The following is a 180,072-nucleotide window of genomic DNA, read 5'->3' as shown; positions in this document are numbered from 1 at the left end:
AAGAAAGAAGGTTAAAATAGGAAAACAATATTCTAATGATACCTGTAATAAGCCTAAAGATGATTAAAGCCTTTGTTAGATTTGGTTGATATTTAGGCCTTTGGATTTGTTGTTCTTTATTAACTCCACATCTATATAATTTAACTAATAAAAGATAAAAAATTTGATCTTCAAGCCGGAAAACTGACTAATGAAAAAAACCCCCTATAGTAGACTTTTTGAGCCTGTGAAGATTGGCCCTGTTGTTACAAAAAATCGCTTTTATCAAGTTCCACATTGTTGTGGTATGGGGCATCAAAGGCCACAAGCACACGCTTCTATGAGGGCCTTAAAAGCAAAAGGTGGGTGGGGGGTCGTTAGTACAGAGGAGTCAGAAATACACCCTACCTCCGATTTGTCGCCATATGTTGAACAAAGAATATGGGACAAAAGAGATATTCCAGCTCTAAGTCTTATGACAGAAGCTGTTCATGAGCATGGGGCTCTTGCGGCAATCGAATTAGCCCACAATGGAAACCATGCTGCTAACTTATATTCCAGGCTCCCTGTTATTTCGCCTGTAAGCCAATCTATAGATCTTGTTTATCCCAAACAAACTAGGCGCATGAATAAGAAAGACATTGCTGAGTTTAGGCGCTGGCATCGTAACGCCGCTTTAAACGCAAAAGCCGCTGGTTTTGATATTATTTATGTTTATGCGGGCCATGGCATGACACTTACCCAGGAATTTTTGCTTCCAGAAATTAATGATCGTACTGATGAGTATGGTGGCAGTATTGAAAACCGAGTTCGTTTAACACGGGAGTTGCTTGAGGAAACTAAAGACGCTGTTGGTGACACCTGCGCAGTAGCTTTTAGGTTTGCTGTTGACGAGCTTAAGGGTTCAGACGGAATGCAATTCTTTGAGGAAGGAAGAGCTGTAGTTGAAATGCTGGCTGAAATTCCTGACCTTTGGGATGTAAATGTTTCCGACTGGGCTAATGACTCACAAACTTCTCGTTTTGAGCCAAATGAGGGCTATCAAATTCCATATGTTGAATTTGTGAAAAGCATAACAACAAAGCCAGTAGTTGGGGTTGGTCGGCTTACATCTCCAGACCTAATGGTTAGCCTAATTGAGCGTGGAGCTTTAGATCTTATTGGTGCAGCGAGACCTTCAATAGCAGATCCTTATCTTCCTAACAAAATAAAAGCTGGAAAGACTGATCAAATAAAAGAATGCATTGGTTGTAATATTTGCGTATCGAGTGATAATTTTGCAGTTCCAATTCGTTGTACACAAAACCCAACTATGGGAGAAGAGTGGAGAAGGGGCTGGGACCCAGAATCAATTAAACCTAAAAAGACAGATCAAAAAGCACTTGTTATTGGATCTGGACCTTCCGGATTAGAATGCACTATGCAGCTAGCAAGACGTGGTTATCATGTTACGTTGGCAGAGGCAGATAATAAATTAGGAGGCAGAGTGCTTTTTGAGTCTGGGCTTAAAGGGCTTTCTGCTTGGAAACGAGTCTCTGATAATAGAATTTATGAGATACAGCAAAAAAACAATATTGAAATTTACAAAGAAAGCGAATTAACTCTTTCACATATAAATGAACTTGGAATCAATAATATATTTTTAGCTACTGGGTCAAGTTGGCGCAAAGACGGTGTCGGCAGAAGTAGAAGAAAACCAGTTCAGGGCCTAGAGTCGCTTCAGGTGCTTACTCCAGAAGAGGCGATAAAGCAGAGCCCAAATTTGAGGGGCCCTATTGTTGTTTATGATGATGAGCAGGGATATTTGGCAGGGGTAATTGCGGACCATTTGAGTTTTGATGAACACGAAGTAATTTTTATAACGCCAGCAAGCGTTGTATCTCCATGGACAGAGTCAACTCTAGAACAAAAAAGAATTCAGAAAGCGCTTTTGGTTAGCGGCGTTAACGTAATTTGCAATAAGACCATAGATAAGGCTGAAGGTAGTAATCTTAATCTTAAGTGTGTGTTTACCGGAGAGATTTCACTTTTAAAATGTTCATCACTAGTAATGGTTACAGAGCGCATTCCAAACACTACGCTCTATGATCAGCTTGTGGAGCAAGAAAATAATACTGAACAGGGCGAAGCAAAACACATTCAGTTAATTGGAGATGCCGAGTCTCCAGGTTTAATAGCAGATGCAGTCTTTTTAGGCCACCTTGCCGCGCAAAGTTTTGAGGAGCTGGAACAAGAAATACAAAAGGCCATGTTTATGCGTGAAATGCCAAGCCTTAAGTAAAGACAATACTGGAGAGGGGTTAGGGCCTATTTCACAATTGATTTTGTGCGTGTTTTAGAGTAACATTGCCCTCTTTTTGTATGACCTAATAAAGTATGCGCAAGACAATTATTGCTGGAAACTGGAAAATGAACGCCAGTAAGGCCTCTGTTAAGAGCCTAATTGATGGAATATTGTCTGGAATGGAAGGCGTCAATTCAGAGGTTTTGGTTTGTGTTCCTTTTCCATATATGTCCCAAGTTGAGTCTTTGATAGAAGGCAGTAATTTAAAGCTTGGCGCCCAGAACATTAACATAAACCCATCAGGCGCATTTACTGGCGAAGTTAGTGCGGATATGATAAAGGACTTTGGTGCAAAACATGTTATCGCTGGACATTCTGAAAGAAGAAGTTTATACGGCGAAACAAGTTCGGTCGTTGCCGAAAAAACGAAAGCTGCATTAGGTGCTGGTTTGTCCCCTCTCTTATGTGTTGGAGAGTCTCTAGAGCAGAGAGAGGCTGGAAAAACTGAGACAGTTGTTGCGGAGCAAATTAATGCTGTTATAGAGCTAGTTGGCATAGAGTCTTTTGACAGTATTATTATTGCTTATGAACCAGTCTGGGCAATAGGAACAGGCATGACAGCAACGCCAGAACAAGCACAAGCGGTTCATTTTTTTATACGAAACCTTTTAGGTGAGAGTAGTGAAAATATTGCTCAAAAAACACCTATACTATATGGTGGAAGTATGAATGCAGGTAATGCTGTTGAGTTAATTTCTTGCCCAGATATTGATGGCGGGCTTATTGGTGGGGCTGCTCTAAAAGCAGAAGATTTTTTACAAATATGTAAGGCAGGTTAATATGACATTTCAAATAATTTTAGTAATTCATGTGCTATTGGCTCTTGGGCTAGTCGGGCTAATATTAATACAGCACGGCAAGGGAGCAGATGCGGGCGCTGCATTTGGTTCTGGGGCGGCAGGCTCAGTTTTTGGAGCTCGAGGCGCGCATTCATTTTTATATAAATTAACTGCAGTCATGGCTATTGGTTTTTTTGTAACCAGCATAAGTCTTGCTTACTTCGCTTCAAATGAAAGGTCTTCAGCAGAGGCCGACCAAAGTATTATGTCCCAGACAACTATGAGTGATGATGGGCTTGATACAGACGCAAGCGAAATTCCCAGCAATTAATTAAAGCCGTCGTGGTGAAATTGGTAGACACGCAGCCTTGAGGGGGCTGTAGCGCAAGCTGTGACGGTTCGACTCCGTCCGACGGCACCAAACTAAGTTGTTTTAACTCAAGCTTTATTCATACAGTTTATTAAGGTTGTTATGTACAATCAGCATTCTTTCATAATTAAGAGTTAATGAAAATTACGAATGTAAAAATACTTAAAGGAATAGGCTTAATGCTTTTAGGGATGACTATTGTTCCTTTTTTAGATATTTTTGCTAAGCTTTTGAGCCAAGAAGGTTATCACGTAACACAAGTTACATGGACACGGTTTTTTTTCCATGCTGTTTGGTTGTTGCCAATGATTATGTGGCAAAAGGTTAAGTTATTTTCAATCCCTGAAAAGCCCGGCTTACAGTTTTTACGGGGCTTGATGCTTACGCTAGCAACACTATTCTTTTTTGCAGCCATTGTAACCAACGATATCCCTGAAGCGCTTACGCTTTTATTTATCTCTCCTCTTGTTGTTGCAGTTCTCTCACCCTTTATTCTAGGAGAGCGCTTTGATATATTTATTGGGGTTGGCGTTCTAATAGGATTTATAGGGGTTATAGTAGTTCTTCAGCCCGATAGTGAACAGTTTGATCCGACTTTATTATTTGCCTTAGTCGCAGGATTTTGCTATGCCCTTTATATTATCATAACTAAAAAACTATCTTTTCGTGCGCCACCAGTTTTGACTTTATTTTATTCTGCAATCGTTGGAATAGTTATTATGTCGTTAATTGTTGTGCCTTATTGGACAACTCCAGATTTAAAGGGCATTCTAATGGGGGCAGCAATGGGTTTTTTTGCTGCAGCTTCGCACTTTATGATTATCAAGGCTTTTGAGTTTGCTAGCGCCTCAGAGCTAAGCCCCTTCAATTATTTTGAGATCGTAGTTGCCATTATTTTGAGCTATTTAGTTTTTGGTGTTTTGCCAAATGTTCAAGCGATACTTGGGTTAATTATTATTATTCTTAGTGGCCTTTATGTCTCTTGGCGAGCAATGAAAAATAATCAAGACCAAGAAATCAAACCAAAAGCTATCATAGAGCCGCTATAAACAAGCTGATCTAATTCTTGAGCCTCTATCTTTAGAATTCCAGCTTTACCCTTTAATGTCTAACATATAATATGCAGGCTTTAAGTTTCGTATGAAGCCCCCTATATACTCAATATTGCAACTAACTTTAAAATAAAATGAATTGGCGAACAAAAACTGAAGCAAAAATAGAGGTATTTTCTGATTGGCTTTTTGAAAACGCAAAGAAAACAGTACTAGTTATTTTTCTTCTTGTGGCCGCTCTTGGCTCACAACTACCATCCTTAAAGATTGACACTACTACCGAAGGGTTTTTACATAAAACAGACCCAATGCGTGTTGAGTATGACATATTTAGAGATCAGTTTGGTAGAGATGAAAAGTTAATGATTGCAGTAAAAACTGAAAATATTTTTGACTTAAGCTTCTTAAAGAAGCTTGATAGTTTTCATGATGCCCTAGAAAGCGAACTTCCAAATATTAAGGGCGTTGACTCCCTAATAAATGCTAGAAATACTTATGGAATCGAGGGCGAGTTAATTGTTGAGCCCTTAATTGTCAGCCTCCCTGAAACTAAGGGTGAATTATTCAAACTAAAAGAAACAGTCATTAGCAATAGTCTCTATGAAAACTCACTTTACAGTGAAGACTTTACTATGACTACTGTTACGATTGACACAGAAACATATTCGAATGATGGGCTTTCAAATGAGCCAGTTAATATAGAGTTTGATGATGGCTTAGAGTTTGATGATGGCTTAGAGTTTGATGATGGCTTAGAGTTTGATGATGATAGCTTGGGTGGTCAGAGGGTGTATTTAACAGATGCCGAGAACGACGAAATCATTGCAAAAACCCAGAGCATTATGCAGCGTTTTGATGGAGAGAATTTTGAAATATACTTGTCAGGCTCGGCGGCAATTGCGGGGATTTTCAAGCAAGCTTTAATGAACGATTCAGTTATCTTTATTAGCTTAATGATGATAGTTATTATGATTGTTTTATTTGCTCTATTTAGGCGAATTTCAGGCGTGATTTTGCCATTAGCCTGCGTTTCTCTTACCCTTATAACAACCGTCTCATTAATGTCGGTATTTTCAGCTCCTTTCACAATGGCTACCCAGATTATGCCAACCTTTTTGTTGGCAGTGGTGACTAGTGCGTCCATACATTTGCTAGCTGTTTTCTATAAGGATTTTTCAAAAACAAATGATAAGAAGGCATCCTTGAGGTATGCAATGGGCCACTCTGGCTTGGCAATTATAATGACTTCTATTACTACAGCTGTTGGGTTATGGTCCTTCTCTTTTTCTGGAGTTGCGCCCGTAGCTGATCTTGGTGTTTTTGCTAGCAGCGGCGTAATGATTGGCTTAGTTTTTACTCTCATCTTTCTGCCTGCTTTAATATCTATAACTAGAGTTAAAACCCTTAAGACCAATTTAGATAAAGAAGGTCAAACCTTAATGGACAGATCTCTTATTGGAATAAGTGTATTCGCAACTGGACGCCCAAAACTTATAGTGTCGGTAAGTGCTGTATTAATTATTTGCGCAGCTATAGTTGCATCACAGCTTAGGTTTTCTCATTTTCCACTTCAATGGCTTCCAGAAGACAACTTTGCCCGCATTGCAACTGAGGCAGTTGACGAAAATCTTAAGGGCTCTCTAACGCTTGAAGTTATTATTGACACCGGAGAAACGAATGGACTTTATAACCCAGAGCTTTTAAAGGTGATTGATGACGTTTCTAAAAATATAAATTCTATCTCAACAGGAAACATGTTTGTTGGAAAAGTTATTAGTTATATTGATGTTATCAAGGAAACAAATAGAGCGCTGAACGAAAATCGTGAAGAGTATTATGCGATTCCTGATGATCCTGATCTTATTGCACAGGAGTTTTTGCTTTTTGAAAGCAGTGGCAATGATGACCTTTCGAGCCTTGTAGATGCAAATTATTCTAAAGCCCGGCTAACGCTTAAAACTCCTTTTATTGACTCACTTGAGGCGAATATTTTTATAGACAATGCACAGGTTTACTTAGACCAAAAGTTTGGCTCCCTTGCTAAAGTTACTTTCACTGGCATTGGAACTCTGATGACCGTAACTTTTGAAGAGGCGATTTATAGTAGTGCATTTAGTTATGTCCTTGCCTTTTCATTAATAACTATTCTTATGGTGTTATTAATTGGCAATGTAAAAATTGGCCTCATTAGTATGATTCCAAATATTTTGCCCATAATTTTTCTTTCAACAATTATGGTTGTCTTTAAAATGCCTCTTGACATGTTTACCTTATTGATTGGCGCTATAGCACTTGGACTTGCGGTGGACGACACTGTTCATTTTATGCATAACTTTAGAAGATATGAGCTTCAATATAATGATGTTGATAAGGCAGTAAGGCTTACATTGCTTGGCACTGGAAGAGCCATTACACTAACTTCTATAGTCCTCGCTCTTGGCTTCCTTGTGCTGACCTTTTCTCAAATGAACAACATGTTTGACTTTGGTGTTTTAACAGCCAGTGCAATTTTGGTAGCAGTATTGGCAGACTTTTTCTTGATGCCAGCAATAATGAAGCTGATTATTAAAGATAAGGCTAGTATGTAGGAGTTGTAAATTCGAACTATAAAAAAGGCGCCGAAGGCGCCTTTTTTGAAGATCTTAAAGCTTAGTTCTGGGCTTGAGCCATAACCTCTTCGACAAAATTATCTTGTTTTTTCTCAATACCCTCACCGACTTCATAGCGAATAAAAGACTCAACTTCTGAATTTTTAGATTTCACTAAAGCGCCAACGGTAGTGTCTGGATCTTTAACAAAAGATTGGCCGTAAAGAGTAACTTCATTGACAAATTTTTTCATTCTCCCAACAATCATTTTTTCAATAATATTGTCAGGCTTTCCACTTTCTTTAGCTTGCTCTATAAAAATTGCCTTTTCTCTTTCAAGAAGTTCAGTTGAGAGCTGGTCTTCACTTACACATTCAGGCTTTGAGGCTGCAATATGCATAGCGATATCTTTTGCAAGTTCGGCGTCATTTGAAGACAATACTGTGAGTACAGCAATTCGCTCACCATGCTTGTATGCGCCTAAAACTCCGCTTTCAGTGCTGACAATTTGAACTCTTCTAACTGAAATATTTTCACCAATTTTAGCGATAATTTCTTCTCTTGCCTGATCAACAGTAACGCCAGAGTCTAGTTTTTGCTCTGAAAAAATCTCAACAGATTCTGGTTTATTCTTTAGTGCTAGGGCGCCTAAAGTGTCAACAAAATCAATAAAGGCAGAGCCTTTAGTTACAAAGTCTGTTTCAGAGTTAACTTCAAGAATTGCAGCATGCATTTTATCTTTACTAATAGTAACACTTACAAGTCCTTCAGAGGCTACTCGACCAGCTTTTTTTGCAGCTTTTGCTGCCCCAGATGCGCGCATTAAATCAATTGCAGCTTCTAGATCTGCATCGGTTTCGACTAATGCTTTTTTGCAGTCCATCATGCCTGCACCAGTTCTTTCTCTTAGTTCTTTAACTAAAGCGGCTGTAATTGCCATAATTTATCTCCTATATATACTTTGTATAGCTATTTATTCAGTATCTGCCTTCTTAGCAGCAGGCTTCTTAGCAGCAGGCTTCTTAGGAGCAGGCTTCTTAGGAGCAGGCTTCTTAGCAGCAGGCTTCTTAGGAGCAGGCTTCTTTTCTTCAGCAGGCGCTTCAGTCTTAGCAGCAGGCTTCTTTTCTTCAGAAGCAGCCTCAGTCTTAGCAGCAGGCTTCTTTTCTTCAGCAGGTGCTTCAGTCTTAGCAGCAGGCTTCTTTTCTTCAGCAGGTGCTTCAGTCTTAGCAGCAGGCGCAGATTTCTTAACTGCAGCTTTGGTTTCTACAATTGAGGCTTTAGCCTCTAGTATTGCATTAGCAATTTCTCTCGCATAATAACCAATTGCTCTTATTGAGTCATCATTTCCTGCTATGACATAATCAATTCCTTCAGGACTGTGATTTGTGTCAACAACCCCGATAATTGGAAGTTGTAAAGTATGGGCTTCACGAACCGCGTTCTTTTCATGACCAATATCAACCACGAAAATAACATCAGGAATGCTGCCTAAATCTTTAATTCCACCAAGACTTCTTTCAAGTTTTTCTTGCTCTCTAGTCATAATGAGCGCTTCTTTTTTTGTAAACTGAGAAAAATTTTCTTCAGCAAGAAACTCTAAATCCTTAAGGCGCTTAATAGAGGCTTTAATAGTTTTATAATTTGTCATCATGCCGCCTAGCCAGCGATGGTTGACATAAGGCATCCCACATCTAATTGCCTCTTCTTTAATAATGTTGCTTGCTGCTCTCTTTGTGCCAACAAAAAGGATTGATCCTCCAGCAGCAGCAGTCTTGCTTGCAAAGTTGAGGACATCATTAAATTGTGGTAGAGTTTTTTCTAGGTTAATTATGTGAACACCATTTCGTGTTCCGTAGATAAAAGGCTCCATTTTTGGATGCCAAAAACGAGACCTGTGACCAAAATGAACACCTGCCTCTAACATTTTTTTCATTGACGCTTTCGCCATATTTTTCTCCTGGGTTAAGACTTCCACATTGCCTATTAACCAACCTTATTAAAAAGGCACCCTGGCTAATATTGGGGCTCTGTGTGATACATTAAAATACTAACTTTATAAAGATTTAGTTAGCCCTTTTTCCAGCTCATGTTGGCTGAAAGGCGACGATTATCCCATATTTTTTTGAATTAAGCAAAGCATATTTTCTCTAATTACCTATATAGGCAGCGACTTACTCCCCTATTCACTAAAAAAACATACAACTCAAAAAAACACCCTTTATAATTATGCCTTTTTAAAATAATTGTGACCAGATGTTGGTTATGATATGTATCTAGCCTAATAAGGGGGGCTCTATAATACATATTTGATTTTATACTATGAAAATTGCTATTATTGGAAGCGGAATATCTGGCTTAACAGCCGCACACCTTCTTCACAAACAACATGATATTACCATTTTGGAAGCTAATGATTATATAGGCGGCCATACCCACACCCATCAAATCGAGGTAGACAAAAAGAAGTGGCTGATTGATTCTGGCTTTATTGTCTACAATGAAAACACATATCCAAACTTTATAAAGCTTCTTCAAAAACTTAAAGTTGACACGCAAAAAACTTCTATGGGTTTTAGCGTTAAGGCTCCAGGACAAAAACTAGAGTACTCTGGAGGCTCCCTAAATTCTTTATTTGCTCAACGCCTCAACCTATTTCGACCTTCTTTCTTGATGATGCTTAAAGACATTTTAAGATTTAATCGCATATCAGTGGCAAAGCTAAATAATTTAAACGAGTCAACAACAATCTATGAATTTTTGATTAACCATAAATTTAGTAAGAACTTTATTGAGCACTATATAATTCCAATGGGTGCTGCCATATGGTCAACAGCAGCGAAAAAAACAACAGAAATGCCAGCAGTTTTTTATATTAGATTTTTCAAAAACCATGGACTACTTCAAATATTTAATCGCCCCCAATGGTTCGTAATTAAGGGCGGCTCAAAAGCATACATACCAAAAATAATTGCAGGATTTAAAAATAAAATTTTGCTTTCAACCCCTGTTTCCAAGGTTATAAGAAGCAAAAATAGTGTTGAGGTTTTTTATGGAAAGGATTTTGCCTCTCATCAGTTTGATAAAGTTATATTTGCAACACATAGCGATCAAGCATTGGCATTATTAGAGGACCCTAGTGAAGAAGAAGTTAAAATTTTAGGCTCTCTGCCTTATCAAAAAAATGTGGCACTGCTGCACACAGACTCTTCTATATTGCCTAAAAAGAAAATAACATGGTCTAGTTGGAACTACCTTTTGAGCGGTGATCAAAGTAAGCCGGTGACGCTAACCTATAACATGAATATTTTGCAATCATTAAAGTCGAAGACTAATTTTTTAGTAACCCTAAATAGTAATGGGGATGTTGACACAAGCAAAATAATTAAGACTTTAGTCTACCACCATCCTCTTTTCACGGTCAAGGGCGTTAAAGCACAAAAAGAAAAGAATAAAATAAGTGGTGTAAATAACACTTTTTATTGCGGGGCATATTGGGGAAATGGCTTTCATGAGGATGGTGTTAACAGCGCCCTTGATGTTTGTAGTTTTTTTGATAAGGCCTTATGACGCTCTCTAAAAATCACCAACTTTATTGGGGTACGATTAGTCATCAGCGACACATCCCGTTTAAGCGGTTTTTTTCATACCCAATTTTTATGGCCTATATTGATATCTCGTCTTTAGCGTCTACGATGAAGCCATCACTTCTTTGGAACATTAATAAGCCTGCGCTTGTTTCATTTAAAAGGAAGGACTACCATGGAGACCCAGGCCTAGACTTAGATAGTGCGGTTCGAAAAACGCTTCATGAAAAAACTGGCAAAGTTTTTAATGGGCCAATTAGACTCCTGACGCACTTGAGGTACTTTGGGCATTGTTTTAATCCAGTCAGTTTTTATTACTGTTTTGATGATTTAGACCAAAAGGTTGAGGCCATAATGGCTGAAGTAACAAACACACCATGGAAAGAAAGGCATGCCTACATTATTGAAGAGCAGACAGAAAATAATACTAGGACGGGGTTTATCGCCTCTCCAAAAAAACAACTACATGTAAGCCCTTTTTGGGGGATGGACCATGATTATGAGTGGTTTTTCTCACAGCCTGAAGACTCTCTAAATGTAAAAATGAAAAACTTTAAAGATGGTGAAAAGGTTTTTAATGTTTCGCTTGACTTAAAGAGGCGTGCATTTTCAAATGCAGGGCTTGTTAAGGCAATTTCCAGGTTTCCATTTATCACCCTGATGGTTGTATATAGAATCCATTGGCAAGCATTTATACTCTATATAAAAAGAGCGCCATTTTTTACACATCCTGACAAACTATGACTCAAGAAACTCAAACTAAAGACAGGCTTTCAGTTGATGGCCTAGCAAACAATATTCAAGAAATGCAAAGAAGCACTAGAATGACTTCTTTCTTTAAAAGGATTTTATTTAAAAAGCTGAAAGGCTTAAAAACTGGTGAGCTGACAATAATTGATGGTTCTGAAATTCACGTATTTGGCATTCCAAAATCAGAGCTTAAGGCAACCTTAACTGTTTCATCTCAAGAGTTTTATGTTTTTTTAGGGAGTGGCGGCACCAATGGCGCAGCAGAGGCCTTCACTGCTGGTTATTGGTCTGCAGATAATTTGGTTGAATTAATTCAGATCATTATTAGAAATAAAAAAACCATGGAGGGGCTTGAATCTGGACTTGCAAGATTAACAAATCCAATCACTAAAATAATCCATAGGCTTAGACAAAACACCTTAAAAGGAAGCAAGAGTAATATCTTGGCACACTACGATTTGAGTAATGATTTTTATAAGCTATGGCTCGACTCAACCATGACTTACTCAAGCGGCATTTTTCTAAACAAGAAGTCAAGTATGCTTGATGCCTCGGTAGAAAAGCTGGATAGGCTATGTCGAAAACTAAACCTTAATAGTAGTGACCATGTTCTTGAAATAGGAACGGGATGGGGAAGCTTTGCAACACATGCAGCCAAAAATTATGGCTGTAAAGTTACCACTACGACTATATCAGACAATCAGTTTAATTATGTTGCTGAGCTGATTAGTAAGGAGAATTTAGATAATAAAATAACCTTACTAAACAAAGATTATAGAGAGCTTGAGGGTGTTTTTGATAAGGTTGTTTCAATTGAAATGATAGAGGCTGTTGGGTCTGACTTTGTGCCTGGCTTCTTTGAAAAGGCCTCTTCATTGCTAAAGAAAAATGGTTTAATGGCGCTTCAAGGAATAACATATAACGACCCAGACTTTAATGCCTATAAAAATTCGGTAGACTTTATCAGAAAATATATTTTTCCTGGCTCATGTCTTATCTCAATGTCACAAGTTGAGAAAGCCATCAAAGATAAAACGGATTTAATTATGGTTGACTCTGAAGATATAACTCTTCACTATGCAAGGACACTCGAGATATGGCGTAAAGACTTTGAAAATGTATTGCCGCAAGTGAGAGAGCTTGGTTTTTCAGATCCTTTTATAAGGATTTGGGTTTTTTACCTAGTCTACTGTGAAGCGGGATTTCTTGAAAACCTAATTGGTGATTTTCAGTTTATATTTGCTAAACCTGACTCCAAAAACATTAAAATTACACACTAAAAAAATGATTAAATTATTAATAAAACTTGCAGAAAATGGTTTATTACCAGATATGCTTATTAGGCTTGGAATAAGGCGTTTATGCGCTCAAAGGCTTTTAGAGGCAACGAGCATTGGCAAGCTTGAAATGGAAAAAAGACACTCATCTTGGATTGACTTTTTAAATGAAAGCCCAATTGCTCTGGTTCCAGAAAAAGCAAATGAACAGCACTATGAGGTTCCACCAAGGCTTTTTGAATTGGTCCTGGGCTCGAATTTAAAATACAGTTCTGGTTATTGGCCAAAGGGTGCTTCGTCTCTAGACGAATCAGAACTGGAGATGTTAAAGCTTTCTTGTGCAAGGGCATCCCTTTCAGATGGCCAAGAGGTTTTAGAATTAGGATGTGGTTGGGGCTCCTTAACTCTTTATATGGCACAAAATTTCCCTAATAGCAAAATTACTGCTGTTAGTAATTCAAAGGACCAGAGGCAGTTTATTGAGAACAAATGTAAAAAATTAAAGATAGAAAATATCAAGGTTATAACAGCAGACATGAACGACTTTTCAATTGATAAAAGTTTTGATCGTGTTGTTTCAATCGAAATGTTTGAACATATGCGCAACTATGGTGAGCTTCTAAAAAGAGTAAGTGGCTGGTTAAAAAAAGATGGAAAACTTTTTGTTCATATTTTTTCTCATAAAGAAATTGCCTATCCCTTTGAAGACCAAGATGAGGGAGACTGGATGGCTAGAGAGTTTTTTAGTGGCGGTCAGATGCCTTCTCATAGGCTCCTAACCTGTTTTCCAAGTCGGATGAAAATTGAGAAAGATTGGAGGGTAGATGGAACTCACTATGAAAAAACCTCACTCGCATGGCTTAACAAGATGGACAAAAATAAAGCTGAAGTGCTTAAATTATTCGAAAAAACTTACGGCAAAGATGAAGCAGGCATTTGGTTTCAAAGGTGGCGTATTTTTTTCATGTCATGCGAGGTTCTTTTTGGCTTTAAAAGTGGCTCTGAATGGGGTGTTTCCCACTATCTTTTTGAGAGGCCATAATGGATAATATCAAGGATCTTGTTGCTATTATTTTATGTATTTTGACAGCCTATTTTGTTGCAAATGCTGCAACAGTTGAGGGCGCTGTACTTTACGGCGTGCCAGCCATACTTTTATGTGCCGTTGTTAGCTTTATTGTGCACTGGATTGTTGCAATCCCTTCGCTTGTAACAAGCTCAGAAAAATATTTTGACTTTACAGGAATGATCGCAACTCTACTTCTAGTTGCTACTTCTATATTTGCACTTTTAGGCCAAGGAATGCAAGTTTCTATGCGCTCGACTATTGTGGCTATTTTTGTATCTATATGGACGCTAAGACTTGGGACATTTCTCTACATAAGAATAGTTAAAAGTGGAGAAGACAAAAGGTTTAGGGAGATCAAGAAATCGTTGCCAAAATTTTTAATGACATGGACTCTTTCAGCCCTATGGGTTTTCTTAACGACAGCAAATGCTGTTACCATTATTGTTTTAAATCAGCATGCAGCTCTTGACTTATTTTTTATAGCAGGATTTTCCCTCTGGGTTTTAGGGTTTGCTTTCGAGGCTGTCGCAGATAAACAAAAAAAGAGCTTTAGTGAAATCCCTGAAAACAAGGATAAGTTTATAACACTTGGATTGTGGTCTATATCACGCCACCCAAACTATTTTGGGGAGATTGTTCTTTGGACGGGCATTGCAATTATATCGCTCCCACTTCTCTCAGGCTGGCAGTTTTTAACCCTTGTGTCGCCAGTTTTTGTCTATCTTCTCTTAACTAAAATAAGTGGACTGCCTTTTTTAGAAGAAAAAGCTGAAAAAAAATGGGGCAATGACAAGAAGTATCTTGAATACAAGAACAACACACCCATATTGATTCCTTATTTTGGAAAAAAATAACTCAAACTAAAAAAATGGCAATTGAAACCCCTGAATATAAAATAATATCCAAGTTTGAAGGCTTTGAAGTTCGTCGCTATAGTGACATGGTTATTGCTACAACAAAAGTTCAGGCCGACTACAAAGCCTCAACATCTTCTGGATTCAGAAGAATTGCAAGTTATATTTTTGGTGGCAATGATAAAGAAATGAAAATTGCCATGACTGCACCTGTTATTGCTGATTGCCCTTCTGAGGGGCTTAAGTCTTATAACATTTCTTTTGTAATGCCCAAAGAATACTCTATGAACGACCTTCCCAAAGCCAACATAAGTGAAGTTTCAATTCAGAAAGAGAGTCTTGGTGAAGTCGCAGTTCTATCTTTTGGGGGATGGGCTACTGAATCTCGAAGCATAAACTATCAAAAAAAACTTTCAGAGTTGCTTTTAAAAAACAAGATTGAAATAAAAGGAGGCTTTATGGTTGCTCAATTTAATTCACCATGGACGCTGCCAATGTTTCGTAAAAATGAACTTATGGTGAGAATAAGCAGTTAAATAGTTTTTTTATCTACTGGCAAGTCTTGCAGAGGCCACTAAGCTCTACAGCTTGAGAGTTATTAACTGAAAACTTGTTGCTTTTAGGTAAAGAAAGTTGAGCTGAAAGCTGACAAGACTCCTCCACAGATTTACAACTAGTGCAGTTAAGCAAGACATGAAAGTGGTTTGTGTGGCTATCATTGCAAACTAGATAAGTATTGCTTGAGTCCATTTTATGAACAACGCCAACATCAATCCAAAAGCTTAAGACCCTATAAATTGTACTAATATTAAATGAATGACCTTTATCTTTTAAAGAGTCCCTCAGGTCATAGGCAGAAAGATTTTTTCTTGCAGAGTCTAGTTCATTTATAATTGACATTCTTTGAGGCGTAGCACTTTTTCCAGACTCTAAACATTTAGACATTAGTTTTGCGTTATTAATCATCACCTTCCTCTTCGTTTTTTCTATACTCCTCGTCACTAAAATGCAGCGTCTCAACAACTGCATCGGTAATGGCATATCCGCTATCAGCAATATCAAAACTTTGCGATCCTACGGATATTCTCCCATAAACAATTATTGGTACGTATAAATCGCGAAACTTTATTGGATTGCTTGACACGTCGACAATCAGAGTTTGGTTTAGAGGTGGGGGCGGAACATGGATGCACTGACCAGCTTCAGGGACAAGCAAAAACTTGCTAATGTCAGATCCTACATATTCAATTGGAACCATGAATCCAGCAAGTGCAATATCTTTTCCTTCTAGCAATTTATTTAGTTTTGTTCCAGCCTCTTCTAATTTTGCTTGAAACTCTGGGCTATTATAGATTTCATAGGTCAGATCTTCTGGAATAAAATCATATGCATCAGCTGGCTCAAGGCTTAGCCAGTTTTCTTCTATTGTGGATAAATACTCATCAGTAATCACAATGGCAAAAGAGCTTAACGAGAAAAAAATTAAAATGGAGAGGGATATTTTTTTTAACATGCAGACTAGCTTAATGTTTGATGTAAATTTTTTCTAAAAACCATGACTGCTGGAACCAAACTACTTAATACTCCAGCAAATAAGATCAAGCCAAAAACCTTAATTTCCTCCAAGCTGATCCACTTAAACGAAGGTGAAATGCCTAAAGCCAAGTTTAACTGATTGGTTGCAAAGTAAGTCACAATTGTTACCAGAATAATTGCACCAATAATTGCAACCAATCCAATTACAAGAGACTCACATATTACCATTATGGCTAAAAATTTTGGCGAGGCCCCATTGGCTCTGTAAATTGTCATTTCCTGTTTACGGTTATCCAAACTGGCAATAATTAAAGTTACCATTGCTATGAGGCTGATTGTAATAATAATCCAGCTTAGAAGCTGAAATCCTTTATCAACCAACCCAACAATTGACCAAAGCTCTGACAATGCTATGCCCGGTATTACAGCAGATATGGCCTCCTTCGGGTATTCTCTAATACTCTTGGTAAATTTAAATAAAGTTATCTTTGATTTAAGGCCCACAAAAGCAGCTGTAACTGTTTTTGGGTCTAAAGCTTCAGCTGGCAGAGACGACAAGTCAATATCATCAAGGCTGAATACTTTTTTCCCACTCATCCATCCAAGGTGAAGCAGCTCATAGCCCTTTAGGTCCAAAAAAATAGCTTGATCAATTGGGGTTCCTGTTTTCTTAAGAATCCCTGTAACCTTAAATGAAAAGTCATCATGCTTGCTACCTATTGACTCAACTGAGCCATGGGTGATTTGAATTTCTGAACCAACACTGTAATTAAGTCTCTCAGCAACATCAGACCCCAAGACTGCCTCCGATAGTTCAGAAAATGCTACTCCGTTCAAAAAAATCAATGATTGATTGTTGCCGTATTTAATGTGCTCAAAGTAATTTGATTGAGTCGCTACAACCCTAAACCCTCTATGACTATCACCTAGTGCAATTGGAACCAGCCAACTTATATCACTTCTCTGCTTAATATCATTGACAGTCTTCGTTGTGATGTTGTTTGTGGGCCTACCAAGATGAAAAACTGTGTATAAAACCAATTCAAGAGAGCTCGACCTTGGTCCAATAATTGCATCAACACCTGAAATACTTTGATTAAAGCCTTCCTCTGTGCCTTGTTGAATTCTCTCTATGCTTAATAGCAGAACCATTGAAGCCATCAAAGATATCGTCACAAGCGATGTCGGAATAATCCTTGAGCGCATTGATTTAAGCAAAAGACTAAGCATGCTGTTTATTCAAATCTATGACAGTATCAAAGTAATGTGTAATAGAGGTGTCATGACTCACCATAATTATTGCCTGTTTGGTTGAGTCAAAGGCGTCCATCATCTCATTTAAAAATTTTTTAGTCGTTTCAGCATCAAGAGCAGAGGTTGGCTCATCAGCTAAAATTAAATCTGGCTTGCCAAGCAGAGCTCTAGCAACTGCAACTCTTTGTTGCTGACCAACACTTAGGCGGTTTACTGGAGTTGTTAAAACCTCTTTTCCTAGCCCTAGTGATTTGACCAGTCTAGTGATTTCTTGATTTAGATCGTCGACTTTAGATTTTCTAGATTGAGAGAATCTAATACCCAATGCTATATTTTCTGAAACACTTAAAAATGGAATAAGGTTAAGTGTTTGAAAAATATAGCCGATGTGATCTGCTCTAAATTTATCCAAAAGCAGGGAGGACATTGAAGAGTAATTAATGCCATCAAACTTAATATCACCAGCTTGAAGTTTTAAGGCGCCAGCAATCAGGCTGAGTAGAGTAGTTTTACCACAGCCTGAAAAGCCACTAATCAATAATCGCTGTCCCCTTTTAACCTCTATTTCTGGAAACACAATTTTTTTACCGTGCTGATAATGGTATTCCAGTCCTAGTGTTTCTAACATCAGATTCTCATTTAAAATATTACTTTATCGACGTCAGATTTTAGGCTTTTTGTTAGCGCTTTATTGTTTATTACGGCCTCGAAGTATAAATTTTCTAGTTCGCTGAAGTGATTGAATGCATTAATGGTAATGCTCTTTAATTGGCTTGGCTCATTGCAAGAAAACTCATATGATAATTCGACATCTTTGTGATCTCCTTCTGTTGAGACACTGTGAAGTTCAGATTTAAATGAAACTAAGTCACAATTAGCACCTTTAGGAAATGCAAATAATTGTGAATAATTTTGAAATTCAGCTAATGATTCATCTGATACGGTTAACTTATCATGCTCGTCATGCTCGTCATGCTCGTCATGCTCGTCATGCTCGTCATGCTCGTCATGCTCGTCATGCTCGTCATGCTCGTCATGCTCGTCATGCTCGTCATGCTCGTCATGCTCGTCATGCTCGTCATGCTCGTCATGTTCATCATTCTCATCATGCTCGTCATGTTCATCAAGTAGTTGAACTATTGGCATTTCATAAGTAATAGCAACTTGATTTTGACTGATTACCATTGAAAAATTGTTTAGTCCGTGGGCATGTGCATCTGCACGCCTTTCTTCCTCTGCGCTTGCAAAAGAAGAAATTAATAGCAACGAAAGAAAGCTAAGTTTTAACATTTTTGAGTCCTGTTTAATTAAAACAGGATAATATATCCTAAATGCAATATTATTGCAATAGGGTAAATGTAATTAATTCGTACACGCAGATATTGTTGAAAAATTTGATAGATATCTTGGCATGATAAAGTCTAGATAGTGTTTTGCAGTTTCAGTTTTTTCTTTTAAAAATTCAGAAGATGATGTGTTGTTTTTAAAAGCAGATGACGCCCTCTCAACGCTTAAAAGCATTTGCCAAGCTGCTGAAATAGTTCCAATCATCATGAGTGTATCAAAGGCAATTTTTCCAGTAAATTCTTTGTCATCAGAGTTTTTAGTAATAATCGAAACAGTTTCTTCAAGATCATCAAGAGACTTTTTAAACCGATCAATCTGCGACATGGAAATCAGCTTTGATAATGATGGGGCTTCGACACATTCTTGCATTTCTAAAATAAGCTCCCTAACTCCAAGCCCATCATCGCTAATGATTTTTCTACCAATGAGGTCCATTGCTTGAATTCCATTGGTCCCCTCATAGATTGGAAGTATGCGTGCATCCCTTAAAATCTGAGCAATTCCAGTCTCTTCAACATAGCCCATTCCTCCGTGACACTGAAGGCTGACAGAGGCAACTTCTTGTGCGGTTTCAGTGCACCAGCCCTTTACAACCGGCGTTAAGACTCCAAGTTTCCTTTTATGTTTTTCTAATAATTCTGCTGGCAAGTCGCTTCCAGAATAGTCAACTTCTGCACAAGCAGAATAGGCTAAAGCTCTCGATGCTTCGGTAATGGATTTCATGTTTGCTAACATTCTTTGCACATCAGGATGCCTAGCGATTGGACCAGGCTCTTGAAATCCTGGAGCAATTCCTTGAACACGTTCATTACAAAAACTAAGTGCTTGTTGGTACGCACGTTCTGAAACTGATACTCCCTGGAGTCCAACTGTGAGTCTTGCATTATTCATCATTGTGAACATACACTGAATACCTCTATTTTCCTCGCCAACTAAGTAGCCAATTGCCCCATCTTCTTCTCCATAGCTCATGACGCACGTCGGGCAAGCATGAATTCCAATTTTGTGCTCAATTGATAATGCTTTTAAGTCGTTTGACTCTCCAAGGGAGCCATCATCATTGACAAGAATCTTTGGCACTAAAAACAAAGATATGCCTTTAACACCCTGAGGAGAGTTTGGCAGTCGGGCCAACACTAAATGAATGATATTCTCAGACATATCGTGCTCGCCCCAAGTGATATAAATTTTTTGACCACAGATTAAATAATGATCGCCGTTTGGAGTTGCTCGCGTTTTAAGCGAACCAACATCTGTCCCTGCATCACCTTCAGTAAGATTCATCGTGCCGCTCCACTCACCAGATATAAGCTTTGGAAGGTAGCGCTGTTTGAGTTCCTCATTTGCATTTAGAGTTATTGCTTCCACTGCTCCCTGGGTAAGGAGAGGGCACAGACCCCATGACATGTTTGCCGAATGCCACATTTCTTGAACGCTTGCAGCAACGACAAAAGGGACGCCTTGTCCTCCATAATTAGGTGAGAATTGTAACGAGCCCCACCCTCCTTCAACAAAGTGCTGGTACGCCTCTTTAAAACCAGTTGCAGTAGTGATTTTGCCAGAGCTGTCAATTTTTAAACCCTCTGAGTCGCCAGTTTTGTTAATTGGTTCTATCTCTTCTTTTGCAAGCTTTCCTGCAGCATCTAAAACAGTATCAATTATGTCAACTGTTGAAGCATCAAGGCCTATCTCATTACAAAGTTTTTCAATTTCAACAACTTCTTTTAATACAAAACTCATATCTTCTACAGGCGCGGTATAGTATGACATTATTTTTCTCCTAGGTTTTTAACTGACGCTCTAAGCTCGTGTTTTTGTATTTTCCCAGTTGCGGTTTTTGGCAGCGGCCCAAAGACAACTTTTTTTGGCCTTTTAAATTTAGCCATATTGTTTTTGCAAAAGGCTATAAGCTCATCTTCAGAAGCCTCTTGGTTAGACTTGAGTTCTACAAATGCACACGGCACTTCTCCCCAAGTCTCATTTGGCATTGCTACAACTGCTGCTTCTCCGACTGCAGGATGTTGATAAAGTACATTTTCAACCTCCACGGAAGAAATATTCTCACCACCCGATATGATGATGTCTTTTGATCTGTCTTTAATTTGAATATAGCCATCACTATGAATTACTGCTAGGTCGCCACTATGAAACCAGCCACCTGCAAATGCCTCTTCTGATGCCTTGGGGCTGTTCCAATAGCCCATCATACAAGTGTTACAGCGAATTACAATTTCACCAATCGCCTCTCCGTCATGCGGAACTCGCTGCCCAGTCTCTTGATCAATGACGCTAACATCCTCGGTCATTGGGAATCTTACTCCCTGCCTTGAGCTTAATTTAGCAAGCTCGGCTGGACTCTCATTAAGCCAAGATGCTTGAGGTGCGGCTTGAAGGATATGTCCATACGTTTCAGTCAATCCATATACATGCATAACATTAAATCCTAGTTTCATCATGCTCTCTAAAACCTTTGCAGGAGGAGGTGCGCCAGCAGTCATTACTTTAATTTCTCTCTCAAAATATTTTTGCGTTTCTTTAGGCGCGTTGGCAAGCATATTGAGCATTATAGGAGCTCCACCAAAGTGAGTTACATTATGCTGTTCAAGGAGGTTAAATACTTTTTCAGGGGCAAAAGTCCTAAGGCAAACTATAGTTCCAGCGATCGCAGCCATTGTCCAAGCATGGCCCCAGCCATTGCAGTGAAATAATGGAACTGAGTACAGATAAACCGGGTGGTTGGGAAGGCTCCAGCCAATCACAGTACCCATACTCATTAAATAAGAGCCACGATGATGATAGACGACGCCTTTAGGTTTTCCAGTTGTTCCAGAGGTGTAGCTGAGTGAAAGTGGGCTCCACTCATCATCAGGCATTTGCCAGTTATATAGAGGATCTCCATTTACAACTAGAGTTTCATAATCAGTTATATCTGAAGAAATATCAGGCTGTGATTCAGCAAAAGAATCGTTTATTACTACTATTTTTGGACTAACTGAGGTCATAGAGAGGGCCTCAGATGCAACTGCAAAAAGCTCTCTGTCTACAAAGAGCATCTTTGCATTACTGTCGTCAAAAATGTATGCAATTGTTGCGGCATCAAGTCTAATATTTATAGTGTTTAGGATTGCGCCAGCCATTGGAATTGAAAAATGTGATTCAAACATTTCTGGGGTGTTAAATGCCAATACTGAGACAGTATCACCTGGCTTTATGCCATAACTTTTTAGACTTGAGGCAATTCGAACGCATCTTTCTCTTGACTCACTCCAAGTGTAAGTTCTATTTTCATAAATTACAGAAGTGTGCTGACCATAAACATCCGCTGTTCTATGCAAGAACGAAAGCGGTGAAAGAGGTATAAAATTTGCAGGATTTTTTTTCATAGCATTAACGGTTAATTTCTAAGCGTAATTCCATTATCTAACATAGATACAATTCTTGCTTGCGTTTCTTGCGTTTGAGCAAGAGTGAGGAATGAAGAGCGCTCAGCATCTAAAATATCTTGCTCAGTAAAAATAGTACCAGAAGCACAATTTCCACCAGTCATAATTCTTCCAATCTCAGTTCCAACAGTCACATCATGTGGCGTAAGCATGCCATTTTTATGATTTGTTGTAAGCCATTCCAGCATTTCTTCAAAGTGGTCTACGCCAGAAAGTGCAAGGGGATTTCGGGCTTTTGCTTTTAAGGTTGTCTCAATCGATGAAAGCGCACCAGTCAGTATGCGGTCTCTATTCATATGAAAGACATCATTAGCTCTTCTCATTGATAGAGCATCAGCTTCTTGTGGAGAGTTGGCTTTTCTACCAAGTCCAATATTCATAAATGATTTCCAGGCACCTTTCCGACCGTCTCCTAGACTTTCAGACCACCTATATAGTGTTTCTTTACATCCACCACCAGCTGGAACAACTCCCATAAATGACTCAACAAGGCCCATGACAGAGTTAGCATGACCAACAACATGATCAGCATGAAGGACAACTTCAAAGCCACCACCAATTGACATGCCAACAGGGGCAGCAATTACAGGTAGTTTTGAATTTCTCATTTGTAGCATTGTGTTTTGAAAGTAAATAAGAAATGCATCAAGAGCATCAAAGTCATTTTTTTCAAAGCAATTTCTAACACTCCAAAGACTAACCCCACATGAGAAATGCTGGAAGTCATTGTGAATTACCACGCCTCGTAAGCCTTTTTTTTCAGACTCAGATATTGCATCAGAAATCATATCTAAAGACCCACTATCAAGAGCATTAGCTTTTGAGTGAAACTCAACAATTGCTGCACCTTCGTATTCAAACCAGCTAGCAGACTTATTTGAATTGATTGCTTTGAGGGTTTGTCGTACTTCAGAAAATCTAAGCACACCATCTGGCCTGATAATTGGTTTTAGATTGCCGCTAGGCGAAAGGGAGCTTAATCCAGATTTTGAATTGATATAAAATTTATTGTTAATACCCTTAAGAAGAAACTCTGGAACGTCTTTACCATCAGCTTGTAGTCTGTCAACAAAGTACTTAATTCCAATTTCATCTAACAGCTCAAATGGCCCTTGAACCCAGTTATAGCCAAGCTTCATAGCATCATCTATCTGCGTTAAGTCATCAGTGACCTCTGGTACCAGAGAAGCAGCATAGCAGAGCGTTTCTGAAATAACATCCCATATATAAAGACCATACGGGCTTGTGTCTTTAATAATAAAAGAGATCCCAATTTTTTCTGCCTCTTCAAGAAGAGGGGTTTTTAAGCGCTCATGAGGACCATAACTCCCATTCGACAAATCAATTACTTGTCTTTCATCACCAATTTGTTTATAAAAACCTTTTTCATTTTTATTTCCAGTTTGGCCATTTGCAATCATTTTGCTCATAAACTTAATTTGAGACGAGTACTTATGAAAAGCATCATTTTCTGGCAGTATACTTACGAGGCTTTTGACAACATCAGCCATAAGGTCAATGCCTATTAAATCATATAGCCCAAAAACTCCTGTCTTTGGAAGACCTAGAGGTCTGCCAAAAAAAGCATCCGCTTCTGTTGGCGATAGTTTATATTCAAAGGCTTTATGAAGGGCACACTGGATAGCAAAAACACCAACTCTATTAGCAAGAAAGCCAGGCGTATCTTGGCAGGAGACAACACCTTTTCCAAGTATTTTTTCACTAAATAAATCAAGAGTATCAATTACTTCATCTCTAGTAAATTCACCACGCACCAATTCAAGTAATCTCATGAATCTAACTGGGTTGAAAAAATGAGTTATTGCAAAGCGCTCACAAAACTTTTTTGGCATTCCTTTTGTCAGAAGACTAATAGGAATCGTTGATGTATTAGAGGTAATAATGGTTGACTCTTTACAGCTTTCATTTAACTTTTGATAAAGGGCTTGCTTAATATCAAGCCTCTCTACAACAGCTTCAGCAATCCAGTCGCAATCCTCAAGCTGATGGAAGTGATCACGAGTGTTTCCAATTCTTATAAGGCTTTCCGCTTCTTTACTCATAAGGCCAGGCATATCTGGATCTTTAAGCCTTTCAAGGCCTTTAGCCGCTAAGCTATTTACGTTCTCACCCTCACTAGGAAGGTCAAGAAGCCAAACTTCTACCCCAGCATTTGCAACTTGACCAGCAATTCCAGCCCCCATTGTTCCGGCGCCAATAACGCCAACTTTTTTAATTTGATTTGTCATGAAGAGTTTTTTAAGATGAATGATTTAATGGCGTCAAGAGTATCTTTTGGAGACTCTATTGGAAGCATATGGCCTGCATTAGAAATAGTTGTGGTCTCAGCATTCAGCAGCTCAGCTAATTCTAAGCCAAATCGAAGAGGTGTATTTTTGTCTTCTGTTGCGAGAATAACGTTAGAGGGAATGTTGATATTTTTAGCACAATTTATGCCATTTTTATATTCAGTGCAAGCAATAAGATCTTCTGCTAGGGGATTATTAGCCATTATTTGTCGACCAATTCCAATAGGCTGCATTCCTGGAACAGCACTACTACCTGATTGTGATTGAGAGCCAAACCCCCACTTGAGCAACATATCAGCTGCATCAATAGGTGTCTTTTTGGCTGCGTCAACCAGAGCTTCGTTAACAGGTATTGAGGCAGCTGTTGCAACAGCAGTTAGTGTTTTTAGTTTTGCCCCTAAAGAACTGGCTGTCTCTAAAGCAACAAGAAATCCTTGAGAGTGGCCAACAAGATGTATTGATTCACAGCCTGCTAGTTTAAGAGTTTTTCCAAGCCATTTGCCCATCTCTTCAATTGTTTTTAAAGGCTTGCCTTCTGAAAGGCTATGACCTGGAAGGTCAGGTGCGAATACTGAAAAACCATGAAAAGCAAACCATCTAGCCTGAAGGGCCCAAGATCTATGGTCTAGACCACTTCCATGAACAAACACTACAGTAGGCTTTTTAGGATCAAATACACAGCCGCCAGTGGCTACAAAAATATTTTCTCCATCAACAACAATATTCATTACGAAATTGCCTTTTCTACTGCTTTAAGTCCAGATTTGAAGTCACTAATAATATCTGATACAGATTCTATTCCAACAGATACGCGTATTAAGTCAACACTACTCCCAGCTGCTTTCATTGCTTCTTCATCAAGGCGCGAGTGAGTTGTACTAGCTGGATGAAGGACTAAGGTTCTTGAGTCACCAACATTTGCTAAATTAGATGATAATTTTAGTGCGTTGATAAATGCCGCGCCACCTTCTCTGCCACCTTTGACTCCAAAGCATAGCATAGAGCCAGCACCATTTGGAAATAGCTTTTGAGCAATTTCATAAGTTGGGTTTTCAGGTAAATCTGGATGGTTAACCCACATAACAGCGGATTGTTCTAGGAGCCACTTTGCGAGTTTAACTGCATTTTTTACATGTTGATTCATTCTAAGGGTAAGGGTTTCTATTCCTTGAAGAATCAAAAATGCACTATGAGGGCTCATTGCTGGACCAAAATCACGCATTGATTCTGCCCTAATTTTCATTGATAGGGCAGATGGACCAAATTCTTCCCAAAAATTTATACCATGAAATGGCTCATAAGGCGTTGTTAGGGTTGGGTGTTTGTTGCTAGAACCCCAGTCAAAAGAGCCACCATCAACTATTACCCCTCCAACAGCAACTCCATGTCCGCCAATCCATTTTGTGACTGAGTGAACAACAACATCAACGCCGTGCTCAAAAGGTTTGCATAATACAGGCGTAGAAAAAGTAGCATCCACAACAAGCGGCAAGTTATTTTGATGAGCGATTTCAGCAATTTTAGGAAGGTCAGAAACCTCAAGCCCTGGATTTCCTATTGACTCACAAAACACAAGCTTAGTATTTTCTTGTATTGCACCTTTTAGCGCTTTTTCATCATTTATAGAAACAAAGGTACACTCTATGTTAAACCTTTTAAGAGTGTGTTTTAGAAGTGTTCCTGTTGAGCCATAAATTTGTGACGCACTTACAATATGATCTCCTGCAGAACACAGGCTAATAAAAGTAACAAAAAGTGCGCTCATGCCTGAAGCAGTACAAATAGCTCCAACACCACCTTCAAGTGCAGCGATTCGCTGCTCTAAAACCGCAACCGTTGGATTGGTTATTCGGCTATATATGTGACCACCTTTTTCAATATTAAAAAGAGCTGCAGCATCGTCAACTGTTTCGAAAACATAAGAGGTGGTTTGGTATATAGGAACTGCTCTGCTTCCAAAAGACGGTTCTGGCTGATAACCAGAATGTAAAGATATTGTTTCAGGACCAAAAAAGGATGACTTTCCCATAAATGCTCAGTTTAAAAAAACAAAGAGAATATTTTCTCACAACTGGCTATTGAGGTGGTTTAAATTTTGTCTTAAAGGTTATTTAGCTAAAGCCAGCTCTTTGCGCATTTTGTCAATCGTTAACTTGTAATTTTCAGTATTAAAAATTGCTGACCCGGCGACAAATGTATCAGCACCAGCTGCTGCAATTTCTTGAATGTTATCAACTTTAACACCACCATCAACCTCAAGTCTTGTGCTAAGGCCTTTTTCATCAATTAATTTTCTTACAATTTTCAATTTTTCTAAAGACGAGGCTATGAAAGATTGACCTCCAAATCCTGGATTTACTGACATCAGCAGTACCATGTCAAGTTGATCGATTACATGCTCTAAATAGTGAAGTGACGTTGCTGGGTTAAAAACTAAACCTGCTTTACAGCCATTTTCTTTTATAAGTCCTATTGTGCGGTCTATATGTTCAGATGCTTCGGGGTGAAATGTGATGTAAGAAGCCCCCGCTTTTGCAAAGTCAGGAATAATTCTGTCGACTGGCTTTACCATTAGGTGGACATCGATTGGTGCAGTAACACCATGATTTCTCAGTGCTTCGCAAACTAAAGGCCCAATTGTAAGGTTTGGTACATAGTGATTATCCATGACGTCAAAATGAACAATATCGGCACCAGCAACTAAAACATTGTCAACCTCTTCTCCAAGCTTAGCAAAATCTGCTGAAAGTATTGAGGGGGCGATAAAGTTTGGTTGCTTCATTTTAGTCTCCGTTTATTCTATAAAAAGGCTTTGGCCTGTCATTTCTTTTGGCTGTTCAATTTCCATAAGTTCCAAAAGCGAAGGCGCTAGGTCTGCAAGTGTACCAACATGTGGACCTAAAAGTAAGCTTTTCCTTTTCCCAATATATATTAAAGGGACTGGATTAGTTGTATGTGCAGTATGGTTTTTTTGCGTTTCAGGGTCTAACATTTGTTCTGCATTTCCATGGTCTGCAGTAATTAGGACTTCGGTTTCAGACTCTAGACATGCCTGGTGAATTTTTCCTAAACAGCTATCGACTGCTTCAACAGCTTTAATGGCTGCCTCAAGGTTCCCAGTGTGCCCAACCATGTCTGTGTTGGCAAAATTACAAACAACCAGTTTATGTTTTTGGGATCTAAGTGCTGAAATAAGATTTTCAGTTAACTCATATGCACTCATTTCTGGCTTTAAATCATAAGTTTTTACATTAGGCGATTGAATAAGCTTTCTTTCTTCTCCAGCAAGTATTGTCTCAACGCCCCCATTAAAGAAAAAGGTAACGTGTGCATATTTTTCAGTTTCAGCAATTCTAAGCTGACTAAAACCAAGGCTTGAAATATAGTAACCCAGAGTGTTAGAGACAGATATTGGAGGATAAGCGCAAATAAGATTAAAGTCTTTCTTGAACTCTGTGAGGCAAATAAAATTGCATTTTTTGAACGCATGCCTATCAAATCCATCAAATATTTCTGAAGTTAGGGCTTGAGTTATTTCTCTTGCACGATCTGCGCGATAATTCATAAAAATTACTGTATCGCCATTATTAATTTTTACAGGCTCACCAATAATTGTAGGGGCAATGAACTCATCATTTTCGCCTTCTTCATAGGCCATTTGGATTGCATTTTTTGCAGAATCTGCTTTACGATCTCCTTTTCCGGAAGATATTAATTCATAAGCTTTTGAAACCCTCTCCCAGCGATTGTCTCGATCCATTGCATAGAACCTGCCTACTACTGAGACAATTTTACCTACATTTAGCTCAGAGATTTTTAACTCCAGCAGTTCAATAAATTTTGAGGCACTGTTTGGCGGCGTATCACGCCCATCTGTAAAGACATGAAAATAAACCTCTTTGCAGCCTTTTTGTTTTGCCAGCTCAAGAGCCGCATAAATGTGGTCTTGGTGCGAGTGAACTCCTCCATCAGATAAGAGTCCAAGAATATGCACTGCTTTATTATTAGCCTTAGCAGAGTCAAGTGCTTTGCACAAATTTTTATTACTGAAGAAAGCGCCACTTTTAATGTCATTACCTATTCTGGTGAAATCTTGCTCAACAATTCTTCCCGCACCAATTGTTAAGTGGCCTACTTCTGAATTACCCATTTGGCCTTCCGGCAGTCCAACACTTTTTCCAGAGGTTCCAATTAACGTATTAGGGTAGGTATCAATAAGATGATTCCAGTTAGGGGTATTAGCCATTGCTATTGCGTTATTCTCAGAGTTTTGAGAATAGCCCCAGCCATCTAAAATTAAAAGTAGTTTTGTATTTTGCATTGAAAAATTAACAGTTATACATTAAATAAAAAGTGAACTACATCACCATCTTTAACAATATATTCCTTTCCTTCAGAGCGCAACTTGCCAGCATCTTTTGACCCTTTTTCGCCTTTATATTGAATAAAGTCTTCATATGAAATTGTTTCAGCTCTAATAAAACCTTTTTCAAAGTCACCATGTATTTTACCCGCGGCCATTGGAGCAGAATCTCCAATGTTTATTGTCCAGGCTCTAACCTCTTTAACGCCTGCAGTAAAATATGTTTGAAGACCTAGTAACCTATATCCCGCTTTAATTAAGCGATCAAGACCAGATTCAGATTGCCCCATCTCATCTAAAAAACCTTGCTTATCTTCGTCATCAAGCTCAGCAATTTCAGACTCAATATCTGCACATACTGCAACAACTTGACTATTTTCATTATCTGCATAGTTCGTTAATGCAGATAAGTGAGGATTATTTGTAAATCCATTCTCACTTATATTGGCAACATAAAGAACTGGCTTTGAAGTAAGCAATTGCAAGCCCTTAACTAGCTTTTCCTCTTCTTCAGTAAAGACAAGAGATCTAACTGCATGGCCTTCTTCAAGAGTTGGTAGGATTTTTTCAAGCAAGTTTTTTAAAGGCAGGCCTTCTTTTTGCCCTGATTTGGAGTTTTTTAAAGCTTTTTGGTAGGCCTTGTCTGCGCTAAAAAGATCGGATAAGGCAAGCTCCGTATTAATTGTATCTATGTCATCAAGTGGGTCAACTTTATTTGAAACGTGAATGATGTCGTCATTTTCAAAGCATCGAACAACGTGCAAGATTGCATCTGTTTCACGAATATTTGAAAGAAATTGATTTCCTAGTCCTTCACCTTTTGAAGCACCCTCAACTAATCCAGCAATATCTACAAACTCCATTGTGGTTGGTAAAATTTTTTCTGGAGTAACGATATTTGCTAATGCTTGTAATCGAGGATCATTAACAGGCACGATGCCAACGTTTGGCTCAATCGTACAAAAAGGGTAATTTTCTGAATCTATGCCCGCCATTGTTAGCGCATTGAATAGTGTTGATTTACCTACATTTGGAAGCCCTACTATGCCACATTTAAATCCCATCTTCTTGCTCCATTATAAGGAATGAAGGGCCTTCATAGCTGCTTCAAAATCTCCATCAACTAGCATTTCAATAATGCCTGATGCTTCTATCATTCCTTGTTCAATTAGTTTTAATTCAGAGCTAGTTGGAGAGCTTAAAACAAAATCTACAACATCATTTTTTGTTCCTGGATGACCTATTCCCATTCTTAGACGATAAAAATTATTCGTATCAAGTGCTTTAATTGTGTCTCTTAGGCCGTTATGACCACCATGTCCACCACCAAGTTTTAGCTTGATTAAGCCAACAGGCAAATCTAACTCATCATGAATCACAAGAGTCTCTTCAGGTTTGATGTTGTAATAACTCAATAAGCTTTTGATAGAGCCACCAGAATTATTCATAAAGGTCTGAGGCTTGAGAAGGTGAACTTTTTTAGAGCCAAAGTTAATGGTTGAAGTTTCACCTAGAAACTTAGACTGACCATTAAATTTGGAGCTTAATACACTAGCTAATGAATCAACAAACCAAAAGCCGGCGTTGTGACGATGTCCTTGATATTCTTTTCCTGGGTTTCCCAGTCCAACAATTAATTTAATCATTACAACGCTTCGTTTAAGTGATTATTAAGCCAATAAGGCTGGCAACGTTTTATTCTTTTTCGTCACCATCTTTTGAACCTTCAGAGCCCTGATCAGATTCACCCTCTTCGCCTTCTGTTTCAGAATCATCAGACTCTAAAATTTCTTCCTCTTCCTCTACGATAACTTTAGGTTCCGTGACAGAACATACAGTTTGATCATGTGCCTCAACATCTTCATGTTGAAGTGAAGTAATTACAACACCTTTAGGCAAGATAAGATTAGTTAGTGTTAGATGATCACCAATTTCAAGGTTGGTAACATCTACATCAATACCATTTGGAAGGTCTTGCGGTAAGCATGAGATTTCAACCGAAACAACGAATTGATTCAGCATATTTCCTAATCTTAATGCCTCATTTTCATCCATTCCAATAAAGTGTAATGGAGTCATTGTAACAAGAGCATGTTTTGCGTCTACTCGTAAAAAATCCATATGTTGGACAGTATTTTTTGCAGGATGACGCTGAATGTCTTTTAAAACAACAGATTCTTTTGATTTATCAACCATCAAATCTAGTACAGAAGTGAATGTATTTTCATTTTCTAGTAAGTGGGTGATTTCATGAATGTTAAGTGTTACCATCTTTGGGGCTTTAGTTCCGCCATAAACGATACCTGGTACTCTTTCTTCTTTTCTCAAGCGGCGGCTCGCACCTTTCCCTTGATCTTTACGCTCTAATGCGTTTACAGTAATACTCATTTTGAGTTCTCCAATAAATAAAAAAACACCACGTTTTGTGGTGTAACCAATATTGCCCGTCTTGCGACCAGATAGGCTGGAGCATCATTTTACCCGAATTTCTTTTGCTATAGTCATCATTAGAGGCGCACTCAGGCATCAAACGAAATTTGGACTTTAAGGCAAAATCAAATATAATCTTATTATGAATAAAAATATAAATGGACTCCATACTGAAAATTTAGATAATGGCATGAGGCTAGAGACAACTTATAAAGACGGCATTAAATATGGTAGAGAAACTTATTGGTATGAAAGTGGGAAAAAAGCTTCAGAGGGGTTCTATGAAAATAATGAGCTTGAAGGCACGCTAACTTATTGGTATGAGAATGGGAAGAAAGCTTCAGCAGGTTTTTATAAGGATAATAAACTTGAAGGAGTTCTAACTGCTTGGAATGAAGATGGTCTTTTAGAGTCTGAGCAAGAATATGAAAATGGTATTCTTAATGGTAAATCTATTTTCTATGAAGATGGCGTGAGAGTAGCAGAGTACTTTTTGGAAAATGGAGAGATATCAGGCAACACTAAGGGTTGATCAGCTTAATATAGTCACAGTATAAAGAGCTCCTAATCAATGTCTAACTTTTTTGTCTAATGCTTTGATTCACTTATTATGACAAAATTATTCCTAATTGTACTTTTTTTAATGCCCTATTCAATTTCTGCTGATGAAATTAATAAAATGGCTACAATTGATGGAGAGCCCGATGGAATTATAGTTGAGAGCTTTTCTTTTGAGAGAGAAGAACTAACTGATAGCACTTCAATTTTCATCAGTACTAATGAAGTTACAAGTATTAAGTGTACCATTTATGATAAAAATGATAAGCCAATAAAGGTTTCAAACGGCATAGCCACTCCTCCGCTTAGTAAGGTTTTGGTTTTATCTCAAAACGCAATGATTACATCAGTTAAATGTTGGGAACAAGGCGCTGAAAAAAAAGTAAAAATAATAGACAAATCAGTTGATATGTACTACAAGATGCCAACTTTTTTACTAGATGACTAAAACTATAAAACTTCCAATTTTTAGGCCTTGTTGAGTTTCTTTAGCGAGATTTAAACCAGAATATAAGGCTGGCAAATGCACTTACTGCTGCATAAGTCCAGATTGATTGAGTAACAAGGAACCCTGTGAGTGCAAGAAGCGATATTGCAATAATAGTCGCACGCTCCCTTTGAGAATTTTCTCGAAGTTGAGAGAGAATCGCTTCTGTTTGTTTTTTTGAATTTTCTTGTTTAAGCGAGCCTTTTTCAATTTGTTTTAAAGCGTTAATAACCAACATAGGGATTTCAGGTAATTCTAAAATAAGCTCAGGGAGTTGAGCAGAGATTTTTTTAACAGTGTTTTTTAAGCTGTATTTGTCTTTGGCAAGCTTTTCAAGGTAAGGTTTTGCAGTTGCCCAAAGGTCAAGTTCAGGATATAGAGTTCGACCTAACCCTTCAATATTTAGTAACGTTTTATAGAGTAATAGAAGTTGAGGCTGAACTTCCATGTCAAAACGTTTGGCCTCTTTTAGTAAGCTTAATAAAACTTGACCAAAAGAAATTTCACTTAAAGGTTTTTCGAATATCGGTTCACAAACACTTCGAATGGCATTTTCAAACTCTAAGACGTTTGTTCCTTCTGGTATCCACCCTGACTCAAGATGGACTTGAGCTACTTTTTTATAATCCTGATTAAAAAACGCTAAAAAGTTTTGAGCAAGATAGTATTGATCGGCCTCTGTTAGGGTGCCCATAATTCCAAAATCAACACCAATATATTGATCATTTTCACCAACAAAAATGTTTCCTGGATGCATATCAGCATGGAAAAAATTATGATCAAACACTTGGGTGAAGAAAATCACCACACCATTTTCAGCAAGAGTTCGAAGGTTTGTATCAGTACTCTTTAAGGCCTCAATATTAGTTACTGGAGTTCCATAAATGCGCTCTGTTACTAGTATGTTAGAGCGGCAATAATCCCAGTGTACTTTTGGAACATAAAGAAGGCTAGAGTCACTAAAGTTCTTTCTAAGTAGAGATGCATTAGCTGCTTCAACCATCATATTAAGTTCGTTATAAATGATAGTTTCAAATTCAGCCACCGCTTCTCTTGGCCTCAGTCTTTTGCCGTCAGGATGCTTTTCAGCTAATCCTGCAAATGCATAAAGTAGACGAATATCTCTTTTAATTTGTTTTTCTATTCCTGGGCGAACAACCTTAATAATAATTTCTTCATCATTATGAGTAATCGCACTATGAACCTGTGCAATAGATGCTGAGGCTAAGGGCTCATCATCAAAAGATGCAAATAGGGTTGAGACGCTTTCATCCAGGGCTTTTTCAATAATCGCCTTAGAGTCTTTAGAAGGAAAGGGAGGGCATTTATCTTGGAGTTTTGCTAATTCATTACCTATATCTTCTGGAAGAAGGTCTCTTCGAGTTGAGAGTGTTTGGCCAAATTTTATAAATATTGGGCCTAGTTCTTCGAGTGCAAGGCGAATTCTTTCACCTCGAGTAAGTTTTTTGCTCGGAAAGTAATGCCATGGCGTCAAATAAATTAGTGGCTTGAGGCTTTTTAAGAGCGAAGTAGATAATATAAGGTGATCTAATCGATACCGAATTAGAGTCCTTGATATACCAAGGAAGCGAAAAAAGCTTTTCATCTAGAGCGTCCTTTTTTAAACAGTTTAGACCGACTAGGGGCAATCAAAAGAGTGGTAAATTCATTTTTTAAGTTTTCAACAAATGAATCCTTTTCCTGAGATGATGAGCCTTTAATTCTATCTATTGTTTGTCCAAGCTTATGCGCAATAATGTCCCCAGTATATTGAGAAATAAGCTCTTCTATGTCAATAGATGATAATGCAAATAAGTCAGCCAACTGCTGTGCTGTTTTGATACTTCCGTTAATTTCAATGTCTTCGCTTTCAATTAAATCTTCAAAAGATACGCCTTTAAATAAAGCTAAAAAAGCTTTTTTATTGAGAGTGATATCAACATTAGTATTTTTTTGCTCACTATTTTCTATGACGAAAATGCGAGAATTTAGACACAGAAAAAAAAGTCTTAAATCGATATCATCAACATACACACTAACTAGACTATTATCGAGGCGTGTTATGTTAATTTCATTAACATTTATCATGTGGTTAAGAGCTTTTTCAATAGCGAGGCGAAACATAGTAATTAAGTTTTGATTGCTTTATGAAGTGCGACTATGCCACCAGTAAGATTGTGATACTCACAAAAACCAAACCCAGCATCAAGCGCCATAGACTTTAGTGTTTCTTGATCAGGATGTTTGCGAATTGATTCCGCAAGGTATTGATAACTATCTTCATCATTGGCAAAGAATTCACCAAATTTTGGTATAACGTTGAACGAGTATAAATCGTATATTTTTTTAAGCATCTCATTTTCAACTTTAGAAAACTCTAAAATCAGTAATGTGCCACCTTTTTTTAAAACACGATACATTTGCTGAAGGGCAACATCTTTATTTGTTACATTCCTCAAGCCAAACGCAATACTTACACAATCAAATGTGTTGTCTTCAAATGGAAGAGATTCAGCATTGGCCTGAACAAAGTCCACATCAATAATGCCATGATTCAAAAGATTTTTTCTGCCCTCATTAAGCATTGAGCCATTGATGTCAGATAAGATAACTCTTCCAGATTCGCCCACTTTTTTTCTAAACTTTATAGCTAGATCACCTGTTCCTCCAGCAATATCAAGAACATGATCTCCTTCTGATACATTGCTACTAGAGATTGTGTAGTTTTTCCACAGGCGGTGGGTTCCCATTGACATGACATCATTCATTAGATCATATTTGCCTGCAACTGAGTCAAATACACCCTTAACTAGGCCTTGTTTTTTTTCAACGTCGACCTGTTTAAAGCCAAAGTGCGTAGTCTTGTCCATTATTAACTAGAGGGGTAGTCCCTAAAGTCAGCACCAGTATATATCTGTGTCGGCCTAAAGATTCTATTGTGACTAACCTGCTCATGCCAATGAGCTACCCATCCAGCTGAACGAGCCATGGCAAAAATAGGAGTAAAGTGTTCTTTGGTAAAGTTAAATATTTCTGAGTAAAGGATGCCAGAATAAAAGTCAACATTGGGATAGACGCCTTTTTGAGACAATAACTCCTCACAGATGCTTTCAACTTCAAGTGCTGTTTCGAATCTGTTAGATAAGTTGAGGCCATTTTTCTTAATATAAGTTTTAATCATTTTCTCAAGAATTGTGGCTCTAGGATCTTTGGTTTTATATTCACGATGACCCATTCCCCAGATAACTTGTTTATTTTTGAGTCTATTTTCAATCCAAGGGCGGGCATTTTTTGCAGAACCAATTTCATCAAGCATAAGAAGCACATTTTCATTTGCATTACCGTGCAAGGGTCCTGCGAGAGTTCCAACTCCTGATGCTATTGAAGAAAAAGGATTGGCAAGAGTAGACGCTGTTACCATGGTAGAAAAAGTGGAGGCATTGATTGTATGCTCGGCATGTAAAATTAAGGAGGCATCTAAAAGATTAACAATTTCTGGATCAGACTCCTCTCCAAAACACATGTACATAAAATTTTCAGCATAAGACATTTTGTTGCTTGGAGGAATCGGATCATATCCTCTACTAATGCGAGTCCACATTGCAACCAAAGTGCTCATATTTGAGATTATTTTAATAAGCGCATTTTGAGTATAGGCTGAGTCTGGTTCAGATGCGCCAGCATCTGGGTAGAAAGTAGCCATTGCGGCCATTGCAGTTTGAAGCACATCCATTGAGTGTCCAGTTGGTGGAAGTGACCAAAGTAAATGGCGGATTTTTCGTTTTACCTCATTTCTTTTTTGTAAAATATTTTTAAAGTTTGACAGTTCATTAGGTGAGGGTAGTTCACCATTCATCAACAACAAAGCGGTTTCTTCAAATGAGGAATGCTCGACGAGATCTTGAATGGAGTAGCCTCTATAAGCAAGTATTCCTTTTTCTCCATCGATTGAAGAAATTGCTGATTTAGTTGCTGGTACGCCTGCTAGGCCTGGAATATATTCGGTCATAATATTATTGTTAAATTGAAAAAGAAGATCCGCAACCACATGTGGTTTTGGCATTAGGATTAGTTACAATAAATCTTGCTCCTTGGAGATCCTCAAGATAGTCTACTGTTGAACCCATAAGATACTGATAACTCATTGGGTCGATAACTAACTCAACCCCCTGTTTATTAACTCCACTATCGCCTTCTTTAAGATTTTCATCAAAAGCAAAGCCATAGGAGAAGCCTGAACATCCACCACCAGTAATATAAACTCGAAGCCTTAAGGCCGGGTTTTTTTCTTCCTTGATGAGTTGCGCCACTCTGCTTGCAGCACTATCACTAAAAACTATATCAGCCTCATCTTGAATTTCAGCGGTAACCATAGGTTATCTCCAAATTATTATATATAGACTGCTTTTAAGGCAGTAAACCAATCTGTGTAAGTCCTTCCTGCTCTGCAAGTCCAAACATTAAGTTCATATTTTGGATTGCTTGTCCCGCAGCACCCTTAACTAAGTTGTCAATAACCGACATAATTACTAGTTTATTGCTGTGTTCAATATACTGAATTGAAATTTGACAATAGTTCGATGATTTAACTGAACGCGTTTCAGGATAAGTACCTTCAGGGAGTATTTTAACAAATTCTTCATTTTTGTAGGCATTTTCGAAATAAGGTCTAACATTGACAGTTGTGTCAACAAGGTCAACATAAATAGTAGCCTCTATGCCTCGGATCATAGGTAGTAAGTGGGGGACAAAAGTTAACCCAACTGGCTTTCCAGCAATAAGTTCTAGCTCTTGCTTTATTTCAGGAAAGTGTCTGTGACCACCAACTGCATATGGCTTAAAGCTTTCAGTTATTTCACAAAGAAGAGTTGCTTGGTTGGCAATTCTTCCCGCACCGCTAGCTCCAGATTTGCAGTCTGCAATTATGCTTGAGGCATCAATTAAGCCATTCTCAAGAAGAGGCTTTAAGGCCAGAAGAACGGCTGTTGGGTAACATCCAGGATTTGCAACTAGTCGTGCATTTTTTATAGCATCCCTTCTAATTTCAGGCTGACCATATACTGCCTCCTCAAGAAGTGAAGGCTGTGAGTGTTCCATTTTGTACCAATCTGACCATAAGTCAGCATCATTAATCCTAAAGTCAGCACCCAAATCAACAACTTTGACACCTTTTTCAAGAAAAGATTCAGCATTATCCATGGCAACCCCATGAGGCGTTGCAAAGAAAACAATATCACATTCAAATAAGGCCTTATCATCGGGAAGTGAATATACCAACTCTGAGAGACCATGCATGTTGGGGAAAACGTCTGATATTTTTTTACCTTGGAGAGCCCTTGATGTAATCGAGGTAACTTCTGCAAGTGGATGTTGATGGATGATACGCAATAGTTCGATACCGGTATATCCTGAACCACCAATTATTCCAACTTTAATTTTCATTATTCTTCATCCCCAAGCATTTTTTCTAGATAGTGAATATTCATACCACCTTTCCTAAACACTTTATCGGCCATAATTTTTCTTTGAAGTGGAATATTTGTTTTTATTCCATCAATAACCATTTCATCAAGAGCATTTTGCATCTTAATAATTGCATTATTTCGATTGTCACCAAAAGTAATCACTTTTCCAATCATAGAGTCGTAGTATGGCGGGACATTATAGCCATTATAAATGTGAGAGTCTATTCTAACTCCAAGACCGCCAGCAGCATGGTACTGTGTAATTTTTCCTGGTGAAGGCATAAAAGTTTCAGGATCTTCAGCATTAATCCTACATTCAATAGCATGACCTTTAATTTCAACTTGATCTTGAGTTATTGATAACTTATCACCACCCGCAATTAAGATTTGTTCACGGACAATATCAACACCAGTGATCATTTCAGTTACTGGATGCTCAACCTGAACTCTAGTGTTCATTTCAATAAAGTAAAACTCATCATTATCGAAAAGAAATTCAAAGGTCCCAGCTCCACGATAGTTAATTTTTTTACAAGCTTCAGCACAAATATTGCCAATTTTATTTCGTAATTTTGGAGAGATTCCTGGTGCAGGAGCCTCCTCTACAACTTTTTGATGACGCCTTTGCATTGAGCAGTCTCTTTCACCAAGATGAACTGCATTTCCATGCTGGTCCGCTAGAATTTGAATCTCAACATGGCGAGGGGTCGTTAAGAATTTTTCCATATAAACTTCACCATTACCAAAAAAGCTTAACGCCTCAGATTGAGTCAGCCTTATTGAGTCAGCTAAGTCATCTTCAGAGTCAACAACTCGCATTCCTCGGCCACCACCTCCACCAGAAGCTTTAATAATTATTGGTAAACCAATTTCTCTGGCAATTTTAATGCTTCTTTGTTCGTTGTCATCTAACGCTCCATTTGATCCTGGAACACAAGGTACGCCAGAGCTTTGCATTGCCTCAATGGCAGCTACCTTGTCCCCCATAACCCTTATATTTTCTGCGTGTGGACCAATAAAGATAAAGCCACTTTGCTCAACTTGATCAGCAAAATCGGCGCTTTCAGATAGAAATCCATATCCTGGATGTATTGCATCAGAATGTGTGACCTCAGCCGCACTTATAATAGCGGGAATATTTAGATAGCTTTTGATAGATGGGTGTGGCCCAATACAAACTGCTTCATCAGCTAAACGAACGTGCTTTAAGTCTTTATCTGCTGTTGAATATACTGCTACAGTTTGGATTCCAAGTTCTTTGCAAGCCCTAAGAATTCGAAGTGCAATTTCACCCCGATTAGCAATTAAAACTTTTTTTATTGAGCTCATTCGACTATGATTAGCGGTTGTCCAAATTCTACAGCTTCACCATCTTTAACAAGAATTTGAAGGACTATTCCAGACTTCTCAGCTTCAATTTGGTTCATTATCTTCATGGCTTCAACAATACCAATGGTGTCGCCCTGTTTTACGTGTTGGCCAATTGTAATAAAAGGTTTTGCAGTTGGAGATGGGGCTGAATAGTAGGTTCCTACCATTGGAGATGTTAAAGACTGACCAACAGTTGAGGGCTCATCTGCAATTACTGGAACCGCAACCACTGGAGTCACTGAAGTAGGCGCTTGTTGCTGAACAAAAGAGTGACTTGGTACAGGCGAATTTCCATATCTAGAAATTTTTACTGACTCTTCGCCTTCTTTAATTTCAATTTCTGACATTCCAGATTCCTCTAGAAGCTCCATTAGCTTTTTAACTTTTCGAATATCCATTTACGTTCCCCTTTATTATTCTTTGCAACTAGTTTTTTGAATCTAAATACAAATTCACATTGCGGCCATTAAGGCAGGCAATGATTGCAAGTTCATGTTTTGGCTTAAAAAATATAATAAATAAGCCTTTAAGACTAGATTTTAACTGTAAGTAACTAAGAAGTATTTTAACATCTATTTAATCAAATATAGCTACAATTCGAAGCTTTTAGAAGAAATTAATAAATATTTATTGCAGATTATTTATGTGGTCAACAAACTCTTTAGCACTAAATTCACCAATAATTCTTTGGTCTCGAAGTTCGTTACCATTTTTAAAAAATAATATGGCGGGTGGTCCAACAAGTGAGAATCTTGCAAGCATCGACTGATTAAAGCGATTATTCTCAGTAACATCTAATGTGTGTTTAAGAGAATCTGCAAGAGCCCCATTGACTTGTCTGTTTGAGAATACAACCCTCTCTAGCTTATTGCAAGAAATACACCATTCTGCATAAAACTTAATGACCAGTAGGCTGTTATTCTTTGTAGTTATAGCTAATAATTTATTAAATTCATCTTCATCTGTAATTACCTGAAAGTCGACACTATTTGATGAATCTATGCTGTCCCCATAAATGATTGAGTCAAGAGGTTGCTGAATATCACCACCACCTTTTGCCACCAATAGCCATAGCAAGACGCCATAAGCTAAGAAAATCAAACATGTTGCTTTAAATAGCAAACTCCAGAAGCTAATAGGTTTAGTGATTTTGTTAAAAACACCAAGCATAATTGGCCCTAGAGTGAATAGGAGTGACCATAGAATTAGAGATAAAAGTGGACTCAGAATTCGATCCAGTAAATACAGAGAAACAGCAATCATCGAAAGACCAAAAATTTTCTTGACGTTTTCCATCCATAGTCCAGCTTTTGGCAGTGCATTGACACCCCAGCCACAAATTATTATTAAAGGGATGCCCATTCCCAGCCCCATTGCAAAAAGACTAGCAGCGCCTTTAGCAGCACTTCCTCCAGCAATAACATAACTTAAAGCAGTTGCAAGGAATGGCGTAACACATGGACCAACAATTAGGGCAGAAAGGAACCCCATGATGCTAACACCAATGAAATCCCCACTCGTTTGCTTGTTACTTAGGTTTGTAATCTTAACCTGCAATTTAGAGGGTAGTTGAATGTCATAGTATCCAAACATTGAAAATGCTAAGAATAGAAAGATTAAACTGAAAACAATTAAGACCCAGGGAGTTTGCATTATTGCCTGAATATTTATGCCAGCTCCAAAGTAGCCTGCTGTCGCTCCAATCAAAGCATAAGCGAGAGACATTGAAAAAACGAATACAACCGACATCAAGATAGCTCTTGGAGTGCTTGGAGCTTTCTTTTGTCCAATAATAATTCCAGACAGTATTGGGACCATTGGGTACACACAAGGTGTCCAAGAAAGAGCCAACCCAGCCAAAAACGCTGCAATTAATAAAGTTAAACCACCTTGTTGAAACTTTTCATTGGCACTTTTTTCTGACTTTGTTATTTGACTATTATCTTGAGAAGAAAATGCTTGAGTTCCATTAAAATCAACTTGAATGGTGTCGCTCTGAGGGGGGTAACAAACTCCACCCTCCCAGCAGCCTTGGTGTTCTACTGTTAATATAACTTTGTTGCTAACAATGTCGGTAAGTGAAAGAATAACCTCCACGGATGAATTGTAAATATTGACCTCACCAAAAAACTCATCAACTTTTAACTTTGCCTTTGGAAACAGGGCATCTTCAATTGTTGCCCCTTTGATTGAAAAAGAAATTTTATCTTTATAGAGATAATAGTTTTCTTTAACAATCCATCTCACAGCAATTGTATTTTCATCAACCGAAATAGCGCTTAACTTGAAAGCCTCATTAACTTTTACTGGGCTTTTTTCAAAACCGAGATTATTTTCAGACTGCAATAAAATTGATGATTGATTGCTTTCACTTAGAGTAGGTTCTTTATCAACTGAAAGGATTTCAGCCCAGCTTGTTGAGAGAGGGACAAGGATCAAAAGCAGAATGATAGAAAAAAATTGCTTCATAAAATTATTTAAAATTGGGTAACTTTATTCAAAAGAAATAGTCAAAATCTGACGGGTTTCTGAAAGAATTACAGTATATATTATAGTCTAATCAAAGTTTTGCTCGGGTGACGTTTCTTGGTTGCCATAGAGCTATTTTGTTTAAAATCGATTCTTGATTAATTATTTAAGTCATTTTAATTAGTGATTTATTAAGTAAATGAATTTTTGGTGTTTTTTATGAAAAATCTTACTTTAAGTCCCCGTTTGATTCCATGGCTATTTGTTTTGATATGGAGTACAGGCTTTGTGGCTGCAAAATATGGCCTTCCATATGCAGAACCTTTTACTTTGTTGTCTTACCGTAATGGCCTTACATTAATAGTGCTATTTATAATTATGCAAGTTAAGAAAAGCATTTGGCCAAGTTCTGGCATGGCATTTATTCACTTGATGGTAACAGGTTTATTAATTCATGGAGTTTATCTTGGTGGTGTTTTTCAAGCTATTAAGTGGGAAATACCTATTGGACTTACGGCTATGATTATTGGACTTCAGCCACTAGGAATGGCCTTTATTGCAGGAATAATTCTCCATGAGAGGATTATAAGAAAACAATGGATAGGTTTAATAATAGGGTTTTTAGGGCTATATTTGGTTTTATTTGAAAAGTTTGATTTAGCTATTGAGGGATTTTTTACTGGTTTTTCTTTTCTGTCAGTTTTAGCTGTCTTTGGGTCGCTAGTTGGTATCTCTCTTGGGACTATTTATCAAAAGCGATTTTGTAGTGATATGGATTTAATTAGTGGAACTTTGATTCAATACCTTGGTGCTTTTATACTATGCATTATTATGTCCCTTTGTTTTGAGACTGGTGATATTCATTGGACTAATGCATTCATGATTACCCTAGCTTGGCAGGTCTTTGGCCTATCAATCGGTGCAGTTCTATTATTAATGACAATGATAAAGCAAGATGCTTTAGCAAGAGTTGGTAGTTATTTTTATCTAGTTCCAGCTCTTGTTGCTATCCAAGCTTGGTATTTATTTGATGAAACTATGAACTTTATCTCAATAATTGGGGTTTTATTAATAGTATTTGCAGTCGCAATAGCTAGCTCAAAAAAATAAAGATTCTAAAGTAGTACGTTAATAAGTTTATTTAAAGCTCACCAGCATCCTCTAAAACTTTTCTTGCAATTTTAAAACACTCAACTCCTTGAGGAACTCCGCAATAGATTGCAATAACATGGAGTATTGATTTAATCTCATCCTTACTTACTCCATTCGTTAAAGCTCCTTTGAGGTGGATTTCCCATTCATCCATTTTTCCAAGGGCAGCAATCATTGTTAGATTCATCATAGACCTAGTTTTTTCATTAATGGTGTCATCACCCCATCCAAAGCCCCAGCACCATTCAGTCATTTGTTTTTGAAAGTCTTTGTTAAAATCATCAGCGGCCTCTAGGTTTTTTTCTACATAGTCACTTCCAAGGGTTGCTTTTCTCTTTGATAAGCCTAGTTCGAATAATTCTTTGTCCATTATTTACTCCGTTAATTTTTTAAAGATTATTTATCTCATTATAAAAGGATTGCTCATTGGTTCAGAAGAGGTATTAATCCAGGTTGTTTTAGTTCTAGTGTATTCATGAATAGCATCTATGCCAGCCTCTCTGCTACCACCACTTTGCTTCACTCCACCAAAAGGAGCAATAGGTGATATTGCACGATAAGTATTAATCCAAACAATCCCAGACTGTATTTTTTCACTAACGCGATGAGCTCTTGCTAGGTTTTCAGTAAATACTCCTGCACCAAGACCATAAGCAGAGTCATTTGCCATCCTTATGGCTTCTTCCTCAGTGTCAAATGCAATGACACTTATTACTGGTGCAAATAGTTCTGTTTTAACGCAATCAAATTCCTGATTAGGACAATCAAGTAGAGTAGGCTCAAAGTACCATCCTTCTTTTTTATGACTTGGCTTGTTCCCTCCAAAAATAAGGCTAGCTCCTTGCTTAATAGACTGTTTAACAACGCTTAGCGCTCTTTCGACCTGATGTTTTGTGGCAAGAGGACCAATCTGTGTATCACTATCTAAGGGGTCACCAACTATAATATTTTTTGCGCGCTCTTTAATCTTGTCAACTATTTTAGAGTGTATTGATCTTTGAATAAAAACGCGCGAGCCAGCAACACAGCTTTGCCCAGAAGCTCCAAAGTTTCCTGCAATAATGCCATTTACTGCCCCATCAATATTGCAGTCTTCAAATATTAGCATGGGTGATTTACCACCAAGCTCAAGACTTACATGAGCAAAGTTTTCAGCACTATTCCTAACAATATGTCTCGCAACTTCAGTGCCTCCAGTAAAAGCAATTCTCGCAACTTTTGGATGCGTAGTTAATACACGCCCACAGGGCTCTGCAAAGCCAGTTATGATATTTATAACTCCAGGAGGAAAGCCACTTTTTTCAACCAATTCAGCAAATTTAAATAATGCAGCTGGGGCCTGCTCCGACGCTTTTACTACTAGTGTATTTCCAGCAGCTAAAGCAGGAGCTATTTTCGTTGCTGAAAGGAAGAGTTGAGCATTCCAAGGAACAATAGCAACAACAACCCCAATAGGTTCACGGGTTGTAAAAACACGCATATCAGGCTTGTCAATAGGAAGAACTTCTCCCTGTATTTTGTCTGCTAGGCCCGCATAGTAATAGTAGTAGTCAGAAACATAGCTGGATTGAGCGCGAGTTTCAACCGCTAACTTTCCACTATCCCTAGTCTCGAGATCACCTAATTCGCTAGCATGTTCAGAGATTAAATCACCAAGCCTATGAATTAACTTACCTCTTTGAGTGGGGGTAAGGCTTGACCAGGCAACATCATAGAGTGCTTTATGTGCAGACTCTATAGCAAAGTTAGACTCATCTTCTGTCGCAGATGGAAAGGTTGCCCATGGCATACCATTTGCAGGATTAAGAGTCTCAAAGCGCTCTGATCCAGAACTAAACTTACCATTAATGTAATGTTTAAAGTGCTCCATGTCCCATCCTCTTTAAGTAAATTCAGGCATCACTTTTTCAATAAAAAGCTCTAAAGATTTCTTTTTCTTTTCAAAGCTCATGCTACTATCAATCCAGTAACTATATTCGTCAAAACCAAGATTCTCGCAAAACTTAATACGCTCAATAACTTTATCAGGAGTTCCTATAATACTATTTTGACGCATTTTTTCAGGTGAGTACATTTCAATCTTAGACATTTCTTCTTCCGTAAGTTTCTCAATAAGCCCTTGATTAATAGGTCTTTCATTTTTAAACCATGCACCAAAATAACAGTAGAATCTAGATATATCTTTAGCGCCTTGAACAACTTCTTCTTCACTCTCACCCACAAATGTATGGCGTAATACCATTATTTTTGGACGCTCTATATCTTTAAATTTCTCACAGGAGTTATTGAATTTTTCCATCAATGAGACAACCTCATCATCACCAAGCCATAGAGGAGTTACTTGAACATTGCAGCTCTGCTGAACTGCAAAGTCATGAGAATGTTGATCCCTTGCTGCAATCCAAATGGGCGGGTGAGGGGATTGAAGGGGTTTTGGTGAGCTAGTAGTTTTTGGGAAGGACCAGTGTTCTCCTTCACCTGTGTAGTCACCTCTCCACAAGCCCTTAATTGCTGGGACAATCTCTCTCATAGCGCTTCCAGCTGAAAAAGGATCTATACCATCTGCAAGGCGGTCATACTCAAAAGAGTAAGCTCCTCGAGCTATACCAATTTCAAGTCGACCACCTGAAATAATATCGGTCATTGCCGCTTCTTCAGCAAGTTTTATTGGGTGCCAAAAAGGAGCAATAATTGTTCCAGTTCCAAGCCTAACATTCTTTGTTTTGTTGGCTAAATCAGCTAGATTTACAAATGGATTTGGAGCAATAGTGAAGTTCATGCCGTGATGTTCACCAGTCCATATTGTTTTGAAACCTGACCTATCAGCTATTTGACATAACTCGACATACTCCTCATACAAGCGCTTTTGCGACTGCTCCTCATCTATTCTTTCCATTTGTATAAATAAAGAAAAATTCATATTAATAGCTCCTACACATTTTGATTAGTTTTACTTATAGCCTCTACATTGCCTTCACTTTCCTTACCCACAAATACTCCGAAAGCATTTAAATCTCTTTCTGCAATATAGCGTTTAAGCATTATTCTACTTGCATCATCAGCTAGAAGTTCAAACGGTATTGAATCAAATTCATAGAATTGTCCAGTAGTTATAGATGAGCCATCTTCGACTTTTGTGCGGTAATATATAAGACTAGTTTTATCATCATTATTTTCAAATACTGAAAATAGATAGTGTTCATTAATATGTATTTTTTGCTTTTGGAGACTTCCAAGAAGACTTTCTTCGTCAGAAGTTGAACCCAGTCTTGAAGCATTTGGGAAATAAAGCATTCCAGTTGTTTGATCTGTAAGAAGAAATATTTTTTTTCGCCATTCAATTAACGCCCCAACAATTATTTTTGTGTTTTTATTTTCCATTGCAAGGAGCATTTTTTGTTCAAGTCCAAGATTAACATAATTTCCTCGTAAATAAACCAGTGGGGTTTGTGGATTGTATCCAAACTCCCTTACCTTACCAATAAGAATAAGGTGATCACCACCCTCTATAATATTATCCGTATCACAATCAAACCAGGCAACTGAGTCAGATATGATAGGGCTTCCTGTAGTTTTTGATTTCCAAGAAATATTTTTAAAGCGATCAGTTTCAGGGCTTGCAAAAGTGGTTGATATATGTTGCTGACTTTCAGAGAGAACACTAACTGCAAAACTTCCACCTTTAGAAAACGACTCTATGTTGAAAGACTCCTTGTCAATACATATCAATATTAATTGAGGCTCTAACGACACTGAAGTGAAAGAGTTCGCAGTAAATCCTACTGGACTTCCATCTTTATCTTTGGCTGTAACCACAGTTACCCCTGTTGGAAAAGAGCCAAGTGCTTGTCTTAGATCCCGTGTTTCTTCTGTTTTCATTTAGTAGTATTGGTAGTGTTATTAAGAAAATGTTCTATTATTGAGTTAACTTTTTTTGCCGATATATATGCCATCATATGCGCCTCACTTTCAATGGACTCACTCCAGCTATTTGGAGTTTCTTGAGCCATTTGTTCAGACATTAGCGAAGTAGAATTAGGGTCTTCACTCCCGGTTAAGTATAAAACAGGTGGTTGTAAGTTTGAAAGATTATTTACAAAAACTCGATCAGATGTAGCAAATAAATAGTAAGCTTCTGCGTAAGCTTTTGGCGAGGTATTGTTAAGCCAGCTTCGAACATTATTAATCTTCAGTAAATCATCAGGGCTGGTTTTGTTTTTAAACCACCTTTCAAGTGTTTGACTAATATTAGTTATTTGTTGAGATTTAAAGACATCTTTAGCCCTCATAATTACATCATCTTGGGCTTTTTTAGTTCTCTTAAAGACAATATTTATGGGAATGAGTGTGTCAACTTTTCTAGGATATTTTAATGCGAATGCAACCGCAATAATTGCCCCCATTGAGTGTCCAATTAATGAAAAGTTTGTAACTCCAATCTCATTAACAAGATTGTATAGTTGAGTTACATAGTCTTCTAGGGTGAGTTTGTCCTTTTTGAGCACGCTTTTTCCATGACCTAAAAAGTCATAAGTTATTACGCGATAATCTTTTGAAAAATGTTCAACTTGAGGCTGCCATATTTCTCCACACATTCCAATACCATGTATAAAGATCAATGTAGCAGGTTCGTCTCCAAAGATTTTGTAGGCTGTACCATCTTTATCAAAAAGAGAGGGGATATCTGAATAATTGCTTAATTCAAGGTCTTTCACAAGCCAGTCCATTTATAAATGTTTGTAAAATATTCTTACAGGGCACACACCTTTTTCTCTCACTGCCTGCCGACTTGAGTAATAAGAAATATAGAGTATTAAATGTTATGTGTCAAGGGACAAAAATATGCGATTTTTTTTAAGAATATGGCTTATTATCTAAAAAAAATTACTTAATATCTAAAAAAATGATTAAAAAATGGTAATTTGACTATTTTTGTATATAAAAACATTGTTATTAGTTAAAGAATAGCTAAAAATAGCTCATTTTTATGAAAATTAATGTATTTAAATCAAAAAATACCCTTAAATAGTGTTTTTAACTCATCATTTACGAAGCAATCTATAACTAGGTGGTACCTATCAATATTGCTATTATTGCTTACAGAATGATGTTTCGTAACGTCAAGGTAGTAATAGTGGCCTGTTTTGAGATGAAATAACTTGCCTTTTAGATCATTTTCATTTTCATAAAAAGTAAAAATAACATCATTATTGGTCCTAATAGGAATATGAAGCCTGGCAATCTTTTTATTTTTAATATCATCATCTATATTGTCTGTATGCTTTTTAAGAGTCTTGCCTGCAACTAATTTTGTAAATCGAATTCTCTCAAAATTACAAGGTAGCTTAGAGATCATCTCACTTATTGGCTTCATAATAGGTTCATTGAATAGCGAAGTCCACTGCAACTGAGTGTCAACTTCTACCTTTGTATCTACAAAACCTGGTTTAAATATATCTGATGCATTTGAGCCAAACCCATGAAGTGATAATGCTGTCCAAATATTATTGTTTTTATAAGGCGCTATTTGAGTTAACAGTTGAAAATTCATTCCATCGAGGTAATGCGCAACACCCGATAAATCACCCTCATAGGGCTCTATTGGAATTCTTAAATTATGCACTTAATTCTATTACGATTTTTAGTTGTTAGTATGTGTCGATATGCCTAGTGAAGTTCCAGCAAGAACTTTGTCTGAATCGGACCCATCAAGAACCCAGCCATTTGTTAGCATTCTTGTCATGTATTGTTTGTTATATAGGAAACTTACAATAATTTGCCAAATACCACCAGTTACTATCGTGAAAAGAAGATGAAGCGCCCCAACACCTAATTCACCTCTAAACAATGGAACAACCCAACCAAAGATGAGATATGTCCAACTATAACCATAAAAACCTGTCTTCACCATTCCACTTTGAGTGTGCTTAATATTTATTTTTGTTGCCATTTTATATTTCTTCACTTGAAAATATCACTAAATTATATTTCAATATAAACACAGAATGTACAAAAGTACCTCAGAAATAACTGAATTGAAGGCCTCTTAAAGTAGGACATTCTGCCAGTCTAAAACTGTGTTGTGAAATCAAGGGTTTTTTCACCACTAATAAGGCCATTTTTGTAAATGGATTTTTTGCCACATATTTTTTGTGTCCTGTAACATTTTGCAAATGAAAAACTTTACAGTTACTTACTATGTAGAAAATCATGAAGAGGTGGATTTTGTTACATATGATTTTGATGCAGAAAATTTAGAGACACTTCAACTTCAACTTCAACAAAGTGAAGGGGTTTCTCAAAGATGGTGGAAACATTTCTACACTCAACACTTAGCACCTGATCAAACGACTAGTCTTGATGATATTACTGATTGGGGTTATTTTTATATTGAAGATACAGATGGTAATGTGGCGTTTTGCAACAATGATGAGTATCTTGAGCTACTTCTTAAAGATAAACAAACATTTATTAATAAGTTAATAAAGAAGAATATAACAAATCCAGTAGTCGTTCATCAAAGTAAGAAGAGTTAAATCCAGTTGTATTTTTGACTGAATGATTTTGTAAGTTGGAGACACCTAACAAAGTCATATTTATAATAAAATAAAAATTATGATGAATAACTTTGTTAAACACTCAATAATTAGATTTGTTACAAAAGAATTGACAACGATTATTGATGACACTAAATCATCAACCTATAACTTTACTAAGGTCAGAACAAACTTTTCAGATGATTCCTTTAATATCACTAGAGTTGACGGAATGTTTGAAGGATCATTACATATGTTGATTCACAGAATTATGTACGTAGAAAAACACTATCTGAGGTTTTTAGATTCTGAAATGATGAATGAAGTTGAAGAAGATCCACATTCAAGATGGTGGGTTGATCATGATCATGAGGATTATGAAAAGATTGATGAATTTTTATCTGATATTTATTATGATTGTATCTTTAATGTTTACGAGTACCTAACTAATGACATTGGTAGTGATGTCAAGGATGAATTTAAAGATTATTTAAATCTTTAATTTAAAGTAAATTTACATTTAGATACAATAAGTAATGAAGAACAGGATAAAAGTATTATGCCTATTGTTAACTTTGTTAATGTTTCCAATGATGAGTAATTCAAGTGTAAAAATAAATTTAGAAGAATATATTAATTCATTTTCATGGGATAAAAGAATAGTCCTCTTTATCACAAAAGATATTCATTTCATTAATGAAACTGACGATTTTTTTAAAACAAATAGTTGTGAAAATGAAGAAAGAAATTTGAAGTACATTAGAATTGTTGGAGATGATATTAATAAATACATTGTTCCAGATAGATATAAGAATAAATATGGACTTTGGTTAATTGGTTATGATGGTGGCGATAAATCATATTCAAATGACGCCTCATTACTAAAAGAAATTCACAATATTATTGATACAATGACAATAAGAAAGAGTGAAATGATTGAACAAAATGAAAAATGTAATTAAGGTTTTGTTACAGGATTACTTTTAAAAATGTTTTAAAATGATTTTTGACCAGTTGGAGTAGGGGTTGTAGAGGGGTCGGTTATTGTACGACTATGACTAAACGGTCTTAAACCCCCGTAGTAAAGTAAATCTTTGCTGGACACTTGTTAGACACTTTTCAAGCAAACCCTCGCCACTGACTTGGAGTAGGTATTGTAACTTTGACACTTTGTTAGACACTTTTTGTTTTTTCGTAGTTACGGAATTCTATTTAGCATATTCTATAATCCCCCTAATTCGATGCTATTTTTAAAAATTCAAAATAGAGAAGATTAATGTATATAATTAGTTTTTTTTAAGTGAGAGGCATTAGACACTTACCCTTTTAGGGAGGTTGGTAGTAATACTAACTAAAGCGGATGCAAACGCTGATTCTGCCAGCAGCGTTTAACAAAATAATACAGAATAAGTTCTATTACTTATACTCGCAGTATTTTAGGGTGTTGCCCATAAACAACAGGGTGTAAGCCCCTAGAGAGTATAAACTGCATACTCCAAAAATTTAAAATTATTACATTTCAAAATAATGTAATAAAACGTGCATACGTATGCACTTTTTTTTATGATTCTTAAGGAGTTGAAGTGGTTCGATTTTATAAAGTAATATTCTTAATAATCTTTACTTACCCTGCTTTTGGGGTAACACTTTCAGTAAACTCAGTATGCTCTGATACTAGTCAATCATATAATTTTGATTCTTATGATTACAACCAAGATTTAAATATTAGGATCTCATCATTTTCTTATCAACCTGATTATGTCTTTGTGCGAGTTTTTAATAAAGATAATGCAGATATAGTTATTGAAGATAATGCAGATAATGCAGATAATGCAAGCACAGTTTGTATATCAAAAGAGGGCAGAACGATCAAAATGTTAAATTATGAGTTTGGTGCTGACTTAATTATTATCATTTCAAATAATTCAATTAACCCTGACTTTACTATTTTTTATGATTCTCAAATTTTAAGTTTAGACGAGGCAATAGCAATATCAGTCTTTCAAGAGATACTTAGATAGTGCGTTTTTGTTAGATACTTGTTAGACACTCAAAAAAAGTATAGTTAAATCAATGACTTAAAAGAGTTAATTTACTGTACGACTATTACGAGTGCTGGGCGGACTAATCGACCATTTAAAGTAAATCCAACTTGGATAACCTCTAAAACAGTGTTTGATATTTTGTCTGGCATCGGCGCCATAGTTACCGCCTCATGAAGTTCTGGGTTAAATTTTTCATCAACAGGGTTTATGGCCTCAACTCCAAACTTTTCAAGAGTTGACATAAAAACTTTATTTGTAAGCTCAATTCCTTCAATTGTGTTTTCTAGAGTTGCATTTTCATCCATTGCTAGCTTAAGTCCCATTGAAAGAGAGTCGTTGACCTCTAATAGGGCTTTAACGAAACCATCAAGCGCATATTTATGGGCATTCTCAAGATCTTTTGATGTACGCCTCTTAAGGTTTTCCATCTCGGCTTGGGAGCGTAAAAGCTTGTCCCAATTATCTTTTGCAGACTGCTGTGCCTCTAAAAGCTGAGTTGCTAAATCTTCATTTTTGTTATCATCAAGTACATCTTCTTGAACCTCATTAGAGGTATCATCTTGAGTTTTTTGTTCTTTCTTTTTTGTCATTTTTTAACCAAACTAATGTATATTTAACATGTTATGTAGTTACTTTTTAGTATATTTCAAGGCCTATGTTTAATTCTATTGGCGTTATCTGTAAACCAAACGATTTTACCAGTCAAAAAACTGCTCTGGAGCTTGGTGTTCTCCTTAAAGATCTTGGTGTTATTTTGTTAGAGGATCAACAAGACTTTGAGAAAAATGCTGATCTAATTATTGTTGTCGGTGGAGACGGTACCATATTGAATACCGCAAGAACTTATGTAGACTTCAATATTCCTATACTTGGAGTTAATTTAGGACGTCTTGGTTTTCTAGCCGACGTTTCAGTTGACTCGATGTCGCCAGTAGTTAGTGCGGTTCTAAATGGTGAGTTTATTAAAGAGAAAAGATCTCTTTTAAGCTGTCAAATTGAACAAAAAGGCAAAGTATTGTCAAAACATCTAGCATTTAATGAGGTGGTAATTCATAGGAATGAAACTCCAAGAATGATAGAGTTTGAACTGAATGTTGATGGAGACTTTGTGAACACTCAGAGGGCAGATGGAATTATAGTTACCACACCTACTGGTTCTACTGCTTATGCACTTTCTAGCGGAGGCCCAATTATGCACCCGAGTACAAATGCGATTTGCCTAGTATCAATCAGCCCTCATACAATGAGTCATAGACCGTTCATTCTTGATGGCGAAAGTGAGGTATTGATTACTCTTTTAGATTGTAACGATAGTGCAACAATTAGCTTTGATGCTCAGTCCTCAGTTCATGCATCAGAAGGCGCTGCTCTTAGAGTGAAGCAACATGAAAATTTTGTCCATCTAATTCATCCAAAAGGTTACGACTATTTTGAAATTATCAGGTCAAAGCTTCATTGGGGCCAAAAAGTTTAATAAATTAAAGATATGCTTGAGCACTTACATGTAAAAAATTTAGTTGTTGTCGAAGACTTAAGTGTTGAGTTTAAGTCTGGCATGACTGTTGTGACTGGGGAGACGGGTGCAGGTAAATCAATCTTAATTCAGGCATTAAGTTTAGTTGCTGGAGGGCGTTCTGATTCCTCTCTCGTTAGGAAAGGCGCAAGTAAGGCTGAAATTGTGGCTACATTTAGTTTGAATTCTGGAACCGAGCTTCAAACTTTTTTAGAGGACTTGGATTTAGAAAATGAGAATGAATGCATCTTACGAAGAGTTATTGCTTCGGATGGAAAGTCTCGTTCATACGTCAATGGCTCTAATGTGCCTTTATCAACACTAAAAGATATTGGCAGTTTTTTGATTGATATGCATGGCCAAAATGAGCATCAGCTGTTACTTCGAGCGAACCATCATCGCTTGCTACTTGATGATTATGCCGGCACTCAAAAGCAGTGTGAAGAGGTAAATAATATTGTCAACAATTATCAAGTGGTCAAGAATGAGGTTGAAGACTTACAAAATAATAACTCTCTCCTTGCAGCCCAAAAAGAGTTAATAACCCATCAACTGAATGAACTTATTCAGGCTGAAATGACTCAGGATGAGTTAGATAATATTGAGGATGACTATAAAGTCTCCACAAACGCAAGCGAGCTTGTTGAAAAAATTTCTAAGATAATAGACTCTCTTGACAACGAATCAGGCGTTAATAATGTGTTAATTGAAAGTGAAAATATTGTTAATCAGTCGAAAGAGCTTGATTCGCGGTTAGACACAATACATTCATTACTGGCAAGTGCCCAGCTTCAAGTTCAAGAAGGAATTTATGACTTGACAGATTACCTCGGTAAAATTAGCAGCCAAGAAGATAATTCAGTTCAACTTAGCTCTAGAATTAATGAGCTTCATGAGCTTGGTCGTAAGCATAATTGTCAAATTCAAGGGCTACTTGAGGCACAATTAGCTTTGCAAGAAAATCTTAATATGTTAGGCTCATCGAGCGATAAGATAAATGAGTTATTACTAGCGCAAAGTAAACTTGAGAAAGAATATTATGCTAAGTCAAAGTTATTGAGCGCTGAAAGGGTAATTGCTAGCAAATCTCTTTCAAAAGAGGTTACAAGCTTAATGCAAAAACTTGGAATGCCTGGGAGTGAAATTACTTTTAGCATTAACTCTTCTGAAGGATCTGTAAGGCTTAATGGTATGGAGGAAATTATCATTCTTACAAAAACTAACGCTGGGCAGGATTTTAAACCACTAGGTAAAGTAGCCTCGGGTGGAGAGTTATCAAGAATATCTCTAGCACTTTCAGTTGTCACAAGTAAAACTGAGCTCACCCCATCAGTTGTATTTGATGAAGTCGACGTAGGTATCAGTGGATCAGTTGCTGAAATTGTTGGCCAAATGTTAAAAAAATTATCAAATCGATATCAAATTATTTGTGTAACGCACCTTGCTCAGGTCGCAGCGCAGGGACAAGATCATATGAAGGTTGTAAAAACGCAAAAAAATGGCTCAACTTTTACCCAAGTTGCAAGCCTAAGTCCGAAAGAAAGGACGGACGAAGTGGCAAGAATCTTAGGTGGGATTACAATCAGTGATAAAACTCGAATAGCTGCTGAAGAGATGATAAATTCAAGCTCTTAATCAACTAAATCTTTTTTGAAAATAAGCTTTAATAAATTGCGTAAATTAATTTTGCTTCACAGTAAATAAATTGTCTTTGTAGGACTTGACTATTAAACATTAAATTGTATAATATTTCGTTTGTGCATAGTCAGGGTGAATATCGAAAAAGTGAAATCAATAAGCTCACTTATTCAATACTTTCTCCTAGCTTTAATTGTTGTTTTTTATGCCACTGATGGTTTTGCAGTTGCTGCCTTTTATGGTGCCTTAGTAAGTTTAAGCAATACCTGGATATTTAATTGGTATACAAAAAAACAAAAAGCATTGGTTGACGCTGATGCACAAAAAAGCTTTAGGATGGCGATCAGCAGCAGTATCAGTAGGATGCTCTCTCTAATCCTACTAGCTTTAATTGGACTTGGTTTTTTAGAACTTGAGCCCGCAGCTCTCTGTTTGAGTTTAGTTGTTGGTCAGGTAGGATTTATATTAGATAGGTTAAGGCAAAAATAATGGCAAGTGGTGAACTAACATCTGGCGCTTATATTAAGCACCATTTACAAAATTTAACTTACGGAAAATTTCCAGATGGTCATTGGGGGTTTGCTGAAAGTGCTTTAGAAGCAAAAGAAATGGGTTTCATGGCTTTCCATGTTGATACTCTTGGATTTTCTTTTGTTTTAGGCGCGCTATTTTTATTCTTTTTTGCTAGAGCAGCAAAACGTGCTTCTATTGACGCTCCAAGTGGGTTTCAAAATTTTGTAGAAAGCATTATTGAATTTATTGATGAAAATGTACGTGGTTCTTTCAGTGGTAAAAACCCTATGGTTGCCCCTCTTGCTTTAACGACATTTATTTGGATAATCTTAATGAATACGATGGATTTAGTGCCTGTTGATTGGCTTCCATCTCTAGCTGTTGCTCTAGGTATTGATTTCCTTAAGGTGGTTCCAACAACCGACCCTAATGCTACATTCGGAATGTCTATCGGTATTTTCATATTAATCCTTTACTACAGTATTAAAGAAAAAGGCCTTGGTGGATTTGTAGGCGAACTAACGCTCCATCCTTTTGGTAAATGGATGTTGCCTTTTAACTTCTTTTTAGAAGGGGTGAACTTACTGGCAAAGCCAGTTTCTCTTGCATTACGTTTATTTGGAAACATGTATGCAGGTGAAATGATCTTCATTCTAATCGCACTGTTGCCATTCTGGATTCAGTGGAGCCTGTCTTTACCGTGGGCTATTTTTCATATCTTAATTGTATTACTTCAGGCATTTATCTTTATGACTTTAGTAATTGTATATATGGATATGGCGCACCAAAAAGAGCATTAATTTTTTTTAAACAGTTTTTATAAGTAGGAGTAAAAAATGGAACAAAGTATATTATTTTTAGCAGGATCTATCTTAATGGGTTTAGGTGCATTAGGCGCTGCTGTAGGCATCGGTATTCTTGGCGCTAAATTCATTGAAGGCGCTGCGCGTCAGCCGGAACTTATTCCAATGCTAAGAACACAAATGTTTATTGTTATGGGACTTGTTGATGCGGTACCTATGATCGCAGTTGGTATATCAATGTATATATTGTTTGCGGTTGCTGGATAAATTGTATTCTTTTAATAATTAAGGGTATTAAGTTATGAACATTAACCTTACACTCATTGGGCAAACAATCATGTTTGCCATGTTTGTCTTGTTCTGCATGAAGTTTGTTTGGCCTCCACTCGTTGAGGCAATGGCTGCTCGCAAAAAGGCAATCGAAGATGGATTAAAAGCTGCAGAACTTGGAAAAGAAGAGCATGCTTTAGCCCAGAAAAATGCTGAAGATCTAATAGAAAGCACTAAAACCCAAGCGGCTGAAATTATTGCAAACGCTGATAAACAAGCTAATGGAATGATTGATAAAGCTAAAGGCACAGCTTCTGAAGAGGCTGATAAGATTAAAGCACACGCTAAGTCTGAACTAGACCAAGAGGTTGTGAAGGCACGTAATGAGCTTAAAAATCAAGTCTCAACTTTGGTTATGCAGGGAGTCAACTCAGTTTTAGAGAAAGAAGTTGATGCTAAGGCACATAAAGATATGCTTTCTAAGTTGTCTAAATCACTCTAGGACGGTAGCATGGAATTATCAACAATTGCCAAGCCATACGCTCAAGCGATTTTTGAAATTGCTGAACAAAGTAACTCTGTTTTAGGATGGAGTGACTTTTTAGCTGCTGCTACTGTAATTATGGCTGATAAAAATACAAAGACTTTTATTGCATCTCCAAGCAAAAGTAAAAATCAAAAATTTGATTTAATTTCTGCTTTAATTGCAAGAATGACTTCAAAAGATTTAAGTAAACAAGAGTCGGCTTTTATTAATCTTGTTTTAAACAACGATCGTTCGAGTGCAATTAGCAGTATAGCTAATGCGTTTGAATCGACAGTTTCTAATGCTAACAAGAGCAAGAACTTTAAAGTTATTAGCGCTTATGAGCTTAGTGAAGACGAACAAAAAGCAATCGTTAAAGATTTAACAAGTAAACATAAAACAACTGTATCTGTTGAAACTGAAATTGATGTGACCCTTAAAGGCGGTGTCATTATTAAAGAAGGTGATAAGGTAATTGATACATCAATTAAGGCAAAAGTAGATGCTCTAGGCGTCTCCTTGTCTGTAAATTAATTTTATAAAGAGAGGTTAGTTATGCAATTAAATGCTTCTGAAATCAGTGATTTAATTAAAAAAGAAATAGAGGGGTTTGACTTTTCAGCTGAAGCTCGCACAGAAGGCACAGTAATTAGTGTAAGTGATGGAATCGTTCGTATTCATGGTCTAGCAGATGCTCAGTTTGGTGAGATGCTAGAATTTCCAGGAAATACTTTTGGTTTAGCGCTTAACCTTGAGCAAGATTCTGTTGGTGCAGTTGTATTAGGTGACTACCTTCATATTTCAGAAGGCGACACTGTTAAGTGTACAAATCGAATTATGGAAGTGCCAGTTGGTAATGAGCTGCTTGGACGCGTTGTTAATCCTCTTGGAGTAGACCTAGAAGGTAAGGGAGAAATAAAAACATCTATCACTCGCCCAATTGAGGTTGTTGCTCCTGGTGTTATTGAAAGACAATCAGTTGACCAACCAATTCAAACTGGTATTAAGGCGATTGATGCAATGGTGCCAATTGGACGTGGTCAGCGAGAACTTATTATTGGTGATCGCCAAACTGGAAAAACTGCCGTTGCAATTGATGCCATTATTAATCAAAAAGGTACAGGCGTTAAATGTATCTATGTTGCAATTGGACAAAAGGCGTCTTCAATTGCTACTGTAGTTCGCAAGCTTGAAGAGCATGGAGCATTAGAGCATACTATTATTGTTGCTGCAGCCGCTTCTGACTCTGCAGCTCTTCAATATATTGCTCCTTACGCTGGATGTGCAATGGGCGAATATTTCAGAGATCGTGGCGAAGATGCACTAATTGTTTATGATGATTTGACAAAGCAAGCGTGGGCATACCGCCAAGTATCACTTCTTTTAAAGCGCCCACCAGGACGTGAAGCATATCCAGGTGATGTATTCTATCTTCACTCTCGTTTATTAGAAAGAGCATCAAGAGTTAATGCGGAGTATGTAGAAAAAGTAACAAATGGAGAGGTGAAAGGTAAGACAGGTTCTTTGACAGCTCTTCCTATAATTGAAACTCAGGCTGGAGACGTTTCGGCGTTTGTTCCAACAAATGTAATTTCCATTACAGACGGTCAAATCTTCTTAGAAACAGACCTATTTAACTCTGGTATTCGACCAGCAATTAACGCGGGCCTTTCAGTTTCTAGAGTTGGCGGTGCAGCACAAACTAAAATTGTTAAGAAGCTTGGTGGTAGTATTCGCCTTGACTTAGCACAGTATCGTGAATTAGCTGCGTTTGCTCAGTTTGCATCTGATTTAGATGCTGAAACTAAAGCTCAAATTGATCGAGGCATACGCGTAACCGAACTAATGAAGCAAGCACAATACTCCCCTCTAAATGTTGCTGAAACTGCGACGTCACTTTTTGCTGCTAATTCTGGCGCACTAGATGATGTTGAGGCGAATAAAGTTGTTGCATTTGAAGGCGCACTTTTAGCTTATATGAATGCTAATCAGGCTACATTGATGGCATCTATTAATGAGTCTGGCGACTACAATGATGATATATCAGCAAAACTTCAAGCTGCTATTGATGACTTTAAAGCTAACAATACCTGGTAGAAAGATATGGCAGTAGGCAAGGAAATTAGAACACAAATTTCGAGTATTAAAAATACTCAAAAGATTACTTCGGCCATGGAAATGGTTGCCGCTTCTAAGATGAAGAAAGCGCAAGATAGAATGCTCGCTTCACGTCCGTATGCTGAAAAAATTCTTAATGTTATTGGACATCTGACTCATGCTAACTCTGAGTTTAAACATCCATATATGACCTCTTCAGAAGAGAAAAAGCGTGTAGGAATTATAGTTATTTCAAGTGATAGAGGGCTTTGTGGTGGTTTAAACACCAATTTATTTAGAAGCCTTTTAAAAGATATAGCTGCTTTGCAATCAGATAAAGTTGAGGTTGAGCTTTGTACGATTGGTAAAAAAGCAACTTCATTTTTTAAAAATACTGGACTTAAAATTAACTCTGTTCTTACTGATATTGGTGATAAGCCTCAATTTGATGATCTTTTAGGTACTATCAAAGTAATGCTTGATCGCTATGACTCAGGTGAGATTGATCAAATCATGATTGCTTATAATAAGTTTGCAAGTGCAATGACACAAGTCCCAACTGTCAAGCAAATTGTGCCAATGGAGGTTACTGATGAAACCAGTAAGGATCACCACTGGGACTATTTATATGAACCAGATGCAGAGAGTGCACTAAGCGCACTATTAGTTAGGTATATCGAAGCATTAGTTTATCAAGGAATTGTAGAAAACATTGCTTGTGAGCAATCTTCTAGAATGATAGCCATGCATAGCGCAACAGAAAATGCAGGTGATATGATTGATGAGCTACAATTAATTTATAACAAGGCAAGGCAGGCAGCTATTACTCAGGAAATATCTGAGATTGTAGCAGGCGCTGCTGCTGTTTAAAGATTTAAAAAAAGGAAAAGCAAATGAGTATAGGCAAAATTACACAAATTATTGGTGCGGTTATTGATGTCGAGTTTCCATCTGACTCAATACCTAAAATATATAACGCACTTCATGTTACTAAAGCAAACCTTACTTTAGAGGTTCAGCAACAACTTGGAGACAATGTTGTTAGAACAATTGCTATGGGTGGATCTGAAGGGCTTCAGCGAGGATTAGAAGTTACCGATAAAGGCAAGGCAATCACTGTGCCAGTTGGAACAAAAACTCTGGGACGAATCATGAATGTACTTGGGGAGCCAATTGATAACGCTGGCGAAATTGGTTCAGAGGCTGAATGGGAAATTCATCGCTCTGCTCCTGCATATGAAGAATTAGCACCTGCTACAGAGTTGCTTGAAACAGGCATTAAGGTAATTGACTTAGTTTGCCCGTTTGCAAAAGGCGGTAAGGTCGGATTGTTTGGCGGTGCTGGTGTTGGAAAGACTGTAAACATGATGGAACTTATTCGTAACATTGCCATTGAGCACTCAGGTTACTCAGTGTTTGCAGGTGTTGGTGAGCGAACTCGAGAAGGTAATGACTTCTATCATGAAATGAAAGACTCAAATGTACTCGATAAAGTATCACTAGTATATGGACAGATGAATGAGCCTCCAGGAAATAGGCTTCGTGTTGCTTTAACTGGACTTACTATGGCTGAATATTTCCGTGATGAAGGACGTGATGTTCTTTTATTTATTGATAATATTTACCGTTATACGCTTGCTGGAACTGAGGTTTCTGCTTTATTGGGACGTATGCCATCAGCGGTTGGTTACCAGCCAACACTTGCAGCTGAAATGGGAGCGCTTCAAGAAAGAATTACGTCAACTAAAACTGGTTCTATCACTTCAATTCAAGCGGTATATGTTCCTGCGGATGACTTAACTGATCCATCTCCAGCGACAACATTTGCTCACCTAGATGCGACAGTAGTGCTTTCGCGTCAAGTTGCAGAGCTTGGTATTTATCCTGCTGTAGATCCATTAGACTCAACTTCACGTCAGCTCGACCCGCTAGTTGTTGGTCAAGAGCATTATGATGTGGCTCGTGGAGTTCAAGGCGTACTTCAGCGCTATAAAGAATTAAAAGACATTATTGCGATTCTAGGAATGGATGAACTATCCGAAGAAGATAAGCAGACTGTATCTCGAGCTCGTAAGATTCAAAAATTCTTATCACAGCCTTTCTTTGTTGCAGAAGTATTTACCGGATCTCCTGGTAAGTATGTATCTTTGAAGGACACTATTTCTGGATTTAAAGCTATTCTTGATGGTGAGCATGATGCTATACCTGAGCAAGCTTTCTACATGACTGGCTCTATTGAAGAAGTTAAAATAAAGGCATCGGAGGCATCATAAATGGCAGTAATACACGTTGATGTAGTTTGCGCAACTGAGGAGATATACTCAGGTGAGGCAAAGTGTGTATTTGCGCCAGCTACAAACGGCGAGATTGGTGTCTACCCTATGCATGTTCCTTTAATAAGTACACTTAAACCTGGTGAAGTCAGAGTTGAAACTGAAAATGGTGTTGAATCTATTTTTGTCTCTGGTGGCATCATTGAGGTGCAGCCTGACACAGTTACAATATTTTCTGATACAGCTATTCGTGCTGGTGATTTAGATGAGTCAAAAGCTCTCGAAGCGAAAAAGCGCGCTGAAGAAGCTATGTCTAGTTTGCAGACAGAACAGGATATTTCTACTACTCAAGCAGCACTTGCTGAGTCAATGATGCAGCTTCAAATGATCTCTAAGATGAGAGGGAAGAAGCGCTAGTTTGATTTAAAGAGTACAGACTGAAAATTAACAATCTTATTGTTTGATACATGAACGCCTTCTTTTTGAAGGCGTTTTATTTTGATGCTGATATCATCCGCAAAGCCACCTAATTCGCCATTTGATTTAACTACTCGATGGCATGGTACGGTTGGTGCAAATGGGTTTTTATTCATTGCACTGCCAACTGCTCGATGTGCGTTGGGTCTTCCAATCATTTCCGCAAGACCTCCATATGAAATTACATTGCCAGCAGGAATTTTTTTTAAAGCCTCATAACATTCTGATTGAAAGGATGTCATTTTAGAAAAGATTTTACTAAAGCATCATATTTATCTTGTGACTTTAACAAGAAATTACATACCTCACGAACTGCTCCATTACCACCACTCTTCTCAGTAACCATAAGTGCGTGATCTTTTACAGATTCTTGAGCATTTGCTACTGCAATTGGAAGAGCAACCCTGGTCATGACAGGTAAGTCAATGACGTCATCACCAACATAAGCTGACTCACTAGGATCGATTGAAAGTTTCTTTATTAGTTTTTCCAGAGCAATACTTTTATCAAGTATGCCATGATAATAATGTTCAACTCCAAGTCCTTTAAGTCTATGAGCAACAGATTTTGTGCTTCTTGCTGTGATTACTGCAACTTCAATTCCTGATAATTGTAATAATTTAATACCAAGACCATCTTGCGAATCAAATTTTTTCTGTTCAACACCGTTGTCGTCAAAATATATCCCACCGTCAGTGAGAACTCCATCAACATCTACAATTAAGAGTTTAATTTTTTTAGCTATCTCACTTACTTTTTCATTTGAGTGCATGGGCTTATTTAACCATTAATTTTTTTATTGATGTACACTTGTTGAGCAATTGAAAGTACGTTATTGGTTACCCAGTACAATACTAAGCCTGAAGGGAACCAGAGGAAGAAAACTGTAAATACAACTGGCAGCATCATCATTATTTTTGCTTGTATTGGGTCCGCTGGAGGCGGATTAAGTCGCTGCTGAAACCACATAGATGCACCCATAATTAATGGCAGGATGAAATAAGGATCTTTCATCGCAAGGTCAGGTAAGTACAAGAATGGGGTCATTCTTAATTCAACCATTTCTATAAGAACCCAATAAACAGAAATAAAAACTGGAATCTGAACTAGGATAGGAAGACAACCTGCAGCAGGATTTATTTTTTCAGTCCTATAAAGCTCCATCGTTTTCTTACCAATTTTTTGCTTATCACCCTCATAGGTTTCTTTAATTTTCTGAAGCCTTGGCGCTAATTTTTTCATTCCAGCCATTGACCGGAATGATTTTTCAGAAAGCTTATAAAAAGCCAGCTTAATTGATAGAGTTAAAAGAACAATAGATATTGCCCAGTCACCAACAAAACTATAAATCCAATGAAGAAATATTGACAATGGTTTGGCAACAATAAAAAGGAAGCCATAGTCTACAGTTTTGTCTAGGCCAGGGGCAAGCTCTTCAAGGCGCACATGCTCTTTAGGGCCAACATATAGCTGGTTTTTTTCGAGACTAGCTGTTGTTCCAGCAGCAACTCTTACCGTTGGATTCACTGTGGTTAATAGGTAGTTGCCTCTACTAGTTTTAGTTGAGTAAGTATGTTTTTGACTTTCATTTGGTATCCACGCAGTAAAAAAGTAGTGCTGAATCATTGCGGCCCAGCCACCAACAGATGAAGTTTTTGGCGTAGAGTCAAAATCTTCAAAATCAATTTTCTCAAAAACTTCTTCATCGTTATAGGTTGCGCCGCCACTAAAGTTTTGCATACCCATTGCCATGCCGCTAGACTCAATTATTGAGCCATGGGCTAACTGCGTATAACTGCTAACATTTTGATCAGTCAAGCTGTTATTTCGAATTTGATAATCTACTTCGATGATATAACTATCAGGCTTAAAGTAGAAGTATTTAGTAACTTCAATGCCATTATCTCCCTTCCAAGAAAGTGGCACAATTAGCTCATTATTGTTTTGTAGAAAGTATTCTTGTCTTTCCGAAGTAAATTCAGATTGATGCGTTGGCATTTGATCTGCAGGGATGAGACCACTTTGAGCGTGGAAAATACTCTCTGGAGAATTGCTAAGTAGTTCAAATGTTTGGTCTGAGTATAATTCTGTTGGGTAGTCATTCAGAAATGCACTAATTATTGTTCCACCCTTATTTGAAATTTGAACTGTTAAAAGATCTGTTACAACCGTTGTGTATGCGCCGCTTATGTTTGAGTCCTCCATAACGGGAGTTGAAACTTCTGTAAATGTGTTTTCTGCCACTGGAACCTCAGCAGCTAATGGGACGTCGTTCTCTGCAGATGGCGCATCAATTCCCACTATCGCAGTTTGCGTTACTATATTTCCATTTTCATCGATTGATTGTGTCAGTTCCCATTTATCCCAAAGAAGGAAAATTGTCAAAAAGATTGCAATGAAAAGAAATAATTTTTGAGTGTTCATAAATTTTTAATTTTTAATTGAGTGAATTTTTTTTGGTACAGGATCATAACTTGCCTCTGACCATGGGTGGCACTTACTAATTCTTTTTGCCCCGAGAGTAACCCCTTTGACAGCTCCATGATATTTGATAGCATCGAATGTATACTCTGAGCAGGTTGGAATGTGACGGCAGTTGCTTCCTAACAGAGGACTAACAATCCATTGGTATAATTTAATTAGAGGTAGAAGTAGAAATTTCATTTTGACTGCACCTGGCTCTTTACATTTTTCATAAGTGAAAGGAGGTCTTTAGTAATTTCAATATTATCAGTGCAAGCTGATTTTTTTACCATTATGACAAAGTCAATAGACTCTAAATCGCCCCGATTGTTTCTAAAAGTTTCGCGCGCTAAGCGCTTAAAAAGGTTTCGGTCTACTGCCCTTTTATATTGCTTTTTGGAAATCGCAAGACCAAGCCTTGAAAATGATTTACCAGAATCACTAGCTATGACCTTCCAGAATCTACTTTGAGTATGAAAGCCTTTTTTGAAAATGTGAGCGTAATCTTTGGAATCTGTAATACGCGCACCATGAGCGAGCGAGCTGGTCATGAGTTTAAGCAGCTAAACGTTTACGCCCTTTTTTCCTGCGAGCACTTAAGATAGCACGCCCAGAACGAGTTTTCATTCTAGCTCTAAAGCCATGGTTACGTTTACGTTTTAGTACGCTTGGTTGAAAAGTTCTTTTCATAATGTATCTACCAATAAAAAAGTTTGCAATTTTACCATACTTGGATTAGTTCGGTATGCATGTTAAACGAGAGTTTATATGACAATACTGCTTTAATAAAGCCCAATCTGGATCAAGATGTGGATAATAAGGGTTAAATTAAGAATTTACTTTTCGAGCAAATCACTATATAACTCAATGTATGGTTGAAAAAGTGTTTTTTGCCCACAAGTAATAAGCAATATAGGTTCTTTTGATGTTTATAAGAATCTCGTAATAGTTAGCTTGAAATACATGTATTAATTTGATGAGGCTTTATGACTAATAATATTCTTGATGTACTCACCTTTATGTTTGATTTCCTATTTGAGTCTGCTGAGCAAGACTCTTCTCAAGAGTTGGATGATGATCTTTTAAAGACGCATCTTTCAGAGGCTGGCTTTGATGCTGACCGGATTGAGAAGGCTTTAGTTTGGCTTGAAAATATTGCAGCACTTCAAGATGGAAAAATAGCTAGTTTTGATACTTTGCATAATTCTATGCGAATTTATAGTGAGTATGAAAAAACCAAATTAGATTCTAGGGCCAGAGGCTTCATAATGTTTATGGAAAATATGGGCCAGCTTAATGCCAGTCAACGTGAAATAGTAATTGATCAGGTTATGTCTCTAGAGGACTCAAAATTGAGTATTGATGACTTGAAATGGGTAGTTATGATGGTCATCGGAAATAGCACTGAATCATCTGTGCCATCGCAATGGATAGAGTCTATTGTGTTTTATGATGATAACCCTACCCTGCAGTAGGAACCTTTATGTCTAAGAATCTTGTTATTGTCGAATCTCCGGCGAAAGCAAAAACTATTGAAAAGTTTTTGGGGCCAGATTATGTTGTAAAGTCGAGTATAGGCCACATCAGGGATATGCCCAAGAAAGATATGGGCGTTGACATTGAGAATAACTTTCAACCAACATACGCTATCAGTGCGGATAAAAAGAAAGTAGTTGCTGACCTTAAAAAATCAGTCAAGACCGCAACGAAAATCTTTCTAGCTACTGATGAAGATCGTGAGGGTGAAGCCATTGCTTGGCATTTACAGCAAGCGCTATCGCTTGCAGAAGATACACCGAGGATAGTCTTTCATGAAATAACTAAAGGCGCTATAACGGATGCTATTAATAACCCAAGAACAATTGATACTGACCTTGTAAATGCTCAACAAGCTAGGCGTATTATTGATAGGCTAGTAGGTTTTGAAATTTCTCCAGTATTGTGGCGTAAGATTTCAGGAGCTCGATCAGCTGGTAGGGTTCAATCACCAGTTGTAAGAATAGTTGTTGAAAGAGAGCGAGAAATTTCTGCTCATAATCCTACAAGCTCCCATAAAGTTAAAGCTAATTTAGAAAATAGCTCAAATCAGTCTCTAGAGGTTAAGCTTAGCGTAGACTTTAAATCTAAAGAAGAGGCGCTTTCTTTTGCTGAAAGTGTTTTATTGGCAGAATTAAAAGTTAATTCAGTTGAGACTAAGCCCTCGAAGAGGTCACCTAAAGCTCCATTTATTACCTCTACGCTGCAGCAAGAAGCCTCTCAAAAACTAGGTTTTTCTGTCAAACAGACCATGTCGATTGCTCAAAATTTATATCGAGAAGGTGCTATTACTTACATGAGAACAGATTCACTCAATTTATCTGAACTAGCTATAACAGCTGCTCAAGAGGTTATTGTTTCAAAGTTTGGTTCTGAGTTTCATCAAACAAGAAGATATAAGACAAATTCTTCAGGTGCTCAGGAGGCGCATGAAGCCATAAGGCCTACAGACCTTACTAAGCCATCTATATTAGGTTTAGATGATCAATCTACTAAGCTGTATTCGTTAATTTATAAGAGAACCTTGGCTTCTCAGATGAGCGATGCACAACTTCAAAAAACTAAAATTAATATCAATATTTCAAACCGTAGTGAGCATTTTATTGCTGATGGAGAGGTTTTATCTTTTGCTGGATTCCTCGAGGTTTATGACTATATGGCGGCTGAAGATAAGCTTCTTCCTGAAGTTAGTAAAGGTGATTTGCTAACCCTAGTCGACTTAGCTTCAAAGGAGTCTTTTTCAAGAGCAAAGCCAAGATATACAGAAGCTTCATTGGTTAAAGAAATTGAGCAAATGGGTATTGGAAGGCCTTCAACATTCGCAACAATGATTACAACTGTGCAAGATAGAAACTATGTTGTGAAAGAAACCAGAGAAGGAGTTCAGCGTGATTATCAGTTGATTGAAATTGAAGATGGCGTTATTTCAGAGTCTATCCAAGCTGAAACTACTGGCGCTGAAAAAAATAAATTATTCCCAACAAATGTTGCCTACCTTTTGGTTGATTTTCTAGTCAAAAATTTTAGCAACATTATTGGATATGAATTTACTGCAAACCTTGAAAGTGATTTTGATTTAATTGCTGAAGAGTCAAAGCCTTGGGCAGGAGTTATTCGCGATTTTTATGAGCCTTTTCATGCGCAGATTGAGCTTGCTAAAGATATTTCGAGAGACGAGACTCATGGTAAGAGAGATCTTGGTGAGGACCCTGTCTCTGGAAAACCTGTCAGTGTTCGTTTTGGACGCTATGGTGCTTTTGCTCAGATTGGACATCAAGACGATGAAGAAAAACCAACTTTCTCGTCATTAAGAACTGGCCAAGATATAGAGAATATTACGCTTGCTGAAGCCATTGAGCTTTTTAAAATGCCAAGAACAGTGGGTGAGACCATTGATGGTGAAACAATTAAGGCAAATTATGGGCGTTTTGGCCCATACATTCAATATGGTAAAAAATATGTTTCTTTAAAGGAAATCTCACCAGAGGAGGTAACCTTAGAAGAAGCTCTTGAGCTAATTATTGTTAAGGAAAAGCTTGATGCTGAACGAATTATTAAGGTCTTTGAAGATTCTGATATTCAAGTTTTAAATGGACGCTTTGGGCCGTATGTTTGGAATGGTAAAAAGCGCGGCAAAGGTCAAAAAAATGTTACAGTTCAAAAAGTGTTTGGTGATAAGGCTCCTATTGACCTAACTCTAGAAGAGTGTAAAAAAGCAATAGATGGAAAAATTAAAGCCAAAGCAAAGGCAAAAAAAGCTAAAAAGAAGACTACTGCTAAGAAAAAAGCCTCAAGCTAAATCTCAAGCTTTCTTAGCTATTTGCATTTAATACTAGGTAACGCTATGAAAAAATTTGCACTTGAAAAAGCTAATGGTAATTCAGATGACCAAAGTTAAGATTTGTGGGTTCACTAATGCTGAAAATGCAAGAGACGCCGCTATAGCTGGTGTTGATGCAATTGGTTTGGTCTTTTATAATAAGTCACCGCGTAATGTTGATATTCAAAGAGCACGAGAAATAGTCTCAGCCCTGCCACCATTTGTAAATCGAGTGGGACTTTTTGTCAATGCAAATCCAAGCTTTATTGATGAGGTTTTATGTGAGGTCCCTCTGGACACTTTACAATTTCATGGAGACGAGGTAGTGGGAGATTGTACTCAATATCAAATGCCTTTTATAAAGTCCTTGAGAGTAACGCCCAAGACCAATGTAGTTCAATTAGCTGATAATTTTTCAGAAGCAAGCGCACTTCTTCTCGATTCACATAACCCTAATAGTTATGGAGGCACTGGAGAGGTTTTTGACTGGATGCTGGCGCGAGTCAATATAGATTTACCAATTATTCTTGCTGGTGGTCTTAATTCAGAAAATGTCTCAGATGCAATTAGTCAAGTAAATCCATATGCAGTTGATGCCTCAAGTGGAGTGGAAAGTGCACCAGGGGTTAAAGATATTGATAAAATATTAGCTTTTATCCGAAGTGTACATTCATGAGCTATAACCTACCAGATGATAAAGGTCATTTTGATCAATATGGAGGAGTCTTTGTCGCAGAGACCCTAATGACTGCTGTCACTGAGCTAAAAGATGCTTATGATAAATATAAAGACGATCCTGACTTTTTAAAAGAGTTTGAGGATGATCTAAAGCATTATGTGGGACGTGAAACTCCACTTTATCATGCAAAAAACCTATCCAAGAAGCTTGGTGGTGCTCAAATTTATTTGAAACGCGAAGACTTAAATCACACTGGTGCTCATAAGATCAACAATACTATAGGGCAAGCTTTACTTGCTCAGAGAATGGGCAAAACAAGAATTATTGCTGAAACAGGAGCTGGACAGCATGGCGTTGCATCGGCAACTATTGCTGCAAGACTTGGCCTTGAATGTGTTGTGTATATGGGCGAAGTTGATGTTGTTAGGCAGGCGCAGAATGTTTACCGTATGAAGTTACTTGGGGCAACGGTTGTGCCAGTTTCTTCAGGCTCTAAAACACTGAAAGATGCCCTGAATGAAGCAATGCGTGATTGGGTAACTAATATTGATAATACTTATTATATTATTGGAACAGTCGCTGGCCCTCATCCCTACCCTATGATGGTGAGAGACTTTCAAAGTGTTATTGGTAAAGAGGCGAAAGAGCAATTTAATGAGCAAGTGGGTGGTCTACCAGATGCAATAATTGCATGTGTTGGAGGAGGTTCAAATGCAATTGGGCTTTTTTATCCATTTATTGAAGATACATCAGTAAAAATTATTGGTGTTGAGGCGGGCGGACGTGGAATTGACTTAGGTCCAGATGCTCATGCAGCTCCGCTTACTGCTGGAAGTGTCGGTGTGCTGCATGGTAATAGAACATATTTGATGGAAAATGAAGATGGCCAAATTATAGAGGGTCACTCCATTTCAGCTGGACTTGATTATCCAGGTGTTGGTCCAGAGCATGCCTATCTGAAAGATATTGGAAGAGCAGAGTATGTTGCAATAACAGACAAAGAGGCTTTAGAGGCCTTCCATCTTCTTACAGAGGTTGAAGGTATTATTCCAGCGCTTGAACCATCTCATGCTATAGCGTATGCGGTTAAACTTGCCAAACAATGGTCTAGTGATAAAACTATTATTATTAACCTCTCAGGTAGAGGTGATAAAGACATGCAGACTATTGCTGAGGTTGAGGGGCGTGAGCTCTAAGAGCGAGTTAAAGTATTAAGCCCTAATCCTATAAAAATCTCTTATACTATTGATTATATAAATTATAGTTTGGTAGGTCATGCAAGAAAATCAACAGATTGATAAAGGGCGTTCAGTCATATTTTCCGTTTACCTAGTTGCAGTTTTTCTCAATGCATTTGTCGACCTAGGCCATAAGATCATAATTCAAAACACAATCTTTATGATATATGGTGAGCAGCAGCAAATTATTTTAACTGCTGTTGTAAATGCAATGATTTTAGTACCATTTATCATGTTATTTACATTGTCAGGCTACCTTTCTGATAAATTTGCAAAGACAAGTATCATGCGCTATAGCGCATTTTCTGCTGTCTTAATTACCTTAGCAATTACCTATTGTTATTACAACGGTTTATACCAGGTTGCATTTGGCTTTACCTTGCTTCTTGCAACTCAGAGTGCAATATATTCTCCTGCGAAAATGGGTTATATTAAAGAGTGCCTTAGCAAGGCTGGCCTTAGTAGGGGTAATGCCTTTCACTCTTCAGTGGTATTAATAGCGATTTTGATGGGTACGGTTTTTTTCTCATACTTATTCGAAGCTTATCTGGGAACAATGCAAGCAACTACCCCTGAAGAAATATTAATGAAAATAGCGCCAGTAGGCTGGGTTCTTGTTGGGCTTTCATTGGTTGAGTTTTTAGCAACACTTGGAACACGCCTCTATCCAACAAAGTTAAGCCAGGCTAAATTTTCTATAAAGAAATTTGTTTCTTTTCATTACTTAATGACTAACTTTAAAGCCATGAGGAGTAATGAAATTGTCTGGTATTCTATTTTAGGGACAGCAATCTTTTGGGGCATGTCACAAAACTTAGTGGCAGTTATACCAGCTCATGCAAAAGCTAATTTTGGCGTCGAAAGCCCCCTTATTGTGAATGCGATGTTAGCTTCTTCTGTATTTGGAATTATGATTGGCGCTTTTTTATCTGGCAGAAAAAGTCTCAATTTCATACGTATTAATAATATCTATACCGGCTCCATAATGATTACAGTTTGTTCAATTCTAATCCCCGTAATTTCGAGCCTAAGTTTTATTCCAGATTCTACTGCCTTAATTTTAGTAACTGCCGTCATTCTTATGTTTGGTGTTGGTGCAGGAATGATGATTATCCCTCTCAATGCACTGATGCAAGCGAACTCTCCTGAAGACGGACTTGGAAGCATGCTAGCGGGTAAAAACTGGCTTCAAAATATTGCTATGATTACCCTTTTGATTTTTACAATGATTCTTGCAAACCTAAATTTTGGAAGTGAGTTTATACTTTACTTTAACGCATTTATTGCGGTAGCAGGGTTTAGTGTTGTTCTTAAAAAACTGAAAATTATTCTTTAGTCATGAGGCAAATTGTAGGCCTCTTATTGTTTGGGTGGCGATATCGACTAAAGGTAACTGGTTTAGATAATTTACCTAAAACTGGACCTGTTCTTCTTTTAGGTAACCACATTAGTTGGATAGATTTTGCTTTAATTCAGTGGGCAACACCAAGGACGATTCGATTTGTTGTTCACGATGATTACTATCGTAAGCCAATATTTAATTGGATTCTAAGGGGTGTTGGTGCGGTATCAATAAGGCCTGAAAATAGTCGTAATGCAATGCAAAATATTATCAACTTGCTAAATGATGATTGCGTTGTTGGAATATTTCCTGAAGGTCATATTTCCACCACAGGGGAATTGAGTGACTTGAAAAGGGGTTTTGAAAAAATATTAGCTGAATGCAAAGATAATGTAGTTGTGGTTCCTTTTGCAATAAATAATATGTGGGGTAGTTTCTTTTCAAAAGCTCCAAAATTAATTAAAAATAAAAAGAAATTTAACCTACGAAGGAGCATCAATGTCAATATTGGAAAGCCCCTCACTTCTGAAACAAACAGAAATTCAGTAAAGTCATCTATTGGCAAGTTGCTTTTTTAATGATAAGATTCTATTTATTATTTCAACTAAATATTAAAAGGCTTTAAATGAAAAAAATTATAGTAGTTGGCGCAACTGGAAAACTTGGTAGAGTTGTAGTTGAAGGTTTACAGAAAGACTATGAAGTTATAAGAGCTGGAAGGTCTGGACCAGATTTAAAGATCGACGCTTTTAATTTTGAAAGTGTTAGTGATATCTTAGCTTCTGTTGGTCCATTTGACGGGTTGGTATCTTGTATCGGAGGCACTCCTTTTAAGACTTTTGAAGAGCTTACAATGGAGGACTTTGCAGCTGGCCTTTCCACCAAATGCTTTAGTCAATTAAATTTAGCAAAAGCAGCCATACCTTTTCTCAGTGAAAATGGATCCATCACCCTGACAAGCGGAATTATTGGTGATGAGCCAATAATTGCGGGTTCATGCGCCGCTGCAGCTAATGGCGCACTTAATATGTGCGTTTCAACATTGGCAGCCGAGTATGCTGGAAAATTAAGAATAAATGTAGTCTCGCCATCTATTATTGAAAACTCAGTTGACCACTATGGAATGCTTTTTGATGGCTTTGAGCCAACTTCAAATGAAAGCATTATTCATGCGTATCGCCGAACTATCTCAGCACCAATTACTGGCCGAGTAATGAGCTTAACCAGAGCGCTTTAGGTTCACCTGAAAAGTAGTATTAAAATTTATCTCCAACTGCGCGGCTTATGCCTTCTGGCCTTGGTAGTTTTTTGTGTGCTTCATAAACTAATCCCATTCGCTTCAAGACCAAATCATTTGGCATGCTTGCACCCCGTGTTTTAAGATCGACATGAATGAGCATATGCTCAGCAGTTGCTAATAGTCTGCCGTCCTCATGATTGAGCCAATGAAATAAGTGAAGTTTTTTATTTTCTCCAAAGATAACCTGGGTTTTGGCTTTTATACCTTCTCCAATTTGAACCTCATCCAAGTGGCGAATATGAGTTTCAACTGTAAAATAAGATCCTATGTTTAAAATGTATTCTTCGTCTGCGCCGATAATAGACATCATCTCTGTGGTTGCTTCTGAAAAGCATTCAAGATAACGCGCTTCTGTCATATGACCGTTATAGTCAGCCCACTCTTTTGGTACTTTGGTGACATAGGTAAGTATGGGGTTTGATAAATTTAGCTCTGAAAATTCTAGTTTATTAATTGACCCTGACAAGCTTGCATCAAATTCTTTGAGAGAGTTTCCAGCACCCCACTGATTGTCTTTTAAAACTTTTAAAAAATCGACCAAGTTATCATCGCGTTTTTCCATTAGCTCGTCAATACTAAATTGTCCCGATTGGTGGTCAGACTGACTGGATACCTTTTCTATTAATTCATCTGTAAATTCAGGAACATCCATTAGGTGCGTCCAGGGCCATTCAAGGCAAGGCCCAAACTGTGATATGAAGTGACGCATGCCAGCTTCACCACCTGCCAATCTATAGGTTTCAAATAGTCCCATTTGCGCCCATCGAAGGCCAAAGCCATAGCGAATTGCATCATCAATTTCTTCAGTTGTTGCTATGTCGTCATTTACTAGCCATAAGGCTTCCCGCCATACTGACTCAAGAAGTCTGTCTGCAATAAAAGCAGGAATTTCTTTTTTGATATGAAGTGGGAACATACCAATATTGGTAAAAATTTTACTAGTTTCCTCGATGACATTTTTGGATGTTCTAGAACCGCCAACAATTTCAACTAATGGCAAGAGGTAGACTGGGTTAAATGGATGGGCAACTAGAAGCCTTTCAGGGTGTTTCATTTTTGCTTGTAAATCTGAAGGAAGAATGCCAGAAGTTGACGATGCTATGACTAGATTTTTGTCTGCGCTTGACTCAATTTCCTCATAGGCCGACTGCTTAATTGAAAGCCTTTCTGGAACAGCTTCAATAATTAACTCACAAGATTTTGCAACTTCTGAAATTGAGCCAGAAAATAATAGCTTGCCCTTTTTAGGTAGATTGGAGGTGAGCAATTTTTTATATGCTCGCTCGGCATTATCAATAACTTTATTGACATATTTTGGTGCTTCTTTGGAGGGGTCATAGACAAAAACATCAATCCCATTGAGTAATAATCTAGCTACCCATCCACTTCCAATAACGCCTGCACCAATAACTCCTGCCGCCTTGATACTTTTCATATCTAGCCCCAGCGCTTTTCGAGTTTCATATTATCTCGGACTTGATCTGGCCCTATAATAGTGCAGCCCATGCCCTCTGCCGTCTGAACAGCCTTCTTTACAAGGTCTGCATTGGTAGCAAAAACGCCACGTTTTAGATAAAGATTGTCTTCAAGCCCAACACGAATATTGCCCCCTGCTAGGATGGCCATAGCCACATAAGGCAACTGATTTCTACCAATTGAGAAGGCAGAAAATGTCCAATCTTTTGGAATATTTGATGTCATTGCAAGGAAGGTGTTTAAGTCATCAGGAGCGCCCCATGGAATACCCATACATAACTGAATCATAACAGGATCATCAATTAAGCCCTGCTCCTTTAGCCATATGGCAAGCTGTAAATGACCAGTATCAAAGACTTCTATTTCAGGCCTAACCCCAAGTTCTTGAACTTGTCTTGCCATTTCCTTAAGGACTGCTGGAGTATTGGTCATGACATAACCGCCTTCGCCAAAATTCATTGTTCCGCAATCAATAGTGCAGATCTCAGGAAGTATTTGTCTAACATGGTCAAGCCTTTCAGTTGCGCCTACCATATCGGTGCCTTCATTATTTAACGGCAAAGGCTTTTCAGCAGAGCCAAATACTAAATCTCCACCCATTCCTGCTGTTAGATTGAGCACCATATCAACCTTTGACTCATGAATAATGCTTACAACTTCAGCATAGAGCTTTGGGTCTCGAGCAGGAACCCCTGTTTTTGGGTTGCGAACATGAATGTGAACAATGGCCGCGCCAGCTTGAGCTGCCCCGATACATGAATCAGCTATTTGTTGAGGCGTAATAGGAACTTTATCAGATTTCCCCGTAGTATCTCCGGACCCTGTAACGGCGCAAGTAATAAAAACTTCTCGAGATGGTTGAAGGTTAGTCATATGATTTCTCCAAATTTATGTTTGTTATATTAATCTATATATTACTGAAATCGATTTCTAATAGTAGAAATTTAAATACGATTTCAACATCACTATCAAAAAAAAATAGCATGTGATATAATATTTTGCAATCGTATGCATTACGACCTTTCTATGCAATTTTCTTAAAACAGTATACATAAAAAAATATGGCTAAAATTGAACTAAAAAACATTACGAAGCGTTGGGGTGATTTCGTTGGTGTAGATAACTTTAACCTTACTATTCCTGACGAAGAGTTTTTGGTATTACTTGGGCCATCAGGCTGTGGAAAAACTACCACAATGCGAATGATTGCTGGACTTGAAACTGTCACTAGTGGAGAGGTGCTGATTAATGGTGAGATTGTAAATAATCTCGAGCCAAAGGATCGTGATGTTGCAATGGTCTTTCAGTCATATGCCCTCTATCCAAATATGACGGTATATGAAAACATTCGCTTCCCATTAAAAGTAAGAAATATTGACAAAGAGCTTCATAAAGAAAAAGTTATGAGGGCTTCTGCAATGGTTGAGCTCGATGATTTCTTACATCGCAAACCATCAGAGCTTTCTGGGGGTCAAAGACAAAGAGTAGCTTTGGCAAGAGCAATTGTTAGAGAGCCGACAGTATTTTTAATGGATGAACCACTTTCAAACCTTGATGCTAAATTACGCGTCTCTACCCGAGCGCAAATTAAAAACCTCCAACACAAGTTACGCGTAACAACAATCTATGTAACACATGATCAGGTTGAGGCAATGACACTTGCAGATCGTGTTGTTGTTATGAACAATGGACTCGTCCAACAGGTTGGAACGCCTCAAGAAATATACAATACTCCTGCCAATAGTTTTGTTGCAAGCTTTATTGGTTCGCCTGCCATGAACTTGATGAAAGGAACAATAGCAGATGGAGTCTTCTCTTGTGATAATGTAAAAATTGAAGGCCTGAATAAAAAGCATTCTGGCGATATAACCCTCGGATTTAGAGCGGAAGATGCATCCATTGTGAAAAGTAAGGGAGCGATTAAAGCAGCAGCATTTTCAATGGAGTTATTGGGAGACATGACCATGGTTTCAGTTAAGGCTGGTGGTGATTTAATTTCCATAAAGTCTGATAAAAATTATTATGCCAAGATTGGTTCAACAGTTATGGCAAATGTGCCAGCAAATTTATGCCTACTTTTCAGTTCTAAAACTGGAAAACTGCTTAAAAATTAAAAAATTGGAGATTTAAAAAATGGACCATAACGAACAATCCAAAATGACACTTGCAGTTGTTAAGGCTATGGAAGAGGCCTTAAGTACTAATTCTAATAATATGGAAAAGCATTTTCATAAAAATTTTCGTTGGATGGGTAATAATGGATGTGGTACCAAGAAAAGTCTTGAAGAGTTTCGTAATAATTGGCAGCTCCCTCTGAGAGCTGCTTTTTCAGACCGAATTTATAATACTGATAAATTTTTAGTAGATGGTGAGTGGGCGTCTTGCTTTGGCCATATTGATGCTATTCATAGTGGAGAATTCATGGGTATAGCGCCAACTAATAAGCGCGTAAAAATTCACTATACAGATTTTTGGGAAGTTAAGGATGGGCTCATAATAGACAACTGGGTAACTGTTGACTTTCCAAGTATTTTGTCACAACTTGACGTGGATGTTTTTAATGGTCTAGGCTGGGAGGCTTATGATCGAGGCGAGATTGCCCCTGCAAAGCCAAACTAATTGGAGATATTATGCCGATAACATATTTAAAAAAAGGTAAGACAGATGCTGCTAAGGCTATCGATGATGCTGAGGTTAGTGAGATTGTAAAAAATACTTTAAGATCCATCGAGGATAGAGGCGATGAGGCAGTTAGAGAGTTTGCAGAAAAATTTGATAACTACACTCCAAAATCCTTCAAATTAACCCAGACAGAGATTGACAATTTAATAAAACAAGTTTCGACCCAGGATCTTGAGGACATTAAGTTTGCTCAAGAACAAGTTAGAAACTTTGCGCAAGCGCAGAGAGATTCTATGAAGGATATAGAGGTAGAGACTATGCCTGGCGTTATCTTAGGACATAAAAACATCCCAGTTCAATCGGTTGGGTGTTATATCCCAGCAGGCAAGTTCCCAATGGTTGCGTCAGCGCACATGTCTGTTGTAACAGCTAGTGTTGCAAAAGTTCCAAGAATTATTGCTTGTACGCCTCCCTATAAAGGCTCTCCAAATCCTGCCGTTATCGCTGCAATGCATCTTGGTGGCGCTCATGATATATATGTCATAGGAGGCATTCAGGCTGTTGGGGCAATGGCTCTTGGTACTGAAACTATAGACCCAGTTGATATGCTTGTTGGCCCTGGAAATGCATTTGTTGCTGAAGCTAAAAGGCAATTATTTGGAAAGGTTGGAATTGACTTGTTTGCTGGACCAACAGAGACTATGGTGATAGCTGATGAAACGGTAGATGCTGAATTATGTGCAACAGATTTGTTAGGTCAGGCTGAGCATGGATATAACTCACCAGCTGTCCTGGTAACTAATAATAAAAATCTGGCAGAAGAAACAATCTCTGAGATAGATAGAATTTTAAAGATTCTTCCAACAGCAGAAACTGCTTCCGTGAGCTGGGAAGAGTATGGTGAAATAATTCTTTGTGATAGCTATGATGAGATTTTAGATGTTGCTAATGAAATTGCATCTGAGCATGTTCAGGTAATGACAGATCGCGATGATTGGTTTTTAGAAAATATGCATTCCTACGGAGCGCTATTTTTAGGACCAAGAACAAATGTTTCTAATGGTGATAAAGTAATTGGAACCAATCATACTTTACCAACAAAAAAAGCTGGACGTTATACCGGCGGTCTTTGGGTTGGTAAGTATCTTAAAACGCATAGCTACCAAAAAATTACAACGGATGAGGCAGCTGTAAAGATTGGCAGATACTGCTCAAGACTATGCATGCTTGAGTCGTTTGTTGGCCATGCAGAGCAAGCTAATATTCGAGTAAGGCGATATGGTGGAGAGGATGTTCCTTATGGCAAGGCTGCGCAGTAGTGCATAGAATTAATTATCTTAAGGAGTTAATAAAGCCCCTAAGATTGAGTATGTATAGTTTTACCGAAGATGAGGTTCGAAAAAATCTTAACTCCTTGTTTTATGAGGAAGCTACTATTCATCTTTCTCATCCTTTTGGAGATATTTCAGGACCAACTAATTTTTATAACCAGGCGCTTAAACCCTTGTTTGAATCAATGCCAGATTTAGAAAGACGCGATTATATTGTTATCGGTGGAAAAACAGAAAAGGATTTAGAGTGGATAGGATGTGCTGGTTTTTATAATGGTACATTCTTGAAACCTTTTTTAGATATTCCGCCAACAGGCCATATAGCCCACATGCGATTTCATGAATTTTATTGCTTTCGGGATGACAAAATAATAGAAGTTCAGGCTTTATGGGACATCCCAGAACTAATGATGCAGTCAGGCTCTTGGCCAATGGCCCCATCACTTGGAAGAGAATGGTGTGTTCCAGGTCCAGCAACGATGGATGGAATTTCAGATAAGCCTTATGATCTAGAAAAAAGTAACACTTCAATGGAGCATATTTTAGGAATGGCTGATGCTATGAAAAAACACCCTTCTGAGGGCGGCCCTGAGATTATGAAAATGGATTACTATTGGCATCCAAAAATGAATTGGTATGGACCATCTGCTATAGGAAGTGGAAGAGGAGTTGAAGGTTTTAGAAATTGGCATCAAATTCCATTTTTGAATGCTATGCCTGATAGAGGAAAGGATACAACTTATAGTAAGAGAGATGGCTGGGGAGATAAAGTAGGCTACCACTTTTTTGGCGATGGAGATTATGTAGCCGTAACTGGCTGGCCAAATATGAAACAAACTCTTACCCACGATGGTTGGATGGGCATAGCTCCAACTAACAAAGAAGTTTTTCTTCGTTCTCTAGATTTCTGGAGGCTCGAGGAAGGAAAAATAAGAGAAAACTGGGTGATGCTTGATATCCTTGATATTTATGATCAAATGGGTGTCGACGTACTCGGAAGATTAAGAGAGTTTAACAAAGCAAGAAATACAAAAGGATATTGAGTGTGAAGCTTCCAACTACACCATCGTTTAGACTAGATGACAAGACTGCTTTAATTACAGGAGCCTCATCTGGTATTGGTCTTGGTTGTGCAGTAGCCTTGGCTGAAGCAGGCGCACACGTTGTTGTATCAGCCCGACGTATTGATAAACTTCATTCTGTTGTTGATGCAATGAAAGCGAAAGGGTTAAGTGCTGAAGCAATGGTGATGGATGTTGCTGATACAAATGCAATTAAAGAAACTATTGATAATAAAGGACCATTCGATATTTTAGTTAATAGCGCTGGTTTAGGTAGGCACGCACCTTCTAAAGATACATCATTAGAAGATTTTGATGCGGTAATCAATGTTAATCTTCGCGGCGCATACTTTGTAACTCAAGCAGTAGCGAATGGATTAATAAAAGCAAAAAAACCTGGCTCATTAATCAACATTTCTTCTCAGATGGGTCATGTAGGTGGGATTGATAGAGCAGTTTATTCAGCATCAAAGCATGCGGTAGAGGGATTTACAAAAGCTATGGCCATTGAGTGGGGCTCCCATCAAATTAGAGTTAATACAATCTGCCCAACATTTATACGTACACCGCTTACTCAATCAACTTTTGATAATCCTGATCGTAAAGAGTGGATTGAAAGTAAGATTAAAATTGGCCGAATTGGAGAGGTTGAAGATATCATGGGGGCTGTTGTATTTTTAGCTTCCGCTGGCTCATCAATGGTCACTGGCTCTGCACTTATGGTTGATGGAGGCTGGACTGCTGACTAATGCTAAATAAAAAAGTCACGTCATTAGAAGTAGCAAAATTAGCTGGCGTTAGCCAGTCTGCAGTATCTCGCGTATTTACACCTGGAGCTTCATCCTCTAAAAAAACTAATGAGCTAGTTCGAAAGGCTGCTTTGAAGCTTGGATATAGACCTAATATAGTAGCGCGATCACTAATTACTGGAAAGACAAAAATTATAGGCCTTGTTGTTGCCTACTTAGATAATTACTTTTATCCTGAAGCGTTAGAGCTTCTATCAGGGGCCCTTCAAAAGAATGGTTATCACGTATTGATCTTTATGGCCACAAATACTTCAGGAAATATTGATAACGTAGTGGAAGAGATTTTAGACTATCAGGTGGATGGAATCATTGCAGCGTCTGTTGGAATGTCTACTAATTTAGCATCAAGATGTTCTGATGCTGGCATCCCAGTTGTTTTATTTAATCGTACTCAGGATGACGAAAGGCTGTCAGCAGTTACCTCTGATAATGAACTTGGGGGGCAAAAAATTGCACAATTTCTCTGTGATAATGGCCATACACGAATCGGTTATATAGCAGGCTGGGAAGGCGCATCTACTCAAAGAGATCGAGAGAAAGGATTTACTGACGAACTTAAAAAGAATGGACAGGGTCTTTTTGCTCGAGAAGTTGGTAACTTTAATTTAGACGAGGCTCGTCAAGCAGCACGATCAATGTTCACAGCAAGTGAAATACCAGATGCAGTTTTTGTGGCAAATGACCATATGGCATTTGCAGTAATGGACGTAATGCGCTTTGAGCTTGGACTAAAAATACCTGACCAGGTTTCAGTTGTTGGTTTTGACGATGTCCCGGTTGCCAAATGGCTAGCTTATAGTCTAACAACTGTAAGGCAGCGTGCAAATCGTATGGTGGACGAAACAGTTGCTATATTAATTGACAGCATTGAAAATAACTCAACTAAGCCAAGACGTATAAAAATTGATGGTCCTCTAATACTGAGAGGATCTGCAAAAATTTTAGATAACTATGGAGTTTAATTTATGAAAGGTTTTGATTCAAAATATGCTAATTTTCCAGATTGGATAAATGGCATTACTCATGAAATTTGGGAAGATCGAGGAATTGATAAACTGCTTTATCTTTATTCGGATGATATTATATTAAGATCCCCACACTCCCTGATAATTGGCAATAAGCCAGTTATAGAGGCGACCAAAGCAACCTTATCTGAATTTCCAGATCGTCAACTCTTAGGTGAAGATGTAATCTGGTCTGGCACTCCTGAGACGGGAATGTTGTCATCCCATAGAATTATATCAACGGCATCTCACATGGGCGACGGGCAGTTTGGTAAAGCAACGGGTACAAAAATTGTTTTTAGAACGATAGCAGATTGCCATGCTATTAATAATCAAGTTAATGATGAATGGCTAATTCGTGATGTAGGTGCTATGGCAAGACAGCTGGGCGTTCATCCAAAAGACTTTGCTAGAAAGCAGATAGATTCAGAGGGTGGTATGGATAAATGCCTACACCCTTTTAAAGATTCCATGGATCAACCTGGGCCATATACAGGAAAGGGCAACACTAATGAGTGGGGCGAAAAGTATGTTGATATATTAAAACGGATTATGGACTCTGATCAATCAGTGATTAATGATGAGTATGATCGTGGTTGTGATTTGGAATATCCTGGTGGCGTTTCAGGCCATTCCTACTCGGATGCAGATGAGTTCTGGACGGGCCTTCGATCTTCAATGCCGAGTGCAAAATTTACTATCGAGCATCAAATTGGAAGAGAAGATCCATATATGTCTCCCCGCGCAGCTGTTCGATGGTCTCTAAAAGGTAAGCATGATGGTTGGGGAGTTTTTGGTGAACCTACAGGTGCTGATTTATATGTGATGGGAGTTTCTCATGCTGAATTTGGTCCATGGGGCTTAAGAAGAGAGTACACATTATTTGATGAGACTTCTATGTGGAAGCAAATAATCCTCAAGACTGGTTGATAATGACTTTAGAAGAAATGGAAAAGTGTATTGTTCGATATGCTGATTTAAAGCCATGCAAAACTGCATTTATTGACGCACATACGCCTGGATCAAATCAGAAAGATAACTTTACAATTATTGGTTCTGGGGTATCAGAGAGTCCTGATCAGTATGTTCATATTGATCAATCACCAGGCTTTAATATTGGCGCTGCGGGCCAACCTCCAGGCTGTACAAATTCATTACACTCGCACACAACTGCTGAAGTATTCTATGTATTCAAGGGTCGATGGCGTTTTTTCTGGGGACGCTATGGTGATTCTGGAGAGGTAGTTGCAGAAGAAGGCGATATGGTTAATATTCCTACAGGTATGTTTCGCGCATTTGAAAATGTTGGTGAGGATTATGGAATGTTGATGGCAATACTTGGAGGTGATGATGCAGGGGGAGGCGTTACATGGGCACCTGAGGTTATTAATGATGCCAAAGACTTTGGCCTGATTTTGGGTGAAAATGGATTATTATATGATACTAAAAAAGGGGAGATTTTGCCAAAAAATGTCAACCCAATGCCATTATTAACTGAAACTAATCTTAGAAATTTTTCTGAAATTACAACTGAAGAGTTTATTAATAATTTTTTTGTCAGCTCGTCAGAGTTAAAGCAAAAGTCACAGAATTTACCGCTAAATGTTATTGGGGTAGATGGGATTTTAAAAGATCGCCCTGGTTTTGAAGTTGACTACATTACATCTGACACTTTTACTGGAGAGCAATACTCTTCAAGTCGACACGAGGTTAATATGATAATGAGTGGTGAATGGTCTCTAGAGTGGGGTGACAATGTTGCAACTCTTTCTCCTGGGGATACATGTTTGATACGCCCAGAAATGCTGCATAAGATTGTCCCTAAAGATTTGAGAAGTGCAAGTCTTTTCAGGGTTACAAAGACTGATGATCAAGCAGGCCCGACATGGAGAAGCTAATTTTTAAGGACATGATAATGAATCATAAAGCAATTCTTTTTGGATCGATTGGGACACTTGTTGAAACCTCTGAGCTTCAACGTCGCTCATTCAACCAGGCATTTTCTGAGGCTGAACTTGACTGGAATTGGAGTCCTGATGAGTACCAGAAGCTACTGGCAAAGTCTGGAGGCTGCGAGAGGATCAAAAACTATGCGATTCAACGCGGCGATGATATAGATGCAATGCATCTGCATAGACAAAAAACTAAAATCTTTGATAGTTTGATGGCCAAAGAATCCATCCTACTCCGCCCTGGAGTAGCAAGCCTTATTAGTCATTCACTGGATAGTAGTTTAATACTAGCATTCGTGACAAATACTTCAAAAGTCAATATTGATGCCGTCTTTTATGCATTAGGAGATCAGATAAAGCGCAATGATTTCAGTTTCATTGGCAACGATACAATGGTATCTAATCCAAAGCCAAGTCCAGATATATACCTAAAAGCTCTGTCTGAGCTGCATCTAGATGCAAAAGATTGCATTGCCATTGAGGACTCTGAAATTAGTATGCAGTCTGCTTTGGAAGCAGGTATCCAGTGTATTGGATTCCCGGGAGCGAATACACAAGGTAATGATTTTAGTGGTGCTGAGTTCGTAACGGATCATTTGTCTGCCGATGACCTAACAAAGCTATAAGGGAATGACCTTTTTTATATATTATTAAGGAGTAATGAATGAGTAGAATATTAACTAGTCACGTAGGCTCACTTCCAAGAACTCAAGAAGTTGTTGACTATATTTTTGCAAGAGAAAATAGTCAAAAATATAATGAGAAGAGTTTTGATGAGTGCATGGAAGAGAATGTTTTAAAGACTGTTGAGAGGCAAAAAAATGCAGGTATCGATATTGTTAGTGATGGGGAGACATCAAAAATATCATACGCAACCTATGTGAAAGACAGATATACAGGTTTTTCAGGTGACAGTGCTCGAAATGCGCCAGAAGACTTAAAGATGTTTCCAGGCTTTCTTAAAAGGCTATCCGATGATGGTGGAACTCCTCAATATTCAAGACCAATGTGCACAAGTGAAGTAAAGTCAAAAGGTCAAGGAGAACTTCAAAAGGATATATCTAATTTGAAATCTGCAATGGCTAAAAATAGCATTGATAGAGGTTTTATGAATGCAGCTTCGCCTGGCGTTATTTCACTATTTTTACAAAATGACTACTACCCTTCAAGGGATTCTTACCTGGCCGCCTTGGCCGATGCTATGAGAGATGAGTATGAAACTATCGTAGGGTCAGGTTTAGACTTACAGTTAGATTGTCCTGATCTAGCACTTTCTAGGCATATGCTATTTAGTGACTTGTCTGACTCAGAGTTTATAAAGATTATTGAGTCACACGTTGAAGCCTTAAATCATGCGCTGAAGAATGTCCCAGAAGAGAAGGTTAGAATTCATATTTGTTGGGGGAATTATGAAGGTCCCCACTGTTGTGATATAGATATGAATAAGGTTTTTGGAACTCTTATGAAGGCAAAAGCTCGATATACTTTATTTGAAACTTCAAACCCACGCCATGCTCATGAATGGACAGTTTTTAGAGATCGTAAAAGCGAAATACCAGATACAAAAATACTTGTGCCTGGGGTTGTAGATACAACCACTAACTTCATTGAGCATCCTGAGCTAGTTGCAGAGCGCATCGAAAAATTTGTTAATATAGTAGGGAGTGAAAGAGTAATTGCAGGATCAGACTGTGGTTTTGGAACATTTGCAGGGTTTGGAGCGGTCGATCCAGAAATTGCTTTTGCTAAATTAAAGTCTTTATCTGAGGGTGCTGCGCTTGTAAGTAATAGATTATGACACCCCTTGTAATGATTCCTGGAATGATGTGTGACGAGCGCATTTTTGCTCCACAAATAGAGGCACTTCTCGATGAAGTATCGGTACATATTGCAGATATTTCTAAACATGACAATATTATCGACTTGGCGGCAGATGTTTTAAGTCATGCGCCACCAAAATTCAGCCTTGCTGGCCACTCTATGGGCGGTATTGTAGCAATGGAAATTTGTTCACAGGCACCAGAAAGAGTTGAAAAATTGGTGTTAATTGATACCAATCCTAAATCTGAATTAGAGGAAGTGAAGGCCAAGCGTGAGCCTCAAATTAGTGATGCTTTATCAGGAAAATTAATAAATGTTATTCGTGATGAGATGAAACCTAAATATTTAGCGGATAGCGATAATCCAGATATTATTTTAAATATCTGCATGGATATGGCTCTTTCTTTAGGTCCTAAAGTTTTTGTTAACCAGTCAAGAGCCCTCCAAGGAAGAATTGATCAAGAGGAGGCCCTTAACTCACTTAATATTCCTGTGTTGATAATGTGCGGCTTGGAAGATAAATTATGCCCTCTAGAGAAGCATGAATTGATGCATAATATAATTAGTAACTCAACTTTAGAGGTAATTGAAAATGCCGGTCATTTGCCAACATTAGAACAACCAGAGAAAACTACGGAGATATTAAAAGCATGGCTTATGAACTAGATCAAGAATTACTCACCCTTCTTCAATCAGTAGATACACCTACTGTATGTAACGCAATTGAAGTAGCACAAGGCAAGAGGGGTTTTTCAGAATTTACTCGCGGAACCATGATTTGCTCGGCACCAAAAGGTGGAGCAATGGTTGGTTTTGCTAAAACTGCAAAAATTGCTGCACTGAGTCCCCCAACAGAAGATCAAGAGATAATTAAAGAGCGGAGGATGAATTATTACCGTTATATGTCAGAAGTTACTGGCCCTGCTGTTGCAGTCATAGAGGATGTTGATTATCCAAATTGTATTGGAGCTTATTGGGGTGAGGTTAATACGAAAGTTCACAAAGGGTTTGGTCTTTCTGGTGCGCTGACTAACGGAGTTATGAGAGATCTTGGTGATCTTGCAGAAGATTTTCCAGTCGTTGCAGGCTCTATCGGCCCAAGTCACGGATTTGTTCACGTACGAGAAATTGATACAAAAATTAGTGTTCTTGGTATGAGTGTTTCGCCAAATGATTTAATTCATGCTGACCTTCACGGCGCAGTTGTAATCCCTAAAGAGGTTATTAATGGTTTACAGGACGCTATCCATAAGTTATTTGCTTCAGAGCAGTTGATTCTTGGTCCTGCTGAAAAGAAAGATTTCAATTTTGATAGCTTTAAAAGTGCATGGGAAGATTTCGAAAAATCAAGAACATAAATTTTTTGAGTTTTTTAGTAAGGTTCTTATTGAGAAATTTTAGATAGTATGTCTCGGTTTAATATGCTGAGTAAAAAGTTATATAGAGATTAAGACTCTGTGATATAATCGTTTGCAATCGTATGCAATATATTTTTTAATATTTGTTACGATGTATTATTAATTTGTATTTAATTGAAAAAAAGGAGTGATATTATGTTTTTAAGAAAAATCGCTACAGTTGTAGCGCTTACTACTCTAGCTTCAAGTGCATGGGCCGGTTGCGGCATCTCTGAAGGCAGAGTTAGTATTGTTGGTAATGAGTTTCCAGCGATTCAAACAATCGGTGCAGGCGCAATGGAGTGTGCAGGTGGTGGTGTTACAGTTGAAACAAACCTAACTGCTGATCATCAAAAAATTAATCTTCCAGGTATGACTGGTAACCCAGCTGAATTTACATCAGCTATTGTTGCTAACTCATCAATTGTTGCACTTATGAACAATGATGTGATTAGACCTTTGAATGATCTAGTTGCTAAGCATGGACAGGGTCTTCAGAAAAGCCAGTTAGTTACAATTGATGGAAATATTATGGGTATTGCCTTTATGGCGAATGCTCAGCATTTGACTTATAGATCAGATGTTTTGAAAGATTTAGGAATTGCGGTTCCATCTACTTATGAAGAAATGTTAGCTGCTGCTGAAAAAATTGCGAACTATAATTTGATGCAGTACCCAATTGGCGGTGCTTATGCAGCCGGTTGGAACTTAGCTGAAGAATTCGTCAATATGTATATGGGTTATGGTGGTGAGTTCTTTAAGCCAGGAACAGCTGAGATTGCTGTTAATAACCAACATGGTGTAGATTCACTAAACATGATGAAAGCTTTGTCTGAATATATGAACCCAGACTTCCTAACACATGACTCAAACGCAACTAGTGCCGAATGGAAAGCTGGTAATGTTGCTCTGATGAATATGTGGGGATCACGTATTGGAGCCCTTAAAGGTGATGAAGTAGATGCTGCTGTAGTAGCAGCTACAGCTACTGCTGGTCCTATGACAGTTGGTGGTGGTACAACTGCAGCTTCAACTCTCTGGTGGGATGGATTTACTGTAGCTAAGAATATTTCAGATACAGATGCAGAGGCTACTTTTATGGCTATGATGCATGCAATTCGTCCAGCTATGTTGAACGAAACGACTTCGCCACAAGCTGTTTGGTTAATTGATGGTTATGAGCCTACTCCAGCTGCTGCAGGTGTATTTGCTGCTGCTGCAATGGGAACTAAGCCGTATCCAATGTTGCCATATGCAGGTCTAATGCATTCAGCTGCAGGTGCTGAATTAGTTGACTTCATGCAAGGCAAAGAAACTGCTAAAGAAGCTTTAGCTGGTTTAGAAGCGGCATACACAACTGCTGCGACAGAAAAAGGCTATTTATAAGCTTTTGTAAGTTGTTTGTCTCCTAAGATTAGGGCGTGTGTTTCACATGCCCTTTTCTTTTTTTTGTATAATTAAGTTTCTCTAATCTTATTTCCATATGAAGCATAAGACTTTTTTTTGGTTCTTTTTACCTACAGCCTTAGCAATGTTTTTGTTCATTGCCTTGCCCTTAACTTCGATTGTGAGTCAGTCACTTCATACACCTCATGACCAGGTATTGATTGTTGTTGAATCGTGTGATCCATTTGGTTGTAAATCTGAAACTACTATTGATCATCAGGCAAGTCAAAAAATCAACGAAGAGAAGCCACAAGGTAAGTGGGTTGGATTTCAAATCTATACTGATAGAAACCACTTAGCCTTTAAAGAGGTTGGTGAGTTCTGGGAGAGTAAGACAAGCTTTATTGATTTTGTTTCCAGTCTAAACGATCTTCCATTTTATCGAGCAATGGGCTTTACTTTGACTTATACCTTTGTGGTAACCCCACTGGTTATATTATTTGGATTTATAATTGCAATAGCAGTTAATTCACTGCATCGACACTTGAAAGGATTCATGGTGTTCTTTTCATTGTTGCCGATGATTGTAACCCCTTTGGTTGGTTCGTTAATTCTGTTTTGGATGATTGATGCACGAGGTATTATTGGTTCAGGCCTCCAAGAATTATTTGCAGATCCTACCTTGTCACTAAAGGCATCAACTGGCCTAACATGGATAACACTTATTGTATACGGTGTTTGGCACTCTGCCCCTTTTGCCTTCATTGTTTTTTACGCCGGACTTCAGACTGTTCCACAAGAAACTATAGAAGCAGCAATGATTGATGGGGCCACACGCTTTCAGCAAACTATTCATGTCATTGTGCCTCATTTATCTCCACTAGTAGCATTTGTGGCTTTAATTCAGCTGATGGATAATTTCCGAGTATTTGAGCCAATAGTTGGTTTTAGTGCTTCGGCACATGCGACCTCTCTTTCATGGATTATATGGAATGATATTGGCCAAGAGATAAGACTTCTTTCTTCAGCGGCAACGACATCAGTGTTGACAATAATTGGTGTCATCATACTTCTTATGCCAGTTTTAATTAGAACATGGCGTGAATTTAATCCAGAGAAATAATATGACCTCAAATCAAATAAAAAGACCATTAGGACTCCAACTATTAATATATGGCTTTGTATTGTTCTGGTTAATTTTGGCAGCTTTTCCATTTTTATGGACTATGTGGGGTTCATTCAAAGTAGAGCTGGATTTTTTCTCAAAAGGAGACTGGACTAATGTATTTTCTGGGGTAAGAACACAAGTAGTATATGGAAAATCTTTTACAGGCGCAGGTTATGAGGGCGCATGGATCCAAGAAGAGTTTTGGCGCGCTTTTTTTAATACAGCGATAGTTTGTGTTTCTACAGTACTCATATCATTAACTCTTGCAACTTTAGGCGGTTATGCGCTTTCAAGGTCTGGGTTTCGTTATTCATTTTGGCTGCTAATAATTGCACTTGTTTTTCGTGCGCTGCCTCCAATCACTCTTGTTTCTGGCTATTTACAACCCTTCTATGATTGGAATGTTTGGGGAACATTGCCGACCACTATTATTGTTTTAGTAGCGATTAACCAGCCATTTACATTGTGGATGCTGCACTCATTTTTTCAAACAATTCCGAAAGAGCTTGATGAGAGTGCAAAGGTTGATGGGTGTACTCAGTTCCAAGCATTTCGACATGTAATTATTCCAGTAATGTGGCCAGGCGTTATTACTGCTGGACTCTTCTCATTTCTTTTGGCATATAATGATTTTGCTGTTACAGCGTTACTACTCTCTCAGGAAAACCAAACTATGGTCCCTAAAATTGCCAGCTTTATGGGCACCACTCAAACAGAAGGCAATATTATGTTTGCAGTTGCAGCAGTGGTATCTGCTATAGTTCCATTGTTTATTCTGGTTATGTTTTTTCAAAGGCAGCTGGTTAGTGGGCTAACAGCTGGCGCAGTTAAGGGTTAGTCATTGTCCTCGTTTGATTATATTATTATTGGCGCAGGTTCCGCCGGATGCGTTTTAGCAAATCGATTAAGCGCAGACCCTAAAACCACCGTCTGTTTGATTGAAGGAGGCGGAAGTGATAAGAGTCCTTGGGTGCAAATTCCTGCTGGCCTTTCTGTTGCGTATGACCATAAGAAGCTTGATTATGCTTACAAGGGAGTCCCACAAAAAAAACTAAACAACCGTGTAATTACTGTTAATCGTGGCAGGTGCCTTGGGGGATCTAGCTCAATTAATGGCATGATCTATATTCGTGGTAATAAGAATGATTACGATAATTGGGAGACCCTAGGTTGTAAGGGCTGGTCTTATAATGATGTGTTACCGATATTTAAAAAACTTGAGAATGATAAAACAGGGGGAGACCCTAAGTACCATTCAACAGTCGGTGAGTGGCCAGTTGTCATACCACAAGAGGTCAATAAGACTGCAATGCGCTTTATTAATGCTGGCACTCATATAGGGCTTCCAAAGAATTCTGACTTTAATGATGAATCTCAATTAGGCCTGGGTATTTACAAGGTTAATCAGGATAAAGGAACTCGAGTTAATTCTTATAGGGCTTTTATTAAGCCTATTGTTTCTAGAGCGAATCTAACCATAATGACCCATGCCAGAGTCCAATCAATTGAGGTGGAAGGCGATATTGCTAAGTCTTTAAAGCTTCAAGTTAATGGTATTGATAAAGAATTATATTGTAATAAAGAGGTTCTACTATCTGCTGGTGCCATTGAGTCACCGAGGATACTTTTATCTTCAGGAATAGGCAATAGGGAGGAGCTTGAAAAGGCAGGAATTAGTTGTCATCATAATGTTCCAGGGGTTGGTGAAAATCTTCAAGACCACTTAGATACAATGGTCACAGTTCGCTCAAAGAAAGCAGAATCAATTGGTGTTTCATGGAGGTCTTTGTTGCCCCATATAATTACCTCTCCTTTTAACTTTCTTTTTAGAAGGATGGGCTGGTGGACGAGTAATTTTGTTGAAGCTGGAGGTTTTGCAGATACAAAACTTGGTCAGCCTGAGTATCCTGATGTCCAGTTCCACTTTACGCCTATTTACCGAAGTCACCGCGGCAGAAAGTTTGAGTTTGGGCATGGGTATTCTCTTTTTACTTGCTTGTTAAGGCCGCATAGTTCAGGGTCAGTAAAAATAAAGAAGGAAGGTGAGAATCACAAGATACTTATCGACCAAAACTTTTTATCTGATACTAGGGATGAGCAAAGCATTATTGAAGCGATTAAAAAAGCGAGAGAGGTTTTATCATCTAAAGAATTTGATGAAGTTCGTGGTGAAGAAATTGCACCTGGGAAATCTATCCAATCAGATGAGGAGCTATTAGACTACATTCGTAAAACTGCAGTAACAGTCTATCACCCTGTTGGGACCTGCAAGATGGGGGTCGATGATTTAGCAGTCGTCTCTCCAAATGATTTAAAGGTAAAAAGAATGAATAACTTACGTGTGATTGACGCCTCTATTATGCCTAGCATAGTAAGTGGTAATACCTCAGCAGCAACCATGATGATTGCAGAAATGGGCGCAACAATGATATTAAATAAGGAATAAATATGACTCAAAACTTGCAAAAAGAAAAAAAATTAATTCGTGACTATTACAAGGCACTTGACTCCGCGCAAGGTACTGATATTACAAAAGTTTTAAAAAACTATATTAGTGAAGACTATATTTGGAGAGGCTTCCATCCCTTTAATGAGATTTCAGATGCTAAGGAAGTTTCAGAAATTTTCTGGCAGCCATTTCGTCATGCATTTAAAAATATTCAAAGACGTATGGATATTTTTATTGCAGGAAAAAATCAAATTGACGGTTTTGAATCCGTCTGGGTAGTTTCTATGGGCCATCTTATGGGACTCTTTGATAATGAATGGCTAGGAATTGCTCCTTCAAGAAAGATGGCTTTATTACGTTACTGCGAATTTAATAAGGTTGAAAATGGAAAGATAACTGAAACTGCGATGTTTTTTGATATTCCCCATGTCATGCTGCAGGTTGGACTTAACCCATTTCCACCTCAAACAGGGGCTCATCTTGTTCAGCCAGGGCCAATGACTCATGAGGGCTTGTTGTTTGAAGAACAAAATATGCAAGAAGGCGAAAAGACACTGGCTTCAATAAACTTTATGATTGAAGATATTAAGGGTTGGAAGCACACAGGAAAAATATCACTAGTTGATGAACTTAGAGCTAGCTGGAATGAAGATATGATTTGGTGGGGCCCTGCCGGTATTGGTTCGAGCTACACAATTGAAAGGTATGCTGAACAGCACTCTGGGCCATTTAGGGCTGGATTTAAAGATCGTATATCTAATGGCCATCTTTGTAAACTTGCAGAAGGTAATTTTGGTGGTTTTTTTGGATGGCCCAACCTTACTCTTACCCCTACAGGTGGTTTTATGGGAATGCCTGCATCGGAAAAACCAGGAGATATGAGGGTTATAGATATCTATCGCCGCGAAGGTGATAAGCTCTCAGAAAACTGGATTTTCATTGACCTGTTGCATTTTTGGAAGCAACAAGGCGTTGATATTTTAGATCGAATCAAAAAAACTCCAAGAACCTAAAAAATTTCTCAGTGAGCTGAATACAGCTCACTATTTTTAATAAATATTTTTAACTTGAGTTCAATTCATTTTTGAATTAACATCAATTCTATAACGATTTAAATAGAGTTGATTAATGAGACGAGGAAGAGCTAAGGTCACTAGAGAAGTTACCAACTTTACACAGGCCCCTTATCGACAAAAAAAGAATCCTTTTCAGCCGATGAGCATTTTTTCAGTGGATGAGATTGAATCAATCCATGAAGCCTCTTTAAAAGTTTTATGTGATACAGGTATGGACATCCAGTCCCCTAGAGCAGTAGAGATTTTAAAACGAGGTGGTGCCTCCGTTGACTCTGATGGAAGACGCGTTAGATTTGAACCTGGTTTTATAATGGAAAAAATAGCAACCACCCCTAGTGAGTTTACGCTTCATGGAAGAAACAAAGAAAGGCATGTGCATGTTGGTGGTCAGTCTATTATTAATACAATGGTTTCCAGTGCACCCAATGTTTCTGATCTAGATAGAGGTAGAATTCTAGGTAACTTTGAAGACTACACAAACTTAATCAAACTAGGCGAAATGCTAAATACGGTCCATGCATTTGGTGGCTACCCTGTCGAACCTTGCGATTTGGATGTAAGTGTGCGGCATTTAAAGGCAGTTTCTGCAGCTGCTCGCCTCACAACAAAACCCCTTTTTGGATACGCGATTGGCAGTGAGAGGATGCTTGATGTTATTGAAATTGTCCGAATTAGTAGAGGGATTAATAAAGAAACCCTTCTGAAGGAACCTTCAATTACTACAGTTGTAAATGCAAACTCTCCCTTGGTCTACGACAAGGCCCTTTTAGAAGGTGCTATTGAAATGGCAGAGCATAATCAACCTGTTATTTATACACCATTCACTCTAGCTGGGGCAATGGCGCCAATCACTGTTGCGGGTGCCTTAGTTCAGCAAAATGCTGAAGCGCTTGCAGGACTTGCTTTTCATCAATGTGTTAAGCCAGGAGCTCCTGCAATGTATGGCAGCTTTACTTCAAATGTTGATATGAAATCAGGCTCCCCAGCTTTTGGTACGCCAGAATATACGCAAGCTACAATTGCAAGTGGACAACTAGCAAGAAAATATAAAATTCCTCTTAGAGCATCTAATGCTAACGCCTCTAATGCTCCAGATGAGCAATCAGTATACGAGTCACAAATGTCTCTATGGGCTTGCTTGCTGGGCCAAGTAAATTTTATTCTGCATGGCCATGGCTGGATAGAGGGAGGACTTTGCGCATCTTATGAGAAAGTAATTTTAGACGCTGAGATGAACCAAATGATGGAGGCTTTTCTTCAACCCGCAATTGTGAATAAAGATACCTTAGGGGTAGAAGCGATTGCAGAGGTCGGCCCTGCAAATCATTTTTTTGCAGCTCAACAAACTTTGGATCGATATGAGACTGAACACTACAACCCAATGCTTTCAGACTGGAGAAATTTTGAATCTTGGAGGGATGCAGGTTCAGAAACTGCAACTCAACGAGCAAACAAAATATGGAAGCAGCTCTTAGAAGAGTATGCAGAGCCAAAGTTAAAGCCAGAAGTGGAAGAAGGACTTTCAGCTTTTGTTGACAAAAGGGTTACAGAGGGTGGAGCCGCTCCTTTATAAGGGCACTTTTTTATTAAGGGATTCGTTATGAAAGATTCTGCAAGAGTTGTTGTTATTGGGGGCGGCGTAGTAGGCTGCTCGATTCTTTTTCACCTTGCAAAAATGGGGTGGAAAGATGTTGTTCTTCTTGAAAGGGACGAATTAACATCTGGCTCAAGTTGGCATGCAGCGGGCTCATTTCATACAGTTAGTTCTGATCCGAATGTTTCCAAGTTACAGGACTATACAATTAATTTATACAAAGAAATTGAGGAGACTTCGGGCCATTCAATTAGTCTTCACAAAACAGGAGGCTTCTACTTAGCTTCAAATCAAAGCTGGTATGACTACCTCAAACGAGAGCGCTCTAAGGCTAGAACATTGGGTTTAGACCAAGAATTTGTATCGTTAGATGAGGTGGTAGATAAGCACCCATTAATTGACCCTAAACATTATGTTGCTGCACTATGGGATCCAACTGAAGGCGATGTTGACCCTTCTGGCGTTGTCTATGCTTATGCAAAATCTGCGCGCGTTCATGGCGCTGAATTTTATACGCATACACCAGTTATTGAGACCAATCAAAGGGCAGATGGATCTTGGGATGTCGTGAGTGAGAAAGGGAATATCCATGCAGAGCATATTGTTAATGCTGGCGGTCTTTGGGCACGTGAACTTGGGCGGATGTCTGGAGTTCATTTGCCTGTTATTCCGATGGAGCATCACTATTTAATTACTGAAGAGATTGAAAAGATTGCTGGCTTAGCGGATGGCCAACGCTTACCTAGTTTTATTGATTTTGAAGCAAATATATACACGCGCCAAGAAAATACTGGCATGTTGCTAGGGACCTATGAGCCTCGATCTACTCCTTGGTCTCTTGACGGAACACCACAGACCTTTGGGCATGATTTATTGGAGCCAAAACTTGATAATATCGCAGATCGATTGGAGCTAGCATATGAGCGTATTCCTGCGCTAGCAACCGCTGGCATTAAAAACATTATTAATGGGCCATTTGTATTTTCCCCAGATGGCAATCCTATGATTGGGCCTGTTCCAGGTATGAAAAATTATTGGACAGCTGTCGGTGTTATGGCTGGTTTTTGTCAAGCAGGCGGAGTTGGGAAAACTCTTGCTGAGTGGATGATTGAAGGGGAGCCATCAGTCGATGTTTGGGCAATGGACATTGCACGCTTTGGAAGCTTTGCGACACCTCAATGGGGCGTTACTAAATCCTCTGAAAATTATGAAAGACGCTTTGTAATGACGTTTCCAAACGAAACACTACCTAAAGGAAGGCGTCAAAAAACCACATCTATTTATGATCGCTTAACTCATAAAGGCGCAGTCTGGCAAGACACTTTTGGACTCGAAAATGTTTTATGGTTTGCAAACTCGCCAGAGGATGCTTATGAAGACCCAACATTTCATCGATCAAGATCCCATGACTATGTTGCAAGTGAGGTCAATGCTGTGCGCGAATCTGTTGGTGCAATCGAAGTTGCAAGCTTTGCGAATCATAAGTTTACTGGGAGAGGAGCGAAAGCTTTCTTAGAAAAAATTCTTGCTGGACATATTCCTAATAAAGGCCGCGTTAACTTATCACCCATGCTACTAGAGAGTGGTAAGTTGAATGGTGACCTAACAGTTTCCTGTATTGACGAAGAGACCTATTATTTATTTGGCTCAAGTGCAGCACAAAATATGCACCTTCGATGGTTTGAAAAACATCTGGAGGGTATAGACGATGTCCTCTATCAAAACATGACAGATGATTTTCATGGTATTGCAATATCTGGACCAAAGTCAAGAGAGTTGTTGTCAAAGCTTACGAGAGAAGACGTCAGCTCTGAAGCTTTTAAGTTTCGCGATATAAGGGATACCTTTATAGCTGGCGTTCCTGCATTATGCGTCAGAATTTCATTTACAGGAGAGCTTGGCTATGAAATATATGTCTCACCACAATACCAATTAAAGCTTTTTGAGGAAATAGATGAAGCAGGAAAAGATCTTGGTCTAAAGTGGTTTGGCGGAAGAGCGTTAATGTCAATGAGGCTTGAGAAAAATTGGGGAGCATGGACAATGGATTTTCGCCCTGACTTTACTTTAATGGAGTCTGGAATGGATTTCTTTGTTAATTGGGAGGGTGACTTTATTGGTAAAAAAGCAGCCTTAATAGAAAAAAAGAATGGTCCAATTAAAAAACTTTCAGTCATTCAAATTGATACAGAAACTGATGTGAGTGGAGATGAGGCCGTAATGTATAACGGCAAGTGTGTCTCTTATATTACCTCAGGGGGGTATGGCCACTCGGTTAGAAAATCCCTTGCAATGACCTATCTTCCAATTGAATTGATTGATCCTAGTATAGACCTAGAAGTGGAGATATTAGGCGAATTTCATAAGGCTTCGGTAGAAATGAAACCACTGTATGATCCTTCTGGATTCAAAATGAGACAGTAAAAAGAGGATTTTTATGAGCTTTTCAATACCCAAAAGACACCACTCAAAAATTGGCTCTCATCTAGAGGTCACTGAAGATATTTTTAGCCTTAATAAGCATGCACTTGGACCTGGGGAGCTGGCAGAAAAAGAATGGCTTGACGTTGGCTTAGCAGCTCCAGATATGACAAAGATTAGAGAGTATCGCCTTAAAAGAGTTCGTGAAAAACTTGTTGAATTTGACTGCGCTGGAATTCTACTCTATGACCCTGTCAACATTCGATACGCAACAGATAGTTCTAATATGTCTTTATGGACTTCCCATAATGCAGCTAGATACTCATTAATAATGACTGAAGGGCCCGTTATTATTTTTGAGTTTGATGCCCATGAGTTTTTATCAAATCATAACCCATTAATAACTGAAGTCAGACATGCACTGACATACCTCTACTTTACTGCGGGCAATAAAAGTAAAGAAAAAGCTAAAATTTGGGCTTCTGAAATATCTGATATTGTGGGAGAGCATGGTAAAGGCAATAGGCGGTTGGCTGTGGATCATTGTGCTCCAGAAGGAATTCATGAGCTTCAATCTCTTGGTCTAGAGCTTACTAACGGTGAAGAGGTAATGGAGTTAGCAAGGCTCGTTAAATCAGATGATGAGGTTGATGCAATGAGGCGCTCTATTTTCGCTTGTGAGCGCTCTATAGAGTTAATGCGAAATTATTTTAAACCTGGTATTTCTGAGCAGGAGCTTTGGAGTCGTTTCCAGATGGAGGCAGTCAATAGAGGGGCAGAGTGGATTGAAACCCGACTTCTTGCCTCTGGTCCTAGAGCAAATCCATGGTATCAAGAGTGTTCATCGAGACCAATCCAGGCTGGAGAATTGATGGGGTTTGATACTGATTTGGTTGGCTCATATGGCTATTGTACTGATATGTCACGAACCTGGCTTTGTGGAGATGAGAAGCCAACTAATGAGCAAAAAGAAATTTATACTTTAGGCTATGAGCAAATCCAAAAAAATATGGAGTTATTAAAGCCAGGCATAACCTTTAAAGAGTTAACTCTTAATGCTAAGGAGTATTCTAAGGATGAGTTTCGACATTATTCAGTCCTTTTTCATGGCGTAGGACTATGTGATGAATTTCCAGCAATCCCTTTCAGTTGGGAGTTAAACGAAAACAGTTTTGATGGCGTATTAAAAAATGGCATGGTGATGTGCGTCGAAACCTATGTTGGAAGATTTAGTGGGGGTCCTGGGGTTAAACTTGAAGAGCAAGTTTTAATTACTAATAACGGGCATGAACTATTAACAAGCTATCCATTTGAATCAGACTTATTAATCTAAACTGGAGAAGATTAATTTCTAATTAGAGGTCTATATGAAAATAAATAAAGAATTAATTTCTAATATTGATGATCAGGGTATCTACCTTGTATCTATCACAAATGATAATAACTACAGTGTTTCTTTTTCAAACTTTGGTGGCTATATTCATCAGGTTTTAATCCCTTATCAAAACAACCCTGAATTATATGAAGACGTGATACTTGGTTATGAAGATCCATCCGGATGTATGACAGATAGAAGCTTTTTTAATGTTATTACTGGAAGAGTTTGTAATCGTATGAAGGATGCAGAATTTACACTAAATAATGAGAGACATAAATTAAATAATAATAACGGAAACAACCACCTTCATGGTGGGAGTATTGGCTTCAATAAAAGGCTTTGGAATCTAGATTCAATTGATGAGACTTCAGATGAAGTAATTGTCTCAATGTCTTACCTCTCTGAACATTTAGAAGAAAATTATCCTGGTAATTTATCATGCATAACTAAATACAAGTTCAATAACAATAATGAGTTTTCAATTTGTTATTCAGCGACAACAGATCAAGACACTATTGTCAATATTACTAATCATAATTATTGGAACTTTCATGGCCATAATGATCACTATGGAAAAATTCTCAACCATGGTGTTCAGATATATGGTGATGAGGTTTGTGAGGTAGAGGCTGACCTTATCCCTAATGGTAATTTCTTAAATGTTGTCAATACTAAGTACGATTTTGTCGAAAGTAATATGATTTCAAAAGATCTTTTGGAGCAAGGAGGTATAGACATTAACTACGTTGTTAACCATCAAAAAGTAATGAAGCTAGTTGGGAGAGTATGGAGTAACCAAACAAGAATGGGTGTGGAATATATAAGTGATCAGCCAGGCCTTCAGTTTTATACTGGTGGTAATATGCATCCAGAGTATCAAGGAAAAAACCAAAGGACTTATGGAAAAAATTATGGTCTTTGTATGGAAACGCAGTATTTTCCTGATGCAATAAATCAGGATAACTTTGAAAGTCCAATTCTAAAAGCTGGTGAGACATATGCTTCAAATACTATAATAAAACTCTCAAATAATTATTAGTTATATGAGTAAGATTCCAGAAACAATGAGTGCAATTTTGACAACTGGCCATGGTGGATTTGAGGTGCTTGAATTTCGCATAGACGTCAAAGTTCCTATGCCTATGTCAGACCAAGTTTTGATTAAAGTCCTAGGTGCTGGCATTAATAATACAGATATCAATACTCGCACTGCTTGGTATTCTAAGGCAGTTACTGGTGAAACTAATTCCAATGAAGGCCTAGATGAAGATGGAGGTTGGTCAGGTAAGCCGCTTGATTTTCCAATTATCCAGGGCGCTGATTGTTATGGTGAGATAGTTGCTGTTGGAGTTGGAGTCAACTCAGAGCGAATTGGTGAACGTGTTCTGGTTAGAACAATGCAGCAATATGCAGTGGGATATCGACCCTACGAGTGCTGGACAATGGGCTCTGAATGTGATGGTGCTTTTGCAGAGTTTATGGTAGCTTTTAGTGAAGAGAGTTTTAAGATTGAAAGTGATTGGTCTGCTGCCGAACTTGCATCTATACCCTGTGCTTACTCAACAGCAGAAAACCTATTAGAGCGTTCAAATGTTAAGGCAGGTGAAGTTGTTCTGATATCTGGCGCATCGGGCGGCGTTGGATCTGCTGCAATTCAGCTTGCAAAAAGACGGGGTGCGTCTGTAGTGGCAATAGCAAGTAAATCAAAGGCGGTCGAAGTTAAAGAGATAGGCGCTGATGAGGTTATTAATCGAGAAGATCGATTGATAAGCTCTTTAGAAAAGGAAAGTATTGATGTTGTTATCGATCTAGTTGCTGGAAGTGATTGGGTGGATCTGCTTGATGTTTTAAAGAGGGGCGGAAGGTACGCGGCAGCAGGAGCAATTGCAGGTCCAATCGTTGAACTTGATATTAGAACCCTCTACCTAAAAGACTTAACATTAATGGGATGCACTGTCCAGGACTCCCAGGTATTTAAAAATTTAATTGGCTATATAGAAAGAAATGAAATTAAGCCATTAGTATCTAGAATTTATCCCCTCAAGGATATTGTAAGTGCCCAAAAAGACTTCTTGGCTAAAAAATACGTTGGAAAATTAGTACTATTGCCTTGACGCTTAAAGCTACTTTTCTTTACCTGACATAAGCTCTTTCCAGCCCAAGTAGGCATTAACACCTGCCCACATGATAGCTTTTGGCATCAATTTTTTTGGCGCTTCTTCATCAACAAAATTAGGCACAAGACTACTAATTGCCCCACTAATTTTTTCAGCAGTAATGATGCCAATTGCTGTCCCTTTAGCTGTTCCAAGTCCATTTTGACAGCACGCAGAATAAACACCCTCTTCAACTTCACCCTGTGCAAAGACATTATTAAGGCTGAGGCAAAGTCTTCCTCCCCAGCAATATTCCATAGTGACACCATCAAGCGAAGAAAATCTAGCATTAAAGGATGATGAGTGACTTTTTGCTGCAGAGATCATAAATGAATCTGAAGCCTCCATATTTGGATTGTAAGACCAGCGATTTCGTATCAGAATGCGATCTCCACCAATACCCGAGATTCGTCTTACTGAAGACCCCATTGCATCTGCTGAGGTAAGCCCCCACTCTTTTGAGCCTCCTAATATATTAGATTCATTTGAGGTTAATTTTCTTGACATGGATGAGTAAGTAAAAATAGTCATCAGTCTGTTTTCAAAGTATCCAAAACGCTCAACCATTCCATTGACTGCCAATATAATTTTTGAACTTGATATTGATCCTATTTTGGTTTTGGCCTTCCATATTCTTTCACCACCATGTATACCTTCATCAATTAAGTCAATCACTGGAGAGTTCTCATAGATTGTTATATTGGAGTGTTTAGAAACTCCATCCGCCAGCGATTGAATATAAAGCGCTGGCTGAAGCATGGCTGTACCAGGAGTCCAAAGTCCGTTAATGTAATAGTCAATTCCTGTTAAATCTTTCATTTCTTGAGTATCAAGTATCTTATAACTTTCACTCGTTTTATCCAGATGTTTGGCATACTCGGTGTTGAAATTTACACCCTTTTTCGTTGCTGCTGCATTTGTTTTTCCAGCAAGTTGTATTGCTTCAGAGGGCATTTCATACTCTTCTGAAGCGCCCTTAGCAAATTGAATTGCTGAGCGATTAATAAGGGTCTGTTCACGATCTTTTTCTAAACTTCCAAGGTAGTCATCGGAGCTTAGGTTGTGAGGAAGATCAATCATAAAGCCTGAATTTCTTCCCGCGGGACCCTCGCCAATTTCACAGGCTTCAAGTATTGCAATTTTTGCATCCTTATTGATTTGATTTAATCGACGTGCTGCAGAGAGGCCAGCAAAACCCCCACCAATAATCAGATAGTCTATGTTGATATTGTCAATAAGCTGTTGATTAAGCTTTCTTTTAGGAAGGATTTCTTTCCAGCCTGTATCACCAGAGTTTTTTGGGAGCTTGATTTGACCCATTACTTGATATTTTCTCCTAAGGATTTGGTAGGCTAATTCTTGACATCCTGCCTCCGTCAATCGTATAAACCTGCCCAGTCACAAAACTTGATTCTGATGATGCAAGCCACGAAACGAGAGAGGCTACTTCTTCTGTTTTTCCTGTCCTTTGAAGTGGATGTATATTACCTATATTTTCTCTAAAGTGTTTTGGGTTTGGCATTGATTTAATAAACTCTTCATTTAGCTCAGTATCAATCCAGCCAGGCGCAACTGCATTACAACGAACTCCATCTTTTCCATGATCAATTGCAGTAGCTCTGGTAAGCCCATGAAGACCGGCTTTGCTAGCACAATATGCAGCATGATTCGGGTTTGCACCTAATCCCTCAATCGAGCCAATATTGACTATACAGCCCTTAGATTTAATTAAAAATGGCATCGCAAGTTTGCTTAATAAAAATGGCGCTGTTAAATTTAATGCTAATGTTTGATTCCAGGTTTCAAGGGTTGTATCTTGCATGGAGGACTCCTTCATCATTCCAGCATTATTGATTAATACATCAATGCGCCCATATTTCTTAATGATTGCCTTGATGCTATTTGAACACCCTTGTTCTTTAAGCAAATCAAATTCAAAAGAATCAAATAAATTTGAGTGACTTCTTTGAATGCAACAAATTGTTGCGCCTTCTTTTTGAAGACGTTCAGCACAGGCTAAGCCGATACCTTTAGTGGCCCCTGTAATAACAATAATTTTATTAGTAAACAGCTTTTCCACCATTAATCTCCACCAAAGAGCCACAGATATATCTTGCATCATCTGAAGTTAAAAAGTTAACAACATCAGCAATTTCTTCAGGCTCAGCTATGTGACCTATGGGCACTGATTGATTTAATTCATTGATAGCATCATCGGGGTTTAGGCCTCTTATCTCAAAACCTGTTCTAAGCATTGGGGTATTTACTTCATTCGGGCAAACTGCATTAATACGAATATTTTGATGGGCATGATCTCTTCCAAGGCACTGGGTCATTGCCGCTAAAGCTGCTTTAGTTGTGCAGTAAACTAGATGATTTGGTCCTGGCTTTATACCCCAACAGGATGAAATATTTACAATAGAGCCACCGCCAGCTTTAGCCATTAGTGGTATTGCAGCTCGGATTAATCGGAAAGGGGCTTCAACATTTATCTTCATCGATAGCTCAAAATCTTCATCAGATGCTTGGGTAATATCACCACGGCGCATTACACCCGCATTATTAATGAGAGTATCTATTTTTCCAAGTTTTTGATTTACTTCAATTGCTAGATCATCGCAATAGTTTTGATCCAACAAATCACCAGGAAATGCATAAGAATTTCCACCTTTTTTTTGAATTTCCTCAGACAGATTAAAAGAATTCTCTTCAGATTTATCAGCAATCGCAATCGAAGCTCCTTGGCTTAAATATTTATTAACAAGCGCTTTACCAATTCCTCCACAGGCACCGGTTATAAGAACAACTCTTGATTTATTATTCATAACTTAATACTCTTGATTTAGTGCTTCCATTGTTGGAATTATCCTCTCTCTTCTTTGAATAAAGTCAAGAAGCTCTTCGTTCTTACCTTCATCAAGTTTTGGTTCTTGGTAATCAGCCAGTAGTTTTTTTGCCCCCTCAATTCCCCTTTGAATGGTGTCCTTACTCCCGTCAGCTTGCCACTGTTCAATGGAGTTATTGTCAAATAATTTAGGCATAAAAAATGCTCGTTGAAAATTATCCATTGTATGCTGATGTCCAAGATAGTGACCCCCAGGACCAACATCTCTTATTGCTGCTAAACCTTCCTCAAAATCATCCCAGCGAATACCTTCTGCCATCCTGTAGCCCATTTCGCATTGCTCAGCATCGACTACAAATTTTGCCATTGAGCAGTGCATTCCAGCTTCATTCCATCCCGCAGAGTGCCAAATATAGTTTGCTCCAGATAAAAGAACGGCCATCATTGTAGATGCGCTCTCATAGCCTGATTGGGCATCAAAAACTTTAGATCCGCCAAGTGTATTAGAACTTCTCCATGGAACCTTATAGTGCCTAGCCATTTGCCCAATCATAAAATTCATAAGAGAAATTTCTGGAGTTCCTGCCATTGGAGCGCCAGATTGCATGGAAACTGTAGCTAAGTAGTGACCGTAGATAGCTGGTGATCCTTTCCTTATGACTTGTGTGTATGCTAGAGCAGAGAGGGCCTCGGCATTTACCTGAGCAACAGTTGGTGCAACACTCGCTGGTGTGTTCGCACCTCCAAGTACAAAAGGAGAACAGAGTACGGGCTGATTATGTGCAGAAAATACCCTTAATGCTGAGAGCATGGTTTGATCCCAAACAAGTGGAGAGTTTCCATTAATATTCCCGGTAACTACTGGATGAGTATCCATGTATTTTTCTCCAAATAGAATCTTGCACATCTCAATTACATCTTCCGCATTCTTGCCACTACTTGTCATGCCCATAAAAGTTTTATCTGAGTGCTTCATAGAAGAATAAGTGATTCTTAGGTGACGATGCGAGATTGGATGGTCCATTGGTTCAACAATATGGTGAGCGCTTGAATGAATGGCAGGAAGCATATGAGATAGTTTGTGAAAGTTAGCCAGATCTTCAAGTTTTGGCCAGCGCCTTTTGTTTTCAAGATCACATATAAAAGGGGCACCAGTCATCGGAACAAAAATAGAGTTATTGCCACCGATTTCTAGCGATTTTTCTGGGTCACGGGCATTCATAGTGATGCTTTCTGGGATGCTTGAGATTAGTTCACGAATAAGGCCTCTATCAAAACGAACGCGCTCACCTTTGACGTCAGCGCCAGCCTTCTTCCAATCTTCGAGGGCAATTGGGTCATGAAACTCAACGCCTACATCTTCAAGAATTGATAAAGATGCGTCATCCATTTTTAAAATCTGCTCTTCACTCATTGGCTCTGTAAGTGGGATTTTGCGCTTCAAAGTAGGGAGCATTTCAATCTTGACTTTTAGTCGATCTGTTCTTCTTGCATCCCTACCAAGTCTTTCAGAAGAGTTAGCCATAATAGTTTGATTACAATATATTTAATATATGTATCGTAGATTAAATATTTGTTAAATGCAACATTAATTTTTCATACAAACATGAAAAATACTATATTTACTTATTGCCTTATATTCTTGATAAATCAGCAATAAAGAGTAAAATTTAATATTTTAAAAATAAATAAAAAATAATGTCAAATCTGTCTAATAACTTTATAGCCGGCGACTGGGTCAAGGGTTCTAGTTCTATATCTAACATTAATCCTTCCGATACCAACGATGTCATTGGTGAGTATGCGCAAGCAAATAATGCTCAGCTAGAGGACGCCCTTAACTCTTCTCAAATTGCGCAAAAGCAATGGGCTTCTACTGGTTTAGAGCAGCGACAAGCTGTTTTGATGAAGATTGGTGACGAGATGATGGCTCGAAGTGCTGAGTTAGGAGAGCTACTTTCTCGTGAAGAAGGTAAACCGTTAGCTGAAGGCAAAGGAGAAATTTATAGAGCTGGTCAATTTTTTACTTACTACGCTGCTGAAGTGCTTCGTCAAAGTGGTGATACAGCAGATTCAGTTAGGCCAAACATTGAAATTGATGTTCGACGAGAAGCGATGGGGACTGTTGCAATTATTTCTCCTTGGAATTTCCCAACTGCGACTGCAAGCTGGAAAATTGCCCCTGCATTAGCATTCGGTAATGCAGTTATTTGGAAGCCTGCTAATCTAACTCCAGCGAGCGCCTTTGCATTAACAGAAATCATTGCAAAACAAGACATACCAAAAGGATTATTTAATTTAGTTATGGGATCTGGATCATCTATCGGACAGGCTTTAGCTGAAAGCCCAAAAGTCCATGCTATTAGTTTTACTGGGTCTTATGATGTTGGGCTCCAAATAGCTGGAGCTGCGGCAAAAAACCTAACTAAATTCCAATTAGAATTAGGCTCTAAAAATCCATTAGTTGTAATGGATGATGCAGATATTAATGTTGCTGTTGCTGCGGCTACTGGCGGTGCTTTTGGAAGTACAGGCCAAAAGTGCACTGCTTCATCAAGGTTAGTTGTTCATGCATCAATTCATGATGAGTTTGTTGATCGAATGAGTCAGTCTACTGCAGCTCTTAAGGTTGGACATGCGCTCCACGAAGGGACTCAAATTGGTCCAGTAGCAAGTCAACAGCAACTTGACTCAAATCTTAAATACATGTCTTTAGCTAAAGAAGAAGGCTGTGAAATAGTATGTGGTGGTGAAAAACTGGAGCTCGATAATCCTGGCTTTTATATGCAGCCTGCCTTATTAGTTGGCGGTAATAACACTATGCGAGTGAACCGAGAAGAATTATTTGCACCTATGGCTTGCGTTATTAAGGTTGCAGATTATGATGAAGCACTTTCAGTTGCCAACGACACAGATTTTGGTCTTGTTTCAGGCATTATTACTCAGTCATTATCACGAGCAAGTCATTTTCGAAGAAACGCAGAGAGTGGATGCATAATGGTGAATTTACCAACAGCTGGTACTGATTATCATGTTCCTTTTGGTGGTAGAAAAAACTCAAGTTTTGGTCCTAGAGAGCAAGGATCATATGCAAAAGAGCTATATACTCAAGTTAAAACTTCATATATTTCTAGCGGAAACCCATAATGGCTCATCCATCACTTTTTATTGACGCACTTCAGTATAACAATTGGAGTGAAGAGGTCTTCAAACAAATTAATGATGGCGGTCTTAGTGCGGTCCACGTTACAATTTGTTACCATGAAGACTTTAAGGAGATGGTGAAAAATGTTATTGATTGGAATCGCCGTTTTGAAAGTTTTTCAGATTTAATTTTTCATGGCAAGTCTGCAAGTGATGTTCTTAAAGCTCAAAGTGAGGGGCGAACTGCAATATTTTTTGGGTTTCAGAACTGTTCACCAATTGAAGACGATATTGGATTGGTCGAAATATGTCATCAATTGGGTGTTAGATTTATGCAGCTCACATATAATAATCAGAGCTTATTGGGCACAGGTTGCTATGAAGAAAATGACCCAGGTATAACTCGAATGGGTAAGCAAGTAATTAAAGAAATGAATAGAGTTGGCTTAGTGGTTGATATGAGCCATTCTTCAGAAATTTCTACGCTTGAGGCGATTGAAATCTCAGAGCGCCCTATTGCAATTACCCACGCTAATCCAACTTTTTGGCATCCTGCACTAAGAAATAAGTCTAATAAAGTTCTTAAGGCTTTAGGTGAAAGTGGCAGTATGCTTGGCTTTTCAGTCTATGCGCACCATCTTAAAGATGGTACTAACTGTTCACTAGAGAGTTTTTGTAATATGGTTTCTGATACTGCCGAAATTATGGGTGTTCATAATATTGGTATTGGAACTGATTTATGCCAAAATCAACCTGACAGTGTTGTTGAATGGATGAGAAATGGAACCTGGACAAATGAGCGTGACTTTGGAGAGGGCTCTGCAAGTTTTGCAGGTTTCCCTGATCAGCCAAAGTGGTTTCGTGATAACCGTGACTTTTTAAATATTGCAACTGGCCTAAAAAGTGCTGGTTTTAATAGCAATGATATTGATTCAATCATGGGTAAGAACTGGCTAAACTTTTTTGAAGCATCATTTGAACCTTTATAATTGGAATTATGACTACAGAAACTGCAATTATTGATATTGAATCTGATTTTATGAGATCACCTGAAAAGGTTATGCGTCTTGAGAGAATGGGCTCTTCATTCCCTACTCGTTTAAGTTTTATGCGAACACTTATAAGGCGAATGGCTCGTGAGAATTGGAAATTTGAGAGAACTCGTCGAGAAGTTGATAAGGACGGTTATGGTTTAAGTATTTATGCTGTGACGACTCCAAATAGGACATATTCATTGGTTGCCTTTACTCAAAAAATACCAGATGAAATGAGAACTGATAGAGTTATTGCAGAAGTATGGGATGCAACTTTTAATCTTTTTGATGGTGTACCCACTCAAGAAGATATTGACTATTTAGCAAATAATACCCCCAAGCAGGAAGGGGGTCGATATAGACCAAGTGAGCTTGCTTTAGCAAGAGCAAACAAAAGTTTAAGAGTATTTAAAAATGCAGTTGACTCTTTATCAAAAGGTCAGCAACCAGATATTGATTTATTAACTTCTGTAGGTTATTTAATGAGAACTTCCGCGGTTTATGGAAGTGGAAAGTTTGGCTGTGCAGACCGAGCTAAGATTGCTGATCGAGAGGAGTGTAAAGCGCCATTTCAAATGGAGTTGTTAACTGTTTATTTAATTCGCTGGTTTACGATTGATTCAGTTGAAGAGCTTGCAAAAGAAAGAGGTGGTAAAAAAGCAGTTAAACTTGATAAAACTACACGACAATTTATTGGTGTGGGAAATGCAACAGGTTTGGGTATGGCTCCATTTTTACTTAAACACCCAGCATTAATTCATAATTGGGTTGTTGCAAAAGAAACCGCATTAGCAAGAGTAAGATCAATTGAAACGCCAATTGAAGGCACACTTAAAGTTTTCTTAAAGTCACTACTTCAGGTTAGTCAGCATGTTGATGAATGGAATGTTGAGGATACTGTCCAGGCTGATAGAATCTCGTGCTTAACAGACGAAATACAATCGCTTAGGATTTGGTGTGAAGATGAGTTTAATATATCTAGACCCTATCCTTGGAATGGAATTTACCAGTTTGTTGAGGATAATTTTTCATTGGAATGTCAAGAGATGGTCGTTTCTTTAATTATTGAGCCTCATGGTTCACTAGTAGATGATCTTGCAGAGACAATGTCAACTAATTTAATTCCAAAATTTAATGCAGATATGTCATTAGCCCAATTAAAAGAAGTTGTTGAAGATTCTTATCAATGGGCTACTAGTATTGATTTTTCTTTAAAAGAATCACAGCACCATTTTTGGTACTATTCTGAAGATAAGTTGGAGCCTAGGTTTGGCTCTAAAGGAATCGATGATGGCGTTGAGCAAGAGATGCCACTGGCTATTGGTAGAGATGTAAGTCAGCTCAATAAAGTATTGTCATCCACTTCTAATGATATTTCAATCAGTGAGTTTGTAATGATGTACCCAGAATTTAGACATATCATTCGTCGAATTCAAAATACTTTTGTTAGGCCTTATTCTGAAGTTCAGGATAATTTATTAAGTGAGTCCATGAGACCACTAGATTTATTACGTTTTAAGTTAGCCTTTTTCGGCGCTTCAAAGTTTGATCCAAAGTCCGACTTATGGACTCGGATATCAATGTATCAAGGCGCTCCAATGCCTGATCAACTGTCAGAGCCAAACCATGATTGCTGGTCATTTCCAATTGCGGGAAGACCCCAGTCATTTCCGTGTATAAATTGCACATGTCAGAAAGTTATTTAACAATTTCATTAAATGAAGTTCTTTTTTATTTCACTAGAGCAGCCTTTGGTGTAGAAGCTCCTATTGGTCTTTCAGAAGACTTTGCAAGAGCCAATATGTGGATTTCAGAAAATGGTTTTGACCCTTCGCTATGTAGCTTAAAAGCGCTTGATAATCTAGATAGTCAAGCAAGTAGTTTATCGATTCAATTTGAAAAAACAAAAGCAGGGGGGCATTTATTTTGTTCAGAAGAGAAGCTCTTATCTTCTTTAGAGGCATCTTCAAGCAGTGTTGATTGGGTTGAGATTAATAGTAGAGTCAGTGAATTAAAAATTAGTAATGTTGATTCTCCATTTTTAGTTGTTTCTGCTCTTGGTGCTAATAAATGTAATGGGCTAAAAGTAGTTTGGACTGATCAAGATAAAAATCAATTTCAAGTTAACTTAACTGATAATGAAGAGTGGGAGGTTTTAAGCTCATCATCTAATCCTATAGAATTAAGTAGCAATGCTGATGTGTTAATTTCACCTCTAGAAATGAGTGATAAATCCTATAAAGGTAAGAATCTTAAAAAATTTAAGTTAGCTGAAGAGAAATTAAGAGTACTTCATAATGGCGTTAAAGTAGAGGAGAATTGGCAGGCAATTTATAGCTACTTTTCACGCTGCTTGGTTAAATCAAGTGCTGAGTCTAGAGCTTCAGGTGCAGGCGCAGGACTAGTTGATACAGATTAATTTAGCATTCAATAAAGCTTACAGCCAAGCCGCCTAATGACGTCTCTTTATATTTTGTAGACATATCAAGGCCAGTTCTTTTCATAGCAGCAATACACTGATCTAGCGAAATTAAATGTTCACCACTTTCTCTAAGCGAAAGTGAGCTTGCAGTATAAGCCTTAACTGCGCCAAATCCATTTCTCTCAATACAAGGAACTTGAACAAGACCCTTGACTGGGTCGCAAGTCATTCCAATATGGTGTTCTAGCGCCATTTCTGCAGCATTTTCAATTTGCGCTGTTGTGCCGCCTCTTACAGTACATAAAGCTGCAGCAGCCATTGAGGACGCTGAACCTACCTCTCCTTGACAACCAACCTCAGCTCCTGATATAGAGCTATTATGTTTTATGAGCCCACCAATCGCAGATGCTGTTAATAAGAATTGACGAATTTGTTCTTGAGTTGCCGACTTATGTTTGTAGAAGTAGTAAAGAGTTGCTGGAACTACACCTGCTGCTCCATTAGTGGGCGCAGTCACTACCATGTGACCAGCAGCATTTTCTTCATTTACTGCCATGGCATATGCACAAAGCCAGTCACTAGAATTTGTATTTTCTGGATCACTCTGGAGGCTTTCATGTAATTTTTTTGCGCGCCTCTTGGTATTTAAACCACCCGGTAATATACCTTCAGTTGCAAGACCACTCTCAACACAAGTTTTCATTGCGTCCCAAATAGTATCAAGCTCCTTATTCAGAATTTTTTCAGGAATATTTTCTATTTCATTGGCGAGCTTCATTTCCCAAATAGTCTTATCATGCTTTTTAGACATTTCCAGCATTTGATCTGAATTATCAAACGGGAATGGATAAGCTGAGCTGGGCTCCGCTGCAATGGGTGCTTCAACATTATCTATTTCAGCTAATGTAGATATAAAACCACCACCAATAGAGAAATAAGTATGTGAAATTAGAATTGAGTCTGACTGGTCAAGAAGCTCAAAAACCATACCGTTAGGGTTTTGCTGTAATGAGTTTCTAGTATCGAAAATGATATCATCTTCCGAAAAGAAGGCAACTTTTTGAGTGTTGTTGATAGCTATATTTTTTGAGTTCCAAGTTCTCTCAATGACTTCATCCATATTCTCTTTAATGATGGTATTTGGAAGATATCCATTAAGTCCAAGAGTGACAGCTCTATCTGTCGCATGTCCAACTCCTGTATAAGCTAAAGAATTCTTTAGAGTACATCTAATATGACGCATTTCACCAGCAGGATTTGAATCTAAAAATTTTTTGACATGCGTCATAAAATCATTGGCAGCAACCATAGGCCCCATTGTGTGCGAGCTTGAAGGCCCAACACCAACTTTAAATAAGTCTAAAACACTGATAAACATAAAAAAATTAGATAAAAGTTATTGCTAATATTCTACATTAATATTTGATTTTAGCTATTAAAAAAATTCATGATACCGTGAATTTCTTAATAGCTATTTTTAGGAGTGTTGTCTTAATAAGTAAATTAAAATATCAATATTAATTAGAAAATCACCATGGGTTAAATTATGTCAATAGTATTAGCGTCTACAGACTTCTGGGAGGATATGGAGGTTTGGTCAAATGGCCTGCAAAAGGCTATGCCAGAGATGGATATAAAAGTTTATCCGGATGATGGCGATGTTAATGAGGTTGAATTTGCTGTGGTCTGGAAGCATCCTCGAGGTATATTAAAAAAGTACCCAAATTTAAAAGCGATTTTGTCTCTAGGGGCTGGAGTAGATCACATTATTAGTGATCCCGACTTACCAGAAGGACTACCTATAATCCGCCTGGTCGATAAAAAATTAACTCATGAAATGTGCCTTCATGCCTTGCATTGGGTGCTTCATTTTCATAGCGATCAGTATCTTTATAGATCACAACAACTTAAACGCCAGTGGATTCAGCAAAGCTCTATTCAATCAGAGGACCGAACAATTGGCATTATGGGTCTAGGAAATATTGGCAGAAGTATTGGTGAATTATTAGTTACTCAAAGTTTTAATGTTATTGGTTGGGGCGCTAATCAAAAATCTTCACTGACAGATATTAAATATTATTATGGTCAGGATCAGCTTTCTGATTTTTTAGGCAGGACGAACATTCTAATTAATGTCCTTCCCTTAACATCCGATACTACCAACATTATTACAAAAAAAGAGCTTAGCCTTCTTCCAAAAAATTCATTTATTATAAATATTGGTAGAGGTGGAATAATTAATGAGGATGATTTGTTGACTCTTCTTAGTGACGGACATATTAAAGCAGCTGCTTTGGATGTATTTACTCAAGAACCGTTGCCAGAAAATAATTCACTTTGGGGCCATCCTTCAGTTTATATAACGCCACACATTGCAGGCCAAAGTAATCCAAACTCAGCAGGACAAACTATTTCTGAAAACATCCATCGAATTCAAAAAGGAGAATTGCCTTATCCTATATATAGTAAGACTAATGGGTATTAATTCTGATATAAAACTTTGTGATTAACTAAAGGAAAACTGGTGAGCCTTGTAACCATTCTGTCGATATTCACATAATTACCCTATTTATATCAATTCAAGACGAATTGAATTCAACTAAATAAACTATCCTATATAATATGGCTTTTTGAGACAAATTATAATGTCTAAAGATATGCTAATTCGAACTACTCCTTTGCATCAAATGCACTTAGATGCTGGAGCAAAGATGGTGCCATTTGCTGGGTATGATATGCCTGTAAGTTATCCTCTTGGGATAAAAAAAGAACACAACCACACACGTGAAAAAGCAGGACTTTTCGATGTCTCCCATATGGGACAGATAAGGCTGGGTGGTGCAAATGCAAAAAAAGCACTTGAGTCTATAGTTCCAGTTGATATTATTGATTTACCCTTAATGAAATTGCGCTATGCTTTATTTACAAATAAATCTGGCGGCGTAATGGATGACTTGATGGTTACCAATCTGGGTGATGAAGGTTTGTTTTTAGTGGTTAATGCTGGCTGTAAAAATGCTGATTTTGCTCATTTGCAAAAGACAATTGGCGATGACTGTAAAGTAGAGTTTCTTGAAGATAATGCACTTTTAGCATTACAAGGTCCTTTAGCCCACAAAGTTTTATCTGAGATTGCACCTTCTATTAGTGAAATGATTTTTATGACCGCTAAACAAATAGTCATAAATGGAATTGAATGCTTGATAACAAGGTCTGGCTATACAGGAGAAGATGGTTTTGAAATTTCATTAGCAGCCAAAGATTCTGAGGAATTAGCAAAACTTTTACTTTCCAACATAGAAGTTGAATGGGTTGGCTTAGGTGCAAGAGACTCTCTTCGTTTAGAGGCTGGATTATCTCTTTATGGACATGAGCTTGATATTTATCATAGTCCTGTTGAGTCTTCATTGGGCTGGGCCTTATCCAAGGTAAGAAGAACTAGTGGAGAAAGAGAAGGTAATTATTTAGGCTTCGAAACTATTATGAGACACCTTAATGAGGGCTCTGAATCAAAGGTTGTTGGCCTTCAACCAGAAGGAAGAATGCCTGTTCGAGATGGGGCCATGATTGAAGATGAGTTGGGTAATAATGTGGGAAAGGTAACGAGCGGTGGCTTTGGCCCTAGCATAAATAGGCCAATAGCTATAGCAAGGTTAAAAAAGAGTTATATAGAAAAAAATTCCAAGCTTTTTGCATTAGTTAGGGATAAAAAAATTGCAGTTGAGGTTGTAAGTCTGCCATTTGTTAAACAGAACTATTACAGAGGTTAAATATTAATTATGAGGAGCAGTGATGAGTATTAAATTTTCAGAAGATCATGAATGGATTCAATCGCAAGGAGATGATCTAGTAGTTATTGGGATAACAGATTTTGCCCAAGAACAATTAGGGGATCTGGTTTATGTTGAGTTACCAGAAGTTGGGGATGAGTGTAGCCGTGGAGAAAATATTTCCGTAATTGAGTCAGTTAAAGCTGCTTCAGATCTAGTTGCACCAGTTTCTGGAACTATTGTTGAAGTTAACAGTCGTTTAGAAGATGAGCCAGAACTTGTCACTGAAGACTCTATGGGAGATGGTTGGTTTATCAAAGTGAAATTATCAAGTCCTAAAGAATTAGATGAGTTAATGGATGAAAGCGCGTACAACAGTTTTATTGAGGAATAAGGAAAGAGTTTAATGGCTAAAAAAATTGAAGATTTATTAAATAATGATGCCTTTACTACTAGGCATATTGGTTCTTCAACTGAGCAGAAAAATCAGATGCTTGATTATCTTGGTTTTGACAACTTAGATAAGTTAATTGATGAGATTGTGCCAGATGTTATTCGTCGAAAAAAGCCGATGAATATAGCTAAAGGTATGTCGGAGTTGGCAGCCCTTAAAAAATTAAGAAATCTAGCTAGAATGAATATTCGTTATAAGTCATTCATTGGCCAAGGTTATTACAATGCAATTACTCCACCAGTAATTCAGCGCAATGTCCAAGAAAATCCCTCTTGGTACACTGCTTATACTCCTTATCAGCCAGAAATATCTCAAGGCCGGTTAGAGGCATTAATGAATTTTCAAACAATGGTCTCAGACTTAACAGGGATGGATTTAGCAAATGCATCAATGCTAGATGAGGCAACCGCCTGTGCAGAAGCTATGACTTTGTGTCATCGAGTTAGTAAATCTAAGAGTAATATCTTTTTTGTAGCTAATGATTGTTTTATTCAAAATATTGAAGTAATTAAAACTCGAGCTGAGCCACTAAATATTGAGGTCGTTGTTGGTGACCCTCTGACTGATCTAAAAGAGCTTGATTGTTTTGGAGTGTTATTGCAATATCCTAATACTTATGGTGGCTATAGTGATTACTCAAGTTTAATAGAATTAGTTCATCAAAAAAAAGCTCTCGTTGCAGTTAGTGCAGACTTACTTTCTTTAACACTTTTAAAGCCACCTGGTGAAATGGGTGCAGACATAGTAGTTGGTAATACTCAAAGATTTGGAGTGCCAATTGGTTATGGTGGTCCACATGCTGCCTTCATGTCTATCAGTGACAAATACAAAAGGTCTATGCCTGGGCGTATTATTGGAGCATCGGTTGATACTAAAGGGAGGCTTGCTTATAGACTTGCACTTCAGACTAGAGAGCAACACATTCGCCGTGAAAAAGCGACAAGTAATATTTGTACTGCTCAAGCTCTTCTGGCAATTATGGCAAGCATGTATGCTGTTTATCATGGACCAGAGGGACTTAAAAATATCGCTGATCGAATTTTTCGCTACTCAAGTGTTTTTGCTGAAGGGATGTCAGAAATGGGATTTCGTATTTTAAATGAGACATTTTTTGATACATTAACTATAGAAGTTGAGAACTCTGATGCAGTAGTTATGCAAGCTGAAAAGAATGGATACAACATAAATGTTTTTAGTAAGACACTCGTTTCAGTTTCATTTGATGAACTAAGTGCTCCTGAGGATATAGAGCGCTTATGGAAAATATTTAATACGGAATCTGACCTAGACACTCAAATTATATTTGAAAAAAATAAGACTCAAATTCATAAAAGTCTTAAAAGAAAATCAAGCTTCTTGACACATGATGTTTTTAATACCTATCGATCAGAAACAAATATGATGCGTTATATTAGGTATTTGGGAGATAAGGATATTGCACTTGATCGTTCAATGATTCCTCTTGGTTCATGCACAATGAAGCTTAATGCTGCAGCAGAATTAATACCAGTATCTTGGCCAGAATTTTCTCAGATTCATCCAGCAGTTCCAATGAATCAAGTCATAGGTTATCAGGAGATGATTAGTGAGCTTGAAGAAATGCTTTGTGAGGCAACAGGTTATGCTGCAATATCACTGCAGCCAAATTCAGGAGCTCAGGGTGAGTATGCAGGATTAATTGCAATTCGTGCTTATCACCGAAGTAGAGGTGAAGAAAATAGAAATATTTGTTTAATCCCATCTTCTGCTCATGGCACTAATCCAGCATCTGCACAAATGGCTGGTATGAAGGTAATCGTAATTGATAGTGCAGAGGATGGCAATATTGATCTTTTAGATTTAAAAGCAAAAGCAAAAGAGCATGCCGATAATTTAGCTGCAATAATGATTACATATCCTTCGACTCATGGAGTATTTGAAAAGGATGTAAAAGAGGTTTGTGAAATTGTTCATAATGCTGGAGGCCAGGTTTATATTGATGGTGCCAATATGAACGCAATGGTTGGTGTTTCTGCTCCAGGTGAATTTGGAGGCGACGTATCACACCTTAATTTACATAAAACATTTGCTATTCCTCATGGTGGTGGCGGTCCTGGAGTTGGGCCAATTGGCGTTAAAGAGCATTTAGTACACTTTTTACCAACAACGCCATTAAATAATACAGATGTTGGAAGTATTTCTGGAGCTCCATGGGGCTCTGGCAGTATTTTGCCTATTAGTTGGATGTATATTGCAATGCTTGGTAAAGAAGGCCTTTATGCTTCTACATGCAATGCAATTTTAAATGCAAACTATATATCAAAGAGACTTGAAGAGCACTATCCAATACTTTATAGTGATGAAAATGGTAGGATTGCCCATGAGTGTATTATTGATATTAGACCCATTAAAGACACAGTTGGTATAAGTGTAGATGATGTAGCTAAGCGACTCATTGATTACGGTTTTCATGCCCCAACTATGTCATTTCCAGTTGCTGGAACGTTGATGATTGAACCAACAGAGTCTGAGTCATTGGATGAGCTTGATCGATTTTGTGATGCTATGATACAAATCAGAAAAGAGATACTAAAAGTTGAGTCTGGAGAATACTCTACAGAAGATAACCCGCTAATTAATTCTCCACATACTCTAGAAATGGTAACATCTACGGAATGGAATTTTTCATACTCCAGGGAAGAGGCAGCATATCCTGTCGAAAGTTTAAGGCGAGTTAAATACTGGCCGCCAGTTTCGCGAGTGGATAATGTCTATGGTGATAAGAACTTAATTTGTTCTTGTCCAAGTGTAGAAGATTATAAATAAAATTTTTATGACATCATTTTTGATTAGTGTTTTAGGTGACGATAAACCTGGGCTTATTGATGGTCTTTCAAAGATTATTGTGGCCAATAATGGTGACTGGATTGAGAGTAATATGTCAAGCTTTGAAGGAAAGTTTGCTGGAATTCTGAAGGTTAATGTGCCATCCAAAAATGCTACTCAATTAAGTAAAGAGTTGGTTTCATCGTCTTTAGGATTGCAAATAGCGTGCGAAGAAACTTCTCCATTAAAGCAAGCTAATGTAAAGAGTTATAACATTGAGCTTATTGGTCAAAATCATGTTGGCATTATCAATAAACTATCTCATGTTCTAGCAGATGATTTGCAAGCAAATGTAGAAGAGTTAAAGACTGAAATAATTGATGCATCTATGTCTGGAGAGCAGCTTTTCAAAGCACAAATTACTCTTCATTTGCCAGTCTCCCTTGACGAAAACCTTATTAGAGATAAGCTTGAGCTAATTGCAGATGAGATGATGGTAGAGATATATTCTTACGAAAGTTAGGATGGTTTAATTAGTAAGAGTTTTTATTTCTTTTGATCTAGAAACTTCCATAAGCAATAAATGGACCATTTCTATAATTAGACTTTCCATAGTTAAACGGCTCATCATTTGGATGCTTAACTGAGCCACCTGCACATCTCAAAACAGCATCTCCAGCAGCAGTGTCCCATTCCATAGTTGGACCAAATCGAGGATAGACATCAGCCTCACCACAGGCAACTAAACAAAATTTTAATGAAGACCCAATGGATGTTGTATTCTTAATTTTATGATCATTTATCCAAGTATTTGTTAATTCGTCACGATGAGAAACGCTCGCTACAGCAACAGCTCCAGATTGAGGTAATTCTCGAATAGTTATAGGCTTAATTAAGTCATTTGATTCTTCGAAAGCGCCAGTAGTAACTGAAGCAAAAAACATCCTGTTAAGTGCAGGTGCATAAACAACCCCTAAAGTTGGAATGCCATTTTCAATAAGTCCAATATTTACAGTAAATGAACCTAAGCCATCTTTTTTAAGGAACTCTTTTGTGCCATCAAGTGGATCTATGAGAAAAAACTGATTCGTAGCTTTTGAACTATGACTTTTTGAGTCTTCTTCTGAGACGATTAGGATATCTGGGGTAATCTCTTTAAGTTTTTTAAGAATTACATGCTCTGCTGCTTTGTCAGCTAGTGTAACCGGCGATCCATCTTCTTTGAAGTTAACATTTATTGAATTAGTATAGATTTTCATAATCTCATTACCAGCATTTCGGGCTGTTAATTTCAACTCTTTTAATAAATATGAGTAATCAATAGTTTCCATTTTTCTGAGTTAGTGTTTTATAAAAACTACTAAGTAATAATATTATGCTCTGGACCAAATGGAAATTTGGTAATGTCATAGGCGCTATCTTCCGTTAACACCATAACATCATGTTCACGATAACCACCAGCACCAGGCTGACTTCCTGGGATCATAATCATAGGCTCCATAGAGACAACCATATTTTTTTGCAGCACTGTATCTATATCCTCTCTTAGCTCAACTCCAGCTTCACGGCCATAGTAGTGAGACAAAACTCCAAATGAATGGCCATATCCAAAAGTTCTACTTTCAAGCAAGCCATACTCTTCAAAAATTTTATTAAGTTCAAGTGCGATGTCTTTGCATGCAACTCCTGGCTTGATAAGTTTCATTCCTTCCTCATGTACCTTTACATTAATTTCCCACAATCTCAGGGATGCGTCATCAACATGATCATAAAATAATGTTCTTTCGAGTGCAACATAGTAACCTGCAATCATTGAAAAACAATTAAGACTTAAAATATCACCTTTTTGAACTTTCCTAGTGGTCACGGGGTTGTGCGCGCCATCAGTATTAATGCCAGATTGAAACCAAGTCCAGGTGTCCATTAGCTCTGAGTTTGGATATCGCTTAGCAATTTCTCTGACCATAGCCTGAGTTGAGTTAAGGGCTACCTCGTGTTCTGGTACTCCTTCTTTAACAGCTTCAACGAGTGCTGCTCCGCCTATATCACAAACATTTGCTCCCTGAATGATATGAGCAATTTCCTCATCTGACTTGATAGAGCGCATCTTCATGCAATCAACTGAAATATCAATAAAGTTTGATTTGTTAAATGCAGCTTGAAGCTTATCTAAGCGTTCTTTAGTTATATGATCATACTCTATGCCAATTTTATCGCCATTACTTACGAGCTGTTGTAATGCATAAAAGAAGCTATCTTTTTGCCAGTCTGTGTAGACTAAGTTTTCACCAAAAGTTCTACGCCAAGGTTGGCCACCATCAATATTTGCAGTTACCGTTGTAGTTATATCTTGCGTAACGACAAGTGCGTAAGGTCTGCCAAAAGAGCAATAGAGGAAGTCACTGTAATAATTAATGCCATGAATTGACGTAAAAATTACACTATCAATGTTATTTTGCGCCATATGAGTTCTGAGACTCTGCTGGCGATTTTGGAATTCTTTATCACTAAATGTGTGAACTATATTGTCACCATTTGGTATAAGTATTGTTCTTGGCATATTCATAGCGACTCCTTTGATTGAGTTAATTTGTGCGGGTGTTAGTTATTTTAGTAAAGTATAGCAAGCTTTTCTTAAAGCATATATTTTCTGCTTGATGAAAAATAGCTTACGATCCATGGTCTAATTACTCTAATTCATTGAGGTTTATTTAAAATACTTTCACGTATGAATGTATAAAGTCCTGAAGCTACGACAATTGATGCCCCAATAAGGGTAAAGCTATCTGGCCTCTCTCCAAGAACTATTATTGCTAGAAGCATTGCGAATACAATCCGTGAATATCGGAATGGTGATATAACGGACATTTCACCAATGCGTGATGATATAACAAGAGAATAATAAGCAATTACCCCAAAAGTCGATGCCCCAATAAAATACATAATTTGATATAGTGACGGAGCTATCATTGGCGAATTAAATGGAATAATCAAAATACCTGAGAATCCAAAAGCTATAAAGGCATATAAAGCAATTGTTACCGAGGGAAGGTCAACCTTCATTGCGCGAGTTGATAAATCTCTTGCTGCTAGAAATAAAGCTCCAAGCAATGCAAATATTGAAGCCGGCATAAAGCCACCATAGCCAGGGCGCAAAATTAATAACACACCCATAAAGCCAACAAATACTGCTGTCCAGCGCCTCCATCCTACTTTTTCTCTAAAAAATATTACAGCGCCAATGGTTACTAATAATGGCGTTATTTGTAGAATAGCTGAAGCGGATGAAAGTGGCGTTAAAGCAATTGCTGTAACAAAAAATACCGCCCCTAAAAGCTCACAAATTGTTCGAATTATTACATGCTTATTTAATAGGTCTTTATGAAAAATTGGTGCTTTCTGAAAAAGTGCAATTATGAGAAAAACGATACTTCCAGTAAAGCCAAGAATTATTATTACTTCTGAAATTGGAAAATAAGCTGAGAGAATTTTAATAAATAAATCCTCAAATGCAAATCCAGCCATTGCAAGAATCATGAATAGAATGCCTCTTAAGTTATCCATGAATTTTTTAAGCCTAAGTGTTTAAAGTTAAATTTTAACTGCTACTAAGCTCTGAATTTACTTATTTTTTGTACAAATAACAGTGTTAACTTTGGTATCTCTCCTTGGCACGTAAAAAAATGATTGACAGATATATATTTTAAGAACAAAATGCGGAAATAATTAGTGTCAATCTTTATGTTATGTAGGGGTTTCATGCAGAATAGATATTTTCTTGGATTTTTATTAGTCGTTATCAGTGGAATAATCTGGAGTTTTGGCGCGCCACTTGTACGCCTACTAGAAGATGCTGAAAACTATAGACTTCAATATCTACTTTATAGGGGTTTAATAATCACATCGGTGATTCTCATTTATGTAGCATTTAGAGAAGGCAAAGATTTTTTTCTTACATTTAAGAGGATCGACTCCTGGAGTTTGGTAGGAAGCGTGGTAATGTCATTTACATTTTTTGGATGGATTTATGCATTAACAACAACAACAGTAGCTATTACTCTATTAATGCTTGCCCTGTCCCCAGTTCTTTCTGCGTTTTTAGGCTACCTTATTTTAGGTGAAAGGTTGAGCCCTATCACTTTTATAAATATGCTAATTGTTGCTGCTGGAATTACAATTATGGTTTGGGATACTGAAAAATCTACTACTTTATTAGGTGTTGTTTATGGTTTCTTTGTAGCTTTAGGCTTTGCAATATACACAATTACAATTCGAAAAAATCCTGAAGTGCCTAAATTATTAACGCCTGCTCTTGCTGGCTTTTTTTGTATGTTATGGGCAACAATTTTAATTCTAGTAAGTGGAAGTAGTTTTGAAATGGCCTCAGCCAATATTGGAATTAGTATGATGCATGGCTTAGTAGTTGGAGTTGGCCTTATATTATATGGCTTAGGGGCAAAATATTTGCCTAGTGGTGAGCTTGTAATGCTTTCATTGCTTGAGGTGGTTTTGGGAATTTTTTGGGCATGGCTTCCAATATTTGGCATTCACGAGGTTCCGAGTACAAATACTTTAATTGGTGGTTGCGCTATATTTATGGCAATTATTTTTCAGGGAATGAATGCCAGAAAAAAACATGTAATTCCTATGCCTTAGGGTGTTATTTTTAATTAAGTCTAGCTGGAATTAAAAACAGTCTATTTTCTTTTCTAATTTTTACAACTGCATAAGGCAATGATAAAATTGTAAACAATTATTTAAATACTAAGTTGAAGTAAGATGAATGAATTAGTTTTTCCCAATATAAATATTGAAAGTCTTGATAGATGGGTTGGAGATCTATCACCTCTAAAGTGTATTGAAATCAAAGATGAAACTCACAATGTTAAGAGCTTTACTTTTAAGTCAAAGAAAGACGCTTGGTTTCAGTTTTTGCCAGGCCAGCATACAACTCTATTTTTAAATATAGATGGTAATGAGGTTATGCGAACTTATACCATAGCGTCAAGTCCAACTCGACCGTACACAATAACTATAACTAATAAAAGAATGAAGGATGGGGTTGTTACTAACTGGATGCATGACAACTTAAAGATTGGTGATTGCGTTGATGCTCTTAATATTGGAGGGTCTTTTAGTGTTGCTCTTGATCAGCCCAGGTCTAAAATTTTACTCATGTCAGGTGGAAGTGGTATTACCCCAATGCTCTCAATGACAAGATATTTTATTGATTTATCTATAAATGTTGATTTAGTTTTTATTCATAATGCACAATCTCCCAAAGATTTAATTTCAAAAGAAGAGCTTGAGTTTTATGAACTCCATCAGACTAACTTTAAAAGGCATTTTATATGTGATAAACCAGATGCAAACTGGGAGGGACCTAGTGGATTTTTAAGTTCTGAAATGCTTTTAGAGCTTGTGCCAGATTTCACTGATAGAGAGGTATATTGTTGTGGGCCAGAATCTTATATGCAAAATGTAAAAAAGATTTTAGAATTGAGCAATTTCGATATGTCTGCTTATCATCAAGAGAGCTTTGATATTGAGAGTTCAACTGCTCAAAGTAATATGGCAGTTAATCTGGAATTGCCAGAACATAAAGTTCCAGATAGTGGAATAAATGAATATAATGTCACCCTGTCGAAGAGTGATAAGGTGGTGTCTTGTGGCAGTAATTCGAGTATATTGGTTTCAATTCAAAAACAAGGCATTACAGTTCCTTTTGCTTGCTCTATGGGGCTATGTGGAACATGTCGCACCAAGATGATAGAAGGTACAGTTGAGATGGATGCTCAGGGTGGGCTTTTAAAGTCTCATGAGGAAGAGGGTTACATACTTACTTGTTGTTCTTATCCCACAAGTGACGTAGTTCTTGATTTATAGTTTTATTGTTTGAGCTTAAATTATTATGCAAAAAAAATATTCTTGGTATTCGTTATTAAAGGCTGGATTAGGCAATCAAGAATGGGATCAAGCAATCCCATTATCAAAACCTAAATCTAAGTACGATGTTATTATCATTGGTGGTGGTGGCCATGGACTAGCTACAGCTTATTATTTAGCTAAAGAGTGCGGTATTACAAATGTTGCGGTTCTTGAAAAAGGCTATATTGGTGGTGGAAATACTGGCAGAAATACCACTATTATTCGTTCAAACTATTTAAGGGACGAGGCTTCTAGTCTTTATGAGCACTCCATGAGACTTTGGGAAGGGCTTAGTGAGGATCTAAACTTCAATGTTATGTTTAGTCAGAGAGGGGTATACAACCTTGGACACACTCTGCAAGATATGAGAGATATTGAGCGAAGAGTAAATGCTAATGTGCTCAATGGTGTTGATGCGGTAGTAGTTGACCACAAGGAGATAAAAGAACAAATTCCAATTATTAATACTTCTAAAAATGCAAGATACCCAATTATGGGAGCATCTTTCCAGGCACGTGCTGGCGTTGCTAGGCATGATGGTGTTGCTTGGGGTTTTGCCAGGGCGGCTTCAAATCTTGGAGTTGACATTATACAAAATTGTGAGGTTATTGACATCGAGGTTGAAGAAGGCAAAGTCAAAGGTGTTAAGACAACACTGGGTGATATTATGGCAGATCGAGTTGGCTGCGTAAGTGCAGGGCACTCTTCAGTTGTTGCAAAAATGGCAGGATTAAGACTACCAGTTGAAAGCCACCCTCTTCAAGCATTTGTGTCTGAAGCTATGAAACCAATTCTCCATACGGTAGTAATGTCGAACGCTGTTCATGGTTACGTAAGCCAGAGTGATAAGGGAGATTTAGTTATTGGAGCTGGTATTGATGGTTACAACTCATATGCTCAAAGAGGTAGTGCAAAGATAGTGGAACATTGCGCTGCTGCAATACTTGAATTGTTTCCAATTTTTTCGAGAGTTCGTATGAACCGTCAATGGGGAGGCATAGTTGATGTTTGCCCTGATGCTTGTCCTGTAATTAGTCCAACAAAAGTTGAAGGGCTTTACTTTAACTGTGGCTGGGGAACTGGAGGCTTTAAAGCGACTCCAGGTTCTGGAAATGTTTTTGCTCATACCATTGCTCAAGATAAGCAACATGAGTTAGCAGTTCCATTTCATATTGATCGCTTTACAAGTGGAGCTCTTATTGACGAGCATGGTGCAGCAGGAGTTGCACATTAGTTATATATAAAGGTAATATTATGTTTTTGATAGATTGTCCATATTGTAAAGAATCGAGAGATCAAAATGAATTTTCTCCTGCTGGAGAGGCTTTTATTGCCAGACCTCAGAACCCTGAAGAGCTTAGTGATGATGAGTGGTCTGATTATGTATTTTATCGCACTAATCACAAAGGAGATCACTGGGAGCAGTGGGTCCATACTAATGGATGTCGTAAATATTTCTTAGTTAAAAGATCTACGATTAGCCATGAAATTCTTGAGGTTGCGGCTTTTGGAGAGGTAACGAGCGAGAATCCATCATGAGATTAAAGAATCATAAGAGTGACTTTATAGATCAATCTGAAGTTCTAAGCTTTATATTTAATAACAAATCCTATAAGGGGTATAAAGGCGACACCTTAGCTTCTGCATTAATAGCAAATGATGTTCTGTTCTTTGCTAGAAGCTTTAAATATGGACGTAAGCGTGGCCTAATGGGTTCAGGTGTTGAAGAGCCTAACGCACTTGTTTCACTAGAAATTGGTGGGCGCTATACGCCTAATTTGAAGGCAACTGAAGTTATGCTTTATGATGGCTTAAGTGCTGTGAGCTCTAGTAATCCAAATTCAATTGATTTTCGCGCTTTAATTAAACCCTTGCATCGATTTATGCCAGCAGGTTTTTATTATAAAACCTTTATAAAGCAAAAGGTTTGGGCAATGGTTGAAGATAGCCTAAGATCACTTGCAGGTTTTTCAAAAGCCCCTACTGAAAAAGATGAGGATGTTTATGATCATATTTTCCATCATACTGAGGTCCTTGTTGTTGGAGGTGGCGTAGCAGGAATAACAGCTGCATTAGAAGTTCTCAATAACTCTAAAACAACACGGGTTATTTTGGTTGATGAGCGAGCGCATTTAGGTGGGGAATTATTTAATGAATTTCAAAGTGATGATACTGCCATTAGTTGGCATCATGATAATCTTAGTAAGCTACTGGAATTTAAACATATAGCCAATAGTCGTTTGAAAATATTCTCCCGATCAACAGCCTATGCTTGGTATGACCATAACTATATAGAGGTATTGCAAACTAATGCTACTGGTGAGTCATTGATATCAGGAGGCACACAAGCTGCTAGGAAAGTGCTGCACAAGATAAGAGCTAAAGAAGTTATATTGGCAACTGGAGCTCATGAGCGCCCTATGTTATTTGAAACGAATGATTTAGCAAATATAATGTTGAGTCAGTCTGTTAGGCGGTACCTTAATGAGTTTGGTGTAATCTCAGGCAAAGATGTTGTTTTGTATGGAAATAATGACAGCATCTATAGCACAGCAATTGACATCAATAATAATGAGATTAACTGTAAGGTCATTGATATTAGGCCATCTGGTGGAGAGAGTGAAACTGTCTTAAAGGCAAAAAAATTAGGTATCGAAGTTCTCCAAGGTTATGCTGTGCTAAAAGCACATGGAACAAACCTTGTAAAAGGTATCGAGGTTTCTTTGGTTGAAATGCAAGGCAAGAAGTGGAGGCTTACAGGTCCTTCAAAAAGATTAAATTGTGACTTATTGGCATCATCAGGTGGCTTTAATCCTGTGGTCCACCTTGACTGTCATTGCGGCGCAAAAACTTTTTTTGATGAAGATTCTCAAGCTTTTTTGCCACAAAAGGTGCGAAAAAATAGACAAGTGTGTGGCTCAATTAGTGCCATTGGATTTTGGAAGGATGTTGTAATTGATGCAAAAAATAAAGCTCAATTGACACTTTTATCTTTGGGCGAAATTAAGAAATCTACCCAAGATAGCATGAGTAAAAATTATTTAGATTACTACAATGCTAGTCAATTTTTTGTGCCAATAGAAATTCTGAATAGGCCAAAAGTGTTTATTGATATGCAAAATGACGTAACTACTTTAGACGTTGCTCTGGCAATTAGGGAAGGGTATCGTTCGATTGAACATATTAAGCGTTACACCGCGATGGGATTTGGAACTGATCAAGGTAAAACTGGCAATATCAACGGTATTGCTGTTGCAGCCCAGTTTCTAGATGTTCCTTTGTCTGAAGTTGGAACAACTACATTTCGCCCAGCTTATACTGGAGTTGATTTTGGCGCTATGGCAGGCCGGGAAGTGGGAGGTTTTTTTGATCCCCAAAGGTATACAACAATCCATGACTCTCATTTAGAAAGTGGAGCAGAGTTCGAGGTTGTAGGCCAGTGGTACCGACCTTGGTATTATCCAAAGAGTGGAGAAGATATTCATCAAGCAGTTAATAGAGAGTGTCTTGCCGTTAGAACTTCACTAGGAATGATGGATGCATCAACTCTTGGAAAAATTGATATTCAAGGGAAAGATGCCAGAGAATTTTTATCCAGAGTTTATACCAATGCTTGGATGAAACTTGCTCCAGGAAGCTGTCGTTATGGACTTATGTGTAATGAGAAAGGAATGATCATTGATGATGGAGTTTCAACCTGTATCAATGATAATCACTTTATTATGACTACTACAACTGGTGGTGCTGCAAGCGTTTACTCTGCTCTAGAGATGTGGCTACAAACCGAGTGGAGTGACTTAGATGTTCACCTTAGTAGTGTTACAGACCAATTTGCAACCGTTGCAGTTGTTGGACCAAATGCTCGTAATTTGATGAAAGTTCTATGCCATGACATTGACTTTGAGCGTGATAATTTTAAGTTTATGCAGTGGCGACCTGGAACAGTATGTGGCGTAGAAGCAAGGGTTATGAGGATTAGTTTTTCTGGCGAACTTGCTTATGAAATTAATATTGAGGCTAATTATGGTCGATATATTTGGGATGAGGTTGCATTGGCTGGAAAGCCATGGAATATAACGCCTTATGGAACTGAATCAATGCACTTACTTCGCGCAGAAAAAGGTTATATTATTGTTGGTCAAGATACTGATGGTTCGATGACACCAATGGATGTCAACATGAAATGGATCCTTGCAAAAGATAAACCTTTTTCTTATATTGGCCGTCGTTCTTTTAGTATTCCTGCACTCAATTCTGATGATCGCTTTCAGCTAGTAGGTCTATTAACAAAGGATGCTCATGTTGTGCTTCCAGAAGGTTCTCACATAATTAATAATAAAGGAGGATCCATAGGTTATGTGACCTCCAGTTATTTTAGCCCAATACTTAGAAGGTCAATTGCAATGGCTCAACTTAAGGGGGGACTTTCAAAAATGACTGAAACAGTCTTAGTTAAAATTGTTCAAGAGAAACAAGGTTTAAAGGAAATCCCTTGTGAAGTTTCTAGTAGTATTTTTTATGATATTGAAGGTGAAAAGGTGGATGGTAATGAGTAGTTTAGTAGAAAACAATGTTGTGGAATTTAGAACAACTTTTCAACCTGTTTTGGATCAGGATGGTTTTCTTATTAATCAGGATGACCTAGTTTGCCGTGAGATTACAGATTTATCTTTAATGGTTATAAGGACATCAAAAGATCATAAAAAAAATGCTATTACTATTAAAGACATTTTTAATGCAAAGTTACCTGAATCTTTATCTGCAAGCCGCAATGATAACGGTGATAATTTTCTATGGATAAGCCCAGATGAAATTTGGTTGCTTCATAATAGAAATAATAAAGATCAACTTCTTGAAAAATTTAAATCACTCCCTAAAGGAATGTCAACGACAGACAGTTCTGGAGCTTATGGTATTCTGGAGTTTTCAGGAAATAATGTAGATGCCTTATTGTCTAGATGGATGAGTTATGATTTAGAGGGCTCCTTGACTATAGGTAAAGTTGTATCAACTACTTGTGGGCAAGTACCAGTTTGTATTTATCGAAATATTGAGGGAAATTTGTTGATGATGGTTAGACACTCGTTTTCTCATTATGTTGCTGGATTATTAAAGGATAGTGCAAAAAGAATATAAGGAAGAATAATTTATTATGAAAAAGGTTAGCTTTAAAAGTATGGAGAATGGAACTGCTGAAGAGTATGCTTTTCTAAATGACCTTGAAGATGAATTTAATTTAGAGCTTCCAAAACGATTGATTGCTTCACTGAGAGCACTTAATTCAAGTCTTTCTGGTTATCAAATTAGTAGACTTGAGCATAGTTTACAAGGTGCTACAAGAGCCCACTTTGCTGGGGAAGATTTGGAAATAGTAATAGCGATTTTATTTCATGATATAGGAGATGGTCTAGCTCCATATTCACATTCAGAAATGGCAGCAGCAATCCTTCGACCTTTTGTATCAGAGAAGACTTATTGGATTGTAAAACACCACGGTGTCTTTCAGATGTACTACTATGCACATCATTCAGGTGGAGATAGAAATGCTAGAGAATTATTTATGGATAGTCCTTGGTATCAAGATGCTATAAAGTTTTGTCATGAATATGATCAGAATTGTTTTGACCCAAATTATGAGACAAAGCCTCTAGAATTTTTTATTCCCATGATCAATGATTTTTTTTCAAGTCCCAAGTTCAATGAGCCTGAAAAACTTGTATGATAACTAATTAAAATTAATTTAATAAAATGAATACTTTTTTACTTCAACTTCTACCAAGACAAATACACCTAATTATTTTTATACTAGTAGGCTCATTGCTTGGTTATGCGGCTTATAGTATGAAGGTTCTAGGTTTAGAGGCTTGCACTCTTTGCATCACTCAGCAATTCTTTTACTGCCTTATCGGCGTTACAGCTTTTATTGCTTTTCTTCATAATCCTTACCCTTTCTTTAGTCAAATATACTCAGTACTGATATCTATTAGCTCAATTGCAGGAATTTGGATTTCTGGAAGACAAGTATGGCTTCAAGGTTTGCCTGAAGATGAGGTGCCATTATGTGGTCCGCCTCTAGAATATATCATTGATGTATTTCCATTTGCTGATGTAATTAATGCATTATTTATGGGTGATGGTAACTGTGCAGAAATACCATGGAAGTTTTTAGGTCTTAGTATGGCAGGCTGGTCTTTGGTTTGGTTCTTAGTGATTTTTCTTTTGAGTATTTTAGCAATAAAAAAATCTACTTCTATTTTTAAAACACAACAATAAGCTGACTATTTCCAAAATAAATACTTCTATGGTAAGATAATTTATCAATTAAGTAGAGTAACTTTTAGGATTTGGCTGATTTTAAAGCAACAGTAAAAAAACTATTTGATTCCGTTGATGTCCAGATCAATGGAGCTCGCCCGTGGGACCCAAAAATACATAATGAACTTTTTTATGCACGCGTTATTAGTGGAGGATCTTTAGGGCTTGGTGAAAGTTATATGGATGGTTGGTGGGATTGTGATTCATTGGATCAATTTAGTGATAAATTACTAACTGGAAGAATTGACAAACAAGTAAAAGCAACTAACTCAGCTTTTTTAAGTCATTTTATTAAGGCTTATTTCTTTAATGCTCAAACTAAAAAAAGAGCCTATATTGTTGGAAGAGAGCATTATGATACTGGGAATGATTTATTTTCGTTGATGCTCGATAAGAGAATGAATTACTCCTGCGGCTATTGGAGAGGTGCTGATAGCCTAGAGCAAGCACAAGTTAACAAGTTGGATTTAGTTTGTAGGAAGCTCCACTTAAAGCCTGGTATGGATGTTCTTGAAATTGGATGCGGCTGGGGAGGTTTTGCAAAGTATGCTTCACAAAATTATGATGTAAATGTTCATGGAGTAACTGTTTCAAAAGAGCAGATGCATTATGCAGAAAAATCTTGCAAAGGGCTAAATACTTCGTTTGAGCTAAAAGATTATCGAGAGTTAAGCAAGAAATACGATGCCATAGTTTCAATAGGTATGTTTGAACATGTAGGTAGTAAGAATTATAAAACATTTATGAATGTTGCCCATAGATGCTTAAAGGAAGATGGGATGTTTTTACTGCATACAATTGGAAGGAATAATTCGACTCATGCTACTGACCCATGGACGAATAAGTATATATTCCCAAATGGTATGACTCCTTCTTCTAGTCAAGTTAGTGAGGCCTTGCAGGGTTTATTTGTAATCGAGGATTGGCATAGTTTTGGCCAAGATTATGATGCAACATTAATGGCATGGAATGAAAACTTTCAAAATAATTACCATAGTTTGAGTGAAAAATATGATGAACGGTTTAAGCGAATGTGGGAATATTATTTAATGATGTGTGCTGGCACCTTTCGCTCTAGAAGAAATCAATTATGGCAGCTAGTAATGTCAAAAAACGGAATAAAAGGGGGTTATAACTATAAAAATAATCCTAGATTTAGTGACCAAAAAGACCCTCTATCATAGCAATAGAGTTACAGCCTGCATCAAGTACACTTTGTTGGTTTTCAAAAGTAATTCCCCCTATACCAACAATTGGAATATTAATATTGCTTTTAATATTTTGAATCGTTGAGTGAGAACAATAAGCAGCATTTGGTTTAGTTTTAGATTTAAAAACAGCCCCTAAAGCAATATAATTTGCACCATTCTTTTCAGCTTCTAAAGCAAGTTCAAGATCATTATGGCATGAAACACCAATAATAAATTTCTTACCAAGCAGACTTCTTGCAGAAGAAACATCCACATCATTTTGCCCCAAGTGAACTCCATCAGCGCCAATTTTCTTACAAAGGTTGACATCATCATTGACTATAAATAAAGTATTATGTTGTAGGCATAGTTTAAGCAACTGTGTTGCTTCATCTAGCTTACGTTTTTCGTCTTGGATTTTACGGCGGTATTGGAGAATATTTACTTTATGTTTTTTAATTGCATTCTCAATAAGGGCGATATTCAGGTCTTTGTCTGGTGTGATTCCGTACAGACCTTTTATTCTTTGATTTAACATATCATGGCTCTTTTTCAAACTAAGAAAATTCAATCATTCATAGTATTCATTATAGTCTTAGCAGCTATCTTATGGGTATTTCAAGATAATTTTCTAAAACTTTTGGTGTTTCAAAAAGTTTCAGATCAATCAATCTTAAGTGCTGAAGAGCCTGAAGAAACTGCTTATCTTGAAAAAATAGATAATTTTATTCTTAAAGAATATTCAAATGAGCAGATTTTATTGCACACGATACAAGCTGATACTTACTATAGTTATAAAAACTCCCCAGTCCAGATTCTCAACGTTGAAGTTAAAACATTTAATGATAATCAAGAAGAAGGACTTGTACTTAGATCAAATCGCGCTGAAATTCTTAAATCTGGCGAGATGTTTTTTAATGGTGAGGTAAAAATTGAAACTAAGACAGGAGTTTCACATGAGCTTGATACTGAGTCCTTAATTGTTCTCAGTGATAATGGACAAATAAAAAGCAATAAAGAGGTCACATATTTAGGTGAGACAGTAAGAATCATTTCTGAAGGAATGGAAATGAATATTGATAGTGATACGATGTATTTAGTTGGCAATGTTAAAATTTTTGAAGATTCTGGTATGACGATTGATACAAAAAACCTATATATTAGTCATAATGGAGGTGAAAAAATATATAAAAGTAAAGAAAAAACAGTTTATCGCTCAAAAGATACTATTGCTAATTCAGAAAATGGAATTGATATGGATATGAATATAAAGCTAATTAATCTGTTAGGAAAAGTAGAGATTGTAAATGGTCCTGGAGATATTCTTAAGAGCTCTAATGTTGTAATTGATCAGTCCAATGATGGTGAAGTCTTAAAATCGAACTCACTCTCTCACTTTAAATCAAATACTGTTGACATAAAGGCAAAAAAAATGCATTATGATGCTGTAACAAAGAAACTTGAATTAATGAATAGGGTTGTGGCTGTTTATGAATAAAATTATTTTATTAATTACCATTTTTTTTACGACGTTTGTTTTTGCGCTCCCAGAAGATGCAAAGCAACCCATAGAAATTGAAGCTGAGTCTGTCATAGTTGATGAGCTATCGGGTTTTAATGAGTTTAGTGGAAATGCAGAAGTTAGGCAGGGTTCACTTTTGATGACTGCAGAACTTATTCAGGTTCAAACTAACACTGATGGCGTTGAAACAATGAAAGCAACTGGAACAGTTGATAATCCTGCTAAGTATATGCAAAGTCAAGAAAATCAGGCGCGCTTTATAGAGGCAACTGCAACACTAATTACCTATGATGTGAATGAAGGCATGATTTTTTTGGTTGGGAATGCCTACTTAATTCAAGGATTTGACTCGTTTAGTGGTGATACATTAACCTATGATATTAATAACGATAAAGTTATTGTCAAAGGCTCAGAGGATGGGACTAAAAGAGTAAAGTTTAAAATCGATCTTTAAAGAACTGTAATTTAACTAATTAGAGCTGATGTAATTCTGTTTTTGACTTCATCAAGTGAGCCAACTCCACTTATAGCAATAAACTTTGAGCCTGAAGCAGCAATTTTTGCATCATCACGATAGTATTTAACAAGAGGCTCAGTTTGTTTGTGGTAAATTTTTAAACGCCCTCTAACAATAGTTTCATCATCATCAACTCTCTGAATTAAATCTTCACCAGTTAAGTTATCCTTGCCTTCTAATGTTGGAGGGTTGAAGTCAATATGATATGTTCTTCCTGAAGGTAAATGAACGCGGCGACCAGACATTCTAACTACTATGTCATCGTCTGGAACTTTAACCTCAACAATATAGTCAATCTTAATGCCTTGTAATTTAAGAGCATCAGCTTGATTAATGGTTCTAGGAAATCCATCAAGTAAATAGCCATTACTACAATCTTTTGATTGAACTCTTTCTTTAACCAAAGCAATAATTATCTCATCAGGGACAAGGTTTCCTGCGTCTATAGTTTTTTTTGCTTCGAGTCCAATAGAAGTTCCTGCATTTACTGCTGCCCGCAGCATGTCACCCGTAGAAATCTGAGGGATATTAAATTTTTCACAGATATGAGCTGCTTGAGTGCCTTTTCCAGCACCAGGCGGCCCTAATAAAATAACATTCATATGGACACTTTGTAGTTAAATTTCAAAAGGCGGTAATTTTTTCTTAACTTTTGATTTTTGCATTACGACATAATCGGGTAACCCATTATTATACGGTGGATAGTTCTCACCTTCAATAAGTGGAAGCAAATATTCACGACATGATTTAGTAATTGAAAACCCATCTTCTGAAATATAATTTTCTGGCATCATTTTTTCGACGTTAGCAATGTCTTTTAATTCGCCATAACCTATTTCCCATTTATAGGGGTTATTAGATAACCTGACAATTGAAGGCATTATGGAGTTCTTACCATCTAGCGCCATTTCAACTGCAGCCTTGCCAAGTGCATAAGCTTGCTCCACATCTGAATGCGAGGCTAAGTGACGGGCTGATCGCTGGAGATAGTCAGCTACTGCCCAGTGGAATTTATAACCTAAGGCTTTTTTTACTATATTTGCAACAACCGGCGCTGCGCCGCCTAATTGAGCATGCCCAAAGTCATCACGCGTACCTTGCTCAGCTAAAAATTTTCCATCAGGCCATTTAGTTCCCTCTGAAACGACAATAGTGCAGTAGCCAAACTCTTTCACATTCTTATCTACTTTTTCTAGGAATTTCCCTTCATTGAAGTCAATTTCTGGAAAAAGAATTACAACGGGTATTGACGAGTCAACAAGCCCTCCAGCGGCTGCTATCCACCCAGCATGACGCCCCATAACCTCAAGTACAAAAATCTTTGTTGACGTAGCAGCCATTGATGCGACATCAAAACTGGCCTCCATCGTAGAGACTGCAATATACTTAGCTACCGAGCCAAAACCAGGACAATTATCAGTAACAGGAAGATCGTTATCAACAGTTTTAGGAATATGAATCGCTTGAATCGGATACCCCATGCTTTCTGAGAGCTGAGATACCTTTAGGCAGGTATCTGCCGAATCCCCGCCACCATTATAAAAAAAATAACCAATGCTATGAGCCTTAAAAACCTCAATTAGGCGTTCATATTCAGCTCTATTTGCTTCAAGAGACTTCATTTTATAGCGACAAGATCCAAACGCACCTGAAGGAGTGTGAGTTAGTGCTGCAATATCGGCATCAGTTTCAACTGACGTATCAATGAGATTCTCAGTTAAGGCTCCAATGATCCCATTCTCACCTGCATACACAGTGCCAATTTGATCTGGGTGTTTACGAGCTGTTTCAATAACGCCACTAGCCGAAGCATTTATTACTGCTGTGACTCCTCCAGATTGAGCATAAAAAGCATTTTTCATAATATTTTATTGTTAGTTTGTAGTTAAAATAAAAAGGGGATAAGTTTAAGGGTGCTGCTAATCAGCCCACTTATAAATTTCTCTTCAAACTTCACATAAGTATATCATTTGAAGTAAATATAGCCTTCAATAATTCTATAGTGCAGTTTAATTATATTAATATTAAGTATTTTTAAAGAAATATAATTTTATAGAGGACAAATTAAGATTTTGTGTCAATTTGTTTCATTAATAATTTGCAAGTTGCTAATAATACTTTCTATGGCATTACTTCAAGAAAATTCTCAATATTTATAAAGCCAGGAACTATTTTTTTATCAATCATACTACTTGGTTTATTTATTGCGATTATATTCTTAATTTTAAATGTTGAAGCTGACTCTAGAACATCTAGTGAGTCATCAAAAAAAATTGTTCTTTCATTGTCAAATTGAATAACAGTAGTTAATTGCTCCCAAAATTGTTGCTTCTGCTTTATAACTCCAAAATCATGTGAAGAGATAATTTCATCAAAGTAGCCTTCCAGCTTTGACATTTTCATTTTTAGCGCAAGACCTTTTCGATGAGCATTGGTGACTAAGTAAATACGTTTTTCTTTTGATCTTGCTGAAATAAGGAAGTTTATAACATGATTATGAACTTGAATTAAGTGAGCAATATCACCTTTTAATTTCATGATATCAAAATCCAGTTTTTCTTCCCAATAATCTAGACAATACCAAGTTAATTTGCCTTCTTGAGAATCAAGCATTGAAATTATTATATTTTTTGAATCCTCAAAGCTAGTATTGTGCTTTTCAGAATAAACCTTTGGAAGGTATTTAAGCCAAAAATGCAGATCGAAGTTTAAATCTAAGAGCGTCCCATCTAGATCAAGCAAAATGGTATCAATTTGACTCCAATCAACGTAGGAATTTAGTTTATTTTCTTCGCCAGGACGTGCCATCTATACTATCTTCTAGAATAATACCAAGTGTTAAAAGTTCATCACGAATCTGATCAGACATTGCAAAGTTTTTTGAGGCTCTAGCCTCATCCCTCTGATTTATTTTTATGGAAACTTCAGCCTCTGTTAGTTCTGAGCCTTGCTGGAGGTACACCTCAGAATCGTATTCAAGAATACCTAGGTAGTTACCTAATTTTTTTAGTAATTGAGCTAAAGATGCAGCATGCTCAGAATCCTTTAAGCGCTCAATATTTACTTGCTTAGCAATTTCAAATAAAATACTTAATGCAATAGGAGTATTAAAGTCATCATTTAATGCGGCATCAAATCTGTCTTCATAATCAAAAGTCTTGCCTACTTGTGCGCCTATTTTTTTACTAGAGGAGAAGCCTTTCGTTGCAGTATAAAGTCTTTTTAATGCAGATTTTGCACTTTCAATATTCGTGTCGCTAAAATTTAGTGGGGAGCGATAATGACTGCTTATAAGAAAATATCGAAGAGTCTCACCATCATATTTATCTAAAACACCACGAATAGTAAAGAAATTTTTAAGTGACTTACTCATTTTTTCGTCATTAATATTAACGAATCCAACGTGCATCCAAGTGTTGACAAATTTGCAATTATTAGCACCCTCTGATTGGGCTATTTCATTTTCATGATGGGGAAATGTTAAGTCCATTCCACCACCATGAATATCAAAATGATTTGATATAAAGTGAGTCGACATTGCTGAGCATTCTATATGCCAACCTGGCCTTCCTTCTCCCCATGGCGAAGACCATTTGGGTTCACTTGGTTTCGCTTTTTTCCAGAGAACAAAATCAAGAGGATCGTGTTTATTACTCTGAATATCTACTCGAGCACCAGCTACCAGATCGTCTAAATTTTTCCCAGAAAGCTTGCCATAATCCTTAAATTTTCTAACAGAATAAAAAACATCACCATTTTTGCCTTGGTAGGCAAGCCCTTTCTTTGAAAGTAATGCAATCATATCTATCATTTGATTGATTGAGTCAGTAGCGCGAGGCTCAATATCAGGACTGAGAACTCCTAGCGCTTTTTCATCCTCATGCATAGCATCGATAAATCGATTTGTCAGAGAGTAGATATCCTCATTATTTTCTATTGCTCGACTAATAATTTTGTCATCAATATCAGTAATATTTCTTATGTATTGAACGTTTGGGTAGTTTCGCCTCATATGACGCGTAATGACATCAAACATAACTAATACTCTAGCATGTCCCATATGACAAAAATCATAAACAGTCATTCCACAAACATATATTCCAATATTGTTTGGGTCTATTGGACGAAAGTCTTCTTTTTGATTAGTAAGCGTATTATAAATTTTGAGCATTGAGATATTTTATACTGGATTATCTTAATTAATACTAATACCAGTTATATTTGTTCTAACTATGATTATCAATTAATGAATTAAAAAATGTATAATTATTTTTCAATTTTTTATTATCTAAGCCTTGCCTAACTGTCTTTACAGCTCTTGTAAAATTATTATGAAAAAATATAAATGTAATATGTGTGGTTGGATTTACGATGAAAGTATAGGAGTTCCTGATGAAGGGATCAGTCCTGGCACTAGATGGGAAGATATACCTAATGATTGGGTTTGCCCACTTTGTGGCTCTGGTAAGGAAGACTTTGATATGGTGGAAATTTAGATTCAATACAATTGAGCAAGCGTAAAATAAATTAATTAAAGTTTTAACTTCAAATCAAATATGTCAAAAATATTAATTCTCCCCGGTGATGGAATAGGTACAGAAATTGTTGATCAAGCGGTCAAAGTAATTAATTCATTAAATTCTAACCATGAAATGGGGATGACTCTTGTTAATGGACTGATTGGCGGAATTGCATATGATGAAACTGGATCACCTCTTCCTGATGAAACTATCAATACAGCTAAGAGTTGTGACTCAATTCTATTAGGCGCAGTTGGAGGGCCAAAATGGGAGGCACTAGAAAGAGATTTAAGGCCAGAGCGAGGACTATTAGGTATTCGATCTGAGCTTGATTTATTTTCTAATTTAAGGCCTGCAATTCTCTATCCACAGTTAGCGAGTGCATCGAGCCTTAAAACTGAAATTGTATCGGGTTTGGACTTAATGATTGTGCGTGAGCTGGTTGGTGGTATTTATTTTGGTACGCCAAGGGGAATAGAAATTAGAGATGGAGAGCGCTTTGGGATTAACTCAGCGACCTACTATGAATCTGAAATAGCCCGTATTGGACACTCTGCTTTTCAAATTGCTCAAAAAAGAGGAAAGCGAGTTTGCTCTGTAGATAAGGCAAATGTTCTTGAAGTTTCTGAGCTTTGGAGAGAAGTCATGGAAGAAGTTTCATCAAGCTATCCAGACGTAACTCTTTCCCATATGTATGTCGATAATGCAGCAATGCAACTTGTTAGAGATCCCAAGCAATTTGACGTTATGGTTACAAGCAATCTTTTTGGGGATGTTTTGTCTGATTGTGCTGCAATGCTCACTGGGTCAATTGGCATGCTTCCATCTGCTTCTCTTGATAAGAATAATTTTGGAATGTATGAGCCTATCCATGGCTCAGCACCAGATATTGCTGGAAAGGATATTGCCAATCCACTAGCAACTATACTATCTGTTTCAATGATGCTTAGGTATTCACTTAATCAGGTGGAGCTCGCTGATAAAATTAATTTGGCTGTTAGCGAAGTACTGGATAAAGGCTATAGAACCAAAGATATTTCTGCGGCTGGAGATAAAGTTGTTGGAACTGAGGAGATGGGTGATTTAATTGTTATGGCTTTAGAGTCTTAGTAGAGCACCTCTTCACTATCAATAGATCGCCATAAAAACCAACAGGCAACGGATCTGTAGGGGCGCCATGTATCTGAAATTTCTATAATTCTATCTATATCGAGTTTTTTACCATTATTGTAGAGTTGGTTCATAGCTCTTATAACCCCAACATCTTTCAGTGGAAAAATATCTTTTTCTAGTAAGTGAAACATGCCAAACATTTCTGCAGTCCATGGGCCAATTCCTTTAATAGTGATGAGTTCTTCATAGATACTAAGATAACTTCGTCCTTCCCAATATGCGTTATTCTCAATATTGTTAGCAATAAAATGTTCAGAAATGTTATAAATATATTGTATTTTTTGCTTGGATAAGCCGCATAGCTTTAAATTTTCCCTACTTGTTAATAGAACCTTATTGGGCTCAATAGTTTTAACTAATTCCACTATTTTATTCCAAACACTTGATGCTGCCTGAATAGATATTTGTTGACCAACTATTGAGCGAAGTAAGGTTTCATAAGCTTCACCTCGAGATGAAATAGAGTAGTCTTTGAATTGGCTAATAAGATGTCCAAGGGCTTTATCAGTCTTAGTTAAATAGTTGAGTGATTCTTGCCAATAATCTGGGTTTTTCATAAAAAAATAGGGTTATTTATATTAAAAGAATTTTATTTGATAAATATTTACTATATCTGATTATATGTTTAAAACGCAGTATCGTATAATCTGATTTATAACATTAACCAGTAATCAAGGAATCTAATGAGTATAAAAAAAAATGTAGCGTTTATTGGACTTGGAACTATGGGCTATCCTATGGCTGGTCATCTATCTAAGTCAAATTTATTTAATTTAAAAGTATTTAACCGCTCTCCTCAAAAGGCTGCTGCATGGAGTAAGGATTATGAGGGTGAGGTTTCAAGCTCAATTAAAGAGGCAGTAATGGATGCCGACTTTGTTGTTACATGCACTGGAAGAGACGAAGATATGATGGAGATTGTATTTGCTGAACAAGGGATGATTACCCACCTTAAAAAAGGATCAATCTTTATTGACCATACTACAACCTCTTATAAATTAGCCAAGCATTTAAATGAGTCTTTAGCTGCAAAAGGAGTGTCATTTATAGATGCCCCAGTTAGTGGCGGAGAGGCAGGAGCAGTTAATGGAGTTCTTAGTGTGATGGCTGGTGGAAGTAAAGAAGTCCTTGATACGTCGGAAGAGTTGATCAATACCTATTCAAAAAATGTTACTTATATGGGAGAATCTGGAAAAGGGCAGGTTGCCAAAATGGTAAACCAGATTTGTATTGCAGGTTTACTGCAAGGCTTGTCTGAAGGATTATTATTTGCAGAAGCTGAAAATCTTGATATGAATAGTTTGTTATCAGCAATCTCTGGAGGAGCAGCGCAATCTTGGCAAATGGTAAATCGAGCTGAAACAATGCATCAAAGAGAATTTGATTTTGGGTTTGCTATTAAGTGGATGGTAAAAGACTTGGGCTATTGTATTGATCAATCCAGCTCTAATAATTCAAATCTAGAATTTACCAAGGAAGTTTATGATCGATATGTTAACTTAATGGATAAAGGCCATACTTATAGTGATACTTCAGCTTTAATGTTATTTGATGGCTTGAATAAATAACATTCATGTAGTGCAAAAAAATATGATTACTGCTTCACTTAATGAAAGCTTATTACTTTATTTTTTTGATGAATTATTATTTAGAATAGTGTCCATACCTTCCAACCATGATGATAAAGCTTCTTTTTGATCTAATTGATTAACTAAGCTCTCAGTAATTCCTCCAGGTGTTGCTACTTTAGATATGATTTCACTTAAAGTTTCATCACTCTCTAGTGCAATTTCTATATTTCCTTTAAGGGTTTCTAAAAGAAGGTTTTGAGAAAATTTTGAAGATAAATTATTATTTTCAAACCATTTTGAAAGAGTTTCAAAGAGAACAAAACTTGCTCCTGAGACGGCTCCAATAATTGCAGCAACATTAAATTCTTTTTCTGTTTTGCACTCAAATACGGGACCTAAAAATGATAGAAATTCATGCCATTCAGAGTTTTCTGGAAATAAAAGACTGGGTCCTTTATTAGATGCATTTGCATATCCTGGCATCATTGAAGTGTGAACTGCCTTGCAGTTAGTTGTTCTGCAGATTGCCGCTCTTGTTATTCCGGCAATTGCAGATAAAATACTATTTTCTTTTCGAAAATTTAGATCACCTAAGATTGAGAGTGAATTATTTGATGGCAAACAGATAAATACCATATCACAGCTATCTAGGAGATGCTGATTACTTTCTGCAATTTCTAAATTAAATTTATTCTTTAGTTTTAATCCTCTTTCATGAGATCTTGGTGACAACATAAAATCGAAAGGAGCACTTACCTTGTCTATTCCAGTGATAATAAATTCGGCAAGTTGACCAGCACCAAGTATTCCAATTTTCTTTAGTGCTTTAGGCATTTTTAAGGCATTTCATCAAGCGTTTCAGATATTGCACGAGCAGTAACTTCAATGTCCTCTTCTGTATGGACAATTGAGGATAATGAATGTAATGTAGCTGATGGATTCATATAAATTCCTTTATCAAAAAGTCTCAACGCAAAATTTCGAAATTTTAAACGATCTACACTTCTACAAAAGTCACGATAGTTAGAGATTTCTTTTTGGTCGGTGAAGAAGATTTGAAACATGGAATTCACACCCTGGCAAACCATCTTATGTTTATTATTTTTTTTAGAAATAGATTGGATTTCTTCTGTAAGTTTAATGCCAAGATCTTTAATTTTGACAAAACCTGCCTGATTGTCATCTAACATTGTTGTAAGCATCGTTTTACAAATATGCAATGCTAATCGACCTGCATTATGTGTCCCAAAATGTAGAACCTTTCCCCATTCAAGGCCAGACATTATTTCGTCAGATCCACCAATCGCTGCCATAGGAACCCCAGAGCCTAGTGCTTTTCCATAAGTAACAATATCTGGCTTTAAGCCATAAATTTCAGCACATCCACCAGCAGCAACCCTGAATCCTGTAACAGTTTCATCTAAATAAAATAAGGCACCATGTTCATTACAGAGCTCTTCAATTCTATTAAGGTACCCTGGTTTTGGTACTATTACGCCCATATTTGACATAATTCCTTCAGTCACAACACAAGCAGCATCACGGCCATGAAGAGCCATTGCTCTCTCTAGTGCATCAAAATCATTCCATGGAACAATAATGGTATCCATCCAACTTTCTTCTGTCATCCCAGAACTATCTGGAATTCTTATTGGAGAATTAGGATGCCCTAACGAGGTTATTGGCTGAGGGTTGCTATTAATTAATACAGCATCCCACCACCCATGATAGTGACCTTCAAATTTAATAATTTTTCGACGCCCAGTATGACCTCGTGCAAGTCTAATTGCTGCCATAGCTGCTTCTGTTCCTGTGTTAGCAAATCTTACTTTATCAACATGCGGCAGTAAATTTACTAAGATTTCTGCAACTTCAACTTCAACTTCTAAAGCAGTTGCAAAATGACTTCCACGTGCAATTTCTTTTGTAACTGTGGTCACAATTTTTGGATGTGCATGTCCTAATGGAAGAGCTCCAAATGCCATCATCCAGTCTATATATTCTCTACCATCTACGTCGTATAATCTAGATCCCTCGCCATGAGACATATATCTAGGGGTTGTGCCAAATGCTGCAGGGCCTCTAGAGGCTGATGAAACTCCTTCTATCAAAACTTTAGAGCCTCTTGCAAAGAGACTTTCAGATGTATTTTTTTTCATTTATTAGGCCCCAAAAGCGAATATATTGTAATTTTAATATGTTTTATAAAAGTCTTATAAGCTATTTTTAATGACTACTAAAGCCCATTAACCCTATGTTAACATTTTCTTTTTTATTACAAGATTAATAATTACTTAAATTTATCTTTGTTATTAAATTGCACTAAACCAATGGCATAATATTGCTATGCGAAAAAAGCCAAAACTAACAAATATTCACACTGTTGCACAAAGCCGTATTTTCAATCTTGAGTCTATGGATGTTGAATTTTCAAATGGAGCGACTCGAATTTATGAAAGGTTAATGTCTAGAGGAAATGGTGCAGTTTTGGTTATTCCAATGCTTGATGATGATACTGTTCTAATGATTTATGAATTTTCTGGTGGAACTGAGCGCTATGAGCTAGGCCTAACAAAAGGCAAGATTGATAAGGGCGAAACTCCTATAGAAGCTGCTGGAAGAGAGTTAAAAGAAGAGATTGGTTATGGTGCTCGTAAGCTTACTTTTCTTAAAACCATTACGCTTGCTCCAGGCTATCAATCAAATGCAACTCATATTGTTCTTGCTGAAGATCTTTATGAGGAGTCGGCTGAAGGAGATGAGCCAGAACCACTAGAGATAGTTCCTCATAAGCTATCTGAACTAGAAACGCTTACCTATAATGAAGATTTAACGGAAGCACGAAGCATACTTGCTTTGTATATGGCAAGAGAGATTATTCGAGGTCGATAAAGGGTGAGCGAAATACCACCTTCTTTTTGGCTTGATGAAAACAACTCTGAATTTCCAAAACTAAGTCTTGCACTAACAGAGCCTAATGGACTGATTGCAATTGGCGGTAATTTGTCCGTTGAAAGATTACTGAAAGCTTATTCATTAGGAATCTTTCCTTGGTATGGCAAGGATGAACCTATACTTTGGTATTCGCCTGACCCAAGAATGGTTATTACACCTGAAAAATTTCATCTTTCAAAGAGCTTGAAGAGAGTCATTCAATCTTCTAAATTTGAGGTTTGTATTAATACCGCCTTTAAAAATGTCATAGTTCAATGTCAAAAAATAGCGCGACAAGGACAATCTGGTACATGGATAAATGATGAAATGATTGAGGCTTATTGTAAACTTCATGAGTCTGGCCACGCCCATTCATACGAAGTTTATGAAAATGGAGAGCTTGTTGGTGGGCTTTATGGTGTTGCTTTGGGAGATGTTTTCTTTGGTGAGTCTATGTTCTCATTAGTGAGTAATGCATCAAAAGTTGCTTTTGCTTACTTACTTCAACAGAGCGCATATCAATTAATTGATTGTCAAGTTGAGAACAATCATTTAGAAAGTTTAGGTGCATTCAAAATGCCTAGGGATTTGTTTATACAACAGCTGAAGGCCTTTGTGTAAAATACTAGTATTAAAGAAAGTATCAGAGGTCCTATGAAAATTTTATTTAAATATGTTGTATTACTAGCGTTTGTATTCACTTTGTCCGCATGTGGCAGAATGGGTGATTTAACTTCGAATGAAGGTGGCCAGATAGATTCTGGAGAGTCAACATCTAGCACTTACTAGACATATAATTAATTGAATTCATTTTATTTTCAAAATAAAGTATTACACGCTGAGTCTGTTCCTGTTTCAGACTTAATGGGCGCGTATGGGTCTCCCCTTTACATTTATTCTAAAAGTCAAATAGAGTTTAACTGGCAACAGTTTGAAAAATCCTTTGGTTCGCATCCTCATTTAATTTGTTATGCTGTAAAGGCCAACTCAAATTTGGCAGTATTAAATGTTCTTGCTAACCTAGGTTCAGGATTTGATATAGTTTCAATTGGTGAGCTTGAAAGAGTAATTGCTGCAGGTGGTAATCCAAAAAAATGTGTATTCTCTGGAGTTGCTAAAACAGAGCAAGCGATTCAAAAGGCACTTGAATACGGAATTTACTGCTTCAATGTTGAATCAGTAGCTGAGTTAGACCGAATTGAGTCTGTTGCGGCTTCACTAAAGATGAATGCACCAATATCTATTCGCGTGAACCCGAATGTAGATGCAAAGACTCATCCATATATCTCGACAGGCTTAACTGAAAACAAGTTTGGAGTAAGCGTTGAGATTGCTCTATCTTTGTATAAAAAGACAAACCTTTCAGATCATCTTGAAGTTTTTGGTTTAGATTACCATATAGGGTCGCAAATTACAGACATTTCACCTTTCTTAGAGGCTCTTGATAAAGCACTCGAACTTATAGTAAGGCTTGAAGAAGAGGAAATTTATTTAAATCATATCGATATTGGTGGTGGAGTAGGGGTGACTTATGACAAAGAAACACCTATAAGTATTAATGATTACATGCATTCAGTAATTCAAAAAGTTGGTGATCTGAAGATTATGGTAGAACCTGGTAGATCCATTGTTGGGAACGCAGGAATCTTTGTCACCAAGGTTGAATATTTAAAACAGAATGAATTGAAATCATTTGCAATTGTCGATGGTGCAATGAATGATTTACTTCGACCTGCTCTTTATGGCTCCTATCATCAGGCGGTTACAATTGAAGATAATTCAAAAGGCATAAAGGATTCATGGGACATAGTTGGGCCTGTATGTGAGACTGCAGATTTTTTGGCAAAGAGCAGAAGTCTTACTCTTGAGCAGGGAGACTATATTGCACTAATGACCGCTGGTGCATATGGATTTGTTTTAAGCTCTAACTATAACTCTAGACCAAGAGTTGCGGAAGTAATGGTTGATGGTTCTGTGCATCAATTAGTGCGAATGAGAGAAACTACTGAATCACTTTTTAAAAATGAGAAGACATTAAAAAATGAAACTAACTAATAACCAGAAAAAATATTTGCGTTCTATGGCACATGACTTAAAGCCCTTTGTAATGATTGGTCAGCATGGATTAAGTGAGTCGGTGCTTGCTGAAATGGAATCAACAATGCTCAAGCATGAGCTGATTAAAATTAAGTTAAGAATCAGTGATCGTGAACAAAAACTAAAGATTATTAATAAAATTATAGAGCTTTCTAAGGCTGAACTAATTCAAGTGATTGGAGGGGTGATTGTTATTTATAGGCCTTTTGAAGATAATCCTGATATTATTCTACCAAGATCATAAAGATTAAAAAGCTTTAGATAAATCCTGTTAATGCTTAGATAAAATGAAAATTGCCATCAGTGCTGCAGAAACTTCTGGCGACCTTGTCGCATCATCACTAGTGAGTGCACTGAAGTTGTGCCGACCTGATTATGAAATAGAAGGATTAGCAGGTGACAAGATGGCTGCTGCTGGATGTAAAAGATTATGGCATACTGACCAAGTCAACGTGATGGGCCTTAGTGAAGTTTTAAAGAAACTGCCCACTATTTTGAGGCTTAGACGATCTATCATTCAATACTTTTCATCCAATAGGCCTGATGTTTTTATTGGAGTTGATTCTCCTGATTTTAATTTTAAGATTGAAAGAAAACTTAAAAAAAATGGAGTTAAAACGGTTCATTTCGTTAGTCCTTCAGTATGGGCATGGCGAGCAAATCGGATACATAAAATTAAAAAGTCAGCCGATTTAATGCTTTGTCTTTTTCCATTTGAGGTAGATTTTTATCGCACTCACCAGCAAAAAGCTATTTTTGTTGGACATCCATTGGCTGAAAAATTACAGCCTCGAAAAAATCATATGCCAAATAAGCAAGTTTTATTAATGCCAGGATCAAGAGAGGCTGAAATTAAAACTTTATTGCCTGAGCTTTTGTCGGCTGCTAAATTGATGCGTAAAAAAGATCCTGAGATTCAATTTAGCTTGTCACTTGCAAACGAACGTCTAAAGGACTGGGTAGAAGATAAGATTCAAGGACTGAATATTGTTCTAAGTTCTGGTGATGCACATGAAAAGATTAAAAATTCTGATCTAGTTATTGTTGCCTCAGGAACTGCAGCCTTAGAAGTGGCATTACTTGCTGTGCCGATGGTTGTGGTATATAAACTTTCAAAGGTAAGTTATCAGATTGTCAAGCCTTTACTAAATACTAAAAATGTTTCACTGCCAAATAAAATTTTAGGGAAAGACATTGTCCCTGAATTACTTCAAAATGACGTAAATGGTCAAAACATTTTTGAACAGGCTATGAAGTTAATTGAATCAGATAATACAAAACTAGTTAAAGAATTGGAAAAAATTCATGGTCTTTTAAATCAAAAAGCAAGTGTTAAGTCTGCCGAAGCAATCATTGAGTTCTTAGATGGATAAAGAGTTAAAAAAAATAGTTGAGTTAGCACTTTCAGAAGATATAGGTTCTGGAGACCTATCTTCAAGCCTTCTTGATGACGTCATTATAAATGCTGAAATAATTTGTAGAGATCGAGCAATTATCTGTGGAACAGAGTATTTTGACTTATGCTTTCTATCTCTTGATAAAGACATACAAATAAAATGGAATTTGAAGGATGGTGACGAGGTTAAGCCTGGTGAAGTTATTTGCAATATTAAAGGAAAATCTCGAGCAATCATTACTGCAGAAAGAACGGCACTTAATTTTCTTCAAATTTTAAGTGGTACGTCAACTAAAACGAATGATCTAGTTAACCTCATAGGTAAAACAAAGGCGCAATTACTTGATACAAGAAAGACAATCCCGGGCTTAAGAAAAGCACAAAAATACGCTGTTAACTGTGGTGGTGGAGTGAACCATAGGATGGGGCTTTATGACTGTATTATGCTAAAAGAAAATCATATTTTATCAATTGGTTCCCTTGATAAATCCATAAAGAAAGCTCTTAAAAAATATCCTGAAAAACCAATTGTGGTTGAAGTAGAGACTATGGAGCAGCTTCGTTCTGTACTATCAATAAAGGGAATAACGAGAGTTCTTTGTGATAACTTTAGTCTTATAGATCTTAAAGAGGCTGTCAAAATTGCGCAAGGTGTATATCCAATTGAAGCCTCAGGTGGAGTGAATGAAACAAATATTGTTAGTTATGCAGAGACTGGTGTTGACTATATTTCAATTGGCTCAGTTACAAAAGACGTTGCTGCGGTTGATCTATCTTTGAGATTTTCTTGATACCCTACTGCCTTAAAGGCTGGGCTTAGGTTATCTTCTCTGAAATTATAAGTTAAGGGTTTATTATTTAAATCAAGAACTGTGCCACCTGCGCCTTCAAGAATATATACCCCAGCTGCAGTATCCCATTCTGAGCAGCGCCCAAATTTAGGGTAGCAATCATAAACCCCTTCTGCAATTAAACAAAATTTAAGCGCACTTCCAAGCTTAAAAGTTTCAAAATTTGTTTTAGATCTAAGATGATTTTTAAGAGGTTTATTGTTATTTGAGTATCTTCCCACTACGATTTTTTCCCACCTATTAGGTTTTTTTGTAGAAATTTTATGAGGTTTATTTCCAACCAGTTTTATTGATGATTTACTTGGCAGCCGATAGTAGTGCACTTTGTGAAATGGCGAATAGATTAAACCAAAATCTGGATAATGATTACGAATAAGAGCGATGCTAATACAAAAGTCTGGTGAGCCATCTATAAAGTCACGAGTTCCATCTAAAGGGTCGATTAGCCAATATTCATCCCAAGATTTTCGAGATGAAAAAGGGATATTAGATGATTCTTCAGATAGTATTGGTGTGTTAGGAGTTAGTTTTTTTAAAGTATTTATGATTAACTCATTTGATTCTTTATCAGCCTGAGTTACAGGGGTATTGTCACTCTTCATGATGAAGTTTCCTGAATTTTTGCGATGAGACATAATAATTTTTCCTACCTCAACAGTAAGAGTTATTAGTTCTGAAAGAATTGTATCTAGCATAAATCAAATTATATCATTGACAGTTGTATTTATTTTTTACTAAGAAGATAACTTAAGTAAAATTTATTTCTATTAATAAGGTGAAGCTGAGAATATGAAAAAACAGATATTAACTATGGGTGGTGGTGGATTTACTTCTAAGCCAGAGAATCTTAAATTGGATAAGTATTTATTGTCTTTGTCAGACAAAAAGAATCCTAAAGTTTGTTTTATACCTACGGCAAGTGGAGATGATGAGAGTTATAAAAAGCGTTTTTATTCTTCATATAAAAAGCTTAATTGTGAAACGAGCGATTTATCTTTATTTAGTCCGCCAGAAGGTAACTTGAGAGATTTTGTTTTAGAAAAAGATATTTTTTATGTTGGTGGAGGTAATACAAGAAACCTTTTGGTTCTTTGGAAAGAGTGGGGCCTTGATAAGTTTTTACATGAGGCCTGGTGTAATGGGGCAATAATGGCTGGACTAAGTGCTGGATCTATTTGTTGGTTTGAGCAAGGCTTAACTGATTCAAAGACTGGTAAATTGCTTCCACTAGATTGTTTAGGCTTTCTTCAAGGAAGTAATTGCCCGCATTTTGATACTGAAATTCAAAGGCGACCTGAATATCATAAAGCTATTTTAAATGGCACCATGAAGCCTGGAATTGCCTGTGATGATGGTGTTGCAGCCCACTTTATAGATGGAAAGCTTGAGCGCTGTGTGTCGTCTTTATTAAATGCAAAGGCTTATAGTATTAAAAATGATAATAGCATTATTAACGAGTCAGTTATTGAACCGAAATATCTCGATGATAAGTTTTAATTTACACAATAAAAAACCTAGTATTAAACTAGGTTTTTATATATATGGTGGGCCTACTTGGACTTGAACCAAGGACCAATCGATTATGAGTCGAGTGCTCTAACCAGCTGAGCTATAGGCCCGTAGAAAAACTATTCTAAAAAACTTTGAAGTTTGTGTGCGCGAGAAGGATGCCTCAACTTTCTAAGCGCTTTGGCTTCAATTTGGCGAATTCTTTCACGAGTAACATCAAACTGTCTACCCACTTCTTCAAGTGTGTGGTCTGTGCTCATGTCTATTCCAAATCGCATTTTTAAAACCTTTGCTTCACGAGGTGATAAGTTAGCTAAAAGATCACCCGTAGTTTCTTTAAGACTTTCACGGGTTGTTACTTCCACAGGTGAAGAAAGGTTTGTATCTTCAATAAAATCACCAATTGTAGAATCTTCATCGTCTCCAACTGGGTTCTCCATTGATAATGGCTCTTTAGCAATCTTAAGTATTTTATTAATTTTATATTCTGGTAATTCCATCTCAACAGAAAGCTCTTCAGGCGTCGCCTCCCTTCCAAATCTTTGAAGAAGTTGACGTCTTACTCGATTCAATTTGTTGATAGTTTCAATCATGTGAACTGGAATACGAATAGTTCGGGCTTGATCAGCAATTGATCTGGTAATTGCTTGGCGGATCCACCAAGTTGCGTAGGTTGAAAATTTATAACCCCTTCGATATTCAAACTTGTCTACTGCCTTCATTAGCCCAACGTTTCCTTCTTGGATAAGGTCTAGGAATTGAAGGCCACGATTTGCATATTTTTTGGCAATAGAAATTACAAGCCTTAAATTAGCTTCAATCATTTGACTTTTGGCAACTTTAGCCTTTCTGTCACCCTTTCGAAGCCTTTTGTTAATTTCTTTAAGCTCTGCAATTGTTAACTTCATTGCTTGTTCATGCTCTAAAAGACTCTTTTGTGAGTAATAAATTTCTTTTTCAGTTTTTTCTAATGCTTTTAGAGTTGCTTTATCAAGATCAATAGATTTAAGCCAGTCAAAATTCGTTTCGTTTCCTGGAAATGATGCATAAAAAAGCTCTGAACTCATACCAGCATCAAGGCAAACTTGACGTATAAGCTTTTCTTCTTTTTTCACCATATCTACTCGGCTTGAAACAAGCTCCATCATTGTACTAACAAGTTTTGGTGCAAGTCTTAGTTCAGAGATGCAATTAGAAAATTTTTGTCTAGCTTTAACAGTCTTATCATCAAGATAGCCATTTTTCTCAAATAATTTAACATAGCTTTTATGAGATTTTTGTATTTTATCAAAACGTTCATATACCATTCCTTCATCAGGGCCAGTATATTCTAACTCATCAAAATCTTCTTCATCCTCATCAATCTCTTCTGAGAGCTCATCTGTTTCCATTGCATCAAGCTGTGCTTGTTTTTCATCTAGTAGGGCTTGTTTTTCCTTAATAAGTACCTGTTTTTCTTCGAACTCTTCAGCATCCCCTTGGTAACCAATAACTACATCAGTCATCTTACACTTGCCTTCTTCTAGTCTTGTGTAGGCCTTGAAGAAATAGTCAGAGATTTCAGGATAAAGAGAAATTGCCTGTAAGATCTGATAAACACCTGCTTCAATTTCTTTTGCAATACGGACTTCGTCTTTTTGCTCTAAAAGTTCAACTACGCCCATTTCTCTCATATACATTCTAACAGGGTCAGTAGTTCTTCCAAATTCTGAATCAAGGGCAGCTAGGGCAGCAACTGCAACCTCTGCAGAGCTAGATTCTGCTTTTCCACCCGACTTCATTACTAACTCATCAGCATCAGGCGCTTCATCAGCAACCAATATGTCCATTTCTTCTAAGATTGTTACAATTGGCTCAACCTGTTCAGGTGTTAATAAGTCTTCTGGTAAGAGGTCATTGATTTCTGAGTAAGTCAGGTATCCTTGTTCTTTTCCAATTGTTATTAGACTATTAAGGGCTTTTTTGTGAGCTTCAGTAGTTGTTTTCATAATTTGATTTTTTCAAAACAGAGAGGAAATTATACCTAAAAGAGGAGATTGTTTATACCATTAATTCAACCCTATAAAGGCCTAGGATTAGTCTGAATCTGCAAAAATTGTACTGATAGATTGTTCATCACTAATTCTTCGAATAACGTCTGCAAGAGTTGTTGCAATTGATAATTGCCTTATTTTGTTGCATTTATTTGCTTGATTCGTTAATGGAATTGTGTTTGTAATAACCAATTCATCCAGCTTAGAGTTTGATATATTTTCAATAGCACCTCCAGAAAGAACCGCATGGGTTGCGTAAGCAACAACTTTCTTTGCGCCCTTTTCTTTTAATATTTCAGCAGCTTGGCAGAGCGTTCCGGCGGTATCAACCATGTCATCAATCATAATGCAGGTACGTCCTTCTACATCACCAATTACATTCATGACTTTAACTAAGTTTGGTGCTGGACGCCTTTTATCAATAATTGCAAGGTCTGCGTCATTAATTCTTTTTGCTGCTGCTCTTGCTCTAGCTACTCCACCAACATCTGGAGATACTACGACTACATCTTGATAGTTATGATCCAAAATATCTTTGACAAGGACAGGTTGAGCATATATGTTATCAATTGGAATATTGAAGAAGCCTTGAATCTGATCTGCATGTAAGTCCATTGTCAATATGCGGTCTACACCTGACGTTTCAATTAACTGAGCGACAAGTTTTGCAGTTATTGGAACGCGAGTTAGTCTCGAGCGCCTATCTTGTCTAGAGTAGCCAAGGTATGGAACTACTGCTGTAATTTTTCCGGCAGAAGAGCGCCTCAGAGCATCAACCATTATTAATAACTCCATTAAAGTTTCAGCCGATGAAGGGCCGCAGGTTGGCTGAATAACGAACACATCACATCCACGCACATTATCAAGGATTTCAACTTGAGCTTCACCATCACTAAATTGTCCTACAAAGGCCTTACTTTGGGTGATATTGAGATTAGTAATAATTTCGGATGAGAGATCAGGATTTGCGTTTCCGCTAAAGATCTTTATTCTTTCTAGAGACATCCAATTAGACTTTTATTGATGTAGGATGCAATTATACAAACAAATTACGTGGCTAAGCACAATAGTTTTGTAATTGAATCGAGATTTATAGTACTTCCTCTATTGATGCTGCAATATCTTCCGGCTCAACAGTTGAACTAAAACGTTTAAAGGGTATACCATCACGATCAATTAGAAATTTACTGAAATTCCATTTGACGCTATCGTTTAGTTTTCCTTTCAACTCGCTTTTTAAATATTTGAACAGGGGATGAGCATTTTTACCATTGACATCAACTTTTGTTGACATAAGAAACGTAACGTCATAATTTAGGTTACAAAAATCTTTGATTTCTTCAGAAGTTCCAGGCTCTTGTTTACCAAATTGATTGCAAGGAAAGCCAATTATCACTAAACCTTTTTCTTTGTACTTTTGGTAGAGTTTTTCGAGTCCAGAATAGTGATAGGTTAGACCACAGAAGCTTGCAGTATTTACAATTAAAATTGCTTTGCCTTTAAATTGGCTCAAAGAGATTTCTTCCCCATCAAGCTGACTAAAGTTAAATTGATATGCATTTTCATTCATGATTCTTACCTTATGCTGGTTAATTTAAATAATATGGCTGGGGCGGATGGATTCGAACCATCGGTACACGGGATCAAAACCCGATGCCTTACCACTTGGCTACACCCCAATTATATAATGGCGATTTATCAATCGCTTTTGCGATAAAACCAGTCCATTTTGATGGCAATTTATTAATTGCTATCGATGCATCTTTTTCTTTTTCAAAGGCTACAAAAACACAACATCCACTTCCAGTCATTCTTGCAATTCCGATGTGGTTATCAGTTGAGTCTAGATGAGCTATAGCCTCTTCTATATCAGCTTCTAAATGAATTGCAGCATCTAAGCAGTCGTTATGAGGATTAGATACCATTGAAAAGTCTGCTATTTTCCTTTGTACTGGAGACATTGTCAATGCTTTGTGTGTGAAAATTTCTTTCGTGGATATATGTTTACCAATTGTAACAATTAAATAAAAGTATTTTGGTAGGCTTAGTGGTGTAAGTATTTCACCTGTACCTTCGCCCCAAGAGCTATGACCATTAATAAATACGGGAACGTCTGCACCAAGATTTTGACCAATATCTACTAATTCTTCTTTAGGTAAATTAAGATTCCAAAGCTTATTAAGAGCAATTAAGACAGTCGCTGCATTTGAGCTGCCACCTCCTAAGCCACCACCTATAGGTATTTTTTTTACTATAGCAATATCTGCCCCACCCTTTGATCCTGTGATTTTTTTTAGGAGAGTTGCGCTGCGTATTGCTAAGTCCTGATTTTTTGAAATATTTTCATTGCCACTAATTCGGCTAATTAATCCATCACTTCTATAATTAATATTTATCTCATCACAGTAATCTACAAGTTGAAAAATGGTCTGAATGTTATGATAACCATCAGACCTTTTTGAGGTTACATGCAAAAATAAATTAATTTTAGCGGGTGATAAGTAAGTCAATTTAAGCTTTAATGAAATGCTCTTTGTAGTGCTTTAATTCATCAATTGAGTCGTAAACATCTGATAATGCTAAATGCCTAGATTTTTTATATGTGGAAGAAATAATGCTTGGCTTCCACCGAACAGCTAATTCTTTTAATGTGGAGACGTCGATATGTCGATAGTGAAAAAACTTTTCTAGTTTTGGCATGTAGTTATATAAAAACCTTCTATCCTGACAAATCGAATTTCCACACATGGGAGATGCGCCTTGGTCGACATATTTAATAAGAAAATCTAGGGTTTGGGATTCTGCCTCAGTAGTGGAAACTTTGCTTTCTATTACTCTTTGGACAAGTCCAGATTGATTATGTTGATTTGTGTTCCAGTCGTCCATTCCATCAAGTAGATCGCTATTTTGATGAATAGCTAACGAAGGGCCCTCTTCTATTACATTTAGATTGGCATCGGTAACTACTGTTGCTATCTCAATAATGACATCACTTTCAGGAATTAATCCTGTCATTTCAAGGTCTATCCAGATAAGATTAGTTTTTTTATTCATAATTAATTTAATTATTACTAGCGAAAATATATTCTTCAAGTTTTTCTTTTGCACTTCCATCTGATAATACTTTGGAGGCTTTTTCAATCCCTAAGCTCAGTGTATCTTCGAGACCACTTACATAAATAGCAGCTCCAGCATTTAAAGCAATGATATTTTTTGCAGTACCATTATGCCCAGAAAATGCTTCATAAATTAGAGAGAGTGACTCATCAGCATTTTCTGCTTTAATATCATTAAGGTTACCTAGCTTTAAACCAAAGTCATCTGGATGAACACTATAGGTTGAGACTTCATCATTATATAATTCAGCTACAAAGGTTTTATCAGCTACAGAAAATTCATCAAGTCCATCTGCAGAATGAACTACCATAACATGTCGAGATTTAAGGCTTTTTAGGACGTTAGCGATTGGCTCAACTAGGTTTCTGTCATAAACCCCAATAACTTGATTAGGGGCTTTAGCTGGATTAGTAAGGGGGCCTAAAACATTAAATATAGTTCTGACTGCCAGTTCTTTACGCGGACCAATTGCGTGTTTCATTGCACTATGATGTGCTGGTGCAAACATAAATCCAACGCCTATTTTTTCAATACATTCGCTAATGACTTCGGGGCTTAAGTTAAGATTTATTCCAGCTGCCTCCAGAACATCTGCACTTCCAGATTTTGATGAAATGGAACGATTGCCATGCTTAGCAACCTTTCCACCTGCAGCTGCAACAACAAAGGCAGAGGCAGTCGATATATTAAACAACCCTAGACCATCTCCACCCGTTCCGCAAGTATCTACAAGGTACTCAGTGCTACTTAATTCAACAGAAGTTGCCAGTGAGCGCATTACCTTTGCACTGGCAGTAATTTCTTCAATTGTTTCGCCTTTCATGGATAAGCCAATTAAAAAAGCACCAATCTGTGCATCCGTTGTTTGGCCAGTCATAATGCTATTCATGACATCAAGCATTTCACCTTCATTTAGATCTTTTTTTGAAATAACAGCTTTAATGGCTTGATTTATATTCATGGTTAGCTTTGGCTCATTAGATATTCAATATCATCTACATTTTTAATAGCTGCTTCAGATAGAACATGGTTTCCATCAATAGTAACTAGAACATCGTCTTCAATCCTGATTCCAATATTCCAGTATTTTGGATCAATTTTATCATCCTTGCGGATGTAGATTCCAGGCTCCACTGTTGTTACCATGCCTACTTCAAATTTTCGAAAAGAATTGTCAATTTCTTTAGCCCCAACATCATGAACATCTAAACCTAACCAATGGCCTGTTCCATGCATATAGAATTCTCTTAAATTACTTTTATCATCCATTATCCCTAGCTTCATAAGCCCCCTTGAAATAATTTCACATGCAATTTCATGAGGCTTATTTACATCTCCACCTGGAATAATTGAAGCGATAGCCTGAATCTGGGCATTTAAAACAATTTCGTATATTTCTTTTTGAGGGTTACTAAACTTTCCATTAACTGGAAAGGTTCTTGTAATATCAGATGCATAACCAAGAATTTCACAGCCAGCGTCTATGAGAAGAAGGTCACCATCATTTAATAATTTATTGTTTTCATTGTAATGAAGTATGCAAGCATTTTCTCCGCCTGCGACAATTGGAGGGTAAGAATGTTCTGAGTTTTCGTTTTTGAATACGGAGTCAAATTCAGCAGCGATGTTGTACTCATAAAGTCCGGGCTGAGTTTTTACCATAGCCTTCATATGTGCTTTTGAAGCAAGATCTGCTGCAGTTTGCATATTTTTTACTTCAGATGCATCTTTAATAATCCTCATTTCTGACAAATATGGGTTTAAAGGTTGAATACTGCTACTAAAAATTGAAACAATAGTTTTATTAAGAATATTAGTACTTGCTCTATTTTTCCAGCCATCAGAAGTTGGCTGATCAAAATATAAAGAAGATTCTTTATTTATGAGTTTCTTAATTTCATCTGTAAAAGTATTAATATCATAAGCATAGTCGACTAATAAAGTTTCAGGTGCGAGATCAACTCCAAGTCTCACTCCATTCCAGATTTCCTGAGTTTTATCTTTGGGCCTTAAAAAAATGCTGTAATTATTTTTAGAGAAAACTGCGATTGCATCAGGCTCTATAAAACCAGTAAGATACCAAAAACTGCTGTCTGGTCGAAAGGGGTAGTTGACATCACTATTTCTTTTTTGTTCACTATTTGTAGATACAATTACTACTGCATCATCTCCTAGTATGCTTAACAACTCTTCTCTTCTTTTTTTATGTATCATTTTGTTAGGTACATTAATTCATTGATAAATAACCCAAGAAAGATACCATGAAAAAGATACGACTTTATCAAAATACTGCTCTATCTCTGGGCAATAGTATTGAGTTAAGTAAAGATAATAGCCATCATCTTAACAAAGTTTTGCGTTTTCCAGATGGTAAAAATATCACTATATTTAATGGTGATGGTTTTGATTACGACGCAAAAGTTCAAAGGTTAAAAAAAATAACCAGCATTAGTATTGTTTCAAAGTTAAAAAATGATTCTGAATCCAAGCTAAATTTAACGCTAGCGCAGGGGATTGCTAAAGGCGAAAAAATGGATTTTTTAATTCAAAAATCCATAGAATTGGGTGTAAAAAGTATTATCCCAATGCAACTAGAGCGCAGTGTAGTTAGATTAAAAGGTGACCGAGCTCAAAAAAAAATAGAGCATTGGCAAAAGATAGCAAACCATGCATGTGAGCAATCTGGACGAGCCGTAGTTGTGAATATCTGCCAACCTACTTTACTCAGTGAATTGCTTGGCAATCAAAATCATAATGGCTTTGTTCTGCATCATCGTGCAAATATAAGTCTTGCTCAAATGCCTGAGTACTCAAGTGCAACAATTCTCATTGGACCAGAGGGAGGATTAACGGATCAAGAAGTTGCTGATTCAACAAATGCCGGATTTAAGCCACTCTTATTAGGAAAACGAGTTTTAAGGACTGAAACTGCATCATTAGTTGCTATAGCTAATATGCAGCTTTTATGGGGTAGCTGAAAATATTTTTAATTTTCTTTTTTTACTCAACATCACCTAGGTCATTACTAAGTTCCCGGGCTCGGTCATAAGCAGCCCTTGTAGCTGCTGCAACTATTCCCTCAAAGTTTTGATCTTGAAAGCTTTCAATAGCTGCTTGGGTTGTTCCATTGGGGGAAGTAACTTCTTTCCTAAGTGTCTTTGAATCTTTGCCACTCTTAGTTGCCATTAGGCTTGCACCTAAACTAGTTTGAATACTTAAAGAGTTTGCAGTTTTTTCATCTAAACCAAGAGCAGTTGCTGCTTGAGTAATTGATTGCATCAATAGAAAAAAATAAGCCGGCCCACTTCCAGATATGGCAGTAATTGCATCAATTAATTTCTCATCATCTACCCAGAAACATTCGCCCACAGACGATAAGATTGAAGTTACTAATTCTTTTTGTTGATTGCTGACTAAATCATTTGCAAAAAGACCTGTAACGCCACTTTGAAATAGTGCAGGTGTATTAGGCATTGTTCTTACGAGAGCAAAATTACCTCCTAACCAACGATTAATATCATTACCCCTAATTCCGGCTACGATAGAGACAAAAAGGTGGTTTGGTTTAACTTTATTTTTTAATTGAAGGCAAACTATCGAGAGTACTTGAGGCTTTACTGCAAAAACAACAATATCACTATTATCTAGTAAAGAGTTATTATCAGAATATGTTGTGATTTTAAGTTCAGAATGACGGTTGATAAGAAGCTCTTCATTAGAGTCGCTTACATTTATATTTTTAGCATCAAAGCCATTACTTAGGAGGCCTTTAATCAGTGCATACGCCATATTTCCAGCTCCAATAAATCCAATGACTGTTTTGTTTTCCATATAAAATATATTAGTTATAAATGCTTAAATCAATTCTACCAAACTTGCAATAAATAAAGAACATTAATGAAAAAATTTCAGCCAAAACTAATATTGATTGATGTTGATGGAACTCTAGTTGATAGTGTCCCTGACCTTGCCTACTGTGTTGACGAGATGATGATTCAGCTTGGTATGCCGATAAGAGGAGAGTCAAGGGTTAGACATTGGGTTGGAAATGGTGTTCCTAGATTAGTAGAGCGAGCTTTGACTGGAGATTTGGATCTTAAGCCAAGTCGAGAAGTATTCGAAACCGCGTATCCAATTTTTTTAGATCTGTATGCTGAAAATTCAGCAATAAGGTCAAACTTATATGATGGGGTTAAAGAGGGATTAGATTATTTACAATCTAAGAATTATCTTTTAGGCTGTGTTACTAATAAAGCAGAGCAGTTTACTCACCCATTACTAAAATCATTAAATATCTATGATTACTTTAAGATAGTCATTTCTGGTGATACTTTGAAAAAGAAAAAACCAGACCCTTTGCCGCTTCTTCATGGCGCTAGTTTTTTTAATATAGATCCAAAAGAATGCCTTATGTTGGGAGACTCTGTAAGTGATGTAAAGGCTGCTAGAGCAGCTGGATTTGATATAATTTGTATGTCATATGGCTACAATCATGGTAATAACATATTAGATGAAAGCCCTGATCTTGTAATCGATTCTATGACGCAGTTAAGAGAGTGCCTTTAATGAGTATTGATGATAATCATATTTGGCATCCTTATGCTACGATACCAAATAAGGTGCCTACTTATCTGGTTGATACTGCAGATGGGGTTTATCTTAACTTTAAAAATGGAACTCGTGTTATTGATGGTATGAGTAGCTGGTGGTCAATGATTCATGGTTACAATAATCCTTTCATAAATAGGGCAATGAAGGCTCAGATTGATGCTGTATCTCACGTAATGTTTGGAGGGCTTACTCACCAACCTGCTATTGACTTATGTGAAAAACTCATAAAAATAACTCCTCAAGGGCTTGATAAAGTTTTTTTTGCTGATTCTGGCTCTGTTTCTGTAGAAGTTTCTCTTAAGATGGCTTTGCAGTATTGGCAAAATAAAGGAAAAAAAGAAAAGTCACATTTTGTAACCCCTAGAGGTGGTTACCATGGTGATACTTTTGGAGCGATGAGTGTGTGTGACCCAAATAATGGCATGCACCATTTGTTTAGTGGTGTACTTCCAAAACATTACTTTGTAACTCAGCCCAAGTCAGGGAAAAGCGCTGAAGCTCTTTTAGATTTAGAGTCAAGACTTAAAGAAAGTCATAATAATATTGCAGCAATTATTCTTGAGCCCATTGTTCAAGGGGCTGGTGGAATGAATATTTATGATGCTGATTATCTCAAAGGTGTTAGATCTTTATGTGATGATTATGAGGTCTTATTGATTGTAGATGAAATAGCGACAGGTTTTGGCCGAACAGGAGAACTCTTTGGTTGCAATCATGCAAATATTTCTCCTGATATTCTTTGTATAGGTAAGGCTTTAACTGGTGGCTATATGACTATGGCAGCCGCAATAACTTCCGAAAAAGTCTCTACTACAGTTGGCGTATTAATGCATGGGCCTACTTTTATGGCAAATCCTTTATCCTGTTCAGCGGCGAATGCTAGTATTGATTTACTTCTTAGTAGCAACTGGAAAAAAAGAATCTCAGAGATTCAAGACATTCTTTCATCTCAATTACTAGCTTTAAAGAAACATAAATCTATATTTGACGTTAGAGTCATTGGGGCAATAGGCGTTGTAGAGTTTAAAGAGCCTCTTGATATGAAGAGAACCCAAGAGCAGTTAATTGACTGTGGAATTTGGCTTAGACCTTATGGCAAACTACTCTACACGATGCCACCTTTTATAATAACTGATCAAGAGTTACTTCAAATTACTGATGCAATGAAAGATGTGGCTGAAAGCCTTTAGGAAAAAGTTATATTGACTATTCAATTGGATCAATATCAATAAACCAGCGAACTGATGAGCTCACCTTGATTGTCTCAATATGCTTATAAAAGGTTTTAATTAACCTATGAAGCTGAACTCTATCTTTAGATTGTAAATATAAATTGAAATAGTAATAATTTGACTTCTTCTCAATAACACCAGGTACAGGTCCCCAAATTTCGATTGATTCTATATCAATATTATTGATTAATTGAGCCACTTCAGTTAAAAATTTTTCAGCTTCATTTTTATTTTTAGAATTTGCGCAAATTAGTGCTTGATGAGCATATGGAGGGAGTTGTGCCTCCTCTCGCTCTAGTAACAAGGTTTTTGCGTACTCAATATATTGTGAATCTCTTACAAACTTAAAGATAGGATGATGGGGGTAGCGAGTTTGAATATTAACTTCTCCTCTATATTCTCCTCTTCCACACCTTCCTGAAACTTGAATAAGTAATTGTGCTAATTGCTCTGTCGCTCGATAGTCTAGCGACATGAGGCCAACATCTACATCTAAAATACCAACAAATGCTAAATTAGAGAAGTCATGTCCTTTTGCTAACATTTGAGTGCCAACAATAATGCAAGGCTTCCCAGAGTTTATTTTTTCTAAATGCAACATAAATGCTTTTTTCTTTCTTGTTGTGTCTCTATCAATTCTAATTACATCAGAATTGGGAAAATATGACTCAAGATTTTCTTCCAACCTTTCTGTTCCATAACCTAGTATTTTCAGGCTTTGACTATTGCAAGAGGGGCAAGAGGATTCTGGTGACTTTTCGAGACCACAATGATGACATTTAAGTCGATTAATATTGCGATGGTAGACAAGCTTTGAGTCACAATTGGTGCATTCAGATTGCCAGTCGCATTCAGTGCAATAGTAAACTGGCGCATAGCCCCGACGATTAATAAAGAGCATGACCTGTTTATCGTCTTCTAAGTATTTTTTTATTTTAGAAACTAGAGGTATTGATAGGGCTTCTGAAGGCTGGCTCCTCATATCAATTAAGTTAACAATTGGCATAATTGCTTCACCAGGGCGAGTGGTCAAAGTAAGTCGCGTCAGTTTTTTGTCAGCAACATTTTTTAAGGTCTCAAGCGAGGGTGTTGCAGTACCTAAAATCAGAGGAATATTTTCAAATTTGGCGCGCATAAAGCTTAGATCTCGAGCAGAATAGCGGAAGCTCGATTGCTGTTTAAAGGAGCCATCATGCTCCTCATCCACGATAACTAATCCAAGTTTAGGGATTGGAGTAAAGATAGCAGAGCGAGTGCCTAAGATAACTTTTGCTTCTCCATTTTTAGCCAATAGATAGGCGTCTTGTTTTTGGGTTTCATTAAGTTGTGAGTGAACAGCAACAACTCTTTCATTTATTCTTTCTTCAAAGCGCGCGATCATTTGAGGTGTTAATCCAATTTCAGGGACTAGAACAAGAACTTGCTTCCCATCCTTTATAAGTTTTTCAGTAAGATTGAGATAAACCTCAGTTTTTCCACTTCCTGTGACTCCTTGAAGTAGGAATCCATGGAAGGTATTTTCATATTTAAGAACTTCATTAACTGCATTTTGTTGTTCAGATGTTGGTTTGAAGGATCTCGGTGTGACTGCATTATTTATTTCAGTTGGTTTCTTAATAATTGCAGGCTTTCCAAGTCTCAGGTTTTTTGGAAGGGCATTAGCAAGAACTTCACCAACTGGATGATGGTAGTAGTTGGCTGACCAGAATAAAAAATCAAGAATTTCTTTGGATAATAATGCTTCAGTATCAATTACTTCTTCGATAGCCCGAAGTTTACCAAACTCACTTTTATCTTTTAGAGAAAGTACAATTCCTATAACTTTTTTTGAACCAAATGGAACTTTAACTCTGGCTCCTACGCTTACTTCTTGATTACAAATGTAATCAAATGTATTGTGTAAGGGCACTGGAATGGCAACTTCTATGATTTGACTCAAAGTAAAATGTTTTAGGGATAAAATAAGTATTTTAGCAATATAAATTAGCCATGGTAGTTATTCAAAACATCATCAACGATATAAATATAGATGAAGACAAGCTTGGGTTAGTTTGCCAAAAATTTATGAGTGAAGCAGGGATTAAAGAAAGTGAGTTGCTCATTCGCATAGTTTCACCTGTTGAGATTCAAGTTCTTAATAAAGAGTACCGAGCTAAAAACCAAGTAACTAATGTGCTATCTTTTCAAAGCGATATTCCTGAGGAAATTGGAGAGCCAATATTAGGTGATGTTGTTATTTGTGCTGATGTGGTAAGAGAAGAGGCGCTAGTTGGAGATAAAACGTTTTCAGATCATTTGACTCATATGGCGATACATGGAATTCTTCACTTGGTAGGGCATGACCATACAGATCTTGAATCTGCTAATAAAATGGAGTCTATTGAAATTGATTTTTTAAAGACTCTGGGGATTAGTAACCCTTACCATTAGGCAAAACTAAGAATTGATTAAAAGCCCGGCGAGTTTTTTGATGCCTTTTTCTTGCTGATTATTTTTTCTATAGATAACTCCAATATCTCGTTTTGCCTTGGTTGAATTCATGTCAATGGATATATTGGGATAATGCTTAAGTATGCCAAAATCGATTGCCATTTTGGGTAGAAAACTCACGCCAATATCTGTATCAACCATAGCAACAAGTGTTGGAATACTGGTACAAGAAAAGCCAGAAATATGTTGATTTGAAATTTTATTATTTTGCAATATATGTGACCTCAAGCAGTGACCCTGTTCGAGCATTAGCAGTGACCCATTATCAATTACTTTAGATTTGCGTTTTTTATGTTGAATAAAATAAATTGGGTCAGAAAAGACTTGAAAGCTTTCAATAAAGTTGGGCAATTCATATGGAAAAGCAAATATGGCAAAGTCAATCTTAGCTTGCTCTAGTTGCATAAGTAAATTTTCACTTGTATCTTCCTTAAAAGAAACCTTAAGTTTTGGATAAAGCTTGCTTAAGTTAGATAAGAAATTTGGCAGAATATAGGTAGAAATCGTAGGTATTACTCCAATGGTAACTTCAGAATCAAAAAAATCTAACTTTGCAGTACTTAATAAGACATTAATCTCAGCCATCACTAATAGAGCTTGTTTTACAACTCGATTCCCAGTTGCTGTAAAGTGAACGTTTTTATTGTCTCTCTCAACAAGCAGAACTCCTAAGTCGCTTTCAAGTTTTGATATTCCTGCGCTGAATGTCGAAGCGCTAACAAAGCAATCATTTGCAGCTTTGGAAAAGTGATTAGTTTTTTTTAGTGCAACTAAATACTGTAAGTTTTTTAGTGAAGGTGTCATTTTTTTTATTCGTTTTTTACGGATATTATATACACATTTATTCAATTTATTTATATATAAAGTACTGGTATGATGATGGCTCGTTTAACCAATCGGAGGAAGTTATGTCATTAAGCGGAAGTAAAACAGAACAAAGTTTAAAGGATGCATTTGCTGGAGAGTCTCAGGCAAATAGACGCTACTTATATTTTGCAAACCAATGTGATGTTCTTGGTGAGCCAGATATGGCTGCGTTATTTAGATCAACTGCTGAAGGTGAAACTGGCCATGCTCATGGTCATATGGAGCATCTCATTGAAGGTGGTGTTGGTGATCCAGGGACAGATATGCCTGCTAAAGAAGTAAAAGAGATGCTTGAAAGCGCTGTTCATGGAGAAACTCATGAATACACTGATATGTATCCAGGTATGGCCAAAACAGCAAGAGATGAGGGTTTTGATGAAATTGCTGAATGGTTTGAAACTTTAGCTAAAGCTGAACGTTCTCATGCAAATCGTTACCAAAAAGCACTAGATAGCTTATAAAAACTTCGTTGCCATAGGCTTAGCTTATGGCAACAAATCCTAGGTATATATGTCTAAATTTAAAGAAGGTAATTTAGAGGCACCAACTCGCCACCCTCTAAATTGGAAAGATGAAGATTTTTATAATGAAGATTCTCTCAATACAGAATTAGAAAGAGTTTTTGATATCTGTCATGGTTGTAGACGTTGTGTGAGCCTTTGCAAGTCTTTTCCAACACTCTTTGACTTGATTGATGAGTCTCAAACATTTGAGGTTGATGGCGTTGATAAAGCAGACTATAAGAAAGTGGTTGACCAATGCTATTTATGTGATTTATGTTTCGTGGCAAAATGCCCTTATGTTCCGCCGCATGACTTCAATGTTGATTTCCCACATCTAATGCTTCGCGCAAAAGCAATTCAATTTAAAAAAGGCGAAACAAAACTATCTCATAAGATCTTAACATCACCACAAAAAGTAGGTTCTATTGCATCTATGCCAGTAATCTCGCCAATTGTTAATTGGTCTAATAGCAACAAAACAATGAGAAAGGTAACCGAAAAAGTTTTAGGTGTTCACGTTGATGCTGTTGTTCCAAAATACCATACCAAAAAACTTTCCAAAATTTTTGTAGAAGATAATTCTACAAGTAAATTCAAGGTAGCAATTTTTGGTACTTGTTATGGTGAATATAATGACCCTCAAACTGTTATTGATTTAGTCGATGTCCTTAGGCATAACGGTGTAGAAGTAAAACTCATTAAAAAAACTCAGTGTTGTGGTATGCCCAAGATGGAACTTGGCGATCTTGAAGCTGTGGTTAAGTATGCGAATGAAAATATAACACCACTTATAAAGTTAGTTAATGATGGTTATAAATTAATCGCGCCAATACCTTCATGTGTCTTAATGTTTAAAAATGAATTGCCAATGATAATTTCTGAAAATGAAGATATTATGGCAATATCTAAAGCATTTTATGACCCCTTCGAATATCTATCATTTTTAAAAGAAAGTAATCAGTTTGATGGTAATTTTAAGCCAATTGATAAAGAAGTACTTTATCAAATTGCTTGTCATCAAAGAGTGCAAAACATTGGCTCACATACTAAAAGAATTCTGGGCTTAATTCCAGATCTAGATGTAAATATTGCGGAAAGATGTTCTGGACATGATGGTACATATGGAGTCAGAAAAGATACGCATACTTACTCTGTACAAATTGGAATGCCAGTTGCAAAAAAAATAACTGACACAACCGATTTGGTCGTTAGCGACTGCGTTATGGCTGGCAACCATGTTGCGCATATTGCTACGCAAGATATAGAATCCATTCATCCAATTAGTTTGGTGAAAATGGCTTATGGTTTATAATAAAAATGAGGTTAATTAAATGCTAACAAGACAAGACCTATTCTCTCTTGAAGAATACGCAGAAAAACGTTCAGCTATTCGTTCAGATACTATTCAAATAAAAAAGCTCAGAGAGGTTAATCTTGGAGAGCATGTAAGGATGTTGTTTGAAAACAAGAAAACAGTCCAGTTTCAGATCCAAGAGATGCTTCGTATAGAGAAAATTTTTGAGGCTGACGGTATTCAAGAAGAGCTCGATGTATATAACTCACTGGTACCTGAAGGCTCAAACTTGAAGGCTACTATGATGATTGAATATACTAATGTTGAGGAGCGAACGGTTGCATTATCTAAATTAATTGGCGTTGAAAGAAGCATCTATTTTCAAGTTGGAAATCATGACAAAGTGTTTGCTATTTGTAATGAGGATATGGATAGAGAGACAGAGGTTAAGACCTCAGCTGTTCACTTCATGCGTTTTGAATTTGATCCAGGTATGGTTAAAGAGTTTAGCTCAGGAGTGCCAGTCAAGGTTGGCGTTTCCCACCCCCATTATGATTATGAAATTATTTTGAATTCGGAATCACAAGACGCCTTAAGTCAGGATTTTAACAATAATTAGTTTGGTTAATAGTATTTAAGCTTCAGTAATTTCACCAAGCGTTTCCATGGCTCGTAAAGAGCCATCTACATAATACATTCTTAATTTATCTCTTTCCCATGGAGGAATGTTTGATTCCTGGAATACTTTTTTAAGGGATTGTGAATGACCTTTCCCTTTAACTTTTATTCGTTGACCTTCTAAACGAAAACGTATTTCAAAATTAGGAAGGTTTTTTAATGATTCGTAATAGGGACATGGTAAGTTTGAAGACTCAATATGCTCATCAAAAAAATACAACTCACCATTGTATCGCCTAACTTCATAGTGGTGCCATCTTAAGATTACATTAGCATCAGTTTTTGCACTCAATGAAGAGATAAGCTCATTTAGAACTTTATTAGAAGGCAATAGAAAGCCTAGATTGGCAATATAATAACGAAGCACGTTAACTATTCTTCGTTTTGGCAGTTGAATTAATGAGCTAACTTGAATTTTATTATTGACCAGTAATTCAAAATTTTTAATATCAAGTTCAGCCAAGTCTTGCATCAGCCTCAATGCTTCTGCCTGATGCGCTGCACTCCTTGAAACATTCTTAATAAGTCCATTAAATGCGCTTGATAGTTTTGGTAGAAATTCAATTCTTAATAGGTTTCTTTTAAAATTAGTATCTAGGTTGCTATCATCCTCTATCCATTTGAGATGGTTTTTTGAAGCATAGTCTATGATTTTTTGTTTTGAAATATTCAGAAATGGACGATAAAGTTCTGAGTCACCGATACTTTTTATTTTTGGCATTGAGGCAAGGCCAGCAACTCCACTCCCTCTAAACAATTGAAGTAAAAAAGTTTCCGCCTGGTCCTCTTGGTGATGAGCAGTACAAAGAATCTCACCCACTCTTAATTCAGATTTTAATGAAAGATAGCGTTTTTTACGTGCATTTTCTTCGATATTTGAAGAATTTTGAATATTTATACTTATATATTTAAACTCGATTTTGGCTGAATTACATATTCTTTCACAAAAAGCGCACCATTCGTCGCTGTGTTTAGAAAGGTTGTGGTTTATATGAACAGCTCGAACGTTACCAGGATAATGTTTATTTAAAAAGTGGAGAAGAACAACTGAGTCAATACCACCACTTAAGGCAACGACAATTTTCTTGTCAGTTAAGTATCCGTCTTTATTCGCTAAATCTTCCAAAGCCTAGTAGTTTTTCATGTCTATTCTCAATAAGTTTATCAATAGGCAAGTCAATTAGATTAGTTAGCTCTTTAATCAGGGCTTTTTTGAGAAATACAGAAGCCTTTTCAGGATCTCTATGAATTCCGCCAAGAGGTTCAGGTATTACTTTTTCAATTAATTTATGTTTTTTTAAATGCTTACTTGTTAGTTTAAGTGACTCTGCAGCAATTGGTGCTTTAGAGGCGTCTTTATAAAGTATTGAGGCACAACCTTCTGGAGAGATAACAGAATAAATACTGTATTCAAACATCATCATAGTATCACAAAGGCCAATTGCAAGCGCACCGCCTGAGCCACCTTCACCGATCACCACAGATAAGATTGGTGTTTTTAAGGTAGACATTTCGAATAAGTTTCTAGCAATCGCTTCACTTTGTCCCCGCTCTTCAGCACCAATTCCAGGATAAGCTCCAGGGGTGTCTATAAAAGTAATTACTGGAAGTGAGAACTTTTCAGCCATCTTCATTAGTCTAAGGGCTTTGCGATAACCTTCAGGCCTTGTCATACCGAAGTTATGAAAAATCTTTTCTTTTGTTGAGCGGCCTTTTTGCTGCCCAATAAACATAAATGTGAGGTCATCAATTTTTGCAATTCCACCAATTAATGAATGATCATTTGCATAAGCTCGATCTCCACAAAGCTCAGTGAACTCATCAAAGATTTTGTCAATATAATCCAAAGTGTAAAGCCTTTGAGGATGCCTTGCTAGCTGTGACACTTGCCAATCAGTTAGTGATGAAAAAATTTTCTTTGTTAACAGTTCACTTTTTGCTTTAAGTGACTCCATTTCTTTAGCAATATCGGCATCATCTTTAATGCTCTCTAGGGCATCAATTTTTTCTTCAAGTTCAGCTATTGGTTGTTCAAAATCAAGATAGTTTAAGTTCATTTAATACGCTTAATGGTCGTTCAAAATTTAATGATAATTATAGCAGATGCAATGTTTATAATCTTGCAATGGATTTACTTACCCTGCTTTCTCTAACGTTTGCTACATTTGTTTATGCAATTTCGCCAGGGCCTGGCCTATTTGCAGTACTGGCAATTTCTACAAGATATGGCTCTATTCCTGCGATGTGGCTTTCAATTGGACATACTGTTGGTGATATCATTTATGTCGCACTTGCAATGCTAGCACTCAATGCCATAGCAGGCCTGATTAGTGATAGCATGCTGTACGTTAAAATTTTAGGTGCTTCATATTTGATATATATTGGCTATCAGCAGTATAGGTCAAGAGGTATTAGCTTCGAACAAACAAGTAAAAAAAGTTCAACACTAAAGCTTTTATTAGCAGGATTTATTGTTGGGGTTACTAACCCTAAGACCATTATTTTTTATTTATCTTTTCTACCAATCTTTATAGATTTAAATAATTTGACAGTTGCAACTGAAATTAAAGTAGTTACAGTTATTGGTATTACAGTATTCTTCGTACTCACTCTAGCAAACATCCTAGGGCTTCGATTAAGAAAACATATTGAAAATCCAGCGATTATAAAACGCGTGAATGAGGTTACCGGTATTACGATGATTTTGGTTGGCTGTTTTGTAGGCCTCTACTAATATGACTTGGGAAAATAATGTTTCAATCTGAAAAAAATATGACATTTATTATGATTCTTGTTCCATTTGTGTGGGCATTGTCAGGTATCTCAGCAAAATATCTTTCCTTTTATATCGGTGCAGATGAGATTGTCGTCTACAGGTTCTTTTTATCTGTTCTTTCAACTATCCCACTTTTGATATGGATGAAAATACCTATCAAAATTAGTTTGTTTAATCTTGTTTTATCACTCGTTATTGCAATCTTTATGATTAGTAACTATCGGTTTTATTTTATGGGAATGCAAAGGGGTGCTGCGGGCTTAGGAGCTGCATTAGTTACTGTTTTGATTCCAATATTTGTCTATATCTTTATGATTTTTTCAAAGAAATCTAAGCCACTTATTAAGGACTGGGCCGCATTACTGGTGGGCACAATTGGTGTTCTTTTGATGATGAATTTTGATCAATCTAACTTGGCACTATTAATCAGTGGAGGCAATCTCTATTTTGTTTTGGCAGCTTTGGCTTATGCAGCTGTAACTATTGTTGGAGCCTATATGAAAAATATGCATGTATTGGCTTTTAACTTTTATATAAGCCTATTTGGTTTTATGATCGATTGGGTTTATTCTTATGATACAAGTCTTCTCGTAACTTTAATGGATATGGATTATATTTTCTGGATTAACATTCTTTTTGTTTCAGTTGTAGCTGGTACTGCTATTACCGCAGTTTACTATACTGGAATAAGGGTTATAGGGTCTAAAAAAACTTCGGTGTTTAGTTTACTGTCACCATTTTTTGCAATTGCTTTTGGGGCAATTTTTTTTCAAGAAGCACTAAACTTAAAAAATATTATAGGAATTATTTTGGCCGTATCTGCCTTATTTGTTTTAATTGATTTGAAGCTGAAAGCTTTCTTGCCGTCTAGGTAGCGGATTATGGAAATAAATATTTTTTTAGTCCTTGGTTTTACTCTTTTTGTTTTTGCAGTAACCCCTGGTCCAGGAACTCTGGCGCTTCTTTCTATTTCTACTTCGAGAGGGCTAGCCTCAGCAATATTTTTTTCAGTTGGAATGACGCTTGGTGATTTGTCATATTTAACCATTGTTATTTTTTCTTTAAATGCTCTAGCCGATTTGATTACACCTGTTACAAACGCGGTCCAATATTTTGGAGCCTGTTATTTATTTTATTTGGGCTATTCTCAATGGACGGCTGGAAAATTCAGTATGAATAATGAAGTTTCAGCCCAATCCCATTTGAAAGAATTACTGACTGGCTTCCTCTTGGCTGGAACTAATCCAAAGGTAATGATTTTCTATTTATCAGTCCTTCCTTCTCTGATTGATCTTAATCAAGTAAGTTTAGCTTATGGATTGAAAATCGTAGCCACAGTTGCCATTTCACTGTTGCTTGGTTTGGTATTTATTGGTGTACTAGGAAAAAAATTAAGGCAGTTAATAAGTAGTCAAAAAATTGCCTTGAGGGTGAATAGGATTTTTGGAGGAATAATGATTGGTGTTGGTTTTAGCCTTTTTTATTTCTAACTATTTATTACTCTGGAGTTGCGCTAATATCACGAGTCAATAAATCCTTCATAATTGCAGTGCGCATTTCATCAGTAAAGTCAAACCAATCAAATATTTCATTCATATGACGATTGCAGCCAACACAAAAATTATTTTCATTGTATTTGCAAATACTGACGCATGGACTTTTAATCTGCCTTAATTTGTTTTGCTCACTCATACTCATTAGTTGGCTTGGTGTTTCAACAGTAATTTCAAAGGCATTTTAATCGAGTTATGAATTTATGAACGAAGTTTTTCATTGCTGTCATCATAGGCCGCACTCATTGAGACATGACAACTGCGACTGCCTAGAGAGGTTTCAACACTAAGCTTAACCCCCTCTTCACAAAGGTTTGGCTCTAAATAAGCAAAGGCCACACTATGGCCTATTCTAAATCCATAAGCACCACTAGTTATAATTCCACTAAGCTTATCTCCATTAAAAACCGCTTCATTCCCAAAGCACTCGGCTGGAATATCATCATCAAATATGAGATACGCTAACTTGGTCTTAATCCCATCAATTTGTCTTTGGCGTATATTTTCACAGCCAATGAATTCACGACTCAAGTCAAGAAACCGATCCATGCCAGCTTCTAAGGCTGAAATTTCTTCAGTGAATTCTGCGCCATAAGCCCTGTACATTTTTTCTAAGCGCATGCTATTAAAGGCCTGTCCTCCAAAATCTTTTAAGCCATGGGAGCTTCCCATTTCCATTAAAGATTCATAGATAGAAATGATTTGCCAGCTTGGCATATGAAGTTCCCACCCTAATTCACCAGCATAGGAAACTCTCATTGCAAAGACATTTGCAGAATCGATCTTAATTGTTTTACAGCTTAGCCAAGAAAATCCAGTGTTGCTGAGATCTTCTTGAGTGCATTGACCTAAAATATTTCTTGCTTCAGGGCCAGTCAAGAGAAGCCCACCCCATTCCTCAGTTAAATTTTCTATTGTGATATCAAAGTCATCTGAGTACCATTCCAGCCATTGGTAGTCTTTAACTTCAGATCCTATAGCACCCATTAGAAGAAACTCTTCATTACTGATACGGCTAATTGTTTGCTCTGCCCTTATTCCGCCATTTGGAGAGTGAAAAAGGGTTAATCCAATTCTGCCATCTTTTGAAGGTAATTTATTGCAGGATAAATTATCTAGAAATTTAAAAGCATCCTTGCCGGTAATTCGAAATTTTGCAGTTCCGCTAATATCAGTTATGCCGCAAGCATTTTGAACAGCTACACACTCTTGTAATACTGCTTCATGAGCTTCACTATGGGCCCATGTTAAAGTTTCATTTCTTATTTCATCAGTTGTGAACCAAGAAGGCTTTTCATAGCCAGTATTGACAGTATGTATAGCTCCCTTTTGACTCAATAAAGTGTGCAAAGCACTTACTCTTATAGGTCGTCCATGTGGTCGATTTTCATTTGGAGAGGCGAATGAGTACATTCTTTCATACGACTCAATAGCACGCGTAGTGCAGTATGTTTTATCAGCCCATTTGTCAAAGCGACGACTATCAAGCGAAGCCATATTGAGTTCAGTCTGACCATGAACCATCCACTGAGCTAAGTATTTACCAATTCCGCCCTGTGCAATTCCAATACTTGCGCCACAAAGATTCCAAAAGTTTTTGAGTCCTTTTGCAGGGCCAACAAGTAAATTATCATCAGGAGTGTGGGTTATTAGTCCATTAATTACTGTGCTAATTCCAACTTCTTTAAATAATGGAACAATATCCATGCATCGTTCTAACCAAGGCATTAATCTTTCAAGATCACCCTCAAAGAGTTCCCTATCAAATGACCAATCTACACCATCAAGTGCCCATGGTTTAGAACCTCTTGTTTCGTAAGGACCAATTAAAAAACCACTTCCTTCTTGCCTAATATAGGAAGCCGCAATAGAGTCTCGAGTTACGGGCAATTCCTTAGAGAGAGCTGCAATATCAGGATGGTTATCAGTAATTAAATACTGATGCTGTAAGTTAACCAGCGGCACATAAGAGCCAACCATGGCTCCAACCTGTGGTGAGAAGCAACCACCAGCATTAACTACATGTTGAGCAATAATTTTTCCTAACTCAGTAACAACTTCATACTCACCGCTTGGAAGGATATTGATATCAATCACTCGATTAAAGTTACTAACTTCAGCGCCTGCTTTTTTCCCAAGTTGTGCTAATTGAGTGACTACCGTTGTAGGATCTACATGGCCATCATTGGGTGTATATAAAATACTTCTGGCTTTATCAAAGTTCATCATTGGATTGATGATTGAGGCCTCTTCTTTCGAAACAAAATACATTTCACAGCCAATATGATTTGCCTTACTCAAAATATTATTAAACCACTGTTCTTCAACCTTGTCATGCCCAACCCTTAGTGAGCCAGTTTTATGAAATGAGGAGTCAAGACCAGTTTTTTCTGGCAAGATCTCATCGTAAAGTTTTATTGTATATTCGTGAATACTTGAAAGGGTATGGTTGCCATTAAAGTTTGGACATAGGCCTGCAGCATGCCAAGTCGATCCACTTGTGAGTTCACCCTTTTCAACAAGGACAACATCAGTCCAACCTTCTTGAGTAAGATGATACATAAGGTTAACCCCTAGTGATCCGCCGCCAATTATTACTACTTGAGCATGTGATTTCATATTAATTATCTATTTTTTAAGAGGTTTGCGGCCAATATCTTTTCTGCTTAATTTAATATTAAACTTTTCGCGTATTTTTTGATCAACTTCATCGCTAATATGACTTGGAAAATGCTCCGATAGTATTTCTTTTTTTTGTTTAATAGCTTTTTCTAGTAGGACTGGTTTACCCATGTCAGCCCAATCATTTGGACTGTCCCTATCACTTAAATCAGGAAAGATATACTCACTTTGCATAACGCTAATTGTTAAATCTGATCCAAGATAGTGAGCTTTATCATTCAAACAAACATCTTTAATCGTTTCAAAACAAAGTGACTCTTCACTATCATCGCTGAACCCTTTTGTCATTCTCATTGACGCGCCCAATAAATCATTATCCATCAGCAAACTTTCAGGACATGTACCTAAAAGACTTGCATACATTCCAGCAGATTCATAAATTATATTAGCGCCAGCAATTGCTGTGACTGCATGAGTAGATGCTCTTTCTGACCCCGCTTGAAAATCTGGGAATTTAGAATCTGTCATTCCTGCAGGCGTTCCAGTTGGTAGATTTAAAAAGTTGCCCATCTGCGCACAAGCTGCTGAAATTAATCCTTGTTCTGGAGAGCCTCCACACATTGATCCAGTTCTTAAGTCAGACACAAAAGGCCAAGTTCCAAGAATTGCCGGTGCACCTGGTTTGATAGCATTCACATATACCAGTCCGCCAAGACATTCAGCCCAAGCCTGGGACACAACGCCAGGAAGAAGAGGAGGCGCTGTTGCTCCAGCTTGACCTGCTGATAGAAGTAATATTGGCATGCCACCTTCTACGCCAACACGAACACATTCTAAAGACTCTTCTGCAAATTTCATTGGGGGTACTACATGGCAATTACTCATACTTAAAAACGGCCTTTCACGCCATTTTTCTTCACTTCCAGCAATAATATGAAGCATTTCAAGCGCATCAGTTACGTGCTGAGCTTCTGTAAAGCTTGCGCCTAAATGCTTCTCAGTTCCCATTGCCACACAATAAACTGAGTTTTGATCCATCTCACGAGGACTAGCAATGTCTCTCAAAACACAAGTTCGTTGAAACATATGAATGTGTTCACACTGATCTGCAATTCTAGCCATATCGTATAGATCTTGACTTTCAGATTCTCGATACTCGTTGTTCTCAGGGTCGGCAATAAGAACTGCAGCGCCAGCAGTTGAGAAGTGAACTCTTGAGCCACTTAAATCTAAATCATGTTTTGGGGATTGCCCATGAAGAGTGAGATTTCGCTGTGAAAGGTTCATGGCTTTTTCAACAACTTTTTTTGGCATTCTTAATCTACCATCATCTCCAAGAATAGCGCCAAAAGCAACGCAAGTTTCAATACAGTGGGGAGTGGCATCACCAAATCCAATTTCTTCTAGAATTCGAAAAATATTAGCTTCAATATCAATAACTTGTTTGTCACTAAGGGGTTTATATCTTCCACCAATCTCACCCGGTAAAACAGGCTTTTTTTCTTCTGCTAGTGGGGCACTTCTTAGTGCAATTCTTGCTTCTCTTCCACCTGATTTTCTTCTTGTCATAATAGTGATTTGAGTTGAACTATAAACCACATTTTGATACTAAATCAAAGCACTGTCAATTGTTTTTTTATTGCAGGGTTAAAGCGCCTATACGAAGCTAAATTTACTGTTATTAATTATTTTTTCTTGCCACTTTCAAAATGAAATTATGCACCTTTTCTAATCCCAGAAGGTCGCCTTTAGGTAATAGTTTTAAGTTGAGTATAGAATTGAACACCTTCCATGCCATGAAACATATGTTCTATTTTCTAAATATTAGAAAACATATATATCTCTTCATGTATACTCCAAATATTGAAGTTCTAAAAATCCTTCAATATTGGGGTCAATCGTGACTTCAAAAAAACTTATAGAAAGGAGATACAAAATTATGTTGAAAATTAATAAATATGTCTCAAGTCTATTTCTTTCAGTTTTTGTTCTTTTCGGAACAACTGTGGGAAGTACGGCAGCGATGGCAGATGGTGAAAAGTTTGTACTAATTAGCCATGCACCAGATTCTGATTCATGGTGGAATACAATTAAAAATGCAATTGAAATTGCTGGTGAGCAAATGGGTGTTGATGTTGATTATCGTAACCCAACTACTGGAGATCTTGCTGATATGGCACGTATCGTTGAGCAGGCTGCTGCAAGCAACCCTGATGGTATTATTGTTACGATTGCTGATTATGACGTCCTAAAAGGACCAATTACTTCAGCTATAGCAAAAGGAATCCCAGTTGTAACAATTAACTCTGGTACTCGTGAGCAATCTGAAATGCTAGGAGCATTAGCGCACATTGGTCAGCCTGAGTATGATGCTGGTTTTGGTGCTGGTAAGAGAGCAAAAGCTGCTGGAGCAACAAAGTTTTTATGTGTTAATCACTTCTTCACAAACCCGGTATCAGTTGATCGTTGCCAGGGCTATGCAGATGCTCTTGGTGTAGATCTTGGAAATCAAATGATCGACTCTGGACAAGATCCAACAGAAATAAAAAATAAAGTTATGGCTCATCTTAGATCACATCCTGATACAGATGCAATTCTTACTTTAGGTCCAACTTCTGCTCATCCAACGCTTTCAGCTTTAGATGATATGGGTCGTTCGGGCGATATTTATTTTGGTACTTTTGATCTTTCAGGTGAGATTGCAGCTGCTGTTAAAGCAGATGTTATTTCTTTCGCTATTGATCAACAACCGTACTTACAAGGATATCTTCCAGTTGTAATGTTGACTAACTTGTCAAGATATGGCGTATGGCCTTCAGGTGCAATTAACTCTGGCCCTGGATTTATCACTAAGAGTAATATTAGCTTAGTTGAAAAATATGCAGGCGTTTACCGTTAATAGTTAATTTAGTTTATTAACGTGCTACCCACCATAATCTTAAATTGGTGGGTAGCATTTTTTTTATCTTTATCAGGTTTAAAGTTCAAATTTAACTATTTTGGATAAACCAATAGGATCAAATCATGTCTACAATTGAAAAAAAAATTTCATTAATTCGTTCCAAATTTAGTGTCGCATTACTTCGTCCTGACTTAGGTGCAATTGTTGGAGTTGTATTAGTTTTTCTATTCTTTTTTTTAGTAGCCCGAGATACGGGGATGTTTTCATTAGAAGGCTCTATGAATTGGGGAATCGTGTCTTCACAGTTTATCATTATTGCTGTTGGCGCTTGCCTTCTCATGATCGCTGGAGAATTTGATCTATCAGTAGGGTCAATGATCGGTTTTGCCGGAATTGTCATAGCAGTGACCTCAGTAGTTTGGGGTTGGCCAGTATGGCTTAGTATCCTTATAGCATTCGTTGTTTCGATGTCTATAGGTGCATTAATTGGCTACATTACAGTCAAAACAAATTTACCATCTTTTATTGTTAGCCTTGCTTTTTTATATATCTTGCGAGGAATGACGATCTTTATTGCAATTATAAGTACTAAAAAAACTATTATTGGTGGAGTTACAGAGGTCGCGGAAAATGACTGGTTAGCGCCATTTTTTGGTGGAAAAATATTCACAGGTGTATTTGACTGGCTTGCTGAGCAAGGCATAATTCAAACGTTTGTCGCTGGCACAAAGGCTGGTCAACCAGTTGTATCGGGTATCCCAATGATGATGGTTTGGGCTATAGGACTCGTTATTTTTGCACATTTTTTATTAACAAAAACTCGGTTTGGTAACTGGATCTATGCCTCAGGCGGTGATGCACAAGCTGCTCGTCATATAGGTGTCCCAGTAAACAGAGTTAAAATATTGATGTTTGTCTTTACAGCCTTTTGTGCGACTGTATTTGCAACTACCCAGGTTATTGAGTTTGGTTCAGCTTCAGCGGATAGAGGAATTCTAAAAGAGTTTGAGGCGATTATTTCAGTTGTTATAGGCGGCGCTTTATTAACAGGTGGCTACGGTTCAGTTATTGGAGCTGCACTAGGAGCAGTCATATTTGGAGTAGTTCAACAAGGCTTATTTTTTATTGGAGTAGAGAGTTCTTTGTTTAGAGTGTTCTTAGGCGTTCTTTTATTGTTAGCGGTGATTCTTAATACACATGTTCGTAAATTAATTACTGGGGCAAAATGATGAGTGATTTACCGTTAATGGAACTTAAAGATATCCATAAGAGCTTCGGAAATGTAGATGCTCTCAAAGGTGTTTCAATCTCTATTAATGCTGGAGAATGTCATTGTTTATTGGGCGATAACGGAGCAGGAAAATCTACATTTATTAAAATCATGTCTGGCGTTCATCAGCCAACAAGTGGCCAGATAATTATTAATGGACAAGAGACTGAAATTAATAACCCTCGAGATGCAATTGATGTTGGAATTGCTACAGTCTATCAAGACTTAGCTTTAATTCCTTTAATGTCTGTATCTCGTAATTTTTGGCTTGGCAGGGAGCTGACAAAAAAAGTGGGCCCAATCACTGTCATGGATTTTGAGAAATGCAACTCAATTTTGATGACTGAAATGGACAAAATGGGAATTCAATTGCGTGACCCTTCTCAATCAATTGGGACTCTGTCTGGGGGCGAAAGGCAAACTGTTGCTATTGCCCGTGCTGTATTTTTTGGCGCCAAAATATTGATACTTGATGAGCCAACCTCAGCCCTGGGAGTTTATCAAACCTCAAATGTGCTAAAAACTATTGAAAGGGTTCGAGAAAAAGGTGTTGCAGTAATCTTTATTTCTCATAATGTTTCCCATGCTTTGGCAGTGGGGGATAAGTTTACGGTTTTATCTCGAGGTGAGACTCTAGGTACTGCTAAAGCAGGTGAAATTGATTTCCAAGAATTACAAGCCATGATGTCTGGTAATAAAGAATTATCAGTATTAAAAAAATAGAGGTTAATTATGAAAATATGTCTAATTGGTGCCGGTCGCATAGGAGCAGTTCATGCTATCGCGATAGCCAGTGATGAAAATGCTAATCTCCACTCTGTTGTAGATTTTCATCAAGAGTCTGCTGAAAAGCTTGCGAATAAATACAATGCTATCACTCTTTCAATGGATGAGGCATTCGAAAATAATGAAATAGATGCTTTTATTATTGCTAGCAGTACTTCTACTCATGCAAACCTTATAGAAAAATGCGCGAAAGTTGGTAAGCCTGTTTTTTGTGAAAAACCTATAGATCTAAGTCTTGATAGAGCATTGGCGTGCGCTAAGGCTGTTGAAGAAAGTGGTATTGTATGTATGTTAGGATTTAATAGACGTTTTGATCCTCATATGGCTAGTTTAAAAAATAAAGTTGATGCAAATGTAATTGGTTTAATTCAGTCTTTAATAATAACTTCTCATGATCCTGAGCCACCTTCAATGGACTATATCGCAGGGTCCGGTGGTTTATTTCACGATATGATGATCCATGATTTTGATATGGCGTGTTGGATTCTTAATGACACTCCAAGAAGTATCTATGTTTCTGCTAATGCTGCAAATGATGATATTGCTAAGCAAGGAGATGTTGATACAGCAAGTGTGATAATGAATATGAATAAGGGGGCAATAGTTACTATTATTAATGGTCGACAAGCCTCCTTTGGTTATGATCAGAGAATTGAAGCTTTTGGTGAGACAGGCATGCTTCAAGTAAAAAATGTCCTTGAAGATAGTGTTATTTTAAGTAACTCATCTGGAATTAAGCAGACCAAAAACCAACACTTTTTTTTAGAAAGATATGGAAAAGCGTTCCACAATGAACTAGTGCATTTTATGGAATCATTTCAGTCTGGTACTCAGCCTAGTGTTAATATTTCTGATGGGGTTCTTGCGTTAAAAATTGCTGAAGCTGCTAAAGAGTCACTCCAAAGTGGCAACTCAATTAATTTATAGATTTTTAAAAGAATGCCTCCACAAGATATTAATGATTTAAATAGCTTGCTTCAAGAAAGCTATCCAAGATTAAGCAAAAAAATGAAGTTGATTGCTTTCTATGTAATTGATCAACCACAAAACCTTGCAATAAATACCTTGGCAGTTATTGCTTCAGAAATTGGAGTGTACCCTTCAACCTTAGTCCGTTTTGCAAAGCATTTTGGTTTTAGTGGTTTTGCTGAACTACAAGATCTGTTTAAGGTCAAAATTTCACAATCTCCTATTAACTATCGACAACGCATCACAGACGTGAAAAAAGTTACTGAAACAAATGTGTCTACAAATAGTTCAAATATCTTTAAAGAAATTACGAGTCGCAATATTGTTGCTACAGAATTACTTTCTGAGCAAATAGATGTTCAGTTAATAGAAGAAACAGTGAAGGCATTGTGTGATGCTAGAGAAGTAATTTTGTGCGGTACAAATAGAGCCCAACCTGTAGCAAATTACTTTTATTACATGTTAAACAATCTCGGTATACGATGTCGTATTGCTAATGATGTAAATGAAGTGGAGAACCTTTCAAATTGGCTTGATGACAAAACAGTATTCATTGCAATTACTTATAATCCTTACAATACGATGACAACAGAAGCGGTTAAAGAGGCAAAAAATTCAAAAGCAAAGGTAATTTTGCTGACCGATACAGAGCTCAATCCTATTGCTCATTTAGCAGATTTTTTATTTAGCATTCATGAGGCAGAAATTCATACTTTTAGGTCTTTAGGGGCCACAATGTGTCTCGTTCAGGCTATATGTATATCAATTGGCTATCATCAACAAGGAAATTAAATATGTCACTTTTATCTCGCCCTAAATTAAGCTCAAATGGTTGTTATCAAGACATTACTCCAAAATCAGCAAATTGGGATTTTGTTGGATTTAAAGCTTATGAGCTGGAGCCCTCGCAAACTTTAAATTTGACAGAAGTTGATAATGAGCTATGTCTGGTAATTTTATCTGGGAAGGCCGATATTACTGTAGAAGATGAAGAGTTTTATAATCTTGGCGATAGAATGAGCGTCTTTGAAGATAAAAAACCTCATGCGTTATACGTGCCTAATAATCATAAAATAACCATTACAGCATTAACTAAGATTGAACTTGCAATTGCAGCTGCGCCTGGTTTTGGTAATTATCCTGTAAGACATATAAAACCTGAAGAAATGACTAATGAGGTGCGGGGAGAAGGAGCTAATACAAGGTCTATTTGTAATATCTTGCCGGAACAAGATGAGGCTGATAGCCTTTTGGTTGTTGAAGTTAAAACTCCTGCAGGTAATTGGTCGAGCTATCCACCTCATAAACATGACTCAGACAACATTCCCGTTGAAACTTATCTTGAGGAAACCTATTATCATCGGATTAACCCATCACAGGGTTTTGTTTTCCAACGTGTCTATACTGATGATTTGTCTATTGATGAAACTATGGCAGTAGAAGATAAATGTGTTGTATTAGTTCCATCTGGATACCATCCTGTTGGCGTTCCATATGGTTATGATTCTTACTATTTAAATGTAATGGCGGGCCCAAAACGTCAATGGATTTTTAAAAATCACCCCGATCATCAATGGATGTTAGATAAATAATGAAAGCACTTGATGTTATTTGCCTAGGGCGCGCTGCAGTAGATTTATACGGGCAACAAATTGGATCTACTCTTGAAGGCATGGGGAGTTTCGCAAAATATCTTGGAGGCTCTTCTGCAAATATTGCTTATGGCTCTTCAAAATTAGGGCTAAAGTCTGCAATGATCTGCAGAGTTGGTGATGAGCATATGGGAAGATTTGTGCGGAATGAATTAGCAAGTGTTGGAGTTGATGTTTCGCATGTTGTCACAGACAAAGATCGATTAACAGCTTTAGTTGTTCTAGGTATACAAAATAAAGACACTTTCCCGCTTATTTTTTATCGAAACGATTGCGCCGATATGGCAGTTGACATAAAAGACTTTTCAGCCGAATTCATCGCTAGCAGTAAAGCGCTTTTAATTACAGGGACACACTTTTCTTCTGACAATACATATAAGACAAGTATGAAGGCTATTGAGTTCGCTAAAGCAGGGGGCACTCAGGTAATTGTAGACATCGATTATCGGCCTGTTTTATGGGGTTTAACAGGACTGGGTGATGGGGAGTCTCGTTTTATTGCAAGCGCTGATGTAAGTAAGCACATACAAACTATACTACCGTCTTGTGATGTAATTGTGGGCACTGAAGAGGAGATACATATTGCTGGTGGAAGTGAGGATACAGTTACTGCTTTAAAGAAAGTTCGAGAGGTAAGTGATGCTATTATTGTTTTAAAACTTGGACCATTGGGGTGCACAGTAATTAGTAATGATATTCCAAATAACTCAGGTGAATTTGAAGTTATCAAAGGTAATAAAGTAGACATATTAAATGTTCTGGGTGCTGGCGATGCTTTCATGTCTGGATTTTTGCGTGGTTATTTAAGAAATGAAAGTCTTGAAAAAAGTGCCAATTATGCAAATGCATCTGGAGCTTTAGTAGTCTCTAGACATGGTTGTGCGCCAGCGATTCCAAGTGAGCAAGAGCTCTTTTATTATCTAGATAATGCGCATAATATTCCAGATCCAAGTCAAGACAAAGAGCTTAATCATCTTCATAGAGTTAGTTCAAGAAGTATTGCTCGATCTGAGATTTTTGGCTTCGCTTTTGATCATCGTAAGCAGCTCTATGACCTAGCAATTGATTGTGGAGAGAGCCCTAAGCGAGTAGTTAAGCTAAAAAATTTATTTTTGAATTCTATTGAAGAGACTATTAACAGAAGTAATATTGACGAGAATAGTGTGGGTGTTTTAATCGATGACACTTATGGTGAAGAAGCGCTTCACTCTATTGCTGAA

180 protein-coding genes and 3 tRNA genes (1 of these 183 only partly in view) are annotated in these 180,072 nt (G+C 37.4%); 107 read left to right on the top strand and 76 right to left on the bottom strand.

The features are described 5' to 3' along the window. The first annotated feature begins 190 nt into the window (after nucleotides 1–190). The 6 genes from AC5YGD_RS09335 to AC5YGD_RS09310 all read left to right on the top strand — a co-directional run bounded on the left by AC5YGD_RS09335 (nucleotide 191) and on the right by AC5YGD_RS09310 (nucleotide 7,112). Nucleotides 191–2,260 carry an oxidoreductase gene (locus AC5YGD_RS09335; RefSeq protein WP_496141542.1) on the top strand — a complete coding sequence of 690 codons (2,070 nt, stop codon included), beginning with the start codon at nucleotides 191–193 and terminating at the stop codon, nucleotides 2,258–2,260. Nucleotides 2,261–2,355: 95 nt separating this feature from the next. Next, the gene (gene tpiA / locus AC5YGD_RS09330; protein ID WP_496141541.1) at nucleotides 2,356–3,102 is read left to right on the top strand and encodes a triose-phosphate isomerase; all 747 of its coding nucleotides are present in this window, start codon (nucleotides 2,356–2,358) and stop codon (nucleotides 3,100–3,102) included. Nucleotide 3,103: 1 nt separating this feature from the next. Continuing rightward, nucleotides 3,104–3,433, top strand: coding sequence for a preprotein translocase subunit SecG (gene secG, locus AC5YGD_RS09325; protein WP_416687019.1), 330 nt, complete (start codon nucleotides 3,104–3,106; stop codon nucleotides 3,431–3,433). A 5-nt stretch (nucleotides 3,434–3,438) separates the two neighbouring features. Next, a tRNA-Leu gene (locus AC5YGD_RS09320) sits at nucleotides 3,439–3,523 on the top strand. Nucleotides 3,524–3,609: 86 nt separating this feature from the next. Continuing rightward, nucleotides 3,610–4,521 carry a DMT family transporter gene (locus tag AC5YGD_RS09315; RefSeq protein WP_416687017.1) on the top strand — a complete coding sequence of 304 codons (912 nt, stop codon included), beginning with the start codon at nucleotides 3,610–3,612 and terminating at the stop codon, nucleotides 4,519–4,521. A gap of 137 nt (nucleotides 4,522–4,658) precedes the next feature. Continuing rightward, nucleotides 4,659–7,112, top strand: coding sequence for an MMPL family transporter (locus AC5YGD_RS09310; protein WP_496141540.1), 2,454 nt, complete (start codon nucleotides 4,659–4,661; stop codon nucleotides 7,110–7,112). A gap of 61 nt (nucleotides 7,113–7,173) precedes the next feature. Here AC5YGD_RS09310 and tsf read toward each other — a convergent pair whose 3' ends face one another. Together tsf and rpsB are read right to left on the bottom strand one after the other, a co-directional pair. Beyond that, nucleotides 7,174–8,052, bottom strand: a complete 879-nt coding sequence (tsf, locus tag AC5YGD_RS09305) for a translation elongation factor Ts (RefSeq protein WP_496141539.1) — start codon at nucleotides 8,050–8,052, stop codon at nucleotides 7,174–7,176. A 33-nt stretch (nucleotides 8,053–8,085) separates the two neighbouring features. Continuing rightward, nucleotides 8,086–9,060, bottom strand: a complete 975-nt coding sequence (gene rpsB / locus AC5YGD_RS09300; RefSeq protein ID WP_496141538.1) for a 30S ribosomal protein S2 — start codon at nucleotides 9,058–9,060, stop codon at nucleotides 8,086–8,088. Nucleotides 9,061–9,431: 371 nt separating this feature from the next. Between rpsB and AC5YGD_RS09295 the strand changes: the two genes are divergently transcribed. The 6 genes from AC5YGD_RS09295 to AC5YGD_RS09270 are packed head-to-tail and all read left to right on the top strand — an operon-like array spanning nucleotide 9,432 to nucleotide 15,182. Then, nucleotides 9,432–10,679 carry an FAD-dependent oxidoreductase gene (locus tag AC5YGD_RS09295; RefSeq protein WP_271558708.1) on the top strand — a complete coding sequence of 416 codons (1,248 nt, stop codon included), beginning with the start codon at nucleotides 9,432–9,434 and terminating at the stop codon, nucleotides 10,677–10,679. Next, nucleotides 10,676–11,440, top strand: coding sequence for a DUF1365 family protein (locus tag AC5YGD_RS09290; RefSeq protein ID WP_496141537.1), 765 nt, complete (start codon nucleotides 10,676–10,678; stop codon nucleotides 11,438–11,440). The genes AC5YGD_RS09295 and AC5YGD_RS09290 overlap by 4 nt, the downstream gene beginning before the upstream one ends. Further along, nucleotides 11,437–12,726: a class I SAM-dependent methyltransferase gene (locus AC5YGD_RS09285; RefSeq protein ID WP_496141536.1), complete on the top strand. Its 1,290-nt coding sequence runs from the start codon at nucleotides 11,437–11,439 to the stop codon at nucleotides 12,724–12,726. The genes AC5YGD_RS09290 and AC5YGD_RS09285 overlap by 4 nt, the downstream gene beginning before the upstream one ends. Before the next feature lie 4 nt (nucleotides 12,727–12,730). Next, the gene (locus AC5YGD_RS09280; RefSeq protein ID WP_496141535.1) at nucleotides 12,731–13,765 is read left to right on the top strand and encodes a class I SAM-dependent methyltransferase; all 1,035 of its coding nucleotides are present in this window, start codon (nucleotides 12,731–12,733) and stop codon (nucleotides 13,763–13,765) included. Then, nucleotides 13,765–14,646: a DUF1295 domain-containing protein gene (locus AC5YGD_RS09275; RefSeq protein WP_496141534.1), complete on the top strand. Its 882-nt coding sequence runs from the start codon at nucleotides 13,765–13,767 to the stop codon at nucleotides 14,644–14,646. The genes AC5YGD_RS09280 and AC5YGD_RS09275 overlap by 1 nt, the downstream gene beginning before the upstream one ends. Nucleotides 14,647–14,660: 14 nt before the next feature. After that, nucleotides 14,661–15,182 (top strand): heme-binding protein, encoded by a 522-nt coding sequence (locus AC5YGD_RS09270; RefSeq protein WP_496141533.1) that lies wholly within the window; start codon nucleotides 14,661–14,663, stop codon nucleotides 15,180–15,182. 13 nt (nucleotides 15,183–15,195) lie between these two features. Here AC5YGD_RS09270 and AC5YGD_RS09265 read toward each other — a convergent pair whose 3' ends face one another. The 15 genes from AC5YGD_RS09265 to AC5YGD_RS09195 form a co-directional block, all read right to left on the bottom strand. Beyond that, a complete protein-coding gene (locus AC5YGD_RS09265; RefSeq protein WP_496141532.1) occupies nucleotides 15,196–15,612 on the bottom strand; it encodes a transcriptional repressor in 417 nt (138 codons plus the stop codon). Beyond that, nucleotides 15,605–16,159, bottom strand: a complete 555-nt coding sequence (locus AC5YGD_RS09260) for a DUF3299 domain-containing protein (RefSeq protein ID WP_496141531.1) — start codon at nucleotides 16,157–16,159, stop codon at nucleotides 15,605–15,607. The genes AC5YGD_RS09265 and AC5YGD_RS09260 overlap by 8 nt, the downstream gene beginning before the upstream one ends. A gap of 5 nt (nucleotides 16,160–16,164) precedes the next feature. Then, nucleotides 16,165–17,388, bottom strand: coding sequence for an FtsX-like permease family protein (locus AC5YGD_RS09255; RefSeq protein ID WP_496141530.1), 1,224 nt, complete (start codon nucleotides 17,386–17,388; stop codon nucleotides 16,165–16,167). A gap of 16 nt (nucleotides 17,389–17,404) precedes the next feature. Then, the gene (locus tag AC5YGD_RS09250; RefSeq protein WP_496141529.1) at nucleotides 17,405–18,064 is read right to left on the bottom strand and encodes an ATP-binding cassette domain-containing protein; all 660 of its coding nucleotides are present in this window, start codon (nucleotides 18,062–18,064) and stop codon (nucleotides 17,405–17,407) included. 11 nt (nucleotides 18,065–18,075) lie between these two features. After that, nucleotides 18,076–18,726: a ZrgA family zinc uptake protein gene (locus AC5YGD_RS09245; RefSeq protein ID WP_496141528.1), complete on the bottom strand. Its 651-nt coding sequence runs from the start codon at nucleotides 18,724–18,726 to the stop codon at nucleotides 18,076–18,078. A 72-nt stretch (nucleotides 18,727–18,798) separates the two neighbouring features. Beyond that, nucleotides 18,799–20,553, bottom strand: a complete 1,755-nt coding sequence (locus AC5YGD_RS09240) for an acyl-CoA dehydrogenase family protein (RefSeq protein WP_271558714.1) — start codon at nucleotides 20,551–20,553, stop codon at nucleotides 18,799–18,801. Then, nucleotides 20,553–22,166, bottom strand: a complete 1,614-nt coding sequence (locus AC5YGD_RS09235; RefSeq protein ID WP_496141527.1) for a long-chain-fatty-acid--CoA ligase — start codon at nucleotides 22,164–22,166, stop codon at nucleotides 20,553–20,555. Before AC5YGD_RS09235 ends, AC5YGD_RS09240 begins: the two co-directional genes overlap by 1 nt. Nucleotides 22,167–22,177: 11 nt before the next feature. Further along, entirely contained in the window at nucleotides 22,178–24,475 is a 2,298-nt protein-coding gene (locus AC5YGD_RS09230) for a 3-hydroxyacyl-CoA dehydrogenase NAD-binding domain-containing protein (RefSeq protein WP_496141526.1), read from the bottom strand. Further along, complete coding sequence (locus tag AC5YGD_RS09225; RefSeq protein WP_271541871.1) at nucleotides 24,472–25,263, bottom strand: alpha/beta fold hydrolase; 792 nt, start codon at nucleotides 25,261–25,263, stop codon at nucleotides 24,472–24,474. The genes AC5YGD_RS09230 and AC5YGD_RS09225 overlap by 4 nt, the downstream gene beginning before the upstream one ends. Then, on the bottom strand, nucleotides 25,263–26,564 hold the full coding sequence (locus AC5YGD_RS09220) for an aminotransferase class I/II-fold pyridoxal phosphate-dependent enzyme (protein ID WP_496141525.1): 1,302 nt from the start codon (nucleotides 26,562–26,564) through the stop codon (nucleotides 25,263–25,265). The genes AC5YGD_RS09225 and AC5YGD_RS09220 overlap by 1 nt, the downstream gene beginning before the upstream one ends. 78 nt (nucleotides 26,565–26,642) lie before the next feature. Then, nucleotides 26,643–27,317: a ribulose-phosphate 3-epimerase gene (rpe, locus tag AC5YGD_RS09215; RefSeq protein WP_271541873.1), complete on the bottom strand. Its 675-nt coding sequence runs from the start codon at nucleotides 27,315–27,317 to the stop codon at nucleotides 26,643–26,645. Between the two features lie 12 nt (nucleotides 27,318–27,329). Then, the gene (gene gpmI / locus AC5YGD_RS09210; RefSeq protein WP_496141524.1) at nucleotides 27,330–28,856 is read right to left on the bottom strand and encodes a 2,3-bisphosphoglycerate-independent phosphoglycerate mutase; all 1,527 of its coding nucleotides are present in this window, start codon (nucleotides 28,854–28,856) and stop codon (nucleotides 27,330–27,332) included. Between the two features lie 14 nt (nucleotides 28,857–28,870). Beyond that, on the bottom strand, nucleotides 28,871–29,962 hold the full coding sequence (gene ychF / locus AC5YGD_RS09205; RefSeq protein WP_496141523.1) for a redox-regulated ATPase YchF: 1,092 nt from the start codon (nucleotides 29,960–29,962) through the stop codon (nucleotides 28,871–28,873). Between the two features lie 12 nt (nucleotides 29,963–29,974). Beyond that, complete coding sequence (pth, locus tag AC5YGD_RS09200) at nucleotides 29,975–30,544, bottom strand: aminoacyl-tRNA hydrolase (protein ID WP_271537868.1); 570 nt, start codon at nucleotides 30,542–30,544, stop codon at nucleotides 29,975–29,977. A 49-nt stretch (nucleotides 30,545–30,593) separates the two neighbouring features. After that, the gene (locus AC5YGD_RS09195) at nucleotides 30,594–31,286 is read right to left on the bottom strand and encodes a 50S ribosomal protein L25/general stress protein Ctc (protein WP_496141522.1); all 693 of its coding nucleotides are present in this window, start codon (nucleotides 31,284–31,286) and stop codon (nucleotides 30,594–30,596) included. Between the two features lie 184 nt (nucleotides 31,287–31,470). Here AC5YGD_RS09195 and AC5YGD_RS09190 point away from each other — a divergent pair, with 184 nt between their 5' ends. Both AC5YGD_RS09190 and AC5YGD_RS09185 read left to right on the top strand, forming a co-directional pair. After that, a complete protein-coding gene (locus AC5YGD_RS09190; protein WP_496141521.1) occupies nucleotides 31,471–31,860 on the top strand; it encodes a toxin-antitoxin system YwqK family antitoxin in 390 nt (129 codons plus the stop codon). Between the two features lie 78 nt (nucleotides 31,861–31,938). After that, on the top strand, nucleotides 31,939–32,334 hold the full coding sequence (locus AC5YGD_RS09185) for a hypothetical protein (RefSeq protein ID WP_496141520.1): 396 nt from the start codon (nucleotides 31,939–31,941) through the stop codon (nucleotides 32,332–32,334). Nucleotides 32,335–32,374: 40 nt separating this feature from the next. Here the strand turns inward: AC5YGD_RS09185 and ubiB are convergent, their stop codons facing one another. From ubiB to dsbD, 9 genes are all read right to left on the bottom strand, one after another. Next, on the bottom strand, nucleotides 32,375–33,979 hold the full coding sequence (gene ubiB, locus AC5YGD_RS09180) for a ubiquinone biosynthesis regulatory protein kinase UbiB (protein WP_496141519.1): 1,605 nt from the start codon (nucleotides 33,977–33,979) through the stop codon (nucleotides 32,375–32,377). Beyond that, entirely contained in the window at nucleotides 33,976–34,497 is a 522-nt protein-coding gene (locus AC5YGD_RS09175) for an SCP2 sterol-binding domain-containing protein (protein WP_416652014.1), read from the bottom strand. Before AC5YGD_RS09175 ends, ubiB begins: the two co-directional genes overlap by 4 nt. A gap of 5 nt (nucleotides 34,498–34,502) precedes the next feature. Continuing rightward, the gene (gene ubiE, locus AC5YGD_RS09170) at nucleotides 34,503–35,243 is read right to left on the bottom strand and encodes a bifunctional demethylmenaquinone methyltransferase/2-methoxy-6-polyprenyl-1,4-benzoquinol methylase UbiE (protein WP_416652012.1); all 741 of its coding nucleotides are present in this window, start codon (nucleotides 35,241–35,243) and stop codon (nucleotides 34,503–34,505) included. A gap of 2 nt (nucleotides 35,244–35,245) precedes the next feature. Further along, nucleotides 35,246–36,382, bottom strand: coding sequence for a citrate synthase (locus tag AC5YGD_RS09165; RefSeq protein WP_271537905.1), 1,137 nt, complete (start codon nucleotides 36,380–36,382; stop codon nucleotides 35,246–35,248). 10 nt (nucleotides 36,383–36,392) lie between these two features. After that, nucleotides 36,393–36,746, bottom strand: a complete 354-nt coding sequence (gene erpA / locus AC5YGD_RS09160; RefSeq protein WP_271537906.1) for an iron-sulfur cluster insertion protein ErpA — start codon at nucleotides 36,744–36,746, stop codon at nucleotides 36,393–36,395. 34 nt (nucleotides 36,747–36,780) lie between these two features. Further along, nucleotides 36,781–37,815 carry an N-acetyl-gamma-glutamyl-phosphate reductase gene (argC, locus tag AC5YGD_RS09155; protein WP_271537908.1) on the bottom strand — a complete coding sequence of 345 codons (1,035 nt, stop codon included), beginning with the start codon at nucleotides 37,813–37,815 and terminating at the stop codon, nucleotides 36,781–36,783. Next, complete coding sequence (accC, locus tag AC5YGD_RS09150; RefSeq protein WP_416652009.1) at nucleotides 37,815–39,167, bottom strand: acetyl-CoA carboxylase biotin carboxylase subunit; 1,353 nt, start codon at nucleotides 39,165–39,167, stop codon at nucleotides 37,815–37,817. Before accC ends, argC begins: the two co-directional genes overlap by 1 nt. Continuing rightward, entirely contained in the window at nucleotides 39,164–39,607 is a 444-nt protein-coding gene (gene accB, locus AC5YGD_RS09145; RefSeq protein WP_496141518.1) for an acetyl-CoA carboxylase biotin carboxyl carrier protein, read from the bottom strand. The genes accC and accB overlap by 4 nt, the downstream gene beginning before the upstream one ends. A gap of 229 nt (nucleotides 39,608–39,836) precedes the next feature. Continuing rightward, complete coding sequence (gene dsbD / locus AC5YGD_RS09140; RefSeq protein WP_496141517.1) at nucleotides 39,837–41,678, bottom strand: protein-disulfide reductase DsbD; 1,842 nt, start codon at nucleotides 41,676–41,678, stop codon at nucleotides 39,837–39,839. Nucleotides 41,679–41,897: 219 nt separating this feature from the next. Here dsbD and AC5YGD_RS09135 point away from each other — a divergent pair, with 219 nt between their 5' ends. Continuing rightward, on the top strand, nucleotides 41,898–42,788 hold the full coding sequence (locus AC5YGD_RS09135; RefSeq protein ID WP_496141516.1) for an EamA family transporter: 891 nt from the start codon (nucleotides 41,898–41,900) through the stop codon (nucleotides 42,786–42,788). Between the two features lie 31 nt (nucleotides 42,789–42,819). On the opposite strand, the gene AC5YGD_RS09130 is transcribed toward AC5YGD_RS09135, so the two are convergent. From AC5YGD_RS09130 to AC5YGD_RS09100, 7 genes are all read right to left on the bottom strand, one after another. After that, entirely contained in the window at nucleotides 42,820–43,200 is a 381-nt protein-coding gene (locus tag AC5YGD_RS09130; protein WP_496141515.1) for a carboxymuconolactone decarboxylase family protein, read from the bottom strand. A gap of 30 nt (nucleotides 43,201–43,230) precedes the next feature. Then, a complete protein-coding gene (locus AC5YGD_RS09125; RefSeq protein WP_496141514.1) occupies nucleotides 43,231–44,700 on the bottom strand; it encodes an aldehyde dehydrogenase family protein in 1,470 nt (489 codons plus the stop codon). Nucleotides 44,701–44,712: 12 nt separating this feature from the next. Next, nucleotides 44,713–45,750: an LLM class flavin-dependent oxidoreductase gene (locus AC5YGD_RS09120; RefSeq protein WP_496141513.1), complete on the bottom strand. Its 1,038-nt coding sequence runs from the start codon at nucleotides 45,748–45,750 to the stop codon at nucleotides 44,713–44,715. A gap of 11 nt (nucleotides 45,751–45,761) precedes the next feature. Then, nucleotides 45,762–46,709 carry a flavin reductase family protein gene (locus tag AC5YGD_RS09115; protein ID WP_416677989.1) on the bottom strand — a complete coding sequence of 316 codons (948 nt, stop codon included), beginning with the start codon at nucleotides 46,707–46,709 and terminating at the stop codon, nucleotides 45,762–45,764. Then, nucleotides 46,706–47,557: an alpha/beta fold hydrolase gene (locus tag AC5YGD_RS09110; RefSeq protein ID WP_502319132.1), complete on the bottom strand. Its 852-nt coding sequence runs from the start codon at nucleotides 47,555–47,557 to the stop codon at nucleotides 46,706–46,708. The genes AC5YGD_RS09115 and AC5YGD_RS09110 overlap by 4 nt, the downstream gene beginning before the upstream one ends. Before the next feature lie 281 nt (nucleotides 47,558–47,838). After that, a complete protein-coding gene (locus AC5YGD_RS09105) occupies nucleotides 47,839–48,453 on the bottom strand; it encodes an aspartyl/asparaginyl beta-hydroxylase domain-containing protein (protein WP_496141511.1) in 615 nt (204 codons plus the stop codon). A gap of 18 nt (nucleotides 48,454–48,471) precedes the next feature. Further along, on the bottom strand, nucleotides 48,472–48,780 hold the full coding sequence (locus AC5YGD_RS09100; protein ID WP_496141510.1) for a hypothetical protein: 309 nt from the start codon (nucleotides 48,778–48,780) through the stop codon (nucleotides 48,472–48,474). A 223-nt stretch (nucleotides 48,781–49,003) separates the two neighbouring features. Between AC5YGD_RS09100 and AC5YGD_RS09095 the strand changes: the two genes are divergently transcribed. The 4 genes from AC5YGD_RS09095 (at nucleotide 49,004) to AC5YGD_RS09080 (ending at nucleotide 51,387) form a co-directional block, all read left to right on the top strand. Beyond that, on the top strand, nucleotides 49,004–49,366 hold the full coding sequence (locus AC5YGD_RS09095; RefSeq protein WP_496141509.1) for a hypothetical protein: 363 nt from the start codon (nucleotides 49,004–49,006) through the stop codon (nucleotides 49,364–49,366). A gap of 79 nt (nucleotides 49,367–49,445) precedes the next feature. Beyond that, nucleotides 49,446–49,868 (top strand): hypothetical protein, encoded by a 423-nt coding sequence (locus AC5YGD_RS09090; RefSeq protein ID WP_416695432.1) that lies wholly within the window; start codon nucleotides 49,446–49,448, stop codon nucleotides 49,866–49,868. Nucleotides 49,869–49,902: 34 nt separating this feature from the next. After that, nucleotides 49,903–50,328, top strand: coding sequence for a DUF4174 domain-containing protein (locus AC5YGD_RS09085; protein ID WP_496141508.1), 426 nt, complete (start codon nucleotides 49,903–49,905; stop codon nucleotides 50,326–50,328). Nucleotides 50,329–50,949: 621 nt separating this feature from the next. Next, complete coding sequence (locus AC5YGD_RS09080; protein ID WP_496141507.1) at nucleotides 50,950–51,387, top strand: hypothetical protein; 438 nt, start codon at nucleotides 50,950–50,952, stop codon at nucleotides 51,385–51,387. 71 nt (nucleotides 51,388–51,458) lie between these two features. Here the strand turns inward: AC5YGD_RS09080 and grpE are convergent, their stop codons facing one another. After that, on the bottom strand, nucleotides 51,459–52,001 hold the full coding sequence (gene grpE / locus AC5YGD_RS09075; RefSeq protein WP_496141506.1) for a nucleotide exchange factor GrpE: 543 nt from the start codon (nucleotides 51,999–52,001) through the stop codon (nucleotides 51,459–51,461). A 65-nt stretch (nucleotides 52,002–52,066) separates the two neighbouring features. Here grpE and AC5YGD_RS09070 point away from each other — a divergent pair, with 65 nt between their 5' ends. The 11 genes from AC5YGD_RS09070 (at nucleotide 52,067) to AC5YGD_RS09020 (ending at nucleotide 61,461) form a co-directional block, all read left to right on the top strand. Then, a complete protein-coding gene (locus AC5YGD_RS09070; protein WP_496141505.1) occupies nucleotides 52,067–52,885 on the top strand; it encodes an NAD(+)/NADH kinase in 819 nt (272 codons plus the stop codon). A gap of 12 nt (nucleotides 52,886–52,897) precedes the next feature. Next, nucleotides 52,898–54,559 carry a DNA repair protein RecN gene (gene recN, locus AC5YGD_RS09065; protein WP_496141504.1) on the top strand — a complete coding sequence of 554 codons (1,662 nt, stop codon included), beginning with the start codon at nucleotides 52,898–52,900 and terminating at the stop codon, nucleotides 54,557–54,559. A gap of 150 nt (nucleotides 54,560–54,709) precedes the next feature. Beyond that, a complete protein-coding gene (locus AC5YGD_RS09060) occupies nucleotides 54,710–55,051 on the top strand; it encodes an ATP synthase subunit I (RefSeq protein ID WP_416651972.1) in 342 nt (113 codons plus the stop codon). After that, nucleotides 55,051–55,875: a F0F1 ATP synthase subunit A gene (gene atpB / locus AC5YGD_RS09055; protein ID WP_496141503.1), complete on the top strand. Its 825-nt coding sequence runs from the start codon at nucleotides 55,051–55,053 to the stop codon at nucleotides 55,873–55,875. The genes AC5YGD_RS09060 and atpB overlap by 1 nt, the downstream gene beginning before the upstream one ends. A gap of 36 nt (nucleotides 55,876–55,911) precedes the next feature. After that, on the top strand, nucleotides 55,912–56,145 hold the full coding sequence (atpE, locus tag AC5YGD_RS09050; protein WP_416651967.1) for a F0F1 ATP synthase subunit C: 234 nt from the start codon (nucleotides 55,912–55,914) through the stop codon (nucleotides 56,143–56,145). Nucleotides 56,146–56,179: 34 nt separating this feature from the next. Beyond that, nucleotides 56,180–56,650, top strand: a complete 471-nt coding sequence (locus AC5YGD_RS09045; protein ID WP_416686934.1) for a F0F1 ATP synthase subunit B — start codon at nucleotides 56,180–56,182, stop codon at nucleotides 56,648–56,650. Between the two features lie 9 nt (nucleotides 56,651–56,659). Further along, nucleotides 56,660–57,208, top strand: coding sequence for a F0F1 ATP synthase subunit delta (locus tag AC5YGD_RS09040; RefSeq protein WP_496141502.1), 549 nt, complete (start codon nucleotides 56,660–56,662; stop codon nucleotides 57,206–57,208). A gap of 21 nt (nucleotides 57,209–57,229) precedes the next feature. After that, complete coding sequence (atpA, locus tag AC5YGD_RS09035) at nucleotides 57,230–58,771, top strand: F0F1 ATP synthase subunit alpha (protein ID WP_496141501.1); 1,542 nt, start codon at nucleotides 57,230–57,232, stop codon at nucleotides 58,769–58,771. A 6-nt stretch (nucleotides 58,772–58,777) separates the two neighbouring features. After that, the gene (gene atpG / locus AC5YGD_RS09030; protein ID WP_416677977.1) at nucleotides 58,778–59,641 is read left to right on the top strand and encodes a F0F1 ATP synthase subunit gamma; all 864 of its coding nucleotides are present in this window, start codon (nucleotides 58,778–58,780) and stop codon (nucleotides 59,639–59,641) included. A 23-nt stretch (nucleotides 59,642–59,664) separates the two neighbouring features. Then, nucleotides 59,665–61,044 (top strand): F0F1 ATP synthase subunit beta, encoded by a 1,380-nt coding sequence (gene atpD / locus AC5YGD_RS09025; RefSeq protein WP_416651954.1) that lies wholly within the window; start codon nucleotides 59,665–59,667, stop codon nucleotides 61,042–61,044. Then, entirely contained in the window at nucleotides 61,045–61,461 is a 417-nt protein-coding gene (locus AC5YGD_RS09020) for a F0F1 ATP synthase subunit epsilon (protein ID WP_496141500.1), read from the top strand. It abuts the gene before it with no gap. On the opposite strand, the gene AC5YGD_RS09015 is transcribed toward AC5YGD_RS09020, so the two are convergent. Genes AC5YGD_RS09015 through rpmH form a run of 6 tightly spaced genes read right to left on the bottom strand, consistent with a single transcriptional unit; the run spans nucleotide 61,458 to nucleotide 64,674 of the window. Continuing rightward, on the bottom strand, nucleotides 61,458–61,763 hold the full coding sequence (locus AC5YGD_RS09015; protein WP_496141499.1) for a methylated-DNA--[protein]-cysteine S-methyltransferase: 306 nt from the start codon (nucleotides 61,761–61,763) through the stop codon (nucleotides 61,458–61,460). The two genes, AC5YGD_RS09020 and AC5YGD_RS09015, sit on opposite strands and share 4 nt — an antisense overlap. Next, nucleotides 61,760–62,293, bottom strand: coding sequence for a KdsC family phosphatase (locus AC5YGD_RS09010; protein ID WP_416677971.1), 534 nt, complete (start codon nucleotides 62,291–62,293; stop codon nucleotides 61,760–61,762). Before AC5YGD_RS09010 ends, AC5YGD_RS09015 begins: the two co-directional genes overlap by 4 nt. Before the next feature lie 8 nt (nucleotides 62,294–62,301). Next, a complete protein-coding gene (gene yidC / locus AC5YGD_RS09005) occupies nucleotides 62,302–63,945 on the bottom strand; it encodes a membrane protein insertase YidC (RefSeq protein ID WP_496141498.1) in 1,644 nt (547 codons plus the stop codon). Between the two features lie 6 nt (nucleotides 63,946–63,951). Further along, a complete protein-coding gene (yidD, locus tag AC5YGD_RS09000; RefSeq protein WP_496141497.1) occupies nucleotides 63,952–64,185 on the bottom strand; it encodes a membrane protein insertion efficiency factor YidD in 234 nt (77 codons plus the stop codon). Beyond that, complete coding sequence (gene rnpA, locus AC5YGD_RS08995) at nucleotides 64,182–64,535, bottom strand: ribonuclease P protein component (RefSeq protein ID WP_496141496.1); 354 nt, start codon at nucleotides 64,533–64,535, stop codon at nucleotides 64,182–64,184. The genes yidD and rnpA overlap by 4 nt, the downstream gene beginning before the upstream one ends. 4 nt (nucleotides 64,536–64,539) lie before the next feature. Further along, nucleotides 64,540–64,674, bottom strand: a complete 135-nt coding sequence (rpmH, locus tag AC5YGD_RS08990; RefSeq protein ID WP_082344989.1) for a 50S ribosomal protein L34 — start codon at nucleotides 64,672–64,674, stop codon at nucleotides 64,540–64,542. Between the two features lie 296 nt (nucleotides 64,675–64,970). On the opposite strand from rpmH, the gene AC5YGD_RS08985 reads away from it, so the two are divergent. The 7 genes from AC5YGD_RS08985 to AC5YGD_RS08955 all read left to right on the top strand — a co-directional run bounded on the left by AC5YGD_RS08985 (nucleotide 64,971) and on the right by AC5YGD_RS08955 (nucleotide 72,336). Beyond that, entirely contained in the window at nucleotides 64,971–65,459 is a 489-nt protein-coding gene (locus AC5YGD_RS08985) for a Smg family protein (RefSeq protein ID WP_416651941.1), read from the top strand. A gap of 8 nt (nucleotides 65,460–65,467) precedes the next feature. After that, on the top strand, nucleotides 65,468–67,819 hold the full coding sequence (gene topA, locus AC5YGD_RS08980; protein ID WP_496141495.1) for a type I DNA topoisomerase: 2,352 nt from the start codon (nucleotides 65,468–65,470) through the stop codon (nucleotides 67,817–67,819). Between the two features lie 73 nt (nucleotides 67,820–67,892). After that, nucleotides 67,893–68,516 (top strand): phosphoribosylanthranilate isomerase, encoded by a 624-nt coding sequence (locus AC5YGD_RS08975; protein WP_416695397.1) that lies wholly within the window; start codon nucleotides 67,893–67,895, stop codon nucleotides 68,514–68,516. Next, complete coding sequence (gene trpB, locus AC5YGD_RS08970; RefSeq protein ID WP_416686925.1) at nucleotides 68,513–69,715, top strand: tryptophan synthase subunit beta; 1,203 nt, start codon at nucleotides 68,513–68,515, stop codon at nucleotides 69,713–69,715. The genes AC5YGD_RS08975 and trpB overlap by 4 nt, the downstream gene beginning before the upstream one ends. A gap of 79 nt (nucleotides 69,716–69,794) precedes the next feature. Further along, complete coding sequence (locus AC5YGD_RS08965) at nucleotides 69,795–71,093, top strand: MFS transporter (RefSeq protein WP_416686923.1); 1,299 nt, start codon at nucleotides 69,795–69,797, stop codon at nucleotides 71,091–71,093. 2 nt (nucleotides 71,094–71,095) lie between these two features. Beyond that, complete coding sequence (locus tag AC5YGD_RS08960; RefSeq protein ID WP_496141494.1) at nucleotides 71,096–71,677, top strand: 1-acyl-sn-glycerol-3-phosphate acyltransferase; 582 nt, start codon at nucleotides 71,096–71,098, stop codon at nucleotides 71,675–71,677. Nucleotides 71,678–71,724: 47 nt separating this feature from the next. Next, nucleotides 71,725–72,336, top strand: coding sequence for a short chain dehydrogenase (locus tag AC5YGD_RS08955; protein WP_496141493.1), 612 nt, complete (start codon nucleotides 71,725–71,727; stop codon nucleotides 72,334–72,336). Between the two features lie 19 nt (nucleotides 72,337–72,355). Here the strand turns inward: AC5YGD_RS08955 and AC5YGD_RS08950 are convergent, their stop codons facing one another. After that, nucleotides 72,356–73,834, bottom strand: coding sequence for a carnitine 3-dehydrogenase (locus tag AC5YGD_RS08950; protein ID WP_496141492.1), 1,479 nt, complete (start codon nucleotides 73,832–73,834; stop codon nucleotides 72,356–72,358). 2 nt (nucleotides 73,835–73,836) lie between these two features. After that, a complete protein-coding gene (locus AC5YGD_RS08945; protein ID WP_496141491.1) occupies nucleotides 73,837–74,748 on the bottom strand; it encodes a 3-keto-5-aminohexanoate cleavage protein in 912 nt (303 codons plus the stop codon). Nucleotides 74,749–74,936: 188 nt separating this feature from the next. Here AC5YGD_RS08945 and AC5YGD_RS08940 point away from each other — a divergent pair, with 188 nt between their 5' ends. From AC5YGD_RS08940 to AC5YGD_RS08835, 22 genes are all read left to right on the top strand, one after another. Then, nucleotides 74,937–75,989, top strand: a complete 1,053-nt coding sequence (locus tag AC5YGD_RS08940; protein WP_416686915.1) for an ABC transporter ATP-binding protein — start codon at nucleotides 74,937–74,939, stop codon at nucleotides 75,987–75,989. 19 nt (nucleotides 75,990–76,008) lie between these two features. Continuing rightward, on the top strand, nucleotides 76,009–76,494 hold the full coding sequence (locus tag AC5YGD_RS08935; RefSeq protein WP_496141490.1) for an ester cyclase: 486 nt from the start codon (nucleotides 76,009–76,011) through the stop codon (nucleotides 76,492–76,494). An 11-nt stretch (nucleotides 76,495–76,505) separates the two neighbouring features. After that, a complete protein-coding gene (gene hisD, locus AC5YGD_RS08930) occupies nucleotides 76,506–77,816 on the top strand; it encodes a histidinol dehydrogenase (RefSeq protein ID WP_496141489.1) in 1,311 nt (436 codons plus the stop codon). Nucleotides 77,817–77,866: 50 nt separating this feature from the next. Then, nucleotides 77,867–78,871 (top strand): ester cyclase, encoded by a 1,005-nt coding sequence (locus AC5YGD_RS08925; RefSeq protein WP_496141488.1) that lies wholly within the window; start codon nucleotides 77,867–77,869, stop codon nucleotides 78,869–78,871. Between the two features lie 2 nt (nucleotides 78,872–78,873). After that, nucleotides 78,874–79,638: an SDR family oxidoreductase gene (locus tag AC5YGD_RS08920; RefSeq protein ID WP_496141487.1), complete on the top strand. Its 765-nt coding sequence runs from the start codon at nucleotides 78,874–78,876 to the stop codon at nucleotides 79,636–79,638. Further along, nucleotides 79,638–80,660: a LacI family DNA-binding transcriptional regulator gene (locus tag AC5YGD_RS08915; protein ID WP_416686906.1), complete on the top strand. Its 1,023-nt coding sequence runs from the start codon at nucleotides 79,638–79,640 to the stop codon at nucleotides 80,658–80,660. Before AC5YGD_RS08920 ends, AC5YGD_RS08915 begins: the two co-directional genes overlap by 1 nt. 3 nt (nucleotides 80,661–80,663) lie before the next feature. After that, complete coding sequence (locus AC5YGD_RS08910; RefSeq protein WP_416686905.1) at nucleotides 80,664–81,632, top strand: nuclear transport factor 2 family protein; 969 nt, start codon at nucleotides 80,664–80,666, stop codon at nucleotides 81,630–81,632. 2 nt (nucleotides 81,633–81,634) lie between these two features. Then, on the top strand, nucleotides 81,635–82,600 hold the full coding sequence (locus tag AC5YGD_RS08905; protein WP_416688473.1) for a cupin domain-containing protein: 966 nt from the start codon (nucleotides 81,635–81,637) through the stop codon (nucleotides 82,598–82,600). 17 nt (nucleotides 82,601–82,617) lie between these two features. Then, nucleotides 82,618–83,280 (top strand): HAD-IA family hydrolase, encoded by a 663-nt coding sequence (locus AC5YGD_RS08900; protein WP_496141486.1) that lies wholly within the window; start codon nucleotides 82,618–82,620, stop codon nucleotides 83,278–83,280. A gap of 38 nt (nucleotides 83,281–83,318) precedes the next feature. Further along, a complete protein-coding gene (locus tag AC5YGD_RS08895) occupies nucleotides 83,319–84,452 on the top strand; it encodes a cobalamin-independent methionine synthase II family protein (RefSeq protein WP_496141485.1) in 1,134 nt (377 codons plus the stop codon). Then, nucleotides 84,449–85,141, top strand: a complete 693-nt coding sequence (locus tag AC5YGD_RS08890) for an alpha/beta fold hydrolase (protein WP_496141484.1) — start codon at nucleotides 84,449–84,451, stop codon at nucleotides 85,139–85,141. Before AC5YGD_RS08895 ends, AC5YGD_RS08890 begins: the two co-directional genes overlap by 4 nt. Next, complete coding sequence (locus AC5YGD_RS08885; protein WP_271558501.1) at nucleotides 85,126–85,833, top strand: RraA family protein; 708 nt, start codon at nucleotides 85,126–85,128, stop codon at nucleotides 85,831–85,833. Before AC5YGD_RS08890 ends, AC5YGD_RS08885 begins: the two co-directional genes overlap by 16 nt. Before the next feature lie 195 nt (nucleotides 85,834–86,028). Then, entirely contained in the window at nucleotides 86,029–87,258 is a 1,230-nt protein-coding gene (locus tag AC5YGD_RS08880; RefSeq protein WP_496141483.1) for an extracellular solute-binding protein, read from the top strand. Nucleotides 87,259–87,355: 97 nt separating this feature from the next. Next, the gene (locus AC5YGD_RS08875; protein ID WP_271541948.1) at nucleotides 87,356–88,381 is read left to right on the top strand and encodes a carbohydrate ABC transporter permease; all 1,026 of its coding nucleotides are present in this window, start codon (nucleotides 87,356–87,358) and stop codon (nucleotides 88,379–88,381) included. Between the two features lies 1 nt (nucleotide 88,382). Further along, nucleotides 88,383–89,264, top strand: a complete 882-nt coding sequence (locus tag AC5YGD_RS08870; RefSeq protein ID WP_271537275.1) for a carbohydrate ABC transporter permease — start codon at nucleotides 88,383–88,385, stop codon at nucleotides 89,262–89,264. A 3-nt stretch (nucleotides 89,265–89,267) separates the two neighbouring features. Continuing rightward, nucleotides 89,268–90,872: a GMC family oxidoreductase N-terminal domain-containing protein gene (locus tag AC5YGD_RS08865; RefSeq protein WP_496141482.1), complete on the top strand. Its 1,605-nt coding sequence runs from the start codon at nucleotides 89,268–89,270 to the stop codon at nucleotides 90,870–90,872. 2 nt (nucleotides 90,873–90,874) lie between these two features. Further along, nucleotides 90,875–91,888, top strand: coding sequence for an ester cyclase (locus tag AC5YGD_RS08860; protein WP_496141481.1), 1,014 nt, complete (start codon nucleotides 90,875–90,877; stop codon nucleotides 91,886–91,888). A gap of 115 nt (nucleotides 91,889–92,003) precedes the next feature. Next, a complete protein-coding gene (locus AC5YGD_RS08855; protein WP_496141480.1) occupies nucleotides 92,004–93,524 on the top strand; it encodes a trimethylamine methyltransferase family protein in 1,521 nt (506 codons plus the stop codon). 27 nt (nucleotides 93,525–93,551) lie between these two features. Continuing rightward, nucleotides 93,552–95,969, top strand: a complete 2,418-nt coding sequence (locus AC5YGD_RS08850) for an FAD-dependent oxidoreductase (protein ID WP_496141479.1) — start codon at nucleotides 93,552–93,554, stop codon at nucleotides 95,967–95,969. Nucleotides 95,970–95,982: 13 nt separating this feature from the next. Next, entirely contained in the window at nucleotides 95,983–97,299 is a 1,317-nt protein-coding gene (locus AC5YGD_RS08845; protein ID WP_496141478.1) for a M24 family metallopeptidase, read from the top strand. 34 nt (nucleotides 97,300–97,333) lie between these two features. Further along, nucleotides 97,334–98,383 (top strand): aldose epimerase family protein, encoded by a 1,050-nt coding sequence (locus AC5YGD_RS08840; protein ID WP_496141477.1) that lies wholly within the window; start codon nucleotides 97,334–97,336, stop codon nucleotides 98,381–98,383. Nucleotides 98,384–98,408: 25 nt separating this feature from the next. Further along, complete coding sequence (locus tag AC5YGD_RS08835; protein WP_496142372.1) at nucleotides 98,409–99,458, top strand: zinc-binding dehydrogenase; 1,050 nt, start codon at nucleotides 98,409–98,411, stop codon at nucleotides 99,456–99,458. 9 nt (nucleotides 99,459–99,467) lie between these two features. On the opposite strand, the gene AC5YGD_RS08830 is transcribed toward AC5YGD_RS08835, so the two are convergent. From AC5YGD_RS08830 to AC5YGD_RS08815, 4 genes are read right to left on the bottom strand one after another with little or no spacing between them, the layout of a single operon-like run. Next, complete coding sequence (locus AC5YGD_RS08830) at nucleotides 99,468–100,820, bottom strand: FAD-dependent oxidoreductase (RefSeq protein ID WP_496141476.1); 1,353 nt, start codon at nucleotides 100,818–100,820, stop codon at nucleotides 99,468–99,470. A 16-nt stretch (nucleotides 100,821–100,836) separates the two neighbouring features. Continuing rightward, complete coding sequence (locus AC5YGD_RS08825; protein ID WP_496142371.1) at nucleotides 100,837–101,583, bottom strand: SDR family oxidoreductase; 747 nt, start codon at nucleotides 101,581–101,583, stop codon at nucleotides 100,837–100,839. Further along, nucleotides 101,561–102,325: an SDR family oxidoreductase gene (locus AC5YGD_RS08820; RefSeq protein ID WP_496141475.1), complete on the bottom strand. Its 765-nt coding sequence runs from the start codon at nucleotides 102,323–102,325 to the stop codon at nucleotides 101,561–101,563. The genes AC5YGD_RS08825 and AC5YGD_RS08820 overlap by 23 nt, the downstream gene beginning before the upstream one ends. Nucleotides 102,326–102,328: 3 nt before the next feature. Further along, nucleotides 102,329–103,870 carry a trimethylamine methyltransferase family protein gene (locus AC5YGD_RS08815; protein WP_416677918.1) on the bottom strand — a complete coding sequence of 514 codons (1,542 nt, stop codon included), beginning with the start codon at nucleotides 103,868–103,870 and terminating at the stop codon, nucleotides 102,329–102,331. A gap of 173 nt (nucleotides 103,871–104,043) precedes the next feature. On the opposite strand from AC5YGD_RS08815, the gene AC5YGD_RS08810 reads away from it, so the two are divergent. The 4 genes from AC5YGD_RS08810 to AC5YGD_RS08795 are packed head-to-tail and all read left to right on the top strand — an operon-like array spanning nucleotide 104,044 to nucleotide 108,942. Next, nucleotides 104,044–105,492 (top strand): aldehyde dehydrogenase family protein, encoded by a 1,449-nt coding sequence (locus AC5YGD_RS08810; RefSeq protein ID WP_496141474.1) that lies wholly within the window; start codon nucleotides 104,044–104,046, stop codon nucleotides 105,490–105,492. After that, nucleotides 105,492–106,478: a membrane dipeptidase gene (locus tag AC5YGD_RS08805; RefSeq protein ID WP_496141473.1), complete on the top strand. Its 987-nt coding sequence runs from the start codon at nucleotides 105,492–105,494 to the stop codon at nucleotides 106,476–106,478. The genes AC5YGD_RS08810 and AC5YGD_RS08805 overlap by 1 nt, the downstream gene beginning before the upstream one ends. An 8-nt stretch (nucleotides 106,479–106,486) precedes the next feature. Continuing rightward, nucleotides 106,487–108,229, top strand: coding sequence for a hypothetical protein (locus AC5YGD_RS08800; RefSeq protein ID WP_271541529.1), 1,743 nt, complete (start codon nucleotides 106,487–106,489; stop codon nucleotides 108,227–108,229). Next, the gene (locus AC5YGD_RS08795) at nucleotides 108,211–108,942 is read left to right on the top strand and encodes a hypothetical protein (RefSeq protein WP_496141472.1); all 732 of its coding nucleotides are present in this window, start codon (nucleotides 108,211–108,213) and stop codon (nucleotides 108,940–108,942) included. The genes AC5YGD_RS08800 and AC5YGD_RS08795 overlap by 19 nt, the downstream gene beginning before the upstream one ends. A 1-nt stretch (nucleotide 108,943) precedes the next feature. On the opposite strand, the gene AC5YGD_RS08790 is transcribed toward AC5YGD_RS08795, so the two are convergent. Beyond that, nucleotides 108,944–110,323, bottom strand: a complete 1,380-nt coding sequence (locus tag AC5YGD_RS08790; RefSeq protein ID WP_271541531.1) for an L-serine ammonia-lyase — start codon at nucleotides 110,321–110,323, stop codon at nucleotides 108,944–108,946. A gap of 168 nt (nucleotides 110,324–110,491) precedes the next feature. Between AC5YGD_RS08790 and AC5YGD_RS08785 the strand changes: the two genes are divergently transcribed. The 5 genes from AC5YGD_RS08785 (at nucleotide 110,492) to AC5YGD_RS08765 (ending at nucleotide 116,497) form a co-directional block, all read left to right on the top strand. Continuing rightward, nucleotides 110,492–111,430 carry an NAD(P)-dependent oxidoreductase gene (locus AC5YGD_RS08785; RefSeq protein WP_496141471.1) on the top strand — a complete coding sequence of 313 codons (939 nt, stop codon included), beginning with the start codon at nucleotides 110,492–110,494 and terminating at the stop codon, nucleotides 111,428–111,430. A gap of 160 nt (nucleotides 111,431–111,590) precedes the next feature. Continuing rightward, nucleotides 111,591–112,715: a glycine cleavage system aminomethyltransferase GcvT gene (gene gcvT / locus AC5YGD_RS08780; protein WP_496141470.1), complete on the top strand. Its 1,125-nt coding sequence runs from the start codon at nucleotides 111,591–111,593 to the stop codon at nucleotides 112,713–112,715. Nucleotides 112,716–112,734: 19 nt separating this feature from the next. Further along, nucleotides 112,735–113,109, top strand: a complete 375-nt coding sequence (gene gcvH, locus AC5YGD_RS08775) for a glycine cleavage system protein GcvH (protein WP_496141469.1) — start codon at nucleotides 112,735–112,737, stop codon at nucleotides 113,107–113,109. Nucleotides 113,110–113,121: 12 nt separating this feature from the next. After that, a complete protein-coding gene (gene gcvP / locus AC5YGD_RS08770; RefSeq protein ID WP_496141468.1) occupies nucleotides 113,122–115,974 on the top strand; it encodes an aminomethyl-transferring glycine dehydrogenase in 2,853 nt (950 codons plus the stop codon). Nucleotides 115,975–115,981: 7 nt separating this feature from the next. Further along, on the top strand, nucleotides 115,982–116,497 hold the full coding sequence (locus tag AC5YGD_RS08765; protein WP_271541538.1) for a glycine cleavage system transcriptional repressor: 516 nt from the start codon (nucleotides 115,982–115,984) through the stop codon (nucleotides 116,495–116,497). 37 nt (nucleotides 116,498–116,534) lie between these two features. Here the strand turns inward: AC5YGD_RS08765 and cysQ (AC5YGD_RS08760) are convergent, their stop codons facing one another. The 3 genes from cysQ (AC5YGD_RS08760) to AC5YGD_RS08750 form a co-directional block, all read right to left on the bottom strand. After that, entirely contained in the window at nucleotides 116,535–117,305 is a 771-nt protein-coding gene (gene cysQ / locus AC5YGD_RS08760) for a 3'(2'),5'-bisphosphate nucleotidase CysQ (RefSeq protein WP_496141467.1), read from the bottom strand. Nucleotides 117,306–117,334: 29 nt separating this feature from the next. Then, nucleotides 117,335–118,540 (bottom strand): M24 family metallopeptidase, encoded by a 1,206-nt coding sequence (locus AC5YGD_RS08755; protein ID WP_496141466.1) that lies wholly within the window; start codon nucleotides 118,538–118,540, stop codon nucleotides 117,335–117,337. Between the two features lie 131 nt (nucleotides 118,541–118,671). Further along, nucleotides 118,672–119,538 (bottom strand): DMT family transporter, encoded by an 867-nt coding sequence (locus AC5YGD_RS08750; RefSeq protein WP_271541541.1) that lies wholly within the window; start codon nucleotides 119,536–119,538, stop codon nucleotides 118,672–118,674. 195 nt (nucleotides 119,539–119,733) lie between these two features. On the opposite strand from AC5YGD_RS08750, the gene AC5YGD_RS08745 reads away from it, so the two are divergent. From AC5YGD_RS08745 to cfa, 9 genes are all read left to right on the top strand, one after another. Then, nucleotides 119,734–120,630 (top strand): DMT family transporter, encoded by an 897-nt coding sequence (locus AC5YGD_RS08745; RefSeq protein WP_416686854.1) that lies wholly within the window; start codon nucleotides 119,734–119,736, stop codon nucleotides 120,628–120,630. 123 nt (nucleotides 120,631–120,753) lie between these two features. Continuing rightward, the gene (locus AC5YGD_RS08740) at nucleotides 120,754–121,860 is read left to right on the top strand and encodes a 2Fe-2S iron-sulfur cluster-binding protein (protein WP_496141465.1); all 1,107 of its coding nucleotides are present in this window, start codon (nucleotides 120,754–120,756) and stop codon (nucleotides 121,858–121,860) included. Between the two features lie 25 nt (nucleotides 121,861–121,885). Continuing rightward, a complete protein-coding gene (locus AC5YGD_RS08735) occupies nucleotides 121,886–123,136 on the top strand; it encodes a sarcosine oxidase subunit beta family protein (RefSeq protein ID WP_271537915.1) in 1,251 nt (416 codons plus the stop codon). Nucleotides 123,137–123,156: 20 nt separating this feature from the next. Continuing rightward, nucleotides 123,157–123,441 (top strand): sarcosine oxidase subunit delta, encoded by a 285-nt coding sequence (locus AC5YGD_RS08730; RefSeq protein ID WP_271537916.1) that lies wholly within the window; start codon nucleotides 123,157–123,159, stop codon nucleotides 123,439–123,441. Next, nucleotides 123,438–126,458, top strand: coding sequence for a 2Fe-2S iron-sulfur cluster-binding protein (locus AC5YGD_RS08725; protein ID WP_496141464.1), 3,021 nt, complete (start codon nucleotides 123,438–123,440; stop codon nucleotides 126,456–126,458). The genes AC5YGD_RS08730 and AC5YGD_RS08725 overlap by 4 nt, the downstream gene beginning before the upstream one ends. Continuing rightward, entirely contained in the window at nucleotides 126,451–127,038 is a 588-nt protein-coding gene (locus AC5YGD_RS08720; protein WP_496141463.1) for a sarcosine oxidase subunit gamma family protein, read from the top strand. Before AC5YGD_RS08725 ends, AC5YGD_RS08720 begins: the two co-directional genes overlap by 8 nt. A 16-nt stretch (nucleotides 127,039–127,054) precedes the next feature. Beyond that, nucleotides 127,055–127,624 carry an HD domain-containing protein gene (locus tag AC5YGD_RS08715; RefSeq protein ID WP_496141462.1) on the top strand — a complete coding sequence of 190 codons (570 nt, stop codon included), beginning with the start codon at nucleotides 127,055–127,057 and terminating at the stop codon, nucleotides 127,622–127,624. Nucleotides 127,625–127,650: 26 nt separating this feature from the next. Next, nucleotides 127,651–128,175 carry a disulfide bond formation protein B gene (locus AC5YGD_RS08710; protein WP_496141461.1) on the top strand — a complete coding sequence of 175 codons (525 nt, stop codon included), beginning with the start codon at nucleotides 127,651–127,653 and terminating at the stop codon, nucleotides 128,173–128,175. A gap of 71 nt (nucleotides 128,176–128,246) precedes the next feature. Next, the gene (gene cfa, locus AC5YGD_RS08705) at nucleotides 128,247–129,401 is read left to right on the top strand and encodes a cyclopropane fatty acyl phospholipid synthase (protein ID WP_496141460.1); all 1,155 of its coding nucleotides are present in this window, start codon (nucleotides 128,247–128,249) and stop codon (nucleotides 129,399–129,401) included. Here cfa and thiE read toward each other — a convergent pair. Continuing rightward, on the bottom strand, nucleotides 129,373–129,945 hold the full coding sequence (thiE, locus tag AC5YGD_RS08700; RefSeq protein WP_496141459.1) for a thiamine phosphate synthase: 573 nt from the start codon (nucleotides 129,943–129,945) through the stop codon (nucleotides 129,373–129,375). The genes cfa and thiE overlap by 29 nt on opposite strands. A gap of 3 nt (nucleotides 129,946–129,948) precedes the next feature. On the opposite strand from thiE, the gene lptC reads away from it, so the two are divergent. Beyond that, nucleotides 129,949–130,905 (top strand): LPS export ABC transporter periplasmic protein LptC, encoded by a 957-nt coding sequence (gene lptC / locus AC5YGD_RS08695; protein ID WP_496141458.1) that lies wholly within the window; start codon nucleotides 129,949–129,951, stop codon nucleotides 130,903–130,905. After that, nucleotides 130,898–131,383, top strand: coding sequence for a lipopolysaccharide transport periplasmic protein LptA (gene lptA, locus AC5YGD_RS08690; RefSeq protein WP_496141457.1), 486 nt, complete (start codon nucleotides 130,898–130,900; stop codon nucleotides 131,381–131,383). Before lptC ends, lptA begins: the two co-directional genes overlap by 8 nt. Before the next feature lie 11 nt (nucleotides 131,384–131,394). Here lptA and adk read toward each other — a convergent pair whose 3' ends face one another. The 4 genes from adk to cysS form a co-directional block, all read right to left on the bottom strand. Further along, nucleotides 131,395–132,048, bottom strand: coding sequence for an adenylate kinase (gene adk / locus AC5YGD_RS08685; protein ID WP_496141456.1), 654 nt, complete (start codon nucleotides 132,046–132,048; stop codon nucleotides 131,395–131,397). A 15-nt stretch (nucleotides 132,049–132,063) separates the two neighbouring features. Beyond that, nucleotides 132,064–133,308, bottom strand: coding sequence for a diphosphate--fructose-6-phosphate 1-phosphotransferase (locus AC5YGD_RS08680; RefSeq protein WP_496141455.1), 1,245 nt, complete (start codon nucleotides 133,306–133,308; stop codon nucleotides 132,064–132,066). A 259-nt stretch (nucleotides 133,309–133,567) separates the two neighbouring features. Then, on the bottom strand, nucleotides 133,568–134,254 hold the full coding sequence (gene yrfG, locus AC5YGD_RS08675; protein ID WP_271558752.1) for a GMP/IMP nucleotidase: 687 nt from the start codon (nucleotides 134,252–134,254) through the stop codon (nucleotides 133,568–133,570). Further along, nucleotides 134,229–135,617, bottom strand: coding sequence for a cysteine--tRNA ligase (cysS, locus tag AC5YGD_RS08670; RefSeq protein ID WP_496141454.1), 1,389 nt, complete (start codon nucleotides 135,615–135,617; stop codon nucleotides 134,229–134,231). The genes yrfG and cysS overlap by 26 nt, the downstream gene beginning before the upstream one ends. A gap of 160 nt (nucleotides 135,618–135,777) precedes the next feature. Here cysS and rd point away from each other — a divergent pair, with 160 nt between their 5' ends. After that, nucleotides 135,778–135,942 carry a rubredoxin gene (gene rd, locus AC5YGD_RS08665; protein WP_416677875.1) on the top strand — a complete coding sequence of 55 codons (165 nt, stop codon included), beginning with the start codon at nucleotides 135,778–135,780 and terminating at the stop codon, nucleotides 135,940–135,942. Nucleotides 135,943–136,002: 60 nt separating this feature from the next. Continuing rightward, the gene (gene leuB, locus AC5YGD_RS08660; protein ID WP_496141453.1) at nucleotides 136,003–137,076 is read left to right on the top strand and encodes a 3-isopropylmalate dehydrogenase; all 1,074 of its coding nucleotides are present in this window, start codon (nucleotides 136,003–136,005) and stop codon (nucleotides 137,074–137,076) included. On the opposite strand, the gene AC5YGD_RS08655 is transcribed toward leuB, so the two are convergent. Next, on the bottom strand, nucleotides 137,073–137,696 hold the full coding sequence (locus tag AC5YGD_RS08655; protein ID WP_496141452.1) for a DNA-3-methyladenine glycosylase family protein: 624 nt from the start codon (nucleotides 137,694–137,696) through the stop codon (nucleotides 137,073–137,075). The genes leuB and AC5YGD_RS08655 overlap by 4 nt on opposite strands. A 126-nt stretch (nucleotides 137,697–137,822) precedes the next feature. Between AC5YGD_RS08655 and AC5YGD_RS08650 the strand changes: the two genes are divergently transcribed. Continuing rightward, complete coding sequence (locus AC5YGD_RS08650) at nucleotides 137,823–138,707, top strand: NAD(P)-binding domain-containing protein (protein WP_496141451.1); 885 nt, start codon at nucleotides 137,823–137,825, stop codon at nucleotides 138,705–138,707. A gap of 57 nt (nucleotides 138,708–138,764) precedes the next feature. On the opposite strand, the gene AC5YGD_RS08645 is transcribed toward AC5YGD_RS08650, so the two are convergent. Both AC5YGD_RS08645 and AC5YGD_RS08640 read right to left on the bottom strand, forming a co-directional pair. After that, nucleotides 138,765–139,544: a pyrroline-5-carboxylate reductase dimerization domain-containing protein gene (locus tag AC5YGD_RS08645; protein ID WP_416686817.1), complete on the bottom strand. Its 780-nt coding sequence runs from the start codon at nucleotides 139,542–139,544 to the stop codon at nucleotides 138,765–138,767. Nucleotides 139,545–139,546: 2 nt separating this feature from the next. Further along, nucleotides 139,547–140,869, bottom strand: coding sequence for an aminotransferase class III-fold pyridoxal phosphate-dependent enzyme (locus AC5YGD_RS08640; RefSeq protein ID WP_496141450.1), 1,323 nt, complete (start codon nucleotides 140,867–140,869; stop codon nucleotides 139,547–139,549). 187 nt (nucleotides 140,870–141,056) lie between these two features. On the opposite strand from AC5YGD_RS08640, the gene nudE reads away from it, so the two are divergent. Genes nudE through nadC form a run of 7 tightly spaced genes read left to right on the top strand, consistent with a single transcriptional unit; the run spans nucleotide 141,057 to nucleotide 145,928 of the window. After that, complete coding sequence (nudE, locus tag AC5YGD_RS08635) at nucleotides 141,057–141,602, top strand: ADP compounds hydrolase NudE (protein ID WP_271558695.1); 546 nt, start codon at nucleotides 141,057–141,059, stop codon at nucleotides 141,600–141,602. A gap of 3 nt (nucleotides 141,603–141,605) precedes the next feature. Beyond that, nucleotides 141,606–142,265 (top strand): leucyl/phenylalanyl-tRNA--protein transferase, encoded by a 660-nt coding sequence (gene aat, locus AC5YGD_RS08630; RefSeq protein ID WP_496141449.1) that lies wholly within the window; start codon nucleotides 141,606–141,608, stop codon nucleotides 142,263–142,265. A gap of 33 nt (nucleotides 142,266–142,298) precedes the next feature. Continuing rightward, a complete protein-coding gene (lptM, locus tag AC5YGD_RS08625) occupies nucleotides 142,299–142,433 on the top strand; it encodes an LPS translocon maturation chaperone LptM (protein WP_416686811.1) in 135 nt (44 codons plus the stop codon). A 12-nt stretch (nucleotides 142,434–142,445) separates the two neighbouring features. Then, nucleotides 142,446–143,699 carry a diaminopimelate decarboxylase gene (lysA, locus tag AC5YGD_RS08620; protein ID WP_496141448.1) on the top strand — a complete coding sequence of 418 codons (1,254 nt, stop codon included), beginning with the start codon at nucleotides 142,446–142,448 and terminating at the stop codon, nucleotides 143,697–143,699. Further along, entirely contained in the window at nucleotides 143,686–143,985 is a 300-nt protein-coding gene (yhbY, locus tag AC5YGD_RS08615; RefSeq protein WP_496141447.1) for a ribosome assembly RNA-binding protein YhbY, read from the top strand. The genes lysA and yhbY overlap by 14 nt, the downstream gene beginning before the upstream one ends. A 43-nt stretch (nucleotides 143,986–144,028) precedes the next feature. After that, nucleotides 144,029–145,114: a lipid-A-disaccharide synthase gene (gene lpxB / locus AC5YGD_RS08610; RefSeq protein WP_496141446.1), complete on the top strand. Its 1,086-nt coding sequence runs from the start codon at nucleotides 144,029–144,031 to the stop codon at nucleotides 145,112–145,114. Next, nucleotides 145,107–145,928, top strand: a complete 822-nt coding sequence (gene nadC, locus AC5YGD_RS08605) for a carboxylating nicotinate-nucleotide diphosphorylase (RefSeq protein ID WP_496141445.1) — start codon at nucleotides 145,107–145,109, stop codon at nucleotides 145,926–145,928. The genes lpxB and nadC overlap by 8 nt, the downstream gene beginning before the upstream one ends. Here nadC and cysQ (AC5YGD_RS08600) read toward each other — a convergent pair. Then, nucleotides 145,862–146,683: a 3'(2'),5'-bisphosphate nucleotidase CysQ gene (gene cysQ, locus AC5YGD_RS08600; protein WP_496141444.1), complete on the bottom strand. Its 822-nt coding sequence runs from the start codon at nucleotides 146,681–146,683 to the stop codon at nucleotides 145,862–145,864. The two genes, nadC and cysQ (AC5YGD_RS08600), sit on opposite strands and share 67 nt — an antisense overlap. 94 nt (nucleotides 146,684–146,777) lie before the next feature. On the opposite strand from cysQ (AC5YGD_RS08600), the gene AC5YGD_RS08595 reads away from it, so the two are divergent. After that, complete coding sequence (locus AC5YGD_RS08595) at nucleotides 146,778–147,485, top strand: Type 1 glutamine amidotransferase-like domain-containing protein (RefSeq protein WP_496141443.1); 708 nt, start codon at nucleotides 146,778–146,780, stop codon at nucleotides 147,483–147,485. A gap of 45 nt (nucleotides 147,486–147,530) precedes the next feature. Here the strand turns inward: AC5YGD_RS08595 and AC5YGD_RS08590 are convergent. The 9 genes from AC5YGD_RS08590 to AC5YGD_RS08550 form a co-directional block, all read right to left on the bottom strand. Continuing rightward, nucleotides 147,531–147,607 (bottom strand) — tRNA-Ile (locus AC5YGD_RS08590). A gap of 9 nt (nucleotides 147,608–147,616) precedes the next feature. Continuing rightward, nucleotides 147,617–149,485: an RNA polymerase sigma factor RpoD gene (gene rpoD / locus AC5YGD_RS08585; protein ID WP_271558704.1), complete on the bottom strand. Its 1,869-nt coding sequence runs from the start codon at nucleotides 149,483–149,485 to the stop codon at nucleotides 147,617–147,619. A gap of 87 nt (nucleotides 149,486–149,572) precedes the next feature. Next, nucleotides 149,573–150,535 carry a ribose-phosphate pyrophosphokinase gene (locus AC5YGD_RS08580; protein ID WP_271558705.1) on the bottom strand — a complete coding sequence of 321 codons (963 nt, stop codon included), beginning with the start codon at nucleotides 150,533–150,535 and terminating at the stop codon, nucleotides 149,573–149,575. Nucleotides 150,536–150,620: 85 nt separating this feature from the next. Next, entirely contained in the window at nucleotides 150,621–151,100 is a 480-nt protein-coding gene (locus tag AC5YGD_RS08575) for a redoxin domain-containing protein (protein ID WP_496141442.1), read from the bottom strand. A 34-nt stretch (nucleotides 151,101–151,134) separates the two neighbouring features. After that, nucleotides 151,135–151,209, bottom strand: a tRNA-Gln gene (locus tag AC5YGD_RS08570). Further along, entirely contained in the window at nucleotides 151,189–152,040 is an 852-nt protein-coding gene (gene ispE, locus AC5YGD_RS08565) for a 4-(cytidine 5'-diphospho)-2-C-methyl-D-erythritol kinase (protein WP_496141441.1), read from the bottom strand. The genes AC5YGD_RS08570 and ispE overlap by 21 nt, the downstream gene beginning before the upstream one ends. A 1-nt stretch (nucleotide 152,041) precedes the next feature. Further along, nucleotides 152,042–152,584, bottom strand: coding sequence for an oligoribonuclease (gene orn / locus AC5YGD_RS08560; RefSeq protein WP_496141440.1), 543 nt, complete (start codon nucleotides 152,582–152,584; stop codon nucleotides 152,042–152,044). A gap of 7 nt (nucleotides 152,585–152,591) precedes the next feature. Continuing rightward, a complete protein-coding gene (trpD, locus tag AC5YGD_RS08555) occupies nucleotides 152,592–153,608 on the bottom strand; it encodes an anthranilate phosphoribosyltransferase (protein WP_496141439.1) in 1,017 nt (338 codons plus the stop codon). Nucleotides 153,609–153,610: 2 nt separating this feature from the next. After that, nucleotides 153,611–154,861 carry an aminopeptidase P N-terminal domain-containing protein gene (locus tag AC5YGD_RS08550; RefSeq protein WP_496141438.1) on the bottom strand — a complete coding sequence of 417 codons (1,251 nt, stop codon included), beginning with the start codon at nucleotides 154,859–154,861 and terminating at the stop codon, nucleotides 153,611–153,613. A gap of 47 nt (nucleotides 154,862–154,908) precedes the next feature. Here AC5YGD_RS08550 and AC5YGD_RS08545 point away from each other — a divergent pair, with 47 nt between their 5' ends. Next, a complete protein-coding gene (locus tag AC5YGD_RS08545; RefSeq protein WP_496141437.1) occupies nucleotides 154,909–155,625 on the top strand; it encodes a 16S rRNA (uracil(1498)-N(3))-methyltransferase in 717 nt (238 codons plus the stop codon). Between the two features lie 22 nt (nucleotides 155,626–155,647). Here AC5YGD_RS08545 and proC read toward each other — a convergent pair whose 3' ends face one another. Next, complete coding sequence (gene proC, locus AC5YGD_RS08540; protein WP_496141436.1) at nucleotides 155,648–156,478, bottom strand: pyrroline-5-carboxylate reductase; 831 nt, start codon at nucleotides 156,476–156,478, stop codon at nucleotides 155,648–155,650. Between the two features lie 66 nt (nucleotides 156,479–156,544). Between proC and AC5YGD_RS08535 the strand changes: the two genes are divergently transcribed. Both AC5YGD_RS08535 and bioA read left to right on the top strand, forming a co-directional pair. After that, entirely contained in the window at nucleotides 156,545–157,213 is a 669-nt protein-coding gene (locus AC5YGD_RS08535) for a phosphoglycolate phosphatase (RefSeq protein WP_416686792.1), read from the top strand. Next, nucleotides 157,213–158,448: an adenosylmethionine--8-amino-7-oxononanoate transaminase gene (gene bioA / locus AC5YGD_RS08530; RefSeq protein WP_416677843.1), complete on the top strand. Its 1,236-nt coding sequence runs from the start codon at nucleotides 157,213–157,215 to the stop codon at nucleotides 158,446–158,448. Before AC5YGD_RS08535 ends, bioA begins: the two co-directional genes overlap by 1 nt. A gap of 16 nt (nucleotides 158,449–158,464) precedes the next feature. On the opposite strand, the gene priA is transcribed toward bioA, so the two are convergent. Beyond that, entirely contained in the window at nucleotides 158,465–160,429 is a 1,965-nt protein-coding gene (priA, locus tag AC5YGD_RS08525; RefSeq protein WP_496141435.1) for a replication restart helicase PriA, read from the bottom strand. 50 nt (nucleotides 160,430–160,479) lie between these two features. Between priA and ybeY the strand changes: the two genes are divergently transcribed. Then, the gene (gene ybeY, locus AC5YGD_RS08520; RefSeq protein WP_416651774.1) at nucleotides 160,480–160,920 is read left to right on the top strand and encodes an rRNA maturation RNase YbeY; all 441 of its coding nucleotides are present in this window, start codon (nucleotides 160,480–160,482) and stop codon (nucleotides 160,918–160,920) included. Nucleotides 160,921–160,926: 6 nt separating this feature from the next. On the opposite strand, the gene AC5YGD_RS08515 is transcribed toward ybeY, so the two are convergent. Then, nucleotides 160,927–161,784: a LysR substrate-binding domain-containing protein gene (locus AC5YGD_RS08515; RefSeq protein ID WP_496141434.1), complete on the bottom strand. Its 858-nt coding sequence runs from the start codon at nucleotides 161,782–161,784 to the stop codon at nucleotides 160,927–160,929. A 104-nt stretch (nucleotides 161,785–161,888) separates the two neighbouring features. Between AC5YGD_RS08515 and AC5YGD_RS08510 the strand changes: the two genes are divergently transcribed. The 3 genes from AC5YGD_RS08510 to AC5YGD_RS08500 are packed head-to-tail and all read left to right on the top strand — an operon-like array spanning nucleotide 161,889 to nucleotide 164,263. Beyond that, nucleotides 161,889–162,308 carry a rubrerythrin family protein gene (locus tag AC5YGD_RS08510; protein ID WP_416651770.1) on the top strand — a complete coding sequence of 140 codons (420 nt, stop codon included), beginning with the start codon at nucleotides 161,889–161,891 and terminating at the stop codon, nucleotides 162,306–162,308. 49 nt (nucleotides 162,309–162,357) lie between these two features. Continuing rightward, nucleotides 162,358–163,662, top strand: coding sequence for a heterodisulfide reductase-related iron-sulfur binding cluster (locus AC5YGD_RS08505; protein WP_416651768.1), 1,305 nt, complete (start codon nucleotides 162,358–162,360; stop codon nucleotides 163,660–163,662). Nucleotides 163,663–163,681: 19 nt separating this feature from the next. Then, nucleotides 163,682–164,263, top strand: a complete 582-nt coding sequence (locus tag AC5YGD_RS08500) for a DUF3501 family protein (RefSeq protein WP_416677836.1) — start codon at nucleotides 163,682–163,684, stop codon at nucleotides 164,261–164,263. 15 nt (nucleotides 164,264–164,278) lie between these two features. Here the strand turns inward: AC5YGD_RS08500 and tilS are convergent, their stop codons facing one another. Then, the gene (gene tilS, locus AC5YGD_RS08495; RefSeq protein ID WP_496141433.1) at nucleotides 164,279–165,448 is read right to left on the bottom strand and encodes a tRNA lysidine(34) synthetase TilS; all 1,170 of its coding nucleotides are present in this window, start codon (nucleotides 165,446–165,448) and stop codon (nucleotides 164,279–164,281) included. Continuing rightward, complete coding sequence (locus AC5YGD_RS08490) at nucleotides 165,429–166,379, bottom strand: acetyl-CoA carboxylase carboxyltransferase subunit alpha (RefSeq protein WP_416651762.1); 951 nt, start codon at nucleotides 166,377–166,379, stop codon at nucleotides 165,429–165,431. The genes tilS and AC5YGD_RS08490 overlap by 20 nt, the downstream gene beginning before the upstream one ends. Nucleotides 166,380–166,447: 68 nt before the next feature. Here AC5YGD_RS08490 and AC5YGD_RS08485 point away from each other — a divergent pair, with 68 nt between their 5' ends. From AC5YGD_RS08485 to AC5YGD_RS08475, 3 genes are read left to right on the top strand one after another with little or no spacing between them, the layout of a single operon-like run. After that, nucleotides 166,448–167,056 (top strand): LysE family transporter, encoded by a 609-nt coding sequence (locus AC5YGD_RS08485; protein ID WP_496141432.1) that lies wholly within the window; start codon nucleotides 166,448–166,450, stop codon nucleotides 167,054–167,056. A gap of 17 nt (nucleotides 167,057–167,073) precedes the next feature. Continuing rightward, entirely contained in the window at nucleotides 167,074–167,973 is a 900-nt protein-coding gene (locus tag AC5YGD_RS08480) for an EamA family transporter (protein ID WP_496141431.1), read from the top strand. Nucleotides 167,974–167,979: 6 nt separating this feature from the next. Further along, nucleotides 167,980–168,588 carry a LysE family transporter gene (locus AC5YGD_RS08475; protein WP_496141430.1) on the top strand — a complete coding sequence of 203 codons (609 nt, stop codon included), beginning with the start codon at nucleotides 167,980–167,982 and terminating at the stop codon, nucleotides 168,586–168,588. Nucleotides 168,589–168,595: 7 nt separating this feature from the next. Here the strand turns inward: AC5YGD_RS08475 and AC5YGD_RS08470 are convergent, their stop codons facing one another. From AC5YGD_RS08470 to AC5YGD_RS08460, 3 genes are all read right to left on the bottom strand, one after another. Continuing rightward, entirely contained in the window at nucleotides 168,596–168,790 is a 195-nt protein-coding gene (locus tag AC5YGD_RS08470; protein ID WP_416651754.1) for a DUF1289 domain-containing protein, read from the bottom strand. Nucleotides 168,791–168,852: 62 nt separating this feature from the next. Continuing rightward, nucleotides 168,853–171,270: an FAD-dependent oxidoreductase gene (locus AC5YGD_RS08465; protein ID WP_496141429.1), complete on the bottom strand. Its 2,418-nt coding sequence runs from the start codon at nucleotides 171,268–171,270 to the stop codon at nucleotides 168,853–168,855. Between the two features lie 9 nt (nucleotides 171,271–171,279). Further along, nucleotides 171,280–172,842, bottom strand: coding sequence for a trimethylamine methyltransferase family protein (locus AC5YGD_RS08460; protein WP_496141428.1), 1,563 nt, complete (start codon nucleotides 172,840–172,842; stop codon nucleotides 171,280–171,282). Between the two features lie 370 nt (nucleotides 172,843–173,212). Here AC5YGD_RS08460 and AC5YGD_RS08455 point away from each other — a divergent pair, with 370 nt between their 5' ends. From AC5YGD_RS08455 to AC5YGD_RS08425, 7 genes are all read left to right on the top strand, one after another. After that, on the top strand, nucleotides 173,213–174,172 hold the full coding sequence (locus AC5YGD_RS08455; RefSeq protein ID WP_416651746.1) for a sugar ABC transporter substrate-binding protein: 960 nt from the start codon (nucleotides 173,213–173,215) through the stop codon (nucleotides 174,170–174,172). Between the two features lie 125 nt (nucleotides 174,173–174,297). After that, the gene (locus tag AC5YGD_RS08450; protein ID WP_496141427.1) at nucleotides 174,298–175,404 is read left to right on the top strand and encodes an ABC transporter permease subunit; all 1,107 of its coding nucleotides are present in this window, start codon (nucleotides 174,298–174,300) and stop codon (nucleotides 175,402–175,404) included. Next, a complete protein-coding gene (locus AC5YGD_RS08445) occupies nucleotides 175,404–176,168 on the top strand; it encodes an ATP-binding cassette domain-containing protein (protein WP_496141426.1) in 765 nt (254 codons plus the stop codon). Before AC5YGD_RS08450 ends, AC5YGD_RS08445 begins: the two co-directional genes overlap by 1 nt. 9 nt (nucleotides 176,169–176,177) lie before the next feature. Further along, entirely contained in the window at nucleotides 176,178–177,158 is a 981-nt protein-coding gene (gene iolG / locus AC5YGD_RS08440) for an inositol 2-dehydrogenase (RefSeq protein ID WP_496141425.1), read from the top strand. A 12-nt stretch (nucleotides 177,159–177,170) separates the two neighbouring features. Beyond that, a complete protein-coding gene (locus tag AC5YGD_RS08435; RefSeq protein WP_416686765.1) occupies nucleotides 177,171–177,992 on the top strand; it encodes a MurR/RpiR family transcriptional regulator in 822 nt (273 codons plus the stop codon). 2 nt (nucleotides 177,993–177,994) lie between these two features. Beyond that, on the top strand, nucleotides 177,995–178,792 hold the full coding sequence (iolB, locus tag AC5YGD_RS08430) for a 5-deoxy-glucuronate isomerase (protein WP_496141424.1): 798 nt from the start codon (nucleotides 177,995–177,997) through the stop codon (nucleotides 178,790–178,792). Continuing rightward, nucleotides 178,792–180,072, top strand: partial view of a bifunctional 5-dehydro-2-deoxygluconokinase/5-dehydro-2-deoxyphosphogluconate aldolase gene (locus AC5YGD_RS08425; protein ID WP_496141423.1) — the 5' portion only. Its footprint extends 627 nt past the window's final position; 1,281 of the gene's 1,908 nt are visible here — the first part of the coding sequence; the start codon lies at nucleotides 178,792–178,794; its stop codon lies beyond the right edge, outside the window. Before iolB ends, AC5YGD_RS08425 begins: the two co-directional genes overlap by 1 nt.

Source organism: Candidatus Pseudothioglobus sp. uisw_070 (assembly GCF_059512545.2).
The sequence above is the reverse complement of the archived record's forward strand: the minus strand, read 5'-3'. Positions and strand labels throughout refer to the sequence as shown.

Coding starts and splice junctions, on each gene's coding strand:
- AC5YGD_RS09335 (WP_496141542.1), top strand. CDS start 191: ATGAAAAAAACCCCCTATAGTAGACTTTTTGAGCCTGTGAAGATTGGC.
- tpiA (WP_496141541.1), top strand. CDS start 2,356: ATGCGCAAGACAATTATTGCTGGAAACTGGAAAATGAACGCCAGTAAG.
- secG (WP_416687019.1), top strand. CDS start 3,104: ATGACATTTCAAATAATTTTAGTAATTCATGTGCTATTGGCTCTTGGG.
- AC5YGD_RS09315 (WP_416687017.1), top strand. CDS start 3,610: ATGAAAATTACGAATGTAAAAATACTTAAAGGAATAGGCTTAATGCTT.
- AC5YGD_RS09310 (WP_496141540.1), top strand. CDS start 4,659: ATGAATTGGCGAACAAAAACTGAAGCAAAAATAGAGGTATTTTCTGAT.
- tsf (WP_496141539.1), bottom strand. CDS start 8,052: ATGGCAATTACAGCCGCTTTAGTTAAAGAACTAAGAGAAAGAACTGGT.
- rpsB (WP_496141538.1), bottom strand. CDS start 9,060: ATGGCGAAAGCGTCAATGAAAAAAATGTTAGAGGCAGGTGTTCATTTT.
- AC5YGD_RS09295 (WP_271558708.1), top strand. CDS start 9,432: ATGAAAATTGCTATTATTGGAAGCGGAATATCTGGCTTAACAGCCGCA.
- AC5YGD_RS09290 (WP_496141537.1), top strand. CDS start 10,676: ATGACGCTCTCTAAAAATCACCAACTTTATTGGGGTACGATTAGTCAT.
- AC5YGD_RS09285 (WP_496141536.1), top strand. CDS start 11,437: ATGACTCAAGAAACTCAAACTAAAGACAGGCTTTCAGTTGATGGCCTA.
- AC5YGD_RS09280 (WP_496141535.1), top strand. CDS start 12,731: ATGATTAAATTATTAATAAAACTTGCAGAAAATGGTTTATTACCAGAT.
- AC5YGD_RS09275 (WP_496141534.1), top strand. CDS start 13,765: ATGGATAATATCAAGGATCTTGTTGCTATTATTTTATGTATTTTGACA.
- AC5YGD_RS09270 (WP_496141533.1), top strand. CDS start 14,661: ATGGCAATTGAAACCCCTGAATATAAAATAATATCCAAGTTTGAAGGC.
- AC5YGD_RS09265 (WP_496141532.1), bottom strand. CDS start 15,612: ATGATTAATAACGCAAAACTAATGTCTAAATGTTTAGAGTCTGGAAAA.
- AC5YGD_RS09260 (WP_496141531.1), bottom strand. CDS start 16,159: ATGTTAAAAAAAATATCCCTCTCCATTTTAATTTTTTTCTCGTTAAGC.
- AC5YGD_RS09255 (WP_496141530.1), bottom strand. CDS start 17,388: ATGCGCTCAAGGATTATTCCGACATCGCTTGTGACGATATCTTTGATG.
- AC5YGD_RS09250 (WP_496141529.1), bottom strand. CDS start 18,064: ATGTTAGAAACACTAGGACTGGAATACCATTATCAGCACGGTAAAAAA.
- AC5YGD_RS09245 (WP_496141528.1), bottom strand. CDS start 18,726: ATGTTAAAACTTAGCTTTCTTTCGTTGCTATTAATTTCTTCTTTTGCA.
- AC5YGD_RS09240 (WP_271558714.1), bottom strand. CDS start 20,553: ATGTCATACTATACCGCGCCTGTAGAAGATATGAGTTTTGTATTAAAA.
- AC5YGD_RS09235 (WP_496141527.1), bottom strand. CDS start 22,166: ATGAAAAAAAATCCTGCAAATTTTATACCTCTTTCACCGCTTTCGTTC.
- AC5YGD_RS09230 (WP_496141526.1), bottom strand. CDS start 24,475: ATGACAAATCAAATTAAAAAAGTTGGCGTTATTGGCGCCGGAACAATG.
- AC5YGD_RS09225 (WP_271541871.1), bottom strand. CDS start 25,263: ATGAATATTGTTGTTGATGGAGAAAATATTTTTGTAGCCACTGGCGGC.
- AC5YGD_RS09220 (WP_496141525.1), bottom strand. CDS start 26,564: ATGGGAAAGTCATCCTTTTTTGGTCCTGAAACAATATCTTTACATTCT.
- rpe (WP_271541873.1), bottom strand. CDS start 27,317: ATGAAGCAACCAAACTTTATCGCCCCCTCAATACTTTCAGCAGATTTT.
- gpmI (WP_496141524.1), bottom strand. CDS start 28,856: ATGCAAAATACAAAACTACTTTTAATTTTAGATGGCTGGGGCTATTCT.
- ychF (WP_496141523.1), bottom strand. CDS start 29,962: ATGGGATTTAAATGTGGCATAGTAGGGCTTCCAAATGTAGGTAAATCA.
- pth (WP_271537868.1), bottom strand. CDS start 30,544: ATGATTAAATTAATTGTTGGACTGGGAAACCCAGGAAAAGAATATCAA.
- AC5YGD_RS09195 (WP_496141522.1), bottom strand. CDS start 31,286: ATGAGTATTACTGTAAACGCATTAGAGCGTAAAGATCAAGGGAAAGGT.
- AC5YGD_RS09190 (WP_496141521.1), top strand. CDS start 31,471: ATGAATAAAAATATAAATGGACTCCATACTGAAAATTTAGATAATGGC.
- AC5YGD_RS09185 (WP_496141520.1), top strand. CDS start 31,939: ATGACAAAATTATTCCTAATTGTACTTTTTTTAATGCCCTATTCAATT.
- ubiB (WP_496141519.1), bottom strand. CDS start 33,979: ATGAAAAGCTTTTTTCGCTTCCTTGGTATATCAAGGACTCTAATTCGG.
- AC5YGD_RS09175 (WP_416652014.1), bottom strand. CDS start 34,497: ATGTTTCGCCTCGCTATTGAAAAAGCTCTTAACCACATGATAAATGTT.
- ubiE (WP_416652012.1), bottom strand. CDS start 35,243: ATGGACAAGACTACGCACTTTGGCTTTAAACAGGTCGACGTTGAAAAA.
- AC5YGD_RS09165 (WP_271537905.1), bottom strand. CDS start 36,382: ATGACCGAATATATTCCAGGCCTAGCAGGCGTACCAGCAACTAAATCA.
- erpA (WP_271537906.1), bottom strand. CDS start 36,746: ATGGTTACCGCTGAAATTCAAGATGAGGCTGATATAGTTTTTAGTGAT.
- argC (WP_271537908.1), bottom strand. CDS start 37,815: ATGAAAATTAAAGTTGGAATAATTGGTGGTTCAGGATATACCGGTATC.
- accC (WP_416652009.1), bottom strand. CDS start 39,167: ATGAGCTCAATAAAAAAAGTTTTAATTGCTAATCGGGGTGAAATTGCA.
- accB (WP_496141518.1), bottom strand. CDS start 39,607: ATGGATATTCGAAAAGTTAAAAAGCTAATGGAGCTTCTAGAGGAATCT.
- dsbD (WP_496141517.1), bottom strand. CDS start 41,678: ATGAAGCAATTTTTTTCTATCATTCTGCTTTTGATCCTTGTCCCTCTC.
- AC5YGD_RS09135 (WP_496141516.1), top strand. CDS start 41,898: ATGAAAAATCTTACTTTAAGTCCCCGTTTGATTCCATGGCTATTTGTT.
- AC5YGD_RS09130 (WP_496141515.1), bottom strand. CDS start 43,200: ATGGACAAAGAATTATTCGAACTAGGCTTATCAAAGAGAAAAGCAACC.
- AC5YGD_RS09125 (WP_496141514.1), bottom strand. CDS start 44,700: ATGGAGCACTTTAAACATTACATTAATGGTAAGTTTAGTTCTGGATCA.
- AC5YGD_RS09120 (WP_496141513.1), bottom strand. CDS start 45,750: ATGAATTTTTCTTTATTTATACAAATGGAAAGAATAGATGAGGAGCAG.
- AC5YGD_RS09115 (WP_416677989.1), bottom strand. CDS start 46,709: ATGAAAACAGAAGAAACACGGGATCTAAGACAAGCACTTGGCTCTTTT.
- AC5YGD_RS09110 (WP_502319132.1), bottom strand. CDS start 47,557: ATGGACTGGCTTGTGAAAGACCTTGAATTAAGCAATTATTCAGATATC.
- AC5YGD_RS09100 (WP_496141510.1), bottom strand. CDS start 48,780: ATGGCAACAAAAATAAATATTAAGCACACTCAAAGTGGAATGGTGAAG.
- AC5YGD_RS09095 (WP_496141509.1), top strand. CDS start 49,004: ATGAAAAACTTTACAGTTACTTACTATGTAGAAAATCATGAAGAGGTG.
- AC5YGD_RS09090 (WP_416695432.1), top strand. CDS start 49,446: ATGATGAATAACTTTGTTAAACACTCAATAATTAGATTTGTTACAAAA.
- AC5YGD_RS09085 (WP_496141508.1), top strand. CDS start 49,903: ATGAAGAACAGGATAAAAGTATTATGCCTATTGTTAACTTTGTTAATG.
- grpE (WP_496141506.1), bottom strand. CDS start 52,001: ATGACAAAAAAGAAAGAACAAAAAACTCAAGATGATACCTCTAATGAG.
- AC5YGD_RS09070 (WP_496141505.1), top strand. CDS start 52,067: ATGTTTAATTCTATTGGCGTTATCTGTAAACCAAACGATTTTACCAGT.
- recN (WP_496141504.1), top strand. CDS start 52,898: ATGCTTGAGCACTTACATGTAAAAAATTTAGTTGTTGTCGAAGACTTA.
- atpB (WP_496141503.1), top strand. CDS start 55,051: ATGGCAAGTGGTGAACTAACATCTGGCGCTTATATTAAGCACCATTTA.
- atpE (WP_416651967.1), top strand. CDS start 55,912: ATGGAACAAAGTATATTATTTTTAGCAGGATCTATCTTAATGGGTTTA.
- AC5YGD_RS09045 (WP_416686934.1), top strand. CDS start 56,180: ATGAACATTAACCTTACACTCATTGGGCAAACAATCATGTTTGCCATG.
- AC5YGD_RS09040 (WP_496141502.1), top strand. CDS start 56,660: ATGGAATTATCAACAATTGCCAAGCCATACGCTCAAGCGATTTTTGAA.
- atpA (WP_496141501.1), top strand. CDS start 57,230: ATGCAATTAAATGCTTCTGAAATCAGTGATTTAATTAAAAAAGAAATA.
- atpG (WP_416677977.1), top strand. CDS start 58,778: ATGGCAGTAGGCAAGGAAATTAGAACACAAATTTCGAGTATTAAAAAT.
- atpD (WP_416651954.1), top strand. CDS start 59,665: ATGAGTATAGGCAAAATTACACAAATTATTGGTGCGGTTATTGATGTC.
- AC5YGD_RS09020 (WP_496141500.1), top strand. CDS start 61,045: ATGGCAGTAATACACGTTGATGTAGTTTGCGCAACTGAGGAGATATAC.
- AC5YGD_RS09015 (WP_496141499.1), bottom strand. CDS start 61,763: ATGACATCCTTTCAATCAGAATGTTATGAGGCTTTAAAAAAAATTCCT.
- AC5YGD_RS09010 (WP_416677971.1), bottom strand. CDS start 62,293: ATGCACTCAAATGAAAAAGTAAGTGAGATAGCTAAAAAAATTAAACTC.
- yidC (WP_496141498.1), bottom strand. CDS start 63,945: ATGAACACTCAAAAATTATTTCTTTTCATTGCAATCTTTTTGACAATT.
- yidD (WP_496141497.1), bottom strand. CDS start 64,185: ATGAAATTTCTACTTCTACCTCTAATTAAATTATACCAATGGATTGTT.
- rnpA (WP_496141496.1), bottom strand. CDS start 64,535: ATGACCAGCTCGCTCGCTCATGGTGCGCGTATTACAGATTCCAAAGAT.
- rpmH (WP_082344989.1), bottom strand. CDS start 64,674: ATGAAAAGAACTTTTCAACCAAGCGTACTAAAACGTAAACGTAACCAT.
- AC5YGD_RS08985 (WP_416651941.1), top strand. CDS start 64,971: ATGACTAATAATATTCTTGATGTACTCACCTTTATGTTTGATTTCCTA.
- topA (WP_496141495.1), top strand. CDS start 65,468: ATGTCTAAGAATCTTGTTATTGTCGAATCTCCGGCGAAAGCAAAAACT.
- AC5YGD_RS08975 (WP_416695397.1), top strand. CDS start 67,893: ATGGTAATTCAGATGACCAAAGTTAAGATTTGTGGGTTCACTAATGCT.
- trpB (WP_416686925.1), top strand. CDS start 68,513: ATGAGCTATAACCTACCAGATGATAAAGGTCATTTTGATCAATATGGA.
- AC5YGD_RS08965 (WP_416686923.1), top strand. CDS start 69,795: ATGCAAGAAAATCAACAGATTGATAAAGGGCGTTCAGTCATATTTTCC.
- AC5YGD_RS08960 (WP_496141494.1), top strand. CDS start 71,096: ATGAGGCAAATTGTAGGCCTCTTATTGTTTGGGTGGCGATATCGACTA.
- AC5YGD_RS08955 (WP_496141493.1), top strand. CDS start 71,725: ATGAAAAAAATTATAGTAGTTGGCGCAACTGGAAAACTTGGTAGAGTT.
- AC5YGD_RS08950 (WP_496141492.1), bottom strand. CDS start 73,834: ATGAAAAGTATCAAGGCGGCAGGAGTTATTGGTGCAGGCGTTATTGGA.
- AC5YGD_RS08945 (WP_496141491.1), bottom strand. CDS start 74,748: ATGACTAACCTTCAACCATCTCGAGAAGTTTTTATTACTTGCGCCGTT.
- AC5YGD_RS08940 (WP_416686915.1), top strand. CDS start 74,937: ATGGCTAAAATTGAACTAAAAAACATTACGAAGCGTTGGGGTGATTTC.
- AC5YGD_RS08935 (WP_496141490.1), top strand. CDS start 76,009: ATGGACCATAACGAACAATCCAAAATGACACTTGCAGTTGTTAAGGCT.
- hisD (WP_496141489.1), top strand. CDS start 76,506: ATGCCGATAACATATTTAAAAAAAGGTAAGACAGATGCTGCTAAGGCT.
- AC5YGD_RS08925 (WP_496141488.1), top strand. CDS start 77,867: ATGTATAGTTTTACCGAAGATGAGGTTCGAAAAAATCTTAACTCCTTG.
- AC5YGD_RS08915 (WP_416686906.1), top strand. CDS start 79,638: ATGCTAAATAAAAAAGTCACGTCATTAGAAGTAGCAAAATTAGCTGGC.
- AC5YGD_RS08910 (WP_416686905.1), top strand. CDS start 80,664: ATGAAAGGTTTTGATTCAAAATATGCTAATTTTCCAGATTGGATAAAT.
- AC5YGD_RS08905 (WP_416688473.1), top strand. CDS start 81,635: ATGACTTTAGAAGAAATGGAAAAGTGTATTGTTCGATATGCTGATTTA.
- AC5YGD_RS08900 (WP_496141486.1), top strand. CDS start 82,618: ATGAATCATAAAGCAATTCTTTTTGGATCGATTGGGACACTTGTTGAA.
- AC5YGD_RS08895 (WP_496141485.1), top strand. CDS start 83,319: ATGAGTAGAATATTAACTAGTCACGTAGGCTCACTTCCAAGAACTCAA.
- AC5YGD_RS08890 (WP_496141484.1), top strand. CDS start 84,449: ATGACACCCCTTGTAATGATTCCTGGAATGATGTGTGACGAGCGCATT.
- AC5YGD_RS08885 (WP_271558501.1), top strand. CDS start 85,126: ATGGCTTATGAACTAGATCAAGAATTACTCACCCTTCTTCAATCAGTA.
- AC5YGD_RS08880 (WP_496141483.1), top strand. CDS start 86,029: ATGTTTTTAAGAAAAATCGCTACAGTTGTAGCGCTTACTACTCTAGCT.
- AC5YGD_RS08875 (WP_271541948.1), top strand. CDS start 87,356: ATGAAGCATAAGACTTTTTTTTGGTTCTTTTTACCTACAGCCTTAGCA.
- AC5YGD_RS08870 (WP_271537275.1), top strand. CDS start 88,383: ATGACCTCAAATCAAATAAAAAGACCATTAGGACTCCAACTATTAATA.
- AC5YGD_RS08860 (WP_496141481.1), top strand. CDS start 90,875: ATGACTCAAAACTTGCAAAAAGAAAAAAAATTAATTCGTGACTATTAC.
- AC5YGD_RS08855 (WP_496141480.1), top strand. CDS start 92,004: ATGAGACGAGGAAGAGCTAAGGTCACTAGAGAAGTTACCAACTTTACA.
- AC5YGD_RS08850 (WP_496141479.1), top strand. CDS start 93,552: ATGAAAGATTCTGCAAGAGTTGTTGTTATTGGGGGCGGCGTAGTAGGC.
- AC5YGD_RS08845 (WP_496141478.1), top strand. CDS start 95,983: ATGAGCTTTTCAATACCCAAAAGACACCACTCAAAAATTGGCTCTCAT.
- AC5YGD_RS08840 (WP_496141477.1), top strand. CDS start 97,334: ATGAAAATAAATAAAGAATTAATTTCTAATATTGATGATCAGGGTATC.
- AC5YGD_RS08835 (WP_496142372.1), top strand. CDS start 98,409: ATGAGTGCAATTTTGACAACTGGCCATGGTGGATTTGAGGTGCTTGAA.
- AC5YGD_RS08830 (WP_496141476.1), bottom strand. CDS start 100,820: ATGGGTCAAATCAAGCTCCCAAAAAACTCTGGTGATACAGGCTGGAAA.
- AC5YGD_RS08825 (WP_496142371.1), bottom strand. CDS start 101,583: ATGGTGGAAAAGCTGTTTACTAATAAAATTATTGTTATTACAGGGGCC.
- AC5YGD_RS08820 (WP_496141475.1), bottom strand. CDS start 102,325: ATGAATAATAAATCAAGAGTTGTTCTTATAACCGGTGCCTGTGGAGGA.
- AC5YGD_RS08815 (WP_416677918.1), bottom strand. CDS start 103,870: ATGGCTAACTCTTCTGAAAGACTTGGTAGGGATGCAAGAAGAACAGAT.
- AC5YGD_RS08810 (WP_496141474.1), top strand. CDS start 104,044: ATGTCAAATCTGTCTAATAACTTTATAGCCGGCGACTGGGTCAAGGGT.
- AC5YGD_RS08805 (WP_496141473.1), top strand. CDS start 105,492: ATGGCTCATCCATCACTTTTTATTGACGCACTTCAGTATAACAATTGG.
- AC5YGD_RS08800 (WP_271541529.1), top strand. CDS start 106,487: ATGACTACAGAAACTGCAATTATTGATATTGAATCTGATTTTATGAGA.
- AC5YGD_RS08795 (WP_496141472.1), top strand. CDS start 108,211: ATGTCAGAAAGTTATTTAACAATTTCATTAAATGAAGTTCTTTTTTAT.
- AC5YGD_RS08790 (WP_271541531.1), bottom strand. CDS start 110,323: ATGTTTATCAGTGTTTTAGACTTATTTAAAGTTGGTGTTGGGCCTTCA.
- AC5YGD_RS08785 (WP_496141471.1), top strand. CDS start 110,492: ATGTCAATAGTATTAGCGTCTACAGACTTCTGGGAGGATATGGAGGTT.
- gcvT (WP_496141470.1), top strand. CDS start 111,591: ATGTCTAAAGATATGCTAATTCGAACTACTCCTTTGCATCAAATGCAC.
- gcvP (WP_496141468.1), top strand. CDS start 113,122: ATGGCTAAAAAAATTGAAGATTTATTAAATAATGATGCCTTTACTACT.
- AC5YGD_RS08765 (WP_271541538.1), top strand. CDS start 115,982: ATGACATCATTTTTGATTAGTGTTTTAGGTGACGATAAACCTGGGCTT.
- cysQ (WP_496141467.1), bottom strand. CDS start 117,305: ATGGAAACTATTGATTACTCATATTTATTAAAAGAGTTGAAATTAACA.
- AC5YGD_RS08755 (WP_496141466.1), bottom strand. CDS start 118,540: ATGAATATGCCAAGAACAATACTTATACCAAATGGTGACAATATAGTT.
- AC5YGD_RS08750 (WP_271541541.1), bottom strand. CDS start 119,538: ATGGATAACTTAAGAGGCATTCTATTCATGATTCTTGCAATGGCTGGA.
- AC5YGD_RS08745 (WP_416686854.1), top strand. CDS start 119,734: ATGCAGAATAGATATTTTCTTGGATTTTTATTAGTCGTTATCAGTGGA.
- AC5YGD_RS08740 (WP_496141465.1), top strand. CDS start 120,754: ATGAATGAATTAGTTTTTCCCAATATAAATATTGAAAGTCTTGATAGA.
- AC5YGD_RS08735 (WP_271537915.1), top strand. CDS start 121,886: ATGCAAAAAAAATATTCTTGGTATTCGTTATTAAAGGCTGGATTAGGC.
- AC5YGD_RS08730 (WP_271537916.1), top strand. CDS start 123,157: ATGTTTTTGATAGATTGTCCATATTGTAAAGAATCGAGAGATCAAAAT.
- AC5YGD_RS08725 (WP_496141464.1), top strand. CDS start 123,438: ATGAGATTAAAGAATCATAAGAGTGACTTTATAGATCAATCTGAAGTT.
- AC5YGD_RS08720 (WP_496141463.1), top strand. CDS start 126,451: ATGAGTAGTTTAGTAGAAAACAATGTTGTGGAATTTAGAACAACTTTT.
- AC5YGD_RS08715 (WP_496141462.1), top strand. CDS start 127,055: ATGAAAAAGGTTAGCTTTAAAAGTATGGAGAATGGAACTGCTGAAGAG.
- AC5YGD_RS08710 (WP_496141461.1), top strand. CDS start 127,651: ATGAATACTTTTTTACTTCAACTTCTACCAAGACAAATACACCTAATT.
- thiE (WP_496141459.1), bottom strand. CDS start 129,945: ATGTTAAATCAAAGAATAAAAGGTCTGTACGGAATCACACCAGACAAA.
- lptC (WP_496141458.1), top strand. CDS start 129,949: ATGGCTCTTTTTCAAACTAAGAAAATTCAATCATTCATAGTATTCATT.
- lptA (WP_496141457.1), top strand. CDS start 130,898: ATGAATAAAATTATTTTATTAATTACCATTTTTTTTACGACGTTTGTT.
- adk (WP_496141456.1), bottom strand. CDS start 132,048: ATGAATGTTATTTTATTAGGGCCGCCTGGTGCTGGAAAAGGCACTCAA.
- AC5YGD_RS08680 (WP_496141455.1), bottom strand. CDS start 133,308: ATGAAAAATGCTTTTTATGCTCAATCTGGAGGAGTCACAGCAGTAATA.
- yrfG (WP_271558752.1), bottom strand. CDS start 134,254: ATGGCACGTCCTGGCGAAGAAAATAAACTAAATTCCTACGTTGATTGG.
- cysS (WP_496141454.1), bottom strand. CDS start 135,617: ATGCTCAAAATTTATAATACGCTTACTAATCAAAAAGAAGACTTTCGT.
- rd (WP_416677875.1), top strand. CDS start 135,778: ATGAAAAAATATAAATGTAATATGTGTGGTTGGATTTACGATGAAAGT.
- leuB (WP_496141453.1), top strand. CDS start 136,003: ATGTCAAAAATATTAATTCTCCCCGGTGATGGAATAGGTACAGAAATT.
- AC5YGD_RS08655 (WP_496141452.1), bottom strand. CDS start 137,696: ATGAAAAACCCAGATTATTGGCAAGAATCACTCAACTATTTAACTAAG.
- AC5YGD_RS08650 (WP_496141451.1), top strand. CDS start 137,823: ATGAGTATAAAAAAAAATGTAGCGTTTATTGGACTTGGAACTATGGGC.
- AC5YGD_RS08645 (WP_416686817.1), bottom strand. CDS start 139,544: ATGCCTAAAGCACTAAAGAAAATTGGAATACTTGGTGCTGGTCAACTT.
- AC5YGD_RS08640 (WP_496141450.1), bottom strand. CDS start 140,869: ATGAAAAAAAATACATCTGAAAGTCTCTTTGCAAGAGGCTCTAAAGTT.
- nudE (WP_271558695.1), top strand. CDS start 141,057: ATGCGAAAAAAGCCAAAACTAACAAATATTCACACTGTTGCACAAAGC.
- lptM (WP_416686811.1), top strand. CDS start 142,299: ATGAAAATTTTATTTAAATATGTTGTATTACTAGCGTTTGTATTCACT.
- yhbY (WP_496141447.1), top strand. CDS start 143,686: ATGAAACTAACTAATAACCAGAAAAAATATTTGCGTTCTATGGCACAT.
- lpxB (WP_496141446.1), top strand. CDS start 144,029: ATGAAAATTGCCATCAGTGCTGCAGAAACTTCTGGCGACCTTGTCGCA.
- nadC (WP_496141445.1), top strand. CDS start 145,107: ATGGATAAAGAGTTAAAAAAAATAGTTGAGTTAGCACTTTCAGAAGAT.
- cysQ (WP_496141444.1), bottom strand. CDS start 146,683: ATGCTAGATACAATTCTTTCAGAACTAATAACTCTTACTGTTGAGGTA.
- AC5YGD_RS08595 (WP_496141443.1), top strand. CDS start 146,778: ATGAAAAAACAGATATTAACTATGGGTGGTGGTGGATTTACTTCTAAG.
- rpoD (WP_271558704.1), bottom strand. CDS start 149,485: ATGAAAACAACTACTGAAGCTCACAAAAAAGCCCTTAATAGTCTAATA.
- AC5YGD_RS08580 (WP_271558705.1), bottom strand. CDS start 150,535: ATGTCTCTAGAAAGAATAAAGATCTTTAGCGGAAACGCAAATCCTGAT.
- AC5YGD_RS08575 (WP_496141442.1), bottom strand. CDS start 151,100: ATGAATGAAAATGCATATCAATTTAACTTTAGTCAGCTTGATGGGGAA.
- orn (WP_496141440.1), bottom strand. CDS start 152,584: ATGAATAAAAAAACTAATCTTATCTGGATAGACCTTGAAATGACAGGA.
- trpD (WP_496141439.1), bottom strand. CDS start 153,608: ATGAATATAAATCAAGCCATTAAAGCTGTTATTTCAAAAAAAGATCTA.
- AC5YGD_RS08550 (WP_496141438.1), bottom strand. CDS start 154,861: ATGATACATAAAAAAAGAAGAGAAGAGTTGTTAAGCATACTAGGAGAT.
- AC5YGD_RS08545 (WP_496141437.1), top strand. CDS start 154,909: ATGAAAAAGATACGACTTTATCAAAATACTGCTCTATCTCTGGGCAAT.
- proC (WP_496141436.1), bottom strand. CDS start 156,478: ATGGAAAACAAAACAGTCATTGGATTTATTGGAGCTGGAAATATGGCG.
- AC5YGD_RS08535 (WP_416686792.1), top strand. CDS start 156,545: ATGAAAAAATTTCAGCCAAAACTAATATTGATTGATGTTGATGGAACT.
- bioA (WP_416677843.1), top strand. CDS start 157,213: ATGAGTATTGATGATAATCATATTTGGCATCCTTATGCTACGATACCA.
- ybeY (WP_416651774.1), top strand. CDS start 160,480: ATGGTAGTTATTCAAAACATCATCAACGATATAAATATAGATGAAGAC.
- AC5YGD_RS08515 (WP_496141434.1), bottom strand. CDS start 161,784: ATGACACCTTCACTAAAAAACTTACAGTATTTAGTTGCACTAAAAAAA.
- AC5YGD_RS08510 (WP_416651770.1), top strand. CDS start 161,889: ATGTCATTAAGCGGAAGTAAAACAGAACAAAGTTTAAAGGATGCATTT.
- AC5YGD_RS08505 (WP_416651768.1), top strand. CDS start 162,358: ATGTCTAAATTTAAAGAAGGTAATTTAGAGGCACCAACTCGCCACCCT.
- AC5YGD_RS08500 (WP_416677836.1), top strand. CDS start 163,682: ATGCTAACAAGACAAGACCTATTCTCTCTTGAAGAATACGCAGAAAAA.
- AC5YGD_RS08490 (WP_416651762.1), bottom strand. CDS start 166,379: ATGAACTTAAACTATCTTGATTTTGAACAACCAATAGCTGAACTTGAA.
- AC5YGD_RS08485 (WP_496141432.1), top strand. CDS start 166,448: ATGGATTTACTTACCCTGCTTTCTCTAACGTTTGCTACATTTGTTTAT.
- AC5YGD_RS08480 (WP_496141431.1), top strand. CDS start 167,074: ATGTTTCAATCTGAAAAAAATATGACATTTATTATGATTCTTGTTCCA.
- AC5YGD_RS08475 (WP_496141430.1), top strand. CDS start 167,980: ATGGAAATAAATATTTTTTTAGTCCTTGGTTTTACTCTTTTTGTTTTT.
- AC5YGD_RS08470 (WP_416651754.1), bottom strand. CDS start 168,790: ATGAGTGAGCAAAACAAATTAAGGCAGATTAAAAGTCCATGCGTCAGT.
- AC5YGD_RS08465 (WP_496141429.1), bottom strand. CDS start 171,270: ATGAAATCACATGCTCAAGTAGTAATAATTGGCGGCGGATCACTAGGG.
- AC5YGD_RS08460 (WP_496141428.1), bottom strand. CDS start 172,842: ATGACAAGAAGAAAATCAGGTGGAAGAGAAGCAAGAATTGCACTAAGA.
- AC5YGD_RS08455 (WP_416651746.1), top strand. CDS start 173,213: ATGTTGAAAATTAATAAATATGTCTCAAGTCTATTTCTTTCAGTTTTT.
- AC5YGD_RS08450 (WP_496141427.1), top strand. CDS start 174,298: ATGTCTACAATTGAAAAAAAAATTTCATTAATTCGTTCCAAATTTAGT.
- AC5YGD_RS08445 (WP_496141426.1), top strand. CDS start 175,404: ATGAGTGATTTACCGTTAATGGAACTTAAAGATATCCATAAGAGCTTC.
- iolG (WP_496141425.1), top strand. CDS start 176,178: ATGAAAATATGTCTAATTGGTGCCGGTCGCATAGGAGCAGTTCATGCT.
- AC5YGD_RS08435 (WP_416686765.1), top strand. CDS start 177,171: ATGCCTCCACAAGATATTAATGATTTAAATAGCTTGCTTCAAGAAAGC.
- iolB (WP_496141424.1), top strand. CDS start 177,995: ATGTCACTTTTATCTCGCCCTAAATTAAGCTCAAATGGTTGTTATCAA.